Source organism: Ignavibacteria bacterium, from assembly GCA_015709655.1.
Taxonomy (GTDB): domain Bacteria; phylum Bacteroidota; class Ignavibacteria; order Kapaibacteriales; family Kapaibacteriaceae; genus OLB6.
In genome coordinates this window covers 1,730,146-1,960,831 of the sequence record CP054181.1, presented here as the reverse complement: position 1 = coordinate 1,960,831, position 230,686 = coordinate 1,730,146, and the positions used below count along the sequence as shown (strand labels likewise).

The window sequence follows — 230,686 nt, the reverse complement described above, 5'->3', positions numbered from 1 at the left end:
CGCTCCACCCTTTCGATGTGTACTGTGCCGTTTTCGTCAGATGCACAATGCCTGACATAGACGCTAAACTGCCACATCGAGAATCCGTCCTTTAGCAGCCCCTTATGAAAATGCGTGTATGCTTTTCGGGTTGCTGCCGTGGTTACCGGCAAATCAAAAAGCACCATCACCCACACGGCTCTGTACTCACTTATGCGCGTAAAATGGGTAGATCCGGTTCGGTGCTGCTTCCGCCAAGGGTTTGCGCTACCTGGGCACATACAACTTCTACTGAGTTTAACAACGGACGTCGGCCAATACTGTGCTGCACATCGCGAACAAGGAGTTGCAATATCTCTTTCTTGTGAGGGGGCTGAAGCTCTGTGGGTTCAACCAGTGTAGCACAGAATTGCAGAATATGCAAATCGGCAAACGGACGGTACGGTTCCATTACGTCATCAGCCAGTGCAAAGGCATTACTACGGTTGCTGTGATGTATGCCCAGTGCAGGATGTAATCCGGCCCGCACCAGTCCCCTGGCTACCGATGAGCGAAGAACTGCATAGCCGTAATTCAGAAAATTATTCGGATACAGTCCGTCAGGATCCCTGGTAACTCCATACAACTTTAATAGTTGCTGCCAGTACGCCTTTGCTGCAACGGCTTCCCGATTAGTCCGGTCAGCGGTATAAACCATGGTGGCACACCGTGCAACCGTGGCGTGCGGCAGCCCCATGGTTTTTAATACTGCAGCCTGGTTTCTGATTTTGCATCGGACAAGCTGCTGCCACAGGCGCTTCTTTACCGGTGTGGATGCACTAACCTGCATCTGAATGCGCTCGGCATGCAGTGTGTTGCCTTCAAGCGGGAGCGTAATTGCTTCGGGTGCATACCGCTGGTTGCATACTACAACAACGGCACCGCCGGCAGCAAGCCGCGAGAGCGCAGCAGTGGTTACCGTGCACTGCGCTGATTCGAACTCCAGATACCCTACGTCCTCTATCGGCACCGAATTCATCTCGCCGGTTTCACGGTTCTCAATTGTAAGCTGGTTATTCAGAACCGATACATAGCACCGGTTCTGAATAACAACTGAGCGCTTTATCATTCCGGTGTAATGTTTCCCAATATGTCAACGGTAAGTTTTTCAAACTGCATTGCGGAGGGGGTGGGACGTTCATACTGTTTTGTATTTCCGGAAGCATCAGCGTGATGGAATAGAGATACTTCGCCAACTCCGGCACCAGAAAGTTTTTGTACTTTGTAAACATCGATCTTTCCCTTTCTCGTTAACTCAACCAAATCGCCTGCACGCAAACTGATCGCCTGTTCTGCCTCTGATAATGTTAACTTTTGCAAAGGGAGTTTTTTGGCCAAATCCAACCTTGACCTAAGTTCCCACTTATATTTCTGAGAGTCATTCTCTCGATAAAACAACATATGGTCACTACCAAACGGAATAACATAAACCCCATCTTTTCGTAGCTTAACTGCACTCGTCGATGGCACCAGGATCCGTACTCGCTTAATCCTACGGCGTTCGCCGGATGCGAGTTCGTAATACAATGGTGCCGCAAAGGCATCTTCGGGGATAGTATATTTTTTTTGTGAAGTGTTTACACCAAACTCTTCCAAACGCTGTAATACCAGGTTGCGAACAACAGGATTTACAATGCCGTCTATTTCGCCACACGAGAGGCCGGCTGAAAGTGGCTTACGCACAACATACTGTGGTACTCCTGCCGCGTTAAAACGTTGCTCACCGCCATGTGTGCGGGCAAGCCCGTACAGGGTTTCCTGGTGCAACGCCCCCCTGCCCTTCCTGGTTTTCCGATGACTTACAATGATGCTGTCCACACAGTCAAGGGCAAGTTTCCGTAGGCCCGCAATTGGTGCGTCGGGGAGTTTTATTCTGCCGTCGCGGAGTTCTTTTGACTTTTCTTCTGACCGCGCATTCAGTGTTGAGATCTTCTGAATTATGCTCTGATTGGTGAGTGCAATTGTTAATGCGTCAACGGCATGATGTCGGTGGTCATTCCTGTCCTTCCGTCCGCCCTCCAGCACCGGTGCCACAAACGCCCTGCCCAGCGAAGCCAGCTCCGGAAGTACTCCATCCAGCCCCCAGAACCTGCGCAGCATGGCCGTCATTGCTCCTGTAGGTGCTTCTACCCGTTTTGTTACGGTTCGCAGATACTTCGATACTAAGCGAGTGGCAAAACGGGTATCATTGAGTTGTCTGGCAATGAATCCGTTATTGGGGTCATCGGAAAAACGCTCGGCAAATTGTTCGGCCGACATCAGGAGGTTGGCGTGTTTTTTATCAGTTATTTTATGGTTTGCACGTAATATTTTTGCCATCTCCTTGAGTGCTTCAAAATCAAGGACGCCGGCCATGGCCGCTTCCCAGGGTGTTCGGTTCCCTTTTGCCTGGTTTACTTCTCGCAGACAGACAACTTTATTGTTCTTACTATCATCCAGGGTACGGCTGTACGGCAGAATATGGTCAACGTCAACAGTGCCGTTAAACAGCATATTCTTGGCAATTGTTTTACCGGTGTACATACACTTGCCGTCCTGCTCTTCCCATAAGCGCAGTTTCAGAATATCCGATCGACGCGCATCATCAATCTTGAACTCTTTTTCAAGCCGCGTTTTATCGTTAGCGTTCTGGGTCTGGTTTTTCTTGTTTTCCTTCTCAATCTTAGCACGTTGTTTAGCGGGGAGCTTCAGGTCGCGTCCCATTTCAACCCGGATAACATCAGGGTTCCCCCACTTCCGTACAATTGCATTTACAATCCGGCGTGTTTCGGCAAACGAACGCTGTACCATTGAGTTCCTGGCATCCTCGGGGAGCAGTGCCGGCACCCTGTCGGTAATCTGAAAGTCAAGTGCTTCGTCATGAAAGTTGTATCCTGCATGTACAACGGCCTCGTTGTACAGATCACCTTCTTCAAGAAACGGCAGAATTTTGCGGACTGCGCGCAGACTCACGCTTCCATAGCCGTCTTCCAGTTTGATGGCAGCAAACGCCCTGGCTTTTGTTTCATCAACGCCAAGCTTTTTCTGCGCCCAATCAATTACCCAGTCCAAATCCTCGGCATACTGCAGTACGTTCCACAGTTCATGTACCTGCTCCCTTGGCAATCCATCAATGTATGTTCTGCCAAGAGCATTGCGCATGTCGGCAATCGTCCGCTCCAGGTCAACTGACGTCACACTTGCAGTAGCAGGAATCTTGCTCTTCCATCCAAGGGCTTTCTTGATATCCCCCTGGGTTTCGAGTTTTAGTTTCCGATCCCTGCCTTTTGCTGCTGCAGCTTCTGCAATAAGTTTAAGATTATAAATTTCTTCAGGAAGCAAATCGGTATCGTCGCCCGATACTCTATCGGTCGTATTTACGCGCAAGGCATTCACCTGCTGCAGGAACCTGAAGCGCTGGTACTCCGGGTGACTTTTGTGAACACGCTTTTTACCGGGTTCAAACCTGCATTTCCCCACTAAGTGTCGTACAGATTTCAATGGTCGCTGATGGAACACACTGCCAAGAATCTGTTCCTGCAGTTCCGGAGTAAGAACCTTTGGGTAATACCTGGCTTGCAGTGCCAAAATCAGATCCAACTCAATCCGGTAATGATCACGGAGCGTGAATCTGTTGCGCCGGCGCACCGTATGCGGATCAAGGCTGTACAGATACTCACCCATCGTCCTGTACCCGTGTTTTACATCCGGCAACTTCTTAACTATCGATGCTTTCTCCGCCAGGTAATCTTTGTACTTCCGAAGCTTCGGGTTCAGCGATTCATCAATTGCCATGATACCCGGTTTCAAACCGTCCTTTGTTCCGTCAATAATCACACCACTGGTTTCTTCCTCGCTACTGGACTTCCGGTTACTCTGAAACCCTCGTCTTGAATTGATATGATCGATAATTTTACCAATCTCATACAGCTCCAGTTTTTCGGTAAGAGACCGGCTACGCAGTTCATACGGATCGGAAGTATTCAACCGATCCAACTCCTCCTCCGTTAACGGTAACAGCGCATTTTTAACCATGATGCTCCGTACCACCTTCGCACGCCGTCTGCGTCGGTCATACTGTTTCCTAAGCTGACGTTTCATTCTGCGCGCTACGTTCTTACTCTCCTCGCGCTCGCTATTCTTGTTTTCTACCGCATCAGGGAATATCCTGACGCCCATTGCTGTAATAGACTGGTTCTCGATATCCACTAATGCCCACCCTACTGAATTCGAGCCGATGTCTAACCCCAGTACCGTACTCATTGTTTAGCCCCTTTAAAAAAAACTTGACAAATAAATTGTACCGTTGTAAGTTTGAAACGCTTTCAAAGATCTGCTCTGGTCCTTATTCACAATAAGGAAACAGAGTTTCCGCTGGCTAAAAGCCTTTACCTCACTTCTGGTGAGGTTTTTTTTTGCCCTCACTGTCCCGGCTCATAAAGTTACATTGTATTGGTTTGTATTCCAAGCTCCACTCCAAGCACCCGACTGCACCTGCGTCCCACTATCAGTACATTTTTCAAACTAAACAGTTATTGCGACGTATGGTGTCGCCCGCTTTCATACATTCGTGTATGGCAGAATCACAACAGGTGCAAAGGGTAGTACGGATTCTAACGGCACTCAGTTCGGGTAGGAAGCTAACCACTGCCGAGCTGGCCGAACGGGTGGCCGAGAGTAATGAGGGTAAATGCGTGTCCAGACGCCAGATTCAGCGCGATCTGCGGGCAATCGAGGCGGCAGGTGTGCCGTTATGCTGTCAGCAGGAGGGCAGAACAAACCGATGGTGGGTGCCGGCAACATACAGAACTCTCACGCCGCTAACGGTTAGCACGAATGAAATTTTGTCACTCCACGTGCTGAAGGGGTTTCTGCAACAGTTCAGGGGTACACAGGTTGAACAGGATGTTGTTTCGCTGGCACAGCGCCTGGAAGGTCTGGCCCCGGGGACGGTGCTGCTGGATTCCGATCTGCTGCAGGTGGTAACACCGGGACAGGTAACCGAGGAAGTTCCGGCACATATCTTAAACATGGTTATCAGCAGTATATTGGAGCAATCGTGGACGCGCGTTACGTACCGGGCACTCCATGATGATAACGAGAGGTCGTACGTGGTTGCATTGTGCAGGCTAATCTCACATGCTGGCCGACTCTACGTGGCCGCCTGGCATCCTAAATATCGCAACTATATGAATCTGGCTGCCGACCGGATTATTGCCATCGAAGAGGATCCGGACTGCACACTACCACTCCATCAGTTTAACGAAGAACTGTATCGCAACTCACACTTTGGCGTCCACTCCGGTCCAATCCATGCCGTAACTATTCGCGTTAACAATACCTTCGCCGATTTCTTCACATCCCGGACCTGGCACCCTTCACAACACTTTACGCACACTGCCGATGGTGCCCTACTACTTAATCTTACCGCACCGGTAAATCCGGAGCTGGCAGCTTGGATTGCGTCGTGGCGCGGCAAGCTTGAGCCCCTTTCCCCTCCCGAACTTGTTGCCATGGTGAATGCCGGACCGGCGAACGGCTAAGCTTTTGTAAGTTTGCCCACCGGTACCGTTCATCGTTACAACAGGGAAGCGGGTGTAATTCCCGCACGGTCGCGCCGCCGTGATGGTGTACAAGTTGGTTCACGCTGTTTCAGCAGCCACTGAGCGCTTTCTGCTGTGGCAGGGGGCTTGGGAAGGCGAACCAATGCGGATGATGCCAGAGTCGGAATACCTGACGGTACCTTTATTATTCACCAGCGGCGATGCCGCGCTGCCGGCGCTGAACCGGTGGTTTCCGAAAGGGTATGCCATGCGCATTGGTGTGTGGTTGTTGGTTTCTTTATTTTCTGCAGGTGCCTGCCTGGCACAAATTACAATTCACACGCAACCTACGGTTGCTGCAATTATCCCGGATACGTTCAGGGTTCACGTGTTTACTAAACATGTTGACTTTGATTTTAACGATGTGCAGGATGAGGGCGATCTCCCGGGACAGTGGCTGATTCTGGACCGGTTTACACTGGATACCGTGTCGTCTGTTAACTTTCCATGGGCATCGGGTGGCGTTGTTGGGGGATCCAGGGTTGCGGTTGACTTTAATACGGGGCTGTTGTTCGCAGGTATCGGCGACTCGGTGTACACCTATGCGCTGAATACTCAACAGCGGTCTGCTACGGCTATCTATGCACCGAATGTGTCGGCTCTTACCTACGATGAACGGACTCCGTATCTGTACATCACTACTCGCCCAACATATACCGAGCCGGGTACGCTTATCATCGTCAACCTTGAAACATTGGAACGTACGGAAATTGAAGTAGGCGTTAATCCGATTCAGGTAATGGTACGCCAGGAGCAGCCGGGCGTTTTTTCGGCAGCAGTACTGTGCGAGGGATTGTATGGTAAGGCGGACGGCGGGATAACGTGGGTTAGCGCAACAGGAGCCACAACCAATACACTGCTGGGCGATACTCCGGCATACATGGTCGCACTTGGCGACGATCTGCTGGTAAGTATGAACGGTGCACATTCAATACTTCAAGTTGACGGAACAACGCACACTCTTGTTCCCGATGCAGAGATTGCTACTCCAACCTCAGGCTACGATGGACCCCGGGAAATGGCAATTGGAGAAAACCTGTTGTTTGTGACGACCTATAAGGGTACACTACTGGTGTATTCAATGCCGGATGGATCGTTTGTTAAGGAAGTTGATCTTCCGGCAAAGGCCGATCCGGTTGCCATTTTCGATAACAAGGTATGGGTTGGCTTAACACTCGATAAGGTAACCTACGAGCCACGCGGTAACGTTGTGGTGTTTACCATTCCGGAGGTAACGTCGGTTGCCGAAGGCGCTGGATTACCAGTAGCAGGCAGCATTGCTACCAGTGCGGCAACGGTACGTCTGCCGTTCATCGGCAATGCACCGGTAGAAGTCTTTGGTATTCATGGCACACAACTGCCGGTTTCAATGATAGATGAATCATCACATACCATCCGCATTTCGGATCTGCCCGCGGGCACCTATGTGGTGCTCAGCGGCGAACAGGTTGTTGTACTACTCAAGTACTAAAACGGAAACTCAGGCCCCCTCCACCCTAACAGGCCGAGGGGGCACTTTGTAAACGTCGATACTTTGCAGCCAGATTACGTGGCGCGGCCCCGACTTGATGTCGGACGTGCTGATCAGTACCATGCTGCCCTGTGTTTGTATGGGATGCCCGTTTTCTTCGAACAACACATACACACTATCGCCGGTGACGCTGTTAAACAGCTCTGCCCACGAGAATGTGGCTTTATAATTGTCGGTAGCACGAGCTACAATGTAGAAGTTGCGGTCCTTGTGGTTTGACTGACGGATTACTGCTTTTTCCAGAATCTCCTTGAGCAGCACACCCTTGCTGGATGTGTGACGGTTTACGGTGGCGCCGGTTGAACACACAACGTCAAAATCCGAGATCGTATGCACCTGCATTGACCGCAGCGAGTCAACTGTTAGCACCAGAGGGTGCAATACATCACCACCAACACTGAGTGTGCGACTTACGTACTTCATGCTGTCTGCTGCCGATACCACGACTGTACATTCATCAGTTTCTGCGTTTTGAGCATTTGCACCTGGATGTTCATGCACACCATGGTGCGCACCTGCACCGAGCTCCTGCCTGGGCTTTGTACATCCGGCAATACACAGTGTAACGGTTAGTGTTAAAGCTATAAATCTAATTCGTTCTTTCATATTGCCTCTATCTTAATAAATTTTAATACCCGTTAATCCGGACGGTTACAAACGCGTTTCTTCCTTCTTCGGGATATCCTTCACTGATCATATAATTCGCGTCGAACAGGTTTCGCACACCGCCCTCCAGGACCAGGTTCTTCCATAAGCGGCTGGATACCATTACGTCGGTAACATGATACCCGGGCACTGACGTTCCGTAGCTGGTACTGTACCGCATTGAGTTGTATTCCGTGCCTGCCTGTACTCTGACGCCGTCAAGCACCGTATAGATTGCGTATGCACGGATCACTGCTGAAGGGACGCCGATAAAGTACAATGACGGGTGCGTTAGGTTGTTCTGCCGGATATATGAGCCATTAATACCCGTGGTTACGGCTTGTGTGGGCGAGTATCGTATTGCTCCGTCAAAGCCCATAAACTCTGCAGAACCCGCATTTTGAGTTTGGGCCTTGCCCGGCTGAACGTTGCTGACACTCAGGATTACGTTGGTAATGTGACTGTAGTAGAGTGAGGCCTGACAGAACAGATTCTCACCAAGATTTCCGGTATAGGTACAATCGTAATTCATCGCATTTTCCGGTTTCAGATTCGGATTTGGTATGGCTGTTCCCATTCGGTAGGAATACCGGTCTTTCAGCGTGGCAAATCTGGTTTTGCGCGCCAGAGTAAGGCTTAGGGAGTTGGCGTTATCAATGTTGTAAAAAGCCGCCATCTGTCCGTTGATAGCTGCATGTGCATCTGCTTCAGGGAAGTTCACAATTTCATCGTTAGCGGTAAGATCCTCTGCTCTAAGGTTGTTCTGAATGCTGTACGCCAGACCCGGTACAAGCACGATGGTGTTTGAAAGGCTAACAACGTTCTCTGCAGCCACGTACACGATAGCATCCTGAATGTGCCTGACCGGCTCACCATTGTTATGCTCGCGGTGCATATCTGACTTTACCTGAACAGTTAGTGAAAGGGCATTGTCTGCAAACCGCGTGTCTTCATACACCAGGCCACCGCCCACCGTATAGTCACTATAGTTACTGGTAAATGCGTATGGTTTATTCTGTGTCGTGTAGGTTGCATCATCGTAACTATTTATGGTATTGACGAATTTGTCGTAATATGCCTTTCCCTTCAGTGTAGCGTCTCCGGTGATGGCTGTTTTAGAAAGCAGATACACAAGCTCCTTGTTCCAGGCGGGCCACTGCCAGTATCGTGGCTTCCTGAAAAGAGCGTTATTCTCGTCCGTGCCGGTGTACACCGGGTTCCCCTTTGATCCTGTCTGAGCAGCATAGCCAACAACGTACTCATGCCCGTCCGCTGGCATCCATCCTGCCTTGAAGGTAAACTTCTTATCCGCTCGGTATGAGTTATCGCGCATGCCGCCGTTTTCTTTGTCCGTAGCTGCAAAGTCTGCCGACATCCTGTAGGCACTGCTGTGCAGCATGCCAAAGCCCCCTTGCAGATACCACTGCTGCCACCGACCTCCGATATTACCGTTGGTGCTGTAGCCGTTTGACGAGATCATCCCCGCGGATGCATCGTACTCCAGCTCTCGTACAGGCTTGCGTGACACGATGTTGATTACTCCTCCCAGGGCGTTTGGTCCGTACAGAAGCGAAGAGTAGCCTTTCTGCACTGAGACCATGGCAAGGTCGTACGTGGTAAACCGTGCAAGGTCCACATTACCATCGTACGGAATGTATACCGGCAAACCATCCATAAACACGGGCACGGCACGCAAATCAAACCCGCGAACCGTGACGGACGTTTCGTTACGCTGACCCGACCGTGCCAGGGCGATGCCGGGCAGGAGTGACAGTGCATCAGAAACCTGGTGAGTGTTCCATCGTTTCATATCGGCGCTGCCAACCTCGCTGGTCAGATCTCGGTTAGGTGACCCGGTTACTGTAACCTGGCCCAGCTGGAAAACTTCCATTGAATCTGTTCCCTGTTCCGTCGGGGGGTGCACCGAAGCTGAATCGGGATGCGCCTGCAGCCCAGGCGCAAGGGCGGTACACACCAGAATAATAAGATGCAGCACTCCTAACCTCTGTGCAAATCGGCCACTCCACTGTGTTTTTTTTAGCATACTGAAGGGTAAAAATTTTTATAGTGTTAATTTTTTTGACAGTTCGTCGGCTTGGTTCTGAAGTTCGGACTGGATGCGGTAAAACTCAGCAATGGCTCGTTCTCCCACCTTGGTCAGGACCGATCCGCTGCCGTTTTTACCACCCAATATTTTTTCTACCAGAGGCTGTTTGGCGCGGCTGTTCATGTCTTCGACCAACTGCCAGGCTTGCCGGTACGACATTTTCATAGCTCGAGCTGCATTCGTAATTGAGCCGGTTTCATGAATCTTCTCCAGCAGACGTACTCTTCCCGGGCCAAGGAACGGCCCCTCGGCTTCGTTTACCCATACTCGCACTCTGACAGTAAATTTTTTCATGTTACCACTATGCCCAACTAAGCATAGTGCAATGTTACGGACTTGGTGCACCGGAAAATATGATATAAATCAGGTTACGTCTGCTGTTTAACCAGCAAGCCGGACAACCTGCCTGAAGGGTGAACGGTGATGTGGCATCCGGGCGCGGAGGGATTTGCAGCAATGTACCGGAAGCCGGTTTTACGTACCGTCTTAGTCAGTACGTTTACTGCGTGACTCATCTGCCAGAGCATCTTTATACGTCTGCAGCTTGTTATGCAGGTCATGATCCGAGACTGATAAAATCTGAACAGCCAGGAGGCCGGCATTCCTACCGCCGCCTATTGCAACAGTTGCAACCGGCACTCCTGCCGGCATTTGAACAATGCTTAGCAGTGAGTCAAGGCCATTAAGATGTTTGGACGGAATCGGAACACCGATTACCGGAACGGTACTAAACGACGCAAGCATTCCCGGAAGGTGGGCTGCCCCGCCTGCTCCGGCAATGATGATGTGAATACCACGGTTGCGGGCAGTTGTACCATAGTCAGCCATGTCTGCCGGTGTACGATGGGCGCTTACAATTCGAATTTCATACGGGACTCCGAACTCATCGCATACGGCTGCTGCTTCCCGCATCACCGGTAGGTCCGAGTCACTTCCCATAACAATTCCTACCATACCATTACCTTTACGATGGTTTGTTGAACTGCGAACAAAGTCTTTTAATCATACCAAGCACACTTGATCTTCCCTCACCTGTTTCGGATGACGTTGCAATCACGTCAACACAGTGCCTGCAGTGTTCCAGCAGATGCCGCAGCTGCAGAGTGCGCTCCTTAACCTGGGTTGGTTTCAGCTTATCGGTTTTAGTGAGCAGAACTGTGTATGGGCGGCTGGCAAATTCAAGCTCCTCAATCATTGCCAGGTCACTTTCCATCGGATCGTGTCTGCTGTCAACCAGAACGCAAGCGAGCGCCATATTCGGGCGTTCAATCAGATACCGGCGGATCAGCACGCTAAAACCGGCACGGTGTTGCTTGCTCACCCGTGCATAGCCGTAACCCGGAAGGTCCACCAGTACAAAACCCATGCTTGTATTAAAGAAGTTTATCTCACGGGTTTTACCCGGAGTATTTGAAACCCGTGCTACGTTGCCTTGCAGCACGATACGGTTAATAAGCGAGCTTTTGCCAACATTACTTCTCCCAATCATGGCAACCTCCGGCAGGGTATGCACCGGGAACTGTTCCGGGCTTACCGCTCCAGTGATGAATGATGCCTGAATGGTTTCCATGAAAGGACGTCCTTCCGGTTGTAAAAACAAAAACGCCGGACGCTGGAACGTCCGGCGTCGAATGCCGACATCTGTGTCGGCGATTATTCGCTCTTTTCTTCGTCGCCGGCCGGTGCATCACCTGCTTCGGATGCATCATCGGCAAGTGGTGCGTCATCTTGCACTGCTTCGGCCTCGGGAGCAACTGCTTCGGCCTGCTCTTCGACAACAGTATCAACCGTGGTTTCGGTTACCGGTGCAACGTCCTGTTCAGCCACAGCATCGGCAGCTGATTCAGCAACAGGTTCAGCAGCCGTGGCAACCGCACCTGCTGCAGCAGAAGCCGTTAATGCCTCAGCGCCTGCTGGCTTAGAGGGCTTAGCAGGTTTTGAGGCTTTTGCCTTCCGGCCACCCTTACTGCTTACGCGCCCATCTTGTGCATTTGACCAATCCACCAACTCGATAATAGCTTCGGGACTTTGATCGCCGCGGCGCTGACCAAGTTTAGTGATTCGTGTATAACCGCCGTTACGTTCTGCAACTACGGGTGCGATAGTATCAAACAACTCTTGCAGCACAGCCTTGTTGCGAATAAAACGTCCAACCATTCTACGGTTGTGTACATCTACACCGCCGGCATTGTTTGCACGTTCCGCACTGTAGGCTTTGCGGGCGCGGGTAATCAGTTGCTCGGCAAACGGACGAAGTTCCTTAGCCTTGGCAACCGTTGTCCGCACACGCTTGTGTTCGAACAGGCTGGTTGCAAGATTCGATAGCAACGCTTTACGGTGACTGGCGGTGCGCTTAAGCTTCCGCCCTGCATACCCATGTCTCATCTTTTATTCGCTTCCTTTGAGTTCGTCTTGGATGTAAGGCGATACGTCCATACCAAATGATAAACCGCTTTGGTAAACAACATCGGTTAATTCGGCAAGACTTTTTCGGCCAAAATTCCTGAATTTTAATAAATCGGTTTCCTGAAGGCTAACAAGATCTGCCAGAATTTTAATATTGGCTGCCTTCAAACAATTATGTGCGCGTACGCTTAACTCCATCTCGTCTACCGGCTGTAGCAGTATCTTCCGTAACCGGATGCGTTCACGATCTTTCTCGCTACCTGAAAGCAGACCATCCACCGAGGGTACTTCATCCGACACCGCAAGAGCGCCACGGAAATACCTGATATGGTCGGCCAGGATTTTGGCAGCATCCTGCAAAGCCTTTTCGGCAGTGATCGAGCCGTCGGTTAACACATCGAGCGTTAACTTTTCATAGTCGGTTTTCTGTCCAACGCGGAACGGCTCAACCTTGTAAATAACATTCTTTATTGGTGTGTACACCGAGTCGATTGGTAGCATACCAACCGGGAAGTCCGATGTATTCTGTTCTTCGGCCGGTACGTATCCTGTGCCAAAGCCAACACGAAGTTCAACATCAAATTCGGCATCATCAGCAAGATTAGCAATTACCTTATTCGGGTCAAGCACTTCGACTTCGGACGTAGCGTCGGCAATCGACTTAGCCGTCCACTGTCCGCCACCCTTTACTGTAAACGAAATACGCTGAGGAAGCTTTCCGTCAACGGCGCGCAATTGGATTTCTTTCAGGTTCAGGATAATCTCGCACATATCTTCCGTAACACCGGGAATGGTTTGGAATTCGTGCAGAACATCGGAGATTTTCACTCCGGTGATTGCCGAACCTTGGATTGACGACAGAAGAACCCTGCGAAGAGAATTCCCGATGGTTACACCATAGCCTTCTTCCAGCGGGTTAAGTGTAAACAGCGCATGAAATTCAGAGCCTAGGTGTTCAACCACCAGCCGCTCGGGCATCTGCATTAAAGTGTTCATGGTTATCCTTGAGAGATGTTCGTGTTGATGATGAGGGAAAAACAAAAAGTTGGAAGGGGCTTAGGTTTACACCCGTCTGCGTTTTGGCGGACGGCACCCGTTATGCGGGAGCGGAGTGCGGTCGGTAATCGACAGTACTTCCAGCCCTGCCTGGGTTAGGGCACGCACGGCTGCTTCCCTGCCTGATCCCGGACCACGTACAACCACGTCAACCTTCCTCAAGCCCATTTCGAATGCCTGCCGTGCAGCTTTTTCGGCTGAAACCTGCGAGGCATACGGTGTGTTCTTTTTGGAACCACGGAAACCGTTCTTACCGGCGGACGACCATGTAAGGGTGTTACCGTAGGTATCGGTGATGGTTACCACAACGTTGTTAAATGTGGCGCGCACAAATGCTTTACCGTGAACGTCGGCTACGATTTTGCGTTTGACGCGTTTTTTTACTGCTGCCATGTTATCTCCGTCCGGGATGGCCCCGGGTTTATCGGTTTATTAATTCTTACTTACGTGCTGCCTTCTTCTTGCCGGCAACTGTCTTACGCTTGCCCTTACGAGTACGTGCGTTGGTACGTGTACGCTGACCGCGCACCGGCAGACCGCGCCGATGGCGCAGGCCGCGGTAGCAACCAATATCCATCAGCCGCTTGATATTCAGTTGAATTTCAGAGCGCAACTGGCCTTCGGTTTTGTAGTCGCTCAGAGCCTGCCTGATACGAGCTATCTCATCGTCCGTCCATGTTTGTACGCGCTTGGTGGGATCTATCCCTGCCTTGTCAAGAACGTCGCGGCTTGTTGTGGGACCTACACCAAAAATGTAGGTAAGTGCCACGATGCCACGCTTGTTCTTTGGAAGGTCTATGCCTGCTATACGTGCCATTGTTTATTTCCTGTTACCCTTGACGCTGCTTGTAGCGTGGATTTTTTTTGTTAATGATGTATACCTTCCCTTTTCGACGGACAATTTTGTCGTCGGGGCTACGCTTTTTTACCGATGCCTGAACTTTCATGGATAGTACTCCTGCTTATTTGTATCTGTAAACGATGCGTCCCTTTGTAAGGTCGTAGGGCGACATTTCGACCGTGACTTTATCGCCACGGAAAATTTTAATAAAGTGCATTCTCATCTTACCTGAAACATGAGCATGTATCTGATGTCCGTTTTCCAACTGCACAATAAACTGTGTATTAGGCAAAGCCTCTACAATTGTGCCGTCAACGCGGATGGTATCGTCCTTGCTCATCCGTTCCTTCGTGATAAGGTTAAAATGCGTGGTGTTGTTCCGTTAATAACTACAGTATGTTCAAAGTGAGCCGACGGTTTTGCGTCGGCCGTGTACACCGTCCACCCGTCACTGGCGGTATGCACCTGGAAGAGTCCCATATTTACCATGGGCTCAATTGCCAGAGCCATACCGTTACGCAGCTTCAGATTAGGGTATCGGGAGCGGTGCAGAAGACCTGGCACAAAATTGGGCACAGGCGGTTCTTCGTGCAGGTTGCGGCCAATGCCGTGTCCTACCAGTTCACGCACAACCGAGAACCCGTTCTTTTCGACGTGGGTTTGTACAGCTTTTGAAATACTATAAATTTTATCACCTTCTACAGCTGCTTCAATGCCAAGCATTAAAGCTTCGCGGGTAACATCCAGCAACCGTTGCTTTTCGGCCGGGATTGTTCCAACACCCACGGTTCGCGCACTGTCACCAAAGAAGCCGTCCAGCTCGGCACCGCAGTCAATACTAACAATCTGCCCTTCCTTGAGCATTCTGTTTGACGGCATTCCGTGAACAACTTCCTCGTCGATGCTGATGCACAGCGAAAACGGAAACTCAAGGTGTCCGACCCTATACCCTTTAAAGGCAGGTTTAGCCCCTTTACTCAGGATAAAATCTTCGGCAAGCTTATCAAGCTCCTGCGTAGTAATCCCGGGTGCAATAGCGTCTTCAACCAGGTCAAGCGTTTCGGCAACAACTGCTCCTGCAGCGGCCAGCAGCTCGATATCGGCTTCGGAGTTTACGGGTACTATGGTTTCTGTTTCTATCACTGTAATCTGTTTGTTTACATTCCACCACCAAGAGCACCGGCCCTGCCGCGCATTTTTCCACTCTTCATGAATCCGTCGTAGTGACGCATCAGCAGGTGTGATTCAATCTGCTGGAGAGTGTCTAATGCCACACCGACAACAATCAGCAAGCTGGTGCCGCCAAAGAATGAAGCAAAAATCGGCGGTACCTGGAGCAGATTCATTGCAAGGGTTGGCAGGATGGCAACAATTGCCAGGAAAATAGCGCCCGGCAACGTAATGCGGGTTAGGATGTTCTCGATGTATTCAGACGTATGAGCTCCCGGACGTATGCCAGGAATAAAGCCGCCGTTCTTTTTCATATTGTCAGCTACTTCCTTCGGGTTAAAGGTAATAGCGGTGTAGAAGTATGTAAAGAACAGGATAATAACGCCGTAGATAAGTGCGTACCAGAAACTTTGGGGGTTAAACGCACCTGCAAGGGCCTGCAGTGTTTGGTTGTCAGGGAAGAACGATGCCACCGTTGCCGGTACGAACAGTATCGATTGAGCAAAGATGATTGGCATAACACCGGCAGTATTTACGCGGAGCGGAATGTACTGAGTGCCGCCACCGTAAACCTTTCGGCCAACCTGACGTTTGGCGTACTGTACCGGAATGCGTCGGGCACCCTGAGTAACAAGAACCACAGCACCGATAATACCTGCCAGCAACAGCAGCAGTACGATGTCAATCACCAGGTTACGGGCTCCGCTCTCAATCAGGTTGTATTCCTGAAGCATTGCAATCGGGAACTGTGCAATAATGCCAATCATAATGATGAGCGAGATACCATTGCCGATGCCTCGCTCGGTGATCTGCTCACCTATCCACATTAAGCCTATCGTGCCACCGGTAAGAATCAGAATCGAAGAAATCGTCCAGAAGAATGTGGGATCAGCAACAACGCTCATACCGTTTGCCGTTGTTTGTGCAACCTTGATTGTAACGCCCCACGATTGCAGTGCCGCCAGCCCCACGGTAAGATACCGGGTGTACTGGTTGATTTTGCGCCGACCATCATCGCCCTGCCGTTGCAGCCGTTGCAGCTCAGGCAGCACCACGCCTGCAATCTGCAGGATGATACTTGCCGAGATGTAGGGCATGATACCAAGTGCGAAGACGGCAGCATTCGAGAAGGCACCGCCAACAAACATGTCGAACAGACCAAACAGCCCGCCGGAGTCGCCCGATGATGATGCAGCGCGCAGCAGCTCTACGTCAACACCCGGAATGGTGATAAACGAGCCCACCCGCACAGCAATCAACGCCAGCAACGTATAAACTAGCCGCTGCCGAAGTTCTTCGATTTTGAAGATATTCCGTATGGATTCTACGATGTTAGCCATTGATGTTTACCACTCCGCCCGCTGATTCGATTTTCTGTTTTGCAGATGCCGATATCTTGTCTACCGTTACGGTAAGAGCAACCGTGATGTTGCCAACGCCAAGGACCTTTACAGGTGCCGTTTTTTTGCGTATTACACCAAGTCGGTACAATACGTCGGGCGTAACAACACCATTGGTAAGCTTTCCACTCTCTACCAGATCGGCCAGGGTGCAGATGTTAACTTCCTGATGTTCAATACGATTAATATTGGTAAAACCAAACTTGGGAACCCTCCGCGTCAGCGGCATCTGCCCACCCTCGAAACCGGGCGACTGACTGAAGTTACTACGGGATTGGTGACCCTTATGGCCCCGTGTGGACGTACCACCATGGCCCGATCCGGCACCACGGCCAACCCGCTTTTTCGGGTGACGCGATCCTGCTGCCGGTTGAATATTTCCTATGTGTTTCATGGCTCCTTAGTCCTGTACTTCTTCTACGGTTACCAAATGCCTGACACTTTGCACCATGCCAAGAATCTGCGGATTCCGTGGCTTGATGGTTGTGTAGCTCGGACGTCCCAAGCCCAATGCCTTGATGGTGGCCTTGTGTTTCTTAAGTGATCCGATACAGCTTTTTACTTGTGTGATTCTAAGTTTCATTATAATTACTCCTTGGGCCTAACCGCGCAATACTTTTTCGATACTGATCCCGCGGCGTGCAGCTACCGAGGCTACATCCTCAAGCTGCTCCAGCGCATTCATTGTTGCCTTTACTGTGTTGTGCGGGTTTGATGATCCCATTGATTTCGTAAGCACGTCCTTAACACCGGCTAACTCCAGGATTGCACGCACCCCGCCGGCTGCTATAACACCGGTACCAGGTGTGGCCGGGCGGATAAGGACCTTTGCAGCTCCGAACCGACCAACTACTTCGTGGGGAACCGTTCCGTCTAGAACCCGTACCTTCACCACGCTCTTCTTTGCAGCTTCGGTTGCCTTGGTAACGGCATTCGATACTTCGCCGGCCTTGCCCAGACCGTAGCCAACGTATCCGTTCTCATCGCCCACAATTACAATTGCACTAAAATTAAATCGACGTCCGCCTTTTACAACCTTGGCTGTACGGCCAACATAGACGATTTTATCTTTTAAGTTTAAATCCGATAGTTTCTGTTTTGCCACGTACGACTCCGTTCTCTCTTAAAAATCCAACCCGCTCTCGCGGGCTGCTTCGGCCAGCGCTTTAACGCGGCCATGGTACAGAAATCCGTTACGGTCGAAAGCTACTTTCGACACTTGAGCGGCCTTGGCACGTTCAGCAAGGACACTGCCAACCAGCTTGCTTTCGTCTGTCTTCTTCATTTCAGGAGTAATCCGATCGCGAACCTCACGGTCTGTTGTTGATGCAGACGCCAGCGTTGTTGCTGTGGTGTCATCAATAATCTGAGCGTAGATATGCTGGCTGGAACGGAATACCGTTAGCCGCGGTCGCTCAGAGTTTCCCGAAATCTTGCCTCGTACGCGTCTGTTCCGACGTTCGTAGCGGGCCCGTTTTAATGCGAAACGATTCATGTATTTGTCCTTGTTACTTTCCTGCAGACTTGCCGGCCTTGCGGCGGATATATTCACCTTCGTAGCGTATCCCCTTACCCTTGTATGGTTCAGGCTTGCGAAGCTCACGAATTTTGGCGGCAACCATGCCAACAAGCTGCTTGTCGATTCCTTTTACCGAAAAGACCGTTGGTGATGTTACCACGAACTCAACACCGTCCGGTGGGAAAAACATAATTGGGTGCGAAAACCCGAGGTTTAAGACCAGTGCTTTCCCGCGCAGCTCAACCTTGAACCCAACGCCTTCGATCTGCAGTTTCTTCTCGAAACCCTGACTGACGCCTTCCACCATCCCTGCGATGATGGCACGGGTTAACCCGTGCATGGACCGTACCTTCTTTTCATCGTTGGCACGCTCAAACACTAAAATCTGCCCGTCCTGCTTCGGTGTAATGCTATTGTCAACACCAAAGGCTAATTCGCCCTTCGGTCCTTTTACAGTACACTTTCCGCCGGCAAACGTTACCTGCACGTTGTTGGGGATGTTAATTGGTTTTTTACCTACTCGTGACATTTCTTTTATTCTCCTACCAAATCGTACACAGGATTTCACCACCAACATTTTCGCGGCGGGCTTGTTTGTCCGACATTACTCCACGGGGTGTGGAGATAATGGCTACACCAAGACCGTTGCGTACGCGTGGCAATTCGGTAACACCGGCATATACACGGCGCCCCGGTTTACTTACACGTTTAATCTCACGAATGACAGGCTGCCCGTAATAATACCGAAGCTTAACTTCGAGCGTAGGCTGAACCCCCTCACTTCGCAAATTGAAGTCGGCAATAAAACCCTGATCTTTTAATATTTCCGCAATGGCCACTTTCAGCTTTGAGCTGGGGACATCTACGGTTTTATGCTTAGCCGATGATGCATTTCGGATGCGCGTAAGAAAATCGGCGATTGTGTCTGTTACTGGCATGGTTAATCTTCTTATTTCTTGGTTAGATGGAGCTCAAAGGGTTACCAACTAGCTTTCCGGATTCCGGGTATCTTGCCTTCAAGGGCGAGCTGCCTGAACATATTACGGCACAAACCGTATTTCCGATACACACCGCGACCCCTTCCGGTTACCAGACAACGGTTGCGCACACGCGACGGTGAGCTGTTGCGGGGAAGTTTCTGCAAGCCATCCATATCACCGGCTGCCTTAAGTTCTGCACGTTTTGCGGCATACTTCTCGGCAAGGCGGGTACGGCGTTCGTTACGGGCGATAATGCTCTTTTTCGACATAACCTTCGGTCCTAGTCTTTCTTGTGGAATGGAAAACCAAACTCTTTTAGCAACGCATGTGCTTCTTCATCTGTTTTGGCTGTAGTGACAAATGTTATGTCCATACCACCAATCTTACTTACTTTGTCAACATCAATTTCAGGGAAAATGATCTGTTCTTTCAGTCCAACGGTATAGCTGCCGCGTCCGTCGAAACTCTTGTCAGAGAACCCTCTGAAGTCGCGGATCCGGGGAGACACGATATTGATAAACCGGTCCAAGAACTCAAACATGTGAGCGCGACGCAACGTAACACGGACCCCGATCGGCATTCCCTCACGTAGCTTGAAGTTTGCGATTGACTTTTTAGCGCGGGTAATGGCGGGACGCTGTCCGCTAATCAATTCCAGTTCGTTCACAGCCGACTGCAGAAGCTTTGTATCTCCCGTGGCAGCTCCAACACCCATGTTAATGGCAATTTTTTCAAGCTTGGGTACCTGCATCACCGTTGAATAATTAAACTTCTTCATCAGTGCAGGAACAACCGTCTGCTTATAAAACTCCTGAAGGCGCGCGGGAACCGGAGTCTCCTTAACGTCCTCCATCCTTGGTCCTTCAGGCTTAAAGTCAACTTTTTTCTGTGTAGTCTTCGCCATGATTACAATTCCTCACCGGTTGTAACAGCTATTCGCCGGACAACTGTTTTGTTATTATCAACTTTTCTAGTGGTACGAACCCGCGTGGGTTTGCCCTGCTTGTCAACAAGCATCACATTGGAATAATGTACCGGCGCTTCTTGCTTTACAATTCCACCATTCGGGTGTTTTTGTGACGGGCGCACAGCTTTTGACCGCAGGTTGACGCCTTCGACGAGTACCGTCATCTTTGTGGGGTTCACAACAAGCACTCTGCCAACGTCACCCTTGTTGTTGCCGGCAATTACTTTAACAGTATCGCCCTTCTTGATGTGCAGTTTTGTTGCCATTACAGTACCTCCGGGGCAAGCGATACAATTTTCATAAAACTTTTTTCCCGCAGTTCACGGGCTACCGGACCAAAAATCCGGGTGCCGCGCGGGTCGTTGTTATTATTAATGACAACTGCAGCATTTTCGTCAAAACGGATGTACGATCCGTCACGCCGGCGCACTTCCTTCTTGGTGCGCACAACAACCGCCTTAACAACTTCACCTTTTTTAACGTTGCCCTGAGGGAGTGCAGCTTTTACGGAGCACACCACGACATCACCTACCGAGGCATATCGTTTTCCGTGGCCACCGAGAACGCGGATACACCGCAGTTTGCGGGCACCGCTATTGTCGGCTACAACCAGATTAGTTTCTTCCAGTATCATTGTTCGATGTCCTTATTTTGCTCTATCAACTACTTCTAACAGAGTCCACCGTTTCCGTGCGCTTAACGGCCTCGACTCAATCACGCGCACGGTATCACCGATATTACATTCGTTTTTCTCGTCGTGCGCCATAATCTTCTTACTTTGCTTAAAGTAGCGTTTGTAAATGGGGTGAGCCACCTGATGTTCGATGCGCACCACAATCGTTTTATCAGCTTTGTTACTAACAACCTTGCCCATACGCACCTTTCTGCCCTTGGTAGTATCGCCCGCAGGTTGGGAAGGGGCTGAGGCATGTGCTACCGCAGACGTACTTTCGGTTGTTGGTGTTGCAGCCATTTCCGGTGCAGCGGTTGTTTCCTGGGTTTCGTTTGTTTCGTCTATCATGATCCGCCTCAGTTGCTGAGCTTCTTGCGTTCTGTTAAAATTGTTTTCATTCGCGCAATATCCTTGCGCATGGTTTTTACCGTCGAGGTATCATCAAGCTGGCCAAGAGCTGCCTGAAAGCGAAGCCGCACGATGCTTTCTTCACTTTCTTTCAGGAATCCCTCGATTTCCTGGGTTGATAAGCTCCGCAGGTCGGATGCTTTACGCGACTTCATTTGCTTCCTCCATGTCTGCGCGCTGCACGAACTTGCACTTAACCGGCAACTTATGTGATGCCAGCCGAATTGCCTCCTTGGCACGTTCAGCAGAAACGCCGTCAATTTCAAATAATATTCTGCCGGCTTTTACAACGGCAACCCACATTTCCGGATTTCCCTTACCAGAGCCCATTCGGGTTTCGGCAGGTTTCTTGGTCACCGGTTTGTCCGGGAAGATCCGAATCCACACCTTACCGTCCCTGCGCAGGTAACGGTTAATGGCAATACGTGCACTCTCGATCTGCCTGTTGGTAATCCAGGCTCCTTCCAGAGCCTTTAATCCAAACGAACCAAGTGCTACGGTTGAACCGCGATAGGCTTTCCCGCGGCGACGGCCCCGGTGGGTTTTACGATGTTTTACTCTTTTGGGGATAAGCATTGCTTAGTCCTACCTTGCTAAATTCTTATTGTTCCTTGTTTTGTTGTTTGCCGATAATATCGCCACGGCAAATCCATACTTTTACACCAATTGAACCGTAAACTGTTTCGGCACGCCCCATGGCGTAGTCAATGTCTGACCGAAGCGTATGAAGCGGTACACGGCCTTCCTTGTACTGTTCGGTGCGGCTCATGTCAGCTCCGCCCAGACGGCCGGAGCACATTACGCGGACACCTTCTGCACCAACTCGCATAGTGCTGCTGACGGCATTCTTCATAGCGCGACGAAACGAGATCCGTCCTTCAAGCTGTGAGGCAATGTTGTCAGCTACCAGCTGAGCGTCAAGTTCAGGACGTTTAATCTCACTAATCAATATTTTTACATCCTTCTTGGTGAGTTTTTTCAGCTCTTCTTCAAGCTGGGCAATGTCCTTCCCGGACCTGCCGATAATAACTCCCGGACGGGATGTTGTAATTGTAATGCGCACCTGCTTAGCAGTACGCTCCACAATAACACGGGACAGTCCCGCTTTCTTTAAACGGTTCTTAAGATAGTTCCGAATCATCAGGTCTTCCTGAAGTTTCTCGGCGACGTTCTTTTCGTCGAACCAGTTTGCGTCCCATTGGCGAATGATGCCTAAACGCATTCCTATTGGATTGGTCTTCTGACCCACGCTACGATCCTTGGCTTACTGATGGAGTTGCTACTACAATTGTTAAATGGTGTGACCGCTTCCGAATGCGATACGCGCGCCCTTGCGGTGCCGGTGATATTCGTTTCATTGTTACCCCGGGATCCACAAAACATTCTTTCACCACGATGGTTTCTGGATCGATTTCCGGGTGCGGGCGGGTAAGGTTGCTGATTGCCGACTTCAGAGTTTCTTCGGCAGTTTTTGCTGCTGCTTTGTTGGCAAACTGCAAAATCGCAAGTGCTTCCTGTGCAGATTTCCCACGAATAAGGTCAATCACAAGACGCATTTTGCGTGGTGATGACCGTGTATGACGCTTAATTGCTCGTGCTTCCATAATGATTCCTTACTTCTTACCCGTCTTTAAGTCTTTACGATTTCCGCTGTGACCTCTGTACATACGAGTGGGTGCGAACTCACCAAGTTTGTGACCCACCATGTTCTCGGTTACATACACCGGGATAAACTTATTGCCGTTATGTACTGCAAAGGTGTGGCCAACAAAGTCGGGAGCAATTGTCGAGGCCCGGCTCCATGTTTTCACAACTGTTTTTTTTCCGATCTCGTTTAAGACAACCACTTTTTTCATCAGCTTAAAGCTGATAAACGGGTCTTTCTTTAGTGAACGTGGCATAAATGTAGCTTCTCCGTGTTATGCGTTTCGTCTGCGAATAATCATGCTGCCTGAAGCCTTCTTGGTCTTCCGCGTCTTCTGGCCCTTTGCTAATTGTCCCCATGGTGAACGTGGGTGCTTACGTCCGCCACCTGACTTGGACTTCCCTTCACCGCCACCGTTCGGGTGATCGATGGGGTTCATTGCCATACCACGGGTTTGCGGACGAATACCGTACCAGCGTGTACGGCCTGCCTTGCCAAGCTGGATATTTTCGTGCGTGGTGTTGCTTACAGTTCCAAGCGTTGCCAGGCAGTCACCGGGAACCATTCGAATTTCACCTGATGGAAGCTTGATCTGGGCTTTACCGTTATCAATTCCAACAAACTGTGCCGATGTGCCGGCCGACCGTACCATTTGTCCGCCCTTGCCCGGTTTCATTTCGATGTTGTGCACCACCATACCAAAAGGCATTGTTTTAAGAGGCATCGCATTACCGTCGCGAAGCTCAGCACCGGCACCGCTCATAAGCTTGTCGCCGACTTTAACTTTGTCAGGTGCAAGAATGTATCGCTTTTCACCGTCGGCATATTCCAGCAAAGCAATGCGGCATGTGCGGTTCGGATCGTATTCAATAGTACGGACGGTAGCTTCGACTCCGTGTTTGTTGCGCTTGAAGTCGATCTTGCGGTACATCCGTTTGTGACCACCACCGCGGTGACGCGAAGTGATGCGTCCGGTATTGTTTCGTCCGCCACTTTTTTTAAGGGGCTCAAGCAACGATTTTTCCGGTTTCGACGTTGTGATTTCGTCGAACGTACTCACGCTGTAATACCGTGTGCCGGGAGTGATTGGTTTTAAACTGCGGGTGCTCATTTTCTTGCTCCGTGATCAAATGCTGCCTACAGAGTCGGGAGGAGATTATTCCTCGCCGCCTCCGGCAACAATGTCGATCGATTGTCCTTCTTTCAGGGTGATATATGCTTTCTTTTTCAGGTTTGTGCGGCCGCGTTGAATTCCTTTTCGCGTCATACGCTGCCTTATTTTACCCTTTATGCGAACTGTTCGAATACTAACAGGATCAACTTCAAACATGGCCTTCACGGCCTCTTTGATTTGAATTTTGTTGGCGTTCGGGTCAACCTCAAACACATACTGATTGAGATGTCCAAGCTTCGTAGCTTTTTCGGTGATGATTGGTCGTTTTAATACCGTTATCATGCTTCATCTCCTGAGTTATCTGCCTGCTGGTCGTCTCCAAAGCTCTTGGCTAAAACCGGTACGGCACTTTTAAATATCAGTAGTGTGGAATGATTCAGCACGTCGTATGCCGATATCTTGTCGGCCGGAAAACTGCTCAGCCCCTTGATATTCCTGCCTGAGAGTACAAGCTGGCGATCAGTAGCCGGAAGCAGCATAAGAATTTTCTTACCGTCGATATTCAGATTTTTTAATACCGAGGCTATCTGTTTGGTTTTGGGTGTATCCACCGAGAAATCTTCAACAACAACAACGTTGTTTTCTCGTGCACGCAGGGTAAGTGCCGACTTGCGAGCCAGGCGTTTTACCTTTGTTGGAAGATCAAGGTGGTATGGATGTGGAAACGGACCATGGATGGTACCGCCTCCGGGCAGGAGCGGAGATCTGCTTGAGCCGCGGCGAGCACCGCCCGTTCCCTTTTGCTTGAAGGGCTTCTTGCCACCACCTCTGACTTCGGAACGGGTTTTTGTTTTATGTGTACCCTGCCGACGGTTGGTAAGGTAGGCACGAATGGCAAGGTGCATGGCATGTTCACTAGGCTCAACATTAAATACTGAGTCTGGTAACTCTACCGTGCCCGACTTGGCTCCGTCCTTTGTATGTACATCAACTTTCATGTTCGGTTTCCTACAGCTTTACGATTTCCACAACGGCGTTCATTGGACCGGGGATACTACCTTTGATGATAAGGATATTGTCGGCCGGATTTATCTGCATGACTTCAAGGTTCCGTACCGAAATACGGGTTCCGCCCATTCTTCCCGCCATTCTGAGCCCCTTAAATACTCTGGATGGATATGACGAAGAACCAATCGAGCCTGGAGCACGAGGGCGGTCACTCTGTCCGTGCGTAGTCATACCAACACCACCAAAGTGGTGACGCCGTACAACGCCCTGGAAGCCTTTACCCTTGCTGGTAGCCGATACCTTAACGGTATCGCCTACGGCGAAAGACTCAACGGTAACAACATCACCGGACTTCACTTTATCAACAAGTTGTTTAAACTCTTTCAAATAGCGTTGCGGCGTTGTACCGTTCTTGGTAAAGTGCCCGGCGTTGGGCTTGTTTACCTTACGATCGGGGATTTGCTCGTAGCCAATTTGAACAGCTTCGTAGCCATCATTTTCTTTAGTTTTTACCTGCACAACCGGGCAAGGTCCTGCCTCGATCACGGTACACGGCACAAACCGACCGTCTTCTGTAAAAATGCTGGTCATTCCCAGCTTACGTCCAAGAATCGCACTCATTTCCGTGTCCTGTTAAACCTTCACTTCCACATCAACACCAGCCGGCAGCTCAAGGCGCATCAGGGCATCAATGGTTTTTTGAGTAGAACTGAAGATGTCAATCAATCGTTTGTGTACGCGAGCTTCGAACTGCTCACGGCTTTTTTTATCAACGTGGGGTGAACGCAGTACGGTATAAACCGAACGTTCTGTCGGCAGCGGTACAGGACCGCTGATTACAGCGCCCGTTTGCTTCACGGTGCGTACAATCCTATCGGCCGAACGGTCAATAAGGTTGTGGTCATACGATCTAAGTTTTATGCGTATCCGTTGGGTTGCCACTCGTGGTCTCCGATACAGGTTAAGATTGAGAACAAAAGCGGGCCTGCGACCCGCTTTTGTTCTCGGTTATAATTCGTTATTCGATAATTGCAGTTACAACACCGGCGCCAACTGTACGGCCACCTTCGCGGATAGCAAAGCGCAGACCGGCTTCCATGGCAACTGGTGTAATCAGTTCCACTTCCAGGTTGTCAATATTGTCACCAGGCATAATCATTTCAACACCGGCAGGAAGTTCAAGCACACCCGTTACGTCGGTTGTACGGAAATAGAACTGGGGACGGTATCCCTTGATAAACGGAGTATGACGTCCGCCTTCTTCCTTGGTAAGAACATAGGCCTGAGCCTTGAACTTATGGTGCGGTGTGATTGAGCCGGGCTTGGAGATAACCATGCCACGCTCAAGCTCTTCCTTGTCCACGCCACGCAGCAACAACCCAACGTTGTCACCAGCACGTCCTTCATCAAGAAGTTTACGGAACATTTCAATGCCGGTTACGGTGCTCTTCTTTTGCAGACCAAAGCCTACGATTTCTACTTCCTCGTTTACCTTCACAATTCCACGCTCAATACGACCGGTACCTACTGTACCACGACCGGTAATTGAGAACACGTCTTCAACCGGCATCAGGAATGGTTTGTCTACATCGCGCTGTGGCGTGGGGATGTATTCATCAACTGCATCCATGAGCTTAAAGATGCATTCCATGTCGGGATGACTTCCGTCGGCACCGCTGGTAGCAGCTTCCAAAGCCTTAAGTGCAGATCCCTGAATAATCGGAATTTCATCACCCGGGAACTCATACTTGCTGAGCAGCTCACGAATTTCCAGCTCTACCAGTTCTGCAAGCTCAGGGTCGGCAATGTCGATCTTGTTCATAAAGACCACAATACGCGGTACACCTACCTGGCGGGCAAGCAGAATGTGCTCACGCGTCTGAGGCATCGGTCCGTCTGTTGCAGCCACAACCAAAATTGCTCCGTCCATCTGTGCTGCACCGGTGATCATGTTCTTTACATAGTCAGCGTGACCCGGACAGTCCACGTGGGCATAGTGCCTGTTGGCTGTCTGGTACTCAACGTGCGACGTGGCAATCGTTATCCCACGAGCTTTCTCTTCCGGAGCGTTATCAATTGAATCAAATGAGCGCTTTTCAGCCAGCCCTTTGGCCGCCAGGCATGATGCGATGGCAGCTGTTAGTGTTGTCTTGCCGTGGTCAACGTGGCCAATGGTGCCAACGTTTACGTGGGGTTTAGACCGATCAAATTTTTCTTTGGCCATGATGCAAACTCCTCAGGTTGCAGTAGGTTAAATAGTACTGTGTTATTAAATTCAATTGTTCTGGTTAGGACAGAAGACAAAGGTACGGAATTTTTTTGAACTACCGACTATTTCGTTGTTCGTAGCCAAAAAACTTCATCGAATATGATGCTCGACCCTGCGTCAGTGATCGCAACTGGGTTACATACCCAAACATATTCGCCAGCGGTACCAGTGCTGTAACTACCTGCATAATATCCCGCGACTGAATACCTTCTATCCTGCCTGCCCTTGAGTTTAAGTCGGCGATAACCTCGCCAACGTATTCTTCCGGAGTTACCACTTCGACGGTAAACACCGGCTCCATTAAAATGGGGCCTGCGTTCCGGGCAGCCTCGCGTGCCGCAATTGATGCGGCTACAGTAAAAGCTGTTTCGGTGGCATCCTCTTCGATGTACTGAGCGTTAATCAGGACTGCCATAACATCAATCATGGTGTATCCTGCAACGGGTCCTACTCGGAGGGCTTCCATAGCCCCCTTCTCTACACTCTTAACGTACAACTCCGGAAGTGTCTCTTTTGTGAGTTCATTTTTAAACTCGAGGCCTTTTCCGGGGTCGTTCGGACGTATTTCTAACGTGACCTGTCCGAATTGGCTCTTGCCTGCAACATTGCGGACGAATTCGCCCGATCCTTGTGCGACGGCAGATACCGTTTCTCGATAGGCTACCTGGGGTTTCCCAACCTTAACGGGAATATTAAATTCACGGTTGAGTCTGTCGGCTAATATCTCCAGATGTAATTCGCCGACACCGTTTATGATGATCTGCCCGGTTTCTGGATCGGTGTTTACCCTAAAGGTAGGGTCTTCGTCCATTAACCGCTGCAGGGCATCGAGGAGACGATCCTGATCTGCTAGGGTCTTCGCCTCGATGGCCTGATTGATCACGGGTTCAGCAAACTCAATCGGTTCAAGCAGGAGTGGATGCTTGGGGTCTGTAAGTGTATCGCCGGTGCGGGTAAACCGCAGTGCCGGGATGGCTACAATATCGCCTGCATAGACTTCCGGAAGTTCGTCGCGTTTATTTGCAGACATTCGCAAAATCTTTCCTGCCCGCTCTTTTTTGTCCTGCCCTACATTCAGCACCTGCTGTCCTGCCGAAAGGGTTCCCGAATACACCCTGACAAATGCTAAGCGTCCCACAAACGGGTCAGTGATGATTTTAAAGGCCAGGGCACTGAAGGGGGCTTCGTCAGACGGTTGGCGTGTTTCCTCTTTATCAGCATTTTTAATGCTGTGTCCGTGTACCGCCCCAACATCCGCCGGCGATGGCAGGTATGCAAGTACGGCATCGAGCAGTTGCTGCACGCCTTTGTTTTTAAGTGATGTACCGCACAACACCGGGGTGATGTGATTGTTAAGCGTGGCGGATCGCAATGCCTGTACGATTTCTGTTTCGGTTATCTCGGCGCCGCTCAGATATCGCTCCAGCATTTCATCGTTAAACTCGACTACATTTTCAATCATTGCTTCACGAGCCTGTTGCGCCTGCTGCTGCATGTGCCCGGGGACAGGCCCAATATCAAATTTGCTACCGTCATCGGCATCGTAGGTGATACATTCCATACGAATAAGGTCGATGACACCCTTAAACTGATCTTCGGAACCATTGGGTATTTGAACAGCTACTGGACGCGCTCCAAGCCGACTTCGCATGGTTTCAAGCACCCGCATGAAGTTGGCACCCACTCGGTCCATCTTGTTCACAAAGGCAATCCGGGGGACATGGTATTGGCTGGCCTGATGCCACACGGTCTCGCTTTGGGGCTGAACACCAGCAACAGCACAAAAAAGCGCAATCGAGCCGTCTAATACCCGTAATGAACGCTGAACTTCAGCGGTAAAATCCACATGGCCAGGAGTGTCGATGATGTTAATGAGGTGATTGCGCCACGTGCAGCTAACAGCTGCCGATGTGATGGTGATTCCACGCTCTTTCTCCTGCTCCATGTAGTCCGTAAAGGCTGTTCCCTCATGAACTTCACCCATACGGTGCAGTACTCCGGTATAGTATAAAATGCGCTCCGTGGTGGTTGTTTTCCCGGCATCAATGTGAGCCATGATGCCGATGTTACGAACGTTCGATATGTCCACGGTACGCGGCATTCCGGTTGGTTACTCCAGGTAAGTCAAAGAACTGAGTGGTGCTTTACCAGCGGAAATGCGAAAAAGCACGGTTTGCATCGGCCATTCTGTGCATTTCATCACGCCTGCGGATGGCACCACCTTCTCCGCCTGCGGCTGCCATGATCTCGTTGGCTAACTTCGAAGCCATCGTGCGCTCACGGCGTTCTGATGCGAATTTTTTAATCCAGCGAATTGCCAGGGCTATACGACGTTCCTCGCGGACCTCCATAGGTACCTGGTATGTTGCTCCGCCAACGCGACGTGGCCTGATTTCAATGGCAGGCCCTACGTTCTGCATTGCCCGGCGAAACACTTCCAATGGCTCTTCCTTGGTTTTATCGGCTACGATACTAAAGGCTTCGTACACAATTGCACGTGCCTTGCTCTTGTTGCCGTCTTCCATAACGTTGTTGACAAATTTTGCCAACGTAACATCATTGTATCGAGGATCGGGCGATGTCCGCCGCTTGTCTGAACGTTTTTTACGCATAGTTCTTTCCTTTTATTTCTTGCCTTTCGCAGCGGCAGCGGGTGCTCCCGGCTTTGGACGCTTGGCGCCGTACTTTGAACGTGCCTGCATACGCTTGGCAACACCCTGGGTGTCAGCGGCACCACGGACAATGTGATACCGAACACCAGGCAGGTCCTTTACCCGACCACCGCGTATAATCACAATGCTGTGCTCCTGAAGGTTGTGTCCTTCACCCGGTATATATGCCGTCACTTCGATATTATTCGACAACCGTACACGAGCCACCTTCCGAAGCGCGGAATTGGGCTTCTTGGGAGTGGTTGTATAAACCCGTGTACATACGCCACGCTTCTGAGGGCATGACTGAAGGGCCGGAGATTTGCTCTTCTCGGTGACCACTTTACGTCCGTTCCGGACTAACTGACTGATTGTTGGCATTGCGTCTGGCTCGTCTAATTTCCTGTAATACAAAGGGCACGAAAGAGTACTTTCGCACCTGTAGAGCTTGCAAAAATAGAGGTCGGGAGGGTTTTGTGCAAATAACAGCAGAAAAATCAGTGGTGGTTTCTGCTGATATTTTACCTGCCGGATGCTATCCATGCCTCACCGGCGCGTTCCCGGGCACAGGAAACAACCCGTTCAAGGGTTGCCTGGTTGCGATCAATTGGGCTGCTCCCGGCTGTTTTCGAAAGCTTAGCCCCTTCCGTGTCCAAAATTAATGAGTGATGTTCAATGGTGGAGTGGTCCTGAAAAAGTGGACACTACGGGGAAGGTGTAATTTTCCAAAAATCTAAGGAAAGAGCAATGAAACATCCACCTCGCATTTATGATGAAGCATTTAAACGTCGCGCCCCTGAGATGGTAGCTGCGGGACGTACGCTGGCCTCGGTGGCCCGTGAGCTTGGCATCGACGTCAAGCGACTATCGTACTGGAAGCGTACGCTTGAGCTGCAGCAGCTGCCGGGCAGAAGACACCTGACGAGCTTGCCGCCGAAGTACGAGCCTTGCGTAAGCGCGCTGAGCGTGCAGAAATGGAACTGGCCATTTTAAAAAGCGATGTCGATCTTTGCCGCTCCGCCGGGAAGGGACTGAAATACATGTTTATCAACAACCACCGGCACTGTTGGCCGGTGCGCGCCTGCAGTGCCATGTGCTGCAGGTGAGTGCCAGCGGCTACTATGCCTGGTTAAAGCGACCTGAACCTCAGCTTAGTGACGATGAGCGCAAGCTGGTGCGTGCCATGCGCGAGATTGATGAGAAGTCCAACCATACCTTCGGCAGCCGCCGGATGTACAAGGAACTGCGGCGAGGCAACCTTGTGGCAGGCCGTCACAAAATGCGCCGGCTGATGCGGGAAGACGGCATCCGTGTCAAGCGCACGCCCAGGCGTGCGTTGGTGCAAACTACCGACTCGCAACATCAGCACCCGGTGGCCGACAATCGGCTCAATCGCAACTTTACCGTCACGAAACCGAACACCGTCTGGGCTGCCGACATCACCTATGTACAGACCAACGCTGGCTATGTGTACTTGGCGGTGGTGATGGATTTGTTCTCGCGTCGCATCATTGGCTGGCATCTGTCAGAGACGATCACGCAACAGCTCACCATCACGGCACTCTGGAAGGCCTGGAAGAACCGTTCTTATGCCACCGGCATGCTCATTCATAGTGATCGCGGTTCGCAGTATGCTGCGGCAGGCTATCGCCAGTTTCTGACTGACTACTGTAAAGCAACGCAGAGCATGAGCCGCAAGGGAAACTGCTGGGACAACGCACCAGTAGAATCCTTTTTTGCCACGCTCAAGACCGAAGAATTCAACGACATCAACTTCGTCGATCTCGAGCACCTGAAGCGTCAGGCAGCACACTACATCGAGAACATTTATAATCGCAGACGACTGCATTCAACACTTGGATATACAACCCCCGTTGACTTTGAAAACAACTACTTTCGTAACCAAAAACACCTACCCTAATGTGTCCATTTTTATGGGACCACTCCAATGGTGATGTCCGTAAAGGGGCTTAGACACGGTAACCGTTCTGCCAGGTAGCGCTGGACGGCTGTAGCATCTTCAAGGTCGGCTCCCCGAACAATGTTGGTGATATTGTAGTCAACGTCGTCCACTACGGTGATTAGGTTATATGCCGGACTGCCGTTCCGCTGCCGTACTACGGGATACCGAAGGTTCATGGTATGGGGTGTGCGCAATCGCCACACTACGTTTGGTGCCTCGAACGATAGCCCCTTTCCCACACATTCTCCGGTATATCGCATGGCCGCATCATGCTGACGTATCTGAGAGCGGGTACAGGAGCAGGCAAACAGTGCACCGGAGTCACGCAGCATACCCAACACCTGCTGGTAGCGATGGGTTCTGTGCGTCTGCGACCACTCGCTGTACAGTCCGGAAGGCGTCTGTGGCCCGATGTCCCAGCTGATGCCAAGCCAGTGCATAACATCGAAAATGTCCTGTACGTACTCCGGACGAACTCTGTCAGTATCGGCATCATCGATCCGCAGCAGTATCTCGGCTCCCGACTGCCTGGCTTTTAGCCAGGTTATCATAAAGTTAACGGCATTGCCTTCGTGGAGATAACCGGATGGCGTGGGTGCTATGCGGGTACGTAGCGGTTTCATCATGCGAAAAATAAGGGGTGGGCCCCACCCCCCGGCCCCCTCCCCAAACGCGCACACGCGTTTAGGGAGGGGGAGCCTGTTTCAATGTTTTTGTTTGACGTAGGGGCGTACGCCTGTGAGCCCGATTTTTGATGTGTGTTTTTTTTTGGACGCCACATGAAATGGGCGACCACACAGTATCGTCCTACGATATTATCATTTTTATGTTATTTCGTTCGGGTGGATTTGATACACGCCCCTACGGTTATTCATGTCCATGACCCCTCATTCTCTCGCCTCTCGTCCCCCATAATGCGCCTTTCGGGCCCCTCCCCCGGCCCCCTCCCCAAACGCGCACACGCGTTTAGGGAGGGGGAGCCTGTTTCAATGTTTTTGTTTGACGTAGGGGCGTACGCCTGTGAGCCCGATTTTTGATGTGTGTTTTTTTTTGGACGCCACATGAAATGGGCGACCACACAGTATCGTCCTACGATATTATCATTTCTTATGTTATTTCGTTCGGGTGGATTTGATACACGCCCCTACGGTTATTCATGTCCATGACCCCTCATTCTCTCGCCTCTCGTCCCCCATAATGCGCCTTTCGGGCCCGTCCCCCTGCCCCCTCCCCAAACGCGCACGCGCGTTTAGGGAGGGGAGCCTGTTTCAATGTTTTTGTTTGACGCAGGAGCGCACGCCCGTGAACCCGATTTTTGATGTGTGTTTTTTTAGGATGCCACATGAAGTGTGCGACCACACAGTATCGCCCCTACGATATTATTGTTTTTTATGGTGTTTCGTTCGGGTGGATTTGATACACGCCCCTACGGTGATTCATGTCCATGAGCCCTCATTCTCTCGTCCATCGTAATGCGCGTTTCGGACCCCACTCCCGGCCCCACCCGGCCCCCTTCGGGCTTTAGGGAGGGGGAGACAGAATCATAAGATTTATTAAATCTTTTAATGGTCAGAACGTCGGGGTTCACGGCCGTGCATCCACAATAGGCAATCCCGCCAATTTTGTATTGTATTTTATGATGTTCCGTACAGGCCGACCATGTGCGGCAGGGTGGCCACATGGGGTCGCCCCTACCGGATTCGCATCCGCATTACGATTTAACTCAACCCGTTCTGCGCGGCCAAACCACGGCAAACATTCCAAGCGGACGGTTTACGCCCTGCGGGCCCCTCCCCCTCCGCCACCACCATCGTGCATCACCACCTACCACCACAGCTCGGCCGATCGGCTGCGTTGCACAGCCTACAAATAAACATCTGGAATTCCGGAGCAATTGCTATTAGGTATAGTGGAAGGACGACAGGATATTGTGACAACGGCCGTACGGATTCGTATTGTTTTCTATTTCGTTTCGTAGGGGAGGGAAACCCGCCCCTACGGTTATGCATTGTGTTCAACGTTGATTCGTGCGGGCGGCCACCCGGGGTTGCCCCACCGGGTTCGCATCCGCATTACGATTTAACTCAACCCGTTCTGCGCGGCCAAACCACGGCAAACATTCCAAGCGGACGGTTTACGCCCTGCGGGCCCCTCCCCCTCCGCCACCACCATCGTGCATCACCACCTACCACCACAGCTCGGCCGATCGGCTGCGTTGCACAGCCTACAAATAAACATCTGGAATTCCGGAGCAATTGCTTTTAGGTATAGTGCATGAATGACAGGAAAGTGTGACTACCCCTACACCTCCCCAGGCCCATTTCACAACCGAGAATAGTGGATACTACAAGGTTCATTCCCATCGCTCTTATCGTATTTTGTCTGTGTATTTTTGGTGTTGTCTTTGATTTCCAATTATCACCCATCCGATACTATAATGACTGAACAATCAAAAAAAGAGTTAAAAACACAATACAAGAACATGGATATCCCAATTGGCGTATATGCAATCAAAAACACGACAAACAACAAGATATTTGTTGGGAGCACTGCTAACCTGAATGCAATATGGAATCGTCATGTGTTCCAGTTGCAGGCTGGTGTTCATCCGAACAAAGCACTTCAGGAAGACTGGAGTATATTCGGTGAGTCTGCATTTAGATTTGATATTCTGAGTACGATAAAAAAAGATGCTACTACGATTAAAGATTATTCTGATGAGCTAAAGGAACTTGAAGAGATGTTTATCGACGATTTACAGCCTTTTAACAATAACGGCTATAATATCCGAAAACCATGACCGTGCATTACAACCCTTAACACAGTGCAGAGCTGACACTAATGCAAATCAGACACTTCCTATCCTTACCTCTGATATGCTGTGCAGCAGATTACCATCATACACCGTGAACACTACCATGATCCGTGCCTGTCTATTTTGTATCGCTGTGCTGTCTCTGCTTCTCCCTGCGTCTGCTGCTGAAACAACAATTATAGTTTCGGCAACAGATAACCGCACCACGATTTCACCATACATCTTTGGTAAGAACAATTGTGGACCTGCCTCGCCGGGCGACCCGGTTCCGGAGGCGGAAGTAATTCGTATGCGCGATGCCGGGTTGCGATTTGCCCGCGAGAATACTGGCAACAATGCTTCCAAATACAACTGGAAGAAAAACATCAGCAGTCACCCAGACTGGTATAACAATGTTTATGCACACGATTGGACCAACAATGCTCTGTGGCTGCAGAAGAACCTGCCGGGCATTCAGACCATGTGGGCCTTTCAACTGACAGGCTTTGCTGCGAAGACATCCTCTGCCAACTTTAACGACTGGCAGTACAACGGCTCGCAATGGTGGTCGGGTGCGTGTCAGAATCTGGCTGGTGGCGGCATTCCAAATGATGCTGGGGGATGCGCAGCGAAAACAGAAGGTAACCCCAACTCTTATCTGCAACTCTGGGATGCTGATTCAACCACCGATCTTTTAACACAGTGGTTTGGGACCGACGACAACGGGCAACTCAAGGTTGCTAATAATCTTTACTGGGATATGGATAATGAACCCGATATATGGGGCGATACTCACGATGATATTTTTAACGGCCAGCCAACACCTGAGGAGTTCATGCAACGCTACTTTGATGTTGCACACAAGGCAAGAACAAAGGCTCCGGGAATAAAGCTGTGCGGACCTGTCCCGGCATCTGAGTGGCAATGGTATGCATGGGATAACAAAATAATCTCAGCAGGAGGCAAGGAATATGTGTGGCTCGAATATTTTATAAAGCGATGTGCGGAAGAAGAGCAGGCTACCGGTGTAAGAGTTCTTGATGTTGTTGATATTCACAGCTATCCGGGAGAGGCTCAGGCAGCTGATATACTCCAGGGACATAGAGTTTATTTTGACACAGCATACACCTATCCGGGAGCAAATGGTGTTAAACTCACTGATCCGTCAGGATGGGGTAATTCAATTACCAATGAAAACATCCTTGGGAGAATTAACGGATGGCTTGACCAATACTTCGGTGCAAACCATGGAATTACCATCGGAATTTCAGAATACGCTCTCGAGACAACAGACGCGAATGTCATGGCCAATGCATACGCATCAACGTTAGGAACATTTGCAAATCATGGGGTAGAGTTTTTTTCGCCCTGGTACTGGAAGCCGGGCATGTGGGAGGTTATGAATTTATTTAGCAATTACGGAAAGACGATCAGCGTTAAGGCCACATCTAGCAACGATAACCTCATTAGTGCGTATGCTTCAGTAAATATAGCCAACGACTCTTTAACTATCATCTTTGTTAACCGGCGAACTGATAATGAAGCTCCTTGCAGCGTTGAGATTAAGGATTTCGTCGTACCCGATGGTCACTACAAGGCATACTTATTGCACAACCTTCCCGATGAAGAATCTTTTGTCAGTAAAGCAAATAATGCCCTCAATGAGACCGCCGCTACAGTGAGCGACAATAAGCTCACACTAACGATTCCGGCATTATCTGTCGAAGCTGTTCTTCTTACAGGTCAGGTTTCTTCTGTTGCCTCCAATCCGGCTAAAAGCAGTCCCCTCACAGTATATCCAACACCGGCAACCGGTAGTATTACTGTGCGCCTGCCTGAGCCCCCTCTCAGCAGCATTGTACTTACCGATACGTATGGAAGAGAACGGTGCGTTGACGCTTTCATTGGAGGCAGTACTGCAACACTGTCGCTGCACGCGCTTGCTGCCGGGATGTACACCATTCGTGTTACCGATGTTAAGGGGCTAATTCATACAGCAAGTTTTATAAAGCTTGATTAGTTACCTGACTCGCCGGTAATCGTGCAGATTTACGTAATACTGCGTGAAGCCCACATGCTTAAGATTGTATGATACATCGCCGTACACTGGTGTTGTACGCCCCTTTACAACCACCATGTTCGAAGGGAATCCATGCGGAAATGCTATCGGTAGTTTGCACGGTAGATCAATTGAATTAAATGCATACAGCGGGGCGAGATTTACCCAGGTGTCTGCTAAATATATTTGTTTATGTTCAGGTGTTTTTACTGTGGGCATTACATATTCTGTTGCCGTAAATGTTCTCGACCATAACAATGAATCACCAACAAATTGTCGATCTGTCCCCTTCTGCCAACCTGCATTAAAACTACTGTACGTGGTTGTGTCGTACCGGTACGACGCAAGCAGATTAGATGCCCTGTACTCAGCGTCCGAATACGCTTCTAAAACCTCACCGTCCGGCTTTAGCATGTACCACCGTACCATTTCTTCGTAGGGTTCGAGGGATGTGCCGGGGATAAGCCAGTACCGCAACCCTGGATGGTAATACACTTCCATTTCCTGAGCAGAACAGCCAGGCCGTGCATATTCCCAGATCCATACTTCTGTGAACACAATTGGCTGGTTATTTTTTATGCTTACGCTTTTGACCCTGCGCGCTGAACGATGTCATCACTGTTGCAGCTAGAAGTGCAACTACTGCCACACTATATCTCATTCATTCGTCCTGCTGACAATTTTCATTCTTCTACGTCCGATTAGCAAACGCTGTTGTATGTTCATTGCTTCAATATAACCAGACGCGCCAGACTCAATAATCGAATAACCGCATCTTTGCAGTATGAAAATCTCAGGCTTCACGTTTTGTCGCAACGCTCCGATGCTTGCGTATCCATTCATCGAGTCAATTCAAAGCGCTCTTCCACTTGTTGATGAATTTATTATTGCCGTTGCTCAGGGAGACAAAGGCGATACTACACGGCAGGACATCGAGGCAATTGGCTCGGAGAAAATAAAGATTGTTGATACTGACTGGAAGGCTGATGAGTTCCGCGGAGGCACAGAGTACGCACGCCAAACCGACATAGCAAGATTTGAATGTACCGGCGACTGGCTCCTCTACCTGCAGGCAGATGAGGTGCTGCATGAAGCTGACATCCCCATACTGCACAAGAGATGTTCCGATTTGCTCCATAATCATCATATTGAGGGTATGATTATGAAGTATTTTCACTTCTGGGGCGACTACAATCACTATCATACATCACACGCTTGGTATCCGTACGAGATACGAGTAATACGGAACCATCCGGATATCCACTCCTGGATGGATGCACAATCGTTCCGAAAGATCCCGGATTTCAACCCGTTAATGTACGGAGAGCATCAGGGAACGCACAAGCTTCATGTTGCCGACAGCGGAGCACGGATCTTTCATTACGGCTATGTTCGACCGCCCGACTATATGCAGCGTAAAAGCACCTCAATGCATGAACAATACCATGGAGCAACACCCAAGCCGGCAACTGAAATGTACCAGTATGGCAATCTCTCCAAGATACCGGAATACAAGGGAAGCCATCCTGCAATTATGCAAAAGCGAATTTCCGAGATGAATTGGACATATTTGTTGAACTACGACGGCAAAGAAATTCTGCGCAGGCCATTACTCAGACATGAGAAATTAAAGTATCGTATTATCTCGGGTATCGAGCAAAAACTATTATGCGGCAGACATGTTGGGGCATTCAAGAACTACATTTTTCATAATATTCCCTAGTTCAAAGCTCAAGCTTCATTGCTTGGTCAAAACTACAGTCAGTACATGATGGTCGTCACACGTCTCTAAGTGGTAAGGGGCTATGGTTCCGCAACAAACAGCTTCGATGAAACAATGCCGACTCCGGTATCTAAGGCCAGAAGATAGACGCCCGAGGCAATGTGCGCAGGCAGGCTAAGAGTAAACTCGGCTCGGCCGGCACTCTGCTGCGGTATCGCAGTGCTGTAGTCCGCCACTTCAGTACCGTAGATGTTGTACAGCTTTAAGCTGCGAATGGTATTGCTGAGTGCTTCAACGTTATTCAGCCGCACCTGTACCTGTGTGCGGACCGGAGTCGGATACGTCCACATGCTAAAGAAACGGCCATTCTTGCTTGGGATATTCAGCTTGCCGTCATCCACTGATGTGGGGCGGTCGTTGATGTAGAAGATACCCTTGTCTGTTGCAGCATATACAACATCGTTAGTATCCACATCTATATCCAAAATTACTGTCTGGTTAAGGGTATCGTTGCCAAGCGGTGTCCATACCAGGCCATTGGGTGACCACAGCACACCGCTCTCGACTGTAGCTGCAAGCAGGCTTCCGTCACGGCGGGAGATGATCTCACGGCGCGGACTAAAGCCCGGCCGGCTTTTAGGCTCGTTATAGGTAACCCTCCAGGATACTCCGCCGTCGGTGCTCGTTACAATGCGGGCATCACGCATTGTGGTTACTGATACCGTATCGTAGAATCCTGTAAAGTATGGGTTCCCATCAGGGTCCCTTTCATAAATTGCATCAAGAAGTCGTTTTGTCTCTACCGTGCCGACTGCTGCCACCAGGGTATCGATGCCTCCATCGACAACCGTTGCTAAACGTTGTTCGTGGAGATCGCCCTTACGCTTGAGAAACCATACATTACTGCCGGCTACTGCCGGGTGAGGTAACTCCTGCCAGTTCTGTCCGTTATCGGATGAGACCCACAGGCCACCGGAAACGTACGACGTATCGTAATTATCAGTACTAAACTCACGCTGGGAATACACAGTAAAGCCTTTCATGCCGCACAGCAGCCGGCCGTCGCGCAGGCGCAGCATTGAGGCTATCGTACCCAGACGCCCATTGCTGTCAGCCGGAAGCCCCTTCCCTACTTCCTCCCATGTAGCACCTCCATCAGTAGAGTGCCATAGGGCGGTTCGCTGACAGAATACCTCGGTGTTGCTCCGCTGATAAAACCGCAGCATATTACCATAGTTCTCCGGAGGATTGTCTCCAAACAGATTCACTGTTGTTTCTGACTTAAGGCGTATCACATTCGCCTTAAGTAGGTGTACAATTGAATCTTTTGTATACTCAGTTATTACGTAATTGTTTAAGGTATAGAAGTCTGAATTATATTCGTCGAGAATCTCTCCTCGTATATTGTATGCAGTTGGTAATGGTATTTGATCATTAGAGCCATCCAAGATATAGCTACCGAGTTCTCCTTTATACCGTCCTTGTATTCCGCCAGTATAGCTAAATACTGTGACATCATTGGTGTCAGTTGCATGTATTCGGTTAAATATCATTATCTGCTGTGGGAGTGTCTTGAATTCTTGACGTCTTGTAACGCGACCAGTTAACAGCCAGGTGCGTCCGTTATCCGTACTGCGAGCCAGAAACTTTGGCCCTGTGGCAAGCATGACACCGCTACTCAGGGCAAGCCCAAGAAATTGCTTCCCCTTTGCAACGAGTTCCAAAGGCTGTCGGATATCAGATGGTACTCGGAACAACTGCCCGTTCCGCACATAATATAAGTTACCCTCAGAATCAGGCTTCTGCGTTACAAACGTGACAGGCCAAAGACGTCCATTGTCATCAGAAACAACGAACTCACCAACTCCACGATACCAAAATGTGTTGCCATTATCATTGGTCGAGAACACTGTTCCATCGGCTAGAATAATCGTTACTGTATTGCCGTGTAAGTGCATCGCGCTAACACGGAGATGATTTTTCTGATATTCAGTGTTGGAAATAATTTCATCACTATTTACAAAATGAATCGTATCATACTGATGCCAGGTGTCGCCGCCATCAGTACTTACACCTATATTGAAATACGGTATCTTTCTTGAATTATTTGGATCCGGGTTGGGAAGGAGGGTACGAAACCCGGCAAGAATAGCTTCTTTGTTAGCTGAATAGTTGTAATAGAGTGCTGTTTGCGGGATTTTGGTGGGTGTCGTTCTACCTGTCTCTGACGAATACTCAATCCATTGGTCAAGATTTTGTACAGCAACGATTGTGGGGTGTACTTCTTGGATGTTTGGAAAGTCTAAACCTGCAACGGGGGCATTGTAATCAACAGAATGCCAAGAGTATTCACGGGCATAAGATACCCGCCCTTGTTGTATATTCCCATTACTTACTAATAATACGGCAACACTATCAACTGCTGCGAGTACACCTGCTCTGCGACTGCTGTCAATTTCAACCCATTCCCTGTTTGTACGATCGTATTCAAGGTACATTCTCGACTTATAGGTGTTTGTAAATACGCAGAATACCCGACCTGCACCCGTTGCGAAAGTCATAAATATGTTTCGGTCTGACGGGGTAGAAGGGAGAGCAGGCTCAGACCAGGTAATACCATAATCATCTGAGACGATGGCATGCGATGCATGACCCGCCCAAAATTCGTGATGCACTGTATCATAGACAACCCCACTACTAGGAGCATACTGTTTCCCAATATAGTTTCCTACTATCCCTGACATTACTAATGGCATGACTCCCCATTGTTGAGCGACACTTTGAGAAACTGCAAATACAGTGATGATAACTGAAACAATGGAAGAAAGAGCTTTCATCAATATTGCTACCTTAATCTGTGGATTATCTCTGCATATGAGAAACGACTGCCATTGAATTATCTGCAAAAGTTTGTTACCAAAGCAGGGTCGTATTGACATTCAACCGTAACACAGGGAGCATAGCATACCTGACTTGGTTGAGGGCACCCGGGTACAAGCAGCTGTTCTGTATAGGGCAGTCCTGTTACAGGATCAATACAAATCCTCCACGAATTAGTGCAACACTCAGCATCCTGGCACCAAACCAAACAACTATCCTCCCACTGTACACAGCGGGGCATGGTTACAGTCCAGCAATAAACTTGGTTGTAAGGTGGGGGTGGATCACAATACGGAATCGCTCCTGCAAGCATATTTATGTCACCGCCAAGTGGATTCAGTGCATAGAACACGCTCTCCATCACCTTCTGCTCCTTGCCTATTGGAAGTGGACAGTTATTTAAGAAGCAGATCCTCTTAAAGCATGTTCGGGAATTGATGCGAAGCGTAGGATTGCACGGATCTTGTTCCATTGGTGTTGCTGCATAGTGTTTGTAGGTAATAGCAACTTCACACGTATCACCATCAATACACACCGTTGTAACCTTGGTCTGCTCTGTATCTGGCGGCAAGTCACCGCAATCACAGCTTGGTGGTGCCGCCGGTGGCATCGCCATAGGGGGCGTGGCAGTTCCGAGCAGGATTACAGCAAATAGAAAAGGCAGAGAGCCAAGAAATGAGTACAGAGCTTTCATAAGAGACTCCATCGTACAGGTAAATAAATCAGCACTGCAACTGGGATTACGTTGCAACATGATTTATGCTGTAAAGTACACAAAGTGTTACAGATTTGCAAATCTTTTTTTAGCAAAAAATTAGTGACCGTACTGGGTGTGCATCCTTCCGGTTGCCTGGTTTGTGGCTCAGTACCCTATTCCGCAACAAACAGCTTCGATGAAACAATGCCGGCTCCGGTATCTAAGGCCAGAAGATAGACGCCCGAGGCAATGTGCGCAGGCAGGCTAAGAGTAAACTCGGCTCGGCCGGCACTCTGCTGCGGTATCGCAGTGCTGTAGTCCGCCACTTCCGTACCGTAGATGTTGTACAGCTTTAAGCTGCGAATGGTATTGCTGAGTGCTTCGACGTTGTTCAACCGTACCTGCACCTGCGTGCGCACGGGCGCCGGATACGTCCACATGCTAAAGAAACGGCTATTCTTGCTTGGGATATTCAGCTTGCCGTCATCCACTGATGTGGGGCGGTCGTTGATGTAGAAGATACCCTTGTCTGTTGCAGCATATACAACATCGTTAGTATCCACATCTATATCCAAAATTACTGTCTGGTTAAGGGTATCGTTGCCAAGCGGTGTCCATACCAGGCCATTGGGCGACCACAGCACACCGCTCTCGACTGTAGCTGCAAGCAGGCTTCCGTCACGGCGGGAGATGATCTCACGGCGCGGACTAAAGCCCGGCCGGCTTTTAGGCTCGTTATAGGTAACCCTCCAGGATACTCCGCCGTCGGTGCTCGTTACAATGCGGGCATCACGCATTGTGGTTACTGATATCGTATCGTAGAATCCGGTAAAACGTGGGTTCCCGTCAGGGCCAATTTCATGAATTTCATCGAGCACCCGTTTCGTTTCAACCGTGCCGACGGACGCCACCAGCGTATCGGTACCTCCATCTACTGCCGTTGCCAGTCGTTGTTCGTTGAGGTCGCCCTTGCGCTTGAGAAACCATACATTACTGCCGGTTACTGCCGGGTGAGGCAGCTCCTGCCAGTTCTGTCCGTTATCGGATGAGACCCACAGACCACCGCCAACATACGACGTATCGTAATTATCCGTGCCAAATTCAGTCTGAGTGTACACGGTATAGCCTTTCATACCGCACAGCAGCCGGCCGTCGCGCAGGCGCAGCATTGAGGCTATCGTACCTGGAATTCCGTTGCTGTCAGCCGTAAGCTCCTTTCCAATTTCTTGCCACGTACCGCCGCCATCGGTAGAGTGCCACAGAACTGTTTTTTGGTAAAAGATCTCGGAGTTGCTCTGCTGATAAAACTGCGGCTTTTCAGACTCGTACCTTCTTGGCAGGGCTTCTCCAGGCAGCGGTGCTATCGAGTCTGCCTTCATATAGATTATGCCCTGGTTCAGATCCAGTACCGAGTCTGGTGTGAAGCTGGCTACTTCATAATTCTTTGTAACATATTCATCAGAGTGATACTCGCCAATCCATAGTTTTACTTCACCCTGGTAACTCCAGTTGAGTCGGTAATAGCCATCCAGGCGATAGACACCATCTTCGCCCAGATACTGTGCCTGAATGTTTCCCGTAGAGCTAAGAACCGCGACATCATTTGTATCAGTGGCGACAATGCGGTCAAATATCATCTTCTCCTGAGGCACCGGAGTGTAGTCCTGATCTTTGTGCTGCTCAGTGACTCTGCCGGTTAGCAGCCAGGTACTTCCTGCATCGGTGCTACGTGCCAGATACGTTGCTCCGGCTGCCAGCATCGTGCCGTCGCCTAATGTAAACCAATAAAAATTTTTTCCTTTTGTAACAAGTTCCAACGGCTGCCGGATATCCGCTGGTACTCGAAGCAACTGGCCTGTTCGTAAAAGCTGCCCGCTTTGTCGCACGTAATACATATTCCCCTCGCTATCAGTTCTTACCGTCTCGCGGGCCGGGTATGCGAGAAGCCCCTCATCATCTTTAACAATGAACTCACCAACTCCACGATACCAAAACGTGTTGCCATTATCATTGGTCGAGAATACCGTTCCGTCGGCAAGAACAATTGTTACCGTATTGCCATGCAAATGCATTATGCTTACCTGAAGATGATTTTGCTGGTATTCGGTATTGGTAACAATCTTATCACTGTTTACAAAACGAATCGTATCATACTGGTGCCAGGTGTCGCCGCCATCAGTACTTACACCTATATTGAAATACGCTATCTCCTTGTTTGATTTATTAGGATCAGGATTAGGAAGAAGGGTGCGAAACCCGGCAATAATCACATCCCTGTTCGCTGAATAGTTGTAATAGAGTGCTGTTGGTGGAATTTTGGTACGCGCCGTTCTTCCTGTTTCTGACGAATACTCAACCCAGTTGTCAAGGCTTTGCACGGCAACGATTGTGGGGTGTACTTCCTGGATGTATGGAGAACGCATCAGTCTCATTGGTTGTTCCACCTGCCTTATCTCACCGAGATCGGTAACAGAATGCCAGGTTTGATCGCCGGCGTGAGACACCCATAGCTCCCATATCACTGCTGTTCCCTGCGAATTAAACTTACCCTCCAGGAAAATGGCTGCACTATCAACGGCTGCGTGAAATTGTACCAAACGGAAACTGTCAATTTCAGTCCAGCAATTCCGCGTCCGATCAAATTCCAATTTGACAAAGATATGATCCGGAGTTATCAATGCTCCAAGGATTCGACCCGCACCTGCCGAAATGGCTATGTCTCTATAATAGAAAGAGGGAGGAACAGGCAGCTTTGGCTCAGACCAGGAAACACCGTTATCGCGTGACACTATGATATGCGAACCGTGTCCGGCCCAAAACTCCCGGTATGCAGTGTCGTAGGCTACAAGACCGGCTATGCCACCACGAGGCCGCCATCCTCCCGTGTTTTTTGCACCTCCTACGGTTACCGCAGGCAGAGCCTGCCACATCTGGGCAGCAGCTTGCGGTACGGGCAGTAAAATAATAACGGCAAGAAAACATGAAACAAGGCATCGTACCAATGTTACTGCCTTCAGCGGTCCACGATTTTTCTTCATAACGAAGCCACACCAATTGGTTTTTATCGACAAAAGCTTGTTACCAAAGTGGGATCGTATTTGCATACAACCGGAATACAGGGAGGGTGGCATACCTGATTTGGTGGGGGACATACCCCGTTCTCTTCAGCATAAGGTTGACCTGTCACAGGATTAATACAAATTCTCCACGACGTGGTACAGCATTCTTCATCACCGCAGAGAACCAAACAGTTCCCTTCCCACCGTACACAGCGTGGCATGGTAACCGTCCAGCAATAAACTTGGTTAATAGGAGGTATATGGTCACAATACGGAATCGATCCAGCCAGCGCATTAATGTCACCGCCAAGAGGATTCAGTGCATAGAACACACTCTCCATCACTTTCTGCTCCTTGCCTATTGGAAGTGGGCAACTATCTGGGAAGCAGATCCTCTTAAAGCATGTTCGGGAATTGATGCGTAAAGAACCATTGCACGGATCTACTTCCATTGGTGTTGCTGCATAGTGTCTGTAGGTAATAGCAACTTCACACGTATCACCATCAATACAGACCGTTGTAACCTTGGTCTGCTCTGTATCTGGCGGCAAGTCACCGCAACCACAGCTTGGTGGTGCCGCCGGTGGCATCGCCATAGGGGGCGTGGCAGTTCCGAGCAGGATTACAGCAAATAGAAAAGGCAGAGAGCCAAGAAATGAGTACAGAGCTTTCATAAGAGACTCCATCGTACAGGTAAATAAATCAGCACTGCAACTGGGATTACGTTGCAACATGATTTATGCTGTAAAGTACACAAAGTGTTACAGATTTGCAAATCTTTTTTTAGCAAAAAATTAGTGACCGTACTGGGTGTGCATCCTTCCGGTTGCCTGGTTTGTGGCTCAGCACCCTATTCCGCAACAAACAACTTCGATGAAACAATGCCGGCTCCGGTATCTAAGGCCAGAAGATAGACGCCTGAGGCAAGTCCCGCAGGCAGGCTAAGGGTAAACTCGGCGCGGCCGGTAGTCTGCTGTGGTATCGTAGTACTAAAGTCTGCTATTTCTGTTCCGTAGATGTTGTACAGCTTTAAGCTGCGAATGGTATTGCTGAGAGCTTCAACGTTATTTAGTCGTACTTGCACCTTTGTGCGGACGGGAGTCGGATACGTCCACATGCTAAAGAAACGGCCATTCTTGCTTGGGATATTCAGCTTGCCGTCATCCACTGATGTGGGGCGGTCGTTGATGTAGAATATACCTTTATCTGTTGCGGCATATACAACATCGTTAGTATCCACATCTATATCCAATATTACTGTCTGATTAAGTGTATCGTTGCCCAGTGGTGTCCATACCAAACCATTTGGCGACCACAGCACACCGCTTTCGACTGTGGCTGCCAGCAGGCTGCCGTCACGGCGGGAGATGATCTCACGGCGCGGACTAAAGCCCGGCCGGCTTTTAGGCTCGTTATAGGTAACCCTCCAGGAGGCTCCGCCGTCGGTGCTCGTTACAATGCGGGCATCACGCATTGTGGTTACTGATATCGTATCGTAGAATCCGGTAAAACGTGGGTTCCCGTCAGGGCCAATTTCATGAATTTCATCGAGCACCCGTTTCGTTTCAACCGTGCCGACGGACGCCACCAGCGTATCGGTACCTCCATCTACTGCCGTTGCCAGTCGTTGTTCGTTGAGGTCGCCCTTGCGCTTAAGAAACCATACATTGCTGCCGGTAACTGCAGGGTGAGACAGCTCCTGCCAGTTCTGTCCGTTATCCGATGAGACCCATAGACCGCCTTTAACATACGACGTATCGTAGTTATCTGTACCAAACTCACGCTGAGTGAACACAGTATAGCCTTTCATACCGCACAGCAGCCGACCGTCACGCAGCCGCAGAATTGATGCTATCGTACCCTGACGCCCATTGCTGTCAGCCGGAAGCCCCTTCCCAATTTCCTGCCACGTAGCACCATCAGTAGAGTGCCATAGAACATTAATTTGGCAAAAGATTTCGGATTCGTGTTGTTGATAAAAGCGAATAGGGTAATAGGGTTCGGGGGAGACTCCGGAAATCAATGGCGAGATTGAGTCCGACAAAAAATGAACGATACCTCTGTTTAGTGTTTGGACTGAATCAGAATTGAATGTTACTACTTCGTAGTTTCTTGTCGTTGTGATATCAGAATTATGCTCATCCATATAATCCTCACCGAATCTTGTCAATTTTCTTGACCCATATATTAAGTTCTTCCAACCATCAAGTTCGTAGCCAACTTCGTATCCACGATACCTTGCTTGTATGCCTCTTGTAAAACTCAACACAGCAATGTCATCCGTGTCACGAGCGACAATACGATTAAAGATCATGTACTTTTGTGGTATCGGGAGGAAATCATCATGTTCTTTTGGAGTCGTTATTGAACCTGTAAGAATCCATGTGGTGCCGCCATTTGTACTTCGCACTAAATAGTTAAATCCGGTGGCAATCATCATACCGTTTCCAACGGAAATACTGTTAATCATCTTACCTTTCGCAAAAAGAATCAATGGCTGCTCAATCTCCTTTGGGACCATAAAGATTTGCCCATTACGTGAGTAGAACAAATTACCAACGCTATCTGATATCGTAGAGATATATGATTGTCGTGAATAATGTATAGCTCCCGTCTTACTAGTGCTGAATTCGCCAACTCCACGATACCAAAAGGTTTTCCCACCGTCATCAGTAGAAAACACTCTGCCATCAGCTAACACGACTGTAATACTCTTACCATGTAGTCGAATAGTGGATAACATAAAGGCTGTTGAGTCGACCTCTGTGTTAGTTATAATCTTCTTACTGTTAACAAACCTGATTGTATCATATCCAATAAATATTTTACCACTATCGTTGCTAACACCAATACTATAGCGCTCTACTCTTCGTTTTTCATCATACTTCGTTGGGCTAAACTGAAGCACTCTAATTCCTGCAACAATGATATTTTTTTGTGCCGAATAGCAGTAATGGGTGATCGTTGGAGATATTAAGGAGGTACTAATTTTACCATCTACAGTCGAGAACTCAATCCAGTTGCCCCCATTCTTGATTGACATTATTGTTGGATGTGCCTGCAGGATACTTGGATCGTAGCCAACATCATAGTTGTCGGAACTGTAAGGGGAATCAAGATTCGCTTGTCGCCATATTCTATCTCTCGCATGGCTATAGGGACATAATCCCGTATACAGATTGATAAAAGCAGCACTGTCAATTACCGCGTATGGAATACTCCTGGAAGAGGTATAAATCGATTCCCAGGAGTCGTTACTGCGATCGAATTCGAAAAACAAGCGCCTTTTATATGAATTCGCCCACGATCCGATGATCCTCCCTGCTCCGCTTGCTACAATAACTCCTAGATTGTACGGTGACGGTGTAAAGGGTTGAGAGGGTTCGGACCACGAGAGCCCGTTGTCTCTTGATACAATAATTCGAGAGTCGTGCCCTGCCCAAAATTCATGGTGTACGGAGTCGTAGGTTACGCGACTCGTACAAGATGTACCCACCTCTTCGAGATTGTTTGCTCCGTACGTTACGCGCGGCAATAAAGTCCATCGTTGTCCGACCAGCGTCGATACAGAAAATACAAAGCATACAAGAAGTGTAAAAGCGGCACTGTTCATTTTCATTTCGTACGCCCTTCAATCCGTTAATATTTTGATATAGCACTCATTTTTCCGATTATCACTGACAAAGCTCGTACGAGTTTCTTCAACCTATATTCCATTACTTCCTGCTTTTACTTTCGTTTTCTGTTGTCCACTAAGTGGTTGTTCGTAGATCAAATGGCTTCGATACTATATCGTATACTTTTTGAAAGTATAAATGGTAGATTGGTTATTGATTTCACTTTCTGAGTGCTGTGTTTCAGCATTTCTCTAACGGCAATACGTGACTATAACTTTCGGGTTGAACTCACAGTCAATCGTTATGCATGGCTGTATGCAGATTTGTGTTGGTGGATCGCAGGCACCTGGCTGATCAGTTGGGGATACTTCAGGGTCACCCGTAGATCTATTAATACAAATTCTCCACGAATTGGAACAGCACTCTGCATCCTGGCAGCGAACCAAACAGCTATCCTCCCATTGTACACAGCGTGGCATGGTAACCGTCCAGCAGTACACGTCCTCATCACAGTAAGGGATCGCTCCTACCAGCATATTAATATCACCGCCAAGTGGGTTCAGTGCATAGAATACTCCTTCCATCACTTTCTGCTCCTTGCCTATTGGAAGTGGGCAATTATTTAAGAAGCATATCCTCTTAAAGCACGTTCGTGAATTGATATAAACATGATCATTACACGGATCTTCTTCCATTGGTACCGCTGCATAGTGTCTGTAGGTAATAGCAACTTCACACGTATCACCATCAATACAGACCGTTGTAATCTTGGTTTGTTCATTGAAGGGTGGCAAGTCACCGCAGTCACAGCTTGGTGGTGCCGCTGGTGGCATCGCCACAGTGGGCATGGTAGTACCATGCAGGGTTATAAATAACAGCACAAGAAAAGGCAGAGAGCAAATAAACGAGTACAAATCTTTCATAAGAGACTCCATTGTACATGTAATTAACACTACGCTGCAACTTAGACTACGCTATAACCTAGGCTACGCTGCAACTTACATACATTATCAGAGTTTCGCAACCCTGTGTTTGTTTTGCAGTAAAAAGCACAATAGCTGAGCAGGTTCTGCGCAGCCTTCCGATCGGGAATCAATTTCCAGATTGTTTAACGCAAAAAGGCGATGCCGTTTACACGACATCGCCTTCTGTTATAATACTAATCCATTTTATCGAATACCTTCTGCGCGTTTCTTTTGGTACTCCTTGGCCATTTCATCCTGGATAGCACGGGGAACCTGCTGGTATTTTGCGAATTCCATCGAGAACTCGCCCTTGCCTTGTGTTACCGACCGTAAATCTGTTGAGTACCCGAACATTTCTGACAGAGGCACTTCGGCAACTATCGTTACATACGTTGCATCGGCTTCAGTACCCATTATAACACCACGTCGCTGGTTTACCTGACCGATCACTGTTCCCTGAAACTCTTCGGGTGTACTTACTTCGAGCTTCATAATCGGTTCAAGAATAATCGGCCTTGCCTTTTCGTATGCTTCACGGAAGGCCATTAGAGCTGCTGTTTTAAAGGCCTGCTCAGAAGAGTCAACTGCGTGGGTGGCTCCATCATTTATGACAGCGCGAACACCAACAACTTTTTGCCCGATAAGTGAACCTTCCTGAATCGCTTCGCGGAAGCCCTTATCGCATGCGGGAATATATTCACGGGGAATCACACCACCAACAATGTCATCCACAAATTCGTATGTTTCAACGGCATCCAGCGGCAGCGGTTCAAGGTAACCGGCCACACGACCAAACTGACCCGAGCCCCCTGTCTGCTTCTTATGCGTATAGTTAAACTCAGCCTGCTGCGAGATTGCTTCGCGGAAGGCTACCTTCGGACGACCCACGATTACTTCGGTGTTATACTCACGCTTAATGCGCTCAATGTAAATGTCCAGGTGCAGTTCACCCATTCCTTTAATGATCGTTTCGCCAGACTCTTCGTCACGCATTACACGGAAGGTTGGGTCTTCCTTGGTAAACCTGTTTAATGCCTTCGAGAAGTTTGCAAGACCTGACTTGTCCTTGGGGCTGACTGCCAGCTCAATTACAGGCTCGGGTACAAACATCGACGTCATAGAGTAGTTAACTGTACCATCGGTAAATGTATCACCCGATGCGCAGTCTACGCCAAACAGTGCAACGATGTCACCGCATTCCGCTGATTCGATATCATGCATTTCATTTGAGTGCATCCGTACAAGACGTGACACCTTAATTTTCTTCCCGTTGGACATATTGTGAATAAAGTCGCCCTTGCGAACAGTCCCCTGGTATACACGCATATACGTTAACTGACCATATTTACCATCTTCCAACTTAAATGCAAGCATCACGAGTGGCTTGGTTGGATTGCTATCCAGAACTATCTTCTCTTCGTTATTATCAAGGTCCAGAGCTTCATTCACAACGTCAAATGGTGCCGGCAGGAACTGCGTTACTCCGTCAAGCATAACCTGAACCCCCTTGTTCTTATAGGCTGAGCCACAGAATACCGGTGTCATTTTCATCGAAAGTGTACCCTTCCTGATAGCTGCACGGAGCTCGTCAACACTCGGCTCTTCGTCCATGAGGAACTTCTCCATCAATGCATCATCAAAGTCAGCAGCTACTTCTATCAAACGTCTGCGAAGCTCAGTAGCTTTCTCTGTCAGCTCGGCCGGTATTGGCTTACGGCTAATAACCTCACCTTTTTCACCATCAAAATACACAGCCTCCATTGTGACTAAATCAAGTACGCCCTGGAGCTTATCTTCAAGTCCAATCGGGTATGACACGAATGCAGGGTTATGTTGCAACTTTTCACGAAGCTGCGATAAAACCCTGTCAGGATTTGCTCCCGAACGGTCAGCTTTATTAATAAACGCAACTCGTGGCACATTATAGCGCTTCATCTGTCTGTCTACAGTAATGGACTGAGACTGCACTCCGGCTACGGAACACAATACCAAGACGGCGCCGTCTAGCACACGTAGAGCACGCTCAACCTCCACCGTGAAGTCAACGTGGCCTGGAGTATCAATCAGGTTGATATTGTAGTCACCCCACGTTGCATACGTGGCGGCACTCTGAATTGTAATACCCTTTTCTTTCTCCAACTCCATCGAGTCCATCTTGGCACCGGCACCGTCCTTGCCACGAACCTCGTGGATTGCATGAATCTTACCTGTATAGAATAGAATACGCTCAGAGGTGGTTGTTTTTCCTGAGTCAATGTGAGCACTTATTCCAATATTGCGGACTTTTGAGATGTCTGACATGGTTTTTTGATGTATACTTTAAGAAAAAGACTACAAAGATACATGAAAATTCTTTGTCAATGGCAAGCTTAAAGAGAAAGGGGGCTCTGGCAAGAGTCCCCCCTTAGCAAACTAACAGGGTTGATTTCCCTGGGAACGCCGGCTTTCAGGCGACCGGCCTATGGACACACTCCGGCCTTGAGCAGTACCTTTTCTACACTCCAGAGCGTAACGTTTTTCTTCAGGGTTACACCAAAAGCACTAAAATCAGCACCTGCAGCTCCGATAAACTGAGCTCGTGCCTGCTGACACGGGTTTACGCCGGTAGCGAAGTCACCCCCGAGCAGCATGGCTGTTTGCACCCAAGGTACCAGGATGGTGTTGTCGAACAGGGAAAATTCAAGGCGTGGGAAACCCAGGCCAAAATTGGCTGCTACCGCTGACGATGCTCCCGTTTGAGCATTACTGCCCTTCTCCATCTTGTACGTGCCAACAGCACCTAAACCCTTGATCTGCCCGCCCTCGAACGAAAACCCAGTAGAGCTATGATAATCAAACCTCGCATCAATGAGTGATGATCCGTCAGGAGGGATAACACTGTTTACCACAACCTGAACCTTGATGTTCATCATCACAATCAGCGGCCCAACCGTTATCGGCACTTTAATCAGCGTTATCGGTAATTCAAGATTGACAGCTTCATTTCCGGAACCGGCACAGTTGACCGACATGGTAACACTACCCTTCACGTCAGGGTTCGACACCCGGTATTGTGTAAGCTGACTGTTCTGCATTGTAACAGCTGAACTTGTACTGAACTTGTTGATCTTCCCTACCAGTGAGTAGCGTGCTCGTAATGCCTCATATATTTTCTTTTCTACGTGGATGTAAACATTTGCATCATCACCCAACATTTTCCAGGAAATTTTGTACGTGTATTCGCCCATCTCCAGCTCAAGATCGAAACTATCGGCAGTAACGGGGGTCATGATGTGCGACATTCCTTTTCTATCAACTACCTGCGGAACCAATTCCTTATTGAAACGAATGGTTCTGTCCCACGATATCATGGCATTCTTAAATACCTTATCCAACGTTGTGGGTTTGGTTGTGGCAGTGACCGAATTCCCGGAGGTGTTAACGGTGACAATCTCACCAAGCCCCTTTCGAAAAACCAGGAGTTGCTTGCCTGGTTTAATATCTGAGAGTGTTGGGATGTTGGCTCTAAACACATACGTCTGAGTTTCTTCATCAAACGATACTAGATACTCTGATACACCCGCACTGTCAACAAATACAGCTGAATCAGCATATTCAACATCGTAGGTAAAGGTATTTTTATCGGGTTCAGATCTGTCTGGTTCCGTTGTTGTTCCATTGCACGACACAAGCAGAATACCAAGCAAAAAAATAGCAGTTGCATAGTGTAGGAAGTGCTTCATGATTATTGCTTTGCTGATTGTACATGTCTTTACATGGAACAAAACTAGTTAATATGTGCTCGAATTGTTCCAACAACACTAATGTGTCGTACAGTGACCGTATGTTGAAATTGTTGTTTACTGATGCCGGTAATGGACGCTTCCCATGCACTCCAACAGATGCGTTGTGTGCGGATCCTCACACACTATTGTAGCACACCATCACTTTTTATTTGGATTAACGACTACTCTGTTACATATTCAGGTTTTTTTGAGCCACCTTCCTCATGAACTTATCAATCGAGAATATTCTGTTAATCGGATCAATTCTGCTACTTGCCAGTGTTATAGCTGGCAAAACGTCGGGACGATTTGGTGTTCCGATTCTTATTGTCTTTTTAGGAATTGGGATGCTGGCAGGTTCTGATGGCATTGGCGGCATCAACTTCAACGATGCTAGAATTGCCCAGTTTATTGGTATAGTGGCTCTGAACTTTATTCTTTTCTCGGGCGGACTTGATACCAGTTGGGGGTCAGTAAAACCGATTTGGCAACAGGGCATGAGTCTCTCGGTTCTGGGTGTACTCCTAACGGCCATTACGCTGGGAACGTTTGTTTGGCTAATAACAGATTTTACGATATACGAGAGTCTGTTGTTAGGGTCGATTGTGTCGTCAACCGATGCGGCGGCGGTATTCTCGATTCTCAGGTCAAACAGCCTGGGATTGAAAGCCAACCTACGACCCACACTGGAGCTGGAAAGCGGAAGTAATGATCCAATGGCGTATGTACTGACCATCGTGTTCCTGACACTGGTGGTTCATCAGGACCAGACCCTGCTATCAGTTATTCCGTTATTTATTCAACAGATGTTGCTTGGTGGGATTCTGGGTCTTGCATTCGGCAGAGCAAGCCAATACATTATAAACTCTATCAAACTTGAATTCGAGGGGTTGTATCCTGTTCTGGCAATTGCTCTAATGTTTATTACGTTTTCAGCAACTGATTTCCTTGGGGGAAATGGTTTCCTTGCCATTTATGTAAGTGCAGTTTATCTGGGTAATCAGGACTTAATCCACAAAAAGGCAATCCTGAAAATGTACGATGGCCTGGCATGGCTAATGCAGATTGTACTGTTCCTCACTCTTGGTTTACTGGTTTTCCCCAGCAACATCGTCCCCTACATCGGCATCGGACTTCTGATATCTATTTTTCTCATCGTGGTTGCCCGGCCGTTAAGTGTCTTTATCAGCTTGGCGTTTTTTAGAATGCAGTTCCGGCGTAGGGCATATATTGCCTGGGTGGGCTTACGTGGTGCTGTTCCAATTGTTTTCGCTACATACCCACTGCTGGCCGGTATCGAAAAGGCAAACGCAATTTTCAACATCGTCTTCTTCATTTCAGTGACGTCGGTGCTGATACAAGGAACAAGTCTCTCATTCGTGGCACGGTGGCTGGGTGTTGCATTGCCGGAAAGAGTGCGGAAGTTCACCGACGTGGACAAGTTGCTGAACGAGATACCTAAATCGTCTCTTCGTGAGTTTGAAATCCTTCCTGATTTCTATTCTGTGCATAAACGAATTGTTGATTTAAACTTCCCCAAATCTGCGTTCATTATCATGATAAAGCGGGATAATGAATATATTCGTCCGGGTGGATCAACAACAATTGAAGTCGGTGACGTGCTAATGGTCCTTGCCGATACTGCCGATGATTTCAGAGCAGTCTCGGAATGTCTGTATAACCCTGTATCAATTCATTAAATGCCAGGTGCAATGAAAAAACGTTTTATCGTACTTGTTGACTTCTCGAGGTTCTCTGCGCCACTGATGCGGTATGTTAGTAGCTGGAGTTTGGAAGCTGATGCAGAAGTTTTACTCATGCACCAACCTACTCCGTTCTATCCGATTTTTATCACTCCTGAAACCCGACGAACAATAACCCGACACACAAAGGCTGAAGCACTAAAGAAGATGGACCTGCTGGCAACGTCTTCCATTGACCACAGGGTTACAGTAAAATTGCTGGCCCCCATCAAGCCACTATGGTACATCCTAAATCGTACCCTTAAACAACCGTACGACAGTATTGTGGTTACCGGACTTGAGGATGCCGGTTTTCTGCGTCAACTGCTCGATCCAAAATCGCCCGTTCAGGTTATCGAAAATACCAGCAATCTTGTTGCTGCTATACCGGGCGGGGTTGACGTTTTTAATCAGGACAGGATTTTTGTGGCAGTATCCGATACATTTCCAATTAACCGTATTGAACTTGATAACTTCTTTTCATTTATCTCTAATCCCCGGGCAGTTGTTACGTTTTTTCATCTGGCTAAGCCGGGCGACGACACCCAACGTGCGCGTGATATTCTCGCAGAGCTTGCAGAGGCCTACAAGAACAGGTTCTCCACGGCGTTCGAAGTATACGAGGGGCGTCAGCGATTTTCAAGAATTCGTGACGTCATCAACTCAGATATCGATGAACTGCTGGTTGTTCAGAAGGGCTCACGTTTACTGTCCGACAAGCTGTTTCGCTCGTTTGTAATTAATGAACTGGTGTACCAGGGGAAAACGCCGCTCATCATTCTGCCATAGCTGCTGTAGCTATTTAGTCTTTCCCGATAAGCTCAAGCTTACTAAGTTTTGGTACCTTCCATGCGGTTCCTGCAACGATGAGCACCGTCATCACCCCGCCAAAGATTACACTTGGAACTACACCCATCAGCTTGGCTGCAACGCCACTCTCCAGAGCTCCGATTTCGTTCGAGGAAGAAACAAACATCGTATTAACGGCGGCCACTCTGCCCCTCATCTCGTCAGGTGTAAACAACTGCAGTATCGTCTGCCGAATTACAACACTCAGGCCGTCTAATAACCCAAGTAGGACAAGTAAAACTATGCTAATGTAGAAGTTCGTGCTTAGTGCAAAGCCTACCGTTACAATGCCAAATCCGGTGACGGCAAACAAAAGTTTCTTACCCGACTTGTTAACCGGGGGATGAAAACTTAACCACACCATGGTAAGTACCGATCCCACCGAGGGCGCTGCTCTTAACACACCTAATCCTGATGCATCTACCAGTAGTATCTCCTTGGCAAACACAGGCAGAAGTGCGATAGCACCACCAAACAAAACGGCAAACATGTCTAATGCAAGAGCCGCAAAAAGTACGTGCGTACTCCTGATAAACTGTAGCCCCGTTATCACATCATCCCATAACCTGCCCTTGGTTGTTGATAGTATCGGTTGTATAACCGGAAGCCACAACGAACTGATTCCACCCACACACATCGATACAATGGTGAGTACTGCGGCAGTGAGTACACCAAACTGCCCATACACTAGCCCACCTATCAGAGGTCCGAGCACCATTGCAGCTTGCCAGGCCGTACTTGATATTGCCGTTGCCTTTGGCAGTACATCAACAGTAACAGTTTTGCTGAGTGTTGAAAACATTGCCGGCGAGTACAAGCTGCGCGCAAAACCATTTACAACGATAAAGGCAAGCAACAGGGTTGTGGAGTGTTCTGTACCCATATATGCAATACTTTGCGGCTGAACCAGTACTCCGGTACAGATGGCACTGATAATCATCAGAGCAAGAGCGGTTTTAATGACTCGTCGTTTCTCGAGTTTATCAACCAGATAACCTAGAGGTAATGCTGCGCCAATTGCCGGAACTGCCTCGGCCAGCCCCACCATTCCAAGCATCAGGGGGTCACGTGTTATCTCCCACACCGTCCAGCTTACTACCAATGCCTGTATCTGCCACCCAATGGCCAGGAATAGTCGCACAGAAATGTATGCTTTAAAGGTCGGAGTAAAGAGTTCCACTACACAAAGCTACTATCGTTACAGCGTTTCATACTACGGAAAAATGTTCTGTTCTGTATTCCAGAATTCATTTGCAGTGCATACTTTTATGCATACTGGTTTCATCCTACATTCGGCGGAGCCCCTTTGTTGAATAAAATTCGTACGTCGCTCACACTGCAGATCTTCCTGGGTGTTGTCCTGGGAGTAATAATTGGACAACTCTGGCCGGAGTTTGGCATTAACATTGGATGGCTGCGCGATATTTTTCTACATCTTATAAAAGCTATTATTGCACCACTGGTGTTTGCAACAGTAGTGGTGGGCATTGCGGGAGGGGGCTCAGTAAAAACTCTGGGAACGCTTGGCTTAAAATCGTTACTGTATTTTGAGATTGTTACCACGCTTGCTCTTGCTATTGGACTCATTGCAGTAAATGTAATTCAGCCTGGTACAGGTGTAGTGCTTGCAGGCGATCCTGGTACGCTTGGCTCGATTGCACAGAACCATCCGCAAACCTTTGTCGAGACCATTCTGCACATCTTCCCTACGAGTATCATCGATGCAATGGCCCGGGGCGAGGTCCTCCAGATCGTTGCATTCTCAATCATTTTCGGTGCAGCTGCCGCAATGGCGGGTGATGTAGCAAAACCTGTTATAGAATGGTGCGAAGGGCTTGCCCAGATAATGTTTAAGTTTACTAATATCGTTATGATGTACGCCCCGGTTGGTATTGGTGCCGCTATGGCTGCTACAATCGGACACCAGGGACTGGACATTTTAGGACATCTTGGCATTCTCATTATATCTCTTTACGTTGCATTGGTCGTGTTCACGGTGATCGTTCTGGGCTCAGTAATGCTAATTACCAGAATACCGTTCAAACCCTTTATTAGAGCAGTCCGCGAACCGTTTATGCTTGCGTTTGTTACTACTTCAAGTGAGAGTGCACTTCCAATGGCAATGGAACGAATGGAAGCCTTCGGCGTTCCCAAAAGAATTGTTGGCTTTGTGATGCCGGCCGGCTACAGCTTTAACCTGGACGGAACAACTCTTTATCTGGCTATCGCCAGCGTCTTTGTCATGCAGGCAATTTCAACTACCCATCCAGGCTTCTCGTTTGGCCTTATGGAACAACTGGGCATGATGCTTGTACTGATGATTACATCCAAGGGTGTTGCTGCAGTTCCAAGGGCCTCTCTTGTGATCTTACTTGCCACACTGTCATCATTCCTGCCGCCAGACCTAAAGCACTACGGTCCGATTGCAGTTGCTATGATCTTCGGCGTGGACGAGTTCATGGATATGGCACGAACAAGCATCAACCTGGTTGGCAACTGTCTGGCTACGGTTGTGGTTGCACGCTGGGAGGGCGTGTTTGACGATACGGCATGGCAGAGCAATACAGATTGTTAGAGAAGGGGGCTTGGATTTCGAGTACCATGGGCGGGTAACGCCGCCCTTGCAACGGCAACTCACTCAAAACTCTACAGAACTGCATTCGTCAGTTATTTTGTTAAGTTTGATGCATCACTTCATCATCAACAATACGGGGCGGGGAGGAGATGAAGAATATTGCGATATTTAGCGATGGTACCTGGAACTTTCCCGGTATGCGGGATGGCAACGTCACCGTGCAGACAAATGTGCAGAAATTGCATGAGCTGACTGCAACTGGTACCACTGTACGTTCTGGTATGCCCTTGCAGGTCAAGGTCTATGACTCGGGTGTAGGCACTCCTGGTCATGGCTTGCTCAGCCAACTTCAAGGTGGCATAACAGGGGCAGGCCTGGACAAGAATATCAGGGATCTGTATCGTTTTTTAATTACGCAGTACGAACGGGGTGACCGCATATTCCTGTTCGGCTTCAGTCGCGGGGCCTATACCGTCCGCAGTCTGGCCGGCCTGATTCGTAACTGCGGCATCCTTCGTCCTGAATACATACATCTTACCGATACAGCATTTGAACTATACAGAGACAGGAACAACTATTCCAGACCGGACTCTGATTTAATGATTGGGTTTAAAGAGCGATATGCATACGAAACGGTTACAAGGATCAGGATGATCGGAGTGTGGGATACGGTAGGAAGCTTAGGAATCCCGGCTCCCTATTTAAACATACTTACTGCTGACCGATACCGGTTTCATGATACCACCCTGAGCAGCACCGTTGAATATGCATATCAGGCTTTGGCAATTGACGAGGTTCGGGTACCCTTTGCTCCGGTCTTATGGAAGATAAGCAAATATGCAAATACAATATTTCCGCAAACGCTGGAACAGCGCTGGTTTCCGGGCGTTCACAGTAACATTGGCGGCGGCTATGCCAATAACAGTTTAAGCAATATCCCCTTGGTTTGGATTGCTCTAAAAGCCGTACAAGCCGGACTGCACCTCCATTCGGAACCAATCACCTACAGCAGCGACTACATGGATAATATCGGATCTCCATGGTTTCCGCTAACGCTGCTGTGGCAGCGAAAACGTAGAATTACTGTTGATCACTCAGAATCAAATCAGTCAGTTGATGCAACGGCATATCGTCGCAGGAACGATCCAAACTGCAGATACCGTCCTCAGAATCTTCCGTAGAATCACTTTAGTGCAGCACCACAACCAGAGCTGAGCGGCCAGCAGCCTGCACAGCGTACATGCCCTGTGGCCAGTCTGATACCACGATTGCGGCGGAGGTCGGAACAACACCGGACCAGACCACCTGTCCGTACATATTAATAATTGTTACGTCGTGTGGTGAAGGCGTCTTAACTTCTATCATGGTGGTAGCAGGGTTCGGCGAGCATGTAACTACCAACAGTTCGGGCTCCGGTTGTACTGACGTTGGCTCATCCGGGAATCGCACATGATACCTCATCCATGTGTCGGAACACCAATGGCCAACCACTTCAAAGGTGTCGGCAACCGGAAGCACAAACAGATTATCGCACTCCATCAGTTCTGCCGAGGTGAGTACCTGCCCGTCACCATGCGGGTTAAATACCATATTTGCCACGGCATCGTGTGAACTTATGATACGGTTACCATTCGGAGGTGGCGTTTTTAATGCCGAGTCGCGTTGTGCCGACGTCGTTTCTCCGCCCCCACTCCCCCAGTACGGTACCTTTTCGTATCGACCACACATCAGCAGGGTGGTTTCCCAGCATCGGCATACAGGGCTGCTAAGGGCTTCGCCGACAGGGATACCAAGCAACCGCTGCGCCTTTCCAACTTCAGTAGCGAGCTCCCTTCCCTCGGATATCAAGTTGCGTCCTGGAAAGCACTCCGGAGATGGCCCTTCATCCTTTTCACCCCAATCTGTTTTTGAGTGACGGTAGAAAAGGCTGTACCTTCCGTTTTTAAGTCCTTCCACTATTTCCGTTGGAGTTAGTCTGTTAGGGCGCTGCGTTTCATACGCACCCAGGTCAACCTTCCGCCCCACCAGCCTGGGATTCCCGATTGCATCGGTTTGACGCGAATTCACATACCTATCAATCACGCCTGCATTAAGAGCAACAGACAGTGAGCTAAGGCGCAGCCCGTCGTCATCAGTGCCAAAGAAACCATCGGCTCCGGCAACCAGCTGTTCATCTTCAAAACTTGGATTCGTTTGATAAAATCCATAAATAAAGTCATTTTCCACAAGATTGGATCGGGCACGCAATATTGTCGTGTCAGTCATTTGGTTTAATAGGTAGTGGACGATGTGTCGGGCTGAATCGGATATGGTACCATTCCAGACGATTGAGTTCAGCAACTCGCCACCATTTAGCAGAAGCGTGAGTGCTGCAGCAGTGTCAGTACCGGTAGAATTGTTGTTACAGAACGTTGCATTGGTGATATAGGCATAGCATTGCTCTGTAAACAATGCACCGCCGCCAACCGCCTGGTTGCCGTTAAACACGCAACTAACGATTTGCGGTATCGTTGGACTGTTCACGATGGAAAGAGCACCACCGTTTCCGGACAGTGAAGTATTGTCGTAAAACTGACATTGCCCAATCAAGGCACCATATCCGTATGGATGAGCACTACTGTTTCTGATTTCAACTGCACCACCGTTCCGGTCGCAGGTATTCCTTCCGAAAACACAGTATTCAATATGGATCCTTGATGTTGCCGTTGCCAGTATTGCAGCTCCACTTTGCCCAGTGTTACCTAAAAAGGTACAATTTCTTATTATCGGACATCCACCAGTTATGTTCAGTGCATGCTCAGTAGCCCCCTGCAGTGTAAATCCATCAATTCGCGATGAAGAGTCGCAATCATTTAAAACGAACACAGTTTTAATATTTTCACCTGTTAGCACCGCGGGCTTTCGAAACCAGTCGCGCTCCTCGCGTAGCAACTCAGTGCCATTGAACCCGCCATACATACGCAACCCATTTGGAAAACTCCAGCCACTAACCGGCGGAGCATACGTTCCCTGGGCAACCCAGACTTCGTCGCCCGATTGCCAGGCCATCAGTGCAGCATCAATTGTTGTGAAGGGGCTTTGCCAGCTCTGTCCGGTGCCGGCGGGCGCCGATAACGATACATACAGAGTATCGGCCGTTGAAGAGAGTGTGCAGATTACAATTGCAAGTAAACCATGAATTAAACAAGAGTATTTCATTGCAGTACAGTATTCGGTGTACAAAATACGATCAGTACGGTGATAGACGATGTTGAGAAACACTTTTAAAGTTACAACATGAATCCGGATCAGTTCAGGTTGCTCAGTGTGTAGTACTCGTTGCCTGCAGCACAAATCCAAAGAGGTCACCTATGGTGACCTCTTTTTCATTTTCAAGTAGCTAACGATTAAACGACCGGAGCTTTGCGCCGACTTGGCTTTTTGGCCAGTGCCGGTGCAGGTTCTTCATCCTCGGCCTTGGGTATAATAGCACTTGCGCCAAAGATATTTCCAACATCAGAGGCAACAAGCATTGACTGATATTCACGTAGGCCTGTGCCCGCGGGGATCAGCTGACCCAGGATGATGTTTTCCTTCAGACCCAGCAAGTGATCGCGTTTGGCAGCGGTTGACGCCTCGCTAAGAACCTTGGTTGTTTCCTGGAATGATGCTGCAGACAGCCACGATTCGGTCGTGAGCGACGCCTGTGTAATTCCGAGTAGCAATGGTTCGGCAATTGCAGGTTCGGCTTTTCTACTCTTAGCCGGTGTCTTCTCTTTCTTCTTCAGATCGTCATTAACTTCCTTTAAATCTTTTCGGCTAACAATCTGGCCAACCTTGAACTTACTGTCACCCTTGTCAATTACAATCATAGCCGACTTCAAGGTTTCGTTCTCATCGTTGAACGGAACTCTGTCAACCTGATCGCCCTCCAGGAACCTGGAGTCGCCGGCATCGGTTACACGGACTTTTTGCAGCATTTGGCGGACGATGACTTCGATATGCTTATCATTAATCTTCACACCCTGCATCCGATAAACATCCTGAATTTCATTTACCAGATATGCCTGTGCTTCGTTGATTCCCTTGATATGCAAAATGTCGTGCGGGTTTATAGCCCCTTCCGACAACCGGTCACCGGAGCGCACAAGATCTCCATCCTGAACAAGTACGTGACGTCCGATCGGTACCGGGTATTCGCGGCGCAGTTCTCCGTCGAGCGACGTTACTGCTATCACACGAGACCCGCGTTTTGGTTTTTCAATATTTACGATACCATCAATTTCTGTAACAGCAGACGGATTTTGGGGTGAGCGCGCTTCGAACAATTCCGTAACACGTGGCAGGCCGCCTGTAATGTCGCGAAGTCTGCCCATGTCACGCGGCATCTTTACCAGCTTGGAGCCAACCGCCACCATTTCTCCGTCATCAACAACAATCTGTGCCCTGGTAGGAATGATATACTGCTGAATCAGAACGCCGTCTTCGTCGATAATTTCGATAGCCGGGCTCTTGGTTCTGTCCCGGGAGTCGATTACGATCTTTGTTGTATGGCCTATCTGTTCATCAATGGCTTCCTTGAACGTTAGGTTTGGCACCAGGTCGCGATACCGTACCCATCCGGCTTTTTCAGTAATAATCACTGAGTTGTACGGATCCCATTCATAAATCAGTTCACCTTTCTGAACCAATTGTCCATCCTGAACCTTGAGTTCAGCGCCATACACAACATCGTATTTCGTCACGATCCGGTTACTATTAGGCTCAACGATATTAATAACGCCCGCTCTAGAAACGGCAATTTGAACATCTGTTTCATCGCCGGGAGTAGTAACAAAGCGGATGTTTTCAAACTGGATCTTACCATCGAACTTAGCCATAACAACGCTTTGCGACAATGAAAGCGACGCCGTGCCACCCGTATGGAAGGTACGCAATGTAAGCTGTGTACCAGGTTCACCAATTGATTGTGAAGCAATTGTACCTACTGCCTCGCCCTTGTTCACCATTTGTCCGGTAGCCATATTTCTGCCATAGCACATCGCGCACACGCCCTGGCGAGACTCGCACGAGAGTACGGAACGAATCATCACGGCTTCAATAGGTGAGGCTTCGATAACATCAGCAATTTCTTCCGTTATCAGATTACCTGCCTTAACGTACGTTTCACCCGAGAGGGGATCAATCACATCAGTCAGGGTTACCCGACCAAGAATTCTTTCCTTAAGGGGCTCTTTAACTTCTTCACCATCTTTGAGGGCACGCATCTCTACACCGCGGATGGTACCACAATCTTCATCGCCGATCACAACGTCCTGGGCTACATCATGAAGCCTGCGGGTAAGGTACCCTGCGTCAGCGGTCTTCAGTGCGGTGTCGGCCAGACCTTTTCGTGCACCGTGGGTTGAGATAAAGTACTCAAGGTTAGTTAGGCCTTCTTTAAAGTTCGAGATAATCGGGTTTTCGATCAACTCAGCACTGCTGGCCGCCACTGTCTTCTGCGGCTTTGCCATAAGACCGCGCATACCTGCCAACTGTCTGATCTGCTCTTTCGAGCCCCGAGCCTGGGAGTCCATCATCATGAAGAATGTATTAAATCCTTGCTGATTACTGGCCAGCTCGGCATACAGTTTGTCGGCCACCCTGTTTGTAGCGGTACTCCAGGTGTCGATAATCTTGTTATACCGTTCACCTTCGGTGATAACACCACTGTGATAGTAATCTTCAATCTTATCCACTTCGGCCTGAGCCTTGGCTATGATAGTTTCTTTTTCGGCTGGGATAACCACATCTGCGACCGACACCGAAAGGCCGCCGCGTGTAGCCGTAGTAAATCCAAGTTCTTTAAGCTTATCCAGGAACTCAACTGTTTTAGCAAGTCCGGCTTTACGGAAACACTCCGAGATTACCTGACGCAGGCGCTTTTTGCCGAGCATCTCGTTCATATACCCCATTTCGGCGGGTACGATTTGATTAAACAGGATTCTACCGGTTGTTGTTTCAACCAGTTTACCGTTCATCCTTACCTTTATACCTGAGTGCAGGCTAAGTGAGCCTGCGTTATAGGCAATAATAACCTCGGCAACGGAGGAGAATATTTTCCCTTCGCCCTTAGCCCCCTTACGCATCTTTGTAATGTAGTACACGCCCAGAACCATATCTTGTGACGGCACTGCAATTGGTTCGCCGTTCTGAGTGTGCATAATATTATGGCTACTGAGCATCAGCAGCAGTGCTTCCAGCTGTGCTTCGTGGCTAAGCGGAACGTGCACGGCCATCTGGTCACCGTCAAAGTCAGCGTTAAACGCTGTAGTAACCAGCGGGTGCAACTGAATAGCCTTACCCTCTACAAGTCGGGGCTGGAATGCCTGAATGCCCAGGCGGTGCAGGGTAGGTGCACGGTTAAGCAGCACGGGGTGACCGTCGATCACAACATCGAGAATATCCCATACATCTGTAGTTTTCTTTTCAACCTGCTTCTTAGCGCTCTTAACCGTCTTGCACAAGCCCCTTTCAATCAGCTTGCGAATAATGAGAGGCTTAAAGAGTTCAACGGCCATGTCTTTTGGCAGACCGCATTCGTGCAGTTTCAGCTCGGGGCCAACCACAATAACCGACCGGCCTGAATAGTCAACGCGTTTACCAAGCAGGTTCTGACGGAAGCGTCCCGTTTTACCTTTCAGGGTATCAGCAAGTGATTTAAGAGCACGCTGTGATTCACTGCGAACGGAACGGCGTGAGTTATCAAACAGCGCATCAACAGCTTCCTGAAGCATCCGCTTTTCGTTGCGAAGAATAACTTCGGGTGCCTTGATATCAATAAGTCGTTTTAATCGGTTGTTGCGAATGATAACCCGGCGATACAGATCGTTTAAGTCAGATGTAGCAAAACGTCCGCCTTCAAGAGGTACGAGTGGACGCAGATCGGGAGGGATCACAGGGATAATATCCAGCACCATCCATTCAGCCTTATTTGGCTCTTTCAGTGGCGACGTTCGGAAGGCATCCATGATACGCAGGCGTTTCAGGATGTCTGCACGCTTTTGCTGGCTAATATCTTCCTTTAGTACTTCTCTCAACGTAAAATAATCTTCGTCAGGATCTACGCGGCGAAGCAGCTCCTTAATAGCTTCACCCCCGATAAGTGCAATGAATTTGCGGGGGTCGTCATCATCCATATTCCGTTCGTCGGAGCGGAGCGAAGCAAGAACCTCCAGGTACTGATCTTCGGTGAGAAGGTCCTTTGGCTGGAGACCTGTTGAGCCCGGCTGGATAACAACGTACGACTCGTAATACACGATTCGCTCTACGTCCTTGGTTGGCATTCCAATCACGCCCGCAATCTTACTTGGCAGTGACCGCAGGAACCAAATATGTACAACAGGAACCGCCAGCATGATATGTCCCATGCGTTCACGGCGTACACTTTTCTGAGTAACCTCAACGCCGCATCGATCGCATACGATGCCCTTGTATCGGATCCGCTTGTATTTACCGCAAGCGCACTCCCAGTCACGAATTGGACCAAAGATTTTTTCACAGAAAAGACCATCTTTTTCTGGACGGAAAGAACGGTAGTTAATCGTTTCCGGCTTGGTCACCTCTCCATGAGAACGATTCAGAATATCGTCGGGCGACGAGATGCGAATTGTAATTTGTGAATATCCGCGTTTAGGACTATTCTGGAATTGCATTCTAACTCCGGTTGGGTGTTATTTTCATTATCTTAATCAATTTTAACATCAAGGCAGAGGCCTTGTAATTCTCTGACAAGAACATTGAACGATTCGGGGATGTTTGGCACGGGCAGATTTTCGCCTTTTACCAGAGCCTCATACATTTTGGCACGTCCCAGCACATCGTCGCTCTTTACGGTTAACATTTCCTGTAGTGTGTGTGCAGCACCATACGCTTCCAGCGCCCACACTTCCATCTCTCCCAGACGCTGTCCGCCGAACTGTGCCTTACCGCCCAGGGGCTGCTGAGTAATCAGCGAATACGGGCCAATGGAGCGGGCATGAAGTTTATCTTCTACCAGGTGGGAGAGTTTCATCATGTAGATGATACCAACGGTAACCTCGTTTTCGAACGGTTCACCTGTGCGGCCATCGTACAGAATAGTTTTTCCAGTGGATGGCAGGCCTGCTTTTTCCAGGTATTCGCCCACTTCTTCCCAGGTTGCACCATCAAAGATTGGCGTAGCGAAGTGAACATTAAGTTTGCTGGCGGCCCATCCAAGGGCGGTTTCGTACAGCTGTCCGATATTCATCCGTGAGGGTACGCCCAGTGGATTCAGAACGATATCAACAGGTGTGCCGTCCGGAAGGAATGGCATATCCTGCACCGGAACAATTTTCGACACGATACCCTTGTTACCGTGGCGTCCGGCCATTTTATCGCCAACCTGAAGTTTTCGTTTCTTGGCAACATATACCTTGGACATCTGAAGGATACCCGGCTGAAGCTCGTCACCGGCAGCTATCTTGTTTCGTTCGATGCGGCCATCCAGCATGATCTGCTGACGTCGTGTCTCGTAGTTATCCAGCAGTATGCGGAGCAGCTTCATCACCTTTGAGTCAGCCACCCAGTCCTGCGCAATGTTCATTGCGGATGGTACAAAAACGCCTTCTTCATACTTGGCAACCAGGTCTTTTGCAGACAGTTTTGTACCTGAGCGGAAGACCACGGTTTCGTTTGCCGTATGAATGCCAAGGCTGGTTTGATCCTGCAGTAATTCGCCGATGCGCTCCACGCAATCGATATCCAGTGCGCGCAGTGCCTGCTGTTCACGTTTCGTGATCAGGTCCTGGCGTTTCTTTTCTTCAAGCCGGAACTCACTGTCGCTGCTAAGCACCCGTCGGGCAAACAACTTGGTATTGATAACTGTTCCTTTAAGGCCTGGAGGTGCTTTAAGACTTACATCCTTCACATCACCGGCCTTATCGCCGAAAATGGCACGAAGGAGTTTTTCTTCGGGTGTAGGATCGGTTTCTCCTTTCGGGGTAATCTTCCCGATCAGAATATCACTTTCCTTAACCTTGGCGCCAATGCGAACAATGCCGCGGTCATCCAGATCCTTGGTAGCTTCTTCGCTGACGTTGGGAATTTCGCGTGTAAACTCTTCTTCACCGCGTTTAGTATCGCGGACTTGGAGGGTAAACTCTTCGATGTGAACGGACGTAAAAACGTCTTCGGCAACCATGCGTTCGCTGATAACGATAGCATCTTCGAAGTTATAACCGCGCCAGGGCATAAATGCAACCATGACATTGCGGCCAAGCGCCAGTTCACCCATTTCGGTTGATGCTCCGTCGATAAGGGGTTCTCCCTTACGTACGCGTTGTCCGGCCTTTACGATCGGACGCTGGTTAATTGCAGTATCCTGGTTGGTACGGTAAAACTTAAACAGATCGTAGCGTACAACTCTGTCATTATCGAACGAAACAAGTCGTTCTTCGCGTGTACGGTTATCATCGTACCGCACTTGAATGTAATCGCCGCATACGTACTCCACCACTCCGTCATCTTCTGCCAACAGCAGAGCGCGCGAGTCGCGGGCTACACGGGCTTCCATGCCTGTACCAACAATTGGAGCTTTCGGACGAAGCAGCGGTACACCCTGGCGCTGCATGTTCGAGCCCATGAGTGCACGGTTAGCGTCGTCATTCTCAAGGAACGGAATCAGCGATGCTGCAGGTGAGGTGATCTGGTCAGTACTTACCTCCATGAACTGCACATCAGTGGTAGGAACTACGCGATAGTCACCGCTTACGCGTGCCTTTACAGTGTCGCCTACAATACGTCCCTTTTCGTCCAGTTCGGTACCGGCAGGAACGATAATTAAATCTTCTTCGCGATCTGCTGGCATAAACTCTAACTCATCGGTCAGAGCACCGTTCTCAACTTTAACATAGGGAGTTTCAATGAAGCCGAACTTGTTAACGCGAGCGTGAATAGCCAGCGATGAAATCAGACCAATGTTCGGACCTTCGGGCGTTTCAATCGGACAAAGTCGTCCATAATGCGTATAGTGCACGTCGCGCACTTCAAAACCGGCTCTTTCGCGCGTTAAACCGCCAGGGCCAAGAGCTGATGTACGGCGTTTATGGGTGATTTCGCTTAGCGGGTTGGTCTGATCCATAAACTGGCTAAGCTGGTTTGTTCCAAAGAACTGGTTAATAACACTTGTTATCGTTCGTGCATTAACAAGTTCACTGGGGGTGATGTTTTCGCTGTCGCGAACACTGAGCCGTTCCTTAATGGTGCGGGCCATCCGCGTAAGCCCAAGGTTAAAGGTGCTTTCGAGTTGTTCACCCACTGTGCGGACGCGTCGGTTGGCAAGGTGGTCAATGTCATCAACCGGCTGCTTGCTATCACGAACTTCTATCAGGTACTTAATAATATTTACGATGTCGTCAACCGTCAGTGTTGTTACATCCAGAGGCACATTCATGCCCAATTTTTCATTAATTCTGAACCTGCCAACTACGCCGAGATCATATCTCTTTGAGTTAAAGAAGAGTTTCTCAAGTAAACCCCATGCAGTATCCAGGTCTGGCGGATCCGAGGAACGCAGCTGACGATAAATGCTTTCAAGAGCATCTTCGCGGGTTCTTGTTAAATCCTTGGCCAGGGTTTTAGCGATAATCGGCTCGTCATTTGGATTATCGTATTTATACAATTTTAGTGAATCAACCGAAGTGTTTTCAAGCAGTTTCAGGAACTCGGGGCTAACAATGGTATCACGCGGAGCCACGATTTCACCCGTGCCCATGTCCACTGTATCGGCAGCCACCCGACGTCCGAGGTAGTCTTCTGTCAGTTCAGACGTTGGCACATCTTCGGTTAGCTCGAACAAGTTCAGCAGGTCTTCGTCACTGCTGTATCCCAGGGCTCTCAGCAGTGTTGTTACCGGGAACTTCTTCTTCCGGTCGATATACGCATACATCACATCGTGGATGTCAGTCGTAAACTCAATCCACGATCCTTTAAACGGAATAATCCGTGCAGAAAAGATTTTTGTGCCATTCGGGTGAAGCGCCTCGTCAAAGAAGCACCCAGGTGACCTGTGAAGCTGGGCAACCACAACGCGCTCGGCGCCGTTGATAATAAACGTGCCGCGCTGGGTCATAATCGGGATCTGACCAAGATAAACTTCCTGATCAATTGCTTCGATATGATCTTCTGAGGTTGGGTCAGCCTTCGACGATAAGCGTAGTCGGGCCTTCAGAGTTTTTGCGTACGTGAGTTCCCTCTCGCGGCATTCCTCTTCGGTGTACTTTGGTTTCTCTACAAAGTAGTCAACAAAGTTTAATTCGTACACCCCGGCATTGTCTTCGATCGGAAAGTTCGATAGAAATGCTCGTTGCAGACCAATTTCCCGGCGATCCTCAGGCTTCACGTTTTCCTGAATAAACTCCTGGAACGAATTAATCTGAATCCCCAACAAATCGGGGTAGGTGTGATGTTTTGCCACATGGCCAAAGGTAATGCGCTCGCGCAAACGTTGCAGTGGCAGCGTGTACAATGTTGTGTCCTGTGGACCTTGCATGGGAAGGGGGCTCCCGATAACTCAAAAAAATCGTGGTAAAGAAACGAACAGACAAAGACAACAACACCCGAGACGATTAAAAAACCGCCTCGGGTTGTATTCTTAGCAGAAAAGATTACTTAAGTGTAACCTTTGCACCGGCTTCTTCAAGCTTCTTCTTAAGAGAATCTGCTTCTTCTTTTGGTGCGCCTTCTTTAACAATCTTTGGTGCACCCTCAACCAGGTCCTTGGCTTCTTTCAAACCAAGACCGGTGATTTCGCGTACTACCTTGATTACATTCAACTTCTGAGCACCGGCATCGGTAAGCTCTACGTCGAATTCAGTTTTTTCTTCTGCTGCAGCAGCAGGAGCACCACCGGCAGGGCCGGCGGCCATCATCACCGGAGCAGCGGCGGTTACGCCAAACTTGTCTTCCAGTGCTTTCTTGAGTTCCGAGGCTTCCAGTAAGGTTAAAGCCCCGATTTTCTCAACGAGTTCATCAACGATTGCTGACATACGTTTCTCCGAAAATTAAATTCTGGTGAATAAAAAACGTTAGGCTGCCTGTTTTCTGGCAACCTCCTCTACGAGCATGGCAACATCACGCATTACTGCGTTGACTGCGCCATGAATGCCCGAGATTGGTGCATGAATGCTGCCCACGATTCCGGCAATCATATCCTCACGCGTCGGTAATTCCGCCACCTGTTTCAACTGCGATCCGTCAAACGACTGTCCTTCAATAATCGCAAACTTGAGCTTTGGTTTTTCACCCTTCTCAAAATACTTGCGAATTACCTTGGCAGGCGCAATAGCATCGTCAGCACCGAATATGACTCCCGTTTGACCGAAGAGCTTGGATTCCTCAATGGTATAACCACCAACTTCTGTCAAGGCACGCAGAATCAAGGTGTTCTTCGCAACACGCATTACTGCGCTTTTCTCGCGTAGCTCACGCCTGAATGCCTGGTCATCAGCAACGGTCATCCCGGTGAAGTCCACAAAGTACAAACTCGCTGCACCTTTAATTCTCTCGACTAAATCGGCAACAACAGCTTGTTTCTTTTCCTTCGTTACCATACGGCTCCGATAATAATGTTACGCTATGTGCTCAACCGCCAAAGGCGGGTTAGAAGCAGAGCACGATAGCAGTGCGTAATAGACGTTATTAATGATCTGCACCAATCGAGTTTTCGTCAACGCGGACACTTGGCCCCATTGTACTCGAGAAGTGAAGACTTTTTACATATTTACCCTTGGCAGTTGCGGGTTTTGCCCTTAGGATTGTTGACACAAACATTTGGGCATTTTCAGCAAGTTTCTCCGGCGAGAATGAACATCTGCCAATGCTGGCATGAACGTTTCCCGCCTTATCAACACGGAATTCAATCTTTCCGGCTTTTACTTCGGCGACTGCCTTTGCTACGTCAAAGGTAACAGTGCCACTCTTGGGATTGGGCATTAAACCACGGGGGCCGAGAATCCGTCCCAGCTTACCTAGCTCGCCCATCACATCCGGTGTTGCGATAATAATGTCGATATCAGCCCAGCCCCCTTGCAATTTTTCAAGGTACTCGGTAAATCCGGCATGATCGGCTCCGGCATCCAATGCTTCTTTGTCTTTTGGTGTTTTTGCCACCACAAGAACACGAACTGTTTTCCCGGTACCATGTGGTAATGCAACAGTTCCCCGAACCAGCTGATCGGCCTTCCGTGGGTCTACACCCAGGTACATCGAGACTTCGAAGGACTCGTCAAACTTGGCAGTAGCATTTTTCTTTACCAGCTCAACAGCGCTCTTGTAATCAAACACCTGCTTGCGGTCGTAGCTCTTAACTAACTTTTCGTATCGTTTGTTTGTTGCCATAGTAGTCCTTACCCTTCCACCGTAATGCCCATTGAACGGGCTGTTCCGGCAATCATTGATACTGCATGCTCAAGGTCGTTGGCATTAAGATCGTTCATTTTAACCTGGGCAATTTCCTCTAATTGCTTCCGGGTAACCTTCCCAACCTTGGTCTTGTTAGGCTCTGAAGAACCTTTCGGAATTCCTGCTGCTTTCACAAGCAGAACAGGAGCTGGAGGCGACTTTACCTCGAATGTAAAACTCTTGTCGCTGTAGTACGTAACTACAACCGGAAGAATTGTTCCCTGCTGCTTGGATGTTTTTGCGTTGAATTGCTTTACGAATTCCATCCCGGCAAGGGAGCGCTGCCCGAAGGCAGGCCCTACAGGAGGAGCCATGGTGGCTTCCCCGGCTTTTATCTGGAGCTTAAAGCTCCCCATGACTTTCTTTGCCATGTATCCCTTTCGTGGTCAGCGGTATGGTTGTCCATACCTCCCACATAAATTAAGTTAATGTTGTTCCATCTCAACCTGATGGAAGTCAAGCTCAATTGGCGTTTTACGTCCAAGAATGCCTACTTCCACCTTGAGTTTTTGTTTTTCGTGGTTAACTTCTTTTACCGTGCCGCTAAAGTTGGCAAACGGTCCGTCAATTACCTTTACCGGATCTCCGTCGCGGAAGGCAATCTCGACAGTTGCAATGTCCTTGCGCTCCTCTACGCGCCCCATGATCCTGTCAACCTCATCCTTCTGGAGTGCCTGCGGTTCCGTCTTGGTACCAACAAAGCTCACGATTGACGGAAGAGACAGAATAATTTCCTTCAGCCGCTTGTCAAGCGTACATTCTATGAGGATGTAACCGGGCAGGAAGTTCCTCACCTTTGTACGCCGTTTCCCATTGCGGACTTCGTAAACAGTTTCCTGAGGAATAACGATACTATGAACCCTATTCTCCATTCCCAGCCGCACCATCTCCTGCTCAATACCTGCCTTCACCTTGGATTCATGGCCGGTGAAGGTACGCAGTGCGAACCATTTAAGCTCAAGCGGTTGTATTGGAGTGGCTGTCATTTGTCTCTTCTCTTTTTATCAGAACAGGAAATTCATTACTTGAGTCATGGCTTGGTCAATCACAAACACAATTGCTGTGATGATCAACGATGTTACAATTACAACCATGGTACTCTCGCGCAGCTGATCCCGGGTAGGCCATGAAACCTTCTTCATTTCCTTGTTTACCTCGGTAAAAAACTGTTTTGTTTTGCTTAGCATCATTTATCCTTAACGTGTCAACTTCTTTGTGCAGGGGCGGCAGGATTCGAACCCGCGGCCTGCGGTTTTGGAGACCGCTGCTCTACCAGCTGAGCTACACCCCTCTGCAAACATGGAGCTGATGACCGGGATTGAACCGGTGACCTCCACCTTACCAAGGTGGTGCTCTACCAGCTGAGCTACATCAGCAATTATCTGGGAGCGGGAGACGAGACTCGAACTCGCGACCAACAGCTTGGAAGGCTGTGACTCTACCAACTGAGTTACTCCCGCAACTCAAACGTGCTTACCACGTGCGTGTGGGCAGGGAAGGATTCGAACCTCCGTAGGCGTATGCCAGCAGATTTACAGTCTGCCCTCGTTGGCCACTTGAGTACCTGCCCGGTACGTCAGAGCCGACAAACTTACGACATGTAGGTGTTAATAACAAAAACGGGGGTCAGTACGAATAAAAATGTCCAACGACTAATGGGCAGCAATCCTGGCTGCAAACTGCTCAAAAAGGTAATCCGAATCTCGGGGTCCTGGGCCTGCTTCAGGGTGGTACTGCACGGCAAAGGCGTTTTTTCCCATAATTTCAATACCAGCACAGGTATTGTCGTTAAGGTTGATGTGGGTTACCTCCACGCCTGCGGGCAGCGATTCCATGTTTACGGCAAATCCGTGGTTCTGCGAGGTTATCTCAACCTGTCCTGTACGGAGGTTCTTCACGGGATGGTTACCTCCGCGATGTCCGAACTTCAGCTTGTAGGTCTGCCCTCCAACTGCTAACGCCATGAGTTGGTGCCCTAAACAAACACCAAACATGGGAAGAGTCCCCAAAAGCCCGCGAACAAGCTCAATTCCATGGTGTACGGCTGCAGGATCACCGGGTCCGTTACTCAGGAACACGCCATCCGGCGATAGTGCCTTGATATCGTCAAGTGTTGTTGTCCACGGCACAACGGTTATCCGACATCCATGGTGGTACAGCCTGCGCATGATGTTGCGCTTTATGCCAAAATCAACGGCAACGATATGGTGCTGAGGTGCAGTATTGCCTTTTACGTCAAGGGGCTCGGGTTCAAACTCATATACTGCCTGCGTGGATACCATTGGCACAAGGTTGCACCCTTCCATACTTTCAACGGCCCTGGCCTTGGTAGTCAGTTCGTCCGGGTCCAGGTTGTTACCATGCTCGATCACGCATCGCATAGCCCCTTCCGTTCTTAACATCCGCACCAATGCCCGGGTGTCTATGCCTTCGATACCTGCAATCTGGTTTTTCTCCAGCAGAGCAGCCAGCGAGCCTGTGGCTTTGTTGTTGGAATATACTTTCGAGAGTTCACTCACAACGATGCCACGGGCATGAATACTGCTGCTTTCAATGTCGGTTTCGTTAACTCCGTAATTCCCAATGTGGGGGTAGGTGAAGGTTACGATCTGACCGTGGTACGAGGGGTCAGTGATAATCTCCTGGTACCCCGTCATAGCGGTGTTAAACACCAGCTCGCCTGCACTGCGGGCACCAATTGCCCCGATAGCCGTTCCTTCAAAAAAGCGTCCGTTTTCAAGTACCAGAAGTGCAGGGGTTTTCTTCATTTTTAAGGGTGATGTATACAACTTTTTAGTTTGGGCATTCGAAAATAGCGTCTGCAGACCTATTTTAGCGGCAAAGGAGAGAGTTTTCAGTTTTTCTGCATCACATTTTCATCCTATTCCTAACCGCTCACCGGCGGATGTGGTGTACTCTCTAAATGGTAAAGTACTGGTTCTGAATCAAAGCTACGAACCTATCAGTGTATGCAGTGCCCATAAGGCTCTTAGATTGCTGTTCCTGACAAAGGCCGAAATGGTGGAACAGAAATCCTCGCAGGCAATCCGGTCAGTTTATTTAACATATCCGTTCCCAAGCGTTATCCGATTAAGCACGTATTTGTGCGTCCCGTTTAAGAAAATTGAACTTAGCAGAAAGAATATTCTGCGACGTGATGGGTTTACATGCATGTACTGCGGTGATCGGCGGCTGCCGCTTACGATTGATCACGTGATTCCACGTTCCCGCGGTGGGGTGGAGCAGTGGGAAAACCTGGTATGCGCCTGCGTTAAATGCAACAATCGCAAGGGTTCCCGGACTCCGGAAGAGGCTGGGATGAAATTAGTCCGGCAGCCCAAGAAGCCTAACCACGTTGTATTCCTGAAGCACTATGTAGGAGTTGTTGATGATACGTGGCGTCCGTACCTATTCATGGACTAACAGGGTATTTTTCTCTCTGTTAAATTAATTTAGCGCACTATTGCAATTGGCGTTAGACCACGGGATTCACCAAGAGTCTGTACTACGTACCGTCCTGATGGCAACCTCTCAACAGGTATGGTTACCAGCCCATTCCCACTCCCACGGGCAACTTCTTCACCAATTATATTAAATATGCTTACGTCTAAATCGCCGGATCCGCGCACTGTAACTGCGTGGCTTGCGGGGTTGGGGTAAACAACTGACTGTACGACGGTGTCTTCACCAATCCCCACCGGTTTATCCGGATTCTCAATCCGATACCATGGTGTTTTGTGCTCGGTTGTGTTAATGCTTACGTTAAACTTTCCACCTGCCGACGCTGCAATTGTCCACGACCCGGTCATTTCTCTTCCATCAGCTCCCAACGGAACGATTCTGCAGGAGTCTCGGCCCGGCATGGTCAGAACTAAACGTATCGTACGGCCTTCCATCTGATAGGGCCCGTCACCCAATGAAATCATTTCGTTTTCTGCGTTCCACTCGGCACCTTCATTAGCTCCCCTACTACCAATAACAAGCAGGGAACTGTTACTTTCGGTAATTGGGTCGGCAGTAAGCGAGCTAATAACAACCGACGTGTGCACCCCCTTGCTTAGCTGCTCCACAATCATATTCTTTTCAATAACCAGCTGACCGTCCAGCTTGCCTGCTACACACCAATAGTTTGGAGTGAATACGCGAAGAATTCCCTTTGTGCCATCAAGGAACACCTGGTCGTTCTCAGCGTCAAACCGTGTGGGATCAATCTGTCCTGCCAGTGCACTAACTTCTCTGTGCGGCAATAAGCTTTCTTCTTCCTGGAATTCCTGCCTGGTTTCAGTGCGCCGGAACAGCAGCATTCTTCCGTCTGTATAAATGGATAGCGAATAGGGCTGCGTTATGTGAAAGGGTGGATAGTCCAAAGCTTCTCTACTTTGCGAAATGCTGATTACTTTTCTTGTTGAGTCAACATCAAATCTGCGCATCAATGCACTCATTGCAGGGATTTGCGTAAGGAGCGATGGTTTGTCGCCAAGCGTCCATTCACTGTTCTTTTCTACCGTGCTATTTCCGGCAGTGGCCGTTGACATAAATGTAGAAAAGATCATGCCGTCCCAGTTCTGAACGCCGCTATACACTGGATAAAATATCGTCAACTCATGGGCGTACGGCAAGGGATAGCGAACACTTGCATCGGTGACTACAACAGCCTTACCCTCGAATTTGTTCTGGCTGTGCATCATAAAGTCCCAGGTGGAGTTATCAGCCACATAGTCATTTTTCTGACTTCTGGATTCGGGCCAGCAGAAGAAGTCATACTGCATTGCAGCCTCCTGGTCGAGCCGGGAATATAGCCGCGAACTCGGCGTTAGCAGCGCCTTGCATTTCAGCGTATCCCGAATCAGTTTATAGTCGCGGTCAAGAATGTTGGTTAAATACAGACGATAAAAGTCCGCATTTGCCTTCATCCGCGCGGGACTGATGTTCCGATTGCTAAGCAAGTCCCGTGGAAGGGTTTTCCGCTCAATGCTTTCACCACGTTGTAATCCGTCAACGCCAACCTGCTTAAGCTGCAAGTCATCCAGATATACATCACCTGATTCATGACCCATGTACATCACAAACCGGCCGGCGGCTTCAGGTAATGACGAGGCGAAAAATGAAATTTCGTACCTGGCCCATTGGGATGAAATTCGAACCGAATCAACAACACCGTACGAATTGTACGGTACTCCGTCGCTAACCAGGTAAAGTATAATGCTTCTACTACCCTTTTCGGGTGTTGTTTTGGCAAAGAATGAAAGGGTGTATCTCCCCAGTCTCTCCATTTTGCCCACCGATTGCATTACATAAATGTTATTGAATCTGGGATTCGTTCCAAGGTTACCAATCCGTATTTGTGCACATTGCTGTCCCTGTGCTTTGTCAGACGTAATAAACTGCATCAAGGCCTGGGTGCCATTCTCAGCGCTCACACCAAGCGTCCAGGTCTGGTCAAAGGCATCTTCGAAATCACCATTTCTAAATAAGTTTTGGGTTTGTGTTGGTGTCACGGACCAGGCATCATTGAGAGCCTTGTCTGTTTTAAGCCCCTTTCCTTTTAAAAATCCGAAATACAGCGAATCGATCAGGGCATGGTGTTCGAGACCGATGGTTCGAGGCTGACCAACCGGGTTGGAGGCAACAATTTCACGGGTGTACAACCAGTAGAGGGAAATCGGAGAATTTTCTAACGGCATCACAAAGGCAAGCATGGGGTCGTCTTTATATGCGATGTTGGTAAATGAATTAACATGCGAAAGCAGGAGTCGGATCACGTCTCGGTGGATGCGCTGAATCAGGGGATCGAACAAAACAGTTAATCGGGCACCTACGCCGGCACTATCAGGCTGTCTGACACCGTCATCTTTACGCGGTACCCATGCATTTTGAAACGAGAATCCATATCGAATACCATGCTTGCGAAGATTATAAACAAACCAATCGAACTTTGCCATTTGTCCGGCATCCAATCCCTTACCGGTGGTGGTTGTGCCATCGGGAAAAATGCTAATAGGCCACCAAGGGGTATAATCAAATCCTGTAAACCGAACGATGTTTATTCCGAGAGCACGTAGCCGACGTGCAATCGCAATCGCATTGGAGCTGTCGGGGAAACATGCTCCATAGGCTATTGTAACGCCAACCATTCGGAAAGGACGGCCATCCTCGTAGGCGAAGTGTCCGTTATTCAGGACTATTCTGCTAAAGGTCGTATCCCATGGTCCTGCAACCAGCGATGAGTCAAGAGCTACGTCGGGTCCCATCGTAAATGTGTACGGGTTAACAAGGGGCTGTGCCTTCACGGGAAGGGTCCGGATGGAGTAAAAAAGCAGTAAAACTGACAGCAGTAGTAATGGTGTAGTTTTCATGGTGTGTAGAATGTTATTCGTCGCAATTACCGCTGAACCGAAAGCAAGCTGTGGGTTACTGCTCCTCCGCTGTATAGTCCGAGAATATAATTACCCGTGCTAAGACCTGACACGTTGAACTGTGCCACACCGCTCACGGGGTTCACTTCGGCACTCAGCATTTTTTTCCCGTGCATTGAGTGGACAACAACAGTTGCGTCGGCAACCAGGTTCATGTGCACTCGCACCGTTACCACGTCACTCGCCGGGTTTGGCGATACACTTCTGAATTGAATGGTACTACCTGCCGCAGCCCCTTCCAAAACCTTGCTGGCCCCCTTAAACAGTGGAACAGCCGTTTTCGAGAAATCATGATACAGAATGTTATTAACCACCGTTGAAGGCTGGGCAAACCACTGCAGGAGTACAGATGCGTAGATGTCACGGAAATCATAGTTCATTAACAGGTCACCCCGGTTGTCCAAGGTTTCCAAATCCGGGTCTGCACCAATCACGGAACCCAGAACATTTTCACCAAAAACAAACAGTGGTGCGGCTGTACCATGATCTGTTCCAAGCGAGCCATTTTCGGCAACACGTCTGCCGAACTCCGAGAACGTCATCCCTGCTACTCTGCCTGCATTGCCTGAGTTCTTCATGTCGGCCATAAAGGCTTCCACCGCACCACCAAGATCCGAGAGGAGGTTTGCGTGCGCTCCGGTCAGAGGGTCCGAGCCAACAACCTGGTTTGCGTGGGTATCAAAACTTGAGTTCTCCCAGCTTACCAGGAATACCTTACTCTGCAGGCCACCTGCAATAAGCTGGGCAACCACTCGAAGTTTAGCGGCGATATCGCTATTAGGATAGGTCACCGTTGACGTTGGTGCCGCATCGGCAGCAGTTTTAACAACCGTGGCATACACATCAGCCGAGCGCGCAACATTCCGAACAAACTCGACTTCGGCTGCTGCCTTGGTATCTCCAAGATCTGCTGCAGGGACCTCTTCGATTCCTCCACCTGTACTCACCAGCCTGGCAAACTCGTCAGGGTCACGGAATGTAATTCCCATGCTGCCTTTAGAGCCGGCAAATCCTAACGATTGAGTTCCACCAACCTGAACCGCCAGGGGGTGTTCAGGCAGCTCGGTGGGGAAGCCGGGAGCAAGGATATCCAGATACCTACCCACCCAGCCTGTGGAGCCGAACACCGAGGCATCTGTTGCCGTCAGCCAAATGTCGGTACCCCTAAAGTGCGATCTGTCAGGATTAGGGTAGGTAACACCTTGCACAATCGCGAGCTGACCCTCATCATATAATTTTTTAAAACCACTCAGGGAGGGGTGCAATCGCAACGTATCAGTCAGAGACAAGGCTTTATTCTTGGCGATGGCAAGCTTTGGCCGGTTATTATAATAAATATCGTTATCAACGGGAATAACTGTATTCAAACCGTCATTGCCGCCAGTTAGCTGAATGATAACAAATACGCGGTCAGAATCTTCCAGCAGTCGTCCCATGGCATCACCGCCGGCAAGGGCTTTTACGGTAAAGCCGTCAATCACCGAGGGCAGCGTTGCAACAGCAACAGATGTTGTGCCAACGTTCTTGATAAAGTTTCGTCTGTTCATAACGTTCTCCCTAATTCAGTTGGAATTCAGGCATTCGCACAATTGTCTGCATCAGCAGTTTTATCCTGTTTTCAGCTGTGCCGCTTTCGATATCCCACGAATACGCCGGAGCACCGGCCATCATGATGTCTAACAAAACTGTTTCCTGCTCGGGTGTTGTTTGGACTGGTAACAGCAGGAGAGCCAGGTTTTTAACAACCTGAGCGGCATCGTTGGCATCAGGGAACAACTTTACAAGCGATACCAGGTCGGGCTTCACGGGTTGCCCATTTTCATCCTTGAGCACAGAACTTGTACCGGCAAGCCGGCCATCCAACAACGATTCAGCAAATCGTTGGCGCAATGGAAATGTATTGCTTGTAATCCATTTATGATGTCCAACCCATCCTTGCACGGTTGGAGGGAAAAAGGGTGTCTGCATCAGCGCACTCATGGCACCAGAAATAAGGGTATTGCTCACGCGTGAAATCCCTGTGATATTGGCAAGTCCGATTGCAAACGACATTGGATCCTTAATGAGTGCACCACGAATGGATACATCATAAAAGCCGTTACTAATGAAAAGCGTCCGCAATACCGGTTGCAAATTGTAGTTATTGCTGCGAATGAGCTGAGCCACGCCTTCAACGGTGGCCTCATCTGGATTATGTTCAACAAATGCGTGCAGAATTTTGGTTGCAATAAAACTGGCACATGCATCCTGTTCCAGAGTAATTCGGATAACGTCCTTATACTCCCAGTTCCCTGTCTGACCCAGGATTGTTTTCTCACCAAGGTCAGCCAACTGCCGGTTATAGAGTGATTCCAGGCCATTAACACGCCAGCCGGTAAATGCGCGGGCGGCGTCGATAATATCATGCTCGGTATAGTTTCCAACGCCAAGAGAAAAGAGCTCGAACCACTCGCGACCAAAATTTTCGTTTGGATTGCCTTTAACACTCTGGTCACCGTTCAGGTAGCGTAACATGGCCGGATCGCCTACGATGCCCTCGCTGAGGGCACGGAAATTATATCTGTTTAGCCGAAGGTGGTTACTCTGGGTAACCATGAGCTGTGCATAGTACACCGTTACGTAGTCGCTGGTAAAGTGGTTGTGCCACATTGCCACAAGCTTTTCACGGAATGACGGGTGACGGAGACAGTGCGAAATCCACCAGCTCTGCAGTTCTCCCCACAAGCGGACAACTTCGTTTCTGTCTGCCGAAATGGGCTGCTGTGCCCACGGCGGTTGTTCAAGCGGAGGGTCAAGATTCATGACCAAGTCAAGCGCAGCTTCAGGCATTATGCCCTTCAGTTGGGCTGCCTGCTGCCATGTGGGTGCGAACGTTAGCCTGCGAAGCAGGTGGAATGCGTCCGCCATTGATAGGGGCGTCTGCCTGACAGATAGGTCCATACGGATACTCCCCGACTGATGGTTAAGTAAAGTTAGGATAACGCATATACAATATAGCCGATCAGATGTTACCACATACCAATTTCTACGTAATTTTTCTGGTATTCTGTACCGTAGCTTTGCGCTCATTCATTAACCGGATAGTTGTATGACAAATCATGTACGCGAGTGGCTGATTGCGTGTGCCGTTATTTTGGGGACACTCCTTGTGTTTTTTGGCGACGCGCTCTTTACCGGCAAAAACTTCCTATCGCAGGGCGATAATGTTGCCTTCTACTCTTTTATACCCTATCTGGACGCAGCCAATAAGAGCGGAGAATTCCCCCTGTGGATGCCCTACATCTTTAGCGGCATGCCGTCACTTGCGTCGTTCCTGGCAGCAGGTGAACGAACGTACGATATTGCCAGTATGGCGGTACTTGGAATACCCAGGTTGCTTGGAACCGGTACAGGGAACGATACCTGGCGGCTGGTTCTGTGGTACGGGATTTATGGTATTGGTGTGTTCTCACTGTTAAGAATAAAGAATCTTGGGCAGGGGGCTTCGGTTTTTGGTGCAGTATCGGCTGTGTTTTCTACGTTCGTGATGGTGTGGATTATGATCGGTCACAGCACGAAGCCTGTAAGCTTTGCCACCCTTCCATGGATTCTGCTTGCCCTTGAGCGGATCCGGGTAAAGTTTTCACTGGGGTCGTTGCTAATTCTAATCCTGGCCCTGACTGCGCTGGTAAGCGCTACCCACCCGCAGATGATGTTCTATCTTGGATGTGCTGCCGCACTGTACCTGCTAACGGAACTCATTGTACGGCTAATTCAAAAGGATAATCCCTTGCCGGTACTTACTGCGGGGGGCGCTCTGGTGGTAGCAACCATTTTGGCGCTGAGTACGCATGCCGATATGTTTTTATCAACCAGGGAATACACTCCGTACAGCACACGGGGCTCCGCTCCGCTGGTTCACGTGCAGGGATCACAACAGGAACAGGATGGCGGTAACGACTACGAGTACGCCACAAACTGGTCTTTTTCTCCCGGCGAAATGGCAACATTCGTTGTACCGAACTACTTTGGATTTGGGAATACAAAGGTGAAGATGTCCACCGGCGGGAAGGAGCAGGAAACAAATTTGTACTGGGGCCAGATGCCGTTTACCGACGCCGCCAACTACATGGGTATTGGAGTTCTTCTTTTAGGAATATTGGGAGCGTGGTATAAGCGGAAAGATCCGTTCGTAATCTTCCTTATTGTTTTATCACTGTTCTCTCTGCTACTGTCATTTGGAAAGAACTTCAGCGTTTTGTATGACTTCTTCTACAATTACGTACCGGCATTTAATAAATTCCGAGCCCCTTCAATGGCACTCTGCCTGTTGCAATTCACCATGCCGGTGCTGGCGGCATTCGGTCTGGCCAATGTTTTGGATGACTGGGCCGGGAATGTAAAACGCAGGAAAACCGGGATGTGGATTGCAGGAGCCACAGCAGCCTTCCTGCTGTTTGGTGTAGCCTATACAGGTATTAACGAAGAATCGTATAAGGACGATGTTGCCCACGCCATCATGGCTAAACAGCCCGATCGTGTAACGAGTGCTGATCAGATAAGCAAACAGTACCTGCAGGTTGTGTATGACCAAATGAAGTCTGACTGGATGCAAACCGGATTTCTGGCACTTGCTTTTGGTGTGCTGGTCCTTCTGGTGATTCGGGGGACGTTGAAGCCTTCGGTAGCCATCTATGTGGCTATTGCATTGTCAGTAACTGACTTGTGGCGGGTTGCGGCCCGACCGTACCACCCGCAGGAAGGGTCGCCCGAAAAGAACGTGTTCCGCGTGACCGATGTTGTAAACTATATTAAAAATGACAAAGGCACGTTTCGGATTGCGGATTTAAGCGGGCTACCGGCTAACTGGTGGGCTTACCATTTTGTCGAAAATGTTCATGGCTATTCATCAGCCAAAATCCGGATCTATCAGGATATGCTGGACGTAGCTGCCATGGGTACCGGATCAGAACCACGTCCGGGTAACAGCATCATCGTTAACCCGTTTCTGTGGAACATGCTGAACGTGAAATACATTGTGGCCAAACAGCAGGTGATGGCATCTGCACCCTCCTTTACGGGTTCCGATGGCACACTGGTGTACGCAAATCCGTCAGTGATGCCAAGAGCATGGTTTGTTGATACGGTAATCGTTGAATCCGACAGGCTGAAAACACTGCATCATTTGAGGGACGCAACCTTCAACCTGCAGACAACAGCGTACGTAGAGCAGTCACTGCCCGTAAAACCACAATCTCCTTCTGCCGGCAATGTGGTTACAATGACCCATAAAGAGAACCAGCGTATTGCGTTTAACACAAAAACTGATGCAGAGCGACTGATGGTTATTAGCGAAGTTTATTACCCTGAATGGCACTGTTATGTTGACGGGAAAGAGGTTCCGATCTATCGTACCAACTTCCTTGTCCGTGGCGTTGTTGTTCCGGCAGGCAGTCACACTGTTGAACTGAGGTTTAGCAGCCCAGCTTACAGCCTGGGGAAAACGATCAGCATTGCATCTAACGCCATCATTGCACTTGTGGCATTAGGGAGCCTGCTGTTATGGAGAAGATCACGATCAAAAGCAACAGTGGCATGACGAATGATGAATTAATCGCTCTTTGTAGAGCGTCGCTTCAGGAGCACTCTCATATCAGGCTTACAGCTGAGGTATTTGCTTCTCTCAGTAGTCAGCAGGTAAGTTTGCTTACGAATACCTTTGGTGCCAAAGAACTGCTGCACCTTCCCGATTACGAAGTAGATTTTTTTAACTGGCTTCAGACCGCCGATCCCAATGTGTGGGCCGACCTGTGGGATTCTGACTCGGCCACTCCTTATCTGGTCAGCATGGCGTTCCTGGAGTCGTTCTCGGGTACCGGGCAGGGGGTGTTCCATATTTGCGACCTGCAAAGTACCGACAATTACTACTTTGCTCCCGAGATGTTCGTTGAGCGCGAAAGCGATGCTTACAAATCTGCGGTGCACGATATGGTACTGTCGGGGAAGCCCCTTACCATAGCACAGCTACTGACTGCCGAAGCCTCGGCCGGCCCAGTTGATATATGGCATTTTGCATACCGGCGGGGTATCAACCTTGAAGCGGCAAAGCGTGCAGTGAGCGAGCTGGTAAACGATCGGGTACTGGTACACGTGACCAGTGCTGACCATCTGACCGGTTTGTTCAACGTGGAGTAGTTATGCTGATACTGAAGTTTGGGGGAACCTCCGTCCGCAATGCATCCGCTCTGCGTAACGTGGTGGCTATCGTCAGGAATTGTTATCCGGGTACTAATGGCCTGGTTGTAGTTTTATCTGCTACTGCCGGCACAACAAACGATTTACTGGAGTTATCCAGAATCAGTTGTTTTCGGGATACCGATGTGGCACATCGGTGCAGACTGTTGCATGACAAGCATCTGCAGATTGTAAATGAGCTGATTACCGATTCGCAACTGCGCGATAAGGCAAGTTTATATGTGCATGGTTTAGTGAACGAACTGCAAGAGCTTTGCTGTGCAATTCAAACACTCGAAGAATGTACTGCTATGTCAGCCGATGCAGTAGTATCGTTTGGCGAACGGTTTAGCACGGCAATTCTCACCTGTGCGTTGGTGGAGGCCGGTGTCCCGGTGACAGAGGTTCAGGCACCCATGCTGATAACAACAGACGATAATTTTACCCGGGCTGCCGTAAACATGGAGCAGACCACCTCACAATGCAGAGCACAAATACTGCCACTGGCCGGCCAGGGCATCGTGGTAGTTACCCAGGGATTTACCGGTGCAGACCGTCAGGGACGAGTTACAACTCTTGGCCGTGGGGGGTCTGATGCAAGTGCGGCCATTCTTGGCGCGGCAACAAGTGCCGAGAGGATTGAAATCTGGACAGATGTCAGCGGCATATTTACCGCCGATCCCCGGTTAGTGCCTGAGGCACAGCCTATCCCTGAACTATCGCTCGATGAGGTTCGTGAGCTTGCCCTGTACGGAGCCAAGGTTCTACATCCCGACACCTTGATTCCTGCAATACAAAACAATATCCCTGTGGTAATTCGCAACACCGAGAAGCCAACGGAACCGGGAACAATTGTCAGAAGCAAGGCATCAGTTTCTGCCGACATCAATGCAGTAAGCATGGTACCACGTTGCTTGTATGTGCGCGGTACTGCTACCGCAATCGCTGAACTCTGCAGTATGGAACAATACACCCGGATGCGGGTTGCAGATGCTCAGTCTGTTGAATATCGGGCTGTGGTCTTGCATGCACCTGCAGATCGGATCAATGTCAGAGAATCAATTTTGGCTCAATTTGGTGACGCTGCCGTTGACAACATCTGCATTATTGCCGTCACTGGTCCTGCTGCACAACGGGCAGACAGAGTTGCCGCCATTGCATCGCTTGCTGCACCCTTCAACCCATGCTTTCTTGTGGCCGGCGCTGGCAATTATTCGGTATTTATTGGAGTACCGGATGAGAACAGTGCCGATGCATTGCGGATGCTACATCGTCTGACCTACGGGCAAGCAGGCCGTTGAAACGTCTCTGACGTGTTGCTACTCTTCGTCTGTTTCTGCCTGAGCTGCACGCATCACTTCACGAATTGGCGCCAAGTGCCTAAAGAACAGCAGCAGACAGATTGCCGCATTTAGTATTCGAAGTTCAGTTGTATTCTGGAGTGCTACCGTACTCATTGCTCTAATAGCGCTCTCAGGCATGCTAAAGCCAATAAAAAAAGTTGCTATCGTGGCCGTCATGCTCCCCACATGGATATCACGCCGGATGGCGTAGTAGCCAACGATGTACATCACACCCCAGGTAATCACGATAGGCGGAAACAGTACAGCCCCAACTCCAAGTGCCGTTGCAAGCCCCCTGCCTCCCTTCCATCCAAGAAAGACATTGTAGTTATGTCCAGTTACAACACCTGCGCCCGCAGCCGCCACCACCGTATAGTCCGAGGGGGAAAGGATAAACGCTGTGATAACTGCTACGGCACCTTTTAGCACATCAAACATCCCAACCAGCAACGACGCCTTCATGCTTCCGGTTACATCATACAGATTCCGTGCACCAAGGTTATTGCTTCCCTGTTTTCGAAGATCACTCTGATTAACATACTTCTGGTACAGCCAGGCTGGATTAATAGTACCAATCAGGTAGGCCAATATGAACGAAACAAACGGCATTAGTCACGCACCCGTAACAGTCGTAGTTGAAGAGCCGAAATACCCGCAAGAAGAACAAACACCACCCAGGCAACCGCCGACGCATAGCCCATAAGATTGGTTTGTTCGAATGCGGAATTGTACACATTGTACACAAGTGTAGTTGTTGCGCCCAGAGGCCCCCCTTTCGTCATGACATACACTTCGACAAATATCTGAAAACTCTTTATCGTATTAATAACCACAACAAAAAGCAACGTTGGCTTTACAAGCGGAAGCGTTATCCGTACAAACTGCTGCCAGGGAGTAGCACCCTCAAGGCTTGCTGTTTCGTATAAATCGCGGGGGATTGTTTCCATTGCCGACAGGAATAATATCATGTAATAGCCAATACTAATCCAGACGTCCATGAACATGATTGCCGGCAGAGCAGTCTGTGTAGAAAGTAACCACCCATGCTCAGGCACCGGGAACCCGATCATGGAAACCAAGGCCGAGATGTATCCGTCGCGTGAATACAGATTGGTAAATATCAGTGCAATTACCACGAGCGACGTGACCGATGGCAGAAAATAGCTGGAGCGCAGAACGGTGGCATACTTTGCCGTCTGAGATCGTACTGCCGTAGCCAGAAGCAGCGCTGCCGCTGTTGTTACCGGTACTGTTCCGCCGGTAAATATTGCCGTATTACGAAAAGCCTGCCAGAAAGAGTCCGATGTGAAGACCGCCTTGTAGTTATCAAAACCAACAAACGTCATACTATTTGTTAATGTTTGATACTCTGTAAAACTTAACACCAGCGCATAGATCAACGGATAAATCCAAAATACCGCAAGTGTAATCACCCATGGTGCAAGAAGAACGGCTTTAACAGTCGTTGACTTCATATCGTTTCTTTCCTGACCATCTCCCGGAGCAGGGCATAAAGGAGCTCGACTGGTAATCCCACCACGGTATAGTAACACCCGTGAATTGACTCTACAAAAACAGCTCCAAAATCATCCTGTATGCCATAGCCCCCTGCCTTATCTAACGGAGAACCACCCTGAACATACATAGCTATCTCGTCTGCCAATAACGTCCGAAAGGTAACCTTGGTTGACCGATACCCTATGTACTCGGCATTCGTTTTGCCGTTAATTACAGCAAGTCCGGTGTACACGGTATGCGTTTTACCGCTCAGGGACATCAGCATTTGAGTGGCATCGGTAGCCGATGCAGGTTTGTTTAGTACCGTGTTATTTAGAACAACGGTTGTATCGGCTCCGATTACAATACTATCAGGTGCACAGAGCTCTAATCCGCGCCGTGCTTTCTGAACGGCAAGCGTTTGTACATACTCGTTAAAAGGCTGAACAGCGGGAACAGCTTCTTCATCAACGGATGGTGTTACGGTTGTGAATTCAAACCCCAAACCGGTGAGTAGTTGTCTGCGTCGCGGAGACTGCGACGCAAGCACCAGCGGTGTTGGTATATTCAGAAATTCATTAAGGGTATGTTTCATCGCGGCACAATACTACCGCAGAATGGTAAATTCAACACGTCTGTTTTCCTGCCTGCCCTCCTCGGTAGCGTTCGTGGCAACCGGCTTAGAGCGACCATATCCTTTGGCTACCATTCTGGAATCTGCAATTCCAGCCGCTACCAGGTACGTTTTCACAGCACGTGCACGGTCAGTACTCAGCGTGATATTGGCGCCATCGGTACCAATACTGTCAGTATGCCCCGAGATCTCTATCTTAACGGTTGGATTATCGGACATGAATTTAGCCAGACGATTGAGCTCGGCGTTTGATTCTGCACGAAGTGTTGCTTTGGCAAAATCAAAAAACACGTTATTCAAGCGTAGGGTTGTAAGTGCCCTGACAGGCGTAAGCAGCAGATCCTTCACGGTCTCGGTATAATGGTTTAGCGAGCTGGCATCAAAACTTTCACTAAGAGCATAATATCCCTTTGCCCTGGCATGCACTCCGTACTGTTTGCCCTGCTGAAGCACAATCCGATATTCGCCATTCACCGGTGAACTGTTTGCAACCCCAACCGTTGTTGCGGTACCCAGATCTTCGTAAACAACTTCAGCACCAACCGGCTCCTTTGAAATTGCATCCAGAACCTTGCCACGTAGCACTACAAGGGGTTTGGGGCGAGCACCTGTTGGTAAGGCAATTTGAAAAATGTCACCGTCACCGATCGAGTTTTTTGTACTGCTATAATAGGCAACATCGCCCTTGCCGGTAGTTTGCAAAAATGTATCGTGCTCGTCGGTGTTGATAGACGGACCAAGGTTTTCGGGCTCAGACCATTTCAGCCATGTATCATCAAGCCTGCGCGAAACAAATACATCCCTGCCACCATAGCCGGGATGACCGCTCGAGCTAAAGAATAGAGTCGTATTATCGGCAGCGATGAAGGGGCTAACCTCCATCCCGACGGTATTAATCGTCTTCCCAAGACTTTGGGGCTTGGTCCACCCCTTACCATCCGGTTTTCGGAAGCATACGTATAAATCGTTTGCACCAAAAGTGTCATCAGACTCCAGAGAAACAATAAGCACCGATCCGTCGGGTGTGATATGAGAGTTTAATACAACTCCATTATTTACAATACTGTCAACAGGCAGAGCCTCGGGGAAGCTCCAGCCTGTGGCCGTACGATGGCTTACCGAAATACCGTCACCGTTCCGCGATGTTCCGTCCTGTGAATACACTCCCTGAACATAAATGCTGTTATTGTCTTGAGATAAAGCAAGAGCGTAATTCGACGTAGCTGTGTTTAGTGGTTTCCCAAGGTTTATGGCAGTTGTCCATTCTCCGTCAGCTCCTTTCTCGGACCACCAGATATCCCGGTCGTTCGAGTCTCCCATGTTACCAGGGTGCTGTCCTCTGCTAAACACCAGCACCGAGCCGTCAGCCGAAATGCAGTCCAGCAAATCATCGGCCGTCGTGTTAATTGTTTCGGGCAGGTGAGTGGGTTTCGACGCAACATCGGCACCGGCAACAATCCTGATGTTGTCAGGTGCTGATGTGGTAGCAACAAGGTAATCGGCTTCTACTGTACATGGTTCTGATATGTAAAACCCCAGCTCGTTGCCTAATACCAGGTAGTACGAATATGTATATTCCGCAACGCACTCATCGTTTATAAATAGCCCGACGGCATCGTTGTGCTTTACGATTTTAAATGTGTTCCACTCACCAATTTGCCTTGGTTTTGACAGCGTACGTGACCCAATCTTTTTATACTTGTCGTCTTTATAGCGTGCTAAGGTGGCGTCACCCGAGGCCGTGACCATGGCGATATACACGTTATTGGTTGACTCTGCATTAAATATCAGCCCGCACTCTGCATTCTTAACAGCCTCTGTAAAGCGAAGCCTCGAGGTTATGATCCAATTTCTCTCTTTTGGTAATGCTACTGTCTGATGTAATATGTTAAATGTTTTTTCAGAAGAATATGTTAGACTATACACGCCATCCTTAACGGTGGCATGAAGTGAATTGCTTGAGTTATTACCTGTAAACCACTCCCGCTGATTTGAGGTAAACTGCTCATCCATTAGTGTTTCAGACGTCTGTGCTTCGGAAAGTTGTCCAACCAGAATAATCAAAACAGGAAACAAAACAATACGCAGCAATGTGTACTTCATTCAACTCCTTCATCGTTATCATAATTTCACAAACAAGAAATCGGGACCGGTACATATCTGAACAATGCACGGTCACCGATGTTTACACACGGCAAACACAATTGGAGCCATTCCTTGCTGATTCACAAACCAGGATTCAGTAACCGTAAACTCCGTTTGCGGCAGGCCTGAAAAAAGGTCACGAACTGCAGCGAGCTCGCGCATGCCTTCCGGATGGCTGTAAACCACAACAGTAATCACGCCGCCTAATTTAAGCAATTGCATAGCTTGCTGGAGGGCAGCTACAGTCTTCCCGGCCGTTGTAGTAATCTGTTTATCGCCGCCCGGACGATAACCAAGGTTAAACATGACTGCTGTTATGTGCCCGTGATGCTCCGTTGGAATTGAAGCCAACATGTCTTCATGTCCAATGGTAAACAAGCGTACTATCGAAGCATATTGTTCAGTTTTTCCCCTTGTTACCCGGATGGAATCCTCCTGAATATCAAAACCAAGAACAAGGCCGGCAGGCGCAACGCGTTCTGCCAGGAAGAGTGTATCAAATCCGTTTCCAACGGTTGCGTCAACAACCACATCGCCGGGCATTACAACACCGCGCAGCAATGTGTGTACGTACGACACTGCATTATTGAAGCTCATTCCCGCCACCAACGCATTGTAGAGATTTCGGGATCAACGGCAATGTTGTTTAGAATCAGATTAGCACACTGCTTTGCTGTCCACGGGGCCCAAAGAATTCCTTTAAGGCCAAGACCGTTGACGATGTAATGGCGTGCATACCTGGGATGTTTACCAATTACTGGCCGTTTATTCTGCAGTGCCGGCCGGACTGCTGCTCTATGGTCAACAACCGTCAGCCTGCGGTTCAGCAGCTTTTCTGCAGCCGTGAGTAAGTTCTCACCAGCTTCCCTGTCCGGTTGTGTATCGTCAAAATCCCACACGTAGGTCGAGCCAATACGCAGGTATTGCACGTTCGGCTCATTGGGTGAGTGCTGACGCGGAACCACGCCAATTCCCTGTGTATAGATGGCGGTAAGGGGTTCTGCAGTTTGTACAGCATCCAGGATGTCTCCCTTTACAGGCTGAAACGGCAGCCAATTCCATAGTGTTGATTTTGAAGCTCTCCACCCCGTACACCAAACCACCAACTCGTTATCAGCCGGCGTATAAGCATCTACCTCTTCAGCATTGTATTCAGCCGGTGTAACGGATTCAAGGGCAGTAAGTGTAGCCTGGGCATCCACAACATAGCCATCGTATTCTACTCCACCGAGTACGGCTGGCACCGAGTTTACAATCCCCGGCTCGATACGTGCCCACGGTGCTTTTAGCCCCCTGTCAACTGCAGTCATCCAAAACTGGCGATCTTTTTCGGAAGCAAAAATCCTGCGAATCGTAGAACTGTGCAGAAGCGAAACACCTGTTCTTTCTTCAAGTTGCCGGTAAGCGTTCAGCGAGTATGGGATAATCTCGTCTGCGCGCCATTGCAGCTGCGGACGTGACCCTGTGATTGGATTGATAACACCGGCGGCAACATTCGACGCACGGTTCCTGTCGGGAACATCAAAGAATCGTACACTGCATCCATGGTGAAACAGTTCGTAGCCAAGCCATGAGCCGGCAAGACCTTTGCCTATGATGGTGATGCGCAGTGGCATGGCGGTTTACAACCCATGGAGCGAACCGGTATTTTAATGGTTGAAAACCGACTCGTAATTATGCTCTATTTGTGTACACAGGTCCTGCACAGTACAACCTCTAAGCTGTGCAACACGTTCATAAAGCTGTTTAACAGATACACTGGCATCGTCGCCCGTGGCAAGAAACAGTCTGTCGGCCGGGATTGCTACAACAGAATCAGTTGCAGCACCATCCTGCATGATTGCCGAACCAAATGCAACATAAATCCCCGCCTCAACAAGGCGTTCCAGCGTATCAGGTCCCTTAATAAAATTTAGCACCACCCACGGCTGTACAGTTTGTAGTTCTCTGTTCAAAGTAACAACATCAGCATGGGCACGCACACAGTGAACCAGCAGTGGTTTGCAAACGAGCTCACTGAATGAGACCATGTCTTCGAACGCATGAATCTGTTCCGCCCATCCGGTTCTTGACGATCTGTCCAGGCCACAGGGTCCAATCGCCACAACGGTCTCGGTATGTGCCAAATCACGGGCGGTAAACAGCACGTCTTCAATATCATCGGCAATATCCCGCGGGTGGACTCCAACGCTGCTGGGTTCATCATCGTCCAGGCTGTCAGTTTCGGCATTTACGTAAATAGCAAGGATTGACTTCACATCCGGATCGTCCGAACGTTTGGTAGTCATAATGTCGTAAAAAGTCATGCAGCTTCTAGTTTGCTCCGGAATTTCCCAAAAATAATACTGTTCCAGTACACTTTCATACAAAACGGCAATTGCTGATTTCGTTATACTTCGTGCTAATAATCCAGTATCCAAATTATGGATACGGACCCCAAATAATAAAAAAAAGCCGGGACACCATTTGGGTCCCGGCACCTACCGTCATTCCAATCATTCCTGCTTCGCACCGCTCGTTTGCTCCTCATTCTGTTCACGAGAACATCGGGAATAAACGTGTGCGCTTCAGGCTCAACGGAATTAATACATATCCATTCCACCGCCCGGATGCGGAGCCGGTGCAGCATCTTTTTCCGGATTCTCAACAATCGTAGCTTCGGTCGTGATCAGGAGTGACGCAACCGACGCAGCATTTTCGAGAGCTACGCGTGACACCTTGGTTGGATCGATAACACCGGCTTCAAACAGGTCTTCGTACTGTTCGGAATAAGCATTAAAGCCAAAAGCCCCTTTCCCTTCCTTGATCTTGTTCACAACAACCGACGGTTCGATGCCGGCATTAACAAGGATCTGGCGGATTGGTTCTTCGATTGCTTTGCGGATGATGTTTACGCCGGTGCGCTGATCGTCGTTCTCTACCTTTACGTTATCCAAACGGTCGATCGTGCGCAGATATGCAACACCACCACCGGGTACGATGCCTTCTTCAACGGCAGCGCGTGTGGCAGCAAGGGCATCATCAACGCGGGCCTTCTTTTCCTTCATCTCAACTTCGGTAGCAGCACCGATTTTCAGAACGGCTACGCCACCGCTAAGCTTGGCCAGACGCTCTTGCAGTTTTTCGCGGTCGTAATCACTTGTCGTCTTCTCAATTTGAGCCTTGATTTCATTAACGCGCTTCTTGATTTCTTCACTGGAGCCGGCGCCTTCAACGATGGTTGTGTTGTCTTTGTCAATCGTAACACGCTTTGCTGTACCAAGCTGTGTAATCGTGGCTGCGTCGAGCTTAAATCCTTTCTCTTCGCTGATAACCATGCCGCCGGTTACAATGGCTACATCTTCGAGCATTGCCTTGCGACGATCTCCGAATCCTGGTGCCTTAACGGCTGCTACCTTCAGTGTGCCGCGCAGACGGTTCACAACCAAGGTTGCCAGGGCTTCGCCTTCGATATCTTCGGCAATAATGAGCAGGGCCCGGCCAGCTTGTGCTGTTTTCTCAAGAATTGGGAGCAGATCCTTAATTGCACCAACCTTCTTGTCGTGAATAAGAATGTACGGGTTCTCAAGAACACATTCCATTGTGTCGGGGTCAGTTACAAAGTAGGGCGACAGATAGCCACGGTCAAACTGCATACCTTCTACAACTTCAACACTTGTATCAGTACCCTTGGCTTCTTCAACGGTAATTACACCGTCCTTGCCAACCTTATCCATTGCATCGGCAATAAGGGTACCGATTGTTGCATCGTTGTTTGCCGAAATCGTTCCTACCTGTGCAATTTCTTTCTTTCCGGTTACGGTACGGCTTAATTCGGCCAGACCCGAATACACTTCCTTTACCGCTGCGTCGATACCACGCTTGAGATCCATCGGATTTGCACCGGCAGTAACGTTCTTCAGACCTTCACGCACGATAGCCTGGGCAAGAACAGTGGCTGTTGTTGTACCGTCTCCTGCACTGTCGCTTGTTTTTGATGCTACTTCACGTACCATTGCTGCACCAAGATTCTCCATTGAATCCTGAAGCTCAATTTCTTTAGCAACCGATACACCGTCCTTGGTAACGGTTGGCGGACCAAATTTCTTATCGATTACCACGTTACGACCTTTCGGCCCAAGAGTAACCTTTACTGCGTCTGCCAGTTGATCAACGCCACGCTTCAGAGCGGACCGCGCGTCAACATCAAATGAAATTTTCTTACTTGCCATGATAAACCTTTCGTTGTTTCTTTAGTAAATGATAAGGGGCTTTGAATTACTTAATCACAGCGAATACATCGGATTCGCGCATTATGAGCAGGTCGTCTCCATCAAGTGAAATTTCGGTTCCGCTGTACTTGCCGTACAACACCTTGTCGCCTACCTTTAACTGCATTGGAACTACCTTCCCGTCATCTCCAATTTTGCCACCGCCAACGGCCATGATTTCGCCTTGCATCGGCTTTTCCTTGGCTGTATCCGGTATTATAATTCCACCCTTTGTTGTTTCCTCGGGTGTTGCAGGTTTTACGATCACGCGATCGTGCAAGGGAGACAAATTCATCGCTAACTCCATGAAATGATATGTGAATATTGACGTGAGTTATTAGCACTCGCCGTAACTGAGTGCTAATAGGACGGCAAAAATAGAGTATTATTGATGTTCCGGCAAGAGGTTTGGGGTAGAAGCAGGAACTTGCAAGGAATTGGGCAGGTGGATTCCCTGGCGATGTTAAAACACGATGCCAAACAGGGCATCAATAACAAGAATTCCGGCTGCCGAAATGGTAAAGGCACGTACGGTGCTCTGCCCTACGCCTTCGGCACCACCCTTGGTGTGGAAGCCTACGTGAATACCAATAAGTGCCGTAAAGCCTCCAAAAACCAGTGACTTAAAGATACCGATGAAAATCTCACCAGGCTGAAAGAACTGCTGAATTGAGGTAAAAAAGGTCACTGCGCTAAAGTTAAATTTCACAGCCGTCAGGATATAAGCGCCTGCCAGGGCTACCACGTTCGAAAACACTGCCAGAAGGGGCATCATGGTAAGCGCAGCAATAGCCCTGGGCATTGCCAGGTACCGGTTCTTGTCAATTGCCATCATCTCCAGAGCATCGATCTGCTCACTCACCTGCATGGTTCCAATTTGGGCAGCAATCGCGCCTCCAACGCGTCCAGCAATGACAAGGGCTGTTAGTACCGGTGTTAATTCGGTAAAAACCACAGTTGCAATGGAGCCACCAATAAACGGTCGGGCAATTCCAATTAGATTAAACTTTGCAAAAAGGTTTGTAGCCTGCAACGCTGCGATTGCTCCGGTAAACGAGCCAACAAGAATAACAAGTGGCAATGAGTCTGCGCCTACAATCCGCATCTGATCAAGAACCAGCACCCTGTCCTTAACCACTCTTCGGGAATACCAGAGCGTTGCGGTCAGCAGTTGCATGATCTGTCCAACTTCCGCAATGGCATTCAGAACCATGCGACCAAATTTTTGCACCATTCCCGTCATAAACGTGCAATCTACACAAACAAAAGTGCCTGTGATGATCTCACAGGCACTGGTTTTCGGTGGTTATCTGGCTTACAACTGGGCTGCTATCCGCGCTTGCCCGGTCCTGGACCGCGTCCGGGACCATCGGAGTTGCGGTGGTCAAGGTATTTCTTAAGGATTTCCTTCTGTTCGGGGGTCAGCACACTGTCTAGCGATGCCAGAAATTCATCTTCACAGTTTTTTACCATTTCGCGAACCCGTTTGGCAACATCAGAGTTGCGGAGAGCTTCGCGGGCATCCTTGTTAATGGCACGGATTTTTTCAAGTGCTTCTTTCCGTGTAATTTCACCTGCACGTACCTGGGCAATAACGTCAGCACGTGCTTGATTGGCCCTCTGGATAATCTCCAACTGGTGGTCCTTCATGATGTTACGGGCTTCATCTGTGCAGGAACTGAATTTGGCAAGTAGATCCTTTACAGAGGCTTGCTGCTCAGGCGTAAGCTTGAGGGCATTGATCAAGCGCTGCCACGGATGGAACGCAGGCCTGTCTGGACGCCCGCCCTTATTCGGATCAGGCCGCTCACGCATTTCATTTTCGATCGAGCAGTCAGTGACATCAATCGAGGTCTGCATGTTTTCAAACACATCTGCATCCCATTCCGAAGAACCAAACTGATCCTGCCAGGTAGTGCCTACCAGCCTGTCATACTCAGGATCAGGCTCGTTGGTATTATTTCCGCATCCAACGGCTAACAGCATCATCACCGTAAGGCCGACGCCGATACCTAACCAGTTTTTTTTCATAAAAATCTTCCTGATTATAGTGAAACTCTTGTTGCTTTTCAATGTCTTGTTTGTACTAGAGCAATATTACGTCATTAAAAACCACCATGGCTAAAGTTCGTTACAACTCTCAGCTTTTTTTTATCAGTGCGGCATTCCTGTTAATTACCGGCATGCCGTTACCTCTTTTATCACAGTCACCACGCAGTGCCTGTATACTAACGGATGTTGAGACTGTAAACGATACAACGGTTCGCATTTCGTGGATGCCTCCTGAAAAACATACACCTGCAGCGGTTTTTGTTCGGCGTCACCAAAATGCAGACTGGACGCCGTTGAAAACAGTTGATAATGCACCGTTCTCTGCCGAGATTGGCGATACGACGGTAACAGAAGTTCAAATAATACAACAGTGGACGGTTGATTCAATCCCGTTTGTTGCCACCGGCTATGTTGGACTAAACCGTAGGTCACTCACCGGGAACCCGATTCCGTCACAACGTATTCTCATCCTGGTAGAAGCAGCCCTTTCAGATGCTCTTGCCAATGACATTACAATACTGACCACCGACTTACTCGAGGAAGGATGGATGGTTGACGTTGAGTTTGTTCCCGGCAATATGCAACCGGCTGAAATTAAAAAAACATACATAGTTCCAACATTTTTCAAAAGACCTGAGCCCCTTACCCACCTGTACCTTATCGGACATATCCCGTACGCAACCAGCGGAGGCTTTAATACACGCGGCGCTGTGCCCAATCCTGACTATCACCCGGAACACGGTGGCGCCTGGGCGTCGGATTTGTATTACGCTGATGTTCGCACATCAGCCGGTGTGCCAGCCGATTATCAGTGGACCGATAGCGAGGTTAACATTCAGGCAGATACGGTTGCAAACCGGACCGAAAACAAAAACGTGCCGGGAGACGGGAAGTTTGATGCTTCGCTAATTCCTACTGATATCGAACTCTGTGTTGGCAGAGTAGATATGTGGGACCTGCCTGCGATGGGAAGCATTCCGGGCGAAAACCGATCAGCAGAAATTAAATTACTCAAACATTATCTAAATAAAGTTCACAACTACCGGATTCAGAATTCTGTGCCGGTACGAATGGGAGTTATTGATGACAATTTCGGACTCTTTACCCGCGTCCAGCAGGGCCTGCGCATCACCGAAGCCTTTTCGGCTTCCGCCTGGCGTTCGTTCTCGGCGATCGTTGGCTCACACAACGTAATCGAAGGCGACTGGATACCTGATCAGCGGCGCCCACGGCCGTCGCTCGATACACTGTCGGTGCTGCTGGCTTATGGTTGCGGCGGTGGTGGCTACGAACACTGCGACGGTGTTGGGAATACTGCCGAAATTGCATCTGCTGCAATCAATGCCACGTTTACGTTGCTGTTTGGAAGCTACTTTGGCGACGTAAACAGTACCGACAACATAATGCGGACGGTGCTTGCCACCAAGGGTACTGCCCTTACCTGCGGGTGGTCTGGCCGCCCTCACTGGTTTATGCATGGTCTTGCTTCAGGCGAAACCATCGGGGAATGCATGAAAACGTCGGCTTGCAATACGGATTCATACATTGGAGCCACAATTATGGACGAAGCCAGCGGCGACTTTGCCCCGTACTACTTGGGCAGTCGGGGCATACACATCATGCTGCTGGGCGACCCCACGCTACGACTTCAGGGACCAGCCTTAACAGAGCCCCCTTCAATCAGCACACTTGGTAACACGATGATTTCACTGCATATACCAAGGGTGTCGGCTGCTCCCGGCGAAATGGCGGGCAACACCCTGTGTCTGATTGAATCAGCTCCAACCCGGAACGACCAGTTCGTGCCGATTACCTGGGTAACAATACTTTCGGAATCCGACACAACTGTTTCGATTCCAATCCCTACCGGCCACACCGTTTTACGAATACGTCCTGTTACAACGTCAGAAAACCTCCCCGGACCTCTTTGGGGGAAGGGGGCTTTGATACCGCTCATCCCAAGTAGCGTTTCTGAACTCACCGCCAATCCAGCCGGGCTGGTACGCTACTTTAACCTAATGGGCTGCGAGTTGTATCCTGCCGGTGAACAAACAGGGTCAGGCTGCCGGCTGGACATTGTCACCCCAAATGGTGATTCAATGCAGTTAGTTTTGCACTGACGCTGTATCCTTTGACGGCTTCAAACGTCTGTACACCATTGCTTCACCTTACACAGATAGCTTCATGAAACGTAGGTTGACATTTTGTCTGCTCCTGTTATGCATTGTTATTACACTCCCTTACCACCTCCAATCACAGGTTCAGCCCGGCAACGGCTCGTACTCGGTTTACCTGCCGCAACGAAGTTTTGCTAACGGAACCACGGTGCTCCCTTCTGTACACACGCTTTCGCGGATGAAGGCCGGAACATATGTGCCTGGGGTTGTTATTGTAAAAACTCGTGCCACCCATGGCGTTTTACACAACTCCTCTACAATCGAAGGCAGCCTGGCCAACATCGTTCTGGCATCGGTTGGCTCCAGAAGCGTATCGAGTACGTTTCAAAACATTACATCCGACGGAATTGCAGGTGCTATCGGCCTGGACAGAGTGTACACCGTTCGGTACTCTGAATCGGTTGATCCGTTTGACGTATGCATGAAACTGATGGAAGCGCCCGACGTTGAATACGCCATTCCCATGGAAATCCATCAACCTGGTTTTGTACCGAACGACCCTGATTATGCCACCAAACAGCCGTGGATGAAAACCATGAAGCTCGAGGCGGCATGGGATATCTCGCAAGGGGCATCAAATGTTGTAATCGCTATTATTGACAGCGGAACAGATATCGAGCACTCTGACCTTGCAGGACAGGTGTTTATTAACAAAGGTGAAATTCCCGGTAATGGAATCGATGATGACAAGAACGGCTTTGTGGACGACGTTAACGGCTGGGACTTTGTTGGTAACATTACCATGCAGGAAGCGCAGGCAGGTGTACTCCGACCCGATGGCGACCCGAAGGTACGATTTGGAACGATTAATCAAACCAACGGACACGGTACTGCCGTAGCGGGATGTGCCGCAGCCCAAACAAACAACAACCGCGGTATTGCATCAACCGGTTTTAAGTGCACGCTACTCCCTATCAAGGCAGCCTCCGATAACCCGCAGATTGGCGGCATTCTTGCAGGATACCCGGGAATCGTTTACGCAGCCGATATGGGGGCAGCCGTCATCAACTGCTCCTGGGGTGGTACACAGAACAATCCCCTGGGCAAGGATGTAATCAACTATGCACTTGGAAAAGGCTCACTTGTAGTTACTGCCAGCGGAAACAACAGCTTGTTTACCGATAAAACGCAGTTCTACCCGGGAGGGTATGAGGGCGTGCTCAATGTTGGTGCATCAAGCCTTTCCGACAGGCCTTCAAGCTTTACCAACTACGGATCAGATGTTACCGTTTATGCTCCGGGTGACGACATCTACTCCACTTTCCCTAACAATCGTTACCAAACATTTAGTGGTACCTCTTTTTCAGCCCCACTGGTTGCCGGTATCTGCGGTTTAATTAAGGCAAAGCATCCTGACTGGACACCGCAGATGATTACGCATCAAATCAGATCAACTGCTGACCTCTTAAACGGTGTCAGCAGTTCGGACCGCCAGTACTATTACGGCCGTGTTAATGCCGAGCGCGCACTAAAGTTTAACGCCTCTTTCACCTCCGGAGACCGTTTGCCGGGTATTGGAGTAAACAGTGTGCAAGCCGGTGGTTCAGGTATCATTACCAATTACGATCCTACTCCTGTTACACTGGAACTTAAAAACTATCTGGCATCAGCATCTAACGTAAAGGTAACCATAACACCGCGTTCCAATAATGCAGTCATCAGCGGCAGTAACACGATCACGGTTCCTAATTTTAATCACGATCAGACCGAATCACTCAATATCACGGTTCAGCTTAAGCCAACGTTTCCCTGGTACGAAGCGAACCTGAACTTTATCGTTACAATCCAGGCCGGATCGTACGTTAACTATGCGGTTGTAAATGTCCCCGTACTCCTGTCCACTACAAACAAGCACACGCTGTCGCCACCAAGTGAATTTGTTAGCTACGGGATTCTCGACCTGGCATCTGATGGCCAATTATATGCATCGATAACACTGTTCAACCAGGCGGCGCTGGCCTATGGCTCTCTGAAGGGCTCCAGTGCAATCGCCGGTGTTCCGTTTAGTCCAACAGCAATCCATGGGATTGCAGGCTCCGGCGTTGTTATTGGCGGTTTGGAGGCTGGCAAGCCCACCATTGCGCGCTCAACTGACATGAGCCAGTGGTCAAAGAAAGATGTGAGTTCCTTTATGGGCTCCGTTGCCGGTATTCACATGTTCAACAGCACCACAGGCGTAGCATTTGGGGATCCCGTAGGTGGTAAGCTGGGTCTTGCCAGAACAACCGATGGCGGGTATAGTTGGCAGCGCCTGAATAATGCACCCGTTGCGAATACCAAGGAATCAACACTAACAGGAATAGTGTATGGCAACGAAACCGGAGCCTGGTTTGGGACCACATCACAACGAATTATCATTACAAAAGATGGTGGATTAACGTGGACGACGTCTCTGCTACCCGTTAGTGGTGCTGTTATTAAATCTGTGGCATTTACGGATTCAAAAAACGGAGTACTCCTGTACGAAGCATCCGGTAAAACATGGCTGGCAAACACAACCAACGGCGGAACATGGAATGCACAGGTATTTGATCCGGCAACCCTTGGCATCAGTGCTGTGGCAGTAGCTAGCCCCGGACCTCACCACTTACTGATAGGAAGCAATGGCGAGGTATTTGCCAGCGACGATACTGGTGAGACCTGGAATGTTGTACTAAGCAAGGCAGCAGGTCCAACAAAGTACGCTGTTGCACGCATGGCGCCTACACCACTGTTGATAACCGCCGGAGAGACAGTTGCTATGCTGGAATACAGGTTCTCAGGTCCAAACGGTACGCGCATATTCAGTGTTGAATCAGAGTTTGTAAACTACGATACCTTGGAAGCAGGACAGAACAGACTTCGAAGCATCCGGATAAGTAATACCGGCACCAGCGACATCACCATCGACTCAATCGTTATTTCTCCGCAAGTGGCTACACCAGCCGATGCATTCCGGATTACAAGTGAGCCACCGACCGTGATAATTGCCGACAGCTCCATTCGCCTGCCTGTACGCATGTATGCTACCACTACAGGCAGCTATTCTGCTACGGTAACAGTTTTTGCCAACGCGCAGAACGGTCCTCTGACATTACAGCTGAACGGCTATGTTAAACGACCCACATCGGTTTCGGAATCGATTGCTGGCAAACTTCACGCGTATCCAAACCCTGCCTCAAGCAGTATAACGCTGCATCTGCCAGCCCAGGCTACTGTAAATATTGTTGATATTCAAGGTCTAACAATTCAGTCCTCCGGCGAGCTGCAGCCAGGCGCCCATGTTCTTCAGGTGGGAAATCTTGCTGTAGGACACTACGCAATATGCGTAACAACTCCTCACGCAATCCGGTACATTCCTCTGACTGTGGTTCGGTAATCACCCGAAGGAAGAACGCGACATATCAACGCCGCCGTGTATTGCACGGCGGCGCTTGTTTTTTAGCCATACGTAAATAATAAAACCAAGTCCGCCAACTAAAAGCAGGACAAAGAATAGTTCACCCCACTGGAATGTACCAGGATACACACTTACCGAACCATCGGTATTTTTAACGGTGTAAGGGGCTGAGTAATAAAAGGCAGGGTGAAATGGCATACTGTAATACCAGGGGATACTGCCAAGAAAATACCCCATCATAAATCTGTCGCCCATCCCGCCATAGTACTGAAACTGATAATTCCCGGCCCCCTGTGTCCCCGTCACCTGGCGCGTTTCCGTCTTCCTTGGCAGACCGTAGCGCGACGTGTACTGTTGACTGTTCGAGAGGCGTGTGCCGCCAAATGCACCATTACCGTACGATGGCATTCCCGCCGGCTGCTGTCCTCCGGGTGTTGCTCTTGGTGCAGAATACCGGCGCGGTGTTGTACCATTCGAATATGGCTGTGAAGGTGCTGCCGACGGGGAGCGGCGTGATCCGCCAAATGACCCGCCGCCCGACGGCACTGACCGGGGCATAGATCTGGGCGCACCAAAAGAGCCCCCTCCGCCACGGCTGCCGCCAAACGATCCGCCTCCACGTGACCGCTGTGCATAAGCCTCACTGGCTAATCCTGCCACTATCATCAGGATCATAGTTACAATGGCAACAAGATTTCTACACGACTTCATCACCAAATTCCTTCCTTGGTAAGCTGTCCGTCAGCTTCCCGATACGTTATTTCACCAAGAAGCTTGATGTCGGGCGGACCCGAGATCTGAACATATAAACTAACGATGCCCTCCTGCCGAACGCCATCCAGTGCTACCACCGTTCCTTCCAGCGTTCCGTCACTGTCCAATGTTAGCAGCCGAAGTGACCTGGCTTCTTCTTCCGTAAACGAGGGCTCAGTAGTTACAATAAGGTCGGGGTAGTCCTGCAGGATATTTCGGGTGTACAGCTCACCATCGGTACCCTTGTACTGCATGATGGCATCAAATGTGCCGTTTTCGTCCAGATTCAGCAGAATCTCACGAACCCCCCGCAGTTGTGTCCCATTGTAATAGATGGCCGTTGTTTCCAGCAGCCCGTTGCTTTCGATACTTAATTCAGCCATAATACCAAACTACAACAATCAAAGTTTTTTAAATGGGTACAACATGAACGTTCCGCATACTATCTTGTTGCATTATTTTTTTGAAGAGGAGTACTATGTCGGCAGAAGACACCGGTATTATGTTCGACCCAGGCAACCCGTACGAGCGTCCGTCGTTCACTCTTGGCGTGGAAGAAGAATACATGGCACTTGATCCGGAAACGTATAATCTTCGGTCCCACGTGAATCTGGAGCTTATCAGCAAGGGACGTCTGCTGCTTCACGAGCATATTAAACCCGAGATGCATGGCTCAATGTTGGAAATTGGCACAGCTGTTTGCAAGAATGTACAGGAGGTCCAGTTCGAGGTAACCAAGATTCGGAGTATTGTTAACCATCTTGCCAAACAGAATGGTTTGCTAATAGGCGCCGCCTCTACACACCCGTTTGCATTGTGGGAAGATCAGGAGATCTATCCAGACGATCGTTACAAGGTTATTATCGAAGACATGCAACTGCTGGCTCGCTCGTTACTGATTTTTGGCATGCACATTCATATTGGCATCGAAAACAGAGAGCTGCAGGTTCAGATTATGAACGAGATGCGTTACTTTATGCCGCACGTTCTGGCTATTTCTACCAACAGCCCGTTCTGGGAAGGCGATAATACCGGCCTGAAAAGCTATCGCTCAAAGATCTTCGAGCGCTTTCCGCGTACCGCTCTTCCCGACCTGTTTTCTGACTGGAGTGAATACCAGCACTATGTTAACTTATTGGTCAAAACGGGCTCGATTGACAACGCAAAGAAAATTTGGTGGGACATCAGACCACACCCCTTCTTCCCTACTCTTGAAATTCGCATCTGTGATATTCCTATGCGTATCGAGGAAACAGTTGCCATTGCAGCACTCTGTCAGGCAATTGCGGCAAAGCTCTATTCACTGTACCAGCGCAACCTTTCGTTCCGCCAGTACCGCCGATCACTGCTCATGGAAAATAAATGGCGTGCCGTACGATACGGGCTGGATGGTAAACTTATTGACTGGGGACGTCAGATTGAGCTGCCTGCCCGTGAACTAATCCGCGAGCTGTTGGATTTTGTAGATGATGTGGTTGATGACTTAGGATCCAGGAAAGAAATTGAATATATCAACACGATATTAGAAAACGGTTCAGGTGCCGACAGACAGTTGCGGGTATTTAACGAAACGGGTAGCCTGAGTGCGGTTGCGGAATACATTCAAAAAGAAACTGTGTCAGGTTTGTTTGCCGATGTTGCTCCCTTCCTTGAAAGCGTACAGCAGCCTTCACCGGATGCAATAGCCGCAAAACAAACGTCGCTGCGAAGTGAGGCCGACCCTAATTGATGTACCAGTAACACCATGTTGTAGACTAAATGTTGAAGACTATTTTAAGGATGAAACTTGTACCATAGATTAACTCTCTGCCAGCCCTGGATGAGCATACTGGTTGCGTTTTTTTGTATGCTTGGTTTTTCTCATGCTGCAAATGATACCACAACGGTTAACGTACACCCAAGTCCTACCAGTACAAAGGCATCGGTTACGATTAACGGTACAGTTGTTGACTATACGGTTACTACCGGACAGTTACAGCTTACCAAGGAAGATGGAACGGTAAAAGCAAACGTGTTCTACATTGCATACACCCGTAACAATGTCAAGGATGCGGCCAAGCGTCCGGTGACCTTCTCATTCAACGGAGGGCCCGGCTCGTCGAGTGTGTGGCTGCATCTCGGCGTCCTTGGCCCTCGCAGAGTAAACATGGCCACTGACGGAAGCCCCCTCCCACCTCCCTGCGAACTTGTTGATAACGAGTATTCCTGGCTTGACCTTACTGACCTGGTGTTTATCGATCCCGTGAGCACAGGATATTCACGGGCAACCGACGAGAAGACTGCCGGCCAGGACTTCCATGGTTACAGGCAGGATATCGAATCAGTTGGCGAATTTATCCGGCGGTATATCAACGACAACCAGCGGTGGGGTTCTCCAAAATATCTAATTGGCGAATCATACGGGACTACACGCGCCTCGGGCTTGAGCGAGCATCTGCAGGCACGCTACGGGATGTATCTTAACGGCGTAATTCTGGTGAGTGCTGTATTAAATTTTCAGACGATTAGTTTCGACGAAGGGAATGACCTTCCGTTTATTTCATTCCTGCCTACGTATGCAGCTACTGCTTGGTATCACAAAAAGCTGTCGGCAGACCTACAGCAGAAATCGGTACAAGATGTTGTGCGTGAGGTTACTGAATTTGCCCGCAACGAATACGCCATTGCTTTAATGGCAGGCTCTGCGCTGCAGGGTGCAGACCGTACAAAACTTGTTCAGCGCATCAGCCGGTACACCGGGTTATCAGCAGAGTTCATTGAGCGCTCCGATCTACGAATTAACATTTTCAGGTTCTGTGCTGAGCTGCTGCGCAGTACCGGACAGCAGGTTGGCAGATTTGATGGACGCTATACAGGTCCGCTTGTTAATCAGCTTTCTGAATTCATGGAGCAGGACCCCAGCTACCACCCGGCAGCCGGAGGCGCTTTTTCTACCTGTATCAATGACTACCTGTCCCGCGAATTAAAGGTCACAACACTGCTCCCATACGAAGTACTTACCGGGCGTGTATGGCCGTGGGATTACGGGAACGTTAAGAACGAATATCTGAATGTTGCCCCGGCGCTTCGCAACGCCATCGTCACCAACCCCGCACTGCGCGTTTGGGTTCTATGCGGATATTACGATCTTGCAACACCAGTGTATGGAGCCGAATACACCATACAACACCTGGGGCTGCCTGAATCGCTTCGGGGCAATATCTCGCTTACGTATTACGATGCAGGCCACATGATGTATCTGCTGCGTTCAGAGCTTGAACGTATGCGGCAAGGGGCTCTGGAATTTTACGGGAAGTAGCGTCCGATTGCATACTTGAGCAATCCCTGCTATACTATTCAGTAAATGGCAATAATGCCTGAGGTCGAAGTTCCTAAAAGGAGCGTACGGCGCGGACGTAAGGAATAGCATCATATTTGGCGGCGTTGGGAATCCAAATATTCTTATAGTTTACTGCAAAAGCCTGATTCTCGGCATATTCTGTACTACTCCAGTATGGATACTGAGCAATGAGCTCTGCGGGTGCACCATAATTAGCAAGAGCATTTTGAACTGCCGTCCAGTTATTCCAGATGTGAATAAGCTGACCTCTGCTCGGAAGATACCAGTCACTATAAACACCGGTACCATAGTCACCGTTTGTATAATCGTCACAGATTTTTGCCGCACTATTCGTATGGCCTGCCTGGGCAAGAATTCCTGTCGTATTAGCGGCACCATTCCAGTCATTGGTGCCAACAATCGCATTAGTCACATTACTCCACGCTGCACCGGCACTGATATTTACCATGCTTACAATAAGACCGTGATTTCCGGTTTCGTCAACCCAGAACACAATACCGCCGCCATATCGCTCACCCACGTAATGAGTTCCACCGCCGCCCACATTAGCCCATGACAGTGCAACCGTATCGCCAGCAACATGGGTAACTTTTAACGCTTGATTGCCCTGTGGTTTTAATGAAGGTAGTACGTAAACAATATCAGTTGCCTGAGCCTTTGCCTTAAATCCCGTATAATGTGAACCGTCTGCAGCAGGTTCAGCAAACCGCAGCTCACCACCGTTGGTTACAGTTATCGCATTGGCTGACGACGATAATTCAAGGCGACGATTAGTAGGTGCCGTTTCACCGACACAGAATATCACATTGTTGTTTGAAGTTGATCCAAGCCGATTATCCGCCGGCCCCGAAAGATCGTTCCCGCCCAGCAGCCATGCATCCGAAGCCCCCGACCCTTTGTCAACAAGTAGAGTACCGTCTCCACTCGGAAGAGTAATTGTAACCACCTGAGTTGAATTTGAAGGGACGAGAAATGTTTGATAACTGGTTCCGGGTTCAAAAAACTGAACCGACCTCCCAATCAGCGTTTGTGATACCGCAACTGTAAGTCCCGCCATCAGTATGACTGCGATACTCAGCAGCAGCCGTGATGAGGCACTCATCAGGCTTCGTACGGAATTTACATTCGCACTACAATGTACTTTGTTAAAACTGCACATGCTCAGCAGAGTCGGTTTCCGGCGATATTTTGTACGTTGCATAACGACATTGGCAATTAGAATTAATAACGTGAAGGGTGACGTAAAAGAAGTGTTTTTCAAAAGGAGCGAATTGCCCTGACATTGCAACGAGTAGCCTTGTAATAGGGGAGAAAATGGCAGGTAACAAAGTTTAAAGCAATTGTCTGGGTAGCGCTGTTCTCCGTGCTTGTCCAGTAAGGTTTATTATCGATTTGAGTGGCAGGTGCTCCATAATTGGTAATTCCCTTGCTTATTTCATACAAAGAAGACCAAATCTTCTTCATTTCATTCATGCTCGGCAAATACCAGTCATTAAACTGGCCGGTGCCATAGTCGTCATTATAGTAGTCATCGCATCGTTTAGCAGCACTGTTGGTGTGGCCTGCCTGCGCAATAATGCTTGCTGTATTATTCTTCCCGTCGTCATCATTAGTATTTCCGCACCAGTCATTGTACAGATTACTCCAGGTAACATTCACTCCAACATCCACCATACTGATAATCAAACCGTGATTACCGGTTTCGTCAACCCAGAACACCACACCGCCACCATACTGTTCGCCTACATAGTGATTTACTCCACCTGCAGCTACTTCCCACGACAGAGTAACCTCGGTTCCATTGATACCGGTTGCTTTCAGGTACCGGCCTACAACCGGCTTTGTGACCGGAAGTACGTAGCTAACGCTGCTTGTTTGTGCAGCTGCCTTAAAAGAACTGTAATTTGACCCGCTCGCCGATGGTTCTAAAAAACGAATCTCGCCACCATCGGTCGTGGACGTAACGTTCTCTGTCGAGTTCAGAATCAGGCGGTGGTTTGATGCACTTGTTCCGCCTGCAATCAGTACTACGTTGTTATTGGTTGCCGAGCCAAACTCAACAGATGATGAGCCAGATAAATTGTTGCCGCCAAGAAGCCATGCGCCGGACTCACCCTGGGCACTCCGTATCAGCAGCGTACCGGTGGAATCGGGCAGCGTCAGAGTCGTGGTTTGAGAAACAGTCCCCGGGGTGACAACAGTCAATTTCCCGGGTTGAGATGTAAAGAATTGCAAACCACTGCCAATAAGAGTTTGCGACTTGGCAACAGCCCCACATAACAACATGCAGCAGACGGCAATTAACCTGCAGTATCGAATCATATCACCTCGTAAATAACCGTTTAGTTGATCCAGGTAGTACATCCTGCTAGAACGAGCGTATAGCCCGTACATAATGGGTTGTGTTTTTTCGGACGCTTACAAATGAATATGTGTCAAATGAATACGCTATTGAATTCTTGTTGTCTGTTTCCGTGCTGGTCCAGTAAACGTTTACGTCAAAAAGCGTTGCTGGTGCCCCATAAACCGATAATGCATTTTCCACCTCCACATTGCTATTCTTGAGCAGTTCAAATTCATCCCTGCTGGGCAGGTACCAATCATTAAACCGTCCCGTACCATAGTCAACATTGAAATAGTCATCACACAGCTTAGCAGCACTGCTCGTGTGATCAGTTTGTGCAATGATGTTCGCTGTATTTACTTTCCCGTCATCACTGGTTGTATTTCCACATGCAACGCTGTCAACATTACTCCATGCTTCATTAGCATCAAGGTCAATCATGCTGACAATCAGGCCGTGGTTCCCTAACGAATCAACCCAGAATACAATTCCTCCGGCATGGTGTTCTCCTACATAGTGCGACCCACTACCACTTACAACGGCCCAACCAAGGGTGACGTTACTGCCAGCTACCTCGGTAGCCTTTAAAAACTGATTTAAGGCAGGTGCTGACTTTGGCAATGTATAAACGATATTTTCTGGTTGTGCCGCCGGAATAAAAGCTGTAAAATTCCCACCATCAGCAACAGGCTCGGCAAACCGAAATCCCCCACCATCACTGGTAGAAATCGTATTAGACGAAGCGGAGAGTATCAGGCGTTGATTGGCTGAGGCCGTACCCCCGGCAATCAGAATAACATCATGAGCTGATGTGGAGCCAACGGTATTGTTCGCCGGTGCCGTCAGGTCATTCCTGCCAACCAGCCATGCTGCCGATACCCTGGATGTATCACCAGCGAGTAGTTTACCACTGGTTGCCGGCAACATGAGTGTATCCGTGCCAGATGAAAGTCCTGGCTGAACAACAGTCTTATTCCCTGATACAGGATCAAATAATTGCAGTTTGCCACCAATTAATGTTTGGGCGTTTACGACTGCATTGACACACAGTAAAACTAAGACCACCCTAACGAAATGCCGACAGATATTCACCTGCACCTCTCCGGTAAATAAAACCTCTTGATTGTTTGGCCGGATGTCTGCGTGACAGTGGCTCCCTGCCACGCAGGCATAATTCGACTCACAATAAACTCCGGTTGGCCCGGTTGGTAAACTTACAACGGTACATGATTGCTATTTTATAACTTACTTTATTATTGGTAAAAATACCCTGATTCGGGTATTCGTCGTCAACCCGCGTTAGATGAGTGTGCACCTATCTACACGGGGTAACAAGCCATACCCGACAACCCAGACCGGGTGACTCCAATCGCAGGTCTCTGTGCGGTGCAACTCAATGATCATTCCCAACCGACTGACATACGGTGTATGGTAACGTACCCAAGAGGTACTCCCGGCTAACATGACGATTTTGAGATTTGTAAAATCCACGATTCAAACCGCAACTCACCGTATTGGCGTGCCAGAGCAGGTAATGCTCTGTGTTCATCCTGCGTTAGCACTCATCATTTAAATTAGATTGCTCTATTTGGACGGTAACATGGTGAATACCAAAGTGATCATGAAGGAACTGCTGCACCGCACGCAACATCTCGTCATTTGGCTGCTGCGTAACTACGTGCAGTGTTGCGGCGGATTCTTTACGGCTTAGCTGCCATACATGTATATCGTGGACATCAAGAATTCCGGGGATGCTCCTTACGCCTGCTTCAAGGTCAGCAATACTAAGCCGGTAAGGAGCTGTTTCCATGAGAATGATTAAAGCCTCTCTGATAATTCGAATTGCGCCCACCGAAATCACAACGGCAATTGCGATTCCGATAGCTGAATCAATCAGCGGCCAGTTAGTAAGCTTTACTGCGATTGCAGCTATAACAACACCAATACTCGACATTAAGTCTGTGACCACGTGCAAATAGGCACTACGTGTGGTAATGTGGGTTGACTTATGCAAATACCAGGCACTAAACGAATTCGCCACAAACGCAGTAATTGCAACCCACAGCATCTCATCGGCATGGACGTGCATCGGATGTGACAGTCTGCCAATAGCTTCCAGGACAATGAATACGCAAATTCCAATCAATACAAAACCGTTGGTAAGCGCAGCCAGTATCTCAAGTCGTCGCAGTCCAAAGGTAAAGCGTGTACCCCGGCGCGACTGCATTCGGGCTCCCAGCGTTAAGCCAATGTAGGCAATCAGGAGTGACGAAACATCAACGAATACGTGAGCGGCATAACTTGCCAAAACCACACTGTTTGTAAGAAGACCGCCAACTAATTGTACAGCAAGCACAAGCCCTGTTAGGAGTAGCGCAATGCGCAGCGGACGTATGTCGCGAAATTCATGGATATGGTGGTGTCCGCCATGCGTGCCTTCTTCTTCGTGACGATGCGGGCTCATCTCAGAACGGTCCCATCAGAATAGCCGCCACTGTAAGAAGGATTAAAATAGCAGGAGCAACAAACAGCATCGAATCAAACCGATCCAGTACACCACCGTGCCCGGGGATTAACTGTGAGCTATCCTTAACAACGGCATCTCTTTTTAGCAGCGATTCCACTAAGTCGCCAATCAGTCCAATGCTGCCAACCACAGCTCCGCTAACTATTCCCAGCCATACAGGGTACTGAGGCATCAGCCAGTTACTCAGCAGGATAAAACCAATAACCGAGGCTGCAAAGCCTGCCAAAGCCCCTTCCCAGCTTTTCTTGGGGCTTACCCGGGGGAACAGTTTGTGTTTGCCAAAACTCATGCCGGCAAAGTACGCAGCCGAATCGCATATCCAGACGGTGGCAAACAGCACCAAAACCAGCGATGCACCCTTCTCGCCTACGGTTCCATTGGTAAATGACATCATGCCGGTGCGAAGCACCAGCAGGGCACTCATGCCAAGAGTAATGTAAAGCACACCCATTGCGGTAACGGCGATATTCTGAATTGGATTTTCGCGGTTACGGAACAACTCGGCTACAAGAGTTATCAGGATTCCAGCCACAAACAACACAACACTATGGGCAAACCATAATAAGCCCTGGAAGCCTCCTCCGCCGGCTGCAATCGAAATAAAAACCTGGACAGCAATACTCCACACCAGGCCCACATATCTGTTTACAGCTATACCCTTCGTAGCTGCAAGCGAATAAAACTCATTTAGTGCAAGCGTTGTCACGGCAATAATGGCAACGTTATACCACCATCCTCCGGCAACAATTACAAGTACTGCCAGGGGGATTCCAACGGCAGCAGCAAGGATTCGAATTAGCATGTTACTCATAGAACAACAAATCTACTCCCGTATGTTCGTAAAATATGAAGGTGTACTCGTTACCAAATTCATCCAGTCAAAGTGTTCTGCTCCTGGGCGATGTGGACTTTGTAACTGACTTTGCCGAAAAGCTTCAGGCTGCCTCGGTGAGTTTCTATATTCTGCCGGCTATAGGGATTGACGAAGATTTCGACGACGATTTCAGCGAGGGCATTCCGGAACGCAGCATCACGGGTTCTGATCCCGCGGAGTTTGGCAAATTTGCACCCTATGTTGTGCGCGAGCCCGGTTCTCTGACCATTGCATTCTCGCACATTGTAATGCTATCAGTGGCTCCCCTCAATGAAAGAATACCGATTCTGGAAATTGCATGCAGCCTTAATCCCCAGGCTACAATTATAACGTCAGTGCATAGCAATACGGCAACGGAGATTGGCCTGCTTGCAAACCAGCCTGAGCGGATTACCGGCGTAACACTGGGACCCGGCATTACACATCACGCATCGTCAGCCGATATCTGCGCCGGACTAAACACCAATCCCCAACACCTTGAAAGCGCTGCTGGTCTGCTTCGCACCCTGGGGTACGTTCCAAACATTGTAGAGGATAGAGTGGCACTGGTTCAGTTGCGCGTTCTGGTGATGCTGATTAATGAAGCCGCCTTTGCCGTAATGGAAGGTGTGGCCCACCCTGCAGATATTGACAATGCAATGAAGCTGGGCGTTAACTACCCAAGAGGACTGCTTGCATGGGCAGATAAAATCGGACTCGATGTTGTACTCATTGTTCTTGAGGCACTGCATCGTGAATACCAACAGGAACGGTATCGTCCGTGCGTTCTGCTTAAACAGTACGTCCGCGCTGGATGGCTGGGAATACGTTCGGGAAGGGGCTTTTACACGTACTGATGCTTATAGCTGTTGATTTTGATGGTACGATTTCGTGCCGGGATACGTCGGACGATCTTTTTGCTGAATTCGGTAGCGTTACCGAGATTACCGCTTTGCTGGTAGCCGGACGCATAACTGTTGCCGAGTATTACGATATGGCCCTGGCCTCCCTCGCAGATACGTGTACACCGGAAGTACTTGCACAGTGGCTTAACAGCAGAGAAATTGATAGTACGTTTATTTCATTTCTTGAATGGCTACGTTCTACTGATTGCCGGCTTGCCGTAGTAAGCGATGGTTTTGATGCTTACATTTATCCGATTCTGCATAATGCAGGCATTACGATTGCCGACGTTGCATGCAACACCATGCGCTATACACCGCAGGGGTGGAGAGGGGGCTACCCCGGTGCTTCGGAAAGCTGCAGTTGTTTTTGTGCCGGATGTAAGCGGAATGCACTGTTGCAGCGGCTTGCCGACGATGAGGTTCTGGTGTATATCGGCGACGGGATGTCGGACACGTGTGCAGTTCAGTTTGCCGATGTTGTTTTTGCAAAAGGCTATCTTGCTTCGTGGTGCACCGAGCACCGGATACCTCACCATCCGTGGCGACGGTTTTCTGACATACAGCGGATACTGGCAACAAAGTATGCAACCGGAGCAATCCGCAGACGCCGGCAGGCACACCTTGCCCGAAAAGCCGCATTCATCAATGAGTGAGTGCTAAACGTTAACCTGGATACCTCTGCGCTGAATCAGCGAATACACAGCTTCGATGTCAGAAGAGATGACCCTATCCTCCGCAGCAAATGGCACAACGCTCCGAATAGTTTCCTGTACGCCGCACAAAAACCTCCCGGTCTTCAGTGGTGCAAGCAGGTCAATACCCTGGGCAGCACAGAGCAATTCTATCGCAATCACATATTGTACATTGTTAACAACCTGCAGCAGTTTCCTGGCTGCAATGCTACCCATGCTATTGTGATCTTCTTGATTGGCACTCGTAGGAATACTGTCCACACTTGCAGGATGCGCCAACACCTTATTCTCACTTACAAGCGCTGCAGCCGTGTACTGAGCAATCATCATACCACTGTGTAGTCCACCATTGGGTGTTAAAAAACGAGGCAATCCGCCAAGCGTGTGGTTTACTAATCGTTCTGTTCGCCGTTCGCTGATGTTGGCTAATTCCGCAGCTGCAATCGCCAGCGTATCCAAAGGGATGGCCAGAGGCTGACCATGGAAGTTACCGCCTTCGATGGCAGTATCATCATCAGCAAAAATCAAGGGGTTATCGGTAACGCTGTTTATCTCACGCTCCACCACACCACGTGCGTATGCGATTGCGTCGCGTGATGCTCCATGCACCTGTGGCATACACCGAATTGAGTATGCATCTTGCACCTTATGGTTACTGTGTCGGTGCGACTCCCGAATTTCACTGTCGGACAGCAGCGCAAACAGTCGGGAGGCAACCAGTTGCTGCCCGGGGTGCGGGCGCAACGAGTGGAGGCGTGCATCAAAGGCGTTATCGGTACTGCGCAAAGCATCAGCCGAGAGCGCACCCGCTACATCAGCAAGTTCGGCAAGGTATTCAAGTTTAGCAATGCACAGGCATGCAATTGCTGCCATCATCTGTGTGCCGTTGATAAGGGCAAGACCCTCCTTTGCGGCAAGCTTAACCGGCCGAATCCCATGTGCCGTAAGCGCTGTGGCAGCATCGGCACCGCCAATGGTTCCCTCACCAATCAGGGCCAGCGCCAGATGAGCAAGTGGGGCAAGATCGCCACTTGATCCAACAGAGCCCTGACTCGGAATGTCGGGTACAAGATTTGCGTTAAGCATCGCCACCAGGGCTTCCAGGGTTTCGGGTCGGATTCCGGAATACCCGCGCGACAGTGAGTTAGCCCGGAGCAGCATCATTGCGCGAACGATCTCTGCGGGCAGCAGATCACCAACCCCGGCGCTATGCGAACGAATTAAATTCACTTGGAGCTCGGCAACCTGATCAGCCGGTATCACAACGTTGGCAAATTCACCAAAGCCGGTTGTTAATCCATACACCACTCTTCCCTCGGCAATCCAGCGCTCAACGGCATTACGTGACTTGCTAACTTCTTTTAATGCCTGATCGGATAGTACAACCGGAGTCACCGTTTCGCGCATTCCAACGGCAACCACGTCATCGATTGTTAGGTGCACCCCGTCAAGCACCAGCTGCTGTGCCACTGTTCTGCTCCTGTTATTTCTTACGGATTTTCTTCTTTGCCGGCTCTGTGCCGATGAACGAACTCCATTTGTATTCTTCAGGAACCTTTCGGCCTTCGAGGGCTAACTCTATCAGGAACGATGCCGTTGTTTGCAGAACCCACTGGAAGTTATCATCCTGAACGCTGGTGCGCTCGGCGTCGGGCGCCGGGTTCATGTAGTCAATAGCATACGGAATTCCGTCGCGCACGGCAAACTCTACGGTATTAAAGTCGTACCCAAGCATGGTACAAATCTGAATGCACAACTTGGTTAACAGTGCCGTCATATCAGCAGAGGGAGCAAACCCTGCCTTATAGCGCAGATGGTGCGGATTTCGTGGCTCATAGGGCATGATATGCACGTGTTTACGACCAATGCAGTAGCAACGGTAGTACTCTGTAAACTCAATTCCTTCCTGAAGTATCATAACGATATCTTCGGTCTCGGCATACCTGCTGAAAAACTCCTCGACCGATTCAATTTTATAAACGTGCTTCCAGCCCCCTCCATCATATGGCTTCATCCATGACGGGAAGCCAACGTAATCAAAAATCTCCTGCCAGTTAAGGGGATACATAAGGTTACGGAAGCTGTCGCCCGTAGTGTCCGGCGGGTGCTGCTTACTTGGCAGCAGTACGGTACGCGGCACCGGGATCCCAGCCTTCTGCGCAACTGCATAGTTGAAAAATTTATCGTCTGCTGTCCACCAGAACGGATTATTCACTACCCGAACCCCATTGAGCGCAGCCACCTTAAGCATTGCTCTGTAAAACGGTACGTCCTGCGAAATCCTGTCAAGGATCACGTCGTACTCAAACAACTCGTCAAGCGTAATGCCGCCAACTTTTACAAACTCGGCAGAAACGCCGGCGTCGCGGTTATTGATTTCTTCAACAAGTGCCGGTGGAAAGCTTTGTTCCATACCGAACAGTAGTCCAATTCGTTTCATGGCATTCAAACATGGATGGTGGTTTTAGCGAAGATAGGAAGGGGGCTTTGTTTTTTGGTTAGGTTCCTGACAATGACGTTGGGATATCATTGCTGTGCAGGATGATTCCGGCCTCAGGGGTCCACTCTGCATACGGACTATCGGTACCAAGCCAGTCGCCAAGATTAACGTAGGTTCCCGAGGCAATGCGCCGGACTTCTGCCTTGTGGCGATGTCCCATCACCACGCAGGAATACCCTTCGCTCACGATTTTCTGTTCTGCAAAGGCACGCAGTCCGTCAGGACCATACTCTTTCTTATCGGTATATGCCCTGCTGCCATGCGACGTCCGTGATGCCAGCCAGATCCCTACCGATGGATGAATCATGCGGTAGAGTGACTGAATGCAGCGGTTGCGGAGAATGGCACGAAGAATCAGATAACCGGTGTCGTTGGCAGCCTTACCATCGCCATGACAAACGTAAATCCGGGTGTCGTTCAGGTGCAGGTCAATATCGGCCTGTTCCACCGGTATATTAAGTTCCTGCCTAAAGTAGCGGTAGTGCCCAAAATCATGATTCCCCATCAGATAGGTAATCTGTACGCCACTCCGCGCCAAATGATGTAGTGCGGCAAGAGTTCGTACAAAGGCCGACGGGATCACAAAACGGTAGTCAAACCAGTAGTCAAAAAGGTCGCCGACAATAACCAGGTGTACGCAACTATCAAGGTTGGCAAGGAGTTGCAACAAACGATCCTCACGCTTGTCATTCTGTGCCTTGCTACCAAAGCCCAAGTGTACATCGGAGATAAATACAACACGATGCCCGGGCGGAACAGTAAGATTCACCGTTTTAACATGAGCAACTTGGCGAAACATATTTCGAAAGATAACGTTGTGATAACCCGTTACGGCTATTTTTGCGGTTTCAACCTGAACATTTTACAATGTCGCACATTTCAGCAAGCCGGAAACGGGTTACTACACTAAGCCTGATCGAAATGAAACAGGCAGGAACTCCTATTGCATGTTTGACGGCATACGATGCAATAAGTGCCGGGATCATGGATGCTGCCGGCATTGATGTTTTGCTTGTGGGTGATAGCGTTGGGAATGTGGTGCAGGGACATGAAACCACTATCCCAGTTACTCTGGAGCAGATGATATACCACACGCAGGCCGTAGTTCGTGGTGCGGAGCACGCCATGGTGGTTACCGACATGCCGTTTATGAGCTATCAGGCTTCGCCAAGAGAAGCCTTTCGTAATGCCGGACGTTTAATGAAGGAAGCCGGATGTGGTGCCGTTAAGCTGGAAGGGGGCTCAAGGGTTGCCGATGCTGTCAGACTCATGACCGATAATGGTATCCCCGTGATGGGGCACCTGGGCCTTACCCCGCAGAGCATTCATCAGTTTGGCTCGTACCGCAAGCGTGGCGCAAACCAAGATGAGGCCGATCAGATTCGTGCCGATGCAAAAGCATTGGAAGAAGCCGGCATTTTTGCCCTGGTGCTTGAGAAAATTCCTACTGCCCTTGCACAGGAAATTACCGAGATGATTTCTGTTCCAACCATCGGCATTGGTGCAGGCCCACACTGCAGCGGACAAATCCTGGTGTGGACCGATATGGTTGGGATGACAACCTCGTTCCGTCCCCGGTTTGTACGTCGGTATGCGGAACTTCACTCTACGATTTCAGAAGCCGTTGGCAAGTACGTTGCTGATGTGCGCTCAAAAGGGTTCCCGTCTTCCGAGGAGAGCTACTGATGATCAGGCCAGTACTTGCAATTGGTGGCCTGACGCTTACCCTTCTTCTTGGAGGATGTCCGTCCAACATGATCAGCAATCCCGATAATCTCGTTTTCCCCGACTCCGCCGTAAGCTACTCACAACATGTGCAGCCCTTCTTTACGTTACGCTGCTTCCCATGTCACGACAGCTATAACGCCAGCGGCGATATCAAGCTTACTGACTATTCATCGGTCATGTTCAGTCGCGCCAACATGGTGGTCCCGGGCAATCCTGACCAGAGTTTGCTCATGCTTGTCCTGAACGGAAGCATCCAGCATATCAGCGGACAAATCAACGAAATCCCAGCTCATCAGATTTATGGTATTCGCACCTGGATTCAGGAAGGCGCACTACCCAATTAGATACAAACCACTACGATGGAGCATAGTACTCATGATTCGCATTACAACTTTTCTGCTTCTTGCACTCCTGGTCGTTATCGGGTGCGAACGTCACGCCGCACCGGTACCAATTGAAGAACTTGAACTTATCAAGGACGATGTTCGGAAGTTCGAAGTAAAGGTGCCGAAAAATTGGACGCATCAGATTTTGAAGGGTGAACTGATTCTTGCCTCGGCAAACCCCAAAACAACAAAGCGCTTTCTGGACTTCAGCAAGGGTGAAGGCGGAGCCAAGGTTGAATTACGGGCTGTGCAGATCACCGATAGCACCCGAGTAATGGATTCATTGATAAAAAACTCCAAGGTTACGTTCGAAGATGGTCTTGACAGGTACGAAATCGAGAATGCAACCCTGGGTGGGAAACCTGCAAAAAAACTGTGGGTTGCCTTTGACCAGGAGGACGGACAGTTTAGATCGGAAGCATACTTTGCCGAAAACGATTCGGTGGTAACCATCCTAACTCTGGCGGCCTTCGGCGCTACATTTGACGACTATAAAGACGAGTTTGCTCAAATCATTTCGTCGGTTAAACTTGCCCGACGTCCGGATGCCCCCAAGGGCCCGGATACCCTTGCTCCAACAGGACCTCAGCCCCCTTCCGACACGTTACGCAGGTTCAGCTCACCACAGTTTGTAATTCAAATCCCGCAGAACTTCGACGGCAAACGTTTATCCGGAGCAGGAATTGAATCCGTAAACTTTGTTGGTTCCCGTCGGGACTGTAATATTCAGGTTGATGTTTTTGATGCATCGAAACAAAAGGCATTAGATAAAATCCTACTGCAAAATAAGCCGAACTACGGTGGCAAGGATCCGTTCTCCACAAATATTGGCGGACAGAAAGGCGCATATTTTGAATACGCACCTACATCCAAGATTAACTCGCGGGCATACTTCGTGCTGAATAATAAAAAACTGTACCGTATCACCATGAACTGGTATAAGCCGGATGAAAAACTGTACCTGCCGGTCTTTGAAAAGTGCATAAAATCGTTTGGTTTTCAGTAACCCATAAAACGCTCATTTTTTATACGGACGCATTCGCATGTTGTGGAAAGTACTCATTGGCTTTGCAGCAATTATCATGATTGCCGGCGGCATAGTGTGGATTGGCCAGGGTATGGAGATTTTTACAAAGGATAGAGAGAAGGTTGTAACTACCGTTACTGACGAAGTCTTTGGGACCACGACTGAGCATATTGAGTGGAAACCCGTTTTCAAGTATGGTCTTCTTCCCGACGATCTGTCACTTGGAGTTTTACACCGTGGGTATTCGTTTGTGCTTGGTTTAGGAACAATCACAATCTTCATTAGTGCAATGCGCCTCAGAGTCAACAGTAAAAAAGTACGCGATTGATATCCCGTAACCGTCACACCAAGGGATTAGCAAGTCACACGGTTGTTTCCCGTGATGAGTTTTATGATGCATGGATTCGTGTTACCCGCAAAGGACACCACGTATCACTTGCCTTAAAGCATTTATTCAGAGCCGATACACCGGGTAGCAGCAGGGCCGCCGCAATTCGGCACCGCATGTTTCAGGCATTACGGTATAACAACTGGAAAAGTGCGTGGGATGGGGAGCTGGATGCTGTCTGTAATCCTGCCAACGCATACGTCCCCGAATGGCTTGCACAACAACTTAGCGTTACTACTGTATCACAGCGGGATGCCATTATCGCTTCATGGCTCACCGATGCCCCCACCTTTGTCCGTGTTAATACAATCCGGTGCACAGCAGAACAGTGCACGCATGCCTTGGCCCCCTTCAAGCCTGAACAGGTTTCTGACACCTGTATTCGTATTGACGCGCCCTATGGTTTGTTTTCGTCAGATGCGTTTCGCCACGGATGGTTTGAACAGCAGGACGTGAACTCGCAGCGGGTTTGTACCGAGATTGTACGTGCTGTACCAATATCATCAATTAGCTTATGGACTGATCTCTGTGCGGGTGCCGGCGGGAAGACGCTTCATGCATCTGCACTGATGAACAATCAGGGCAGGATATTGGCTATGGACGTCCACCAGGACAAGCTGACCGAGCTACGGCGGCGCGCAACCAGGGCAGGCGTTACTAATGTGGAGACCCGGTTAATTACATCGGGGAAGATACTGAAGCGCATCTACGGAAAATCCGACGTCGTCCTTGTTGATGCACCGTGCAGCGGGACCGGGGTTCTGCGCCGCAATCCCGATATTCTGTACCACCATACTGCTGACACCATCGATGAACTGAGGTCAGTTCAGACTGAATTACTGAATCGCGCTGTTTCGTTATGCACGCCCGGCGGTCTTGTGGCCTACACCACCTGCAGCACCCTCCCTGCAGAAGGGCCTGACCAGGTGGGCACCCTGACCACAGGCAACCGTATTTCCGTTGTCAATGAATGGAGTACATATCAAGGTCAGGACGGTGGCGATGGTTTTTACAGCGCATTAATGCGGGTTCCCTGAAACGTCGGTGATCCATCCTATTAGTATCGTCGCACACTCTACGCCGCAGTGTTTTCCCCTTCTCCCGGTCTTTAAAAAAACTGACGGAGGCGTACGCTTCAGTGGAAAGTGGACAAGCATTCCAATTTAATATTCCCGCATGGAATAGATATTTGTATGCAGTATTGCAGCAACGATTTGTTTTTGTGCAGAGTACCGGATGAATATTCTCATAAGGGATAAGCGGATTCAGTTATTGGCCGGTCTTCTTTTGGCATCGGGCATTATCGTCGTAAAAGGGATTTCCGGACCTGATATCCTCATGTGGCGCACTGTAGCCCTAACGGTGTTGATGGTGTATTTATGGCTTCGGGAAGTCATTCCGATTTATGTTACTGCACTACTCCCCCTGGCTATGTCGTCAGTTCTGGGAATTCTAACGCCCAAAGATCTTGCATTAGCCTACGGTGATACCAATATTTATCTGTTCCTGGGTGGCTTTATACTAGCACTGGGGCTGGAGAAGCACCGGATTCACCTGCAGATTTCACAGCGGATTATCCGTATTGTTGGCAACACCAAGAGCAGGCTACTGTTGGCAGTGATACTGAGTACCGGCATTATAAGCATGTGGATCTCCAACACTGCCACAGCCCTTATGATGCTTCCCATTGGTATGGCAATACTGAAAGCTCGGCCGGAGCACGAGCGTCAGTCAAGATTTGGCGTATTGCTTGTCCTGTCGATAGCCTACGCCGCAAGTATTGGCGGTGCAGGCACGCTTATCGGGTCGCCGCCCAATCTTATCATGGCTGCGCTGGTTAATCAGGCCCCCTACCATGCCAACATTGATTTCGTTAGCTGGGCAATCGTTGGAATTCCCTTCAGCCTGATATTTCTGTTCATCTTATTCATGGTATTTCGGTTGCGGCTGGGGAAGGAAGGCACAGAAAAGATCGAGCTTGATAACCTTACAGTCGAACCCTGGTCTGCAAACCAGCTCCGGGTTGTAACGATTTTTAGTGTCGTTGTTCTTCTCTGGCTTACCAAGGATATCAGCGCTGCGTTATTCCATTTCTCCTATACCGATGTGTTCCCCTCCATGTTAGGTGCCGTATTGCTTTTTATCATACCGCGGGCTAACAAGCGAAAGCCGCTGCTCAGTTGGAAGTCCGTACGCAACATCCCCTGGGGCATCCTACTGTTATTTGGAGGTGGGATTGCAGTAGCTTCGGCATTGCAAAAGCATGGCGTCATCGCACTGATAGCAGACTCGTTCTCGTTATTTACCACATTACCGATTGTTGTTATTCTTCTGATCGTAGTGACAATCTCCGTATTCACCACTGAGCTGGTATCAAACACAGCGCTTACCAATATTCTGGTTCCGATTGTTGCAGCATTTGCGTTAGCCTCACACCTGTCCGTTGCTCAACTCTCGATTGCCGTTACCCTTGGTGCAAGCTGGGCATTCATGTTGCCGGTAGGCACACCGCCCAACGCCATTGCGTTTGCTTCGGGCGCGGTAACCATGAAGGACATGATCCGCAACGGGCTTATTTTGAACATTATTAGCGTCATCCTCATCACCGTGCTGACATCACTGTTTCTGTGATTAAACAGGATACAACCTAATTGAACAGGATATAATCGCTACGACACCAGCAATCTCATCAGCTTGCGCTTTGCAATCGGAAGGATGGTTTCTTCGAACGGGAAATCAAGATCGGTAGCCAGGTAGTATGTTGCCGGATTGGGCATCTCTCGGTGCTCATTGACCAGGGCAAGTTTAATATCTTCGGGAGCATCCTTACCAACCACCATTTCTCTGGGCTCCAGTTCATACGTTTTTAACGCACGGTAGTTGTCACCCTCACTCGTGTACAGGCTCATCTCATACCGAAGCACATGAATCAGGTTTGACCGTTGATCCGGTATCAGAGCGTATCCTTCGTCGCGGTACACCGGCAGGATGCCTACGATATCTGCTGTAAGGTTCTGGATAATAAAATCGAACATTGCGATGCCTTCATCCGTTGCAGTTTTAATCAGCGGAAGCAATTGTTCGATAAGCAGAAACAGCTGCTCCACCATCTCGGGCGAGGCCGGTACCGACTCGAATGTGAGCGTTTTCTTCTCTAAATCAACACCGGTCAATTTTCTTGGCAGGCGTGAAGTGTACATATTCCTATTATTTAGGATGGCCTCTAGTGTAGTAGCAATTTCCACCAGCTCGGCCAAGCCCGGATACAGCCGGTTTTTTCTGAAGTTAGCAGTAATGGTATTCAGTGCCGCACGAACTTCGAAATTCGTTCCTTCGGGGTCAGTAGCACCGTTTGTGAACATGCCCAGGTCTAATGCTGCCATATCTACCTCCTTTACCACAAATAAGGTTTGTTGTATCGTTACAATAGATAACAAAAGTTTTGGCAATTTTGTTACCGTGAATCAGGATTCTTCTCCACACGAACCTCCTGTTGTGCTCTTCGACGGCGTTTGTACTCTTTGTAACGGAACTGTGGACTTCCTAATACGAAACGACAGAACCGAAACCCTATTGTTTGCACCGCTGCAGAGTGTGGCCGGTACACGTATCCTGCAGTCCTTCGGGGTAAACAGTATGCCCGAGTCCGTCTGCGTTGTGTTTAACAGCACGATGTATACCCAAAGCAACGCCGTTATCTTCCTCCTGCGATACTGCAGACGATGGCACCTGACTCTGGCAGGCATCCTGTTGGGCTGTTTTCCGCCGCTGCTTCGCGACCCTGCGTACCGTTATGTAGCCGCCCGCCGATACCGCTGGTTTGGTCGTAAAGAGTCGTGCAGACTGCCTACTCCTGCTGAACGGAAGCGATTTCTTGGGTAAAGCCACCCAAAACAGGACAATTTTGCGTACTTTTGCGGTTCGGTTTTCAATTACGGAGTAACATGAGTACCTACATCGTCAATCCCGTCGAAGTACGGATGGAAGAGAGCGCCAAAGGCTCTATCTACGAAAGCATTGTAGCAATGGGGATGCGTGCACGTCAAATTAACGATCAAATCAAGGTTCAGATCAAGGAACGCCTGCACGATGTGATTGTAGATATGGACGAAGCCGAAGGCCCCAACCCGGACCAGATTGCTATCAGCAAGGAGTTTGATAAAATTCCGAAGCCTACCTTTCTTGCCATGAACGAGAAAGTTTCCGGGCAAATTCATACTAAACGAGATTCAGAGGAATAACATCTCGAAAGCAGGTATTAAGCCATCCGGGATTTTCCCAGATGGCTTTTTTTGTTTGTCAGTATCGTTGCAACTTTACCAATGCCTTCACGTTTACACTCTACCTCATGAACATTATCCTTGGAATTACCGGGTCAGTAGCGGCCTATAAAACACCATGGCTGGTACGTGACCTTGCAAAAGCAGGTCATAGCGTGCGTGTGGCGCTTACAGCATCAGCCCGCATGTTTGTTGCTCCGCTCGCCCTGCAGGCAGTAAGTAAATTTACTGTTGTTTCCGATCTGTTTGACCCGGCCATTCAGGAAGGGGGCTCATGGCACGTGCACTGGTGTAAGTGGGCTGATGCCTATCTGATTGCACCGTGCAGTGCCACCACAATAGCCAAAATCGTTACCGGAATCTCCGATTCTGCCGTTACTCTGCTTGCGTCGTGTCTGCCGCACAACATACCACTGATTATTGCACCGGCAATGGATGTTGATATGTGGACGAATACGGTTACTCAGAAAAACATACAGTCACTCAAAGCAATGGGTATCCACGTTATTTCACCGGAATCGGGCGAGCTGGCATCCGGTATTGTTGGCGCTGGAAGGCTACCCGAGCTGCAATCCATCGTTAGCACCGTGAACAGCCATGTTTACCATGCTGATATTACCCCGCCTGTGGCATCGGCTACCCCTGAGGGCTTCAGTACAAGCACGCGCACCGGCTTACCAGAGGACGGCAGTACAGAAACACAACGGCCAATATCGGTACTGGTGACGGCAGGTCCAACACACGAGCCGATAGATGCGGTACGGAGCATCGTTAATCACAGTACCGGAACTATGGGATATGCGCTGGCACAAGCATCAGCCGATAAAGGGTTCCTGGTCACGCTTATCAGCGGTCCAACAACCTTGCCAACACCAAGAGGCGTTCACAGGATTAACGTGACAACGGCCGCAGAAATGCACTCAGAGGTCATGAAGCACAGCAACGCTGACATCATCATCATGGCAGCTGCCGTTGCCGATTTTACGCCTGAAGAACCAGCTGCCCATAAAATCAAAAAAGATAGTACTGAAGGCAACGGACTTACAATTGCACTGAAGCCCACTGCGGATATTCTGGCCGAGTTGGGTTCACAACACATCGAAGGCAGGGTTCTGATAGGATTTGCGCTTGAAACAACCAACCTTCTGGAATATGCAATCGCTAAACTCAAGAAGAAGAACGCTCACATGATTGTTGCTAATCAGGCAGGACCCTCTGACAGTGGCTTTGGTACAGGCATGAATACTATCACCCTTGTCACGAAGGATGAAATACAACCGTATCCTCCCATGTCAAAACAGGCATGTGCCGAAGTCATCGTACACGCTGCGGTCACCCAGTTGTTACAAGGCAGTCCGACATCATGATTTCTGTTCAGAACCTGGAAGTCGATTTAGGAACGCGTTTGTTATTCAGTAACGTGAACTTCCTGTTACAGCATGGTGACAGGGTTGGGCTTGTTGGCAGGAACGGCTCCGGGAAGAGTACTATGCTGTCGATAATTCACGGTGACAACAGGCCTACTGCCGGTGGAGTCCATCGCCAAAACAATGTACGGGTTGGCTTGCTGAGTCAGAACCTTACCGTTGATACAGGCAACACGCTGCGCGAAACTGCAGCTACGGCGTTTGCCGACGTGCTGGCAATTCAGGATCGGATTGATAACCTTCAACACACGATTGGCGAACGTACAGACTACGAGAGTACTGCCTATCTTCAGCTGATTCAGCAGCTCACCGATGCCCATGAACAGTTTGAGCGCCGTGGCGGACTTACCATGCATGCCTCCATCGAACGTGTGCTCACCGGACTCGGCTTTGATGCTGCCGAACTCGACAAGCCCCTTACTGCCTTTTCGGGAGGCTGGCAAATGCGTGCGGAGCTGGCCAAGCTTCTGCTGAGTAAACCTGATGTTTTGCTGTTGGACGAGCCCACAAACCATCTTGATATTGAGTCAGTACAGTGGCTGGAGCAGTTCCTGAGTGAGTACGATGGTGTAGTGGTACTTGTCTCGCACGACAGAACATTTCTTGACAATGTAACCAATCGTACTATCGAAATTACACAAGCCCGCATTCACGACCTGCCCGTATCGTACAGTGACTATGAAGAAATTCGCGAGGAACGAATGGAGCAACAACGTAGCGCTGCATTGAAACAGGCCCGTGAAAAAGCTCACATTCAAAAGTTTATCGACAGGTTCCGGTACAAGGCAAGCCTGGCCACACGCGTCCAAAGCCGCATCAAGCACCTTCAGAAAATGGAAGACATCGAAATCGACAATCCCGACGTCAGCTCGATGCGCTTTAAATTCCCGCCTGCACCTCGCCCCGGTAAACTAGTGGTTGAGTGCGTAGAAGTTCACAAGCACTACGGCCCAAAACACGTGCTGCGAGGAATAAATTTCACACTGGAACGTGGCGAGAAAGTCGCCTTCATGGGTAAGAACGGCGAAGGCAAGAGTACGCTCAGCAAAATCATCATTCAACAGGAGCAACCTACCGGAGGCGATGTGCGACTGGGCTATGGCGTGGTGTTCGGTTACTACGCTCAGCAGCAGGCCGATTTGTTATCCGGACAGAATACCGTGCTTGAGTCAGTTGAACAGGTAGCACCACCGGAAATGCGCTCACGTGTGCGCACTCTGCTCGGCGCCTTCCTGTTTAGCGGCGACGACGTTAATAAAAAAGTGAGCGTTCTCTCGGGTGGCGAGAAAAGCAGATTGGCACTGGCCCGGCTCCTTCTCAGACCTACAAATCTGCTCCTTCTGGACGAACCGACTAACCACCTGGACATGCTTTCGAAAGAGGTGCTGAAGCAGGCTCTGATCGATTACGACGGCGCAATGATTGTAGTAAGTCATGACCGTGATTTTCTTGACGGTCTGACCGACAAAGTGGTCATTTTTAAAAATGGTGTCACCAGAGAAGTGATCGGTGACTACGAAGACGCATACGGCTCAGTCATCCACGTACCACAGCAACCTCCGTCGGGTCAACCAGACAGCCCGGCGGGTCAGAGCGCTAAACAAAACCGACAGCAGTCCGATGCTCATACGCGAGAAGAACAGAAAGCCAGAAACCGTGAGCGCAAACGATTAGAGCAACGAATCAACGATATCGAACGTCAGGTAACCGTACAGGAAAAAACAATCGCCGAGTGCGAGACAACACTGGCTGATCCTGAATTGTACAAAGATCCCGTGCTGCAACACAAAACAACACAGCGCTACGAAACCGCACGAATGTTGCTTGCCTCCCTGCTGCAGGAATGGGAATCAACAACCACAATTTTAGAGGAGATGCAACTATGAACAGACTCATCATCATTGCCGTATTACTGGCCTCGGGCTGCACCATGGCATTTTCGCAATACGTAGATACCAGACGCTTGATTACTGTTAGCGGCGAGGCCAGAACAGACCTACCGCCCGACATTGCCTACGTTACCATCGGAGTGGAGATAGACGGGCTTGATATTCATAAAATTCGAACCGAAAATGATGCAAAGGTTCGTGCTATCATAGGCAACGTAAAGTCTGCGGGTATTCCCGGAAAAGACATTCAGACGTCAGCGCTGAGTACTCAGCCGGTTTACAACTACAGCACTGGCCGGCAGGAGCTTGTAACCTACAGAATGCGAAACTCCGTAACCATCACAATTCGTGACTTACAAAAAGTTGAGCAAGTGCTCAGTGCCGGCTTGTCTGGTGGCAGCAACATTCTGAACAGCCTGGTGTTTGCCTCCACACGAGCAGATGCCGTGCGTGACAGCCTTCGTGTTGAAGCCACTAAGAATGCCCGAAACCGAGCAATGGCAATCGCAACCGCTGCCGGTGCCTCGTTAGGTCACGTGGTAACCATTCACGCAGCCAGTTCGGGCGACGTACCTGTCCGCGAATACATGAGGTCGACTGCGCAGGCACTCATGGCCAAAGCAGATACCGAAACCCCCGTCGAAGCCGGTGAACTTGCAATGCGCGTCTCCGTTGAGGCGGTCTTCGAAATGCAATAACCACGCTTTGCAACCCTGGGCAACTGTAAAAAGACGTAATCTCATACATTTGCACATGATTTTATCCGATGCCGAGATCCTATCCTGTATCAAAAACGGAACAATTGTAATTGAGCCGTTTAACCCTGAGTGTCTGGGAAGCAATTCGTACGATGTACATCTGGGCAGTACCCTTGCTACGTACAACCAACCTGAACTCGACGCAAGGAAGCACAACACCATCACTACCTTTGAAATCCCCGAATCCGGTTTTGTTCTGCTTCCTGATTTCCTGTATCTTGGCGTTACCCAGGAATACACCGAAACACATAACCATGTACCCTTTCTCGAAGGCAAGAGCAGTGTAGGTAGGCTGGGCATTGACATTCATGCTACGGCAGGGAAAGGAGACGTAGGGTTTTGCAATTACTGGACGCTTGAGATTAGCGTGAAGATACCCGTTCGGGTATATGCTGGTATGCCTATCGGCCAACTGATTTATTTTGAAGTACAGGGTTCGGTAATTAATCCGTATAATCGAAAAGAATCGGCGAAATATACCGAGCGGAAGCCCATTCCCGTTGAATCTATGATGTTCAGGAATAAATTCTAATGGCACTTATCATCCTCTTCCTGGTACTTGTTGGCTGTAATGCCGAACAGTCAATGGCATACGACGTTAATTCAATAACAAAGTTTAGAGCTGACAAGAACCAGGCATTTATCGAGGAAGTATGGAGCCCAATCCCCGTTGAGGAGAGACTTGACTTTAAGGGGCTCAACTACTTCCCTGTCAGCCCCACGTGGGCAGTACCTGCTAGGTATATCCCCGAAACTCATGTTGATACTGTTCAGATGACAACATCAAAGGATGAGCTTCGAACTGCACTTCGTATTGGAAAGTTCGTGTTCACAATTCAGGGTACTGAGTACACTCTGTGGTCTTTCAAGTTTTTAGAACCTGTTGCCGGAGAGGTTTTCTTTATTCCGTTCAAGGATGCTACGTGCGGTACCGACGCATACGAACTTGGCAGATATGTTGAAGTTCCTGTATCTGCCAGCGGACAATATGTGATTGATTTCAACATGGCTTATAATCCATACTGTGCCTATAGCAGTAATTATTCATGTCCGCTAGTCCCATTTTACAACACCCTATCCGTACCTGTCACAGCCGGCGAAAAAGCGTGGCACTAAAACATTCCTTTGTTCTCAGTTTTTTTATCGTCCTACTGCACGGATGTCTGTTTGTTAAGGCTCCCGATAAAAAGCAGACTTCCGTTGAGCATGCAAAACCAAGCCCCCTACCACTTCTTGCTATGAGTGATCTGATGGTGCGGAGCAGTACCGGCGATATGGTTGCGTTGCTCCCGGAGGGCTGGCAGCTTCTTAATCCGGATGGGTTGGATGGAACGCTCGCTCTGGCCGTAAACAACAACTACACCGTTGCCGCGGTTTTCCGAACCATACCACCGGCAGAAGCAATACTCACGGGCGTTCGTGCAAATGGACTACACGCACTGGCAGAAAGTGTGTTCGAAATCCGTAACCGACATGCCGGGCGGCAAGCCGTTATGGCAGGCACGGTTCACATTGATACAGTTGGTACTCGTGTTTTTGGCAGAGTTGACTACAGCGTGGTGAATCGCGGAGTTATACGGTGCGCAGTTTTTCAGAGTACCGAACAACAACTGTATGAATTTGCCCTGGCACCGCTAACCTTTACTGCCCGGCAGATGCCAACCGACCTGGAACTTGACCAGGCATTTCGATCGATCCTCTCAACAATTCAGTATTAAGTTTGTTTATACTCATCATTCATACTTCATTGATGTGCTATGCTGTTGTCGGCAGATACAGAAGCAGTTCTTGGCTATCTTGACCAGGCAGTGAAAGGGGGCTTTCGCAAGCGCTCAGATATCGGAGTCCTGCTCGAAGTTGCAGCGCAGCGAGACGCTCCGGGCGAGTTTAACGCTATCACGATAACCGGAGCAACGGTGTGGCAGATCTACTCCGAACTTCGCAGGCTCCGGCAGGGAGATGCCGGATTCCGTCATCTCGAAGACGAGTTTATGCTGAACGTTAACAAACTGCGGTTTGAAATGGCTGAACTGCTGTCAACTGCCGATGAAGTTACGTTTTCACGGTTCGACACGGTTTATTTTGGTACAACACAAGGCGTTGTACGCAACGTTGTAGATGTGGCGCATGACCTGTCCAAGATCAGAGAGTTGCAGGGCAACATAACCGATGCCGACGATGCCAGGCCGGATGTATAGACAGTGCCAAGGCACATTCATTCGCGCGGTTTAAACCGTTTGCGTGCCCATTTCAGTGCCCGTTCATGACGTTTTCGGATACAGACATCACTAACGCCTTCGGCACTGGCTATCAGCCCGAAATCTTCACCCTCAAGGTAATGCCGGCGCAATACCGTAGCATAATGCCTGGGTACCTCGCGCAACACACTGGCAACGTCGATTTCATCTTCGCAGTTCCCACTGCCAGCGTCGGCAGTTAGCGTATCCAGAACCGTCCAGCCTTCAGAGTCATCAAGCGGGTCAGCCTCTGCCGATACATATCGGCGTTTCTGTCTGGCATAAACACTTGCCCTGCGTTTGGCAACGGTACAGGAGTATGCATGGACGTTCAGAATTACCTTCCCGGCTGACTGGGCCGTGAAAATCGCACTGCGAACTTCGGCAAGTACGTCTTCGATGTCATCGGCACTGAGTTGCCGGAAGGCGGACTGAATGATGCGTGACAGGTGGCGTTCACTGATTTCCATAACTACTCCTTGGTTGGGTGAAAAAACAGTTTCGGTCACGAACCACGCTAAAAGATCGTCATCAGGCAACCTGTTTTCCACGAACCTGCCGTTATTTTTGATGAATCCGTTGTTTTAGTCCACGAAAATTGTGCATGCATTATGAGTCCACATGCCAAAATTGACACCACCCTGTTGTCGCCCAAACTGTCGTTCTTGCAAAATCTCGCAACCGTTGAATACGTAACCATGTCGCGCGGCTCAATTTTCTATGCCGAGAATTCAGGCTGTATTCGAGTTGGTTTTTTAGTCCAGGGAAGCGTGCGGGTGTTTAAGGAACACGACAGCGGACGTTCCATCACGCTATATCGCCTGGGGCCGGGAGACGGTTGTATTCTTTCTATGAGTTGTGCATTAAGCAATCCCATTCACACGGCATCGGCGGTAGTGGACGAAGACGCCGTTATTGCTACAATGAGCGTGGAGGCGTTTAACAACCTGGTCCATCAGAACCGCGCAGCACGCGATTATGTGTTTGCAGAGTTTGCCTCAAGGCTGGCAGATGCCATGTTGCTCGTAGAAGAAGTTACGTTTTCAAAAATGGATGAGCGCATTGCCGATATTCTGCTGGAATATGGTATAAGGCACCAAAGTAATGTAATAAAGATAACTCACGAGCAACTTGCCGACGAGGCAGGAACAGCCCGTGAAGTAGTCACCCGACTGTTGCACGATTTTAATCAGAAGGGCTTTGTTAAGCTCTCTCGTGGCAATATCGAGATTTTGGACAGACACGGATTAGCACGTATTGGGAATTAATCATTTATAGCAATTATGACTAATTTGATATCAACAGATGTTCTTAAACGACGGATTGAAAACAGCGAAGAACTCATCATCCTGGATGTACGGACCAACGAAGAATGGGATGAATTCCACCTTCCGGGAGCAATCCATATCCCCCTTCACGAACTTGAATCAAGGCTAAGTGAGATTGAGTGCCATAAAGACTGCGAAATCATCGTGTACTGTAGGTCGGGCGGTCGGTCAGGCCAGGCATGCATGTTTCTTGAACTGAGCGGATTCTGCAAGCCCGTGAATCTCAAGGGCGGAATCTCGGCCTGGTAGAGACCAGGGAAATGATTTGCCAAGCCTGACTGGTGTCGGAATTAGGTGTTTCCTGTAATAGTCTCCCTACATTCCTTTATTCACGATCTTTATTTTTCTTTCGAAAGACGAAGGAAATTGGCACTCCGGTATAATCGTATAGTTGCCGAAGCTGCCGCTCGATATATCGCTTGTACGAGTCGGGAAGCAGGTCGGGATAGTTTAGGAAGAAAGCAAATACCGGAGGTCCGGATTTTACCTGGGTAACGTAGTTGATTCGGAGGTCCCTGCCGCGGATAGCCGGTGGCGGTGTGCGTTCCAGAATTTCGATCAGCCTTTCATTTACCTCGTGCGTGGCTATACGCATCATCCGGCGCTGTTGGATTGCTTCAGCCATTTCTAACAGCTTGGTGATTCTCTGCTTGGTTAACGCACTGATAAACACTACCGGCACGTAGTCCATCGTTCGCAGTTCTTCCTTTATTTTTCTGGTGAAGGCATCGGCAGTATGCGTGTCTTTCTCAACAAGGTCCCATTTGTTAACAACAATTATCATCCCCCTGCGTGCCTGTTCTACTTCCGAGAGGATGCGCTTGTCTTGCTGTTCCAGACCCTGTGTAGCATCAATCATTACAATTACCACATCAGCCCGGTCAATGGCCCTGGAGGTACGCATGGTTGAATACACTTCAACGCTTTCTTTAATCTGACTTCGCCTGCGCAACCCGGCAGTATCAATGAGCACAATCTCTCTGCCATAATACGTAACTACGCTGTCGATAGCATCCCGGGTTGTTCCGGCGATTGGCGTAACCACCATCCTGTCCTTACCCAGAAGCGCATTGGTCAGTGAGCTTTTCCCAACGTTAGGTCTTCCCACGATTGCAATCTTCAGCCTTGTATCAGTTTCTTCGGACTTATCCGAGAAATCGTCGACCACGTGATCTAAAAAGTCACCCGTACTGCGTCCATTTAGGGCGCTGATGGGAAACGGATCACCCAGACCCAATTCATAAAATTCGGCAGCAGCGAGGTCACTATTGGGAGCATCGCATTTATTAACAACCAGGGTCACCGGCTTGGAGCTCTGCCTGAGAATATGGGCGATTTCCCTGTCAGTTGGTGTTATACCATCACGTGAGTCAACTACAAACACGATGTGATCCGCCTCATCAATTGCCATAAACGCCTGCTCGCGAATTGCTTTGTCAAACAGCTCATCGCTTTGCGGGACAATCCCCCCGGTGTCCACAAGCTGGAAGTGTTTTCCTGCCCACTCTGCCTTGGCATATAACCTGTCTCGAGTTACCCCAGGTTCACTTTCAACAATGGCGTGCCTCTCCTCAATAATCCGATTGAAGAGGGTGCTCTTACCTACATTTGGCCTGCCAACAATTGCTACCAATTCCATAACTGTTCTTTGCACAAATTCGGACTTGCGACCTAATAACACCATGCATCCCACGAAAGGATCACGCCCGATATCAAGGTCCGGTTGATTTACTTCCTACGTCTGAAAGACAAGCACGGATTACCGCGCCATACCTGCCACCAGCGATGAAATTATCGTGTCAACAGATACGCCTTCAGCTTCAGCATTAAAATTCGTTACTATACGATGACGGAGTACTGGCAATGTTACGGCAACAACATCGGCAATCTCGGGCGTCGGACGTCCGGTAATAGCGGCACGTGCTTTTGCCCCAAGCACAAGATATTGCGAGGCTCTGGGGCCGGCACCGTACGCAACAAAATCTCGTACCATTGCATTGTCAGAAGTGGCGGGTCTTGTTGCCTGCACCAGTTTCACTGCATATTCAACAACATTCTCGGCAATCGGAACTCTTCGAACCAAATTCTGCGAGGCAAGAATTTGATCGGCACCCATCACCGTGCTAACCTGGGTTAAACTTTCAAGCGTGGTTGACCGAACGATCTGCAGCTCCTCTGTAAACGAGGGGTAGTCCAGCAGCAGGTTAAACATAAAGCGGTCCAGCTGAGCTTCTGGCAACGGATAGGTACCTTCCTGCTCGATTGGATTCTGGGTTGCAAGAACAAAAAACGGCTCCGGCAGTTTATAGGTTGTGCCGGCAGCAGTTACATTGTGCTCCTGCATTGCTTCAAGCAAGGCCGCCTGTGTTTTGGGCGGAGTACGGTTTATTTCGTCAGCCAGCACTATGTTGGCAAATACAGGGCCCTTAACAAAACGGAAGCTTTTCTGTCCAGTGGTCCGGTTGTCTTCGATAACTTCTGTACCCGTAATGTCGCCCGGCATCAGGTCGGGTGTAAACTGTACTCGTGAGAACGATAAATCAAGAGAGTTGGCTAACGTTCGAATAAGCAGCGTTTTGGCCAGTCCGGGTACGCCTACCAGCAGACAGTGTCCGCGAGCGAACAACGATACCAGTAGCTGCTCAACAATGTCCGTTTGACCAATAATAACCTTACTGATTTCTTCCCGTACGGTCTGTATTCCTGCTGATAATTGTTTCAGTTGTTCTGTGTCTGTCATTGACTATTTGAAATTCGATGGTGTATGAAAAACTCACGGCGTGGCGTACGGCGCACTCTTCGTTACTTTGACGTCAGTGCTACAGCAATCAAGCGCTGAATTAACAACTGTACCTCACTGTCGGTGCTATAACGTCCAAATGAGAACCGTAGTGAGCATGATGCACTATAATCTGACAAGCCCATTGCTTTCAGTACATGGCTGGGTGTTGTTTTTGCCGAAGAGCAGGCGCTCCCTTTGCTGCAACAAACGTCATCCAGTATGTCCAGTAAAGCATCAGCCGTTACATCCTTAAACGTAATGTTCGAAACGTGGTAGCATCTTTCAGCCCCTTCACCGTTAACCGTGGCTCCAAGTTGTTTCATTGATTCCTCGAAGGTGTCACGGAGGGCTTTAATCCTCTTGCTTTCTTCGTCGAGCATCTGATAGGCAAGAGTTCCGGCTGCTGCCAGACCCACAATACCGGGTACATTCAGGGTACCGCTGCGAACTCCGTTTTCCTGTCCACCACCAAACTGAAGGGGCTGGAGCACCTTGCTCTCTGGCGTGACACAAATCAGTGCACCTGTTCCTTTGGGTCCGTATATCTTGTGTGCGGAAATACACAGCAAGTCAGCACCCAGATCTGTTACGTTCAGGGGGAGTTTCCCAAATGCCTGGGTGGCATCCGTCATAAACAGTGCACCAACGTCATGGGCAGCCGATGCAATGGATTTGACATCCTGGATAACACCGGTCTCGTTGTTAACTGCCATAACCGATACCATGAGTACCGTTTCATCGAGTGCATTCCTGAGGCTTTCAGGTATCACTACTCCGTCAGCATCAACATCAACGATCCGTACAGTATAGCCTTCTTTTTGCAGCTGCTTGGCGGTATCCAGCATGGCAGCATGCTCGGTGGCGCACGTCACAAAGGTATTTGGTTGTCCTGGACGGCGCTGCGCGGAATTGCGGAAATGCCCGAGAACAGCCAGAGAAATGGCTTCGGTGGAGCCGCTGGTAAACAATACACTCCCCATTGTTGTTCCCAAACAACGGGCAATGTCCATCCGGGCCTTCATAACAGCGCGTTGTGTAGCTATACCACCGGCATGGTTGCTTGATGTGTTAAAGAACACCTCGGTAAAAAACGGCTGCATTTCACGGAGTACTGCCGGATCCACCGGCGTTGTAGATGCATAATCGGCGTATATCATGGGATTGGTAAAAATAGCTCTTTACAGGCTGACAGCAGATATCCGGATGGTTATTCCTCTGTATCCGATACATCCGGCTCCCATAGCCTAACCCCTCCGGAGTGCCGGCCTACTGCGTCCATGAGCTGCGAGGGGTTACCGCTAACGCCTATGGACCATTGGTCGGGCGTGAGGTAGGTATGCTGGACCGATAGCAGATCTTCAGGCGTTGCGTTTTGTAAGTGCTGCAAGCTGTCCGCAAAAAAACTCCAGGGCAGTTCGTGAATAACACCTGTTTGAATCAGATCTGCAAGCTGACCGGCAGTCTCGGTCCTCCGCAGGAATTCGCCAAGCAGGAATTGCTTTGCATTGTGCAGTTCCTCCGCAGGAATGGGTGCCGCTGCTAACTCGTGAACAATGTCAGCAATACTATCCAGCGCGTCAGCCGAGTATTCGGATCCAACGGCAGTGGTGATGATGGTAATTGCAGAATACCGGCGAACAATCAGCTCGGAATATGCGCCGTAGGTATACGCTTTCCGCTCGCGAAGCTCCATGAACAGTCGTGCAAGCGAATAACCTCCCAGCACTGTTGTTACAAGCAGCAGCCGTGCATAATCGGGATGATGGTACCCAACGGCAGGCATAGCAATCGAATACACTGTCTGCAACGCATCGGGTATGCCTGCCACTACTGCTGTATGCGGTACTTCTCTGACATCATCCGGCAAACCTGAGGGGCGTGGCGTTGGGAAATCGTGTAAGAGGTTACGCACTGTAGCTGCGACATCATCAGATGATAGGGGTCCGGTAACTACAATATCGCGTTGCGCAGATACCATGGTACGATATGCTTCCCATTGACCCTGGATGGTATGCTCTTCCATGTTAACTACATTCCCTCGAACCGGAGTTCCGTACCGATGGTTCCCGTAGCAGGCAATATGCATTGCCCTGCCGGCCAGCCATTCCGGATCGCTGTGGTTGATGTGCGCCTCGGTAATCCACTGCAACTTCAGACGTTCCAGTTCAATCTCGTTTAATCCGGGCTGACCTAAACATTCGCCTAAAGCGTCAACCAGGAAAGAAAAATGTTCGGCTAAGCCGGTACCGGTAAACACCACATTGCTGTGCGAGGTAGTTGCCGCAATGGTACAACCACGCTGTTCAATATAGGTGTTCCACTGCACGGCATCCTTGCACTTCGTTCTCCGTGTTAACAGTTCCGCCATAAACGCAATGGCACCCGGTACGGTACCATTCACATTACCGGTGTGAAAAATCACCTTTATCGTAACTAAACCGGCAGTGGGCTTTTCTATGATGTTTACCCGGGTTCCATCGTACAGCGTAATCGTCTGAAGTTCAGGAAGTATGATCTGAAACCGAGAATTCGAAAGCGGAGGGGTTGAATACATTCGATAAATTTACCCTCATGAAGAACAAAGTTGTACTCGTAACCGGAGCATCTTCGGGAATTGGCAGGGCATGCATGCTGACGTTTTTGCAGGCAGGTGCAACAGTGATAGGCTGGGCCCGACGTCCGATAGAGGTGGTAGAACAGCTTGCGGACGGAAGACTATACACACACCGTGTTGATGTTAGAGACCGGGAAGCCGTTCGCACGTGTTATGCGTCACTGCCACAAACTTTGCAGCACATTGATGTTCTGGTCAACAATGCCGGACTGTCGCGTGGCCTTAGCCCCCTTCACCAGGGTTCCGACACAGACTGGGATGAGATGATTGACACCAATATTAAAGGTTTGCTGTGGGTGACCAAGTGTGTGTTGCCGGGCATGATACAGCGCGGATCCGGTACGATCATAAACGTCGCATCTATCGCGGGCCGACAGCCGTATCCAGGCGGGAATGTGTATTCGGCAACCAAGGCTGCCGTAAAGATGATAAGTGACAGTTTGCAAATCGATATTAACGGAACCGGTGTACGGGTATGTTCCATTGACCCTGGCATGGTTGACACGGAATTCAGCCTTGTTCGCTTTCATGGCGATGCTCAGCGGGCCCAATCGGTATATCAGGGACTAACCCCGCTCGCTGCCGAGGATGTTGCCGATGCCGCACTGTGGGTGGCAACCCGACCGCCGCATGTAAGCGTACATGATATGCTCCTGATGCCAACAGCGCAGGCAACAGCTACAATTGTTTCAAGAAAGGTATAACATGGCAAGTGTTCACTATTTAATTTCAGGGAAGGTACAGGGAGTTGGATACCGGCGCTTTGCACTTTACCATGCAAACAGGCTGGACTTGACTGGCTTTATTACAAATCTTGAAGATAAAACTGTAGAGTGTATCGCACAGGGAAGTACCGGCAATCTGTCGGAATTCGAGATGCTTCTACGACAGGGCCCGGCACACAGTCGCGTTGAATCGGTGCAATGTACTGACCTCGAAACTGAACCCAGAGTTTATTCCGGCTTTCGAATACTATGAATATCATCATTACCGGTGCAACCTCAGGCATCGGCCTTGCACTTGCCTCCATGCTGGGTACTGCCGGATCCCGGCTTGTTCTGGCAGGCCGGCGCACCAACAGACTGCAGAACGCAGTGCGGACCATTCATGAGCTGGGCGGACAAGCCTTGGGAGTAACCACAGACCTGGAATCAGAGACGTCGTGCATCGATCTGGCACGGCAGGCTGAAGAGTATCTGGGGATGGTTGACGTTGTAATACATAATGCGGGACGAGGGAACTGCGCTGCTGTTCAGGACACCGGAACCGATATATGGCGTACGATGTTTGCTCTAAACGTGGATGCTCCGTTTTATCTTACACGGGCACTGCTGCCGGCCATGATCAGGAGCAACAATGGTCATCATATTTATGTTAGCAGCATGGCCGGTAAAATTGGTTATCCCTTTAACGCAGCCTACGTTGCTGCCAAGCATGCACTGGTGGGCTTTGTGGCTGCATTGCGGGCAGAGCTGATCACCACCAGCATCAATGCAACCGTAATTTGTCCCTCCGGAGTGAGCACCGAGTGGAGTCATGTTACCGAACAGCGGTCGATTCATGATTTATACTCCAGGGCAATTCCGGCATCGCGCACGATATGCAAGGAGATGGGGCTGCCATTAGCCCCTTTAAAGAAGATGATGTCGGCGGATGAGGTTGCTGCAATTATCGTGAATGTGCTGAGAACCGGGCGAAGTTCTGATGTTTATACTCATGAAGGTACGGCGGAGCTTGCCTACCTTGCATGTTCCAACCGAATTGCTTTAGAAGATCAGCATCGTGGACTATGGACAGCAATGAACACTGTGTATTATCAGCAGGATCCACTGTAAGAAACCACAGCTCACGGTACATCGGCTTAAGAAATCCCATTGTCACGCACACTATTACTGTTCCAGGTAAGTTTCATGTTCGCATTTCGCACCCTGTGTCTTGTCATGTACTTCATAGTTGCAGTGACAAAGGCATGTCCATCACCCCGACCAACAATTGCGCTTGTTCTTACCGGTGGCGGTGCACGCGGTCTTGCCCAGGCTGGCGTTCTTAAACAACTTGAGCATGCCGGCATCGCTCCTGACATTGTTGTTGGAACCAGCATTGGTGCTGTAGTAGGTGGGTTGTACGCGGCCGGATATTCGGGGTCTGAAATCGACAGTATTCTTAGAAATGCACACTGGGATAAGGTCTTGTCGCTCCAGGACAATACCAGGCGTGAAACCATGTTTTATGCTCAGAAAACCGAAGAAGATCGGAGCATCCTTAAACTTCGATTCCGTGACTTTACATTTCTGCCCCCCCAGGCTCTGAGCAGCAGCTCGAAGTTTGCCAGCGTGATCCAGGAGTATTTATGGAGGAGTCCGTACAATACCGTCACCAATTTCGACAGCCTTCGCTGCAGATTTCGAGCCGTGGCTACCAACCTTTCAGACGGTAGGTGGGTTGCCCTCAGCAATGGTAACCTTGCTACGGCAATACAGGCCAGCGCCACCTTTCCGTTACGGTATGCTCCCGTGCGGTTAGACACGTCGGTATTGGTTGACGGGGGTCTGGTTGCCAACATCCCCACTGAGGCGGCAAAGGAGCTCCGTCCGGATATTATCATTGTTGTTAACACTGTCAGCGGTTACATGCCGCAAACAGACCTTGTTGATGCACTCGACCTTGCTACGCAGTCACTTACTGCTGCCATGAAGCAAAGTGACAGCATCAACCTTGGTGCTGCTGACTTTGTGATCACGCCGGACATACCGGATTATTCAACATTTGATTTTTCAAACGCCGCAGCGATTATTGATTCGGGTGCCAAAGCCGGACAGCAGGCAATTCCCAAGATTCAAACTCTGATACGGAAGGCGCAGATACGATTCAATTCAGACTCTACAATCCGGCGTACACCAGAACAGCAGGACAGTATCATGATGAGCACCATGATCTTGAGTGTTGTTCTGAACGCCTCGCCGGACCTTACCGGTATTTCTGCTGTTGACTCTGTTCTTCAGGAAATGCATGGCAGAAGTTGGAGCAGCAACTTTGTTCATCACTATCAGTGGCAGTTACAAAGAGCACTCCACACCTCGGGATGGCCATTTGCATTTGTACGATCAATGACGTACGACTCTGTAGCAAAACGGGTTACTGTGTGGCTGGACGGTGGCATGCTGAACTCCGTTCAGGTAAGCTCACTGCGACCAGTTGATCATCAAGATATCATCAAGGAATTTACTATTAACTCAGGCTCCCACTTTTCTATCGATGATCTTCGGAACACGAGCGAACGCCTCCGGTCAAGTGAACTGTTTGCCGACGTAGAAATGTCTGTTGTTCCTGCCAGCGGTACCGGGGTGAATATTGTGGTTGGGGCAACAGACAGAGGCAACCAGCTGCTCAAAATCGGTGCCCGAACAGATAACGAGCGCTATGCCCAGGCAAGCTTTGACTTCATCCATCAAAGCTTGTTTTCAAGTGGCGTCAGGCTGGGCCTTCACGGACTAATCTCTTCACGTATCGGAGAAGCTGCCCTCAATGCGGAACTGCCAAGAATCCTGGGAACCCTGTGGACAGCCGGCCTTAAGCTGTATGCCGGCTTCAAAGAGGTATGGACGTACGAAAGATCGCCCCGTTCAACCAGAACCAAGGTGATTACCGACCGTACCGGAAACTTTTCCGAAGACAGATACGGGTTGCGCCTTAGTGCCGGGCGCCAGTTGGAACGAAATGGCATAATCCTGGCCGAGTTCAGATACGAATATCAGCGGTACCAGAATATGTCAGCCAAGCCCTCGGATCCATACCAGCCAATCACAACGGTACGGGGAGTAATTCGCTGGGATGACAGGGCAACGGTTGCCTTCCCACAGAGCGGACGTATGATCAATCTGTCACTGGAATCAGGCTTCCTGACGCCTCAAACCGGTATCTCCTTTACCAAGGTCTTTGCCCTGTTGTCGCCAGTCCTTAATCTGGAACCGTTCGCTCTTCTGCCATCGGTGCAGATTGGCGCTGCAGACAACAGCCTCCCAGCGGCAGAGCTGTTTTCGCTGGGCGGACAAGACATGTTTCTGGGTATGCGTGAAGACCAGGAGCGTGGCAGGCAACTGGTACTGGGAAACATTGAAGTCAGATACCGGCTTCCCATCGACATACTGTTCCCTACCTACGTGAGTGTGCAGTATAATCTTGGCGCTGTCTGGGCGTATCCGGAGCAAATAAAACTGTCGGTTCTTAAACACGGTGTTGGCACCACATTTGGCCTTGACACACCGATCGGCCCGGTAAAGCTAAGCCTGGGGAAACGCTTCTGGTTCCTCAACAATCCTGCAAATGTTGCATCCGAGCCACTGCTGGGATATTTCTCCTTTGGCGTACGATTGTACTAAAGCTCATTTCTGTACGTTATCCGCGATACGAACATGGGACAAATTTTGAACAGAATTGCATCGTTGCTCCAATCTGAATTTGGCAGCCAAACACCATCCCCAGATTACGGATTTGACAACACTGTGGTTCCTGACGCCGATACGGAACTTCGTCGGGCCATTGACGAAGCAGTCCTACACCACAAGAACACAATTCCAACAGAAGTCCATGAGGCCCTCAGCGTTTTTGGTTTTTCACGCCTCCCCACATTGGCTGAATTGCAAACTGAATATCGCAGACAGCTAAAGAAGTGGCATCCTGACGTGGTAAAGGCCGACAGACCCGCCGAAAAAGAAAGTGCGGAGCACCAGGTCCGAACCGTTATCGCCGCACAACTTGTAATTCTCGAATATATTAAACAGACTGCCATACCGTAGTATGGTCACCAAAGCCGGAGACAACCCATGACCATTTTTGAACGCATTATTGCCAGGGAGATCCCTGCCACCATTGAATATGAAGATGATGATGTTATTGCCATTCGTGATATTGCGCCCGTAGCTCCGGTCCACATCCTAATCATTCCCAAGCAACCCATCCCAAGCATCGCATTTCTCAACGATGAGCATCGGATTTTAGTTGGCAAGGTCTTCATTGTTGCAAAAAACCTTGCAGCCAAATTTGATATCCAGGACGGTGGATATCGGGTAGTAACAAATGTTAACAGCGATGCCGGACAGACTGTTTTTCACCTCCATTTCCATTTGCTTGGTGGTGAGCCACTAGGAGCCATGGCACAGTCGCACCAGGCATCTGAATCTTCTCGCACGCCTGGCCCAGCCCCTTTGTCTCCATCACCAGCCAGGAGCATCTTTCGAAACACTCTTGTGCGGGAGACAGCAATTTTCGTCCTGGCAGCAGCCGGACTTGCCGTAGGCTTTAACCAGCTGAACAGTAAGCGTATTGCCTGGTTAAAACCACAATTTGAGCGCATTCAGGCAACAGACTCACTGTTGTTTGGAAACACTCAACCCAACGTATCTGTAAATGACACAACGCAGTTAAGTTCTTCCGAAACAAAACTGGCAGACACGGCTGACAAAATGAATGAGCAACCAAATTCAATTTCTGTTGTTAATAGTGAAAAGGCCGGTCAGCCGCAAAGCAAAACTCAGACTCATGAGTTTGTTCCTCAGCCTGGAAAGGTTCTCGAGATCTCGCTTTCGCAGTTTGAACGGCTTTTATCCGATGATCATTACTTAATCGATGCCCGTACCCCCGAAACGTACGCCAAGGGCAGGATACGGGATGCGGTTAACGTATATGGTGGAGAAGTAGAAAGCAGGATACAGGATTTATTGGCAATGGTACCTCGGGACAAACCAATTCTGGTGTACTGTGACGGAGGTGAATGCGAACTGAGTCACCTTGTCGCAAATACGCTTACCCAATTCGGGTACGGTCCCATATACATCTTCACCGGTGGATGGGCAGAATGGAGCAAACGCAGGTAGCAAACTTTTAGGATTGGCAGTAGTTGTGGTATGAGCATAATAAGTCAGGAAATCGTTCAACAGTTAGAACAACGCTTTGGCATTGTGGGCGACAGCATCCCCATGCTACAAGCCATGAGCAGACTGGTGCAGGTTGCGCCAACAGATCTTACTGCATTAATCACCGGAGAAACCGGAACCGGAAAAGAAATCTTTGCGCAAGCGCTTCATGCTCTCAGCGCCCGAAAACGATTCCCGTTTGTAAGCGTTAACTGCGGAGCTATCCCGGAAACCCTTCTGGAAAGCGAGCTCTTTGGGGCCGAGAAAGGGGCTTATACAGGCGCCGATGAGAAGAGAAAAGGGTTTTTCGAGGCTGCAGACCGTGGGACGATTTTCCTGGACGAAATTGGAGAAATGCCGATTGGCACCCAGGTGAAGTTGCTGCGCATCCTTGAAAGCGGTGAGTTCTCGCGCCTTGGATCTTCGTCGGTCCAGCGCGTTGACACACGAATTATTGCCGCAACAAATCGTGACCTGCTCTTTGAGGTAAAGCAGGGTCGGTTCCGGCAGGACCTGTATTTCAGGCTAAACTCGGTAAACATTCATTTGCCTCCGCTGCGTCAGCATCCAACCGATATCCCCCTGCTGGTTGAATACTTTGCAACAAAAACAGCCGATAAAAACGGATTTGTGTATCAAGGGATTGACGAACAGGCACTCTCTCAGCTGGAAGCCCTCCCGTGGCACGGGAATGTGCGTGAATTGCGCAATATGATTGAAACAATCGTCACACTGGAACGAGGTGCCAGAATCACAACCAGAACTATTGCACCATATATTTTACCCGAAAGCGTAACCGAACCGCACCCTCAGGCGTTAATGAGATTAACAGACGTTTACCCACCTTTTGATCCGAACGAGACGACCATGCTTTACAGATCAGTTTTACAGCTTACCGCCGAAGTGTATGAAATGAAAAATGCAATCCATCATCTGTTAAACGTTAACAACAGGATGCAGGATCAGGTGATTACCAATGGCGACGCCAAGCTGATTACCGGTGACAGTGATCAGGTGATGGAGTTTGACGAGCTGAACCTTGCGAAAATCGAACGCCTGGCCATTGAAGCCGCCCTACGGAAAACTCACGGCCGCCGCAGAGAAGCAGCCCAACTCCTTGGAATTAGCGAACGCACGCTCTACAGAAAAATCGACGAATATAGCCTTAGCTAAAATCACGGAAAACACCACCGCGGTCCAACTGCTTTTTATACCTCCTGAAAGCCTCACACCCAGTATTGAGTGCTATTGATTTTTCTTGCGTTTGTCACATTTTTTTGCATTTCTGACACTGAATAGTACCAATTCAGCGATGTCATAAGTATATTAGGCATCGGATCAGTAATGCAAGTTGACATAACAGGAGGTCTAACATCATGTCACGCACATTAAACAAAGTGATGTTGATTGGAAATGTTGGGAAAGATCCCGACGTAAATTTTACATCAACCGGTATTAAGGTGGCCCAGTTCAGAATGGCAACCACCGAAACCTGGCGGGACAAGGAAGGTGCTGTTCAGGAACAAACAGAGTGGCATACCATCATCGCATGGCGAGGACTTGCAGATGTTGTTGAGCGCCTTGTCCACCGCGCTTCTCGAGTATATGTTGAAGGGAAACTGCAATACCGTACGTTTGATGATCGCGATGGTAACAAACGATACGTGACCGAAGTTGTTGCCGATAACATTCTGATGCTCGATAGTAAAAAGCCCGACGCTCCCACCGTGAACGGAGAAATGGAGAAGCCCGAAACCTCCATTGGGTTAGATGATTATATCGGCGGGTCACACACGGAATAAGACTTCCAAGGTTAACAATACTATTTTTGCCGACGTATGGAACAAACACGCCGGACTGAAATTGTTGTTGGCATCGTTAGCATTGTAGGTGTTGCTCTCCTCATAGCTGGTATCCTGATTGGAAAAGGTTTCAACCTACAGACCGGTCATACCACTCTTACCGTTCGACTGTCTGCCAGCGGCGGGATCGACGACAGCGCCCCTGTTGTTGTAAATGGCGTAAAGCGCGGAAGAGTAACCAGCGTTCAGTCAGATAATGGCTCCGTTCTGCTTACCTGCGATATTGACCACATTAAGGACCTCCATCCGGACGCACACGCTGTTGTAACCATCCTTGAAATTACCGGCGGTAAAAAACTCGAAATTATTCCTGGTACAGCAAGCGGACGTTTTAATCCCAAAAACGAATTGCCCGGGCGGGCGGCTTCCGATATCGGAGGGCTGGTGACAGCAGTAGGCGATATTAGCGGTGAACTTGTTATCCTCCTCCGCCGGCTAGACACGTTATCGGCAATGGCAACAGGTTTGCTCGCCGATGGCACACTGGCCGCCAACCTTAAGTCAGCCGCTGCCGATGGCGCGGTTCTGGTACGCGATGCAAGAATCTGGATGGAAGAAAACCGTACCGATCTTACCGTATCCGTCAGAGACATGAAGGCAACAATATCGGATGTTCGGAGGGCCATTCAGAATAATGAACCCAGACTTTCAAGAACCCTCGACAAACTGGATGGCCGGCTTACCGAGCTGGAAGCGGTTATTGCAAAAGGTGACAGAACAATTGTGGGCGTTGACTCGCTGATCTCAAACGTCAATGGCGTAATAACCGATATTAAAACCAACAAAGGACTTGTTCATACCCTATTGTACGATCAGAATTTTAAAAAGCAGGTAGATACTCTGTCACTGCAGCTAAAACGGTTTGTAGAGCATTCCCGTGTGAACGGCGTTAATGTAAACGTTGGCATCGGCCATCGCTAATACTTCCTGACGTAGCACTGCACGGCTTTTACTGTACGATCGGCAAGGGGCTATGGCACTAATCATTCCTGTCATGCGTTCATCAGTACCACATACATTCCAACCTGTTCGTTCCCTTGTGCATCCTTTTTACTACTCACTCTGTTTTAATGACTATCCAACGAACATCATCACATCAGCATCACATGAACAACACCACAAGGTGTAGTGTGCTACTGAAGTAAAACGCGATGCAGTCTCCTTCTACAACACTCCCGATGTGGTTGCTGGCAATTACTGCTACTCTATTACTGATCAGCGGGTGCAAGAGCTCTCATACATTGGGTCAGATTCTTGATCTCCGCGAAGATGGGGAACGTACAACACAGTTTCGTTTTACTGGAACCCGGCATATTGATTCAGTAGATGTTGGTGCCCTGATTACCGATGTATGGAAGATTGAACACTACTCGTTTCCAGATAGTATTCGCCTTTTTGTTCGGGTACTCGACACAAACGGCTATGTTGTAACGCACATGGCAGAGCCCTATAAATCTGCCACCGCCCCTAATTACTTTTCATCGGTCATTGAACGGGTTGGCGCTACAAAACGCTACGAAAAAACCTATAATGTAAGCCCCTTTACCGTTCGGGAATTTGGTGAGCAGGACAGCATACCCACCTCAATTGCTCTGGCACTGGACCAAAGTGGCAGCATGAAGGGCATCAAAAGCGTACTTGACTACGGAACCGAACTGTTCATCGGCATGAAACGGCCGTGCGACTACATTTCCCTGCATGGCTTTCACAAGGATGTACGTGAAGTATTCCCACTCACGTCTGACACTGCGCTTGCACTATCGGCCTTCCGTGAGTACCGTAAAAACTCCCTCGGACTATTCTCAAAGGTGTACGACGGCATAATGGCAGCTTTAACATCGCTGAGCAAGGTTCCGCTGCACCAGCCCAAAGTTTGTGTTGTTTTTGCTGATGGAGAGGAAAACACATCACAAGCGAAAAGTTCCGATATCTATGAGTATGCTACCAAACACAACATCAGCATTTACTGTGTTGGGTTTGCCTACGCCAATGACGAAGAACTTCAGGCACTCGCACTCTACACCGGAGGCAAATACTACAGGGCATATACGAAGTCCGATCTGCTTTCAATCTTTATGGACATCTATCGTTCACTGCAGAACTACTACCTGATAACGTATGTGCCCCCCGACATTCCTTCGGTTCACAACGTCAACGTCTCAATTTCAGTCCCGCATCGCGACACCCTTGTTGCGCATGGGATGTACGACAAAAGCTCACTTCGCACTCTCGATGACGTAGGGTCGCAGTTTACCAAGTACATCGCCTTTGCCTATAATAGCTCGGTGATTGACTCGGCCAGCTATCCAACACTGGATCAGCTTGCCGCAGACCTGGATCGATTTCAACGCGTAGTACTCGAAGTTCAGGGTCATACCGACAATATTGGCGGCGAAGAATTCAACCAGCGGTTATCAGAGGCCCGTGCCAATGCCGTGCGGGATTATCTGATTTCAAAAGGTGTCGATCCCTCCAGATTACGACCTCGTGGCTTTGCGTTTTTTGTACCGGTTGCCTCGAACGATACTGAGGCCGGCCGGGCTCTGAACCGCAGAACTGTCTTTAAGATCTTACGGAAATAACAGTAGCAGCCTTCCCAGTAGTGCGGTTGCAAACAATGCTTGCAACCTGTGCAGCCAAATGCATTATTGGTCCACACCGTTACCTGCTATTGCTTGTTGGCTACCGACTCCGGAATCCATAAACATTGTTCCAAATCGACATATTCACCGTTAAACGATACACCTTCTGACTCAAGGCGCTCCCGCATTGCATAAGGTGTTTCAAAGTGCATCCGCCCCGTTAAGGCACCGAAACGATTTACAACACGATGTGCAGGAATATCTGCATTCTCCGAACCGGAAATGCAGTTTAAAGCCCATCCTACCAGGCGGGCTCCCGACCGTACCCCGATTGCCGCAGCGATATGCCCGTATGTGGTTACCTTCCCAAACGGGATGCAACGTACAATGTCGTAAACCAGACCATATCTGTCCGAAACCTGCTTTGCCAAGAAAACCCTACTCCCTGCGTATTGGTAAACCCTTGATTCTTACACTACGAAAAAACAGTAAAAACAGCGTCAAAATCTCCGTATCTTTGAGATTCTAATTCATTGTACGACCCATTAGAAGGTTCTATGCGTTACACTTTTATCCTTACAATCGTTGCAGTCTTAACAGTGGCCTGCAACGCTCAGCCCAACCCGGCAGACACACAAATTATGAACAAGAAAGACACCATGTCGTATGCCTTGGGAGCCAATATTGGTAAAAATATGGCCCAGCAAAAACTCCCCGTGAACATTGATCTTGTTGCCGCAGGCATTCGCGATGCATTTAACGGCAGCAGCAAACTTGCCGACGCCGATATGCAGGCAGCCCTTCAGTCTCTGCAAGAGGAAGTAAGCAAGGCTATGGAAGCCGAACAAGGCAAGGCCAAGGTTGAGAACCTGGCAAAGAGCAATAAGTTTTTGGAAGAAAACAAGACCAAGACCGGCGTAATGACCACTCCATCAGGTTTGCAGTACCGTGTTATTAAGGAAGGTACCGGCAAGAAGCCAAATGCTAACAACACCGTGCGCGTTCATTACACCGGTACACTGATTGACGGCACCAAGTTCGACAGTTCAGTTGACCGTGGGCAGCCCGCTGAGTTTGCACTTAATGGTGTTATTGCCGGATGGACGGAAGGATTACAACTCATGCCGGTAGGAAGCAAATACGTCTTCTACCTCCCGCCAAACCTTGCCTATGGCGAAAATGGTGCCGGAGCATCAATTGGTCCTAACCAGGCACTGATTTTTGAAGTTGAACTGCTTGAAATTGTAAAGTAAGCACGCTGGCAACAGGCGGTAATTCCGTACATCTACATCAGAAAAACCGAAGAACCCCGCCTTACGCGTTGTAATGGCGGGGTTGTTTTTTGTGCATAGGAAATACTGCAAGGCTGGCAGGCCGCACCGCATCCAAATATCACAAATCATCGCTGACCTAAAAGGAAAGCAAAATACATTGGCGATTAATAGTACTATTTAACATCTCTGAATTCATTGTGAAAAATCCCGAAATCATTATACTGATTGCAGTTCCATTCCTGGCCGCCTGTGTCGGAGTTTACCTCGCAGCTTCCGGACTCGTGTCCGTTTTCGACCTTTCAATGTGTGTTGCCGGTGTAGTATTAACACAGTTTGGTGTTACATTCGGCTATCACCGGCTGGTTGTTCATAAATCATATCAAGCCCATCCAACCGTGAAAGCTACTGCACTTGCCTTAGGCTCAATGGCTCTTCAGGGTCCGGTAGTAAACTGGGCAAGTGTGCACACCGCACATCATGCTCACAGCGATCACGAAGGCGACCCACACTCTCCCACTTTAGGTGGGTTTATTCATGCACACTTTGAGTGGCTGTTAAGTATGCGTAATGACGAGCTGAACCAGATAAAAGATAAGTGGGCTGACCGATATATGAAGGACCCGTATGTGCGCTTTTTTAGCAGAACATTTGTGTTCTGGACAATTGTTGGCTTACTGGTTCCCGCAATTCTTGGTTACGCTGTCAACGGGATCACTGGTGCTGCAACTGGCTTTTTATGGGGTGGTCTGATTCGCGTTTTCATCACTGCTCATGTTACCTGGAGTGTAAATAGCGTCTGCCATTTTGCCGGAAAAAAGATGTTTAAGACCAGAGATGACAGTAGAAACAATTTTCTAATTGGCCTGCTTGCTCTGGGCGAAGGATGGCACAACAACCATCATGCATTCCCTGCCAGTGCCTTTCACGGAATGCGTTGGTGGCAAATCGATGTTACCGGATGGGTTGTATGGCTCCTTGAAAAAGTTGGTCTCGTAAGAAATGTTATTAGAATCCCCCGATCTGTGCAAGCAAAACAACTTGCTGACGTTTCGTAAACTTTGTTTCAACCAATTACCATAGGTATTAGTTCTGCGATGACACATAATCTGTCGATGATAACCCGCTTCTACAATGAACTGTCGGCAAAGATTTCTACGATTCGTGCCGCTCTGAACCGGCCACTCACCCTGACCGAAAAAATCCTGTATGCTCACCTGCACTCGGCTACAATTGCGGAACAGCAGCGTGGAAAGGATTATGTTGATTTCAACCCGGACCGGGTTGCCATGCAGGATGCTACTGCTCAGATGGCCTTGCTCCAGTTTATGAGTGCCGGTATCCCTACCGTAGCCGTACCAAGCACTGTCCACTGCGACCACCTCATCCGGGCTGATGTAGGGGCTTCGACTGACCTACAGAACAGCTTGATAGAGAACAGCGAAGTGTTCGAATTTCTGGCCTCTGTAAGCAAGAAGTACGGTATCGGCTTCTGGAAGCCGGGTGCCGGTATCATTCATCAGGTGGTACTCGAAAACTATGCCTTCCCCGGAGGCATGATGATTGGTACCGATTCTCATACACCAAATGCAGGGGGCTTGGGTATGATTGCCATCGGCGTTGGTGGTGCCGACGCTGTTGACGTCATGGCTGGAATGCCGTGGGAACTGCTCATGCCCAAGGTAATCGGTATTAAACTAACCGGCAAAATGAGTGGTTGGACAAGCCCTAAGGATGTAATCCTCAAGGTTGCGGGTATCCTAACCGTAAAGGGCGGTACCGGTGCAATCGTGGAATACTTTGGGCAAGGTACTACATCGTTCAGCGCAACCGGTAAGGGCACAATCTGCAACATGGGTGCTGAAATCGGTGCAACGACCTCGGTCTTCCCGTACGACAGCTCAATGGAACGCTACCTTCGTGCTACAGGACGCCATGATGTGGCTGACATGGCCAATGGTGTGGCACAGCATCTGACGGCAGACCCCGAAGTTGAACTACACCCGCATGACTACTACGACCAGGTTATTGAAATCGACCTGTCAAAGCTGGAACCGCATATTAATGGACCATACACCCCCGACAGAGCACTGGAACTAAGTGAATTTGTTGCCGCCGTAAAACAAAACGGCTGGCCTGAAGAATTAAAAGTAGGCCTGATTGGATCCTGTACAAATTCATCGTACGAAGACATGAGCCGGGTTGCCGCCATTGCGTCGTACGCAGCCGACAACGGCTTAACAGCCAAGAGTGAATTCACCATAACTCCAGGATCTGAACAAGTCCGCGCAACCATCGAACGCGACGGTATCCTTCAGCAGCTGGAACGAATCGGCGGGACAGTGCTTGCCAATGCCTGCGGACCTTGTATCGGACAGTGGAAGAGACACGACGTTCAGCCGGGCGAACGAAACAGCATCATCACATCATTCAACCGAAATTTCACCGGCCGGAATGACGGCATGAAGGAAACACATGCATTTGTTGCCTCACCGGAGACCGTAACCGGCTTTGTCCTTGCAGGGAAGCTTACCCACAACTTCATTACTGAACCTATCAACGGAGTGTTGCTTCAACCACCTGCAGGCAGCGAATTGCCCGATAACGGATTTGTTCCCGATCCACATGGCTACGTAGAACCAGCAGCCGACGGAAGCACCATAAAGGTTGTTATAAATCATGATAGCAGCCGTCTGCAGGAACTCCGGGCATTTGCTGCTCCGCAGCCTTCCGAATTTGTTAACATGCCCTTGCTGATTAAAGTTAAAGGCAAATGCACAACTGACCACATTTCGGCAGCCGGACCATGGCTACGTTTTAGAGGTCACCTGGATAACATATCAAACAATATGTTTATTGGTGCAATAAATTATGTTAATGATAAAGCGAACAGTATAAAGAATATCTTTACCGGTGAGTACGGCCAAGTACCCCAGGTTGCGCGTGACTACAAGGCTCGCAATACATTTTGGGTTGTTGTTGGCGATGAGAATTATGGTGAAGGATCTTCTCGCGAACATGCAGCCATGGAACCGCGCTTTCTGGGTGGCAAGGCAATCATCGTAAAAAGCTTTGCAAGAATTCACGAAACCAACCTGAAAAAGCAGGGCATGCTGCCCTTAACATTTGCAAATCCTGCCGATTACGAAGTAATTCGCGAGGATGACCGTTTTTCGATCAACATTACAGCGTTGGAAGTTGGGAAGCCTCTTCCTGCAGAAATTTCCCATGCAGATGGTACATCCAACACGATACAGTTGCTGCACACCATGAACAAGCACCAAATTGAATGGTTTCGTGCGGGGAGTGCACTTAATATGATTGCCAAACAATAATTCCTTCGGATAGCGTGTTAAAAACGGTATAACTGCCGACGCTCGAATGTGGTAAGGCCCAAATTGAACAGTCTCATCAGATGGATGCTTACTCCTCTGCACGTATGTGTAGCCGTGGCTCTGTTTCCTGGCGTCGGCATGATGGCACAGGAACCTGAAAGCAACGCTATTGCTACGTATTGCGGTATTTCTGGTGGTTTGCAGCGTGTTTCACTTGGTCCAATCTCGGAGGGGCCAGGCGGATTTATTGATCCGCCCGTTGACTTCCCAACAACATTTGGTTTTTCCGGACATATCGATGCCGGTGCGCTTATTCCGGTTTCGCCGGGCGTTGGCATCAGTGCAGATGTGGGTTTTGGCATTTCGTCGGCTTCACTCGGAACCTCAATCCGGGGAATTGTTTCGCCCAAAGGCATCCCAACTCCCGTAACGTTGCAGGAGGGTCTGGAATTAAGCTGGTACGAGCTTATGATGTCTACCCGGCTGAACCTACGGGTAACTCCATTTCTGGAAGCAGAGCTTGGCGGTGGATTTGTATTCCCTGCATCAATATTGGCGCATACAACAGAGAAAATTATCGATCCTCCAACGGCAACGTATGACGAAAGGACGCGCGAGCGTGTGCGCTTCTCCGGTGCGTTAGTCGGTGTTGCCACCTACTTTGCCGAAGCCAGATTATTAGGGAAAATCGCACTGGCACAAGACATTGACATGTTGCCGTACCTGCAGGCCACCATCGTGCCTTCTTCACTAGGTCTGCAGGTTGACTTAACAACTGCCAAGATAAGTGCAGGAATTCAGCTGCGCGTTTCAACCAATTTGTTCATTCCCAAAGAAATCCCCCAGGTAATACTAACAGCACCCCAGATTCCCGATGAACTCCTGATAAATAAAGATAGGAAGTTTGAGACACCCCTTCCCGAAGTAAGCATCATACGACGTCCGTACCTTGCCACTGCAACACAGGTACAGCTTACCGATATGTCAAACCAGACAAAATCAAAAGCTGATGTAGTAGTCCGGGTACTTAACTGCCTGCGATTACGCTTGATCGAAACCAACGTTGATGCCGGTTCTACAATCTGGGACGCTACAAAGTTCGAACTCATTCATAAAGACTCTATTTTGGATGCCACCCCGCCAACAGCAGTGATCCGTGTGCGGTCAACGGCCGAAGCAGGTGTACAGAGCGGTGTTGTGCGAGCCATGAGCGGCGGTAACCTTGCCTTTGAAGATACGTGGACTTCGAGTACGGACACCGTGTTCTCATGGCCGTTGCGTGATCTGCCTGTAACGGCACTCGCCGGAGATACAACAACCATTTCCATACAAAGCACTGTTGTTGACTACTTTGGCGATGAGTCTGTGTCACCACCTCAAAACATCGTCGTCATCAGGAGCCGACCAAACAAGAAATCGGCACTGGTGCCTGATCTGGTCTCGGCGGACTTTCCACCTGCAACATTCATTCACGGAACTAATGAACTCTCAAAGGCAGGAAGGGGCTTGGTAGCCGCCCTAACAGACCACGCACGAGAAGCACGGAAAATACTCTTCAGAGGATCTGCCGAGAAATGCAATCGCATTATTTCTGAACTGGGACTTACCGGTAACGTAAATGTAGAAGTTCAGCCCTCACAAGAAAATACACAACCTGAACTGGAAACAATAACAATTCAAATCGAGCGATAACCCATCCCAGGGCCCTTACTTCTGGTATTTCTGTATAAGCGATTTTATATCAGCTTTTAGCCCGGTTGAAGCTTCTGGAACAAACTTCAGCGCCTCATTTGCCGCCCACTGCACCTGCTCTGTCCGGTCATGAAGCTCCAATGTACGCGCTAACTCGTAATACGCACGGGCAGCAGCCTCGGAATCATTGCGACCGGATGCTGCGTTGGCAACGGCCACATAATCCTGAATCAGCTTATCAACTTCTTCTGTATTAGGTTGTACCTGAAACTTAATTGGTTCTGTACGACCTTGTTTTACGGTCCTGGCTTCCGATATCCTATTGGTCTCATCCGGCAGAAGCACAACATCCGGTGCCTCTACCCCCTCGATGGCTGTTACATCCGTATCGGCCTCGACGTTGTGTGCAATTGCCTGAACACGTACCACCTGCGGAGCAGTATTAAGAACCAAAAACAGCGTAACGACAAGAGCAGCAAGCACTCCGACACCTATCCACATAAAGGATGGTTGTTTTTGTTTCATCTGGTCAAGAACCATTGTCCTAGCATCGTCATAGGTAGGCTGAACCGAGGCTTCAACCTGCTCCATATACGATTTAATGATGTCGTCTACACTTTTCATAAGTCCTCTTCTACCAAATGTCGCAAATATTTTGCTAATCGATTTCTTGCCCTAAACAATCGAATTTTCACCAATTCCTGTCCAATTCCCTCAGCAATTGCTATTTCACCCACAGAAAGACCACCGAAGTATTTAAGCATGATAACAGATCTGAATTCCTGCGGTAATTTTTCAATGGCCTTCCGTACAAATTCTGCTTCGTCTGCCTCCTCAAAACTCGATGCTGTTTCATCAGCAACATCATCGGTTATCGGTTCTGCCTGCCTGCGCTGCGAAGATCTGTACAATGAACGTGATGAGTTACGAACAATGGTAAAGATCCAGGCTTCAAAATTACCACCGATAAAACCGGCTCTCCCCTCGTACATCTTTGCAATTGACAGGCTGAATAAGTCTTTCGCGTCGTCTACCGTTCTCGTTAAAACCAAACAATACGCCATCAGTGGCCTTCGAATTATCTCATACAACTCCGAAAACGCATTCTGGTTACCATCTTGAACTTTTTTAAACAACTCAACCAATAGTTCATTTTGATCCGATTGTCCGGGCTGCTCAGGATAACTACCTTCATTCGGTGGTTGTACGTTGCTCATTCAACACCGCGAATTGATTCTGGTTACACTCTAAATGGATAAAAATTCACCCCCGCCCTGTTATGACAAATAACGTAACAATACGTTACATACTCACTTATAACTGTTGCAAAGGGCTTGGTAAGGGAAATGTACTGTTTACTTTTTGGATTTGACCTTCATGGTCTGAATGCAAATTAGCGAAAAAAGCGGCATGCGCCTGAGTCTGACGAACAACCAAACCACCCGAACCCTAGGTAGAAAGCCATTAGAATACGCTATTTGACCGTGAATTGCACCTTGTGTAAATAGAATCGTGCAACTCCAATATTTTCATGAACTTCCATTCATTATTTTTTTTCAAAAAAACTTTGGATAGCGTCGATATGGGGGCTATATTGAATCCTGTTCACCAGTACAAACCCAGGAATTTCATGATTATTTCGCTCCGATCCTGTTGCTTTGTGTTATTCTTTGCCATGGTTTCCGTATCCATGGCAACGGTATCGAGTACATCGATTGCCGGAGCCGACAGTTCAGGATCGACGTTCAAGGATGAGTTTAGCGAGCTTGATGGTTCAAAGCGGCAAATCCCAAAACTTGAGTTTAACACCAGGGTTACTGAGGCGATCTCAAAGGCTAAATCTGCCTATGATGCCGGAGTAACTGCTATTCTAAAGGCCGACACAGCTGCAGCCATCAGGCAGCTTGAACGTGCTTTGAGTGCTTTGCAAAAGCTGGGTAACGAGCCCAATATCGAGTTAAACAGAGATTATACCCGGCTGCTCTCGGTAGTTCGGGAAGATTATGAATTTTATACACAATCGTTGTCTGACCTCTCGGATCAGTCTCCGGAACCGTACGTTAGTCATCGGGTAGCTGATGAGTCGGTGCGCACACACCATACCGATGCTGTTACAGGGTCTGCTACAAGACCTTTGTTAAAGCCCCTTTCAAAGCTCACAATTGACATGACGGTAAACGAAGAGGTTGAGAAGAGCATCGCATTTCTGACGGTGGACGCTGGACGGCCGTTTATGAAGCGCTGGTTAGAGCGGAGTGGCCGATGGTTCCCTACGTTGCGCCGGATAGCTCGGGAAGAAGGAATGCCGGAAGAGATTATTTACCTGGCAATGATGGAAAGCGGTCTGAATCCTAATGCACAGTCATGGGCAAAAGCTGTAGGAATGTGGCAGTTTATTGCCAGCACCGGCGATATGTACGGTCTGCAAATCACGCCTTGGATAGACGAACGCCGTGACGTTGAAAAATCAACGCGTGCAGCAATGAGGTTTTTAAAAGATCTGTACAACGACTTTGGAGACTGGCATCTTGCTCTCGCAGCCTACAACTGCGGGCCCGGATGCGTCCGCCGCGCCAAACGAAAAGCCGGACTTCCTGATGGTAACTTTTGGGAGATCCGCGACGAGTTACCCCGCGAAACCCGTAACTACGTTCCGCGGTACATTGCAACCAGCTTAACCACCATGAGTCCGGAGCAGTACCGATTTCCGTTTGATTCTCTGACGTTCCACCTGCCGTATCAGTACGATGTTTTTGCTGTTACCGAGCCCACAAACCTGTCAGCACTGGCTAAATGTGCCGGTATATCCGTTGACTCACTGAAAGCACTTAACCCGGAACTCCTCCGTTCGTGCACACCACCTAACATGACGTACAAGCTGAAAATTCCCCTTGGTTTGCGCGATACGGTTACACACGCTTTTGCTCTGCTTACCCCGGAAGAAAAACAGCCGTGGGTGAATCACCTGGTTAAACGTAAAGAAACCCTTGCTTCAATAGCAGATGCCTACGGTGTCCCGCTTAAGGATCTGGCCAATATCAATGGAATAACCGGTTATAAAAGCAGATTAAGGGCAGGAACAAGCCTAAGGATCCCAATAATTTCTGGTACAGCTGCTCCGGAAACTGTTCCTGTAACTCCTTCAGCCCCGTCTGCCGCCATTGCGTCAAATCCACAGTCGGTAACCCCAAAGGCTAAGTCCGAAACTGCCACAGTAAAAAGTACGCCTGTAACACAGTTCCACGTAGTTCAGGCGGGTGAGTCGCTCAGCCGAATAGCCACTGCTTACAGTACCACCGTGGCAGACCTTCGAAACTGGAATAATATGTCGGACCGGCACGAAACAATTCTGCCCGGCGATACAATACTGGTTTTAAAACCACTTGCGAACCAAACCATCAGGGTGGAGCAAATCCCGGAATCAAAGGTAATCCGCCATAAGGTAGGTAGGGGTGAGACTCTAACCTCAATTGCTGATAAGTACGCCACAACGATCGATAAACTGAGAAGCCGGAATAAACTATCCGAGAGATCGGTACTCAAGCACGGTTCTGTTTTATTTGTGGAAACCAACGTTATCACGTCGCGCGCGAAAACTCAGGCAAGCGAAAAACCCCGGGCACGGGCATCGTATACGGTACTTCGTGGTGATACGTTGGATGAGATCTCTGAAAAGACCGGAATTTCGATTTCAGCCCTGAGGAAACTGAACCCTTCCATCAAAAGATCTGATATAATTCGCGTCGGACAGCGTTTGCGACTGCAATAAGCTCCGTATTTTTGCTGTTCATGCATGCAATTATTCCAGTAGCCGGTATTGGTACCCGGCTTAGGCCTCACACGCATACCCTGCCCAAGGTGCTTGTTAATGTTGCAGGCAAACCAATTCTTGGCCATATCCTCGATGCCTTGGTACGGCAAAATATCGAGAGTGCAACCATAATCACCGGATATAAAGGTGATTTGGTTGAGCAGTACGTCCAAAACAATTACAGCCTACCGTGCCGGTTTGTTGTTCAGGATGAAATGATGGGGCTTGGGCATGCCATCTGGACAGCGAGGGAATCGCTGAATACCACCCCGGTACTCATTATTCTGGGCGATACGGTTTTTGAGGTTGACTTAAGCATTCTGAAAACCAGTCAGTTTTCGTCACTTGGCGTTAAAACCGTTGACGATCCGAGACGGTTTGGCGTGGTTATCACCAATGGTGCCTTTGTAACACGCTTGGTTGAAAAGCCACAGACTCCCGTCAGCAACAACGCCATTGTAGGCTTGTACTACATCGCCCACCCTAAGGTGCTGCGTGAATCGCTTGACTATATCATTCACAATGATCTTCGTACGAAGGGAGAGTTCCAGCTCACCGATGCACTTCAAATGATGGTTGACAAGGGTGAAAAATTCACAACGTTCACGGTTGACGGCTGGCATGATTGCGGTCAGCCGGATACGTTGCTCGAAACCAACCGGTATCTGCTGAATTCTATGTCGGCCCGATTTGCGCCGGAGGGATGCGTTGTAGTTCCACCGGTTCATATCGATCCCACGGCAGTTGTGGAACACAGTGTTATTGGTCCGTTTGCCTCAATTTCAGCAGGCGCCGTTGTCCGCAACTCGATCGTTCGTGACTCCATTATCTGTGACCAGGCTACGGTGAACGATGTGTCGCTCGACCGCAGCATTATCGGCGAAAATGCTACCGTAACAGGGCGGTTTGCCAGTATCAATATTGGCGATGCCTCAATTGTAAAACTTACTAATTAACGTTGATCATGGTTTTTACTTCTGAATCAGTATCCGAAGGGCATCCCGATAAAATCTGCGACCAGGTTTCAGATGCGGTGCTTGACAAAGTTCTTGAATCCGATCCTATGGGTAGGGTTGCCTGCGAGTGCTTTGCCACCACAGGTATGATTGTTGTTGGTGGCGAAATTGGCACCAATACCTATATCGATTTACCAAGACTTGTCAGACAGGTTATCGAGGATATTGGATATACAGACCCCGCTCTGCATTTCGAAGCCAGCTCCGTTGCCGTGATCAACGTTATTAACGGCCAGTCCTCCGATATCGATATGGGCGTAAGCATCGGAGGCGCAGGTGACCAAGGCATGATGTTCGGATATGCATGTCGGGAGACTGATGAATATATGCCCACTCCGATTTATTATGCGCATAAGCTGGTAAAACGGCTTGCTGATATCCGGAAGAATGAGCCATCGCTTATCCCTTACCTTCGCCCCGATTCAAAGGCGCAGGTTAGCGTACAGTACGAAAACGGGAAACCGGTAAGTATCCCAGCCGTTGTCGTGTCAACACAACATGCCGAAGTTGACCTTAATGGCCGTCCGGTTACCAACGATAGAATAAAAGCTGATATTATCGAAAAAGTTATTAAAACTGTAATCCCTGAGCATCTGCTAAGCCCTGATATTATCTATCACATCAATCCTACAGGCCGATTTGTGATTGGCGGTCCCCATAGCGATACCGGATTAACTGGACGGAAGATTATCGTTGATACATACGGAGGGCGGGCACCCCATGGTGGCGGAGCATTCTCCGGTAAAGACCCCACCAAGGTTGACCGGTCAGCTGCTTATGCAGCACGGTTCATTGCGAAGAACCTGGTAGCTGCCGGCGTTGCCGATGAGTGCACCATACAGCTTGCCTATGCAATCGGTGTTAAAGAGCCCGTTTCTGTTCATGTTCACACCAATGGCACCGGCAAGGTCAGCAACACCGAAATAGCCAACTACCTAATAAAGAATGTTGATCTTACGCCCGAGGGAATAATCACTCAACTCAATTTGCGCTCACCTATCTACAGGGAAACGGCTGCCTACGGGCACTTTGGCCGGCATCATTTTCCGTGGGAACGCCTTGACCTAACAGAACAATTCACTTCAGCTCTTTTGTAATTATGTCTAAAAATCAGAAAAGTTCAAAAACCGATTCTCCGACCACAGCAACCAACGGTAAGCCTGCCGTGAGCTCCATTGCGTTAACTCCTCCACATCATACTCCTAACACAATTGCTCCGGTTGTAAAGGTTGAGTCCAAGCGGCGTAAAACTCCTGCCAGGGTGTCGTCGGGTAAACTCGCATATAAAATGCAGAGCTACTGCGTAAAAGATCTTTCACTTGCCGAATGGGGCAGAAGAGAAATCGAACTGGCAGAGGCAGAAATGCCCGGCCTGATGGCACTGCGCGAGGAATACAAAGGGAAGAAACCTTTGAAGGGGGCTCGGATTGCCGGTTGCCTGCACATGACAATTCAGACTGCTGTGCTGATCGAAACACTAACCGATCTGGGGGCCAAGGTACAGTGGTCAAGCTGCAACATTTTCTCAACCCAGGATCACGCTGCCGCTGCTATCGCCAAATCAGGTGTCCCCGTATTCGCCTGGAAAGGCATGTCTGCCGAGGAATTTGACTGGTGTATTGAGCAAACCCTCTTTTTTGGCGATGATAAGCAGCCCCTTAACCTGATTCTGGATGATGGTGGTGATTTAACCAACATGGTAATCGACGAGTATCCGCACATGCTTCCTTCTATCAAGGGCCTTAGTGAAGAAACTACGACCGGTGTTTACCGCTTGTATGAACGGGTTAAAAACGGTACCCTGCCAGTACCGGCAATCAACGTGAATGACAGCGTAACCAAAAGCAAATTCGATAATAAATACGGCTGCAAGGAATCGCTGGTTGATGCAATTCGGCGGGCAACCGATATTATGATGGCGGGCAAGGTTGCCGTTGTAGCAGGCTATGGCGACGTAGGCAAGGGGTCTGCTGCCTCACTTAGCGGGGCTGGCGTACGCGTCATCGTAACCGAAATCGATCCGATTTGCGCGCTTCAGGCGGCCATGGATGGCTTCGAAGTTAAAAAGATGCGAGATGCCGTTCGTGAAGCAGATATCGTCGTAACCGCCACCGGCAACAAGGATGTCGTTACTGCAGAACATTTTAAAAAGATGAAGGACAAGGCAATTGTATGCAATATCGGTCACTTTGATAACGAAATTGACGTTGCTTGGCTGAATAAGAACTACGGAAAAACCAAGGTCGAGATTAAACCCCAGGTGGATAGATACACTGTTGACGGTAATGACATTATCCTGCTTGCCGAAGGACGCCTGGTAAATCTGGGCTGCGCTATGGGCCACCCAAGTTTTGTTATGAGTAACAGCTTCACTAATCAGGTGCTGGCTCAAATCGAACTGTGGACAAATAATCATGCGTACACTAACAAGGTGTACGTTCTGCCTAAACACCTCGACGAAAAAGTTGCCCGGCTGCATTTAAAGAAAATTGGTGTCAGCTTGGACCGCCTCACCGATGAGCAGGCGGCGTATATCGGTGTTGACTCAAAGGGGCCGTTCAAACCCGATTGGTACCGATACTAAGCTGTATTCTCTTTTGCATATACAACAATGCCCCGTTGCTCAATCGCACGGGGCATTTTTATATGCGTGTTTAAGCTAAAGTTCAGTTGTTACACTAAATGTCCAGATTCCTGACGTACTGAGCATTCCGTTCGATAAAGGCGCGGCGTGGCTCTACTGCCTCGCCCATCAGCGTCTCAAACACAAGGTTTGCCTCGGCCGCATTATCAATATTCACCTGCAGCAACGTGCGGGTTTCTGGGTTCATGGTGGTTGACCACAGTTGTTCCGGATTCATCTCGCCAAGTCCCTTAAACCTGCTGATGGTAATACCATCGGCAGTTGCCCCTTCTTCAGGGATTTCCGCCATTTCTTCCTCCTCTACCTTCTTGCCGCCCTTTGCTGCCTTGCGCTCAGCCTTTTCCCTACGGATACGCTCAATAATTTCATCACGTTCGTTTTCGTCGAACGCATACTTCTCGGTTTTACCTTTCTTTACCTTGTACAGCGGAGGTTGAGCAATGTAAAGCTTCCCGTCGTTAATCAGATCGGGCATGTGCTTATAAAACAAGGTTAGCAGCAGCGTTCGGATGTGCGATCCGTCAACATCAGCATCTGCCATAAGGATAATCTTACCGTACCGTGTTTTGCTCGAATCAAAATCATCACCAAAACCGGCACCAATTGCCGTAAGAATCGTGCGAACTTCGTCGTTCTCCAACACCTTTGTTAACCGTGCCTTGTGAACGTTCAGGATCTTCCCTTTCAACGGAAGGATTGCCTGAAACCGTCGGTCACGTCCCTGCTTTGCAGATCCACCGGCCGAATCACCTTCCACCAGGAACAGCTCGGTGTCTTCCGGTGACTTCAGGGAACAGTCTGCCAGTTTACCTGGCAGCATTCCGCCGTCAAGTGCATTTTTACGCCTGATTAAGTCCTTTGCTTTTCTGGCAGCCGCTCGAGCCTCGGCTGCCTGCACAGCCTTCTCGATGATGTGCTTGGCAGCAGACGGGTTCTCGTCGAGGCGCTTGGCAAGCTCTTCATTCACGATCTGACGGACAATACCATCAACCTCGCCATTGCCGAGCTTGGTTTTCGTCTGCCCCTCAAACTGCGGTTCTGCAATTTTAACGCTGATAACGGCGGTTAATCCCTCACGAAAATCATCACCGGACAGGTTTGTATCTTTTTTCAGCATGTTATTGCCCGATGCATAGGCGTTCAGCGTGCGTGTTAGTGCAGACCGAAACCCCGAAACGTGCGTACCACCTTCAACCGTATTGATGTTGTTTACATACGATAAAAGGAGTTCACTGTATCCGCTATTGTACTGCAGACAGATATCAACCTGCGTCTCGACTCCGGCGTCATTCGTAAAGGATCCCTTTATGGCAAGAGGCTTTGTGATAGAGGTGTTTGAAGCATCAAGATGGCGAACGAAGTCCACCAGACCTCCACGATAGGCAAAGGTCTCTTTCTGTCCGTCCCGCTCGTCATACAAATGAATTGTGACGTCCGGATTCAGAAAAGCAAGTTCGCGCAAGCGCTCAGCCACCTTCTCGTACCGGAATACCAACGTCTTAAAAATCGTTCCATCAGGCCAGAATCGGACCGTAGTACCAGTATTCTTTGTTTCTCCAATTACCTGAACGGGTGCTTCGGGCTTGCCCTGGTGATAAATTTGCTTATGAATCTTGCCACCAATTTCAATAACAGCTTCCAGCGTGGAGCTTAATGCATTAACGCAGCTTACGCCTACGCCGTGGAGTCCGCCGGACACCTTATACGTGTTTTTATCAAACTTGCCGCCGGCATGAAGAGTACACATTACAACTTCTAAGGTGCTAATCTTTTTTACAGGGTGAATCCCTACAGGAATACCGCGGCCATCATCCTTTACGCTGCACGAGCCATCGCTGTACAGCGTCACGAAGATATTCCGTGCGTACCCGGCAAGTGCTTCGTCGATACTATTGTCCACTACCTCCTGGATAAGGTGATGCAGACCCCTCTCGCCAATATCGCCGATGTACATGGCCGGACGTTTTCGAACAGCTTCGAGACCTTCAAGGACCTTGATACTGTCTTCGGTGTAATTTACATTTTGTTCACTCACGAAAGTCTCCTTTTACTTCACATGTAGTTCACGTATAGCCTCAGTACCTATACATGCATTAAGTTTTGTTCTAATTTCTTCGCGTCGCAGATGCAGCTCTGCCCTCCACGAGGCAGACTGAACCTGAACCGTTAACACGCCATTCTCAAAGCTGTGTACCGTACTCAGTTCAGCCGGTCGTTTACCCACAACGTCCTGCCAGTATTCCGGCATTCTTTGCCGAAGCATTGCCTGTTCAAGACCGTACTGACGAACAAAGCCACTGAGTAGTTCTGAAAGGGGCTTTGTCATACCGCCACCGTTATGTTTTCGGATACGGGCAGCATTAGACCTTCTGGAATATGAACTGTTAGAATGCCTCCGGAGTCAGCCTTCATGCCGGCCCGAACATTTTGCTCCACTACACTACCGTCTGTTGTTGTTATCAGCATTTGCAGTCCCAAACCAGCAATGATTGCAAGAACCTGCCGGGCTCTTTTACTGTCCAGTTCGCTAAAAATATCGTCGAGCAGTAACACCGGACGCTCCGTACGCCTATCCAGCAGGACAACTGCCTCGGCAAGCTTTAACGCCACCAGCAGCGACTTATGTTGTCCTTGCGATGCCGAGTCCCGTACCAGTCTGCCATCAAGCCGTAAAACCACGTCATCCTTATGGGGACCAAACAAGGTGGTTTCGCGTTGTAGTTCAGCAATCCGGAGTCTGTCAGCAGCACCGTAAAACTGTGAAAGGAGCGGAACATCATCCTGCACCCTCGCACAGTTCGGCTCATACTCGATACTAACAACCTCCGACCCACCGGCAATACTGTCATACATCTGCTGCACAACCGGCGTCAGCCGGCTGATAAACGCCGCTCTGAGCTCAACAAGTTGCGCACTCACCCTGATGTATGCATCCGTAAACGAATCCAGTACGGAAGAGTCAGAGCCCCCTGCCAAACATGCATTGCGTTGCTTCAGCAGTCGCCGGTGCTCGAACAGCACATCGGTTGCCCGCTGTGATGTCTGAGCCATTATTGCATCTACAAAACTACGTCTCTCGGCCGGACCTCCCAATGTAATTGCCTTGTGATCTGGTGATAATGCTACCGTTGGCAGTTGTCCAAGAAGCTGGCGGACACTCAAACCATCGGCATAGCTGGTACAAATCACCTTCCGCTGTCCGGGCCGAATCTGAACCTGGGCACTATACTTGTTCCCGGCATCAGTTTTGGCGACAACAGACACCGTTGCCTGTGTGCTGGATTCGCGAATAATGGAGGCATCAGGAACCGGAACAAATGTTTTACCAACAGAGCAAACACTCACAGCTTCCAGGAGCGACGTTTTTCCTGAACCGTTGGGACCAGACAAGATGGTAACCCGTTCTGCACACTGTAACCTGACGTGTTCATGGCACCTCACGTTTGTTGCAGTGATCTGCTCTAACAGCATTAACAACCCACCTAAATCTTTACCGGCATCACCAGCATCAGCAATCCGCTGCCGTCAGCGCCCGGTGCAATCAGTACGGCACGTACTGCCGTTGAAAACGTCATCTTTACGTTCAGCTCCGGATCGTCGTCGGTACCAATGTTTTTTATTGCTTCTTCTAAAAACCGGTAGTTAAATCCAACTTCAAAATCACCATTCGAAAACTCGCATGGGATTGTTTCTGTTCCCTTACCGCCGGACTCTTCGTCTTCGCTATGGACATCAAGACTATGTTCCGACATTTTAAACCGAACATGCCGGGTATTTGCATTTGCAAACAGACTTACGCGTTTTATCGCATTCAGCACTTCCCGCTGATGCACCACCAGTGTTTTATCGTTATCGGTTGGAATTACGTTTTGATACGGCGGGTACTTCTCGTCGATCACACGTGTGGTGATGCTCATTCTGCCAATTGTAAATCGTGCATGTGTTCTTGACACATCCATCGTGACGTCTGAATCAACTTTCTTTAACAGTTCCACGGTACGTGCCGGCACAATCACCTCCAGGCCTGCCGGGAAAGGCTTATCCTCGGTTGCGGCAATCGTCACTCTCGACAATCTGAACCCGTCGGTAGCCACAGCCGTTGCCTGTTCACCGCTAAACTGGAAGAACACCCCGGTCATACTCGGTCGGTACTCTTCAGTACTGACGGCGAATACAGTTTTATTAGCCATGCGGCTAAGGTTTTCTTTTGAGAGCAGAGCCGATTGCGACTCCGGGAACGGAGGAATGAGCGGGAATTCCCTGGCATCAAGTGCCTTCATTTGAAACGTTCCTGTTGGCGTTCGGATATCAACCATCTGGCTATCGGAAACATGAATCGTTACTGTACCGGCATTACCCAATTCTTTTATTAAGTCGGTAAACTGGCGTGCCGGAATCAGGACCTCGCCATCAGCCTCACCTGACACCGTTGTTGTAAGTGCAATTGTGATCTCCTGATCGGTAGCCATAAACGTTAAATCCGAACCCTGTAACTTCGTATGAAGATGCTCCAGAACTGGGATTGTAGATTTTGCCGGAATAGCCGGAAGAACCTTCTGTAAGGCCTTCTGAAGTTCTGCCAGCGCAACAGTAAACTGCATACAATATTGTGAAGTAGTGACCGGAGATAGCTAATTTGAATGCCGAAACTACGAAACCGATTATGACCGAACAACGATTTACTCGCGATCAATGATAACAAACTACGGTCGGGACAACGCTTTTTTACTGTTAGGCATCGGTGTATGCCTTATTCTCCTTGCCTTTACGCCGATTCCGCTCGTGCTGTCGGTTGTAGGAATTTTCCTGGGACTGTTACTTATTTTTTTCACGCTCTGGTTTTTTCGCGATCCGGAACGCGAACTCTTGCCCGAGGCCAGGCACAACCCGGCGGTCATTGTTGCTCCTGCCGACGGGCAGGTTACCGAGATAACGAACATCGGCACGCATTCCGATATCGGTACGGACTCGGTGCAGATCAGCATCTTTTTGTCGCCCCTTAACCTGCATGTAAACCGGTATCCGGCCACAGGAAGGATACGTGCGGTACGATACTTTCCGGGGAAGTACCTGGTAGCATACCACCCCAAGGCAAGCACCGAGAACGAGCGCTCTGAATTTGTTCTGGAAATGCCAACGGCAACCATTGTTTTCCGACAGATCACCGGTTTCCTTGCCCGCCGTGTGGTGTACGATACCACTGAAAATATTTCGGTGCATGCAGGTGACCGATTTGGAATGATGAAGTTTGGTTCCAGGATGGACGTCATTGTACCGGCCACGGCACAAATTCCTGTTAAGGTTGGCGATACAGTTCGGAGCGCCCATACCATTATCGCCCGAGTGGATACAGCGGAGTCAACGTGAGAGTAACCCGATCGGTTATACCCAACCTGTTTACGCTTGCCAACCTTTTCTGTGGCTTTACGGCGATCATTACCACCTTTAGCGGCAAACTGGAGCATGCTGCCCTGTTCATCCTTATGGCGGGCATTTTTGATGCGTTGGACGGAGTGATTGCACGTTTGGTTCACAGCACCAGCGAGTTCGGCGTAGAACTCGATTCACTCTGCGATACCGTCAGCTTTGGCGTTGCTCCAGCAGTCATGCTCTGGGTAGTATTCTTTCATGAGTGGCTGAACTGGGGACTGCTCCTGGCATCGGCACCGGCACTGGCAGCGGTGCTGCGGCTTGCCCGTTTCAACATTCAGCTTACCAGCAGGGAAGATAAACTGTACTTTCGGGGAATGCCCGTTCCGGCAGCGGCTTTTACCATTGTGTCGTACATCATTTTCTCTCACCCGGCAGAGGTTGTGCCCGAGCAATTCAAGCCGGCAGCATTGGTACTGGTTACCTGTGCTGTGTCACTGGCAATGGTAAGTACAATTAAGTTTGACAATCTGCCGCGTCCAAGTATTCAGCAATTTCGAAAGAGACCTGCGTTTTTTGTGGTATTTTTCCTGATTGTTATCGTTGCGTTCATCACAAAGGGTGTTTCCATCTTCCCAAGTATGCTGGCATACCTGGCATGGGGAACAATCCGGCATATCATAACCAGATTTAAACGTGCTGACGATGACGACAACGATACTATCGAAGAACCCGATCCCAATCCATTTACCCTGTAGCCATGAAATTCTATAAAGCATACGTTACAATTCGTCTTAGAAGCTCGATACTCGACGTTCAGGGCAAAACCATCGAACACGCCCTCCAGGCACTGCGTATGCCTTCCCTCTCCAACGTCCGACTGGGAAAGCATATCGAGCTTGACGTGCATGCTCCCGATGCCGAAACCGCGCGTACGCAGGTTCAGGATGCATGCAACAAACTTCTGGCTAACCCGGTGATGGAGGACTACGAAATCACACTAACGGAAACAACTCACCAGGTGCCGGCATGAATGTAGGCGTAATTACATTCCCGGGCTCCAACTGCGATGCCGATGCCCGGTATGCTGCCACACTGATGCTGCAGAACAACGGACTGGACGGTGTGGTGTACCAACTGTGGCATAAGGATGCCGAACTGCCTGATGCTATTGACCTGATCATCATCCCCGGCGGTTTTTCATATGGCGACTATCTGCGTACCGGCGCCATTGCCCGGTTCTCCCCCATTATGGAAGCCGTTGCTGGGTTTGCCGCCAGTGGCGGACATGTTCTGGGAATCTGTAACGGATTCCAGATTTTATGCGAAGCCGGATTACTGCCAGGTGCACTGGTTCGGAATGCCAACCTCCGGTTTGTTTGTAAAGATGTGTTCCTGGAAACCACCAGCCACAAGAGCATTTTCATCAGGGGAATACCCCAAAATCAAAGCCCCCTTCGAATTCCTGTTGCCCACGGCGAAGGGCGGTTTATTGCGTCGGACGAAGAACTGGATACCATGGAAGCAAACGGACAAATTGCATTCAGGTACGTAACTCAGACCGGAGAACCAACACCAGATGCCAATCCTAATGGCAGTATGCGTAACATTGCAGGGATAACCAACGAACAAGGCAATGTGCTGGGCATGATGCCTCACCCCGAACGGGCAGCAGATCCTAAACTTGGTTATTTTGATGGACTGCTTATTTTTAACAGTTTTGCTTCACTGCTACCATCAAATACTTTATTAACGAAATCTCAAGAACAGTACGCGGAGTAATGCTATGCCATTTGGAATTGGAGCACCCGAACTTATCCTGATTATTTTGCTGGTTGTTGTGCTCTTCGGCGCACGCAAAATTCCTGAGCTTATGCGCGGGCTTGGCTCCGGCATCAAGGAGTTTAAGAAGGCAGCCAGCGGCCAGGACGAGACCGAAGAAAAAGCACCTAACAAGTAAGGTCCCGTCATGTTCGATGTTGGCGGCGGCGAGCTGATTTTAATCATCCTCGTTATTCTGCTTCTCTTTGGTCCCAAAAGCCTGCCCGATCTTGCACGCACCGTTGGAAAGGGGATCAGACAGGTAAAGAAAGCTCAGGAAGATCTTACCCAGCAAATACGGGACATCAGTGCCGACGTTGAAAAGCCGGTTGAACAACTACGTGCTGATCTTGATAAAGCAACTTCGATTACACCGGCATCCCACACCACGCCTCGGAAGCAACAAACTGACGATACAAATCCCTGAATGACGTATATCATTGACAGACGCCTGTTCCAGGCCGGTACACTTACCGTACAGCAACGCGTTTCCGAATTCCTGCAGGCCATCAGCGACGGAGCAGACCTCAACGCCTTTATCACCGTGATGGCTGAGTCCGCCATGGTGGCTGCTGCCGAGTCAGACCGGCGTTTTGCAGCAGGGTTGGCCCGGCCCCTTGAAGGATGTGTTGTGGCCGTGAAAGACAACATTTCCGTTCGTGACATCCGCCTTACCTGTGCCTCCCGCATGCTGGAGAACTTTTCACCGGTTTACAACGCCACTGTTATTGACAGGCTTACCGATGCAGGAGCTGTAATCATTGGTAAAACCAACATGGATGAGTTTGCCATGGGGTCCAGCAATGAAACCAGCGCCTTTGGTCCCGTGAAAAACCCGCATGACACAAGTCGGGTTCCCGGCGGCTCCAGTGGTGGCTCTGCGGTTGCCGTGGCCGCCTCCATGTGCCATGTTGCCCTGGGAAGCGATACCGGAGGATCAGTTCGGCAACCGGCCTCATTTTGCGGTGTGTACGGGTACAAACCCACGTATGGATTTGTGAGCCGGTATGGTCTTGTGGCATTTGCATCGTCGCTCGATCAGATAGGAGTGTTTGCCGGATGTACCGCGGATATCGGTCTGATCATGCAGTTCATAAGCGGCAAGGACCCTATGGATGCAACCTCGGTTGAGTGCAGTGCTTTCCGGGATTTTGATCCAGAGGCAGAGTCGGCCGGTCAATCACGGATCATTGGACGTGTGTCCGATACTCTGCTCAAAGACTGCAGTCCGGAGGTTGTAAATGTTTATAACAATTTCTTGCAGAAGGCCGAAGCCGCCGGTAATCGTATCGTTCTGATAGACCTGCCTGCATCCGACCTGTGGATCCCCACCTACTTTATTCTTGCAGCAGCCGAAGCCTCGAGCAACTTATCCCGCTTTGACGGCGTTCGTTATGGTTTGCGGATATCTGATTCACAGGATACCGACATGATCACCGCCACCAGGACAGCCGGATTTGGAACCGAGGTAAAACGCAGAATTATGCTGGGAACCTTTGTGCTCTCCAGCGGCTACGCCGATCAGTACTATGCCAAGGCGCAAAAAGCCCGGCATCATATTGCAGATAGTTATGCAAAGGCATTCAGCAGTGTTGACGTGTTGGCTTTACCTACCACGCCGGATATAGCGTTTCCTCTAGGCCGGCAGGCTTCGCCCGTTCAGATGTGGCTGAGTGACCTGTTCACCGTAAGTGCCAACATTGCCGGAATCCCGTCTATCAGCATCCCCGCAGGATTTGCATCTAACGGAATGCCCATCGGCGTGCAGTTACAGGCAGCTCACGGAGCCGATGCCCTGCTTCTGGGTGAGTACGCAGCCATTTTGTAAGCAGGGGTACTATCCCTCTGCAGGCCCCTGGTGAAAGTGCACAGGCACCTCGATCATGTCGGAAATCGAAAGCCGCACCGGACACGACGTCACCGAATTTGCCAGAATTTTCATTTCGCGGTCATCATACACTCTGTTCAGCGTTATGGTAACCGTTATCCTGCCGATACGGCGCAGCGGGTCAGCCACCATCTCCTTTTGTACCCGTACCGTTGTGCCTGCCAGGTCCCAGCCCTGACGTCGGGCAGCCATCCCCATATAGGTTAACATACAGGTTCCTAAAGCAGTAGCAACCAGGTCAGTTGGAGAAAAACATTCGCCCCTGCCCTGGTTATCAACCGGGGCGTCCGTCTCGATCACCACGCCCGACGGACCATGCGTTGCGCTGGTGTGAAGATCTCCGCTATACGTAATTGTGATGTCAACCATCTGTTTCTCCGGGTGTGGTTCCGTAAATTTGTAGTTCTAACCTAAAGGGAATACTTTTTATGAGCGTTTTAGTCAACAAAAATTCAAAAATTCTGGTACAAGGCATCACCGGTGGTGAAGGTACCTTCCATACCTCCCAGATGCTGGAATATGGATCGAATGTGGTTGCCGGTGTAACCCCCGGCAAGGGCGGCAGTATGTACTCGGGCAAGGGTGACGATACCTTTGTGCGTCCGCTGCCCGTATATAACACGGTTCGCGAAGCAGTGACAGCCACGGGTGCCAACGTATCCATCATCTTTGTACCAGCTGCTTTTGCTGCCGATGCAATTCTGGAAGCCATTGACTCTGAGATTGGCGTTATCATCTGCATTACCGAAGGAATTCCAACAGGTGACATGATTGCGGTAAAAGCCGCACTGCAAAAATCCAATTCGGTTCTTATCGGACCGAACTGTCCGGGTGTTATTACTCCCGGCGAAACTAAAATCGGAATAATGCCGGGATATATCTTCTCACCAGGAAATGTCGGCCTGGTGTCACGTTCCGGAACACTAACCTACGAGGCTGTGAAGCAGCTTACTGACGAAGGCCTGGGACAAAGCACCTGTATTGGCATCGGAGGCGATCCCATCATTGGAACCCAGTTCATTGATGCTATCAAGTTTTTTAACAACGATCCGGCAACCAAGGCCATCGTGATGATCGGCGAAATAGGCGGCTCGGCCGAAGAAGAAGCGTCGGAATACATCCGTGACCATGTTAAAAAGCCAGTCGTAGGGTTTATTGCCGGACGTACTGCGCCTCCCGGACGCCGGATGGGCCATGCCGGTGCTATCATCTCGGGCGGCAAGGGCACAGCTGCCGATAAAATCGCAACAATGGAAGCCTGCGGCATCGTTGTTGCTCCCAGCCCCGCACTGATTGGCGCAACGATGAAAAAGGTCCTTGGCGGAACGTCGGGTAGCACGGCAGCAAGTCAGACACCCGCTAAGAAAAAAGCTGCATCGCGGCCAGCCAGCAAGGGAAGCAAGACCGTCAGGAAATCTGCAAGGAAATAAATCTCCGGTACACACCACTTTCAGGCACACACCGCATAACTGATTCCTTTTTTCACTTCAAATTTTACTGATACCGTATGGAACGCACACTGTGCATAATTAAACCCGACGCTGTTCGCAATAACAATGCCGGCAACATCATTGCAATGATCCAGAAAGCAGGATTTAAAATCCTTGGGATGAAACAGATCACCATCCCCAATGCTGTGGCAGGCAAATTTTACGACGTTCACAAAGAGCGCCCTTTTTACAGTGAACTGGTCTCGTTCATGAGCAGCGGTCCAATCATCCCGATTGTACTCGAAAAAGAGAATGCTGTGGCAGACTGGCGTACGCTTATTGGCGCCACAGACCCCGCTGAGGCCGTCGAAGGCACGGTACGCCGTCTGTATGCTACCAGCAAGGGTGAAAACGCCGTACACGGCTCAGATTCAGTTGAAAACGGCAAAATCGAAGTAGCTTTCTTCTTTGCCGATTCAGAACTGGCCTAGCCCCTTACACGATGAAACGTGCGATATCGTTAACTGTACACCGAGGGCTTCCGGCCCTCGTGCTGTTTTACCCATTGTAGCTACTTTTTTGGTTCAGTGATGAAAATGTCTTCTTTTGTTCTGTGCTGCTTCGTTTTTGCGGTTGGACTGTTACTTCCAGGTCATGGATTCGCTCAGCAACAACAATCTCAGCCAAAACCAAAGGCACCGGGCCGTGAGTACCGGCTGGAAGTAAAATATACCAGTGGTATCGCTCAGAATTATGAGTTCACTGAAACAAGCTCAATAAAGCGGATCCACTCTGACAGCTCTACCAAGACATTTAACCGAAATGTTAAGTACTTTGTGACGGTGCGATGCATTGAGAGTTTGGACGGAATCAGCAAGGTGGTGGTTACGGTTGATTCAATGACGTATGCCTATGAGTCAAATGGCACGATGGTGGTGTACGACTCACAAGTTGATAATACTCCCAAAAACTTCAGCGACCTGCATCATTACGTTGCCCTACTGAACCGTCCGGTTACATTCACCATGAATTCGTACGGTGAGGTTACCAAAATCGAGGGCGACCAAATTGAATTCTGGCGCGATTACATCGCCGAAAATGCCGCCGATCTGGACTCGCTTACTCTCCTGCTCTGGAATGTTTCTCTGTCAGACGAGAATATTAAGTTTGTTTGCGATCTTCAGAAGGGGGCTATACCAGGCCTGAAGGTTGCGGTAGATTCGTCGTGGACACATTCCTACCTGCTGTGCCAGAACGGGTTAACGGTAAACCATCCGGTGAAAAGCGTATTCTCTGAGAATAACGGCGGCTACTATACAATTACTACGTCAGATTCGCTGAATATCCCCCCACAGCCCTACCGCCCCTTCGGCATCTCCCAGGTGGCGCAGGTAAACAATGGAACTGTATCATTTACGGCCGAGACAATCCTGAAGAATACGGGTGTTATTGACGAGCTTCATCTAAAGTCACTGGCCCGGTACAAGGTGTCAATAATGAACGAACTGTACACAGAAGTGGTAAATTCGGATTATTTGTGGAAACTTACCGGACAATTCCAGTGGTAAAACAGCTACTCCTTGCATGTTTTTTTACTTCTCTGATCTTTCTTACTGCCTGCTCTACAAATGAGTCCGACTCCCCCAAGGAGATCGAACCACATGCAGGTGGAACGATTACAGCAAGCGATACTTCACAGGGCGTGACGCTATCGCTTGACTCGATAAAGGTCGCAGACCTCCGCCTAAACCTACAACCTCACCAAACAGTACGGTACCGAATTACGTCCGATGCGAACCTCCGCCAGGACAAAATGACGATGGATCGCAATGAAGATCTGATAACTGAATTTACTGTTGACAATGTGGACAATTCCGGCAACACAACAGTTCGCCTGAAATTCAAGAAGATTGCAACAGATACCAAGATCAATGATGAAGCAAATCCATCCCCGCTACCTCAGGTGCGGTTCAACTCCGATGATTCAACACAACGCTCCGATCCTAAGTTCCTGCAGTTCGCGTCACTGCTCGATACACCCATTGGCATCACCGTAAACAAACGCAACAGGGTTATACGTGTTACCGGTGCCGGAGCTATTGTAGATCGTGTAACGTCAGGCCTTGCAGCCGATAAGGCAATGGGACAAAATCCTAACGAATTAGACAAACAACGTCTGCAGCAGGCTATCGAAGGTACTGTCATCACGCCCAAAGCACAAATGTTATTCCCGTCGCTCCCGGATTCGGCGATTACCGAAGGACTGGAGTGGACCCGAACCGAACGGGCCTTTCTGAATGAACTCCTTGCGGTAAAAACTACTGATACGTTTCGTATCACGTCAATTCGGATGGTAAAAGGTAAAAAGCTTGCAACGATCGAGGCTAAACTCGGCGGTGTTCTGAGCCTACGTCCGGTACCCGACCATGTTAATCCCAAACCAACACTTAAGCTAAAGTCATATAATCTGAGCGGGACTGCACGCATAATTGTTGACCTGGAGACCGGTCTGACCATTCACAACAAAACAACGGTGAAGAACGGAGCAACAATCGAATTGTCGGCACCAGGACAGCCGGCGAAGACGCTTGTGCAAAACCAAAATCAAACATTTACCGTAGAATTGTTACCTTAACACATGCAAAAGCGTAAGGTAAACTACCGCAATGTATTTCAACCCAGTGATACCATTGCATTTGTGGTTATCATTATAGGGTTGTTTATTGCTCTGTTCCTTGACGAGATGGCGGTTCGGCTTATTGGTGTATGCATTACCATCCTTGGTGGTGTTGCCCTTTTCATGATGGTATCACCACGTCTGTCGGATATGTCGATGCCTCGTCCGCCCAAGCCTACAGAAAACCTGTCGTTCATGTCGCAAACCACGCGGGATGGTGGGCGCACCAGACAAGTCTTTGACAGTACAGCATATCGTGCCACCTTTGGTGCCGAAGATTCAGGAACAAAGCCGCCGGATGAACGCCAGATCGGACTGTTTCCCGAGTTGATGGAGGTGCCCGAGCCGCTAACAGCGGTTCCTACCGTACCGGCCGATAATACCCCGTCAACAGCATTACTGGATGTTGAATTTGCCGATGGTCAGAGTTCGGTACGGGTGGTGGGCGTACGATCGGCACGAAGCATGGCTTCGGCACCACAGCTTGCAATCAATGCACGAATAGGACGAAACAAGCCGGCTGCTGAATCCGAGGTTGTAGCCGCAGCAACGTCCCAGGCACCGCCCCATGACGAGCCCGTAACCGAGGAACTGCGCATCTCCGAGGAACTGGTAGTACGGCCCAAAATCAAGGTGCCGGTTGAAGAACCCGTGCCGGTGCAGGTCCGGCAGGATACGCCGGAAAGCGATGTCCCGGAAATACCGCATGCAGATACTGCAGCGACAGCGCCTGAAATCGAAACTGCCGGTATGTTGCATCAAGACGATTCCGAATCCGATTCATCGGAACCGGCCAGCCGGGCAATCAAGGAAGAGATCCGGGTTTCTTCGTTCATGGATGATGACGATGATGAACTCGAAGACTCTGCTGAGCCCCGAAAAGAATTCGATTACCTGCTTAACCGAGTGCTAATGGTAATCAGGTCGGCAACGAACGCACGGACTGCTGCCTTTTTTTGGTTTAACAGAGATCGCAATCAACTTGTCCTTCAGGCCAGAATAAGCAATGCTGAACAGCAGTTTACTGACCAACGTAAAATACCGATCGGCCAGGATGTTGTCAGCCAGATTGCATTAGAGGGCCGACCCGAAATCGTGACCGATATCGTGCCATCAGCAGAGCTGGAGCTGCTTCCTTACTACAAGTATAGAGCCGGTACGTTAAGCTTTGTTGGCGTTCCGGTGTACTTCAGAGGGAATGTTGTGGGTGTTCTGTGCGCCGACTCAATGGAAGAGAATGCATACACCGATGTTACGGTTGGCTTTTTCGGCCACTTTACAAAACTTATCAGTGCATTGGTATTAAACTACACGTCCAAGTTCGACCTTCAGCAGCATTCGCGTTTACTCCAGGCCGTTCTTGAGTTTCGGAGTACCGTGGCTGATGCCGAACCGTCTCTTAACAACATCGTGTCGGCACTGTTTGGCGTTATCATCCGCAATATTGAGGTTAGCACAGTTGGATCATGCATGTATGACAGAGAGCAAAAGATCTGGACGTTGTGCGATGTAAAAAGCGTCCTTACCGAATATGGTCCCCTGGTTGGCACAGGTGTTGACCTGGAAGGCTCTCTGGCTGGTGAGTGTATCCGTAATGGTGAAACAATTGCCGTGAGTGTAGAAGATGGTACAACCAGAATCACACCGTCCGAGCCGCCTATCGCATTGTGCCAGTTTGTAGCTGTACCCATGCGGTCGCTTCTGCATACCCACGGGGCTCTGGTAATGGAAAACCATAAGGGCACAATTACAAGTCATGACGTTACGATGGCAGAACTCCTGGCAGATATTGCTGGTGAAATGATTGCCGGTTTACGCGATGCTCCTCTGCCCCATCATATTCAGGCTGCGGAGATAGCCGAAGAGGCAGACGAGACGATTGCGTTTAATTCCAGAGCACAGCAGGAGGTGTTGAGGGCTGCCGATTACCAGTCGGATTTAACCTTGTGCTTCATCGAAATTGATCCTCCGGTTGGTATCAGGACGGGTGAAATTTCATCAACCCGCACGATTGCTCGCGATAGGGTAGGCCAACAGATCTCTAAACAAATCCGGGATTACGATGCTGTGTTTAAAATTTCCGGACATACACTGGCTGTACTGTTGATTGGTTCTAACGCCTCCGAGGCAATGGTGTGGGCCGAAAGCCTGCGACGCGATGTTGCCAGTTCACAAATACCGTTCGGCGATGTACAGGCATCTGTAACAATCAGTGTTGGCATTGCTGAACACAGCTCGTCCGATTCATGGCTTACATTTGCCGAGCATGCACAAACGGCCTTGGATGTTTCTACTCGTCAAAACAACATGGTAACGGTTTACTCGTAGCTAATTACGCTACTGGCCAGGCGTCATACACTCCGATTTTTTACTATTCTTAGTGCTGGTCAACATCAGACGTTGACACCTCAAACTGAGCTACGACGGCACAGTGATCACTCACCATCGCAGATGCTTCATCGTCGAGATAGGCACGATGGTTTTCTACTCTGACAGTGCTTGTGTTTACGCGCTCAGTCATTTTTGCTGACGCGGCCACGTGATCTATCACTGTCCATTTTGGGTTTGCACAACTTGTCAGGCCGGCCGTTACAAACGTAACGTGTCCATTTTCGAGAGCGGTTAAGGTTGGGTTCTGTCTGCGCCCGGGATAATCGTTAAAGTCACCGCAGAGAAGGATGTCATGCTCGTTCCCGGCTTCAAGCACCGAGTCTACATAATTGTGGAGCACTTGTGCCTGCTGACCTCTCAGCTCCCGGCTTAGCTGCCTGAGCTCGTTGGTACTATCATATCGTGATGTGCTTTTCAGATGCACACTCATCATCAGGCATGTGAGAGCCCCCTTAGAGCACATAGCGGCAAAACCGGGTCGCAACCGGTCCGGACGGTCAAGCTGAAGTGGCATGTAATCGCCAATCGGTGTAAACTCCACAGTGTTTCTGACTACGAAACCAACACGCTGTTTATCACCGCCCTGACTAAGAAAATACTTGTAGCCCGACATATACCGAACCACTTTGTGGAGCGCCTGATTATTCTCAACTTCCTGAACAGCAATAACATCGGCATCTGTCTTTAGCATAATGTCGGCTATTGCTAAATAATCCGCATCAGACCTCCGCATCTTGTCGTCAACCCCGTCGCCCAGCCATTCCAGGTTAAATGTTGCGACTGTTAAGTACCCAAAACCGTTATAATGAGCCGTCCCGCAGCCACACAGCAGCACTGCAAGAGCCATCGCGATAAAAACATAAAACTTCATCATACAGTCGGATCCTTTAGAAAACGGCTCGTTTTCGGGACACGAAATGAAATGCCTACTTTCCCGTAAACAGAGCCTTGGCAACATATCCCGCTATCTGCGGATTCTCTTTCAGTCGTCTTGTAGAGTACCCATACCAGTCATCACCAAACGGTACATAGATACCCATGGGATGGCCTGCCTTTATCAGCGTATCCCGGCGGTCTTCTCGTACGCCAAGCAGCATCTGAAACTGGTAATCTTGGGGGAGGATATTCTGTTCATGAATCAGAGTCACCGCATCCTGAATAAGCGGTTCATCGTGAGTTGCAATCCTAACCATCGCACCGTTGGTTATCAGCAGGCGCAATAACTTCTTATAATTAGACCGAATTTCTTCCCGATTCTTAAAGGCAACAGTTTCAGACTCAACATAAATACCTTTACAAAGTCGTACGTCCGGCCGGAATTCCAGTAAGCTTCGGATGTCGGCTTCCGATCGGTGCAGGTAGGCCTGTATCACAACGCCAACGTTGGTGAACCCTTCTGCACGAAGTCTGCGATAAAAGTCAAGCGTGATATCGGTGTATGGTGTATTCTCCATATCCATTCGAACAAACACACCGGCGGCACGAGCACGGGTAACGATTGTGCGTACGTTCTCGAAAGCAAACTCTTTGTCGATATCCAGACCTAACGACGTCAGCTTGATACTAAGGTAGGCATTCAGCTTATGTGACCGTATTGCATCCACAACCGATGCCGATGTAGCGGTTTCATGTACAGCCCGATCTTTCGACGAAACAAATTCGCCAAGTACGTCGATGGTTGCGGTAGCACCAATCGAGTTAAGGTGCCGGGTAACGCAAACAGCGTCATCCAGCAATGCACCGGCAATATACTTTTGCGAGATGCGCTTAATAATCCCTTTCGGGATAAGCGGCATCGATGCAACAACAAGCTTATCAAACCATCCCATTTGTGGCAAGCCCCTTACCGAACAATTCGAAGGGGGCTGGCGGTACGAGTAGTCTTCGATTCGATAACCAAGTTGTACGCACCGGCAGGAACTACAGCTAATGGAACGTTAACGTAGTTCTCGAGTTCATGAAGCTGTATGGCAGGAACAAGAACGTATTCGGTACCGGTTACAGACACTGCTTTAATTGTAGCCGTTGAAGCCGAAGGAACTGTAATCCTGACAAGTGCAGTGGTCTGAGCCGGATTTGGAGAAATATCAACAATCCGAGCAGCAGAACGATGGTCATCGTTAACCGAGGTTACTTGCGTACACGACACAATGTTCAGTTCATCACGGGTATCCAGTACTTCATCGGTACTGGCATCCTCTACCCGCAAACTAACCTTGGTACCTGCATCCAGAGAGGTCATACCAGCGTTTCGAGAGAATATCTGCCACTGAGCAGCAGCAACCGAAAGCGGCTGAATGGCGTTGCGCCATGTAACTCCGTCATCGGTTGAATATCTGATTCTGATTCTGTCGATAAAATCAGCCGACCAGTTAAACTGGTTGTCAAAATTATTACAAAGGTCAGATCCTTCCTTAGGCAGCAGCAACTTGAACCTGGGGGTTCCGATTGCAAAGACCGGGCTTACTGCTGTTATTGATGTATTGGCAGCTGCCTCAAGCCTGATCATGGCTTGTTCGGTTTCTATGTCAGGCACCGTCCAGTCATAAGCACTTGCCGAAACTTTCGAGGCAACGGTTTCCCAATTTTGGCCTGCATCGGACGAGAACAACACATTCACCGTTGTAATCGAGGGATCCTTCGTCCACCTCACCTGAAACTTAGCACCTTTTGCCAATCGTTCGCCACCCACCGGATTAGAAATCACGAGTGGAACACGAATTGAATATGCGGCTGGTGCAATATTGAACACGTCTGCGTTTGTCGCGTCGCTGATTCGAATCCAGAGCGTATTTGTTGCCTGCGCCGGTAAGGTCCACACATACTTCCCGTCAATCGCATTCAGATTTGACGCTATGGATAACCATTGCCCGTTGTCTGACATGCGGTAATCAAGGTTAACATTATTTACCATTGCCGAAGCCCAGAGGATCGTAAGCTTGTCGCCGCCGCCCCAGCCGTCGGGCCCGCGTGGCGAGGTAATCCTGACCAGCGGCTCGGTAACAGCCTGCATGCACGAGGCATCAATCCATGTGCGCATCCGTTCCGAAGCGCGTGTACCAAATTCAAGCGGGGTACTGGAGCCGTTCACCAGGTGACAGTAGCTCATGATGGTACCGGGACGAACACGGCGTAACGCCGGGTTGTTGTAGCATGCATCAGTGCCATCGCTCTGCAGCTGACAGGTGTCCAGAGGCGGGCTCCAGTAGCAGCTATGCCCGTGCGGTGCGCCTACATTATGTCCGATCTCGTGTGCCGCCACAAACACATCCCACACAAAGGCATTTCTGTTAGCGGCTGCTCCAGGGATGGTTTCATTAGCCCGGAGGTCAAGAGTGCTAACACCGTATCCGCCACGGTGATCTTTAACGCATAAGCGCGAACCTGCCTGACCGCCGTAGGCAATGCCACCAACGTACATGCCCTGAACAGGCTTCTTAATTGTGTACAAATGGGCTACGACGCGATCGATGCTCGAGTAGGCACCCGACCATAATTCACTGAACTCATCAAGGAGTTTTCCCGGATCCTTGCCGTCATACAAGAACCCTGACGGTGCTTCAGTGGTGTAAACTTCCATGTAACCTATGTACATGTGTGCCCCAAGCTCCTGCTCGTAAGCCTGCGACATAGCGGCAACAATCTTGGCAAAATGTTGTACGATTTGCTCGTCATTCAGGCCCTGACGTTTCAGGGCACTATCAACATCTTCACGAAGTACCAGAGCAAGCGTTAGCTGTTTAAGGACCATTGCCTGCACCGATTCACCTTTTTGCGATGTTGGCATATCCATGTGCTCAAGTGCCTCTTTAGCATCAAAAGGCAACTCATCCGAACCGCAAATAAAATTGTCGAGTACCGGACTTAGGGCGCCAGCAGACTCAGCCTGAAACACATGGGGAATTTCGTTGGTTCCAGCACGGTATTCCGGAGCTTTCCCAACTACCGTGCGCTCACCGTTTGCATGAGTGATGAAGCCGGTAATGTCGCCATCGGTGCTGTAATGCAGCGAAACACTCGACCCGGGCTCCCCCACGATTTGTCCTTTATACGAATAAACCGGACGTACTTTTAACGGCACCTTACCGTTTTTTGTGGCAATCAGAATTGTGGACCGTGCATCAAAAACCGGTCGAGTAGCCTCGAGTGCAAGCGTTGCCGTTCCGTACGGTGGAACAGGAACGTTATGAACCAGCAGGTGCTGGTACGAGGCAGCAAAAACGCTGTTTGCAGCATCAATCTGCACGTAATATGGCTGTGCAAAGTGGTTATCCTGCACCATGTCATCCATATACGCAGTGCGAATGGGACGCAGCACGGAATTAATATCTACTTCGTGAGTTGTTCCTGCTGTCGAACACAGTGTGGTTACAGCCAGAGCGATAATACCAACAAAAAAAAGCTTCATCATGTGATATTGAATATGTGACAGAGCCTGTAATTTACGGAACTTAAACCGGCTTCTTGATGTTTTGCAGATACGGTTTTAGGTGCTGAATAATTTCATGATGGATTTGAGTTCGTTCCAGCATCCCGTTAATCAGCACAAACCGCTTGGGTTCCTGTCGGGCTAACTCCAGATACCCGGTCCGCACCCGCTCGAAAAACGCAGCACCGCTTCGCTCCATTCTATCGGGTTCACCGGCATCGGCATGAAACTGCATCCGGGTTTGGGCTTCGGCATAGGGGACGTCAATAAAGTAGGTTATTTCTGGCTTGACTCCGCGAGTGGCTACTCTGTTACAGACGTCCACATCGGTTAAACTCAACTGCCTGCCGTAACCCTGGTAGGCTGTTGTGGAGTCTGCAAAGCGGTCACACAGCACAAACGAGCCAGCCTCTAATTCAGGGACGATGACCCTTTCTACAAGCTGGGCACGGGCCGCAGAGAATAAAAGAAGCTCTGCGGTGTTCGTGATTTGGCGGGCATTGCTCAGCAGTATGGCTCTGATATCTTCGGACAGGGCGGTAGCACCCGGTTCACGCACTGAAACCACTTTGTACCCACGTTCCTGCAGCCATTCCCGTAACAGGATTAGCTGCGTGCTTTTACCGCTTCCGTCAATTCCTTCAAATGATATAAACATCGTTGCTGTACGTGGTTAAAATCAAAGCCCGTTTATCAATCCGGTGTCCCTGCTCCCTGGAGCACCACTACACATTCGCCTTTTAACGAATTCCGACTGCGAACAGTAGCAAGAACTTCCGAAACCATACCACGAATATATTCCTCATGAACCTTACTCAGTTCACGAGCAATTACGATTTGCCTGTCAGCCGAGCCACATTCTGCAATTTCGATCAGGAGTTTTTCAATCCGATGCGGGCTTTCGTAAAGAATACAGGTTTCTTCCCGACATAGCATCTTCTGCAACACTGACATCCTCCCCTTTTTCTGTGGCAGAAACCCGGCAAAAAAGAACCTGTCAGTTGGTAATCCCGAGGCTGCAAGTGCTGTTATTGCTGCCGATGGTCCGGGAAGGGCAACAACACTGCATCTGGCCGAAATACAGGCCTGAACCGCCCGGAAACCGGGATCACTGATACCCGGCATCCCGGCGTCCGACACCAGGCCTACCGTAATCCCGTTGCGAACCCAATCAACAATCTCCTGCGCACGTGCCTTCTCGTTTTGTTCAAAGTTGCTCACCAGTCGTGCTCCGCCAATGCCGTACGAACGGAGCAGATTGCCGGTTCTCCGAGTGTCTTCGCATAGAATAATTTTACAGGACGAGAGGGTGTCTAAAGCCCGCCTGGTAATGTCGGCCAGATTACCAATTGGCGTCGGAATCAACACAAGCATTCCGGTTTCAGCCGGTGTAATCCTACCATCCCCGGTACTCACGGCTGCGGTTGCCTGGTCGGCGCGACGCTGCTCAAAGAACGTCGTCAGCAATGCCGAGCTCTCGCTGGCAAGCACGCCGCTTCGAACGATGCACTGATGGTTAGCTTCTGGACTGTCCAGTAATTCATACACCGACCTCACAGCACCGGTCTTGGGGTCATGTGCCGCATACACAACGGTTTCGACCTTGGCAAGCACAAGGGCACCGGCACACATTACGCACGGTTCAAGGGTTACGTATGCCGTAGCCCCTTTCAAAACTTTTTCCCCTACGGTGCTGCATGCCTGGTTAAGAGCTTCGATTTCGGCGTGATGCGTTGGATTTGCCAACTGCTGAACCCGGTTAAATCCGGATCCCAATATCGTACCGTCACGGACGATCACACAACCAACCGGTACTTCGCCGGCTTCAAATGCTTCGCGAGCCAGCTCCAGTGCCATGCGCATGTAATGCTCGTGTGTGCGTTGCGTATGGCTCATGCACCCTACCGTCCGCTCCGGGCACTTTCGTATAGCTGCGTATTGCTGGGATCGAGCGACATCAGCACTTGCCAGACAGGTGAATTTTTTATCCCCTTAAACATCTCTGCCAACTCACCTGCTTTTGCATTGAAGAACGACTGAAGTAGAACAGATCTGTTTGAAATTGAATTGCGCCTGAAATCGTCAATATCATTAATAGCCTGCACCATGAGCGTTCGGCCCTTTTCAGGTGTCACAGCAAATTCGTCAACCGCCAGATGGTAGTCGTAAAAGTAACGCCGTAACTGCTGGTATCGCGGATCCGTTAATTCCGAAATAAGTGCCATTCGGGTAAAGTGGCCGGGTTCGTAGGTTGACGAGAACTGGCTAATGCCCTTGGCATTGCCCAGCTGTGCAATCTGCTTTGCATCAATAAAGCAATTGTCTCCTCCAAGATCGCTGTACGTGTCCATATCCAGCCCAATGGCTATCAGCATGTAAAAGTCCAGCAGACTTGTAAACTCGTCATATCGCATAGACTGAAACGATAAGGCCGGACTAAAGCTGTACTGGAACTGCCAGTCAGCATCGTACACCCGCAGTAACGGTGTACCTCGCGAAGAGTCGTCAGCCAACAGCCGCGTGCTCACTATCGTCAGCCGCGCCGTATATACGTTGGCCTGCTTGCCTGTAAGAAAGATCCCAACCGATACCGGAATGCGCGGACCCTCCCAGTCCTGCCGCGAATACCGCTGATTGTTCAGGTACTCGCGCACGTCGGCTTCCATGGTGCGGACATCAACCTTATCATCCATCTGCAGCTGCGATATATCCACGGTAACCGTGGCCGCCAGTTCCTGAGCATACGTCACGTCGGTCAGGGTAATGGCTACTACCATACATACAATGCTGATTAAACTTTTCATACCTCGTCCTTATGTTCTTCGGTACTAACTTACGCAGAGTACTACCGCTGTTCTGCAGCTTTTTGCACTGCTCCTCATCAATCGCACAGGTGCAACCAGTATTGTATGACTGCACGGGGGCAACATCTGTCAGCATTTTCGATATTCAGGGCTGTTATACTCTGCCTGCGACAGCAGCAGGATTTCAGGCAGTACCGGCTCCGTTCGGTGTTGCCAACCTGTCGTATGGCGGAGTCTTATTACCCTGGGCTGATTATACATTTATTTTGGAAGGGGGCTCAGGCGGCGGGTGGACGGATATCGCGGCGTATGGAATTCGTTTGATTCCCGTTACACACCGCTTCACGCTTGCAGTACGTACACGTTTTTCGGTACAGGGCGCCACGGGCTTCACTGCAATTCAGCAGACGGATGTAGGGATACAATCCCGAATTGATCTGGACTCGGTTTTCTTCCTGTCAGTACAGGCAGCCGGCTTATTGTCATACTCATCTGCCGGACGCTCCCAGCCACGTATTCTAACAACGGGCATTGGTATGTCTGACGATGTTTCAGCCGCCATTAACCTTTGTATCTCGCCGGCTCAGCCCCCTTCGCTTGTACTTGCCGTACTAACACCGCTCCCCGATGCAGCTTCGGTGCGGCTTGCACTTCAAACAGAGCCCCTTGCGTTTAGCATTGGGGTCAGACTGTCCGTCATTGAATCTCCGGTCATGGCGTTCCAGCTTACCCGATACCTTCATTCAGGCTTTGTGTCTCAGCTTGTGGTAGAGCTATGATACGGTTACTACCGCTAGCAGTTTTCTTGTGTTCCCAAGTGGTATCAGTGCTGGCACAGCTTGATGATCTTGCGGGGGACGACTGGGCTGCACCGGTTATCGATGTTGTAGAGCAGTTACGCAGCCAACCCTTATGCCTGCCGTGTGCTACGGCGGTCAGCCTTACCATCATCCCGGGTATCAACCGGTCCACTGCATCGCGGATCACTCAATCCGTAAAAAACGGTATAATCGATCTTGACGAACTTTGTAACCAGGCATGTCTGTCCGAAGATCAACGAACGCTGCTCTTTTTATGTACTACGTTTGACTGTAGCTGTGAGCCATTCATTACCGGTATTCACCATACCACACGAGCACTGCGCACCACTGGCAGCGACGCCGACGCACTGACGCGGATTAACGTAGCTTCGGCGTATGGCCGTGCTGGCGGTATTATCCGCCAACAGCAGACCAGCACACTCTCTTCTGGTTGGGTTGTTGCCGATATCGGAGCCGTCAGTATTGGTGCAGGCCGCCTGGCTGTTGCCGGCGGACTTGGGTTAGTATTGGGATCGGGAAGCACCTTTGGCAGATCCGTGGTTTCGAAAGCCTCAGGCTACAGTATTCAGCCGCGCATCCGTCCATGGTCAAGCAGCATCACCGATGGAGCGCTTACCGGTGTTGCCATGAAAGGCACAATTGAGGCTGGCGCGGTGGGGTTCCATGCTGTTGCAGCGTATTCTCGGCAAACACTGGGTGGCAGAACTGAAAGTATTCTTGCCTCGGGCATAGTATCGAATTTTATGAATAACGCATTGGGAGTATTTGTGCAACATGCTCGGTACAACGCGCCCTCTACATCCACCTCAATGCGCATCATACCACAAGGTCAGCGTATCATTGCCTCGGCAGTGATGAGCGTTACCGACTCCCGCTATACCATTGCTGCCGAGCTTGCGGCTGACGATAGTCTGCGGTTGGCGATGATGGTTATTGCCGGAATCCCCATAAAATCTGGTGAAGTAATGCTGTGCGCCCGTTATGCGCACCCTGATATTCGCAACCCGTATGCCTCGCCGGTTAGTACACTCTCTGCACTCGGCAACGAGGCAGGGATTGCCCTTGGCTACCGTTATTCAAGCGGGAAGGGGCTGGCGGCAGAAACAATGGTTGACGTTTACCGCATACTTGCACCATCCTATTCCCGCCCCATGCCCTCAGCAGGAGTCACTCTGCTTACGGATATTACGTACCGGCTTGGGAAGGGCTTTCAGGCATCGGCACGAATCCGTTATAACGGAAGCGACGAAGGATGGCGCCCTGACTTCACATCACGACGTATGATGCACACAGCACGACGTTTTACCACACGATGGCAGCTTGGTGCTAACCTTACGGAGCAGCTGCGGTTCATTGTCCGTTGTGAGTATCAGCATTTATCGTTTTCAGGCGGACGTTATCCGCAGACAGGTTTGGCCGGCTTTGCTGAGACTGTTTACCAGCCTGCTGAACGTTTACGTATGAGTCTTCGAACCACGGTATTCCGCTCCCAAACGATCGGTGTGGCACCCTATATGCTGGAGTATCCGCTGCCCGGCTTGCCACGGATAGTGGCTGCCACGGGTAGTGGGAGCAGAGTACTACTGTCGTTGCGTTACGGTATGCTTCCATGGCTTACACTTAGCGCTGCATTCTGGGATACTTACAAGCTTGGTCAGCCAACCACGTTCACAACTGGTTTACAGGCCGAGGTGTTCTATCTGAACAAAAGGTGAAACGCCTGAACTTCATTTGTAAAGTGTTTGGCAATGGGCATACTAAACACCGAGTTGTAGTCCATACGCTCGGGATGCCACTGAACTGCCAGTAGAAACGGCTTACCTCCCAGCGTGGCATCACCCCATTCGATTGCTTCAACAATACCATCCGGGGATATAGCAGATGCCGTAAACAAATTTGCTATCGCATCGATAGCCTGGTGATGGGCGCTGTTTACTACTCCGTCCATAGTTCCAGCCAACCTGCGAATTATCGATCCAGGCTGAACCTCGATATGATGCGTACTGTCTGCATCCATAATTCTGCGGTGTTCTACCGGATTGGCAACTGCCGGTGCATGCTGTGTAGGAATGTCTGCTATCAGTGTTCCTCCAAACGCGGTATTCAGAACTTGCAGTCCTCTGCAAATGCCAAGTATCGGAAGCTGCAGTTCTACCGCTTTATGAACAAGAGCCAGTTCAAGTTCATCTCTTTCGGCATTAATTTCAGCACACATACTTTCAAACTCGGGCTTACCATAATGCCCGGGGTGCACGTCGGGCCCGCCGGTGAGAAGTAATCCCGACATAGTTTCGAGAGTTTCCGCTGCCTGTTCGGGTGTTTTCCCATTCAGGTCAACAAGTTCTACATCCTGATTAGCGGTTTTCAGCCACGTACCGTAGAGTGAATATTTTTCGGACCCCGAGCCTTTACTGATTGCAATTTTCATGTTGGGTGTAATTGTTGAAATGTGAGGCAATTAGGTTTTTCAGTTCACGTTGTTTTTCGATTCTGGCTACCACAGGCAAGACCAGATATTCAATCCCGGAATCCCTGAACATCTTTTCGGCTTTTGCAAGCTTTACTGCGTCCTTATGAGTAGTTACAATTGCGGCCTTGTGAAAAACTGCATACTTTAGGAGGGTATCTGCTTCTCCCTTGTTATACCAGTGGTGGTCCGGGTATCTAACTATTTTTATAATCTCTGCTCCATTATTAGCAACGCTGTTCTCGAACCGCTCCGGATTGGCAATTCCACTTACGCAGATTACTCTCTTGCCATGCAGTTCACTGAGTTGTGCAATAAAATCAACTGTAGATATCAGTGTATCCGGAGTACAGTGTTCACGAACTACGTCAGCACCCACGCCGTTGGAACAAAGCACAACGTTTGCACGTGCAATATTCCGTATTGGTTCCCGAAGGTGTCCTGCCGGGAGAAGTGTGTCATGAAGTGTATTCGCATCTACAAGTACGATGTTCACATTGCGATATAGATGCCTGTGCTGAAATCCATCGTCAACCACCATACAATCGCACGGTAACTCGGCCGCTGCATATCGGGCAGCTTCTGCTTTATCGTTACACACAACAACAGGAACGCTTAGTTCCGTAGCGTGCATCCACGCCTCATCGCCGCTTTCCATCACCGTTCCCCGTATGCCGGTTCCATCATGAACAACTCTAAGGCCTTTCGATGCTCTGTTATACCCGCGCATAACCACTGCAGGAGCATGACCTAATGACTGTATCATCCGCACTACTTCCTGTACCACCGGCGTCTTGCCAGTCCCCCCCGTAGTAAGGTTCCCCACTGATATCACCGGAACCGACACTCGGATCAGTGCATGCGTTCCCGTATCAAAAGCACGATTTCTGCGCTCCACAATCCAGCCATACAACTTACTCAATTGGTTTAGCATGTGCCCAATTCTTGTGAAAGGTGTTGAATGATCATGTTGATTGAGGCATGGTTAGCATCCGCCGGAATTTCTATCGGATCCCCCACCTCGACCGTAACAACGGCAAACGGCAAGGGAAGTACAAACCTATCCCATGACCGTTTAAACGTCCACTTCCACCCTACCAGCGTCCGCACCGGAAACAGCGGTGTACCCGATCTCTGTGCAGCTATCGCAGCGCCCGCCTTTGCCGTGCAGCGCGGACCCCGTGGACCGTCCGGCGTTACAAGCACCAGAGACTCTGATGCCAGCCGTACCATTGCGTCGAGTGCTTCATTACCACCTTTCGACGACGAGCCACGCACCACGGTATATCCCCATCGCTCCAGAAGGCTCGTCAGCAGTTGTCCGTCACGGCTCATACTCACAAGAGCACTCGGGTTACTGTTCCTGAATACCCACCATACCGGCAGCATGGTGCCGTGCCAGAATGCTACTACGCCGTTGGGGCCTGGAAGGGGCTTGGGCAGGCGTATGCGCCACGTTGATGCAACAGCCGTAAGGAGGAAGACGCCCATGGCAGTAGTCAGCGACTTCATCATAGCACCCGCCTTGTTGCCAGCAGCTCGGCTACCGCATCGGCAGCCCGCTGAGCGGGGTTACGCTCGTGGCTTCCACCAAGTAAACGTCGTACTTCTGCAAACGCATTTTGTAATTCTCGACGACGTTCATGATTATGAAGCAAATCCTCCAGCTCACGTATCAGAGCTTTTACCGTTGCTTTGTGTTGCAGGAATTCGTGAACCACGTTTCGTTGCAGTAAATGGTTAGCCATGGTAACAGTAGAAATATTTATAAAATGCTTTCCAATCTGATACGATGCCCATGAGGTTTTATAGAACGTGGCAAACGGAAGTCCCATTACCGCCGCCTCCAGTGTTGATGTGCCGGCTTTAATCAAGCCTGCAGCACTCGAACGGAGAGCTGCGTGCGAATCAGCAACAATGGTTGCCCCTGCATCAGCGAGTGGCAGGAGAAGTTCGGACTGAATACCCGGGGCAGCCGGCACTGTAACCAGCTTTGCAATTCCCTGTGAAAGAACTTCACCGGCAACCATCGCGAGCAATGGAACGTGATGTGCCAGTTCGTTTCTGCGCGAGCCAGGTAACACTACAACGCTGTTGGGAACATACTGGTCGCTGCCATCAATTACATCCTTTAACGGATGACCAACAAACCGGGTGGAAATGCCATACTGCTCAAAAAACTCTACCTCGAACGGAAATACTACCAGAAGGCGGTTCACCACACGTGCCAACTGAGGAGCTCTTTTCTTCCCCCAGGCCCACAATTGTGGCGCGATATACCAACAGACCGGTATCTGCCGGCGTCTGGCAACGGCAGCCAGCCGCAGATTAAAGCCCGGATAATCTACCGGGATGAACACGCTGTACTTTCTGGCAGCCAAAGCATCTGAACACCGGTGCATAAGCCCCCTAAAAAACCCAAGGTGCTTGATCACCTCCCAGTAGCCGGAAACGGCAAGGTTCTTGATAGGTGCCAGGGTGTGCAATCCCTGCATTTCCATTGCCGGGCCGCCAAATCCATCAAAAGCAACATCCGGGAAATGCTCCCGTATCGCTGCCATCAGGTTTGCAGCGTGGATGTCTGCCGATGGGTCGCCTGCAGTAATGAAGATGCGCATTAGTGCAAATCTGCCTATATTGGTATAACTATTCGAACAAAAAATCTCTACGGAGTATTATTATGAGCAAAACTTTGATTTCTGCGTTGTTAATGATTGGTATGGTTATGCCGATAGTTGCTGCACCGACCATCAGGGTATTGCCACGCCAGCATCAGGTTAGTGTAGACGGGCAAGCCGAACTTGCCACGAAGAGGATACCAATGGGGGCACTGTTCATTCTTACCGTGAATAAGGGACAAGACGTTCGGTTTTATGATATCCAGTGGTTTAAAGATGGCATTGCCTTACCGGGAGAAACCAGCCAGGAGCTCCGCTATCCGATTGCAACACAAGAGCTCGAAGGCGTTTATACCGTCCAAATGTCCAGTCCTTGCGCTACGGTAATGAGCAAACCAATTCAGGTATTTGTACAGGAACGCTCATTCCAGTTAAACTCCGAAACCGGCAATCCGCAGGATGGTGTTGCAGGGCACCGGATTAACGAAACCAGCACGGCATCGTTTGTGTTAAATGACTGTAAGCCTAACCCTGTAACCGACAGAACTTCAATTACGTTTAGCACCTCAGAAACAGCGGCTGTTACCCTAAAAGTGGTTGACTTAAACGGCAACGTTGTTGCTACACTCGTAAACGATGTGATCGGTGCCGGTGAACATACGGTTGAATTTAATACTCGCGAACAGAATATGTCCAGCGAGTTATACTACTTTGTTCTCACCGCTCCTGGTTTTACGTCAACCAAACCGCTCATGCTGGTTAAATAATAACCGTTTGTACAGACAATCCTAGTAAACAAAATGCGTAGTTGGCTCCTCCTCTGCGTTGGAGCGGTTATTGTGTGCGCCGGGTGTTCGCGCGAACCGGAAACCCCGCCTGCAGATCCTGCACCAGAGCTTTCTTTTAAAGACAGTACTGTTGTTGTTCGTGCCCACGGCTGTAACGGCCTAGTTGAAGATTGTGGCGGCGTGGAAGTCCATTTCCCCGTATTTAACGGGAATGGGTCACGTGCTTCGGATTATCTTAACTACGCTGTTAGAGCTTTTTTTGTAAGTCAGCTTGGCGGATCGCTTCCCAACCAGCCCGACACTGCTTCGGCTGTTACGTTCCCTGATATCATCAAGGAATCAAAGCTTCTCATGGCAGATTACACCGAAGAAAAGGCTGCATTTCCGATGATGGCTGTTGTGTGGACGGTACAGGGCTCCGGCTCGGTTATCTGTAATGATTCAATTGTATGTGTCCAGCTTGAAGCTACCACCTTCCTTGGCGGCGCACATCCGAATTCAGTAACTGACTTCGTCATGGTTCATGTTCCTACAGGAAAACCGGTCCAGCTATCCGGATTGGTCCGAAATATGAAAGCGTTCCTGAATGTCGCCGAACAGACGTTTAAAAAACAGGTAGGCATCAAGGGGAATGACTATGCTGAGAAAGGATACATGATGCAGGATGGCAAGTTTACGCTACCATTGGCATCGGGTATTACTACTGATAGCGTTATTCTGTATTACAACCCGTACGAAATTGCACCGTATGTGGTCGGACCAACCCGCATTAGTTTACCAAGGACGGTACTAGAGGCTAACTAACAGGTTTTTGAACAATCCAAAGGTCCTGTGGCAGATAATCACCTTCTGGCTCACGGGTGATGTGCTCAAGGATTGTTGCATTTTTAAACAGACGCCTCATAAATCCGGCAGGATGAAATGCCGAATAGGTCCGGTGTCCTTCCTTGACCTTACCACGTACAACAAGCTTACCCTGCACGTAGGTTTCAAGCTCGTTTTTCGTAAGCTTACCGGTAAAGTTATCACCTTGAGACGAGAGTATCAGAATCCCTCCGGGCCTGAGTACACGGTACAGTTCGGTGTACCATCCGTAGTGCATTGCCTCAGACAGATGGGTAATGATCGACAGCCCGTAGATGACATCAAAATAGTTGGCTTTAAATGCGAGCGCGGGGCTGAGCGTGTTTACTGAAAACTGTATGCCAGGCAGATTTTGTGAACACCACCTGATAGATTCCTGATTATAGTCGGTCCCGTACAACTCAGAGCTTTGCCCCGCTATAGCGGGCATGTGACGGATTACACGCCCCGGGCCACACCCCCAGTCCAGGATCCGTTTGTTCTCCAGCGGACAATAGCGCTCAATTATACCTGCCAGCCATTGCGCGGTCTGCTTTCCGCCATCATAGTACAACCGATAGTTCAACCTGAAAGCTTCATACATCAGGTAGTCAGGTGGTAACCTCACCTCAGGGTTTTGTTGGAGGAATTCGTTGTTGGAAGCCGAATTCTTCAGTCTATAAATCCAAAAGCGTACCGTATCTGCGACATAGAGTATCCGCAAAGATCGTAATATATTTGATATTGCTCCCTTGGTCATTCAGTATCAGGTAAAAACAAAACTATGCAGAGGAACTCGAAAAGCACCTGTGCACAGTTGTTATTGGGATTATTCACCGGAACCCAGGGTTGACAACGTTTTTATTCCTTCTGTTTACCGGCACCATTCAAACGGACAAAATCAATCTTTATACGGCGCTGAGCGGCATAATCCGTACCTGTTGTATTTACACCACCACCAACTGTGCGGAAGCGTACCTTACCATTGTCTGCAAGCTTACTGTATGCTTCGGAATGAGTAGCCTCTGAGCGTGACCGAATCATTTGCTCAATTTGCTTAACCGAATAATAGGCACGCAAACCGGACAATGTAAGATTAGTTAACTTATCGTTATCCTTTACCGAATGTACCACACCCGATGCATCTTCGAACGTTACTTCTTCAGATTCGACATAACGACCAAGAATTGGTTTGGGATCTGCATAACCATACACCACAATTTCAATAACGTCACCAGGGGCGGATGTTTCAAGAAAACGAGGGAATACTGTGTCAACAGCCGTAGCAACTACATTGTTGAACAATGTTTCCACAACTTCTGAATAGCGCTGATATCGCTGATGTTTTTCCGAGTTTTCCTCAAAGGCTTCGATGTAGGTTGCATCTTTAAGGTCAGTTTTTCGCTTCTGGAAGAGCTCTACCAAATTATTACTGGTATTCGGTCGATAATAGCCGGTCACAAAAAACGGTATCTGATAATTGCTAAAGTCAAATCCAATTGTACCAAACATGATTTTGGCCGTTTGCGAGGTATTCGCTGCAACTGAGGGGATATCAACACTGCGTGCCGGATAACCTTGAACACGAGCTTCCACACGATATGCACGGCGCGCAGGCAGTGCAATCTGCGTAGCCACATCGTCGGGATTTGTGTTTATTGTAGCAATCGGAATGTTGGCAGCCACGTCAAAAATGAGAATAATGGCGGGTAGTGGCCGGCCCGAGAGTGAATCAACAACACTCACGTTCAGCTTCATTGTTCCTACACCAAGCAAGTTGGGGGTACCCTGGTAAATGTCAAGAGCATTTTCCGGATTCCTTGAGGATGCCAGGTAAAAGTTATCTGATGTTGAAGAGGCATAGTAAAACATCTCGTCATTATCGCTGTTAACAATACCACCAAGGTTTGTGGGAGCCGACCATGATCCACCGTCTGCCAGTGAATAGAACAGATCAAATCCGCCAAAACCGGGGTGACCCTTGCTGGCAAAAATCAGGGTGCCGTTGTCCGTGGTGATAAATGGCGACACTTCGTCCTTACTCGTATTAATGGTTTGGTCCATACACCGGGCTTCGCCCCAGCGACCCTGGTCGTCCTGAACCGTAACCCATACATCAGTACCTCCGATGCCGCCGGGTCTGTTTGAAGCAAAATATACTTTCTTACCATCGCTGCTGATTGATGGCTGCGAATCCCAGTACTTTGTATTCACAGCTGCAGCCATATTCCGTATGTTTACTATTCCATCATTTGTCACGTTGGCGATATAGATATCAGCATCGCCATAGCCCCCTTCCCTCTCAGCGGCAAAAACTACTGTGGCACCGTCGGACGTAAACGAAAGTGACCCCTCATGCTGCGGAGTATTCAGTGTTAGGAATTGTACGGGCAACGCCCATGCATTTCCTTGCTTCAGCGACGTGTACACGTCGGCCTTACCGGTACCGCCATCACGGGTTGAGGTAAAATATAGTAACGACTTCGAGGATGACACCGTGGGTGCATAATCATTTGCCTTACTGTTAATACCACTCATTGGTGTAAGCGAAATGGGATAATTACTCATATCCTGCGACAGTGCAGGCGCAAGGCATACAAGGAGTGCAATCACCAATATCAGGATATTCTTCATTCTTTTCTCCCTTCTGCAGTTATAGAGTAATTAAAAAGCCGAGTGTTGGGAGCAGTATGGAACTCTTCCACGTTGCATTATTCGCATCAGCGTATGCCAACATCGGCAGGTGGTACAGTACTTCCGGATTCAGTGCGATGCCATCCGTTAGCGGCAAGAGCGCTCCTACACCAAACCGCACTCCAATCTGCACTGAATTAAAGTCGGCAACCGACGCGGTTGCAATTACTCTTGATCTGCTCGTCGTACCGGCATAGGTAATATCGGTGGGGGCGATGATATTTTCTGACTGGGTATAGTCAGTGCTCATGACGTAGCCAACCGATGCCCCGCCTGCAAGATATAAGCCAATATCCGGTACCAGTACGTAACATGCCAGTAAGTCCAGATTCAAGGTTGGAAGCGACACTTCGAAGTCATTCCTGAATGTAGCCGGTTCAATCTTGTTAAAAGCACCACGGATATTGTCCTGATACTGATTTCCGTTAAGCGTACCTCCCCTTCCCTCGAGTGCAAGCCTTGGCGAATAGTAAAGATTTTCAATTACTGAAAAGAACCCTTTAACGCCACCAACAAAACCAAGTCCGTCACCGTCCGTAAAGGTGCAACACACGGTATTGCCATCTGTTAGCGAAAAAGTGCCTGAATGATAATTCATTGCCAGGCCGCCGTAAACGCCAATGTACTGCGGCATCTCAGTTGATGCCGGTGCAAGAATTACATCTCTTGAAAGTTTCAGTCCGGCAGTTGCCGTATCGGGAAGTACCAAGCCGCCTACGCACAATGCAACAGCACACAACCGAAGTAAAATTCTGTTCATGATATTATCTTTCTGTTGATTGTTACGGGATAAAGTTAATAGCCATACAGTCAGCACCGGACGTTGTTGTTATGCACACAAAGTACACGCCCTGGCGGAGTCCGTTAGACGCAACGGTGATTGTATGTTCTCCCTGTTCAAAATACCCTGATTGGGTTTGTGCAACTCGCCGTCCCAGCTGATCGTAGATAGCAAGCTGGACATCTGAGACATGATCCTGGGTAAACATAACATTGGCTGCCGATCCTGTGCGATCAAGCACCACCTTCAGTATGTGTGCGTCAAACCGCCGTGCAGAAGCATCGATTAGCCTTTGGGGCAGAAAGCAAACCGTATCAATGTTCACACGAGAACTTCCCTTGATGCCCACCCGTGGATTACCGTCAGCAAATCGCGCACTTATGAGCTTAACATCCGAGAATGTTGCAGAGCCGCGCAAAGCCTCAAACTCCAGGACCGACATTAGTGTTGCTGGCACATCATTGACTAAGGTGCCTCCATGGAAGACAGATGTAGAACGGGCTACATCAGGGAAAAAGTTGTCGGAAGTAACTTGCGATACAAACGTTTTTGTCAGGAAACTCTCGGTTGGGTTTGGTCCCAGCCCGTTCAAGACTGTTGGATCATACTCAACGGTAAACTCAAGCGAATCAATTCCGTAGTGAGCGGGAACCGTCTCCTCCAGAATAATCGGTACTCTCACGGTATCACCGACCTTAGCAACATTTATCGGGTTATCAATCACCAAGGTCACGCTATCGTAGCCGATTCCGTGTGGTTTTAGGTCAATCTGTTGCCGGCACGTATTATAATCCAGCTCAACCAAGGCTTGCTGACTGCGCAGAGCCGTGGGAGTGAAACACATCTGGAAGGTTACGCCGGCAGTTCCGGGCTGCAGAGCCGCAACAGGAAGATTGCGCACTGTAAACTGAGACCCCATTCCAGCAAACACCGCGTCATTAAACACCAGTGGTGCAGTGCCCTCATTAATGATTGTTACATTCACGCACTTTTCTTCGCCTACCTTCACCGAATCAAATTCTATCGTCTCGGGTACAATCTTCAACAATGGTGCAACTGATACCCCTTTTAGCGGTATACGAACCGTGATATTCTGGCTCAGTTGTTTAGAAATTTCAATAAAGGCGTTTGTCAGCTCCTCCCTTGTTCTAACAAACGTAGCTATTCCACTACCGGCAGCTGCCATACTCCGCAACGTATCAGCAAATCCTGGTTCAGGCTCAATGCCAATAACAAACATTCTAACCATGCTGCTCTGGATTGCACTAACAACCTCCGGCAGCCAGCGCTTTACATCACAACCTCCGTCAGCACCGTCTGACAAAAGTACTAACACAGGATTTGGCTCATCCTTAATTGCATTAACCGCACTGATCACCGACTGATACAGGCAGGTAGCATTTTTATGTATAAGATTATTAATTGCCTGTTTTGACGCTGCACGATTTGTTGTAAACGGACTGATAATAGTAAATGAGGAAGCCGGGCTGGTAAACGACATAATCTGAGCACGGTCAACAACATTCCGCTGCGGGTCATTAATGAGCTGATCTATGAATATGACACCGGCATCCTGGGCTGCCCGCATACGCGATGGACTGCCGCTGATTCGCTGGCTCATGCTACCGCTAACATCAAATAAAACCCCAACGCTTAATGACTGTCGGGTGTCGGCCCTAATCACAACATCCTGTGCATCAGCCTTTGGTACTTCCATTGGTTGGTAGCAGAGGTTAAATTCTCTGGTTTCTCCCACGGGAATTGCACCAACAGGAATAGTACCCTTAAACGGGGCTGCCGGAGGCGTCTCCACAGAACGGATTGTGACCAAGTCACTTCCAATATTCCGGAATTCAACATGAATACATTTCTCTTTCCCGCACATTGCCGTATCAAACGCTATTTCCTTCGGAGTGATCTGAAGCACACCGCCAACGGTTGGCGCAGGCGGTTTAATTGCAGTTCCGGTTAATGAAACCATCACGTTGGTCTGACACTGTAATCCGGTAAATACAGCAGTTGCGTTTTGAGTACCTTCCGTTGTTGCCACGTACAGAAAATTGAGCGTATCAGTCTGCCCGGGTTGCACAGTATTGCCCGCACCACCCACGAGGAAAAATGGTGCTGCTAGTCCAGAAGCATCCGGAATGGTGAGCGGTGCGTCACCCTGATTTGTTACAACCACCGACATGAGCTTTGACGTGCCAATGAAAATGCTGCCAAAATCAACCGTCGGCTGACTAATTGTTAAACGGGATGCCGTAACCTGTCCCGTGAGCATAACTACTTGTGGCATCGGGCTGTCAGCTGTTGTTATCTGAATGTTTTCAGATACCGAACCTGCTGCTGAAGGGGTAAAGCAAAAGTCAATGCCAATGGTCTCACCTACAGGAACTACGTGTGGCGGCGTAAACAACGGATCTTCGAGCGAAAACAATGGCCCCACAACCGTCACTGCCACAATGGTTATCGGTGCCGCAGTTTCATTCTTCAGCTGGACTGTCTGACATTTTTTCACGCCACAGAGCACCGCACCAAAGTTTGTCTGTGTAACAACAAGGTCTTGAGCCACTACTGTTATACAGGCCGTCAGTAGCAGGCTAATTAGTAAACTACAATACTTCATTTCAGTATTCCCTCAAGTAAACAACAAGGTTTTGCAATATCACGATGAGATCAGTTGTCTCCGCACACAACTAACTCACATTACGTTGCACCCCCAAGTCCAAAATTAGTAAGAAAAGAAGTTGTTCTGTGCTACTACTGTTAAAAATGTATGGTTTACAATAACACTTGCAGCTTGTAGCATGGTTGATTAATTGGCTTATCGTACCTTTCACAATGCAGCCCACGGCAATGTGCCATATACATCAGAGAGGCACCCAGATCCAGGATCTTACCGGAACTGCTACTGAGTTGAGGAGTTTGGAGTGATCCTTATACAAGCTTACACTGCTGCTTGTTTTTTTTAGATCGTGAATATCTGCGTTTTATCATATCAACAGTGGTTGAACAGCCGAGTGGTATTGCCAAGTTCACAAGCCACCCACGTCATCGCGCACCCCTTGACTACCATGTTCACGGTGTGAGGTTTGCACTCTTCATAAAACCCAAGGCGCGTTTTTTACTGCAGTCTCCGGACGGTATTATGGTATTTACTCCTGGTTCTCAGAGTCCGCATTTTCAGAATCCGATCACTCGAGAATTGGGAATAGAGTCAGGCACATCCGAACGCGTAAGCTGCGCTCTGAATCCGCCTTGTAGTCGGGTACCCGGGTGGGGGAGGCTGAGGGGAGAAACACAAAAGCCTGTGCAACGCACAGGCTTTTCTTGCTCCGCAGCAGGGACTTGAACCCCGGACCCTCTGATTAACAGTCAGATGCTCTAACCAGCTGAGCTACTGCGGAAAGTGAACTACAAAAATACACAAGGTTTTGATTTCACCAACTTCCGGGTTTGGTTTTTTGTAGTCCGCCGCGGATGGTACAGAAGAACTCGGTGCAGGCCCCACCCCGGTGTGCTTTACAAACTATGGCCACCAAGGTGATGAGCAAAATACCTGCTCAGGAAACCATCAACCTCGGTTTGGACTGAAGCCGGGACCTGACCCGACGTCCACGAGTCCGCCGTTAGGAGTTGCAGTGAATCAATGGTGAGGGGGTACCCACTGCTGCCAACTATCCTGCCATCAGCAACATCAACATAAACCCAAGCCCCTTTAATCAACTTCTCATCCCGTTGTAGTAACTCGGGGTGTAAACCAAAACCGAGCAGATGAGTGAGATGTACTCGTACGCGTACAGAATGCGGATACGCCTCTTCAGGTAGCACCGTATCTAACTGCTGGAGTGACACCTTGAAGTGCTCATAGATTTCAGGAGCAGATACTTCTGCCGGCAGCGTCCGCAATGCCTGTCGGCAGATTATCATCCCAGCCTGCAAATGTTCAAACGATGTATGGTTGCGCTTCCAAACCGACGTCAGTTCAGCCATCCCAAGCGTGTGAAGTTCACGGTTCTTGCGGTGATAAATACTAACCCGACAAAGCGAGAGAGGCTCAAGTGCCCCGCCAACCTTGCTCTTGGGAGTACGCGACCCCTTGGCTACTACACTAACCTTACCCAAGGTTTCTGTTAGCAGCACCACAATACGTGATGTATCGGCATACCTGCGCGAATGAAGCACAATAGCGTTGTCAGTAACCATGCTATACAAAAATGCAGCATAGAGGGTTAGGGGGCTTGGGTACTCGCAAAGTGTATTGCTTACTCAGATCGTATTCTGCTGATGACCAATTACGCTGTAAATTGAGGCATGATTGGTAGCATTGCATTAACGGGATTCTTTGTTTTACTCAATGCCTTCTTTGTGGCAGCTGAATTTGCCATTGTAAAAGTCCGTGCTTCCCAAATTGATCTCAAGGTGCGCAATGGCGATGTGTTCGCCAAAATTGCACGGCATATCCTGGATCACATTGACGCATATCTGAGTGCGTGCCAGTTGGGAATTACTCTGGCATCACTTGCGCTGGGATGGATAGGCGAGCCTGTTGTTGCAGGCATGATTCATCAGATAGCAGGGTGGCTTGGCATTGAAGTTGAAGCTTCCTTGCTGCATACGATAAGCGTAATCATAGCTTTTAGTATTATCACCGTTCTTCATATCGTTATTGGTGAGCTTGCGCCAAAAACCCTTGCCATAAGCCGACCAGAAACGGTTTCCCTGGCAGTTGCACTCCCTCTGCATGGTTTTTACCTGTTGTTCCGTCCGTTTATTGCCAGTCTCAACTGGATGGGATTAACCCTGCTCAAGGTGATGGGATTCCAGGCTGCTCCGCATTCTGAGACCCACTCACCCGATGAACTGCGATACCTGATTGCTCAAACGGGAGAGCAGGGTGGACTGGAACAAACAGAACGCGAGATCATCGAAAACGTATTTGAGTTTACTGAGACAACGGTAAGTCAGGTAATGGTTCCCCGTTCGAAGGTTGTTGCCGTTGAAATTTCGCAGAACCTTTCTGAAATCCTGGATACAATGATGGACGAGGGTTACTCGAGGCTTCCGGTTTATAGCGAGACGATTAATGATATCCAGGGTATCGTGTACTCAAAGGATATGCTTACTTTGCTGCATCACAAAAACCTTATTGTCCTTCAGGATATCCTACACCCTGTTTTCTACGTGCAGGAGGATACAAAACTTGAAAAACTTTTGCGCGATATGCAAAAACAGAAGGTTCACATGGCGGTAGTTCTGGATGAGTTTGGCGGAACTGCAGGGCTTCTGACGCTGGAGGATGTTTTGGAGGAATTAGTCGGGAATATTCAGGATGAGTATGACGATGAGGCGCCACTGGCATCAGAGCATTCAACAAATGTGTGGGAGTTCGACGCCAGCATCCATATTGATGAGGCAAACGAAGTACTGCCGGTACCTTTGCCGGAATCCGATGACTACGAAACAATCGGTGGAATTATCAACGCAGCTGCAGGCAGAATCTCACGCATTGGGGATACTGTAGAACTTGCACCGTATTGCGTAACCATCCTTGCAGCATCGCCCAGAAAGGTCGAGCGCGTCCAGTTCACCTGGCAGGTACCGGAAACTGCGGATGAAAATTCATCTCCCACCACATAAACGCATATTTATCGGCTAGGTTGGATATTGATTTCTGACGATTTATCGCTCCATGGCCCGACCTGCGCTCAACTCTTAACAGCATGGGGCGTTCTCCGGCATACGTATGCTGTAGCTCGGCCGCAAACTTGAACGAGTGGGCTGGTACCACCCGGTCATCATGGTCACTTGTCATTACCATTGTGCTGGGATACTCAATGCCTGACTTTAGATTATGCACAGGCGAATAGGCATAAAGCGCTCTGAACTCCGTACTGTCGGCTACTGAGCCATAATCAGTAATCCAGTACCGGCCTATTGTAAACAAATGGTAACGAAGCATATCAAGAACGCCTACTTCGGGAACAGCAACCTTGAAAAGATCTGGTCGCTGTATCATGACAGCACCCACCAACAGTCCTCCGTTGGATCTCCCGTTTAAGGCCAGTTTGTCTTTCGACGTATAGTTGTTGCTTATTAGCCATTCGGCTGCTGCTATGCAGTCATCAAATACATTCTGCTTTTTTAATTTCCTGCCGGCGTCATGCCACTTCTCGCCAAATTCACCTCCGCCACGGAGATTAGCAATTGCGATAATGCCTCCCTGCTCCAGCCAGGGTACGTACGACGAGATAAACCTTGGCCCTTGCGAAATACCAAATCCACCATAGCCATACAGCATTGTGGGTGCCTGACCATTCAGGGTGAGTCCCTTCTTACTCACGATGAACATAGGAATACGGGTACCGTCGGCACTGGTGTACCAAATCTGTTCTTCCTGAAAGTTATCAGGGTTAAAAGGGGGCTTTGTCTGATAGTAAACTTCCGAGGTGTTTGTGCGAACGTTGTATGCGTAAATGGTCGGCGGTGTTACGAAACTGCTGTACACATAGTACAAGGTTGAATCATCCGGTTCGCCGCCAAACCCACCAACGTTACCCAAGCCCGGAAGCCGGACAACGCCGAGTTCGTTCCCGTTTGTATTGTAAATGGACACGTGCTCCCTAACGTCCTTCATTCGTGTTACAAAAATCCGGCTACCACCCCATGACATTGCACTGATCGGTTCCGTTGATTCAGGTACGACTGTTTCCAGTTGCGGACGCGTTTTGATGTTAGTTAAACGAACGACACGTTCGTTGGGCGCATCCAATGTAGTAGTGCCGTATAGTGAGCCATTATGGAAGAATGCAGGCCAGAACCCGTGATCGTCATTTTTGTACACCAACACAAAATCACCGGGCGAATCCCATGAGCCATCATTACCAATATCCTTAACAAATATCCGGTTGCCCTTTAAACCTTCATCGCTCTCCCACCGAATCAGGTATGGTGAGTACCGCAGGACGTACATATAGGCCGAGGTTGAAGGGTGTTCCGGTGTAAACGCTACCTGGTCAGCGGCCTGCTCCGAACCAACCTTGTGGTAGTATACACGCTGCCCTTCGTTACGAGCCGTCAGCGATAGATCAGATTCGGACGTTATACCGTAGCCATTGTAAAAGAAGCCTTGCTTGTGCCAGCTAACGCCGCTATTCTTAACACCAACGATTTTGTCCGTAAACTTTTTGCCGGTTGCAATATCCATAACGTAAATCGTGCGCCAGTCAGAACCTGCCTGGGTAATACCATAGGCAAGGAGGGTACCTTCTTCGTTCGAACTGGCAAAGGCAAGGCCAGCGGTACCATCGGCGGAGAATGAATTGGGATTCAGCAGCACCCGCTCGATACCATCTTCCTGCACGTACAGGATATCGTGATTTTGTTTCCCGTCGTTCTTATAATAAAATAATTTATTTCTAACACGCCACGGTGTACTAACCGATTCAAATTCTGTTACCTCATGAAGGCGCTGTTCCAGTTGGGTCCGGAAAGGAATCGAACTCAGGTACTGTTCCGTAAATTCCTGCTGTCGATTGGCCCAGGCCTCCACATCGGGACTTACGTCGTTTTCTAACCAGCGGTAAGGATCACTGACTTCTATTCCGAAAAAAGTATCCTTATCTGATCCACGACTTGTTTGTGGATAGTGTAGTTGTTGCGACATTAACGTATGCGAACAGAAAACAAAGACAATAATGACTGCCTGCCTGAACATTCTCATCCAACGAACAGTGTAAAAGAAGTATGGGCGACAAGAAGCCGCCCATCGTAGTCATTGCTCTTATCCAACGAAGTAGGAGTCGTCGGAGCCTGCATCATCAGGCCTGTTGCCGGACTCATTTTGGCGTCCGCCGTGGTCAGCGCCATGGTCGTTGTCGTGCCGTGGATGGCGTCTGCCGTGTCCGTCACCGGAATCACTGCCCCGGTGATCTCCTCTGCTTCCGCGGCCCTCGTACGGCCGTCTGTCATCGCGCCCTCGTCCGCGTTCCCGGTCGGGTCGGCCTCCGCGTCCGCGGTCACGGTCGCGGTCGCGTCCACCACCACCGGTGCGGGGTCCTCTCCGTTCATCCAGACGCGCTTCCATTCCTTCCGGAAGTGGAATCAGTGCTTTCCGAGACAACCGAAGTTTCCCGCCGGGTTGGACCTCGATAAGCTTAACATCAAGGACATCGCCTACTTTAAGAATCTCTGCAACCGTTTCTACGCGATGATGGTCGAGTTGCGAGATATGCAACAGTCCCTGTTTCTTTGGAGCAATCTCAATAAAAGCTCCCAGGCCTTCACGAATTTCTTTCACGGTACCGGTATAAATTTCACCTTCCTCAATTGGGCGTGTGATCTCTCGGATCCGGGCAATTGCAGCATCGGCACTTGCCTGATTTACGGCTGCAATGGTAACCGTACCATCATCATCAATATTAATCTCGGCACCGGTTTCCTTAACAATACCACGAATTGTTTCGCCTCCCGAGCCGATAACTGCACCAATCATTTCAACCGGAACCGTAATGGTTGTAAGCTTTGGTGCATACTCCGAAAGCTCAGGATTTGGAGTTGCAATGGTAGAGTTCATAATACCCAGGATATGCAAACGACCAATGCGGGCTTGTTCAAGTGCCGTACGCATGATTTCAACACTCAGCCCCTCGATTTTAATATCCATCTGGCAGGCCGTAATACCCTCTGTGGTACCTGTCACCTTGAAGTCCATATCTCCAAGGAAGTCTTCATCGCCAAGAATATCGCTAAGAACAGCAACGCGTTCGCCTTCCATAATCAATCCCATAGCAATACCGGCAACTGCTTTTTTCATTGGAACACCAGCATGAAAAAGTGCAAGACTTCCGGCGCAGACTGTGGCCATTGAACTGGAGCCATTACTTTCAAGAATATCGCTGACAACACGGATAGTGTAGGGGAAATCTTCTTCCGATGGGATAAATGGTTCTAATGCACGCTCTGCAAGATCGCCATGCCCCGTTTCGCGCCGGCTGGTAAAACCAAACCGCCCGGTTTCACCCGTTGAAAACGGTGGAAAGTTATAGTGCAGCATGTATCTGCGTTCGTACGTAGGCAGCAAACCATCAATAAGTTGATTATCTGTCTTTGTCCCCAAGGTAACAGTGGTTAGCGACTGTGTTTCACCGCGCGTGAACAACGCACTGCCGTGCGGACGTGGCAGGATACCCAACTCACATGTAATCGGGCGTATGTTGGTAGTTCCTCTGCCATCCAGCCGCTTGCCTTCCGACAAAATCATCTCACGCATTTCGCGTGCTTCGATACTTTTAACGATGGCCGAGAGTACCTTGTCGGTGTTGATTCCCTGGTATGCTTCTTCGTTTGCCGCAACAACAGCGGCAACGGCCTCTTGCGCAAGAGTTTTAATCTCTGACCGGAAAGCTGAGCGTTCTTCCTTGGTGGAGCTATTCCGAATCTGACTTGCGATTTTCGCTGTTATTGCCCCTTCGATAGCCGTTACAAGTTCTGCAGGGGGCTCGGCATTCGGTACATCGCGTTTAACAGGTTGTACCAAGGCCATCAGCTCGCGCTGCATAGCAACCAACTCTTTAATCCAGCCGTGAGCAAACTCCATTGCAGCAACAAAATCATCTTCCGAAATTTCACTGCTGGCGCCTTCAACCATGACGATGGAATTCTCGGTACCCGCCACCATGATTTCCAGATCACTTTCCTTAAGCTGGTCAATGGTAGGGTTCACGATAAATTCTCCGTTGGTACGGCCAACGCGGACACCGGCTATCGGACCATTAAAGGGTATATCACTTGTCATAAGTGCCGCCGATGCACCAAGCATAGCCAGCACATCAGGTTCATTCTGCATGTCAAATGAATATACTGTCGCAATCACCTGTGTGTCGTTACGCCATCCCTTTGGGAACATCGGTCGGCACGGGCGATCAATGAGTCGCGATGACAGGATTTCTTTGTTGGTGGGTCTGCCTTCACGGCGAAAGAATCCGCCGGGAATTTTACCTGACGAAGCGTGCTTTTCTCTGTATTCGCAGGTAAGTGGCAGGAAATCAATATCGGGCTTGGCATCAGCAGAAGCAACTGCTGTAACCAGTACCATGGTATCGGCATACCGTACCATCACCGAACCCGATGCAAGCTTGGCAAAGCGGCCTGTTTCTAATGACAGTTCTTTACCGTTTATGGTCCGTTTGACCGTATGCATAGTTATCTCGATTCATAAATGTTAATAGTATCCGGCATTACTTACGCAAGCCAAGTGTAGCTATCAGCGAACGGTAGCGGGTAATGTCGCGTCCCGCCAGGTATGCAAGCAATGTTTTACGTTTACTTACAAGCATAATCAGGCCACGTCTGCTGTGGTGATCTTTTTTATTTGCCTCGCAGTGCTTCGACAGGTCGGCAATATGCTCGGTGAGTAAAGCGATTTGCACTTCCGGCTTACCGGTATCGTTTGGACCGCTGCCGAATTGCTTCACGATCTCGGCTTTACGCTCCTTTGTGATCATAATGATATCCTTACATTGTGAGTTTGAAAATAGGTTTGTGTCTGTTTAATATCTGTTTGAATTTGTGCAACCAGGCTGTTAACCGAATCAAATTTCACTTCAGGCCGCAGCCTTTGTAAAAACTGAATCGTGATTTCCCTGTCATACAGATTCTCGGTGATGTCCAGAAGATGGACTTCAATTGCATGATGTCCGTTATCGCCAAACGTAGGGCGGAACCCCAGGTTTGCCACTGCCTTGAATTGCATGGAGTCCACCTGTGCAGTTACAGCATAAACCCCACTATTCGGCACTAACTTGTTTGAGTGGTTAACCTGAATATTCGCGGTCGGGAATCCGATACCACTTCCACGGCCATCGCCATGAACTACTGTACCCGAAAGCGAATAGGGTCGGCCAAGCCAAATCTCAGCTTCAGTAACATTACCCTGGGCCAGAGCATTTCGAATTTTCGTACTGCTAACTACCACCCCGTCTAACTCGAAAGCCGGCACTGGTTCTACGTCAAAATTCAGCTCAGCACCAAGTTTTTCCAGAAGTTCCTCGTTTCCCTGTCTGTCCTTGCCGAACATGTGGTCGTGTCCAACAAACATGCGGCTAACCCCAATACCGTTCACCAAAACATTTTGAACAAACTCCATTGGTGGTGTAGCTGCAAACTGGATGCTAAACGGTATTACGATAACGGTGTGTACTTGGTACTGTTCAAGCAAGCGGAGTCTCTCCGACAGTGTAGTCAGAAGCTGAACCGGGGCTTTACCAGGCTTCTGCAACACGATTTGCGGATGCGGCTCGAAGGTAACTACAACGAGTCGGCCATTCTTATCGGCTGCCCAGCGATGCATTCGGCTAATGATGCTTTGATGCCCCAGGTGTACTCCGTCGAATGTACCAACGGTTACAGCGCTATTACTGTTAAATGGCAGCATATCCGTACCAAGCGTTACAACGTTCATGAGTACACCTCCGACGTCGTTACCAGGGTGTTATAGGTTTGCATTGTAATTGTCTGTCTCTCATAAACCTCACCAACACGCGTACGGCGCAGCTGCCATACATAGCCACCTACACCCAGTTTTGCTCCAAGGTCACGGATGACCGATCGAACGTAGGTACCGGAACTACATTCCATGGTAAGGCTAACAAAGGGAAGCGATACCGTTACATCAGTAATGCTATAAATACTGATTATCCGCGGACGTACCACGAATTCCCTACCGTTGCGAGCAAGAGTGTATTGCGGCTTTCCCGAATGTTTAATTGCCGAGTAGGTTGGCGGGATTTGCACCTGCTCGCCGACAAATTCCTGCAGAGCATCTGCAATCTCCGGGGCAGATATTTCCTGCATTCGTATGGTGGCCTGGGGATTCACTTCTTCGGCACTCCCCCGGTCATCGGTAGGGGTGGTGGCACCAAGCTTTCCAACTACCGTATAGGTTTTTGTTGTTTCCTGGTACTGTCGGACTGCCTTTGTGGCTTTGCCCAGGCAAATCACCAGTACACCTGTAGCCAGCGGATCCAGGGTACCTGCATGGCCTACACGACGTTGCTTTAGTGTTGACCGAAGTCGGGCAACACAATCAAAACTCGTCCAGCCCTCCGGCTTATCAAGATAAGCAACGGCACCATCGGTCCGGGCACGGGAAGCCCATTCCGCAAAGGCATCCTGATGTGCGCACAGCTGCGCGCACAAAACCGGCCACTCAGTGTTCGCTGTTATCATCGTTTTTTGGCTTAACACTATCCAGGATTGCGTGAATTCGTATTGCACGATCCAGCGAGTCATCGATATAAAATTTCAACTGCGGTACATAGCGCAGTCGAACCGTTCGCGCCAGATGATGCCGCAAACGTCCGGCTTCTTCACGTTCAATAAAGTCAACAGCTTCGCCGGCACTCGCAGTTCCGCCATACACGCTAAGAAAGACGCGTGCAAGCTGGAGGTCAGGACTCATCCGGATTTCAGTTACGGTAATGAATCCGGCATGTATCTCGTGGGCAATATCCTGCAGCGGGCCCGACAGAGCCTTTTGAATTTCCGCTGCTACTCTTTGTGTGCGAATCGACATGGTGGTTAATGGTTACTCACGTCAGTTTTCGCTTAATCTCAACAGTCTTATAGGCTTCAATAATATCGCCTTCGGTAAGATCGTTGAATCCCTGGATATTGATACCGCATTCATAACCGGTAACTACTTCGCGTACGTCTTCTTTCACGCGTCGTAACGAGGCAAGGGTACCTTTAAAGATTTCAAAACCGTCACGCAATACCCGTACCCTGTCATTTCTGTTTATAGTACCGTTTTGTACATAGCATCCGGCAATGGTACCAAGCTTTGAAATCTTGAACAGCTGGCGTACCTCGACTGTTGCGGTAATTTCTTCCTTGATATCGGGTGTAAGCAGGCCTTCGAGTGCAAGTTGAATTTCGTTAATGCAGTCGTAGATAATAGAGTACAACCGAACATCAACGTTTTCGGCTTCTGCAAGTTTTCGAATACTGCCCGACACCGTAACCTGGAAGCCTACGATAACGGCATCCGATGCGGCTGCCAGCATCACATCGCTCTCCGTTACTGCACCAACACTGCGGTATAGAATACGAACTTTCACTTCGGGGGTACTTAGCTTAAGCAGTGAGTCAGAAAGTGCTTCAAGTGATCCGCTCACATCAGCCTTTACAACCAGACGCAGCTCTTTAACGCCGCCTTGCTGAATTTGTGCAGAGATATCATCCAACGTCATGTGCCTCATGCCACGGAACTGCTGTTCTCTGCGCAATTGCTGCCGGCGGCTTGCCACTTCACGGGCTTCGGAGTCTGTTTCCATTTCCATGAGCACATCACCGGCGTTCGGCAGACCGTCAAAGCCTGTAACCTGTACCGGCATACTGGGTGTAGCATCATCAACCTTGTTGCCACGTTCATCAGTCATGGCACGAACGCGCCCTGCAAACTGTCCGCATACAAAGATGTCGCCTACCGAGAGTGTCCCTTTTTGAACAATGACCGTAACCACGTTACCGCGTCCCTTGTCTACGTGGGCTTCGATAACCGTAGCACGTGCCGCCCGATCGGGATTTGCTTTTAGGTCCAGCAGGTCTGCTTCAAGAAGGATCTTTTCAAGGAGGTTATCAACATTTAGACCACTGCGGGCTGACAATGCAACAGATTGGTATTTGCCACCCCACTCTTCTACAAGCACATTATGATCGGCAAGTTGTTGTTTAATCTTTTCAGGGTTTGCATCGGGTTTATCAATTTTGTTAATTGCAATGACCATTGGGACGTTGGCTGCCTGAGCGTGTGAGATAGCTTCAATAGTTTGTGGCATCACACTATCATCGGCGGCAACAACAAGCACCACAATGTCTGTAACCTGTGCGCCACGGGCACGCATGGCTGTAAAAGCTTCGTGGCCCGGTGTATCTAAAAACGTGATGTGACGTCCACCGGCAACATTGACGCGATAGGCGCCGATATGCTGGGTAATGCCTCCCGCTTCGCCGGCAACCACGTTGGCATGCCGGATGTAATCCAGCAACGAAGTTTTCCCGTGGTCTACGTGACCCATGATGGTAACAATTGGGGAGCGCGGTTTAAGATCTTCGGGAGCATCAGCATCTTCAACAACTTCAACCTCGGCCTGGTCGTCGAGAAACTCAACGGTAAAACCATAATCGGAGGCTATAAGTTCGATAGTTTCTTTATCAAGGCGCTGGTTGATAGACACCATCAGTCCCAGCCCCATACATTTCATAATGATATCGGCAGCGGTAACCCTCATCAGATTGGCAAGGTCGCCGGTGGTCACGAATTCTGAAAGTTGCAGTATTGTACTTTCGCGGGCAGCTTCTTCCTGCCGGATTGCTTCGCGCTCTTCGCGAACGGCACGTTTCTTTTGTTTGATTCGGGATCTTCCAACGGACGTACTTCTGTCCTCCATGCCCGACAGTGTTTGCCGGATTGCGCGTGCTACGTCGCCTTCGCTGAATTGCTCCTTGGTGCCGCGCCCCTTCTTCTTCCGATCGTCCTGTCTGCCTCCCGGTTTACTGGAACTTCCTGCAGGTGGCGATGCGGGCTGAATAACAAAGTTGGAGCCCTGCGTGTTTTGTGGTCGCTGGCGTTGCTGTGATCCCGGAGTATGCTGACGTTGTCCGTCGGACTGCTGCTTTTTCCCGCCGCGTCCGGAACCGGGTCCGGTTTTCTCTCTGGCCGCTCGTGCTTCTTCCTTGGTTCGTTTTGGGCGTTCCTCTTTCTTCTGAACGTCAATCTTGCCAAGCACGGTCAGGCCCCGCAATTTGGGAGCAGTACCCGGCTTGTAATCAACTTCGATAACACCCTTACGCTTACGCTTACGCTTTTCATCCGGCTCTGATGTCGGTGCGGCATCAGCCGGAGCAGCCGTTTCAGCATCCTGTTTCAGTGTTTCGGGAGTGCCTTCATCCGGTTGCTTCGGTTCAGATACCTGAGTTTCAGGCACGGCAGCAGTCTCCGAAGTGGTACCGGTTTGCTGTGCGGGTTGTTCATCGGTAACTGCTTCGGCTGCCGGTTCCGGTTCTGCCGGTGCCGGTGCTTTTCCAATCGAATCCAGATCGATTACCTCACCAACAGCAGGCCCTTTGGCTTTTTTCGTTTTGGCTGGTACTAACTGATCTTCGGTTTCGACATCTGCAACCGGTGTTGTATCGTTGTTATCCTTTGCTTCGTAACCTTCTTGAGGATCAGCGATCTCGGCCGGTGCTTGCGGCCCGGGCTCCGGTTGTAGATCAGCCTCTGTCTGCGATTTCGAAACCTTCTGCGTTACCGTGTCTTCAGCGGGATGATGGACGGCATGGTCCGTCTGCTCGGCTATACCACGGCTTTCCGCCGGTGCAGCAGGTTGCGGCAGATGTTGTTCGGTTTCGGAAAGGGCATCAATGGAAACAGTTCCGCCCCCTTCTAACAAGGTTTTCCTGACGGCTTGCTGCCGTTGTACCTTGGCACGTTGCTTTTCGGCAACTTTAAGCTCTTTGGCAAACTTGTCAACAACCAGATCAAACATCTCGTCAGTAAGGATAGCCGTTGGCTTATTCTGAATTTCGAAACCCTTCGAAACCAGATAATCAACAATAGCATCCTTACTGATATTAATCTGTGCTGCTACTTTAAATAATTTGTTGCCTGAGGGGGCCATAGTTTCCTTTAATTATTCCTCTGTGGTGTTGTCCGTATCATCCTGAACAGGTTCTTCATTCCCGTCCTCGTCAGCTTCATTATCCATGCTATCATCAATTAACGGGGTATCTTCTGCATATGCCTCACTGATATCATCATCTGTTTCAGTCGTTGTGGTCTCGTCAGCAGAACCTGGATTTTCTGCTTCATCCAGCATACGCAGCCAGCGTGGGTCTTCACGCTCGTCAAACTCCTCGTGAATCACCGACCTCAGCTCAAGAATACGTTCCTTGGGCAACAGCCGCAACAGTACAACCGGATCTGCCTCAAGAAATTCGCGTGCAGTATCAATGCCTTCGTGGATCAGAAGATCGTACAGGTCGGCTCCAATCTCATCACGGAATTCAAAAAGCTCTATATCTTCGGCACCCTCTTTAACCAGCGATAGCGAGTAACCGGTAAGCTTAGAGGCAAGGCGGACATTTACGCCGTTCCGGCCAATGGCAAGCGATACCTGATCGTCGGGCACTACAACAGTAGCCTGCCGGTTTTCGGCATCAATCTGAACATCACGCACTTTTGCGGGTGATAGTGATCTTGCAATATAGAGCCTCGTGTCGTCGGTATACTCAATAATGTCGATATTCTCATTGCTTAATTCACGCACAATAGCATGAATCCGGATTCCCTTCATTCCCACGCATGCGCCTACGGGATCCACCCTCTCATCAAAGCTGGTCACGGCCACCTTTGCACGCTCACCCGGTTCGCGGGCAATAGACTTGATTTCAATGATGCCATCATAAATCTCCGGAATTTCCTGTTCGAATAGGCGAGCCATAAACGAGTCGTCACTTCTCGAAAGGATCAGATCAGGAAGACCTGTTGCACCACCGGAGCGCCGTACTTCTTTCAGGATAGCCTTGATTTGCTGGTTTTTCTTTAACCGCTCGGTTGGAATCTGTTCTTCGCGGGGCAAACGCATCTCGATCTTATTATGCATTACCAGAATGTTGTTCGGGCGTACCTGATAAATTTCACCAATAATAACTTCGCCGACGCGCTTACTGTATTCTTCGTAAATATTGTCCTTTTCAACATCCCGAATTCGCTGATTCAGATTTTGAATTGCCTGCGATACAAGGCGACGTCCGAAGGAGTCAGAAATATTTTCAAGCGTGATTTCCTGAATAAACTCATCACCAATGTCCAGAGTATCACCCGTTTCCTCCTTCACCAGTTCCTGCGAAATTTGAGTTTCGGGATCTTCAACAACCTCAACAACTTCCTTCATTAGGTAGATTTCTATATCACCCTTATCCATGTTTACGATACAGTCGAAGTTTGCATTCTCGCCGTACTTTTTGCGAACCATTACTTTGAGCGTTTCTTCCACGATACCTTGAAGCAAGTCGCGGTCGATGCTTTTTTCGCGCGCCATCTCGGCAAAAGCATCTATAATGAGCTTTTTATTGTCGACCTTTTGTTTGACTTTACGCTTTGCCATTGGAGTATTTTTAGATGAATTGAAATTTTAACTCATACTGTTGCGATACACTGATGCTAGCTTTTCCTACAGCTTCCCCGGAAGAAAAAGAATAGGTTTAATACCCTTACAATGTGAGCACTGTCCTGGCTTCAAGAATATTGTCGGCAGGTATGCTTTCAACCTTCTTTTCAGCGTTCTTCTTCGTTCCGGTTTGCACACTAACATCCACGCCGCTGTCATCAGCTCTGAGCAAGATTCCCTCTGCCACAGATGAGTCAGTGCGTACAATACGCACCGTACGGCCTACATGTTTACTGAGCTGCCAGAGGAATCGTACCGGAGTCTCGGCTCCGGGAGAAGACACGTCAACCGCCTGCAGGCGATCGTAGAATTCGTCTTCTTTCAGCCGTTCTTCGAGTAAACGGCTAACAGCACGGCAATGCTCATGGGTTATCCCATCGGTAGAGTCAATGCTGATCTCTAACCTCATCTGCCGGTGCATACCCCGAACCCCGAGATCAATTAGCGAAACCTCAGCCCCTTTACAGGCAGCTTCTATTGCCTGGCGTATATGCACCGGCACTATTAAGGTATCGTTCAATCGAACTCCAGTCCGTTTCAACAAAAAATGGGCTTTATATGCCCATCCTTGGTTAAGCAGGTTCAAATATACTGAAAAACCGTCGTATAGCGAGTTTTCCACACCAACTGTTTCGGAGGTGGACCGGTTTTGTGCAATACGACAATGGTTCTTCAGCAAAACCGAACCTGCGGTCAGGTAAGCAAACCTGCCTATTTTTGCAGTTTCTTTAACTATTTACCTGGTGCCATGCTGGACTACTACAATATCAACGAATTGCTGTCAGACGAAGAAAAGCTGGTTCGCGATACCGTACGCGATTTCGTCCGTGCCGAGGTTCTGCCCATTATCGAACGGCATGCGCGCGAGGGGTCGTTCCCAATGCACCTGGTTGAGAAAATCGGTGAGCTTGGGCTGTTTGGTATCACACTCCCGCAAGAATACGGGTGCGCAGCACTGAACAATATCTGCTACGGACTTGCCATGCAGGAACTTGAGTACGGCGACAGCGGCATCCGCAGCTTTGCGTCGGTACAAAGTTCGCTGGTCATGTACCCCATCTTCACGTACGGCTCCGATGAACAGAAGTCCCGATGGCTTCCAAAATTGGCAACCGGTGAAGCTATTGGTTGCTTTGGACTTACCGAGCCTGACTATGGGTCGAATCCGGGTGGCATGATAACAACAGCCCGAAGGTCGGAAGGGGGCTTTGTATTAAATGGCGCCAAGATGTGGATTACAAATGGTACGCTTGCCGATGTAGCCGTGGTGTGGGCCAAATTAGATGGCGTGGTACGCGGCTTTCTTGTAGAAAAAGGAACAAAGGGGTTCACGGCTCCCGAAATGAAGGGCAAGCATTCATTACGTGCGTCTGTCACAAGTGAATTGGTTTTCCAGGATGCCGAAATTCCTGCCGAAAATATACTGCCCGGGGTTGAAGGTCTGCGCGGACCTCTGTCATGTCTTACTCAAGCCCGCTATGGCATTGCATGGGGAGTTATTGGCGCGGCTACGGCTTGCTATGAGTCGTCACTGAACTACACAAAAAGCAGGATTACATTTGGTAAGCCGATTGCCGGATATCAGTTGATTCAGGACAAGCTTGCTTACATGGTAACTGAAATTACTAAAGCACAGCTTCTCGCGGTGCAACTCGGAAAACTGAAAGATCAGGGTACAATGCGTCCGCAGCAAGTCTCGCTGGCAAAACGCAATAACTGTGAGGTGGCCCTGAATATCGCTCGAATTGCCCGGGAGCTTCATGGCGCTAATGGTATTCTTGATGAGTACCCGATTATGAGGCATGCCGCAAACCTTGAAAGCGTGAAAACGTACGAGGGAACACATGAAATGCATACGCTGATTCTTGGACACGATGTAACAGGACTTGCCGCATTCTCGGGTTAATACTGGTTTGACAAACTCTACTACCAAACAGAAATCATGGCCATTAGTTATTGCAGCTCTTGGCGTGGTTTTCGGCGATATCGGAACAAGCCCGCTCTACTCTGTTAAAGAGTGCTTCTCACCACACTACTCGCTTTCGGCCGGTCTAAATGGCGTGTACGGCGTGCTGTCCATGATCTTTTGGTCACTCACAATCGTGGTTGCTATCAAATACATTGGCGTGATCTCACGGTTTGATAACCACGGTGAGGGCGGACAAATGGCGCTGATGGAGCTGGTACTTCCTTTTGTTAAAAATCGATACATATTGCTCCTGGTGTCGTACATAGGCTTGTTTGGTGCAGCTTTGTTGTACGGTGACGGGATGATCACGCCGGCCATTTCCGTTTTGTCGGCAGTAGAAGGCGTAAAAGTTGCAATCCCGTCACTCAGCCAGTCAACAATAGTCATTGCCACGATTTTAATACTGTTCGGACTTTTCTCGGTTCAACGGTTTGGAAGCAGGGGTGTTGGTCGGATTTTTGGTCCGGTAATGATTGCCTGGTTCCTGGTGATTGGTACTATTGGTGCAATTTCAATTGTGCAAACGCCCGGCATCCTGGCGGCTGTTAACCCGTTGTACGCGATTGAGTTTTTTTCCAACCACGGCCTTGAAGGCGCATTGGTCCTTGGCTCTGTTTTCCTTGTGATGACCGGTGGCGAGACTGTGTATGCCGATCTGGGACACTTCGGTGCAAAGCCAATTCGGAAGGGTTGGTTTATGCTGGTTTTCCCGTGCCTGCTGCTCAATTATTTTGGTCAGGGGGCTTTGTTACTGCGCGAAGGACACATCGCGTCCACCGTTGCCAATCCGTTCTTCCATCTTGTACCCTCCTGGGGCGTGATTCCGCTGGTAATTTTTTCCACGGCTACAACCAGCATCGCATCGCAAGCCGTAATCTCCGGTGCGTTTTCACTTACATGGCAGGCTCTGCAGTTAGGCTATCTGCCCAGGCTGACAACTGTTCATACGTCCGATACCGAAAGAGGGCAGATTTACATACCCTTTGTAAACTGGGCCCTTTTTGCCTGCACGGTGTACCTAGTCCTTCAGTTCCAGTCTTCCGGTGCACTTGCTGCCATGTACGGTATAGCCGTTAGTACAACCATGGTGCTGACAACTCTGGTTGCCTGGCATGCCATGCGACATATTGCAAAGTGGAGTGTAACAACATCACTCATTGTAACGGCAATTTTCTTTGGCGTTGATATTTCATTCTTCCTTGCCAATGCTACCAAGATTCCGGATGGTGGGTACGTCCCGTTAATTATTGCCGGTTCGGTGTTCTTCCTGATGGTCACCTGGAAGCGCGGTCGCTCAATCCTGCGGGCAGCAATTCAAAAGCGAACGCCGGTACTGGAGGAGATTATTGATGATATCGACTCGTACACAACGGTACCCGGCACTGCAATTTATCTAAGTGGCTATCGCGATATTGCACCACCTGCCCTGGTCTCGAACGTACGGTACAATCGGTGCAGGCATGAGGTGATTATTCTGCTTACCGTCTCGGTAGGAACTGAGTCCCACATTACACGCGAGCGTAGGTATGAAATAAAGCCGTTACAAAAAAACTTCTACCAGGTGGTGCTACACTACGGCTTTATGGATCAGCTTGATATTGCGGGTGACATAGATTACCTGCCGGAGTTTGACATTCCTATCGACATCACAGACACAACGCTGGTGTTCGGTCACGAAACCATTACGGTAACAAACCGCAAGGGCATGGCTTGGTGGCGAAAACACATCTTCATGTTTGTTCACCGTAACTCCCGTATGCCGGTGAAATATTTCGGTGTTCCTTTTAAGCGCGTACTGGAAGTTGGCAGTAATATCGAAATTTAATGCTGTGTTTATGCAGTGGCGTCGCACTTTTCTTTACAGACTTACATAAAAAGAAACGCCAGCCCTTAGCCCCTTCCCAATTAACCATCCTGTGTTTTGCTCAACCTTTGGTTCCTGTGCCGTAGTTAGAATAGATGGACTTCGGAATGAGTATCCAAGATCAAAGATCAGCTTGTACGACACGATCGGCAGGGCAATGTAGGTTCCAATGTAGGCGCCAAAGCCCAGTTGCTGTGAGTAGTCGGTGCTAACAACGGGCGGTCCGTTGTAATTTTCAATTCGTGAATTATCGTCCACCTGATTTGCTGCAAAAACAAGATCCGACAGCAAACCAACGCTTATCCCCAGCGAGCCCCCGGAGGTATCCAAGCTGATGGCTGGCAGGTTAAGCAGAGCCATGAGTTCAACCGATGACGAGGTTATGGTGCTAAACTGATTTGGCATTTTCATACCGGGTTCGATTACCTGAATAAGACCGTCGGTCTGAACCTCCTGCCAGTGCGAAGCAAAGTAGCCGGCTTCTGAACGGTACCCCCCAACAAGGCGGATAGCCGTCTGCTGCGAGAGTGTCCATAATGCAGATGCTCCCACAAGATACCGGGTGGGAGCTGGCTGGCCGGCGGTTGAAGCCGGTACACTGGTAGAGGCAATGTACCAGGCTGACGGCCCCACGTACGTTTGGCTCATTGCCGGTAGCGTGAGGCCGATCAGTATCAGGAGAATGAAATGCCGCTGAATCTTCATCAACTTTTTTCTTCGGGTATCTCTATTGATACCGCTAACTTACTGCCTTCTTTGTCCTTTAGAACAAGCAGTACACCGTCACCCTTACTTTTTGATGAAAGAATTTTCTGTAAGTCCGAAGGTGATTTTACCGTTTTGCCATCGGCACGAATAATAACGTTATCGGCTGTCAGGCCTCTGCGTGCAACCATGCCACGCGGATCAACATTGGTAATTATTACGCCACCATCAACTCCGTAGTCTTCTTTCTGCCGTGCGGTAAGAGCCGATGCAGTAAAGCCAAGTGATTTAAAGGTAATTGGCTCTCTTGACGACTCATTGTTAGAACTGCCTGTAGAGGCATCCGTGAAATTATTGTTTTCATCCAGAGCCTTTAGCACCACGGCTTTCGTAATCTTTTTGCCATTCCTCCATACTGAAAGATTTACCTTGTCACCGGCACGGCGCAGAACAATTTGATTTTGTAAGTCATTTGAGGTGTTAACGGCCTTCCCGTCAACTTCAAGGATAACATCTCCAACTTCGATGCCGGCCTGGGCAGCAGCCCCGCCTTTAACCACCTTGTGGACGCTTACTCCCTGAACCTTATCAAGTCCGGTAGCTTTTGCAACAGTCTCATCAACCGTTGTGATTTCAATTCCGATATAGCCCCTTTCAATTTTTCCATCATCCATTAAGTCCAGAACAACACTTTTAACCATATCGATCGGTATAGCAAACCCATAGCCTGCATTTACTCCGCTCTGGCTAGCGATAGCCGTGTTGATGCCTACCAGTGAGCCGTTCAGATCAAACAACCCGCCGCCGCTGTTACCGGGATTAATCGCTGCGTCGGTCTGAATAAAGTTCTCAACGGCATACCGGTTACGTTCAAACGTCCGCTGGTTGGTACCCACGATTCCGATGCCACGGCCAAGTGCCGACACGATGCCGGCGGTTATTGTAGAGCGCAGGCCAAGCGGACTTCCAACAGCCATTACCCATTGTCCAACGCGAAGGTTGTTTATATCGGCAAAATGTGCCGGCGTAAAATTCCCGTCGATTTTAATAACAGCAAGGTCAGTCAGAGGGTCTCTGCCTATCAGTGTAGCCTTATGCTCTTTTTGGTCGGTTGTGGTTACTGTGATACCATCCTCTTTTGCATTCTCTACAACGTGATTATTCGTAACGATATATCCATCGGCAGTAACAAACACTCCAGAGCCTGCACCTTCGGGTGCGTACCCGGGATCCTGCTCCTCGAAGTCGGGTCCAAAAAACCGGAAAAATTCCTGAGGAAGTCGCTGACTGCTTTTTGCAGGTTTTCCCTTTACATTAATGTACACCACAGATCCTTTAACGGCTTCGGCAACTGCACTAAACTGATTGTCAAGTGCCTGAACCAACGGTGGCATGGTAACCGGTGGCTGGACTGCTCCAAGATTCGCATCAGCGGCAAATGCTTTCTGAAGAGCATTGGTTCCAAAGGTGGACATTAAAACAACGCCAAAAACAACGCCTATCCCAATCAGGGTAACGGCGGTAAGTAACGTGCGTTTGTGACTCATAACATGTGCTTTAAATGTGAGTAGACATGGTGCAGGTATCATCCTGCACGATACAGATTCAAAGTTCAGTTGACGAATGATGAAGGGGCTATATTTTTTTCATGTCATGCTTGAGAAGATAAAAACTGCTTCGCAATGGGCTGTACGCCGGTTTAAACAGCACCCCTCCCCATTGTACAGGCCGACGCGAAAAAAACCGTCTAACCGCTGCATGGCATTTATCCTACTACCCCGCTGTGTTCGGACAGATGCTGCTTTTTCAAACTGCTAAAGGTGCCTAAACATCCATTTCCGGTAACTACTTCTTAGCAACATTCAGAACAGATGCATACATTCTTATTGTTTAGAGTAATACAGTGCACTTCTTTACTTAAGTTAGTATCAATTAATGTTGTGTCAATTACTGCAATCCTGTTATGAAAACTCTCATTGGCATTTTCGTTTTATGTAGTTCACTTAATCTGAATTGCCGGGTGGAGATTACGGGGCGTTTGGTGGGACACAACGGAAAGCCAATGCAGCTGGCCCACGTGAGCACGCCTGATAGGACGGGAAGCCTTACCGTTGTTGCTGTGGCGGATGACAATGGTGTATTTCGTTTTACAACAGATAAACTCGGAAGACTCAGTATTGTCTTTTCCGGTACAAATCACCAGCCGCTCACAGCCAACCTGTTTATATCGGAATCTATCCATTCACCTCTTCCTATAGACGTTTCATTGGCAGCCAATGTGCGCCCGGAAACTATTGATTCAGTACTGATTATTGGTGATTTTAATCGGTTTAAGTTTGAAACCGGTACAAAGATGCAGCGTGGTTCGGATGGTAAGTATTTTGTTAATCTTGATACTCGCGACGACACTCTCAAATACCAGATACTTCTGTTTCATCCTGGTGTTGACCAGACAGAGCAGCACAGTATTAACGGCTCGATGTCAAACTCCTACGAATACGACCTTGGCGGCGACTACCGCTCAGTGCTGTATTCGCCGGGCCACACCGTGCGTGTAGTGTTCGATCCTGCATCGATGCCGGAATCCTCACCTCAGCCTTCCATCAATATTCATAACGAATGGGAACAGGCATACGTTCAGTACCGGGAGCGTAATGCTGACCGCTTTCGGTACATTTGGGATACACAACAAGCCATGGCAGCAAGCAATAGTGCCGAACAGATAATGGCAAGGGTTACTGACTCGGTACGACGTGAGATCCTCCATGAATTTTCGAACGAATCGGACAAGGACCTTCGCAGAATTCTACTAATGAGTTATCTCCAGATTCCCTGGTATACTTCGATTGACGAACGTAGCAAGAAATTGGCAGAAGAAATCCTTTCATCCGTTGCGCCTGACTCGTATCTGTGGTCCGATGCCTCAGTCATGCTGCAAACCGCATTCACCACCGGAGATATTACCCGATACGAGGATTACATCATGGCTGCTCACAAGGCAGAAAAGGACACCAACACGGTTCCGTGGGCACTGCTCCAGGTACTTGATCTTGCAACCGCAGTGAATCCAAACGCCGATATCATGCCGATACTCTCTCTCCTAAAGCGTAGATTCCCTGGGTCAAGTGCCATTGATATGGCCAATAAGCAGTACGACCCCGGTCGTGCAATCATGGTTGGAAAAACCGTACCCGATTTCAGCTTTGCTTCGCTCGAAGACTCGACCAAGTTCTTCTCAAGGGAAAGTTTTAAAGGCAAATACCTGCTAATTGACCTATGGGCAACCTGGTGCGGACCCTGCAGAGGCGAGATGCCGTTTTTGCATGCTGCATTCGATAAGTTTCATGATCATAACATTGACTTTCTGAGCATCTCACTTGATGGTAAGCCCGAAGATATTGCAAAGTACAGAAACGGCAAATGGAAGATGCCGTGGCATCATGTTTTCAGTAATGGCGTGTTCAAGAGCAAAGCGGCCGAAATATTTCAGACGCCATACATCCCGTTTACAATCCTTATTGCGCCTGATTCTAAGATTATTGCCATCAGCAACAAGCTACGAGGGGAATCACTTGAAAAAACCCTTAGCGAAACTCTTCACTAATATTCGGTTAAACCGCTATACCGGAGTACATTCAGTAAGCAAACTGTTTTTGTAATCAGCCGCAGGGGACCAGGAGGACTTCTCTTTTAAAGACCTCTTCCATAAGCCCCTTTCTGCGCTCCGCACTCCATACTTCGATATCTGATTTTTCGGAGCATTCAAGACTAAGCTCAATAGTCGAAACGGTAACAACGGCCCTAACATTCCTTACTATCGCCAGTTGTCTCCGATCTAATCCCTCGGCAATACGAAGTATTGAAGCCAATATCCTCACGATACGTTTCGAGGAGGCAGGCAGTCTGTTATAGTTTGGGTGCTTCTTTTTTGGATGGCTTTTGCGATGGTACCGAGCGATAGCAGCAATAAGATCGGCCTCATCATTGGTGAAGCCCGAAAGATCGCTGTTTGCAATAATATATTCGCTGTGCTTATGATGCTGTTCTGCCGAGATATGGTATCCCACATCATGAAGCAGCGAAGCGGCCTCCAGCAGCTCCCGCTCTCTGTCGGTAAGGTTGTGTACATTTTGCAGCGCATCAAAGATCTGCAGTGCTAAGATTTTAACGTGCTCGGCGTGGTCAAGGCGTACCTGGTACAGTTCACACAAATGCATGATGCTTTGGTAGCGCAGACTCGACAAGTGATGATATTGCTGAATATCATGCATTTTCTGTGCTGTGTCAAAGGCCAGCCCTTCGCACAGAGCAAACCGGGAAACAACAAGATCTGCAATATTCAATCCTACGAATGCCTGTTCCAGTATTAACGCTCCTGCAAGAATAACATCTGCACGCTTAGGGTCAAGTCCCGGCAACAACGCCACGGTTGAATCAGCGCTTGCAGAAATAACATTGTTTATGGTGGTCATCATGTCATCCCTTGAAACTCTCACGCCGTTTAACGACTCCGGCACGTGTTTCCCCTGCCGGGCCAGAGTCATCCCAACCAATGCCTTTATTGTCCCGCTTGTACCAACCACTTCGTTAAACCCGGCACGCATAAGATCCTGGAATGTTGGCGTCCATTCATTGCGTACAGCATTCCTGCATGCCTCGATTGTTTCAGGCGTTGCGATGCCGTCGGGAAAAAACCGTTTCGTCAGACGAATGTGCCCGAGTTTTACAGAGTGAACGGCAACAACATCGCCCTGACTTCCAATCACTGTTTCGGTGCTTCCGCCTCCAATATCAATAACTAACGTCTGCCTGGAGATCACGGGAAGCGAGTGCAACACACCAACGTAAATTAGCCGCCCCTCTTCAACCCCGCTCACAACTTCAACATCAATACCGGATGTTTTTAGCACTCTGTCCAAAAACACATCACGGTTATTTGCTTCGCGCACAGCACTCGTTGCTACGGCCTTAATCAGTGCCTTGTGTGATCCGGCTTCGACGGCAAAGCGCTGGAGAGCAGCCACACCCCGGTCCATCGCTTCAGCAGACAACTGTTTCATATCGGTTGCCGATGACCCCAACCTCACAACCTCCTTGTTACGCTCAAGAACGTGCAAGGTAGAGTGTGTGTTCACGGCAGCAATTACCATGTGGATTGAGTTTGTTCCAACATCTATCGCAGCAATCGTCTTGCTTCCGCTGTTCCGGGTGCCTGAAATCACTGCCGAAAATACTGTGATCAACTAAATTCGAGCAACTTTTTTTATGTGTATATGCAACGGTATGCGATTATTGTCATGGCTGTAGTGGTTGGGTCAATACTTATTTCAAAAGTTGTACTCGGATTTCTGCGACGCATTACAGGCAGAGGTCCGCAGTGACCGTTTCAACACCCACAACACAACGGTATACATTTCTGGATGTTCTCAGAGCACTGGCAATTCTGTGGATGATTCAGGTTCATATCACCAATGTGATTGCCGAACCCACTCTTCGGCATGGCTTCTGGGGCAATCTCCTCTTCCTGTCCAACGGTTTTGTTGCTCCAACATTCATCCTTTGTGCAGGTATTGGCTTGGCTATTGCGCTTTCGCGGAAAGGGGCTTTGTTTTTGCGTTCGGATCGGAGTTTATGGATATACCTGCGCCGCCTTTCGTTTATCCTATTTCTTGCATACCTGCTGCATATTCCCGCGTATTCACTTACTGCCTTCAAGTATGTGCAGCTTGAGCGGTTTATCACATGGATAAAGTTCGATGTCCTTCACACGATCGTACTTGGATCAGTGCTGGTACTTGGACTCTTCTTCATACTCCGCACCGTAAACCGTGTTGCCGTAGCAGCAGCAGTTATCACGGTGCTGATTTTCACGTTTACTGCACTGATATGGAAGTTTACGAACACTCTGAATCCGTTAAGTTTACCGTCTCTGGCATTCTCAAAATCATCAATATCAACCTTCCCTCTCATTCCGTGGGTTGGATACCTGTGTGCCGGTTTTGCAGGTGGTACGTTATTCTTTTCGGCAAGTAACAAGACCTTGCTTGCCAACTGGTTTATCGTTGCCGGAGTGGTAGTCCCGCCTGTTGTTTTTACGATAAAGAGCCTGCCATTTAGTACTCCATGGGATACGTTCTGGTGGAATTCAAGTCCGGGTGTTCATGCATTCCGGTTAAGCTGCATCTTATGCATGTTTGGGTTACTGTACAGAGCCAACAACGTGCTTGGCGGAAGTCGGACAGGAGTAATTCTGCAGCAGATTGGCAACGAATCACTCTTTATTTACGTAGCTCATCTGCTCGTTGTTTACAGCACTGTAACTCCGAATATCATACGCTCGCTGAATCTTGCCAACAGCAGCTTCCCAACGATTCTTGCGGCATGGGTGGCACTTACAATTCCCATGGTTGGATTGTCTCTGTTATGGCATCATTACAAGGTTCGATTCCCCAAATACGTCACCGGCACTATCGCAGGCTTTATGCTTTTAGTTTTTGCTGTTTTTTTAATTCGATAAGCTTCATAGGAAATTCACCCATGTCGGCACGACTACTATTACGCACAAATTTGACGTTGACTCCCTTTGCCAGGCATGTGTTAAGGATATTGGTTGTACTTTTCATGCTTGCTCCAAGTGTTTTATCTGCACATTCGGAGTGTTTCATGGCGGCTGCCATCAGTGTTGACTCAGCCGATAAAGCTATTGGTACACGAAAGGCCGAGGCAGCTCTGAATCTTGCACTGTCACTTGCAGGATACAAGTATTGTGATCTTTTTGCCCGCGACTCGATACTCAAGGGTAGCAGTCAACTGTCAGTTCGTGAAGCAGCATCCCGTGTCGGCTGCACATATTCAGTTTTTTTAAGGGTACGCCGTATAGAACACCTGGTTCGTGCCGACATGCAGGTTGTTTCTGCAGCAGATACCGGTTTTATTCGCAGCGGTGTTGGGTATGCAGCGATTGCGTACACCAGGGGCGACAATACGGTGGTTGCCGATCCCGCTGTACTTCTTGCAGTACAGCGTGCAGCACTGAGCGCTCTGCCGACAGAACCTCGGTACGATACGCTGGACGTAGGGTTGCGTGCAAGGAAGGCATCTGTACTGTCATTTGGCGGTATTACGTTCAAAGCCGATTCTTCATACCCGGAGTGGGCTGTATTCAGTGAGCAGCTTCTTGCCTCATACGATGTAACACAGGCAATGGTTGCAGCCGCTCAAGCCAACGATACGATCACCGTACTGGATATCGATACACATGACACACTGTTTGCCCGCGCCGGGTTCTATCTTGTGGAGAATAACCGGCATGCATCGAAAAGTGAGCTGAATATCCTGTATGGTGTTGGCGTGGACTATGTTGTTCTTGGTTCTGTTGAACGGACGTTGAAGGGGGCTGAGCTAACGCTGCGTCTGGCAAGAATAGAAAGTAACGGTACCTATTCTGTTATTCGCACTACAACGGGCGTTGTAGATTCTGATACCAAGGAAGCCCTTCGTACAACGGCTGAGACGGTCCTGCTTGAACTACTTAAACCGGCTTAGTACAGACCGCCTTATCTAACAACCGGCACCGGCAGCGTAAATACTCCGCCACGGTTGGACTGAATGTGCACAATGTACATCCCTGACGGCAACGAGTGAAGTGGTATTGCAAGGTTGGAAAGCCCCTTACCAACCTGGATATCCGGAATTGTAATTACGCGGTTAGACTGCATATCAATTACACTCACGGAAAGGTGTTCTGAATACGGTGCGTCTATTTGTATGTTTACACGATCTCCGACCGGCACTGGCGGTTGCACTGTTATCGTGGTGGGGTTTGCAAGCATAACGTAATTGCGAGGTCCGCATACATCCACGATTAAAACACCCGGACGATGCCGAACCTCAACTTGTTGGGCTGACCATACGCTATCATCCGCAAACGTAAATATGGTGCTGTCTGGCAACGCAGGCATGGCAGTTCCTTCTATCACGACTACCGAGCCTCCATTTCCAAATTCAGGTCCATCCTTGCGCATCTGCACAATGAGTTGGCCGTTATTGTATGAATGTTCAACCTGAGCATCAGGAATGGTTCCCTGATACACCGTGTCAACCAGGAGGTGAAGAGCCGAAAACGAAACACGAAACGCCATTGAGTCAGGTATCGCATCCTTCATTGAGCCCTCCAGATATACCGGCACTGCAATTCGGCTTCCGGCCGGCACGGTATAGTCGTTCACCACCAGCCGAACAGTATGTGAAGGCAGTATCCCTTTTTGAACCGCTTCACCATTCAAGGCCACATCAGTGATGGTGGTGCATCGTTCTGCCTGAGTAATCCGGAGCGTTGTATTAAATATCCCCTCGGTCAACGGGGCGAACACCACACGGATAATTACTGTGTCGGCAGGCTGCACTATGCTGTCTGTAACCGGTGTTTCAATACTCCAACTACTTTGCTGACCAACTACGTGAACATCAATAATTTTACGAGGTTGCCGAGTAGGATTTATCACCCTGACAGTTTGTGTTGTACTTGTTCCAACAGCAACCGAAATATTGATTTCAGCAGGTTCGGCAACCAAGGCACCGTCAGCAAGCAGAGCCAACACCTCAACTGTATCCAATTGCCTACATGTTTCGTCTGTCAGCACCAAACGGTACTGGTTATTACCAATTTGCAGCTGGCTGGTCAGGCATCGAACTGTAAGAAACTCACTGGCAAAAGGCGGGACATCAATGCGGGACGCCGGAATATCGAGCCATGTCGGCAAACCTGATGTATTTACGTTAACGGTGACGGCAACAGAATCATTATTACGAACTTCAATCTGACTAACCTGTACAGAATCACAGACACGAAGGTCACCAAAGTTAATGGCAGAGGGTGTACCTACCCAGTCAGACCAAGTTGCGGAACCTGAAAGCTGTACATCAAATCTGTCGGAACCATCGGCTGTTTCAAGCTCCAGTACAGCCACAGCGTTGCGTGAATTTGCTGGCCTGTACTGCACAACTACCCACTGCTCCTGATTTGCTGACACTGTAAATGGAACGGTTGGCATTACAAGGTTGAAAGCATTACCAGTCTGATTAATAGTAGGTGCCTTCATTGCAACCTGTCCCGACAAGCCGGATATCTTAATGCTATCAGTTTGAATTCTCAGGTCACATTCTGAACGGAACAGAATTTCCGTTGTTGAAACCGTAACACGATTGCTTATACTCCGAACATCAACCGGTATTGTAATCGTTCCCCTGCATATTCCATCAACGTCAACGAGCAATTTGCCGCTGTACCTGCGCACCACATCGGGCGTAAACTGAATTTCAACTTTTATACTATCACCACCGGCAAGGTCCAACGGCGTTAAGGCATTAACCACCAAATCAGAATCCGGAGGGATCAGCTGCACCGATGTTACTCGCACGGTTTGGGAGCCGTGGTTTACAACGGTGGCTGACCGGACAAGGGTCTTCCCTACTTCAATGCTCCCCGTTATGCTTTCTGTTACCGACGCAATGTTCAACTCGACGACGGTAGCACGAACAACAACAAAACACACTGAATCGCACGGACGTATCTTAATGGCAATTGTATCCAGGTACGAGCCTGCCGAGTCAGCACTCCACCGAAACGGAACGTTACGATGATCGTTGCGGGGTATAGATACCGAACCGCTGCCCAGGCCCATGAAGCGTGGTTGCAATCCGCTAAGTGTGTATGATAGTGCCGTCGGCCCCGTATTTGTAATTGTAAAAGCCGTGTCTTTCCACGTGCCCGTACATACCGTCCCCAGATCAATCATCTGTGGCGTTACACTTGCTTCAACCCGCATTGACTGCACACTAATCGTCACCTGCCTGGGTGTTTTCACACCTCGTGCCGTAGTAAGATCATCGTTATTCAGTTGAAGTACCACCTGATGAATATTCGACGTAGGTGTGACCACGATGGCAAGAGTATCTGTCTTGCCAACATCAATCTTCCATGGCGGATTTGTACCCGCCCTTTTCATACCAAGGATCGTGAATGCCTCTGTACCTAGTCCCAGCAGCTGTGCCGAAAAAACTGTAAGCGGTGCATTACCCGAGTTTGAAACTGGCAGATATAGTGTATCGGAGGCAGCACAGCCCGTATTGGCGGTCAGCACAGTATCAGAATCAATAATACCCGACTCTCCGTACACTCGAACAGTAATTGTTGTATCTCGGAGGCAGGGCTGCATCTGGACTAAAAACTTTGTTGCCACCCATCCGGTATCCCTCAGAGTCCCGGAAATTATCGTTTGCGCCGTAGGGGGTCCGACATTGATTTTAACCGGATAGGTGCCGGTAAGTGAAAGATCCGAACTGCCACTATCTCTGGCAATACCCCGAATCTCTTCGAGTGGCGGAGCCGTAGCAAACCATTCCAGCACCCTGTTAACAGGTTTTCCTACCGGATGCCGGAACTCGATCAGCGTGTCAGCCGGAACCGCATTAAACATCCGTTGCCTGCCCCGCAGCTGAACAACCAGCGTAGTGTCGGGATTCTGAATTCTAATGATCATGTCGGCGGAGTTAAGACCCGGTACCGTGGCTTTATACTCCACAATAACCATTGTTGGTTTGCAGGAGGGCAGCGGTGTTGGAACAACATTGGCAACCCTGTACATGTAGCTATGTGTACCAACCAGCTCGATCGTCCAATCGCTCGGAAAAAAGTTTTCGTTTGTAACCCATACTGTATCACGGAGTACAGAGTCCGGACACGCATCCAGGAACCATACAACAGAATCGGAAAGAGTACGCCGTGGAGGTGCTAGGCGATAGATACCCTGACCAACTACCCATCCCGTTGAATCATTTAAAAAGAGAATATCATCCATGTGTTTAGTAGGCAGACCACAGTTACGAAGAGCCCATAACGTTCCGCCATTCAGCGTCTGCCACACGTTGCCTGCATAGCCTGCTGCCCAGGCATGTTGAGCTGAAAGCAGGTACACGCCAAACATATCGGAGCCTGTATTGAACTCGTACCAGTTAGAGCCACCATCGTGGGTCCACCGCATACCGCCGGTTGTATAGTCACTTCCGCAGTTATTTCCGGCGCACGAAACCATAATGGTATTACCCAGCTTAGATATTTCCTCGTGCCATGGCGAGGTGGTGCCGGTGTACGAATCCGGCGACCACGTACTGCCGCTATTAGTTGACTTCCACAGAGTTCCGTTACCAACCGCGTACACGGTGCCCGCCGGCATATCGCCTTGCCACAGCGGATCGCTCATATTGGAACGTTTGACCGTAGTATCCCTAAACCGCTCCCATGACGTTCCGCCATCGGTTGTATGGTAAAAATTATTAACACCGCACGAGCCGCCTGTTGCCCATCCTTCATATTCATCCTTGAACCATCCTCCCCACACCATACTGTCAGGATATCCCAGGTTCAGTTCAAACCATGATGCTCCGCCATCTGTGCTTTTATACACCCCGCAAGGTCCAGTGCAGTATCCAACCTGAGTGTTAAGAAATTGTATGTACTCAAGGTGACAGAAGCCTGACTGCACCACTCTGCTGCCCATCCAGGTTTGTCCGCCATTGGTCGTGCGCACAACATAGCCGCTGTCCTGGCTGCATGCCCAGCCATATTGTGGCTGTGAAGGGAGGAAATAGATATCCAAATAATAGCCCGAATCGTACGGTGCTGAAAGCTGTACCTGCTCCCACCGTTGAGCGAAAAGCATGGAGGCAGAGATTGAAACCAGGAATGATATCGTTAAAAGCGCTCGCAATTACCCAACATAACTGTTTCCGGGCAAAGGTGTTACACTCATCGGAGAAAAATCTTCTACCGTTGAATCGTTTGCTCTCTGCCGGGACCGGTACTTACCCATGTAATGGGAACGCCCATAAGATCTTCGATGGCAGCAACATAATTCTGTGCGTTGGCGGGGAGTTCCGAAAAACTGGTGGCACTTCCGATATCCTGTTTCCACCCAGGGAAGGTTGTATAGTGGCATTCCACCCGGTCGAGCACCTCTGCGGAAGCAGGGAAGAATCGTTGCTGCTTACCGTCAACCGAGTAACCGGTGCAAATTTGAATTTCATCAAGCACGCCCAGCACGTCAAGTTTGGTGAGGGCAATTTCAGTAACACCGTTCACCATAAAACTGTACCGGAGGGCCGGTATATCAAGCCACCCGCACCGGCGCAACCGGCCTGTGGTGGCACCAAACTCATGGCCTTCCGTTCGTAGCAGCTCTCCTGTTTCATCCAGAAGTTCTGTTGGGAAGGGGCCATTGCCTACGCGGGTTGAATAAGCTTTTACAACGCCCACAACCGAGCCGATTTTTGTTGGAGGAATGCCCAGGCCTGTGCAGGCTCCGCCGCTGGTTGGGTTTGAGCTGGTTACAAACGGGTAGGTCCCGTGATCCAGGTCTAACAAAGCCCCTTGCGCTCCCTCGGCCAGTACTGTTTTGCCGCTGGCAATTGCCTGATTCAACAGGTGCGTGGTATCGGTAATAAACGGATCAATTCGAGAATCAAAATTCACGTACTCATCAACGATAGCATCAATATCCAGAGGCTCTGCATCGTACATTGCCTGGAGCATTCGGTTTTTTTCCCGGATGTTAACCCGCAGTTTGTCACGTAATGTATCGCGGTTTAGTAAATCAACGATCCGGATACCAATACGCAATGCCTTATCGAAGTATGCCGGACCAATACCGCGTCCGGTGGTGCCGATACTCCCGGCCCCCTTTTCCCGCATTGCGTCGAGCGCCTTGTGGTAGGGCATAATCAGGTGTGCCTTATGCGAGATATGCAAACGCCCGTTTACATCCACTCCCATGTCCTCCAGCATTCTGATTTCCTGCATCAGGGCTACCGGGTCAACAACGGTTCCGTTACCAATAACACAGTGGACACCCGGGTGGAGGATTCCACTGGGGATAAGGTGCAACACAACCTTGGTATCGCCCGACACGATGGTATGCCCGGCATTTGCGCCGCCCTGGTACCGGGCTACGATATTCACATTATGTGACAGTAAGTCTACAATCTTACCCTTGCCTTCATCACCCCACTGGGTGCCAACAACGATCTGAACATTCATGGCGGCGCAGACTTAGATTGTACAAACAAAATAGTAAACAGTTTTAAGAGCAAGTTGACGACTGTGCAGTTACCGGCAGCCGAACAACACTTAAAGCAGACAACCTCCGTACCGGAGATTAGCCCTTTGCGCCTGCAGCATGTGCTGCTCCAACTTCTTTACGCAGAACACGGTCTGTGTACCACAGCACAAACGACGAAGCGATATAAATCGACGAGTATGTACCGATAACGATACCAACGAACATTGTGAAGGCAAATCCTTCCAAAACATCGCCACCAAAAAAGATAAGCACAAGCAAGGCAGCCAGCACCGAAACACCAGTAATGATCGTTCGGCTCAGAGTTTCGTTAATGCTAAGGTTAATCAGGTCACTCAGGTTCATACCCTTATGCTTTTCGCGGTTTTCACGAATCCGGTCAAACACAACAACTTTGTCGTTAATAGAATAGCCAAGAATGGTAAGATATGCGGCTACCGAGTTGATGCTGAGTTCAAGGTTCAGAAGGCCGAGTTTGTTAAACAGTACCGAAATAACAAATGCGAGCACTACGTCATGCAGCAAGGCTACAATTGACCCGAGGCCATACACAAACTCAAACCTGAAGGCAATGTAGATAAGCATAATGATTACCGCCACCACCAGAGCCAGGATGGAATCAATGGCAAGCTCCGTAGAGACAGTCTTAGCTACGTTATCTGCACCTAACAGTTCAACATTCTCGGTTGGAAACGATTGCCGGAGGTTGTTTACAACCTTTTGCGAAACCTCCGAAGGATTTCCAACAGCACCAACGCGAATTAGGTATTCGCCCTTTGATCCAAAACTTTTCAGCTGGGCCCCGGGGTATCCCAGGTCAGAAATAACCTGGCGTATTTGTTCTGTTTCAACCTGT

At 49.4% G+C, this 230,686-nt stretch carries 206 protein-coding genes, 5 tRNA genes, 1 pseudogene and 1 riboswitch (2 of these 213 running past the window's edge); of the genes and pseudogenes, 78 read left to right on the top strand and 134 right to left on the bottom strand.

From position 1 onward, the window contains the following. The 3 genes in view from cas2 to cas9 are tightly spaced (each overlapping or abutting the next) and all read right to left on the bottom strand, a layout consistent with a single transcriptional unit that may run on beyond the window. A protein-coding gene (gene cas2 / locus HRU79_07965; protein ID QOJ26586.1) for a CRISPR-associated endonuclease Cas2 crosses the window boundary here: on the bottom strand, positions 1-260 show its 5' portion. It extends 130 nt beyond the left edge of the window; only the first 260 of its 390 coding nucleotides appear in the window; its start codon is at positions 258-260; the stop codon falls past the left edge of the window. Further along, the gene (gene cas1 / locus HRU79_07960; GenBank protein QOJ26585.1) at positions 191-1,087 is read right to left on the bottom strand and encodes a type II CRISPR-associated endonuclease Cas1; all 897 of its coding nucleotides are present in this window, start codon (positions 1,085-1,087) and stop codon (positions 191-193) included. Before cas1 ends, cas2 begins: the two co-directional genes overlap by 70 nt. Then, entirely contained in the window at positions 1,084-4,260 is a 3,177-nt protein-coding gene (cas9, locus tag HRU79_07955) for a type II CRISPR RNA-guided endonuclease Cas9 (protein ID QOJ26584.1), read from the bottom strand. The genes cas1 and cas9 overlap by 4 nt, the downstream gene beginning before the upstream one ends. Before the next feature lie 311 nt (positions 4,261-4,571). On the opposite strand from cas9, the gene HRU79_07950 reads away from it, so the two are divergent. Both HRU79_07950 and HRU79_07945 read left to right on the top strand, forming a co-directional pair. Continuing rightward, a complete protein-coding gene (locus HRU79_07950) occupies positions 4,572-5,540 on the top strand; it encodes a WYL domain-containing transcriptional regulator (protein ID QOJ26583.1) in 969 nt (322 codons plus the stop codon). Between the two features lie 3 nt (positions 5,541-5,543). Next, positions 5,544-5,753: riboswitch (cobalamin riboswitch) on the top strand. Next, on the top strand, positions 5,710-7,071 hold the full coding sequence (locus tag HRU79_07945; protein ID QOJ26582.1) for a hypothetical protein: 1,362 nt from the start codon (positions 5,710-5,712) through the stop codon (positions 7,069-7,071). Its footprint overlaps the riboswitch before it by 44 nt. A gap of 9 nt (positions 7,072-7,080) precedes the next feature. Here the strand turns inward: HRU79_07945 and HRU79_07940 are convergent, their stop codons facing one another. The 38 genes from HRU79_07940 to HRU79_07755 form a co-directional block, all read right to left on the bottom strand. After that, positions 7,081-7,737 carry a molybdopterin-dependent oxidoreductase gene (locus HRU79_07940; protein QOJ26581.1) on the bottom strand — a complete coding sequence of 219 codons (657 nt, stop codon included), beginning with the start codon at positions 7,735-7,737 and terminating at the stop codon, positions 7,081-7,083. A 22-nt stretch (positions 7,738-7,759) separates the two neighbouring features. After that, a complete protein-coding gene (locus HRU79_07935; GenBank protein QOJ26580.1) occupies positions 7,760-9,667 on the bottom strand; it encodes a TonB-dependent receptor in 1,908 nt (635 codons plus the stop codon). A gap of 171 nt (positions 9,668-9,838) precedes the next feature. Next, positions 9,839-10,177, bottom strand: coding sequence for a LysR family transcriptional regulator (locus HRU79_07930; GenBank protein ID QOJ26579.1), 339 nt, complete (start codon positions 10,175-10,177; stop codon positions 9,839-9,841). A 192-nt stretch (positions 10,178-10,369) separates the two neighbouring features. Next, on the bottom strand, positions 10,370-10,837 hold the full coding sequence (purE, locus tag HRU79_07925) for a 5-(carboxyamino)imidazole ribonucleotide mutase (protein QOJ26578.1): 468 nt from the start codon (positions 10,835-10,837) through the stop codon (positions 10,370-10,372). Between the two features lie 10 nt (positions 10,838-10,847). Then, positions 10,848-11,453: a YihA family ribosome biogenesis GTP-binding protein gene (locus HRU79_07920; GenBank protein ID QOJ26577.1), complete on the bottom strand. Its 606-nt coding sequence runs from the start codon at positions 11,451-11,453 to the stop codon at positions 10,848-10,850. An 83-nt stretch (positions 11,454-11,536) separates the two neighbouring features. Next, complete coding sequence (gene rplQ / locus HRU79_07915) at positions 11,537-12,268, bottom strand: 50S ribosomal protein L17 (GenBank protein QOJ26576.1); 732 nt, start codon at positions 12,266-12,268, stop codon at positions 11,537-11,539. Between the two features lie 3 nt (positions 12,269-12,271). Continuing rightward, on the bottom strand, positions 12,272-13,285 hold the full coding sequence (locus HRU79_07910) for a DNA-directed RNA polymerase subunit alpha (GenBank protein QOJ26575.1): 1,014 nt from the start codon (positions 13,283-13,285) through the stop codon (positions 12,272-12,274). 66 nt (positions 13,286-13,351) lie between these two features. Beyond that, on the bottom strand, positions 13,352-13,738 hold the full coding sequence (gene rpsK, locus HRU79_07905) for a 30S ribosomal protein S11 (protein ID QOJ26574.1): 387 nt from the start codon (positions 13,736-13,738) through the stop codon (positions 13,352-13,354). A gap of 46 nt (positions 13,739-13,784) precedes the next feature. After that, positions 13,785-14,162 carry a 30S ribosomal protein S13 gene (gene rpsM / locus HRU79_07900; GenBank protein ID QOJ26573.1) on the bottom strand — a complete coding sequence of 126 codons (378 nt, stop codon included), beginning with the start codon at positions 14,160-14,162 and terminating at the stop codon, positions 13,785-13,787. 13 nt (positions 14,163-14,175) lie between these two features. Next, entirely contained in the window at positions 14,176-14,292 is a 117-nt protein-coding gene (gene rpmJ, locus HRU79_07895; protein ID QOJ26572.1) for a 50S ribosomal protein L36, read from the bottom strand. Positions 14,293-14,307: 15 nt separating this feature from the next. Further along, complete coding sequence (infA, locus tag HRU79_07890; GenBank protein ID QOJ26571.1) at positions 14,308-14,526, bottom strand: translation initiation factor IF-1; 219 nt, start codon at positions 14,524-14,526, stop codon at positions 14,308-14,310. After that, entirely contained in the window at positions 14,523-15,311 is a 789-nt protein-coding gene (map, locus tag HRU79_07885; GenBank protein QOJ27301.1) for a type I methionyl aminopeptidase, read from the bottom strand. Before map ends, infA begins: the two co-directional genes overlap by 4 nt. A 32-nt stretch (positions 15,312-15,343) precedes the next feature. Continuing rightward, positions 15,344-16,696, bottom strand: coding sequence for a preprotein translocase subunit SecY (secY, locus tag HRU79_07880; protein ID QOJ26570.1), 1,353 nt, complete (start codon positions 16,694-16,696; stop codon positions 15,344-15,346). After that, a complete protein-coding gene (gene rplO / locus HRU79_07875; protein ID QOJ26569.1) occupies positions 16,689-17,150 on the bottom strand; it encodes a 50S ribosomal protein L15 in 462 nt (153 codons plus the stop codon). The genes secY and rplO overlap by 8 nt, the downstream gene beginning before the upstream one ends. Before the next feature lie 6 nt (positions 17,151-17,156). Continuing rightward, on the bottom strand, positions 17,157-17,339 hold the full coding sequence (gene rpmD / locus HRU79_07870) for a 50S ribosomal protein L30 (protein QOJ26568.1): 183 nt from the start codon (positions 17,337-17,339) through the stop codon (positions 17,157-17,159). 18 nt (positions 17,340-17,357) lie between these two features. Then, a complete protein-coding gene (rpsE, locus tag HRU79_07865) occupies positions 17,358-17,861 on the bottom strand; it encodes a 30S ribosomal protein S5 (GenBank protein QOJ26567.1) in 504 nt (167 codons plus the stop codon). An 18-nt stretch (positions 17,862-17,879) separates the two neighbouring features. Next, a complete protein-coding gene (locus tag HRU79_07860) occupies positions 17,880-18,251 on the bottom strand; it encodes a 50S ribosomal protein L18 (GenBank protein QOJ26566.1) in 372 nt (123 codons plus the stop codon). 13 nt (positions 18,252-18,264) lie between these two features. Next, positions 18,265-18,804, bottom strand: a complete 540-nt coding sequence (gene rplF / locus HRU79_07855) for a 50S ribosomal protein L6 (protein QOJ26565.1) — start codon at positions 18,802-18,804, stop codon at positions 18,265-18,267. Between the two features lie 13 nt (positions 18,805-18,817). Next, a complete protein-coding gene (rpsH, locus tag HRU79_07850) occupies positions 18,818-19,213 on the bottom strand; it encodes a 30S ribosomal protein S8 (protein ID QOJ26564.1) in 396 nt (131 codons plus the stop codon). Positions 19,214-19,254: 41 nt separating this feature from the next. Next, positions 19,255-19,524, bottom strand: coding sequence for a 30S ribosomal protein S14 (rpsN, locus tag HRU79_07845; protein ID QOJ26563.1), 270 nt, complete (start codon positions 19,522-19,524; stop codon positions 19,255-19,257). Between the two features lie 11 nt (positions 19,525-19,535). After that, positions 19,536-20,159 (bottom strand): 50S ribosomal protein L5, encoded by a 624-nt coding sequence (gene rplE, locus HRU79_07840; GenBank protein ID QOJ26562.1) that lies wholly within the window; start codon positions 20,157-20,159, stop codon positions 19,536-19,538. Positions 20,160-20,161: 2 nt separating this feature from the next. After that, positions 20,162-20,476, bottom strand: a complete 315-nt coding sequence (rplX, locus tag HRU79_07835) for a 50S ribosomal protein L24 (protein QOJ27300.1) — start codon at positions 20,474-20,476, stop codon at positions 20,162-20,164. 11 nt (positions 20,477-20,487) lie between these two features. Next, on the bottom strand, positions 20,488-20,856 hold the full coding sequence (gene rplN / locus HRU79_07830; GenBank protein ID QOJ26561.1) for a 50S ribosomal protein L14: 369 nt from the start codon (positions 20,854-20,856) through the stop codon (positions 20,488-20,490). 12 nt (positions 20,857-20,868) lie between these two features. After that, entirely contained in the window at positions 20,869-21,195 is a 327-nt protein-coding gene (rpsQ, locus tag HRU79_07825) for a 30S ribosomal protein S17 (protein ID QOJ27299.1), read from the bottom strand. Positions 21,196-21,251: 56 nt separating this feature from the next. Beyond that, the gene (rpmC, locus tag HRU79_07820; GenBank protein QOJ26560.1) at positions 21,252-21,458 is read right to left on the bottom strand and encodes a 50S ribosomal protein L29; all 207 of its coding nucleotides are present in this window, start codon (positions 21,456-21,458) and stop codon (positions 21,252-21,254) included. Further along, on the bottom strand, positions 21,445-21,879 hold the full coding sequence (gene rplP, locus HRU79_07815) for a 50S ribosomal protein L16 (protein QOJ26559.1): 435 nt from the start codon (positions 21,877-21,879) through the stop codon (positions 21,445-21,447). The genes rpmC and rplP overlap by 14 nt, the downstream gene beginning before the upstream one ends. A 25-nt stretch (positions 21,880-21,904) precedes the next feature. Beyond that, a complete protein-coding gene (gene rpsC, locus HRU79_07810; GenBank protein ID QOJ26558.1) occupies positions 21,905-22,552 on the bottom strand; it encodes a 30S ribosomal protein S3 in 648 nt (215 codons plus the stop codon). Position 22,553: 1 nt separating this feature from the next. Beyond that, a complete protein-coding gene (gene rplV / locus HRU79_07805; GenBank protein QOJ26557.1) occupies positions 22,554-22,907 on the bottom strand; it encodes a 50S ribosomal protein L22 in 354 nt (117 codons plus the stop codon). A 9-nt stretch (positions 22,908-22,916) separates the two neighbouring features. Continuing rightward, positions 22,917-23,204, bottom strand: a complete 288-nt coding sequence (gene rpsS / locus HRU79_07800) for a 30S ribosomal protein S19 (GenBank protein QOJ26556.1) — start codon at positions 23,202-23,204, stop codon at positions 22,917-22,919. A gap of 18 nt (positions 23,205-23,222) precedes the next feature. Beyond that, entirely contained in the window at positions 23,223-24,059 is an 837-nt protein-coding gene (rplB, locus tag HRU79_07795) for a 50S ribosomal protein L2 (protein QOJ26555.1), read from the bottom strand. 45 nt (positions 24,060-24,104) lie between these two features. Further along, complete coding sequence (rplW, locus tag HRU79_07790) at positions 24,105-24,404, bottom strand: 50S ribosomal protein L23 (protein QOJ26554.1); 300 nt, start codon at positions 24,402-24,404, stop codon at positions 24,105-24,107. Continuing rightward, positions 24,401-25,060: a 50S ribosomal protein L4 gene (gene rplD / locus HRU79_07785; protein QOJ26553.1), complete on the bottom strand. Its 660-nt coding sequence runs from the start codon at positions 25,058-25,060 to the stop codon at positions 24,401-24,403. The genes rplW and rplD overlap by 4 nt, the downstream gene beginning before the upstream one ends. Positions 25,061-25,070: 10 nt before the next feature. Next, positions 25,071-25,691: a 50S ribosomal protein L3 gene (gene rplC / locus HRU79_07780; GenBank protein ID QOJ26552.1), complete on the bottom strand. Its 621-nt coding sequence runs from the start codon at positions 25,689-25,691 to the stop codon at positions 25,071-25,073. Between the two features lie 12 nt (positions 25,692-25,703). Beyond that, the gene (gene rpsJ / locus HRU79_07775) at positions 25,704-26,012 is read right to left on the bottom strand and encodes a 30S ribosomal protein S10 (protein ID QOJ26551.1); all 309 of its coding nucleotides are present in this window, start codon (positions 26,010-26,012) and stop codon (positions 25,704-25,706) included. Between the two features lie 76 nt (positions 26,013-26,088). Further along, the gene (gene tuf / locus HRU79_07770; GenBank protein QOJ26550.1) at positions 26,089-27,294 is read right to left on the bottom strand and encodes an elongation factor Tu; all 1,206 of its coding nucleotides are present in this window, start codon (positions 27,292-27,294) and stop codon (positions 26,089-26,091) included. 100 nt (positions 27,295-27,394) lie between these two features. Beyond that, on the bottom strand, positions 27,395-29,440 hold the full coding sequence (gene fusA, locus HRU79_07765) for an elongation factor G (GenBank protein QOJ26549.1): 2,046 nt from the start codon (positions 29,438-29,440) through the stop codon (positions 27,395-27,397). 43 nt (positions 29,441-29,483) lie between these two features. Further along, positions 29,484-29,951, bottom strand: coding sequence for a 30S ribosomal protein S7 (gene rpsG / locus HRU79_07760; protein QOJ26548.1), 468 nt, complete (start codon positions 29,949-29,951; stop codon positions 29,484-29,486). Positions 29,952-29,963: 12 nt separating this feature from the next. Beyond that, positions 29,964-30,371, bottom strand: coding sequence for a 30S ribosomal protein S12 (locus tag HRU79_07755; GenBank protein ID QOJ26547.1), 408 nt, complete (start codon positions 30,369-30,371; stop codon positions 29,964-29,966). Between the two features lie 366 nt (positions 30,372-30,737). On the opposite strand from HRU79_07755, the gene HRU79_07750 reads away from it, so the two are divergent. Both HRU79_07750 and HRU79_07745 read left to right on the top strand, forming a co-directional pair. Then, entirely contained in the window at positions 30,738-30,983 is a 246-nt protein-coding gene (locus HRU79_07750) for a transposase (protein ID QOJ26546.1), read from the top strand. A gap of 16 nt (positions 30,984-30,999) precedes the next feature. After that, the gene (locus tag HRU79_07745) at positions 31,000-31,911 is read left to right on the top strand and encodes an IS3 family transposase (protein ID QOJ26545.1); all 912 of its coding nucleotides are present in this window, start codon (positions 31,000-31,002) and stop codon (positions 31,909-31,911) included. Between the two features lie 11 nt (positions 31,912-31,922). Here the strand turns inward: HRU79_07745 and HRU79_07740 are convergent, their stop codons facing one another. Then, on the bottom strand, positions 31,923-32,579 hold the full coding sequence (locus tag HRU79_07740; GenBank protein QOJ26544.1) for a tRNA glutamyl-Q synthetase: 657 nt from the start codon (positions 32,577-32,579) through the stop codon (positions 31,923-31,925). Between the two features lie 1,811 nt (positions 32,580-34,390). Between HRU79_07740 and HRU79_07735 the strand changes: the two genes are divergently transcribed. Together HRU79_07735 and HRU79_07730 are read left to right on the top strand one after the other, a co-directional pair. After that, entirely contained in the window at positions 34,391-34,753 is a 363-nt protein-coding gene (locus HRU79_07735; GenBank protein QOJ26543.1) for a GIY-YIG nuclease family protein, read from the top strand. A gap of 148 nt (positions 34,754-34,901) precedes the next feature. Further along, a complete protein-coding gene (locus HRU79_07730) occupies positions 34,902-36,767 on the top strand; it encodes a T9SS type A sorting domain-containing protein (GenBank protein QOJ26542.1) in 1,866 nt (621 codons plus the stop codon). On the opposite strand, the gene HRU79_07725 is transcribed toward HRU79_07730, so the two are convergent. Beyond that, positions 36,768-37,364 carry a hypothetical protein gene (locus HRU79_07725; GenBank protein ID QOJ26541.1) on the bottom strand — a complete coding sequence of 199 codons (597 nt, stop codon included), beginning with the start codon at positions 37,362-37,364 and terminating at the stop codon, positions 36,768-36,770. A gap of 226 nt (positions 37,365-37,590) precedes the next feature. On the opposite strand from HRU79_07725, the gene HRU79_07720 reads away from it, so the two are divergent. Next, a complete protein-coding gene (locus tag HRU79_07720) occupies positions 37,591-38,529 on the top strand; it encodes a hypothetical protein (protein QOJ26540.1) in 939 nt (312 codons plus the stop codon). 80 nt (positions 38,530-38,609) lie between these two features. Here HRU79_07720 and HRU79_07715 read toward each other — a convergent pair whose 3' ends face one another. From HRU79_07715 to HRU79_07695, 5 genes are all read right to left on the bottom strand, one after another. After that, entirely contained in the window at positions 38,610-41,090 is a 2,481-nt protein-coding gene (locus HRU79_07715) for an exo-alpha-sialidase (protein ID QOJ26539.1), read from the bottom strand. 1,189 nt (positions 41,091-42,279) lie between these two features. Then, a complete protein-coding gene (locus HRU79_07710) occupies positions 42,280-45,144 on the bottom strand; it encodes a T9SS type A sorting domain-containing protein (GenBank protein ID QOJ26538.1) in 2,865 nt (954 codons plus the stop codon). 871 nt (positions 45,145-46,015) lie between these two features. Then, positions 46,016-48,784 carry a T9SS type A sorting domain-containing protein gene (locus HRU79_07705; GenBank protein QOJ26537.1) on the bottom strand — a complete coding sequence of 923 codons (2,769 nt, stop codon included), beginning with the start codon at positions 48,782-48,784 and terminating at the stop codon, positions 46,016-46,018. A 1,167-nt stretch (positions 48,785-49,951) separates the two neighbouring features. After that, a complete protein-coding gene (locus tag HRU79_07700; protein QOJ26536.1) occupies positions 49,952-52,048 on the bottom strand; it encodes an elongation factor G in 2,097 nt (698 codons plus the stop codon). A 158-nt stretch (positions 52,049-52,206) separates the two neighbouring features. After that, positions 52,207-53,469: a hypothetical protein gene (locus HRU79_07695; protein QOJ26535.1), complete on the bottom strand. Its 1,263-nt coding sequence runs from the start codon at positions 53,467-53,469 to the stop codon at positions 52,207-52,209. Positions 53,470-53,735: 266 nt separating this feature from the next. Between HRU79_07695 and HRU79_07690 the strand changes: the two genes are divergently transcribed. Further along, on the top strand, positions 53,736-55,211 hold the full coding sequence (locus HRU79_07690) for a potassium/proton antiporter (protein QOJ26534.1): 1,476 nt from the start codon (positions 53,736-53,738) through the stop codon (positions 55,209-55,211). A gap of 12 nt (positions 55,212-55,223) precedes the next feature. Further along, positions 55,224-56,042 (top strand): hypothetical protein, encoded by an 819-nt coding sequence (locus HRU79_07685; protein QOJ26533.1) that lies wholly within the window; start codon positions 55,224-55,226, stop codon positions 56,040-56,042. A 13-nt stretch (positions 56,043-56,055) separates the two neighbouring features. Here HRU79_07685 and HRU79_07680 read toward each other — a convergent pair whose 3' ends face one another. Then, complete coding sequence (locus HRU79_07680; protein ID QOJ26532.1) at positions 56,056-57,282, bottom strand: MFS transporter; 1,227 nt, start codon at positions 57,280-57,282, stop codon at positions 56,056-56,058. Between the two features lie 138 nt (positions 57,283-57,420). Here HRU79_07680 and HRU79_07675 point away from each other — a divergent pair, with 138 nt between their 5' ends. Both HRU79_07675 and HRU79_07670 read left to right on the top strand, forming a co-directional pair. Further along, on the top strand, positions 57,421-58,677 hold the full coding sequence (locus HRU79_07675; GenBank protein QOJ27298.1) for a cation:dicarboxylase symporter family transporter: 1,257 nt from the start codon (positions 57,421-57,423) through the stop codon (positions 58,675-58,677). A 149-nt stretch (positions 58,678-58,826) separates the two neighbouring features. Next, on the top strand, positions 58,827-59,858 hold the full coding sequence (locus HRU79_07670) for a DUF2235 domain-containing protein (GenBank protein ID QOJ26531.1): 1,032 nt from the start codon (positions 58,827-58,829) through the stop codon (positions 59,856-59,858). A gap of 7 nt (positions 59,859-59,865) precedes the next feature. On the opposite strand, the gene HRU79_07665 is transcribed toward HRU79_07670, so the two are convergent. The 14 genes from HRU79_07665 to carA all read right to left on the bottom strand — a co-directional run bounded on the left by HRU79_07665 (position 59,866) and on the right by carA (position 74,885). Next, on the bottom strand, positions 59,866-61,875 hold the full coding sequence (locus HRU79_07665) for a T9SS type A sorting domain-containing protein (protein QOJ26530.1): 2,010 nt from the start codon (positions 61,873-61,875) through the stop codon (positions 59,866-59,868). Between the two features lie 188 nt (positions 61,876-62,063). Then, positions 62,064-66,350, bottom strand: coding sequence for a DNA-directed RNA polymerase subunit beta' (gene rpoC / locus HRU79_07660; GenBank protein ID QOJ26529.1), 4,287 nt, complete (start codon positions 66,348-66,350; stop codon positions 62,064-62,066). Positions 66,351-66,382: 32 nt separating this feature from the next. Further along, positions 66,383-70,207 carry a DNA-directed RNA polymerase subunit beta gene (rpoB, locus tag HRU79_07655; GenBank protein QOJ26528.1) on the bottom strand — a complete coding sequence of 1,275 codons (3,825 nt, stop codon included), beginning with the start codon at positions 70,205-70,207 and terminating at the stop codon, positions 66,383-66,385. 115 nt (positions 70,208-70,322) lie between these two features. Next, positions 70,323-70,703 (bottom strand): 50S ribosomal protein L7/L12, encoded by a 381-nt coding sequence (gene rplL / locus HRU79_07650; GenBank protein ID QOJ26527.1) that lies wholly within the window; start codon positions 70,701-70,703, stop codon positions 70,323-70,325. Between the two features lie 39 nt (positions 70,704-70,742). Next, positions 70,743-71,267 (bottom strand): 50S ribosomal protein L10, encoded by a 525-nt coding sequence (locus HRU79_07645; GenBank protein QOJ26526.1) that lies wholly within the window; start codon positions 71,265-71,267, stop codon positions 70,743-70,745. A gap of 88 nt (positions 71,268-71,355) precedes the next feature. Further along, a complete protein-coding gene (locus HRU79_07640; GenBank protein QOJ26525.1) occupies positions 71,356-72,054 on the bottom strand; it encodes a 50S ribosomal protein L1 in 699 nt (232 codons plus the stop codon). An 8-nt stretch (positions 72,055-72,062) separates the two neighbouring features. Beyond that, positions 72,063-72,488, bottom strand: coding sequence for a 50S ribosomal protein L11 (gene rplK / locus HRU79_07635; protein ID QOJ26524.1), 426 nt, complete (start codon positions 72,486-72,488; stop codon positions 72,063-72,065). A 54-nt stretch (positions 72,489-72,542) separates the two neighbouring features. After that, positions 72,543-73,103 carry a transcription termination/antitermination factor NusG gene (nusG, locus tag HRU79_07630; protein ID QOJ26523.1) on the bottom strand — a complete coding sequence of 187 codons (561 nt, stop codon included), beginning with the start codon at positions 73,101-73,103 and terminating at the stop codon, positions 72,543-72,545. 18 nt (positions 73,104-73,121) lie between these two features. Then, a complete protein-coding gene (secE, locus tag HRU79_07625) occupies positions 73,122-73,304 on the bottom strand; it encodes a preprotein translocase subunit SecE (protein ID QOJ27297.1) in 183 nt (60 codons plus the stop codon). A gap of 31 nt (positions 73,305-73,335) precedes the next feature. Beyond that, positions 73,336-73,408 (bottom strand) — tRNA-Trp (locus tag HRU79_07620). Between the two features lie 9 nt (positions 73,409-73,417). Next, positions 73,418-73,493: transfer RNA gene (locus HRU79_07615), tRNA-Thr, on the bottom strand. Between the two features lie 11 nt (positions 73,494-73,504). After that, positions 73,505-73,577 (bottom strand) — tRNA-Gly (locus tag HRU79_07610). Positions 73,578-73,604: 27 nt separating this feature from the next. Next, positions 73,605-73,687, bottom strand: a tRNA-Tyr gene (locus HRU79_07605). A gap of 82 nt (positions 73,688-73,769) precedes the next feature. Next, the gene (gene carA / locus HRU79_07600; protein ID QOJ26522.1) at positions 73,770-74,885 is read right to left on the bottom strand and encodes a glutamine-hydrolyzing carbamoyl-phosphate synthase small subunit; all 1,116 of its coding nucleotides are present in this window, start codon (positions 74,883-74,885) and stop codon (positions 73,770-73,772) included. 142 nt (positions 74,886-75,027) lie between these two features. On the opposite strand from carA, the gene HRU79_07595 reads away from it, so the two are divergent. Then, complete coding sequence (locus HRU79_07595; protein ID QOJ27296.1) at positions 75,028-75,540, top strand: HNH endonuclease; 513 nt, start codon at positions 75,028-75,030, stop codon at positions 75,538-75,540. A 29-nt stretch (positions 75,541-75,569) separates the two neighbouring features. Here the strand turns inward: HRU79_07595 and HRU79_07590 are convergent, their stop codons facing one another. The 3 genes from HRU79_07590 to HRU79_07580 are packed head-to-tail and all read right to left on the bottom strand — an operon-like array spanning position 75,570 to position 81,473. Continuing rightward, positions 75,570-78,473 carry a T9SS type A sorting domain-containing protein gene (locus HRU79_07590; GenBank protein QOJ26521.1) on the bottom strand — a complete coding sequence of 968 codons (2,904 nt, stop codon included), beginning with the start codon at positions 78,471-78,473 and terminating at the stop codon, positions 75,570-75,572. A 26-nt stretch (positions 78,474-78,499) separates the two neighbouring features. Next, a complete protein-coding gene (locus HRU79_07585; protein QOJ26520.1) occupies positions 78,500-80,080 on the bottom strand; it encodes a DUF1501 domain-containing protein in 1,581 nt (526 codons plus the stop codon). Between the two features lie 10 nt (positions 80,081-80,090). Continuing rightward, complete coding sequence (locus HRU79_07580; protein ID QOJ26519.1) at positions 80,091-81,473, bottom strand: DUF1800 domain-containing protein; 1,383 nt, start codon at positions 81,471-81,473, stop codon at positions 80,091-80,093. Between the two features lie 148 nt (positions 81,474-81,621). Between HRU79_07580 and HRU79_07575 the strand changes: the two genes are divergently transcribed. Genes HRU79_07575 through HRU79_07565 form a run of 3 tightly spaced genes read left to right on the top strand, consistent with a single transcriptional unit; the run spans position 81,622 to position 86,047 of the window. Continuing rightward, positions 81,622-84,111 (top strand): YfhO family protein, encoded by a 2,490-nt coding sequence (locus tag HRU79_07575; GenBank protein ID QOJ26518.1) that lies wholly within the window; start codon positions 81,622-81,624, stop codon positions 84,109-84,111. After that, entirely contained in the window at positions 84,075-84,707 is a 633-nt protein-coding gene (locus HRU79_07570) for a hypothetical protein (GenBank protein ID QOJ26517.1), read from the top strand. Before HRU79_07575 ends, HRU79_07570 begins: the two co-directional genes overlap by 37 nt. Positions 84,708-84,709: 2 nt before the next feature. Then, positions 84,710-86,047 carry an aspartate kinase gene (locus tag HRU79_07565; protein ID QOJ26516.1) on the top strand — a complete coding sequence of 446 codons (1,338 nt, stop codon included), beginning with the start codon at positions 84,710-84,712 and terminating at the stop codon, positions 86,045-86,047. Positions 86,048-86,065: 18 nt separating this feature from the next. Here HRU79_07565 and HRU79_07560 read toward each other — a convergent pair whose 3' ends face one another. From HRU79_07560 to HRU79_07510, 11 genes are all read right to left on the bottom strand, one after another. Beyond that, entirely contained in the window at positions 86,066-86,698 is a 633-nt protein-coding gene (locus tag HRU79_07560; GenBank protein ID QOJ26515.1) for a glycerol-3-phosphate acyltransferase, read from the bottom strand. Continuing rightward, on the bottom strand, positions 86,698-87,564 hold the full coding sequence (locus tag HRU79_07555) for a sugar ABC transporter permease (GenBank protein ID QOJ26514.1): 867 nt from the start codon (positions 87,562-87,564) through the stop codon (positions 86,698-86,700). The genes HRU79_07560 and HRU79_07555 overlap by 1 nt, the downstream gene beginning before the upstream one ends. Beyond that, a complete protein-coding gene (gene maf, locus HRU79_07550) occupies positions 87,561-88,157 on the bottom strand; it encodes a septum formation inhibitor Maf (protein QOJ27295.1) in 597 nt (198 codons plus the stop codon). The genes HRU79_07555 and maf overlap by 4 nt, the downstream gene beginning before the upstream one ends. A gap of 36 nt (positions 88,158-88,193) precedes the next feature. Continuing rightward, positions 88,194-90,323 carry an OmpA family protein gene (locus tag HRU79_07545; protein ID QOJ26513.1) on the bottom strand — a complete coding sequence of 710 codons (2,130 nt, stop codon included), beginning with the start codon at positions 90,321-90,323 and terminating at the stop codon, positions 88,194-88,196. 72 nt (positions 90,324-90,395) lie between these two features. After that, the gene (locus HRU79_07540; GenBank protein ID QOJ26512.1) at positions 90,396-90,962 is read right to left on the bottom strand and encodes a methyltransferase domain-containing protein; all 567 of its coding nucleotides are present in this window, start codon (positions 90,960-90,962) and stop codon (positions 90,396-90,398) included. Continuing rightward, complete coding sequence (locus HRU79_07535; GenBank protein ID QOJ26511.1) at positions 90,959-91,981, bottom strand: FAD-dependent oxidoreductase; 1,023 nt, start codon at positions 91,979-91,981, stop codon at positions 90,959-90,961. The genes HRU79_07540 and HRU79_07535 overlap by 4 nt, the downstream gene beginning before the upstream one ends. 33 nt (positions 91,982-92,014) lie before the next feature. Then, on the bottom strand, positions 92,015-92,653 hold the full coding sequence (locus HRU79_07530) for a TatD family hydrolase (GenBank protein QOJ26510.1): 639 nt from the start codon (positions 92,651-92,653) through the stop codon (positions 92,015-92,017). A gap of 294 nt (positions 92,654-92,947) precedes the next feature. Next, positions 92,948-94,576 carry a chaperonin GroEL gene (gene groL, locus HRU79_07525; GenBank protein ID QOJ26509.1) on the bottom strand — a complete coding sequence of 543 codons (1,629 nt, stop codon included), beginning with the start codon at positions 94,574-94,576 and terminating at the stop codon, positions 92,948-92,950. Positions 94,577-94,622: 46 nt separating this feature from the next. Then, positions 94,623-94,910: a co-chaperone GroES gene (locus HRU79_07520; protein ID QOJ26508.1), complete on the bottom strand. Its 288-nt coding sequence runs from the start codon at positions 94,908-94,910 to the stop codon at positions 94,623-94,625. A gap of 168 nt (positions 94,911-95,078) precedes the next feature. After that, positions 95,079-95,720, bottom strand: a complete 642-nt coding sequence (locus tag HRU79_07515) for an ABC transporter permease (GenBank protein QOJ27294.1) — start codon at positions 95,718-95,720, stop codon at positions 95,079-95,081. A 224-nt stretch (positions 95,721-95,944) separates the two neighbouring features. Further along, on the bottom strand, positions 95,945-96,646 hold the full coding sequence (locus HRU79_07510; GenBank protein ID QOJ26507.1) for a hypothetical protein: 702 nt from the start codon (positions 96,644-96,646) through the stop codon (positions 95,945-95,947). 86 nt (positions 96,647-96,732) lie between these two features. On the opposite strand from HRU79_07510, the gene HRU79_07505 reads away from it, so the two are divergent. Further along, entirely contained in the window at positions 96,733-98,787 is a 2,055-nt protein-coding gene (locus HRU79_07505; protein QOJ26506.1) for a hypothetical protein, read from the top strand. A 64-nt stretch (positions 98,788-98,851) separates the two neighbouring features. Next, positions 98,852-102,202 (top strand): S8 family serine peptidase, encoded by a 3,351-nt coding sequence (locus tag HRU79_07500; GenBank protein ID QOJ26505.1) that lies wholly within the window; start codon positions 98,852-98,854, stop codon positions 102,200-102,202. On the opposite strand, the gene HRU79_07495 is transcribed toward HRU79_07500, so the two are convergent. Both HRU79_07495 and HRU79_07490 read right to left on the bottom strand, forming a co-directional pair. Continuing rightward, positions 102,203-102,934 (bottom strand): hypothetical protein, encoded by a 732-nt coding sequence (locus HRU79_07495; GenBank protein QOJ26504.1) that lies wholly within the window; start codon positions 102,932-102,934, stop codon positions 102,203-102,205. Beyond that, positions 102,934-103,359 carry a hypothetical protein gene (locus tag HRU79_07490; GenBank protein QOJ26503.1) on the bottom strand — a complete coding sequence of 142 codons (426 nt, stop codon included), beginning with the start codon at positions 103,357-103,359 and terminating at the stop codon, positions 102,934-102,936. The genes HRU79_07495 and HRU79_07490 overlap by 1 nt, the downstream gene beginning before the upstream one ends. A 119-nt stretch (positions 103,360-103,478) precedes the next feature. Here HRU79_07490 and HRU79_07485 point away from each other — a divergent pair, with 119 nt between their 5' ends. Together HRU79_07485 and HRU79_07480 are read left to right on the top strand one after the other, a co-directional pair. After that, positions 103,479-104,705 carry a carboxylate-amine ligase gene (locus HRU79_07485; protein ID QOJ27293.1) on the top strand — a complete coding sequence of 409 codons (1,227 nt, stop codon included), beginning with the start codon at positions 103,479-103,481 and terminating at the stop codon, positions 104,703-104,705. A gap of 117 nt (positions 104,706-104,822) precedes the next feature. Further along, positions 104,823-106,274 carry a peptidase S10 gene (locus HRU79_07480; protein ID QOJ26502.1) on the top strand — a complete coding sequence of 484 codons (1,452 nt, stop codon included), beginning with the start codon at positions 104,823-104,825 and terminating at the stop codon, positions 106,272-106,274. Between the two features lie 73 nt (positions 106,275-106,347). On the opposite strand, the gene HRU79_07475 is transcribed toward HRU79_07480, so the two are convergent. The 5 genes from HRU79_07475 to HRU79_07455 form a co-directional block, all read right to left on the bottom strand. After that, the gene (locus HRU79_07475) at positions 106,348-107,418 is read right to left on the bottom strand and encodes a hypothetical protein (protein ID QOJ26501.1); all 1,071 of its coding nucleotides are present in this window, start codon (positions 107,416-107,418) and stop codon (positions 106,348-106,350) included. A 155-nt stretch (positions 107,419-107,573) separates the two neighbouring features. Beyond that, a complete protein-coding gene (locus HRU79_07470) occupies positions 107,574-108,638 on the bottom strand; it encodes a DUF1566 domain-containing protein (protein ID QOJ26500.1) in 1,065 nt (354 codons plus the stop codon). A gap of 46 nt (positions 108,639-108,684) precedes the next feature. Then, positions 108,685-109,587: a hypothetical protein gene (locus tag HRU79_07465; protein QOJ26499.1), complete on the bottom strand. Its 903-nt coding sequence runs from the start codon at positions 109,585-109,587 to the stop codon at positions 108,685-108,687. Positions 109,588-110,215: 628 nt separating this feature from the next. Beyond that, positions 110,216-111,124 carry a cation transporter gene (locus HRU79_07460; GenBank protein QOJ26498.1) on the bottom strand — a complete coding sequence of 303 codons (909 nt, stop codon included), beginning with the start codon at positions 111,122-111,124 and terminating at the stop codon, positions 110,216-110,218. A 1-nt stretch (position 111,125) separates the two neighbouring features. Then, on the bottom strand, positions 111,126-111,998 hold the full coding sequence (locus HRU79_07455) for a phosphatidate cytidylyltransferase (GenBank protein ID QOJ26497.1): 873 nt from the start codon (positions 111,996-111,998) through the stop codon (positions 111,126-111,128). Positions 111,999-112,039: 41 nt separating this feature from the next. On the opposite strand from HRU79_07455, the gene HRU79_07450 reads away from it, so the two are divergent. Both HRU79_07450 and HRU79_07445 read left to right on the top strand, forming a co-directional pair. Beyond that, positions 112,040-112,897, top strand: a complete 858-nt coding sequence (locus tag HRU79_07450) for a 3-hydroxybutyryl-CoA dehydrogenase (protein ID QOJ26496.1) — start codon at positions 112,040-112,042, stop codon at positions 112,895-112,897. After that, positions 112,897-113,598, top strand: a complete 702-nt coding sequence (locus HRU79_07445) for an MtnX-like HAD-IB family phosphatase (GenBank protein ID QOJ26495.1) — start codon at positions 112,897-112,899, stop codon at positions 113,596-113,598. The genes HRU79_07450 and HRU79_07445 overlap by 1 nt, the downstream gene beginning before the upstream one ends. Before the next feature lie 3 nt (positions 113,599-113,601). Here HRU79_07445 and hutH read toward each other — a convergent pair whose 3' ends face one another. From hutH to HRU79_07430, 3 genes are read right to left on the bottom strand one after another with little or no spacing between them, the layout of a single operon-like run. Then, a complete protein-coding gene (hutH, locus tag HRU79_07440; protein ID QOJ27292.1) occupies positions 113,602-115,095 on the bottom strand; it encodes a histidine ammonia-lyase in 1,494 nt (497 codons plus the stop codon). A gap of 25 nt (positions 115,096-115,120) precedes the next feature. Continuing rightward, positions 115,121-116,077, bottom strand: a complete 957-nt coding sequence (locus HRU79_07435) for a hypothetical protein (GenBank protein ID QOJ26494.1) — start codon at positions 116,075-116,077, stop codon at positions 115,121-115,123. Between the two features lie 58 nt (positions 116,078-116,135). Beyond that, on the bottom strand, positions 116,136-116,936 hold the full coding sequence (locus tag HRU79_07430; protein ID QOJ26493.1) for a UDP-2,3-diacylglucosamine diphosphatase: 801 nt from the start codon (positions 116,934-116,936) through the stop codon (positions 116,136-116,138). A 68-nt stretch (positions 116,937-117,004) separates the two neighbouring features. On the opposite strand from HRU79_07430, the gene panB reads away from it, so the two are divergent. The 6 genes from panB (at position 117,005) to HRU79_07400 (ending at position 122,297) form a co-directional block, all read left to right on the top strand. After that, positions 117,005-117,823 (top strand): 3-methyl-2-oxobutanoate hydroxymethyltransferase, encoded by an 819-nt coding sequence (panB, locus tag HRU79_07425; GenBank protein QOJ26492.1) that lies wholly within the window; start codon positions 117,005-117,007, stop codon positions 117,821-117,823. Beyond that, a complete protein-coding gene (locus tag HRU79_07420; protein ID QOJ26491.1) occupies positions 117,823-118,209 on the top strand; it encodes a hypothetical protein in 387 nt (128 codons plus the stop codon). The genes panB and HRU79_07420 overlap by 1 nt, the downstream gene beginning before the upstream one ends. Before the next feature lie 31 nt (positions 118,210-118,240). Continuing rightward, the gene (locus HRU79_07415; GenBank protein QOJ26490.1) at positions 118,241-119,257 is read left to right on the top strand and encodes a hypothetical protein; all 1,017 of its coding nucleotides are present in this window, start codon (positions 118,241-118,243) and stop codon (positions 119,255-119,257) included. A 37-nt stretch (positions 119,258-119,294) separates the two neighbouring features. Continuing rightward, positions 119,295-119,606, top strand: coding sequence for a hypothetical protein (locus tag HRU79_07410; protein ID QOJ26489.1), 312 nt, complete (start codon positions 119,295-119,297; stop codon positions 119,604-119,606). Beyond that, positions 119,603-120,703, top strand: a complete 1,101-nt coding sequence (locus tag HRU79_07405; GenBank protein ID QOJ26488.1) for an RsmB/NOP family class I SAM-dependent RNA methyltransferase — start codon at positions 119,603-119,605, stop codon at positions 120,701-120,703. Before HRU79_07410 ends, HRU79_07405 begins: the two co-directional genes overlap by 4 nt. A 199-nt stretch (positions 120,704-120,902) precedes the next feature. Then, on the top strand, positions 120,903-122,297 hold the full coding sequence (locus HRU79_07400; protein QOJ26487.1) for an SLC13/DASS family transporter: 1,395 nt from the start codon (positions 120,903-120,905) through the stop codon (positions 122,295-122,297). A 38-nt stretch (positions 122,298-122,335) separates the two neighbouring features. Here the strand turns inward: HRU79_07400 and HRU79_07395 are convergent, their stop codons facing one another. Beyond that, entirely contained in the window at positions 122,336-123,049 is a 714-nt protein-coding gene (locus HRU79_07395) for a hypothetical protein (GenBank protein ID QOJ26486.1), read from the bottom strand. On the opposite strand from HRU79_07395, the gene HRU79_07390 reads away from it, so the two are divergent. The 9 genes from HRU79_07390 (at position 123,027) to HRU79_07350 (ending at position 130,218) form a co-directional block, all read left to right on the top strand. Further along, positions 123,027-123,548 carry a DUF393 domain-containing protein gene (locus tag HRU79_07390; GenBank protein QOJ26485.1) on the top strand — a complete coding sequence of 174 codons (522 nt, stop codon included), beginning with the start codon at positions 123,027-123,029 and terminating at the stop codon, positions 123,546-123,548. The two genes, HRU79_07395 and HRU79_07390, sit on opposite strands and share 23 nt — an antisense overlap. Before the next feature lie 62 nt (positions 123,549-123,610). Next, the gene (locus HRU79_07385) at positions 123,611-123,907 is read left to right on the top strand and encodes a DNA-directed RNA polymerase subunit omega (GenBank protein QOJ26484.1); all 297 of its coding nucleotides are present in this window, start codon (positions 123,611-123,613) and stop codon (positions 123,905-123,907) included. A gap of 41 nt (positions 123,908-123,948) precedes the next feature. After that, the gene (locus HRU79_07380) at positions 123,949-125,313 is read left to right on the top strand and encodes a bifunctional phosphopantothenoylcysteine decarboxylase/phosphopantothenate synthase (GenBank protein QOJ26483.1); all 1,365 of its coding nucleotides are present in this window, start codon (positions 123,949-123,951) and stop codon (positions 125,311-125,313) included. Then, the gene (locus HRU79_07375; protein ID QOJ26482.1) at positions 125,310-127,259 is read left to right on the top strand and encodes an ABC-F family ATP-binding cassette domain-containing protein; all 1,950 of its coding nucleotides are present in this window, start codon (positions 125,310-125,312) and stop codon (positions 127,257-127,259) included. The genes HRU79_07380 and HRU79_07375 overlap by 4 nt, the downstream gene beginning before the upstream one ends. Then, a complete protein-coding gene (locus tag HRU79_07370; protein ID QOJ26481.1) occupies positions 127,256-127,960 on the top strand; it encodes an SIMPL domain-containing protein in 705 nt (234 codons plus the stop codon). Before HRU79_07375 ends, HRU79_07370 begins: the two co-directional genes overlap by 4 nt. Before the next feature lie 55 nt (positions 127,961-128,015). Beyond that, entirely contained in the window at positions 128,016-128,552 is a 537-nt protein-coding gene (locus tag HRU79_07365) for a dCTP deaminase (GenBank protein QOJ26480.1), read from the top strand. After that, positions 128,552-129,136 carry a DUF1684 domain-containing protein gene (locus tag HRU79_07360; protein ID QOJ26479.1) on the top strand — a complete coding sequence of 195 codons (585 nt, stop codon included), beginning with the start codon at positions 128,552-128,554 and terminating at the stop codon, positions 129,134-129,136. Before HRU79_07365 ends, HRU79_07360 begins: the two co-directional genes overlap by 1 nt. Next, a complete protein-coding gene (locus HRU79_07355; protein ID QOJ26478.1) occupies positions 129,127-129,738 on the top strand; it encodes a hypothetical protein in 612 nt (203 codons plus the stop codon). The genes HRU79_07360 and HRU79_07355 overlap by 10 nt, the downstream gene beginning before the upstream one ends. A 39-nt stretch (positions 129,739-129,777) precedes the next feature. Further along, complete coding sequence (locus HRU79_07350; GenBank protein QOJ26477.1) at positions 129,778-130,218, top strand: hypothetical protein; 441 nt, start codon at positions 129,778-129,780, stop codon at positions 130,216-130,218. Between the two features lie 17 nt (positions 130,219-130,235). Here HRU79_07350 and HRU79_07345 read toward each other — a convergent pair whose 3' ends face one another. After that, positions 130,236-130,727, bottom strand: coding sequence for a sigma-70 family RNA polymerase sigma factor (locus HRU79_07345; GenBank protein QOJ26476.1), 492 nt, complete (start codon positions 130,725-130,727; stop codon positions 130,236-130,238). Positions 130,728-130,868: 141 nt separating this feature from the next. On the opposite strand from HRU79_07345, the gene HRU79_07340 reads away from it, so the two are divergent. Both HRU79_07340 and HRU79_07335 read left to right on the top strand, forming a co-directional pair. Beyond that, positions 130,869-131,525, top strand: a complete 657-nt coding sequence (locus HRU79_07340; GenBank protein ID QOJ26475.1) for a Crp/Fnr family transcriptional regulator — start codon at positions 130,869-130,871, stop codon at positions 131,523-131,525. Positions 131,526-131,540: 15 nt separating this feature from the next. Continuing rightward, positions 131,541-131,834 (top strand): rhodanese-like domain-containing protein, encoded by a 294-nt coding sequence (locus HRU79_07335; GenBank protein QOJ26474.1) that lies wholly within the window; start codon positions 131,541-131,543, stop codon positions 131,832-131,834. Between the two features lie 76 nt (positions 131,835-131,910). On the opposite strand, the gene der is transcribed toward HRU79_07335, so the two are convergent. The 4 genes from der to HRU79_07315 form a co-directional block, all read right to left on the bottom strand. Next, entirely contained in the window at positions 131,911-133,224 is a 1,314-nt protein-coding gene (gene der, locus HRU79_07330) for a ribosome biogenesis GTPase Der (GenBank protein ID QOJ26473.1), read from the bottom strand. A gap of 120 nt (positions 133,225-133,344) precedes the next feature. Continuing rightward, the gene (locus HRU79_07325) at positions 133,345-134,325 is read right to left on the bottom strand and encodes an AAA family ATPase (protein QOJ26472.1); all 981 of its coding nucleotides are present in this window, start codon (positions 134,323-134,325) and stop codon (positions 133,345-133,347) included. 62 nt (positions 134,326-134,387) lie between these two features. After that, positions 134,388-135,524: a cysteine desulfurase gene (locus HRU79_07320; protein QOJ26471.1), complete on the bottom strand. Its 1,137-nt coding sequence runs from the start codon at positions 135,522-135,524 to the stop codon at positions 134,388-134,390. A 50-nt stretch (positions 135,525-135,574) separates the two neighbouring features. Further along, a complete protein-coding gene (locus HRU79_07315; GenBank protein QOJ26470.1) occupies positions 135,575-136,921 on the bottom strand; it encodes an insulinase family protein in 1,347 nt (448 codons plus the stop codon). Positions 136,922-136,938: 17 nt separating this feature from the next. Here HRU79_07315 and HRU79_07310 point away from each other — a divergent pair, with 17 nt between their 5' ends. The 10 genes from HRU79_07310 to HRU79_07265 all read left to right on the top strand — a co-directional run bounded on the left by HRU79_07310 (position 136,939) and on the right by HRU79_07265 (position 147,337). Beyond that, a complete protein-coding gene (locus HRU79_07310) occupies positions 136,939-137,685 on the top strand; it encodes an SDR family NAD(P)-dependent oxidoreductase (GenBank protein ID QOJ26469.1) in 747 nt (248 codons plus the stop codon). A gap of 1 nt (position 137,686) precedes the next feature. Next, on the top strand, positions 137,687-137,959 hold the full coding sequence (locus HRU79_07305) for an acylphosphatase (GenBank protein ID QOJ26468.1): 273 nt from the start codon (positions 137,687-137,689) through the stop codon (positions 137,957-137,959). Next, positions 137,956-138,816, top strand: coding sequence for an SDR family NAD(P)-dependent oxidoreductase (locus tag HRU79_07300; protein ID QOJ26467.1), 861 nt, complete (start codon positions 137,956-137,958; stop codon positions 138,814-138,816). The genes HRU79_07305 and HRU79_07300 overlap by 4 nt, the downstream gene beginning before the upstream one ends. 123 nt (positions 138,817-138,939) lie before the next feature. Beyond that, entirely contained in the window at positions 138,940-141,360 is a 2,421-nt protein-coding gene (locus HRU79_07295) for a patatin-like phospholipase family protein (GenBank protein ID QOJ26466.1), read from the top strand. A 33-nt stretch (positions 141,361-141,393) separates the two neighbouring features. Next, complete coding sequence (locus HRU79_07290; protein ID QOJ26465.1) at positions 141,394-141,777, top strand: J domain-containing protein; 384 nt, start codon at positions 141,394-141,396, stop codon at positions 141,775-141,777. Between the two features lie 27 nt (positions 141,778-141,804). Next, on the top strand, positions 141,805-142,854 hold the full coding sequence (locus HRU79_07285) for an HIT domain-containing protein (protein QOJ26464.1): 1,050 nt from the start codon (positions 141,805-141,807) through the stop codon (positions 142,852-142,854). A 30-nt stretch (positions 142,855-142,884) separates the two neighbouring features. Next, entirely contained in the window at positions 142,885-144,066 is a 1,182-nt protein-coding gene (locus HRU79_07280; protein QOJ26463.1) for a sigma-54-dependent Fis family transcriptional regulator, read from the top strand. 203 nt (positions 144,067-144,269) lie between these two features. Next, complete coding sequence (ssb, locus tag HRU79_07275; protein ID QOJ26462.1) at positions 144,270-144,695, top strand: single-stranded DNA-binding protein; 426 nt, start codon at positions 144,270-144,272, stop codon at positions 144,693-144,695. A 36-nt stretch (positions 144,696-144,731) separates the two neighbouring features. Beyond that, a complete protein-coding gene (locus HRU79_07270) occupies positions 144,732-145,676 on the top strand; it encodes an MCE family protein (protein ID QOJ26461.1) in 945 nt (314 codons plus the stop codon). 230 nt (positions 145,677-145,906) lie between these two features. Further along, entirely contained in the window at positions 145,907-147,337 is a 1,431-nt protein-coding gene (locus tag HRU79_07265; protein QOJ26460.1) for an OmpA family protein, read from the top strand. Positions 147,338-147,423: 86 nt separating this feature from the next. Here the strand turns inward: HRU79_07265 and HRU79_07260 are convergent, their stop codons facing one another. Beyond that, a complete protein-coding gene (locus HRU79_07260; GenBank protein ID QOJ26459.1) occupies positions 147,424-147,768 on the bottom strand; it encodes an MGMT family protein in 345 nt (114 codons plus the stop codon). Between the two features lie 126 nt (positions 147,769-147,894). Between HRU79_07260 and HRU79_07255 the strand changes: the two genes are divergently transcribed. The 4 genes from HRU79_07255 to HRU79_07240 all read left to right on the top strand — a co-directional run bounded on the left by HRU79_07255 (position 147,895) and on the right by HRU79_07240 (position 153,635). After that, positions 147,895-148,590, top strand: coding sequence for an FKBP-type peptidyl-prolyl cis-trans isomerase (locus HRU79_07255; protein ID QOJ26458.1), 696 nt, complete (start codon positions 147,895-147,897; stop codon positions 148,588-148,590). Positions 148,591-148,808: 218 nt separating this feature from the next. Then, on the top strand, positions 148,809-149,666 hold the full coding sequence (locus HRU79_07250) for a fatty acid desaturase (GenBank protein QOJ26457.1): 858 nt from the start codon (positions 148,809-148,811) through the stop codon (positions 149,664-149,666). Between the two features lie 39 nt (positions 149,667-149,705). Then, complete coding sequence (locus tag HRU79_07245; protein ID QOJ26456.1) at positions 149,706-151,943, top strand: aconitate hydratase; 2,238 nt, start codon at positions 149,706-149,708, stop codon at positions 151,941-151,943. Between the two features lie 114 nt (positions 151,944-152,057). Further along, on the top strand, positions 152,058-153,635 hold the full coding sequence (locus HRU79_07240; protein ID QOJ26455.1) for a hypothetical protein: 1,578 nt from the start codon (positions 152,058-152,060) through the stop codon (positions 153,633-153,635). A 15-nt stretch (positions 153,636-153,650) separates the two neighbouring features. On the opposite strand, the gene HRU79_07235 is transcribed toward HRU79_07240, so the two are convergent. Continuing rightward, the gene (locus HRU79_07235; protein QOJ26454.1) at positions 153,651-154,259 is read right to left on the bottom strand and encodes a hypothetical protein; all 609 of its coding nucleotides are present in this window, start codon (positions 154,257-154,259) and stop codon (positions 153,651-153,653) included. Further along, on the bottom strand, positions 154,256-154,852 hold the full coding sequence (locus HRU79_07230; protein ID QOJ26453.1) for an RNA polymerase sigma factor: 597 nt from the start codon (positions 154,850-154,852) through the stop codon (positions 154,256-154,258). The genes HRU79_07235 and HRU79_07230 overlap by 4 nt, the downstream gene beginning before the upstream one ends. Before the next feature lie 413 nt (positions 154,853-155,265). Here HRU79_07230 and HRU79_07225 point away from each other — a divergent pair, with 413 nt between their 5' ends. The 4 genes from HRU79_07225 (at position 155,266) to HRU79_07210 (ending at position 161,046) form a co-directional block, all read left to right on the top strand. Next, on the top strand, positions 155,266-157,404 hold the full coding sequence (locus HRU79_07225; protein ID QOJ26452.1) for a LysM peptidoglycan-binding domain-containing protein: 2,139 nt from the start codon (positions 155,266-155,268) through the stop codon (positions 157,402-157,404). A 20-nt stretch (positions 157,405-157,424) separates the two neighbouring features. Next, entirely contained in the window at positions 157,425-158,402 is a 978-nt protein-coding gene (locus HRU79_07220) for an NTP transferase domain-containing protein (GenBank protein QOJ26451.1), read from the top strand. A gap of 8 nt (positions 158,403-158,410) precedes the next feature. Next, entirely contained in the window at positions 158,411-159,559 is a 1,149-nt protein-coding gene (locus HRU79_07215; protein ID QOJ26450.1) for a methionine adenosyltransferase, read from the top strand. Positions 159,560-159,750: 191 nt separating this feature from the next. Then, on the top strand, positions 159,751-161,046 hold the full coding sequence (locus HRU79_07210) for an adenosylhomocysteinase (protein QOJ27291.1): 1,296 nt from the start codon (positions 159,751-159,753) through the stop codon (positions 161,044-161,046). A gap of 94 nt (positions 161,047-161,140) precedes the next feature. Here the strand turns inward: HRU79_07210 and gyrB are convergent, their stop codons facing one another. From gyrB to dnaN, 4 genes are read right to left on the bottom strand one after another with little or no spacing between them, the layout of a single operon-like run. Further along, positions 161,141-163,141 carry a DNA topoisomerase (ATP-hydrolyzing) subunit B gene (gene gyrB, locus HRU79_07205; protein ID QOJ26449.1) on the bottom strand — a complete coding sequence of 667 codons (2,001 nt, stop codon included), beginning with the start codon at positions 163,139-163,141 and terminating at the stop codon, positions 161,141-161,143. 12 nt (positions 163,142-163,153) lie between these two features. Beyond that, complete coding sequence (locus HRU79_07200; GenBank protein QOJ26448.1) at positions 163,154-163,432, bottom strand: DUF721 domain-containing protein; 279 nt, start codon at positions 163,430-163,432, stop codon at positions 163,154-163,156. Beyond that, positions 163,429-164,577 (bottom strand): DNA replication/repair protein RecF, encoded by a 1,149-nt coding sequence (locus HRU79_07195; GenBank protein QOJ26447.1) that lies wholly within the window; start codon positions 164,575-164,577, stop codon positions 163,429-163,431. Before HRU79_07195 ends, HRU79_07200 begins: the two co-directional genes overlap by 4 nt. A gap of 11 nt (positions 164,578-164,588) precedes the next feature. After that, positions 164,589-165,707 (bottom strand): DNA polymerase III subunit beta, encoded by a 1,119-nt coding sequence (gene dnaN, locus HRU79_07190; protein QOJ26446.1) that lies wholly within the window; start codon positions 165,705-165,707, stop codon positions 164,589-164,591. A 91-nt stretch (positions 165,708-165,798) separates the two neighbouring features. Between dnaN and HRU79_07185 the strand changes: the two genes are divergently transcribed. The 7 genes from HRU79_07185 to gatA are packed head-to-tail and all read left to right on the top strand — an operon-like array spanning position 165,799 to position 170,125. After that, complete coding sequence (locus HRU79_07185) at positions 165,799-166,473, top strand: phosphatidylserine decarboxylase family protein (protein QOJ26445.1); 675 nt, start codon at positions 165,799-165,801, stop codon at positions 166,471-166,473. Next, positions 166,470-167,234, top strand: a complete 765-nt coding sequence (pssA, locus tag HRU79_07180) for a CDP-diacylglycerol--serine O-phosphatidyltransferase (GenBank protein QOJ26444.1) — start codon at positions 166,470-166,472, stop codon at positions 167,232-167,234. The genes HRU79_07185 and pssA overlap by 4 nt, the downstream gene beginning before the upstream one ends. Positions 167,235-167,236: 2 nt before the next feature. Beyond that, positions 167,237-167,509 carry a phosphoribosylformylglycinamidine synthase subunit PurS gene (gene purS / locus HRU79_07175; protein ID QOJ26443.1) on the top strand — a complete coding sequence of 91 codons (273 nt, stop codon included), beginning with the start codon at positions 167,237-167,239 and terminating at the stop codon, positions 167,507-167,509. Continuing rightward, positions 167,506-168,258, top strand: coding sequence for a phosphoribosylformylglycinamidine synthase subunit PurQ (gene purQ, locus HRU79_07170; protein QOJ26442.1), 753 nt, complete (start codon positions 167,506-167,508; stop codon positions 168,256-168,258). Before purS ends, purQ begins: the two co-directional genes overlap by 4 nt. Positions 168,259-168,262: 4 nt before the next feature. After that, entirely contained in the window at positions 168,263-168,436 is a 174-nt protein-coding gene (gene tatA / locus HRU79_07165; GenBank protein QOJ26441.1) for a twin-arginine translocase TatA/TatE family subunit, read from the top strand. Positions 168,437-168,445: 9 nt separating this feature from the next. Then, positions 168,446-168,724: a twin-arginine translocase TatA/TatE family subunit gene (locus HRU79_07160; protein QOJ26440.1), complete on the top strand. Its 279-nt coding sequence runs from the start codon at positions 168,446-168,448 to the stop codon at positions 168,722-168,724. After that, positions 168,725-170,125, top strand: coding sequence for an Asp-tRNA(Asn)/Glu-tRNA(Gln) amidotransferase subunit GatA (gatA, locus tag HRU79_07155; protein QOJ26439.1), 1,401 nt, complete (start codon positions 168,725-168,727; stop codon positions 170,123-170,125). It abuts the gene before it with no gap. A 9-nt stretch (positions 170,126-170,134) separates the two neighbouring features. Here gatA and HRU79_07150 read toward each other — a convergent pair whose 3' ends face one another. Then, entirely contained in the window at positions 170,135-170,554 is a 420-nt protein-coding gene (locus tag HRU79_07150; GenBank protein QOJ26438.1) for an OsmC family protein, read from the bottom strand. Positions 170,555-170,613: 59 nt separating this feature from the next. Between HRU79_07150 and sucD the strand changes: the two genes are divergently transcribed. From sucD to HRU79_07125, 5 genes are all read left to right on the top strand, one after another. Beyond that, on the top strand, positions 170,614-171,615 hold the full coding sequence (gene sucD / locus HRU79_07145) for a succinate--CoA ligase subunit alpha (GenBank protein QOJ26437.1): 1,002 nt from the start codon (positions 170,614-170,616) through the stop codon (positions 171,613-171,615). Between the two features lie 77 nt (positions 171,616-171,692). Then, the gene (gene ndk / locus HRU79_07140) at positions 171,693-172,106 is read left to right on the top strand and encodes a nucleoside-diphosphate kinase (GenBank protein ID QOJ26436.1); all 414 of its coding nucleotides are present in this window, start codon (positions 171,693-171,695) and stop codon (positions 172,104-172,106) included. Positions 172,107-172,205: 99 nt separating this feature from the next. After that, positions 172,206-173,183, top strand: coding sequence for a hypothetical protein (locus HRU79_07135; protein QOJ26435.1), 978 nt, complete (start codon positions 172,206-172,208; stop codon positions 173,181-173,183). Then, complete coding sequence (locus tag HRU79_07130) at positions 173,177-174,250, top strand: hypothetical protein (GenBank protein QOJ26434.1); 1,074 nt, start codon at positions 173,177-173,179, stop codon at positions 174,248-174,250. Before HRU79_07135 ends, HRU79_07130 begins: the two co-directional genes overlap by 7 nt. 3 nt (positions 174,251-174,253) lie before the next feature. Beyond that, positions 174,254-176,620, top strand: a complete 2,367-nt coding sequence (locus HRU79_07125) for a GAF domain-containing protein (protein QOJ26433.1) — start codon at positions 174,254-174,256, stop codon at positions 176,618-176,620. Between the two features lie 49 nt (positions 176,621-176,669). On the opposite strand, the gene HRU79_07120 is transcribed toward HRU79_07125, so the two are convergent. The 7 genes and pseudogenes from HRU79_07120 to HRU79_07090 all read right to left on the bottom strand — a co-directional run bounded on the left by HRU79_07120 (position 176,670) and on the right by HRU79_07090 (position 183,916). Further along, the gene (locus HRU79_07120) at positions 176,670-177,557 is read right to left on the bottom strand and encodes an endonuclease/exonuclease/phosphatase family protein (GenBank protein ID QOJ26432.1); all 888 of its coding nucleotides are present in this window, start codon (positions 177,555-177,557) and stop codon (positions 176,670-176,672) included. 52 nt (positions 177,558-177,609) lie between these two features. Then, entirely contained in the window at positions 177,610-178,512 is a 903-nt protein-coding gene (locus HRU79_07115; GenBank protein ID QOJ26431.1) for a proline dehydrogenase family protein, read from the bottom strand. Between the two features lie 14 nt (positions 178,513-178,526). Beyond that, positions 178,527-181,094, bottom strand: a complete 2,568-nt coding sequence (locus tag HRU79_07110) for a hypothetical protein (GenBank protein ID QOJ26430.1) — start codon at positions 181,092-181,094, stop codon at positions 178,527-178,529. Positions 181,095-181,134: 40 nt separating this feature from the next. Then, positions 181,135-181,770, bottom strand: a complete 636-nt coding sequence (gene tmk, locus HRU79_07105) for a dTMP kinase (GenBank protein ID QOJ26429.1) — start codon at positions 181,768-181,770, stop codon at positions 181,135-181,137. A 35-nt stretch (positions 181,771-181,805) separates the two neighbouring features. Continuing rightward, entirely contained in the window at positions 181,806-182,486 is a 681-nt protein-coding gene (gene rsmI, locus HRU79_07100; protein QOJ27290.1) for a 16S rRNA (cytidine(1402)-2'-O)-methyltransferase, read from the bottom strand. Between the two features lie 57 nt (positions 182,487-182,543). Next, positions 182,544-183,008, bottom strand: a pseudogene (locus HRU79_07095) (nucleoside deaminase). A 5-nt stretch (positions 183,009-183,013) separates the two neighbouring features. Further along, positions 183,014-183,916: a DUF4835 family protein gene (locus HRU79_07090; GenBank protein ID QOJ26428.1), complete on the bottom strand. Its 903-nt coding sequence runs from the start codon at positions 183,914-183,916 to the stop codon at positions 183,014-183,016. Positions 183,917-184,005: 89 nt separating this feature from the next. Between HRU79_07090 and HRU79_07085 the strand changes: the two genes are divergently transcribed. After that, positions 184,006-184,695 carry a hypothetical protein gene (locus HRU79_07085; protein ID QOJ26427.1) on the top strand — a complete coding sequence of 230 codons (690 nt, stop codon included), beginning with the start codon at positions 184,006-184,008 and terminating at the stop codon, positions 184,693-184,695. After that, positions 184,692-186,452, top strand: coding sequence for a hypothetical protein (locus HRU79_07080; GenBank protein ID QOJ26426.1), 1,761 nt, complete (start codon positions 184,692-184,694; stop codon positions 186,450-186,452). The genes HRU79_07085 and HRU79_07080 overlap by 4 nt, the downstream gene beginning before the upstream one ends. On the opposite strand, the gene HRU79_07075 is transcribed toward HRU79_07080, so the two are convergent. The 4 genes from HRU79_07075 to lpxB are packed head-to-tail and all read right to left on the bottom strand — an operon-like array spanning position 186,434 to position 189,822. Then, positions 186,434-187,165, bottom strand: coding sequence for a gamma-glutamyl-gamma-aminobutyrate hydrolase family protein (locus HRU79_07075; GenBank protein ID QOJ26425.1), 732 nt, complete (start codon positions 187,163-187,165; stop codon positions 186,434-186,436). The two genes, HRU79_07080 and HRU79_07075, sit on opposite strands and share 19 nt — an antisense overlap. Beyond that, positions 187,146-188,138, bottom strand: a complete 993-nt coding sequence (gene lpxK / locus HRU79_07070; GenBank protein ID QOJ26424.1) for a tetraacyldisaccharide 4'-kinase — start codon at positions 188,136-188,138, stop codon at positions 187,146-187,148. Before lpxK ends, HRU79_07075 begins: the two co-directional genes overlap by 20 nt. Next, the gene (locus tag HRU79_07065) at positions 188,132-188,719 is read right to left on the bottom strand and encodes a DUF374 domain-containing protein (protein ID QOJ26423.1); all 588 of its coding nucleotides are present in this window, start codon (positions 188,717-188,719) and stop codon (positions 188,132-188,134) included. The genes lpxK and HRU79_07065 overlap by 7 nt, the downstream gene beginning before the upstream one ends. Then, positions 188,716-189,822, bottom strand: coding sequence for a lipid-A-disaccharide synthase (gene lpxB, locus HRU79_07060; GenBank protein QOJ26422.1), 1,107 nt, complete (start codon positions 189,820-189,822; stop codon positions 188,716-188,718). The genes HRU79_07065 and lpxB overlap by 4 nt, the downstream gene beginning before the upstream one ends. 62 nt (positions 189,823-189,884) lie before the next feature. Between lpxB and HRU79_07055 the strand changes: the two genes are divergently transcribed. Both HRU79_07055 and HRU79_07050 read left to right on the top strand, forming a co-directional pair. Further along, a complete protein-coding gene (locus tag HRU79_07055) occupies positions 189,885-190,589 on the top strand; it encodes a hypothetical protein (protein QOJ26421.1) in 705 nt (234 codons plus the stop codon). Between the two features lie 33 nt (positions 190,590-190,622). After that, complete coding sequence (locus HRU79_07050; protein ID QOJ26420.1) at positions 190,623-191,414, top strand: DUF3298 domain-containing protein; 792 nt, start codon at positions 190,623-190,625, stop codon at positions 191,412-191,414. On the opposite strand, the gene HRU79_07045 is transcribed toward HRU79_07050, so the two are convergent. From HRU79_07045 to recO, 6 genes are all read right to left on the bottom strand, one after another. Then, positions 191,407-192,213, bottom strand: coding sequence for a class I SAM-dependent methyltransferase (locus HRU79_07045; protein QOJ26419.1), 807 nt, complete (start codon positions 192,211-192,213; stop codon positions 191,407-191,409). The two genes, HRU79_07050 and HRU79_07045, sit on opposite strands and share 8 nt — an antisense overlap. Positions 192,214-192,314: 101 nt before the next feature. Continuing rightward, entirely contained in the window at positions 192,315-194,087 is a 1,773-nt protein-coding gene (locus tag HRU79_07040; protein QOJ26418.1) for a PD40 domain-containing protein, read from the bottom strand. A 19-nt stretch (positions 194,088-194,106) separates the two neighbouring features. Next, positions 194,107-194,907, bottom strand: coding sequence for a hypothetical protein (locus HRU79_07035; GenBank protein QOJ26417.1), 801 nt, complete (start codon positions 194,905-194,907; stop codon positions 194,107-194,109). A gap of 22 nt (positions 194,908-194,929) precedes the next feature. Next, positions 194,930-197,554: a choice-of-anchor D domain-containing protein gene (locus HRU79_07030; GenBank protein QOJ26416.1), complete on the bottom strand. Its 2,625-nt coding sequence runs from the start codon at positions 197,552-197,554 to the stop codon at positions 194,930-194,932. A 707-nt stretch (positions 197,555-198,261) separates the two neighbouring features. Beyond that, positions 198,262-198,335: transfer RNA gene (locus tag HRU79_07025), tRNA-Asn, on the bottom strand. A 115-nt stretch (positions 198,336-198,450) separates the two neighbouring features. Beyond that, positions 198,451-199,134 (bottom strand): DNA repair protein RecO, encoded by a 684-nt coding sequence (gene recO, locus HRU79_07020; GenBank protein QOJ26415.1) that lies wholly within the window; start codon positions 199,132-199,134, stop codon positions 198,451-198,453. A 108-nt stretch (positions 199,135-199,242) separates the two neighbouring features. Here recO and HRU79_07015 point away from each other — a divergent pair, with 108 nt between their 5' ends. Then, positions 199,243-200,568 (top strand): HlyC/CorC family transporter, encoded by a 1,326-nt coding sequence (locus HRU79_07015; protein ID QOJ26414.1) that lies wholly within the window; start codon positions 199,243-199,245, stop codon positions 200,566-200,568. On the opposite strand, the gene HRU79_07010 is transcribed toward HRU79_07015, so the two are convergent. The 9 genes from HRU79_07010 to HRU79_06970 all read right to left on the bottom strand — a co-directional run bounded on the left by HRU79_07010 (position 200,516) and on the right by HRU79_06970 (position 212,679). Then, positions 200,516-202,645 carry a S9 family peptidase gene (locus HRU79_07010; protein QOJ26413.1) on the bottom strand — a complete coding sequence of 710 codons (2,130 nt, stop codon included), beginning with the start codon at positions 202,643-202,645 and terminating at the stop codon, positions 200,516-200,518. The genes HRU79_07015 and HRU79_07010 overlap by 53 nt on opposite strands. A 66-nt stretch (positions 202,646-202,711) precedes the next feature. After that, positions 202,712-205,129 carry a polyribonucleotide nucleotidyltransferase gene (gene pnp / locus HRU79_07005; GenBank protein ID QOJ26412.1) on the bottom strand — a complete coding sequence of 806 codons (2,418 nt, stop codon included), beginning with the start codon at positions 205,127-205,129 and terminating at the stop codon, positions 202,712-202,714. Positions 205,130-205,166: 37 nt separating this feature from the next. Beyond that, on the bottom strand, positions 205,167-205,436 hold the full coding sequence (gene rpsO / locus HRU79_07000; GenBank protein ID QOJ27289.1) for a 30S ribosomal protein S15: 270 nt from the start codon (positions 205,434-205,436) through the stop codon (positions 205,167-205,169). Further along, positions 205,430-206,389, bottom strand: coding sequence for a bifunctional riboflavin kinase/FAD synthetase (locus HRU79_06995; GenBank protein QOJ26411.1), 960 nt, complete (start codon positions 206,387-206,389; stop codon positions 205,430-205,432). The genes rpsO and HRU79_06995 overlap by 7 nt, the downstream gene beginning before the upstream one ends. Further along, entirely contained in the window at positions 206,386-207,156 is a 771-nt protein-coding gene (gene truB, locus HRU79_06990; protein QOJ26410.1) for a tRNA pseudouridine(55) synthase TruB, read from the bottom strand. The genes HRU79_06995 and truB overlap by 4 nt, the downstream gene beginning before the upstream one ends. Continuing rightward, entirely contained in the window at positions 207,137-207,502 is a 366-nt protein-coding gene (gene rbfA, locus HRU79_06985) for a 30S ribosome-binding factor RbfA (GenBank protein QOJ26409.1), read from the bottom strand. The genes truB and rbfA overlap by 20 nt, the downstream gene beginning before the upstream one ends. Positions 207,503-207,518: 16 nt before the next feature. After that, a complete protein-coding gene (infB, locus tag HRU79_06980; protein ID QOJ26408.1) occupies positions 207,519-210,608 on the bottom strand; it encodes a translation initiation factor IF-2 in 3,090 nt (1,029 codons plus the stop codon). Positions 210,609-210,620: 12 nt separating this feature from the next. Then, the gene (gene nusA, locus HRU79_06975) at positions 210,621-212,096 is read right to left on the bottom strand and encodes a transcription termination factor NusA (protein ID QOJ26407.1); all 1,476 of its coding nucleotides are present in this window, start codon (positions 212,094-212,096) and stop codon (positions 210,621-210,623) included. A gap of 106 nt (positions 212,097-212,202) precedes the next feature. Next, the gene (locus HRU79_06970; protein ID QOJ26406.1) at positions 212,203-212,679 is read right to left on the bottom strand and encodes a hypothetical protein; all 477 of its coding nucleotides are present in this window, start codon (positions 212,677-212,679) and stop codon (positions 212,203-212,205) included. Between the two features lie 228 nt (positions 212,680-212,907). Between HRU79_06970 and HRU79_06965 the strand changes: the two genes are divergently transcribed. Both HRU79_06965 and HRU79_06960 read left to right on the top strand, forming a co-directional pair. After that, the gene (locus HRU79_06965; protein QOJ27288.1) at positions 212,908-214,065 is read left to right on the top strand and encodes an acyl-CoA dehydrogenase family protein; all 1,158 of its coding nucleotides are present in this window, start codon (positions 212,908-212,910) and stop codon (positions 214,063-214,065) included. A gap of 7 nt (positions 214,066-214,072) precedes the next feature. Continuing rightward, on the top strand, positions 214,073-215,953 hold the full coding sequence (locus HRU79_06960; protein ID QOJ26405.1) for a KUP/HAK/KT family potassium transporter: 1,881 nt from the start codon (positions 214,073-214,075) through the stop codon (positions 215,951-215,953). A 33-nt stretch (positions 215,954-215,986) separates the two neighbouring features. On the opposite strand, the gene HRU79_06955 is transcribed toward HRU79_06960, so the two are convergent. Continuing rightward, the gene (locus HRU79_06955) at positions 215,987-216,697 is read right to left on the bottom strand and encodes a hypothetical protein (protein QOJ26404.1); all 711 of its coding nucleotides are present in this window, start codon (positions 216,695-216,697) and stop codon (positions 215,987-215,989) included. Further along, on the bottom strand, positions 216,697-218,244 hold the full coding sequence (locus HRU79_06950; protein QOJ26403.1) for a Do family serine endopeptidase: 1,548 nt from the start codon (positions 218,242-218,244) through the stop codon (positions 216,697-216,699). The genes HRU79_06955 and HRU79_06950 overlap by 1 nt, the downstream gene beginning before the upstream one ends. Positions 218,245-218,660: 416 nt before the next feature. On the opposite strand from HRU79_06950, the gene HRU79_06945 reads away from it, so the two are divergent. After that, complete coding sequence (locus tag HRU79_06945) at positions 218,661-220,301, top strand: redoxin domain-containing protein (GenBank protein ID QOJ26402.1); 1,641 nt, start codon at positions 218,661-218,663, stop codon at positions 220,299-220,301. A 55-nt stretch (positions 220,302-220,356) separates the two neighbouring features. Here HRU79_06945 and HRU79_06940 read toward each other — a convergent pair whose 3' ends face one another. After that, positions 220,357-221,919, bottom strand: coding sequence for a Ppx/GppA family phosphatase (locus HRU79_06940; GenBank protein QOJ26401.1), 1,563 nt, complete (start codon positions 221,917-221,919; stop codon positions 220,357-220,359). A 155-nt stretch (positions 221,920-222,074) separates the two neighbouring features. Here HRU79_06940 and HRU79_06935 point away from each other — a divergent pair, with 155 nt between their 5' ends. Further along, complete coding sequence (locus tag HRU79_06935; protein QOJ26400.1) at positions 222,075-223,214, top strand: DUF1624 domain-containing protein; 1,140 nt, start codon at positions 222,075-222,077, stop codon at positions 223,212-223,214. Here HRU79_06935 and HRU79_06930 read toward each other — a convergent pair. After that, positions 223,177-223,362: a hypothetical protein gene (locus HRU79_06930; protein ID QOJ26399.1), complete on the bottom strand. Its 186-nt coding sequence runs from the start codon at positions 223,360-223,362 to the stop codon at positions 223,177-223,179. The two genes, HRU79_06935 and HRU79_06930, sit on opposite strands and share 38 nt — an antisense overlap. On the opposite strand from HRU79_06930, the gene HRU79_06925 reads away from it, so the two are divergent. Further along, on the top strand, positions 223,361-224,242 hold the full coding sequence (locus tag HRU79_06925; GenBank protein QOJ26398.1) for a hypothetical protein: 882 nt from the start codon (positions 223,361-223,363) through the stop codon (positions 224,240-224,242). The genes HRU79_06930 and HRU79_06925 overlap by 2 nt on opposite strands. 11 nt (positions 224,243-224,253) lie before the next feature. Here the strand turns inward: HRU79_06925 and HRU79_06920 are convergent, their stop codons facing one another. The 3 genes from HRU79_06920 to secF all read right to left on the bottom strand — a co-directional run. After that, entirely contained in the window at positions 224,254-228,465 is a 4,212-nt protein-coding gene (locus HRU79_06920; GenBank protein QOJ26397.1) for a T9SS type A sorting domain-containing protein, read from the bottom strand. Between the two features lie 56 nt (positions 228,466-228,521). Then, positions 228,522-229,790 carry an adenylosuccinate synthase gene (locus HRU79_06915; GenBank protein QOJ26396.1) on the bottom strand — a complete coding sequence of 423 codons (1,269 nt, stop codon included), beginning with the start codon at positions 229,788-229,790 and terminating at the stop codon, positions 228,522-228,524. Between the two features lie 118 nt (positions 229,791-229,908). Further along, positions 229,909-230,686: the 3' portion of a protein translocase subunit SecF gene (gene secF / locus HRU79_06910; GenBank protein QOJ26395.1), read on the bottom strand. Its footprint extends 170 nt past the window's final position; the window shows 778 of its 948 coding nt (coding positions 171-948); the start codon falls outside the window, past its right edge; its stop codon occupies positions 229,909-229,911.

Coding starts and splice junctions, on each gene's coding strand:
- purS (QOJ26443.1), top strand. CDS start 167,237: ATGAAATTCTATAAAGCATACGTTACAATTCGTCTTAGAAGCTCGATA.
- HRU79_06950 (QOJ26403.1), bottom strand. CDS start 218,244: ATGAGTCACAAACGCACGTTACTTACCGCCGTTACCCTGATTGGGATA.
- rsmI (QOJ27290.1), bottom strand. CDS start 182,486: ATGCTTGTGTTGATTCCGACGCCAATTGGTAATCTGGCCGACATTACC.
- HRU79_07670 (QOJ26531.1), top strand. CDS start 58,827: ATGAAGAATATTGCGATATTTAGCGATGGTACCTGGAACTTTCCCGGT.
- HRU79_07695 (QOJ26535.1), bottom strand. CDS start 53,469: ATGAAGCACTTCCTACACTATGCAACTGCTATTTTTTTGCTTGGTATT.
- HRU79_07115 (QOJ26431.1), bottom strand. CDS start 178,512: ATGGGATGGTTTGATAAGCTTGTTGTTGCATCGATGCCGCTTATCCCG.
- HRU79_07535 (QOJ26511.1), bottom strand. CDS start 91,981: ATGCCACTGCGCATCACCATCATAGGCAAAGGTCTTGCCGGCTCATGG.
- rplW (QOJ26554.1), bottom strand. CDS start 24,404: ATGATAACGGTATTAAAACGACCAATCATCACCGAAAAAGCTACGAAG.
- rpsN (QOJ26563.1), bottom strand. CDS start 19,524: ATGTCGAAAAAGAGCATTATCGCCCGTAACGAACGCCGTACCCGCCTT.
- HRU79_07255 (QOJ26458.1), top strand. CDS start 147,895: ATGCGTTACACTTTTATCCTTACAATCGTTGCAGTCTTAACAGTGGCC.
- HRU79_07930 (QOJ26579.1), bottom strand. CDS start 10,177: ATGAAAAAATTTACTGTCAGAGTGCGAGTATGGGTAAACGAAGCCGAG.
- HRU79_06925 (QOJ26398.1), top strand. CDS start 223,361: ATGGCGGCTGCCATCAGTGTTGACTCAGCCGATAAAGCTATTGGTACA.
- HRU79_07370 (QOJ26481.1), top strand. CDS start 127,256: ATGAACAGACTCATCATCATTGCCGTATTACTGGCCTCGGGCTGCACC.
- HRU79_07910 (QOJ26575.1), bottom strand. CDS start 13,285: ATGAACACTTTAATGCAGATGCCCGAGCGGCTGGTGGTTGAACACCTA.
- rpsS (QOJ26556.1), bottom strand. CDS start 23,204: ATGCCACGTTCACTAAAGAAAGACCCGTTTATCAGCTTTAAGCTGATG.
- tatA (QOJ26441.1), top strand. CDS start 168,263: ATGCCATTTGGAATTGGAGCACCCGAACTTATCCTGATTATTTTGCTG.
- pnp (QOJ26412.1), bottom strand. CDS start 205,129: ATGCATACGGTCAAACGGACCATAAACGGTAAAGAACTGTCATTAGAA.
- HRU79_07375 (QOJ26482.1), top strand. CDS start 125,310: ATGATTTCTGTTCAGAACCTGGAAGTCGATTTAGGAACGCGTTTGTTA.
- rbfA (QOJ26409.1), bottom strand. CDS start 207,502: ATGTCGATTCGCACACAAAGAGTAGCAGCGGAAATTCAAAAGGCTCTG.
- rpmD (QOJ26568.1), bottom strand. CDS start 17,339: ATGAAACTTAGAATCACACAAGTAAAAAGCTGTATCGGATCACTTAAG.
- HRU79_07950 (QOJ26583.1), top strand. CDS start 4,572: ATGGCAGAATCACAACAGGTGCAAAGGGTAGTACGGATTCTAACGGCA.
- HRU79_07945 (QOJ26582.1), top strand. CDS start 5,710: ATGATGCCAGAGTCGGAATACCTGACGGTACCTTTATTATTCACCAGC.
- HRU79_07360 (QOJ26479.1), top strand. CDS start 128,552: ATGGCACTTATCATCCTCTTCCTGGTACTTGTTGGCTGTAATGCCGAA.
- purE (QOJ26578.1), bottom strand. CDS start 10,837: ATGGTAGGAATTGTTATGGGAAGTGACTCGGACCTACCGGTGATGCGG.
- HRU79_07545 (QOJ26513.1), bottom strand. CDS start 90,323: ATGAAGTACACATTGCTGCGTATTGTTTTGTTTCCTGTTTTGATTATT.
- HRU79_07280 (QOJ26463.1), top strand. CDS start 142,885: ATGAGCATAATAAGTCAGGAAATCGTTCAACAGTTAGAACAACGCTTT.
- HRU79_07475 (QOJ26501.1), bottom strand. CDS start 107,418: ATGAGTGCCTCATCACGGCTGCTGCTGAGTATCGCAGTCATACTGATG.
- fusA (QOJ26549.1), bottom strand. CDS start 29,440: ATGCCGCGTACCGTGGACATATCGAACGTTCGTAACATCGGCATCATG.
- nusG (QOJ26523.1), bottom strand. CDS start 73,103: ATGACAGCCACTCCAATACAACCGCTTGAGCTTAAATGGTTCGCACTG.
- lpxK (QOJ26424.1), bottom strand. CDS start 188,138: ATGCTAAACCAATTGAGTAAGTTGTATGGCTGGATTGTGGAGCGCAGA.
- HRU79_07520 (QOJ26508.1), bottom strand. CDS start 94,910: ATGAATTTGTCTCCCTTGCACGATCGCGTGATCGTAAAACCTGCAACA.
- HRU79_07715 (QOJ26539.1), bottom strand. CDS start 41,090: ATGACTTTCGCAACGGGTGCAGGTCGGGTATTCTGCGTATTTACAAAC.
- groL (QOJ26509.1), bottom strand. CDS start 94,576: ATGGCAAGTAAGAAAATTTCATTTGATGTTGACGCGCGGTCCGCTCTG.
- rplF (QOJ26565.1), bottom strand. CDS start 18,804: ATGTCACGAGTAGGTAAAAAACCAATTAACATCCCCAACAACGTGCAG.
- HRU79_07685 (QOJ26533.1), top strand. CDS start 55,224: ATGAAAAAACGTTTTATCGTACTTGTTGACTTCTCGAGGTTCTCTGCG.
- HRU79_07500 (QOJ26505.1), top strand. CDS start 98,852: ATGAAACGTAGGTTGACATTTTGTCTGCTCCTGTTATGCATTGTTATT.
- HRU79_07580 (QOJ26519.1), bottom strand. CDS start 81,473: ATGGACCTATCTGTCAGGCAGACGCCCCTATCAATGGCGGACGCATTC.
- HRU79_07705 (QOJ26537.1), bottom strand. CDS start 48,784: ATGAAAATGAACAGTGCCGCTTTTACACTTCTTGTATGCTTTGTATTT.
- HRU79_07430 (QOJ26493.1), bottom strand. CDS start 116,936: ATGTTTCGCCAAGTTGCTCATGTTAAAACGGTGAATCTTACTGTTCCG.
- HRU79_07245 (QOJ26456.1), top strand. CDS start 149,706: ATGACACATAATCTGTCGATGATAACCCGCTTCTACAATGAACTGTCG.
- HRU79_07325 (QOJ26472.1), bottom strand. CDS start 134,325: ATGACAGACACAGAACAACTGAAACAATTATCAGCAGGAATACAGACC.
- rplV (QOJ26557.1), bottom strand. CDS start 22,907: ATGGAAGCACGAGCAATTAAGCGTCATACACGGTCATCACCACGCAAA.
- rplK (QOJ26524.1), bottom strand. CDS start 72,488: ATGGCAAAGAAAGTCATGGGGAGCTTTAAGCTCCAGATAAAAGCCGGG.
- HRU79_07920 (QOJ26577.1), bottom strand. CDS start 11,453: ATGGAAACCATTCAGGCATCATTCATCACTGGAGCGGTAAGCCCGGAA.
- ssb (QOJ26462.1), top strand. CDS start 144,270: ATGTCACGCACATTAAACAAAGTGATGTTGATTGGAAATGTTGGGAAA.
- HRU79_07390 (QOJ26485.1), top strand. CDS start 123,027: ATGCCCAGGTCTAATGCTGCCATATCTACCTCCTTTACCACAAATAAG.
- sucD (QOJ26437.1), top strand. CDS start 170,614: ATGAGCGTTTTAGTCAACAAAAATTCAAAAATTCTGGTACAAGGCATC.
- truB (QOJ26410.1), bottom strand. CDS start 207,156: ATGATAACAGCGAACACTGAGTGGCCGGTTTTGTGCGCGCAGCTGTGC.
- rplE (QOJ26562.1), bottom strand. CDS start 20,159: ATGGCGAAGACTACACAGAAAAAAGTTGACTTTAAGCCTGAAGGACCA.
- HRU79_07345 (QOJ26476.1), bottom strand. CDS start 130,727: ATGGAAATCAGTGAACGCCACCTGTCACGCATCATTCAGTCCGCCTTC.
- HRU79_07035 (QOJ26417.1), bottom strand. CDS start 194,907: ATGAACAGAATTTTACTTCGGTTGTGTGCTGTTGCATTGTGCGTAGGC.
- HRU79_07735 (QOJ26543.1), top strand. CDS start 34,391: ATGACTGAACAATCAAAAAAAGAGTTAAAAACACAATACAAGAACATG.
- HRU79_07050 (QOJ26420.1), top strand. CDS start 190,623: ATGCGTAGTTGGCTCCTCCTCTGCGTTGGAGCGGTTATTGTGTGCGCC.
- HRU79_07690 (QOJ26534.1), top strand. CDS start 53,736: ATGAACTTATCAATCGAGAATATTCTGTTAATCGGATCAATTCTGCTA.
- HRU79_07270 (QOJ26461.1), top strand. CDS start 144,732: ATGGAACAAACACGCCGGACTGAAATTGTTGTTGGCATCGTTAGCATT.
- HRU79_07700 (QOJ26536.1), bottom strand. CDS start 52,048: ATGTCAGACATCTCAAAAGTCCGCAATATTGGAATAAGTGCTCACATT.
- HRU79_07065 (QOJ26423.1), bottom strand. CDS start 188,719: ATGATGAAGTCGCTGACTACTGCCATGGGCGTCTTCCTCCTTACGGCT.
- HRU79_07940 (QOJ26581.1), bottom strand. CDS start 7,737: ATGAAAGAACGAATTAGATTTATAGCTTTAACACTAACCGTTACACTG.
- HRU79_07215 (QOJ26450.1), top strand. CDS start 158,411: ATGGTTTTTACTTCTGAATCAGTATCCGAAGGGCATCCCGATAAAATC.
- HRU79_07235 (QOJ26454.1), bottom strand. CDS start 154,259: ATGAAAAGTGTAGACGACATCATTAAATCGTATATGGAGCAGGTTGAA.
- panB (QOJ26492.1), top strand. CDS start 117,005: ATGTCGCACATTTCAGCAAGCCGGAAACGGGTTACTACACTAAGCCTG.
- HRU79_07435 (QOJ26494.1), bottom strand. CDS start 116,077: ATGAAACGAATTGGACTACTGTTCGGTATGGAACAAAGCTTTCCACCG.
- HRU79_07400 (QOJ26487.1), top strand. CDS start 120,903: ATGAATATTCTCATAAGGGATAAGCGGATTCAGTTATTGGCCGGTCTT.
- HRU79_07480 (QOJ26502.1), top strand. CDS start 104,823: ATGCTTGGTTTTTCTCATGCTGCAAATGATACCACAACGGTTAACGTA.
- HRU79_07045 (QOJ26419.1), bottom strand. CDS start 192,213: ATGACCAAGGGAGCAATATCAAATATATTACGATCTTTGCGGATACTC.
- rpsG (QOJ26548.1), bottom strand. CDS start 29,951: ATGCGTAAAAAACGTTCAGACAAGCGGCGGACATCGCCCGATCCTCGA.
- lpxB (QOJ26422.1), bottom strand. CDS start 189,822: ATGCGCATCTTCATTACTGCAGGCGACCCATCGGCAGACATCCACGCT.
- cas1 (QOJ26585.1), bottom strand. CDS start 1,087: ATGATAAAGCGCTCAGTTGTTATTCAGAACCGGTGCTATGTATCGGTT.
- HRU79_07310 (QOJ26469.1), top strand. CDS start 136,939: ATGAAGAACAAAGTTGTACTCGTAACCGGAGCATCTTCGGGAATTGGC.
- HRU79_07585 (QOJ26520.1), bottom strand. CDS start 80,080: ATGAACAGACGAAACTTTATCAAGAACGTTGGCACAACATCTGTTGCT.
- HRU79_07125 (QOJ26433.1), top strand. CDS start 174,254: ATGCAAAAGCGTAAGGTAAACTACCGCAATGTATTTCAACCCAGTGAT.
- rplQ (QOJ26576.1), bottom strand. CDS start 12,268: ATGAGACATGGGTATGCAGGGCGGAAGCTTAAGCGCACCGCCAGTCAC.
- HRU79_07150 (QOJ26438.1), bottom strand. CDS start 170,554: ATGGTTGACATCACAATTACGTATAGCGGAGATCTTCACACCAGCGCA.
- HRU79_07720 (QOJ26540.1), top strand. CDS start 37,591: ATGAAAATCTCAGGCTTCACGTTTTGTCGCAACGCTCCGATGCTTGCG.
- HRU79_07935 (QOJ26580.1), bottom strand. CDS start 9,667: ATGGAAGTTTTCCAGCTGGGCCAGGTTACAGTAACCGGGTCACCTAAC.
- rplB (QOJ26555.1), bottom strand. CDS start 24,059: ATGAGCACCCGCAGTTTAAAACCAATCACTCCCGGCACACGGTATTAC.
- HRU79_07350 (QOJ26477.1), top strand. CDS start 129,778: ATGCTGTTGTCGGCAGATACAGAAGCAGTTCTTGGCTATCTTGACCAG.
- HRU79_07320 (QOJ26471.1), bottom strand. CDS start 135,524: ATGATATACGCCGATTATGCATCTACAACGCCGGTGGATCCGGCAGTA.
- HRU79_07395 (QOJ26486.1), bottom strand. CDS start 123,049: ATGGCAGCATTAGACCTGGGCATGTTCACAAACGGTGCTACTGACCCC.
- rpsH (QOJ26564.1), bottom strand. CDS start 19,213: ATGCCAGTAACAGACACAATCGCCGATTTTCTTACGCGCATCCGAAAT.
- HRU79_07340 (QOJ26475.1), top strand. CDS start 130,869: ATGAGTCCACATGCCAAAATTGACACCACCCTGTTGTCGCCCAAACTG.
- infB (QOJ26408.1), bottom strand. CDS start 210,608: ATGGCCCCCTCAGGCAACAAATTATTTAAAGTAGCAGCACAGATTAAT.
- secY (QOJ26570.1), bottom strand. CDS start 16,696: ATGGCTAACATCGTAGAATCCATACGGAATATCTTCAAAATCGAAGAA.
- HRU79_07750 (QOJ26546.1), top strand. CDS start 30,738: ATGAAACATCCACCTCGCATTTATGATGAAGCATTTAAACGTCGCGCC.
- HRU79_07335 (QOJ26474.1), top strand. CDS start 131,541: ATGACTAATTTGATATCAACAGATGTTCTTAAACGACGGATTGAAAAC.
- rplC (QOJ26552.1), bottom strand. CDS start 25,691: ATGAGTGCGATTCTTGGACGTAAGCTGGGAATGACCAGCATTTTTACA.
- HRU79_07590 (QOJ26521.1), bottom strand. CDS start 78,473: ATGAAAACTACACCATTACTACTGCTGTCAGTTTTACTGCTTTTTTAC.
- rplL (QOJ26527.1), bottom strand. CDS start 70,703: ATGTCAGCAATCGTTGATGAACTCGTTGAGAAAATCGGGGCTTTAACC.
- der (QOJ26473.1), bottom strand. CDS start 133,224: ATGGAATTGGTAGCAATTGTTGGCAGGCCAAATGTAGGTAAGAGCACC.
- HRU79_06930 (QOJ26399.1), bottom strand. CDS start 223,362: ATGAAACACTCCGAATGTGCAGATAAAACACTTGGAGCAAGCATGAAA.
- tuf (QOJ26550.1), bottom strand. CDS start 27,294: ATGGCCAAAGAAAAATTTGATCGGTCTAAACCCCACGTAAACGTTGGC.
- recO (QOJ26415.1), bottom strand. CDS start 199,134: ATGGTTACTGACAACGCTATTGTGCTTCATTCGCGCAGGTATGCCGAT.
- HRU79_07010 (QOJ26413.1), bottom strand. CDS start 202,645: ATGTTCAGGCAGGCAGTCATTATTGTCTTTGTTTTCTGTTCGCATACG.
- HRU79_07710 (QOJ26538.1), bottom strand. CDS start 45,144: ATGAAGAAAAATCGTGGACCGCTGAAGGCAGTAACATTGGTACGATGC.
- HRU79_07030 (QOJ26416.1), bottom strand. CDS start 197,554: ATGAAGTATTGTAGTTTACTAATTAGCCTGCTACTGACGGCCTGTATA.
- HRU79_06945 (QOJ26402.1), top strand. CDS start 218,661: ATGAAAACTCTCATTGGCATTTTCGTTTTATGTAGTTCACTTAATCTG.
- HRU79_07075 (QOJ26425.1), bottom strand. CDS start 187,165: ATGAAAATTGCAATCAGTAAAGGCTCGGGGTCCGAAAAATATTCACTC.
- rplP (QOJ26559.1), bottom strand. CDS start 21,879: ATGCTTATCCCCAAAAGAGTAAAACATCGTAAAACCCACCGGGGCCGT.
- HRU79_07200 (QOJ26448.1), bottom strand. CDS start 163,432: ATGACAAAGCCCCTTTCAGAACTACTCAGTGGCTTTGTTCGTCAGTAC.
- HRU79_07455 (QOJ26497.1), bottom strand. CDS start 111,998: ATGAGTAACATGCTAATTCGAATCCTTGCTGCTGCCGTTGGAATCCCC.
- HRU79_07090 (QOJ26428.1), bottom strand. CDS start 183,916: ATGAAAAGTTTAATCAGCATTGTATGTATGGTAGTAGCCATTACCCTG.
- HRU79_07305 (QOJ26468.1), top strand. CDS start 137,687: ATGGCAAGTGTTCACTATTTAATTTCAGGGAAGGTACAGGGAGTTGGA.
- dnaN (QOJ26446.1), bottom strand. CDS start 165,707: ATGCAGTTTACTGTTGCGCTGGCAGAACTTCAGAAGGCCTTACAGAAG.
- HRU79_06955 (QOJ26404.1), bottom strand. CDS start 216,697: ATGAAGATTCAGCGGCATTTCATTCTCCTGATACTGATCGGCCTCACG.
- HRU79_07505 (QOJ26506.1), top strand. CDS start 96,733: ATGGCTAAAGTTCGTTACAACTCTCAGCTTTTTTTTATCAGTGCGGCA.
- rpsM (QOJ26573.1), bottom strand. CDS start 14,162: ATGGCACGTATAGCAGGCATAGACCTTCCAAAGAACAAGCGTGGCATC.
- HRU79_07515 (QOJ27294.1), bottom strand. CDS start 95,720: ATGCGGATTGTAGGCGCAGACTCATTGCCACTTGTTATTCTTGTTGGC.
- HRU79_07485 (QOJ27293.1), top strand. CDS start 103,479: ATGTTCGACCCAGGCAACCCGTACGAGCGTCCGTCGTTCACTCTTGGC.
- purQ (QOJ26442.1), top strand. CDS start 167,506: ATGAATGTAGGCGTAATTACATTCCCGGGCTCCAACTGCGATGCCGAT.
- cas9 (QOJ26584.1), bottom strand. CDS start 4,260: ATGAGTACGGTACTGGGGTTAGACATCGGCTCGAATTCAGTAGGGTGG.
- HRU79_07755 (QOJ26547.1), bottom strand. CDS start 30,371: ATGCCAACAATCAGTCAGTTAGTCCGGAACGGACGTAAAGTGGTCACC.
- HRU79_07410 (QOJ26489.1), top strand. CDS start 119,295: ATGTTGTGGAAAGTACTCATTGGCTTTGCAGCAATTATCATGATTGCC.
- HRU79_07040 (QOJ26418.1), bottom strand. CDS start 194,087: ATGAAGAATATCCTGATATTGGTGATTGCACTCCTTGTATGCCTTGCG.
- HRU79_07560 (QOJ26515.1), bottom strand. CDS start 86,698: ATGCCGTTTGTTTCGTTCATATTGGCCTACCTGATTGGTACTATTAAT.
- HRU79_07015 (QOJ26414.1), top strand. CDS start 199,243: ATGATTGGTAGCATTGCATTAACGGGATTCTTTGTTTTACTCAATGCC.
- HRU79_07415 (QOJ26490.1), top strand. CDS start 118,241: ATGATTCGCATTACAACTTTTCTGCTTCTTGCACTCCTGGTCGTTATC.
- gatA (QOJ26439.1), top strand. CDS start 168,725: ATGACGTATATCATTGACAGACGCCTGTTCCAGGCCGGTACACTTACC.
- HRU79_07860 (QOJ26566.1), bottom strand. CDS start 18,251: ATGAATCGTTTCGCATTAAAACGGGCCCGCTACGAACGTCGGAACAGA.
- HRU79_07565 (QOJ26516.1), top strand. CDS start 84,710: ATGCTGATACTGAAGTTTGGGGGAACCTCCGTCCGCAATGCATCCGCT.
- HRU79_07575 (QOJ26518.1), top strand. CDS start 81,622: ATGACAAATCATGTACGCGAGTGGCTGATTGCGTGTGCCGTTATTTTG.
- HRU79_07490 (QOJ26503.1), bottom strand. CDS start 103,359: ATGGCTGAATTAAGTATCGAAAGCAACGGGCTGCTGGAAACAACGGCC.
- HRU79_06915 (QOJ26396.1), bottom strand. CDS start 229,790: ATGAATGTTCAGATCGTTGTTGGCACCCAGTGGGGTGATGAAGGCAAG.
- HRU79_07645 (QOJ26526.1), bottom strand. CDS start 71,267: ATGGTAACGAAGGAAAAGAAACAAGCTGTTGTTGCCGATTTAGTCGAG.
- HRU79_07555 (QOJ26514.1), bottom strand. CDS start 87,564: ATGAAGTCAACGACTGTTAAAGCCGTTCTTCTTGCACCATGGGTGATT.
- HRU79_07110 (QOJ26430.1), bottom strand. CDS start 181,094: ATGATGAAGCTTTTTTTTGTTGGTATTATCGCTCTGGCTGTAACCACA.
- rpoB (QOJ26528.1), bottom strand. CDS start 70,207: ATGCAAGGTCCACAGGACACAACATTGTACACGCTGCCACTGCAACGT.
- HRU79_07385 (QOJ26484.1), top strand. CDS start 123,611: ATGAGTACCTACATCGTCAATCCCGTCGAAGTACGGATGGAAGAGAGC.
- infA (QOJ26571.1), bottom strand. CDS start 14,526: ATGAGCAAGGACGATACCATCCGCGTTGACGGCACAATTGTAGAGGCT.
- rplN (QOJ26561.1), bottom strand. CDS start 20,856: ATGATACTGGAAGAAACTAATCTGGTTGTAGCCGACAATAGCGGTGCC.
- rplO (QOJ26569.1), bottom strand. CDS start 17,150: ATGAAACACATAGGAAATATTCAACCGGCAGCAGGATCGCGTCACCCG.
- HRU79_07285 (QOJ26464.1), top strand. CDS start 141,805: ATGACCATTTTTGAACGCATTATTGCCAGGGAGATCCCTGCCACCATT.
- HRU79_07570 (QOJ26517.1), top strand. CDS start 84,075: ATGGAGAAGATCACGATCAAAAGCAACAGTGGCATGACGAATGATGAA.
- HRU79_07460 (QOJ26498.1), bottom strand. CDS start 111,124: ATGAGCCCGCATCGTCACGAAGAAGAAGGCACGCATGGCGGACACCAC.
- HRU79_07470 (QOJ26500.1), bottom strand. CDS start 108,638: ATGATTCGATACTGCAGGTTAATTGCCGTCTGCTGCATGTTGTTATGT.
- HRU79_07365 (QOJ26480.1), top strand. CDS start 128,016: ATGATTTTATCCGATGCCGAGATCCTATCCTGTATCAAAAACGGAACA.
- HRU79_07055 (QOJ26421.1), top strand. CDS start 189,885: ATGAGCAAAACTTTGATTTCTGCGTTGTTAATGATTGGTATGGTTATG.
- ndk (QOJ26436.1), top strand. CDS start 171,693: ATGGAACGCACACTGTGCATAATTAAACCCGACGCTGTTCGCAATAAC.
- HRU79_07465 (QOJ26499.1), bottom strand. CDS start 109,587: ATGTTGCCGGCAACCAGTGGTAAACTACTCGCTGGTGATACATCCAGG.
- HRU79_07445 (QOJ26495.1), top strand. CDS start 112,897: ATGCTTATAGCTGTTGATTTTGATGGTACGATTTCGTGCCGGGATACG.
- carA (QOJ26522.1), bottom strand. CDS start 74,885: ATGAAGAAAACCCCTGCACTTCTGGTACTTGAAAACGGACGCTTTTTT.
- HRU79_07265 (QOJ26460.1), top strand. CDS start 145,907: ATGCAGTCTCCTTCTACAACACTCCCGATGTGGTTGCTGGCAATTACT.
- HRU79_07290 (QOJ26465.1), top strand. CDS start 141,394: ATGGGACAAATTTTGAACAGAATTGCATCGTTGCTCCAATCTGAATTT.
- secE (QOJ27297.1), bottom strand. CDS start 73,304: ATGCTAAGCAAAACAAAACAGTTTTTTACCGAGGTAAACAAGGAAATG.
- HRU79_07510 (QOJ26507.1), bottom strand. CDS start 96,646: ATGAAAAAAAACTGGTTAGGTATCGGCGTCGGCCTTACGGTGATGATG.
- HRU79_07380 (QOJ26483.1), top strand. CDS start 123,949: ATGGCTTTTTTTGTTTGTCAGTATCGTTGCAACTTTACCAATGCCTTC.
- HRU79_07220 (QOJ26451.1), top strand. CDS start 157,425: ATGCATGCAATTATTCCAGTAGCCGGTATTGGTACCCGGCTTAGGCCT.
- HRU79_07120 (QOJ26432.1), bottom strand. CDS start 177,557: ATGATGAAGTTTTATGTTTTTATCGCGATGGCTCTTGCAGTGCTGCTG.
- rpoC (QOJ26529.1), bottom strand. CDS start 66,350: ATGCAATTCCAGAATAGTCCTAAACGCGGATATTCACAAATTACAATT.
- tmk (QOJ26429.1), bottom strand. CDS start 181,770: ATGTTTATATCATTTGAAGGAATTGACGGAAGCGGTAAAAGCACGCAG.
- HRU79_07195 (QOJ26447.1), bottom strand. CDS start 164,577: ATGCTGTTAGAGCAGATCACTGCAACAAACGTGAGGTGCCATGAACAC.
- HRU79_07315 (QOJ26470.1), bottom strand. CDS start 136,921: ATGTATTCAACCCCTCCGCTTTCGAATTCTCGGTTTCAGATCATACTT.
- HRU79_07080 (QOJ26426.1), top strand. CDS start 184,692: ATGATACGGTTACTACCGCTAGCAGTTTTCTTGTGTTCCCAAGTGGTA.
- rpsK (QOJ26574.1), bottom strand. CDS start 13,738: ATGGCAGCAGTAAAAAAACGCGTCAAACGCAAAATCGTAGCCGACGTT.
- HRU79_07135 (QOJ26435.1), top strand. CDS start 172,206: ATGAAAATGTCTTCTTTTGTTCTGTGCTGCTTCGTTTTTGCGGTTGGA.
- HRU79_06995 (QOJ26411.1), bottom strand. CDS start 206,389: ATGAACGTTGTAACGCTTGGTACGGATATGCTGCCATTTAACAGTAAT.
- HRU79_07225 (QOJ26452.1), top strand. CDS start 155,266: ATGATTATTTCGCTCCGATCCTGTTGCTTTGTGTTATTCTTTGCCATG.
- HRU79_07540 (QOJ26512.1), bottom strand. CDS start 90,962: ATGAGCTTCAATAATGCAGTGTCGTACGTACACACATTGCTGCGCGGT.
- HRU79_07300 (QOJ26467.1), top strand. CDS start 137,956: ATGAATATCATCATTACCGGTGCAACCTCAGGCATCGGCCTTGCACTT.
- rpmJ (QOJ26572.1), bottom strand. CDS start 14,292: ATGAAAGTTCAGGCATCGGTAAAAAAGCGTAGCCCCGACGACAAAATT.
- rplD (QOJ26553.1), bottom strand. CDS start 25,060: ATGAAAGTTGATGTACATACAAAGGACGGAGCCAAGTCGGGCACGGTA.
- HRU79_07210 (QOJ27291.1), top strand. CDS start 159,751: ATGCAGAGCTACTGCGTAAAAGATCTTTCACTTGCCGAATGGGGCAGA.
- HRU79_07160 (QOJ26440.1), top strand. CDS start 168,446: ATGTTCGATGTTGGCGGCGGCGAGCTGATTTTAATCATCCTCGTTATT.
- HRU79_07530 (QOJ26510.1), bottom strand. CDS start 92,653: ATGACTACCAAACGTTCGGACGATCCGGATGTGAAGTCAATCCTTGCT.
- HRU79_07740 (QOJ26544.1), bottom strand. CDS start 32,579: ATGATGAAACCGCTACGTACCCGCATAGCACCCACGCCATCCGGTTAT.
- HRU79_07495 (QOJ26504.1), bottom strand. CDS start 102,934: ATGAAGTCGTGTAGAAATCTTGTTGCCATTGTAACTATGATCCTGATG.
- rpsQ (QOJ27299.1), bottom strand. CDS start 21,195: ATGGCTGCAACACCAACAACCGAAAGTACGTCTGCGGTAGCACATGCC.
- HRU79_06965 (QOJ27288.1), top strand. CDS start 212,908: ATGCTGGACTACTACAATATCAACGAATTGCTGTCAGACGAAGAAAAG.
- HRU79_07665 (QOJ26530.1), bottom strand. CDS start 61,875: ATGAAATACTCTTGTTTAATTCATGGTTTACTTGCAATTGTAATCTGC.
- nusA (QOJ26407.1), bottom strand. CDS start 212,096: ATGGCAAAGCGTAAAGTCAAACAAAAGGTCGACAATAAAAAGCTCATT.
- HRU79_07420 (QOJ26491.1), top strand. CDS start 117,823: ATGATCAGGCCAGTACTTGCAATTGGTGGCCTGACGCTTACCCTTCTT.
- HRU79_07230 (QOJ26453.1), bottom strand. CDS start 154,852: ATGAGCAACGTACAACCACCGAATGAAGGTAGTTATCCTGAGCAGCCC.
- HRU79_07185 (QOJ26445.1), top strand. CDS start 165,799: ATGATAACAAACTACGGTCGGGACAACGCTTTTTTACTGTTAGGCATC.
- HRU79_07640 (QOJ26525.1), bottom strand. CDS start 72,054: ATGGCAACAAACAAACGATACGAAAAGTTAGTTAAGAGCTACGACCGC.
- rpmC (QOJ26560.1), bottom strand. CDS start 21,458: ATGAAGTCGCGTAAAGCATCCGACCTGCGGAGCTTATCAACCCAGGAA.